Source organism: Ancylomarina subtilis (genome assembly GCF_004217115.1).
GTDB lineage: Bacteria > Bacteroidota > Bacteroidia > Bacteroidales > Marinifilaceae > Ancylomarina > Ancylomarina subtilis.
In genome coordinates, this window is sequence record NZ_SHKN01000002.1 from 288356 (window position 1) to 519041 (window position 230686).

A 230686-nucleotide genomic window follows, 5' to 3' on the forward strand; every position below is an offset into this window, starting at 1 on the left:
GAATAGGTCTATTAAACCAATAGGCTCTTTGTTTTCTTTTAGCTCAATAACCAATCTCAGTTGTTTGCTTTCATAAATGTCAAGATGCGAATTCTCGAGGTATTGTTTTAATACAAATAGTGAAAATGGCTTTTGGCAATGGCTCACTTCCCAGATATCCGAATTATTTTCCCACTTGTAAAGCAGTTTTAAATCCTGAGGCTCTAATGCCCTTAGTCGGATAGATTTATTTTCGAGAATTTGCATAAGATTGATTCGAAAGAATAATATAAGTGCTTAGTTCTTATTATACCATTTTATTGTTCGTGTAAAGGCATCGTAATAGCCTTTTTTGAACGCAATATTCAAAAAGGTTTTTTCATCCTTTTTATTATCAAAGGCTTCATAGGTATATCTTGATAAACCATCTTTACCCTTGTTCAGATTGAGCCTGTCAATTGGTAAATTCTTGAAATAATTGAGCGATTTTGGATGGTTTAATGCCATAATCTGAATGGTATATTTATTCGATTTTTTCGCATTAAAATCAGAGAAAAGAACTTCCTCACCCCAATAAGCCTTACGAACAAATGCATCCCAATAACTCTTTTTCAAAACTTCGCCCAGAGCGAGTTGTGCTTCTGTTTTATTAGGGAAAATCTTATAGGTATATCTGTAAATGTTTTCAGAATCCCTGTATACATGAACGCCGTCCAGGTTTTTAAAATAGGAGACAGGTCGAACCTCTTTTAGCGACATCAATTGAATGGTGTAAGCCGTACTAGTTGAGAAGTTCATTTTAGGGTGAATCAGTTGCCCATTGATAACGGTTCGAATGAACGAATCCCAATACCCAATGCGAATGAGTCGGTTTAATTCCTGAGTGGCAGCATTGAAAGATTTAAATTTCTTATAAGTATATCGACTTAAACCATCGTTCGTTTGAAAAATCTTAACATTATCAAGGTAGCTAAACATTTCAGGATCCATAGGAATCTGAAGAGCTAGAATCTGAATGGTGTAATAGGTTTCGTTTTTAGTCACTGTTTTAGTAGTATCCGGAATTTTTACTATCGGATTTGTAACAGGTTCTTCTTCTTTTACAGTAGTCACCGTTTCTGCTTGTTCAACAGGTTTTTCTTTAGCCGGTAACTTAATGGTAGGCGTTATCTTAAGCGGTTCTTTCAGTTTCGGAACCTCTAAGTCATTCTCTATTTCAGGAGTGAAGGCCGTTTTTTCAAGACTAATTTTGCTTATATTATAATCAATAAGCTCAATATCCTCAGGATAATCTTCTTCTTCTTCAAGACGAAGAGAAAGCGGAAGTAGCGTGATAACACTGTGATTCTCCTTATTTGCATACTCAGCGGGTACATTCATCACCGTGCTCAAAGGTCTATACCCCTTGGCTCGTACTTCTAAGTTGTATTGTTTTCCAGCGTCTATAATGAAAAGAAACTTTCCTGATGCCGTGTTCGGACGATATAATCCAACTGTTTTATTACTATAGCTTAGTTTGATTTTGGCGTGTCCTACAGGCTTTCCTTTTGTGTTGATTAATTTTCCTTTTAGAACGAATAAGCCTGTATTTTCAGTATCTGGTGTTTGAATTCTGAAAATATCAGCTCGACCATAGGAGCCTTTTCGGTACGATGCCATATAAGCTCTTTTCCCATCAGGAGTAGGCGTGAAATAAATATCTTCTTTCGTTGAATTAATAGGGAAACCAATATTTACGGGTTTGTTCCAATGTCCATTTTCAAAAGTTGATTTGAAAATATCGAATCCGCCCATTGTTTTATGTCCTTTTGAACTAAAATAAAGGGTTTTCCCATCGTGGTGAATGAAAGGAGCGTCGTCGTCGTATATTGTGTTAATATTGGGGCCAAGGTTTTGCGCAGGTCCCCATTGACCATTAGGTAATTTTTTTACACTATAAATATCCATTTTCCCATAACCGCCAGGACGATTACTTGAGAAATAGATGGTTCTGCCATCAGCTGATACTGAAATGTGACTTTCTTTACTAGGTGAGTTGATGTCAGAATGTAATTTTTGTGGTCTAGTCCAGTTGGTACCGTTTAGTTTACTTACATAGATATCACCGCCATTGGACTCATTGTTGTTGTAATAGCCTGCTTTATATACGTAAATTTCCTGACCATCAGCTGATATCGAGATTGATGCATCGTGATCTTTTGTATTCAGTATACTGATCCCTTTGGGCTCTGTCCAAACGCCATTCACTTGATGTGAAATATAAATATCTTCAAAAAATTGTCCGTCTTTATCAACTTTACTACCAGTACCATTACGTCTTGAAGTAAAAACCATGGTTGTTTCATCGGCAGTAACACCGGGGCTATGTTCAGCATATTCGGTGTTGATTAAGTTTCCCAGATTTTCAACGGTGATATTAACCGGATGTTCGGTGAGTTGAAGTGCGTTTCTGCAAATTTCAAGTTCATGTTCAATATCAGCGATATATTCCGCATCGTCACGAGGAACCAGGTTTAGCAGATTGTTATAGGTTCGTATCGCTTTGCTGAACTGATAGTTGATGTGATATGACTTCCCCAGATTGTAGTAGTAATCCAGGGGGATATTGTTTTTCGATTTGCTATATCGAATCGCTTTTTCGAGGTATTCTGTTGATTTTTCTTTTTCTGATTCGAGGTTAAAATAGCAGACGCCCAGCATATTGTTGAACTCAGGATTTTTTCGATCGCCTAGTAACAAGTCATATAGAATCGGGGCAGCATCGCCGTAATTCTTGTTGGCAAAATACATTTCTGCCATTTTAGTTTTCTTTCGCTTGCTTGTTTTATCTGAGCTTGAAAGAGAATAGCTTGCGTAACTGTTATTGACACCAATTGCTATAATTATAAAGAACAGAAACGTTCTTAAAAGTTGAGTGGATGTTTTTTTGTGAATTCCAGAATTCAACTTCATCATATTTTTAAATATTATAGACAATTAATTATCATATAAAATGAGAGAATTGTGTTTTTTTATAAATCTCAAAGCTGAGAATCTATTAAGCGAATTTGATGGATATATTGAGGATTATCCCTTTAAAATTCACTGAATAGTTACGAACTGATTTTATTAAAAGAAACACTTCTAGCACTTGTGACAAGCCTCGTGGGCACTGAACAATGCAAGATATAAAAAACTTTGATTTTTTTGCATAAAAAAAACGCAGAAATCAGAATCTGCGTTTTCTTTTGATAAATAATGTATCGTATAATTTCTGAGAATAAAATCTAGAATACCTGGCTTGTGTCAAAATTTTCAAGATTTTCTGCAACTCGTTTTAAGAATAAGCCTCCTAAACCACCATCAACAACTCGATGATCGTATGATAGCGAAAGGACCATAATATGTCTGATACCTATGGTGTCACCCTGAGGCGTTTCAATTACAGCAGGTTTTTTCTTGATTGCACCCACAGCTAGAATAGCAACTTCGGGTTGATTAATAATTGGTGTACCTGTTGTACTGCCAAAAGCACCCAAATTGGTAATTGTAAAAGTACTTCCCTGAATATCATCCGGCTTCAGCTGATTCGTTCTGCCACGATTAGCCAGATCGTTCACCGACTTTGTTAATCCAATTAAATTCTTTTCATTCGCATCCTTAATAACAGGAACAATCAGGTTACCATTGGGAAGGGCAGTGGCCATACCAATGTTGACAAAGTTTTTACGAATAATTTTATCCCCATCAACAGAAACATTAATCAATGGATAGTCTTGAATAGCCTTGCAAACAGCTTCTACAAAAATTGGCGTATAAGTCAATTTTTGGTTATGCTTCTTCACAAAATCATTTTTAATCTTATCTCGCCATTGAACAATTGGAGTCACGTCAACATCGATAAAAGAAGTAACATGTGCTGATACCTGCAGAGAGTTGGTCATGTGTTGAGAAATAAGTTTTCTCATGCGATCCATCTCAATTATTTCAACGTTTTGCCCTGTATAAGAAACGTGTTCGGTTGGAGCAGCAGCTTGAGGTGTAGTTATTTTTTGCTCTGTAACGATTGGCTTAGGTGTTGCAACTTTACGATCTTCGATATATTGCAGGATGTCTTTTTTTGTAATGCGTTTAGCCTCGCCGGAACCAGCTATCGAGCTGAGTTCTTCGTTTGAAATATTTTCAGCTTTAGCAATCGTACGTACAAGAGGTGAAATGAAATTGCCATTTTCGGTTTTGGCTTTCATAGGTTCATTACTGACTTCTGGTTCTTTAGCCAGTGAAATATTTAATACATTTTCTTCGATTGGAGCTGCCTCTTCAGTTGTGGTTGTGGGTGTATCTTCAATGCTTTCGCCCTCAGAAGTAATTATGGCAACTAAATCACCAACCTTAGGTACATCCCCTTCTTCAAATAATATTTTTGCAATAATTCCACTGGCTGGAGCAGGAATCTCTGAGTCAACCTTATCGGTTGCAATTTCCATGATTGAGTCTTCTTCTTCAACAGAATCACCTTCTTTTTTAAGAAGCTTAGTAATTGTCGCTTCAATGATACCTTCACCCATTGCAGGAAGGAAGATTTCGAATTTAGCCATATTGATTTTGTTTAGTGTTTGTTTATTTAGTCTAAATAGAATGCAAATTTAATTAAAAAAGAGTAAAAGACAAGTATGTCTGATTAGTAATCTCTATCTACTTTTCTTAATTCTCAATTGATTTTTTCTATATCATAAGAATTTGATTCTTTCTTGAAGATAAGCTTTCTATTTGAAATAAATAAGTTTGCTTACTGACCTAAAAAATACGAAATAATGAGTGATGGACCATTATAAACTCTTATCAAAAGGCATTCTGTTGAGAAGCGATCGGCCAAGTGTGATTTCATCGGTGTATTCCAACTCATCGCCTATGGATATCCCTCGGGCAATGGTTGTCACCGGAACCTCATGTGGTTTCAGTTTTTTATAGAGATAGAAATTGGTTGTATCGCCTTCCATTGTTGTGCTCAGAGCCAGAATAATTTCAGTTAAATCTTCATGCTCGGCTTTTTCAATCAGGGGTTGAATGCGTAAATCACTTGGGCCAATACCATCCATCGGCGAAATAATACCTCCTAAAACATGGTAAATGCCATTGTATTGTTGTGTGCGTTCTATTGACATCACATCACGGATACTCTCGACCACACAAATGGTTGATTTGTCTCGCTTGGGATTGGCACAAATATCACAGATATCAGTGTCGGAAATATTAAAACACGATTTGCAATGTTTCACCTCGTCACGAAGCTGGATGATTGTGTTTCCAAATTTTCTGACTTCATCTTTGTTTTGATTCAATAAATGCAAGACGAGTCTTAAAGCTGTTTTACGTCCAATCCCAGGGAGTTTTGAGAATTCAGCAACGGCGTTTTCTAAGAGTTTTGAAGGGAAATTATCGTAGTTCATGTTTGTGTTTAGAATCCGGACTTGATGATTATATCCGTCATGTATTTTTTATTATTAGTTCAAATGTAAGGAATTATCGGCAGTATTTGTTCGGGTGAATTCGAATTCCATTCTAAAGCCTTATCGTTATGATGATAATAATTTCTATTTTTGGCAGGTACTTTTAAACGCTCTTTATGTCTCCATTAAATATCATCTTTGTAGTTGTAGGCTACTTTTCACTTTTGCTATGCATTTCTTATTTTACTGGCCGAAAAGCTGATAATCAGGCTTTTTTTTTAGGGAATAAACAATCGCCCTGGTATGTGGTTGCCTTTGGTATGATTGGTGCCTCTCTGTCGGGCGTTACTTTTATTTCGGTTCCGGGATGGGTGAAATCAACAGAGTTCTCATACATGCAAATGGTTTTGGGCTATATGCTGGGTTATATTGTTGTGGCGAATATCCTTTTGCCCTTGTACTATCGTTTGAACTTGACTTCGATATATACCTATTTGGATCAACGGTTTGGTCGTGTATCCTACAAAACAGGAGCCTCTTTTTTCCTCCTTTCACGAACGATTGGTGCTTCATTTCGATTGTTTTTAATGGCTAATGTTCTTCAGATTACAGTGTTTGATGCCTGGCATGTTCCCTTTGCGCTGACGGTTCTTCTAACAATATTGCTAATTTGGCTTTATACGTTTAAGGGGGGTATCAAAACCATTATTTGGACAGATAGTTTACAGACTTTGTTTATGCTGCTTTCCGTTGGGATTAGTATTTATTTGATTATGGATAAGCTTGATTTAAATGTATCAAGCGCACTAAGTTCTATAAGAGATAGTGATTATGGCAAGGTGTTCGAGTTTAAGGATTGGGCAAGTAAACAGCATTTCCTGAAGCAATTTTTTACGGGAGCTTTCATCACTATTGTGATGACTGGGCTCGATCAGGATATGATGCAAAAGAATTTAAGTTGTAAGAATTTGGGCGAGGCTAAAAAGAATATGTATTGGTATGGCTTTGCTTTTATACCAGCTAATCTTCTGTTTCTGATGCTTGGCGCTTTACTTTTATTGTTTGCACAACATCAGGGAATCGCAATTCCTGAGCGAGGCGACGACCTTTTCCCAATGCTGGCAACCCAACATCTTGGGCCAGTGGTTGGACTTTTCTTTTTGGTTGGTTTAATGGCGGCAGCTTATTCCAGTGCAGATTCAGCTCTCACATCCCTAACCACTTCTTTTACGGTTGATATTTTGGGTGCTGACGAAAATGATGAAGTAAAAACGAAGAAGCTACGTGGTCGATCTCATCTTCTGTTCTCCTTCATTTTACTACTCGTCATCTTAATTTTTAGAGCTATTAATGATGAATCGGTCATTTCAGCCATCTTTACAGTTGCCGGCTATACCTATGGGCCTTTGTTAGGTTTGTATGCCTCTGGCTTATTTACTTCTATTCAGGTAAAGGATAAGTGGGTGCCCTTAGTGACCTTGCTTGCTCCAATTTTGTGTTACATATTCTCACAGAATTCGATGGATTGGTTTGGATTTAATCTGGGGTTTGAATTACTGATGTTGAATGGACTTTTAACTTTTATTGGTCTTCTGGTGATCAGGAGAAAGACGGTTAAAGGTTAAAGGTTAAAGGTTAAAGGTTAAAGGTTAAAGGTGTGGAATTTGAATATTGCTTTTTATCACATCATCATGTTATTGCATTAACTTATCATCACCTCAATTAATCCATTCAGGTAGTTTTTTTGATTTGGGTTTACGTCCGTAAAAGAAGTCGTCCAAAGGAGCAGCAATCCGTCTGAAAAGTGGCGAGTGTTTAATTCCAAATCGAATTGCATTATGCAATAAATTATCAGGATGTGAGTAGGGGCAAGTTGCCATGCAGCGACCACAATCGGTACCCGCTTTGCACCAATAGGTAAAACAGGATTCGGAATTGATTTGCCATCTTTTTACGCCATCAATCATTTTAGGAGCATCCGATGAAATGGATTTGCTTGGACATACGTCTGCACATTTCTTGCAGTTTAAACAGAAGTCAAGCATATAATTCAATTTTTTTCGATCTTTTGTTTTTAAGGGGAATTCTGTTGTAACCACTCCCAGTCGAACTCGGGGGCCTTGTTTGGGTGTTATCAGTAAGCCCATACGCCCAATTTCGCCCAAACCTGCATCGCGGGCAACCAGTGGACAAACAACTTGATAATTACCATCGATATGTGCTCGTGCAGAATAGCCCAGATGTCTGAGGAATTCGGCAATTTGAATAGCTATGCGTCCCGAATCGAGATATTGTTGTGCAGACTCCATCACAATGGATGCTTGTGGGGCCGCCTGAACCATTTCTTCATTCATCTCAACAGTGAAGGCAATGGCATGGCTATGCGTGTTGTGAATTTCATTTCCATATTCGTCTCCTCGTCCCTTGTGTGAATAGAGATGGTAGTCTTTTAGTTCACAGAAACCTATATCTAAGGCTCCAAGCTTCTTGCCCCATGTTTTCAGGAAAGAACTTATTTTTTCAGAATCTGTTTCGGTACGTGATGGATTGACTTTGCCATCAACCGCTTTTTTAAATTGCCCGACAGTAAAAAAGCTGGCATGTGCTGCTGCAAAAGCAAAGGTGTGATTGAACAGAGAATTTTTAGAGCACAAGCCTGCCTCTTTTCTGAAAGCATTGTCGAGCTCTTCTTTTTCAGGATATTGGGTGTAGTAATCGTTATAGTTTTCACTACCAATAACCAATTCATTGCGCGAAAACATCACGTTTCTTTCATCAATCTTACTTAAGGGAATTTCGTCACAAATGGCTTTGGACGTTTTAAAAGGATAGATAAATAAGAGCCCAGTTAGGATTATATCGACCAAAAGAATTAATGCCAAAATATTAAAATTATAATACCACGCGATGAAATAGGGGATGGGTAGTAATAAACCAATGACGAGGGATCTGAATGCGGCTTTCTTTTCGTTTTCCAGATAAAAGACCGTGGCACTATACAGGAATATAAGGGTGAAACTGATTGAACTAATCAGACAAAACAGTGTTGAAAGATCGAAAAGCTTATCCATTTATGTTGAGTATTTAAAGGAGTTTTTGCTTAAAAATTTATCTTCCAAGATAGGCTAATTTCGTCTTTTTGTATTGGCTGAATATAAGTTTAGAATGAATAAAAGAAAGCCTCATTTTTGGTGAGGCTTTCATTGTATTGAGATATTTTAAAATCTAGAATTGATAAACGAATGCATTTATGCTCATACCTGCACCTACCGATGCAAACACCGCATGATCGCCTTTTGTGAACTGATGCCCTTCGAGTTCTCCTCTGGCAATCATATCGTATAGAATAGGCACTGTAGCAACCGAATTATTCCCCATTTTTTTAATGATCATTGGCATGATATCATCGGGAATCTGGCGTTCACCATACAATCGGAACAGGCGTTTAGCTATGGCTTCGTCCATTTTTTCATTGGCTTGATGAATCAGTATTTTTTTGATATCCTTTAATTCCAGTCCTGCTTTTTCAATACATTCTTTTACCAATTGAGGCACGTTCGAAATAACGTATTCATAGATCTTGTGGCCATGCATTTTGATATAGAAATCACGATCGCGGTTTTGAAAATCGGGATTGTGTGAAGCTCCGGACCACAACAGATAGGCCTCATTTAAAGTGTCCGTTCTTACCGAATGAGATAAAATTCCGGTTTCACTTTCACTCTCTGTAGCTTCGAGTATGGTTGCTCCGGCACCATCGGCATAAATCATACTATCTCTGTCGTGTGGGTCGCAAACTCGGGATAAGGTTTCTGAACCAATTACCAAAACTCTTTTGGCATCACCCGACTTGATAAAGTAGTTGGCCTGAATCATGGCTTGTACCCAACCCGGACATCCAAAAAGAATATCGTAGGCTACAGTCTTCGGGTTTTCAATTTTGAGTAAGTGTTTCACACGTGCGGCCAAGCTTGGCATTAACTGTGGCGCGACTGTATTGGCCGAGACATCACCAAAATTATGAGCGACTAATATGTAGTCGAGACTTTCTTTATCAATTCCTGATGATTCTATAGCTCTGCTAGCAGCAATAAAAGCCAGATCTGATGCTTTCTGATCTTCGCGTGCATAGCGTCGTTCAGCAATTCCAGTAATGTTGTAGAATTTCTCTAGTGTTTCGTGTGTGGTTTTCCCATTTGACTCACCGTTTGCATCGTAAAATGTGTTTTGTAGGAAAACTTCGTTTTTGACTTCAACTTCAGGTATGCATCGACCTGATCCTATAATTTTCGAATATCTGCTCATCTTCTTTTTTTTATATTAGACTGAGTAGGGTGCACGAAAAAACTTTAAGGGAATACCTTAAAGTCAGCTGAATACGAGTATGAAATGGATCTCTAAAATAGAGCCTTTTGTTAGAGTAGTTGCGGCTAAGATAGAAATTTATTTATAAATACGATTTTTCGCACAAAAAAAACGCAATCAGGATTTGATCGCGTTTTATTCGCTTTGAACTTAATTTTATTTTTTTAACAGCTCATCTTTTAATCTTTTATCGACGGGATTAGTGCCTAACCAAATTCCCCAAAGTGCTTGTTTAAAAGCGAGACCTTTAATCTTTGCAAGTTCTTTCCCATTTTTAGAAATTGCTGTTCCCGATTCAGGTATGTAAGAAAACTGGAATAAATCCTTTTTCTCAACACCTTGCTTAAATACATTTAGGAAAGCTTCTATTTCGTTTTGAATAGTCTCAGGTTTGCCTTGTGTCGATTTTTCAAAGCCTTCACGAATGGCTTTGTCCATTTTTTCAGCCGTGATTAATCCGGAGATGATGCTCAGACGCACAACAGCTGTTTCATCGCTGGAAACAATATGTCTTGCATCTTGTTTTGTATCGGAAATAAAAAGGCCCAGAGTGTACATATCCATCCATAACTTCACGCGTGTTCCTGTTCCTTTTAAAAGAAGTTCCTGGTTATTGATGCTTATTTTCTTAGGGAAAATTTCAGCTTTGTTTTGCGAAATTGAATTGAGGCTAAATAAAGCCAAAACGATGGGTATGATTATCTTTTTCATATGGTTTTGCTTTCAAAATCCACAATTCAAGTGGATGATTGGGTTAAAAAATCAGTTTTTAACTGTAAAAGATTTTGGCGTAGCACAAATAAAATGTGGCAACAATATTGACCAGATAATTTAGCCAAAGCGGATATTGGCGTTTCCCGGATTTTAAGTCCCCTTCGAGGATATAGATGAAAGTAAAAAGAACGCCAAAAGCCCACATCAAAAGAAAAGACCAGTTGAAACTGCTCACATCTTTTGTTTCCCAGGTTTGAACAACTTGTGGAATGACACCTATACTTAGTATGATATTTCCAAACCAGCCCAGTGATTTAAAGAAGCTGATTTTTTTGAGTAATTTCTGCATAATTGTTTTCAGTTCTTAATAAGTAAAAACAATATTACGAATATTCTCATTATAAACTAAGCAAGTAATTAATTATTGATTCGTTAAAGAGCGTATGTCTTTCATGGTTGACTTTGATTGCTAAATGTTTGGTCCTTGCCATATTGCCTGTATAGGTTTTGTGTAATACGCCAAAACCAGCGGCATAACCAGTAAGATAGAACTTAGTGAGTATTTGCTGAATACCTAAAGCAAGGAAGGCTCCATTAAAAAGGAAAGTAAAAGAACCTTCGAGTACTTTGCCACAATACATTTGTCCAGACCCGGGAATAAAACGAGATAAATTCTCTGCTTTTTCAATGGATTTTAATTTGGGTAAATTCTTTTTCGAATACAAAGAATCAATTTTTTGAAGAGCAAGTGTTTTGTTATTGACTTCATTCGTATTGATGTATTCTTTGGCTAATTCTTCAGCCATGTCCCATTTTTTCAATTCATTTAAAATGAAAATCTCCACCAGAAGGGTTTCTTTGGGTAGATTCTTATTCTTGAGTTTATGTCTGAGTTGACTGATTTGTATCTGGGCCTTCTGTATTTGATTATCGAGGTAATAGCATAGACTCAGTTCTTTTTTAATTTGGGCATAACGATCCGGAGTTTCATTATAAAGACGAATTCTTTCAAGTGTTTTACATGCTTTTGTAAATTTAGAAAGCTGCTTGTAACATTGTGCTTTTTGATATAAAATGTCAAGCATTTGAGTCTGATCGGACGAAAAATACAGGAATCGCTCGTATTCTATGGCAGCTAATTGATAGTCTCCATTAGAAAATAAACTGTCTGCTTTAGATAAAGCAAGCTGATTTTGTCCGTGACTAGTTGAATATATTCCGAAGAGGAATATGAATATTAAATAAGATTTTTTGATCCATTTCATGATTGAACTCCTCGTTTGATATTTTTACTGAAAATACTGAGCCATAAATATTACCTACATAAAACACGGTGAATATTGAGCCAAATAGAATTGTTTTGAAATTCTTGATTCCCAGTTTTCTGTGATTTTCCCAGGTAACTAAACCTGTTGAAGCCACCATTAGCATGGAGGCAATTCCTTCGCCGGTTTTACCTGCATACATCTTACCCGAACCGGGAATAATAGCTGACATTAGACCCGCCAGCCACATTTTCTTTGGTTTACGGTTCATTATTGTTGAGTGAAGCTTGTTTAAATTAACGACTTCGGTTTGTAGTGCAGGAAGAATAGCCTCAGATTTAATACGCCGATTTTCATAGGTTTCAAAATCACGTTCAAGCAAGGCTATTCCGGAATATTCGAATTGTTTTAACTGTTTTAGTTTTGGAGTTAATTCAATTCTTTTAAGGACATCTTTAGCTGATTTGTAGTTCTTTGTATGTGTATAATTATAGGCTGCAAAGAACTGGCTTTTATGATAAAATGTTGATTCTTCCTTTACCTTTTGAAAGCTTTCGGCTGAACTGTTTAATTGCTTTAACGAGTACAGGGCCCAGCCTTTCATATAATATAAACTATCGCTTTGGGTTTTGCCATCCAAATAATCGAGTTCGATAAGAGCTTCATCAAAATCGTTTGATTTTATCAGATGATGGATGAATTCGAATCGTTGTTTTTGTGAGTATTGAGCCAACAGGTTTAACGACAGCAAGCAGAAGAAGGAGGCTATAATTATTTTTTTCACTTGTATTCTGTATTTGTCAAAGGTTTAATACGATAAAGATTAACACTATCATGAGCGTGATGCGTTTTCTGATCGAATTTAAAATAGTTGATGCTTGTGGCTGCAATTCGATTACATCTGCAAATTCTGTCGGAGCTCAAGAAGATGCCTTTTATTAAGCCGTATTCTCTGATGGCATCTTTACTGAAATCAGAACAGGTTGGATGATACAGGCAGTCGGCTGAAAATTGCTGGGATATCACGTTCTGATAGAGATAAAGCAAAGAGCCAAAGCCCAGGCTGACAGGATTGTATTTTTTTAACCAACTACTCTCATTTTTATAAATGTAATCTCTCTTGTGCTTATGGGTATCAAGAGTGTTGGTTTTGGTCTTCAAAATGAGTTGAAGGTTATTTTTCTCGACTGATTGAGCTTTGGACGGCAAACATAATCCCCAAACCAATATAAGCGTGATAAAAATGTTACAACTTGGATGGATTAACTTTTGCATTGTCGGGGATTTTAAAGTTAAAATAGGGTGAGTTCGGGCTGTTGCTAAGCTTGATATTGGAGAAAATTGTTCTCTGAACAATAGAATCTCTTTCAGGTGTATAACTTATTTCGGTAAGTTTAGTTGGCATTTGAAAATAGGTTGTACTAAAATAATCGTAGTAGTAAATTTTCTTGATTATAGTCTCATTATTATCGAAGTAAGCTGCATATATTGGGTTTTCATTTTCATATACAACTTCAACTTTTTTTACCGTTTTCATTGTCTCAGGAGCTTCCCACACAAAAATTAAATACTGACCGTCTAGTCTTGAATCCACCATCGTGAAGCCTTCTTTTTCAAGACCTAAATCTTGTTGGCGATTATTGGCAAAATAATAAATCAGTTCATTCTCGGTAGACAATGTGTTGTCCTGAGTATATGTTACAGTATTGCTCTTGGGAACGTATAATTTCAACTCTCCTTTTCGGTTACTTACTTTTACAAATTCGTTTGGAATGCTGTAGGCTGAAACCAAAATCCCTCGTTCATTATCGTAGAAGAATTCAGCATGAGCTTTTGTTAATAAGCCTTTTTTGTAGGTCTGATTGTCCATGCTATAGCTTATATAATTGGAACTCTTCTGAGAGAATGAAATCGAAGGCAAAAGAATAAGTAATAAAAAAGCTAATCGGAAAAGCAACATAATACGGTGTTTGGGTTTTTAAATAAAATTGCTGTTATAAATCACAAATATCGATTGGATTTATAACAGCAATTTAAAGACTCGTCTTTATGGTTTTACCACATAAAGAATTTAGGATTGTCAACAAACTGACTAATATCATCATAGTTAATTGCAAGAACAATTAAGTCGACTAGTGGCATTAGACCAAAGAATCCACCACAAGTAAGGATATAGCCAACACCTGTCATCACTTTAGTTCCAAGGTAGAAACGGTGAACACCAAGACCTCCTAAAAAGAAGTCAAGAATGATAGCTACAATTGGATCTTTAGCTTTTACAGTTGAATTTAAAGTTGTTGTTGCCATCATATTTGAGGACATGTCGTTTAAATTCATCATGATTGTTGATGATGCTTGTTCAAACAAAACATCAATCTTTGCATCATTAACGTGATAGTTTGCTGCTTTAACATTCGAGAATGTCAGCATTGTGCATACAAATGCAAATACGAATAAAATCTTTTTCATGTGTGTAATTTTAATGTTTAAATCAAATTTAAGTAAAAAAAAGTGTTTAACAATTATGCTTATTAAATTTTATTCAAATTTCTAAAATCATCACCTGTTGGATTCTGAAAAACCCTAAGGTTAAACTCAGGAACGATGGCTAATATATGATCGAATATGTCGGATTGAATGGCTTCGTAATTAGCCCATTCCTGATCATTCGAAAAGACATAAATCTCGATTGGAAGCCCTTTTTCGGATGGTTGAAGTTGTCGAACCAGGAAAGTCATATCATTATGAATCTTCGGGTGATTTTCCAGATAAGCTTCGATGTATTTTCTGAAGGTTCCAATATTGGTTAAGCGTTTTTGATTGATTGGAATTTCATTCTCGGGATTCGCTTTCTTGATTTCTTCTTTTTTCTCAGCAATATAGTCTGATATAAGTTTTACTTTTTCAGCCATCTCAATTTCTTCATCAGATAGAAAGTGAATCGATTTTACATCAATGTTCAGATGACGTTTGATTCTTCGCCCTCCGGATTCCTCCATGCCTTTCCAGTTGTTGAAAGATTCTGAAACCAGGGCGTAGGTTGGAATTGTACTAATAGTTTTATCCCAATTTTGAACTTTTACAGTATTCAGACTTATATCGATAACGGTTCCATCTGCGTTTTTTGATGGCATGCTGATCCAGTCGCCAATGCTCACCATTTTATTTGCTGACAGTTGAATGGAAGCTACGAATCCTAAAATGGTATCCTTAAAAACCAAGATGAGAACAGCTGCAAAGGCACCCATTGTACCTAAAATATAAATAGGCGTTTTTCCAATAAGAATACCAATAATTGAGATACATCCCATGACATAGAAAAAAATCTTAATGATTTGAATATAGCCTTTTATGGGACGGGTTTTACTTACCGGAAGTGTGTTGTAAATATCATTTGTTGCGCTAAAAAATGAATCGATGAGCATCACGGTTATGATAATCATATAGATCTGAGTGGCATGCTGAATAAACAGCCCTGTTGGCTCATGTGAAATCATCCCAGCACTGATGTTAATAATAATAGCGGGTGCAAAATGAGAGATTTTATTAAAAACCTTTCTTTCCAAAAGAATATCATCCCAGTGGGTTTTGGTTTTTCGAACCAACTTGGTAATAATTGTAATTAAAACTTTTCTTGAAATGACATCGGAGAGCCAAGCCAGAATTAAAACTATAACAACAGCAATGGTGGATTGAAGTATAACAGCATAATTCTCTGCAATACCGTGGTTGATTAACCAATCTTTTAGGTGGATTCCTAGTAATTCTTTCATGTTTATCGGTCTAAAAACGAGTTGTTTTGATCAGATCAATGATAAAACGGATTAATTTGTAATATAAAAACAAATATATCCAATCAGCTTATTATAATGAAACATATGGGAGATTAGTTCGAAGCTCGATGAATTTGTCTTTTAAAATAATCTACAAGGAGCTGAAAAAGATCATTTATTTAGCCCGATGATTCGCTTATCTTTATACCAACCTTAAATATACAACTATGATACGATTATTAAGACTAACATGCCTGTTGCTGATTTTTGCAACTAAACTGAGTTTTGCCTCGGTTGATTTTGATACTTACTTTGAAAACAAAACCTTGCGGGTTGATTATTTATTGGGAGGTAATGCCAATGAACAAACGGTTTTTTTACAGCAAATAAAAAAGGAATCGTTTTGGGGAGGTACAACAAAGAACCTTGTTGATAGCTTTAATTATGGCAATTTTCGTTTTAAATTGATTGACAAAGCTTCAGAAACTTTAATTTATTCCAGAGGATTTGGATCCTTGTTTCAGGAGTGGCAAGCTACGCCGGAAGCTAAAACGCTGAACCGATCCTATTATCAGGTTAATGTGATGCCATTTCCAAAGCATAAAGCCCAATTTGTCATTGATTATAGAAACAGAGATGGTGTTTATGTCAAGTTGTTTGAGTACGAAATTGATCCTGAAAATTATTTTATTCTTGAAGAAAAGGCCATGGATGTCAATTCCAGTAAGCTGATGGGGAAAGGTAAAGCAAGTGAAAGCATTGATATCGCTTTTATTGCCGAAGGTTATACTCAGGAAGAAATGGGTAAATTTCGAGCTGATGTTGAACGAATTGCAGGTTATGTTTTAAATGTAGAACCGTTTAAATCTTATGCTGATCGATTTAATATTTACGCTTTGGAATCTGTTTCTGAAGATTCGGGACCAGATATACCAGGGCAGCACATTTATAAGAATACTGTTCTTAATTCAACGTTTTACACATTTGATTCTGAGCGTTATCTAACGACTTCAGATTTAAAAACGATGCACGATATTGCTGCCAATGTACCTTATGATCATATTTTCGTATTGATAAATACAGATAAATATGGAGGAGCAGGGATCTACAATTATTACACCTCTTGTGCATCAGATCACAAACTGTCGAGAGAAGTTGCCAGTCATGAGTTTGGCCATGGTTTTGTGGGTTTAGCAGATGAATATTATAATGATAGCGTATCGGTTGAAGATTTTTATAATCTGAAAGTTGAGCCTTGGGAACCTAATATCACAACCCTTGTCGATTTTGATCGTAAATGGAAATCGATGTTTGAGAAGGGAATCGTGACACCCACTCCGAGAACGGAAGAGTATGAAGGAAAGGTTGGGCTTTTCGAAGGTGGTGGCTATATGAGTAAAGGCATGTTTTCACCAGTTATGGATTGCAAAATGAAAACAAACAATAAAGACGAATTTTGCCCTGTTTGCCAAAAGGCATGCGAAAGAATGATTCGCTTTACAATTGGGGAATAAACGTTTTCTCAAATATAAAAAAAATGCACTCATTAAGATGAGTGCATTTTTTTTTACAAAGAATAAATACTTTTGGCTATTCTTTATCTTTCTTAGCGAGGCTGTAGAATGTTAGTAAAGCCAGACCTCCAAATAAGAAGATCATAGAGAAATACGAAACTTCTTCGCTCATTCGGGTATATTCTTCAAGAATATTTCCAACTAAAATACCAATAGCTAAACCAATAGCCAGGATTCCATATTTTAAACTCTCCAGAGTTCTATCTTTGGTTGCACTTACCAAAAGTTCAGCGCTAAGCCCTTTTTCAATTAAGGCTTTTCTTTCACGATGACGGTGAACAAGAAAAATGATCAAAGGAATTGTTCCAAATACGATTGCGGGTACAATAATTTCTTCCATACTATAAGTTTTATTGAATGATTAATAATTTTAAATTGATAGCGAAAACTTTATTTTTTTTGCTTTCAACTTTATGACGCCATGTCTGAAGAAAGGGTTACAATAAAAATGAAGTATTTTATTTTGAAAGAATATCTGGTTGTAAATCATTATCTTGCATTTTGTATGTGATGTTTGTTTCATTTTATTTGTAACCAATATGAGATTGGTGCGTCTAATTATTAGTAGTTCGAAACAAATGCAACATTAAAAGTCTTTATGTAGTCTATTGTATAGTGAAGTAGAAATGTGGGAAGAAAAACGTTTCTGAACGAGTTTGTTAATCCAGTTTCTTAAGATTAGAACATGAAATCGAACAAGGATAGCTATTATATACAAAAAATAAAAAATGGTGATGTAGGTGCATATGCCTATTTGGTAGACCGTCATAAAAAGATGGCTTTTAATATTGCTATGCAAATTATAGGGAACAGGGAAGATGCAGAAGAAATAACTCAGGATTCCTTTTTAAAAGCCTATCAGGCTTTAGATTCATATAAGGGAGAGTCAAAATTTTCGACATGGCTTTATCGTATTATATACAATGCATCTATTTCGAAGATGCGAAAAAAAAAATTAGATCAGGTTTCAATTGATGATGATTATACGGCATCGGTAAATGTAAAAACGACGCAATCGGCATTACAGGATTTAACAAATGAGGAGCAGAAACTCTATATTAATAGGGCTCTTAATAAGATGAATGGTGATGAAAAGATAATCATTAGTCTCTTTTATTTGGAAGAGAATTCAATTGATGAGGTTAGTGAAGTAACCGGATTGAGCGTAGCAAACGTCAAAGTTAAATTACATCGATCCCGTAAGAAATTATACGGTATCTTAGAGCAGTTTTTACAGAAGGAGTTAAAGACTATTCTTTAATTGAAGATATCAGAGTACTAAAAATAAACTTGCTTTTTCTAATTGATCAAAACTTAGAACAGATGCAAAAAGAAGATATTTATAAAGACGAATTTATTAAGAAGTTGTTGAGTGATGTTGAGCTTGAAGAGCCGTCTACTGATTTCACAAAGAATGTGATGGATGACGTCATGCAGGATTGGCTCGAAAATTCTGTGAGCGTTAAGAAGAGAATGCCCCTAAAGCGTTTGTTCATACTAATTGCGATTGTTTTATTGGCTGTTGTGATCTTATTAGGGACTGATGTACACAGTATTGTAGCATCTTGGGATCATCCTTTTATTCAGCAGCTCAACGCAATTTTAATAGAGCCGATACACAATTTATTGATGGTGGCATTTAATCGTATTGTGAGTTTACCTCCTATTGTTTATATAATTATGATTGCAGGTTTGTCATTAATTGTATTTGACAATTTGGTGAAAAAAATGTTGCACCAATCCTGATTTTTTAATTAGAAGTGCAAAAAAAATGCTGTGGGTTCATCCAACAGCATTTTTTTATGAGTTATATCCTAGAAAGGAAGATCATCTTCTTCTGGTGCTGGAGGCATATCAGCAGCATTGAATTCAGGCATTTCAGCTGAAGCTGCAGCTTGCATCTTTTCAATTCTCCAGGCTTCAAGATTCGAAAAGTAGTTTACTTTTCCATCTTTTTCCCATTTTCTACCTCTGATGTTGAAAGAAACTTTAATGTTTTCGTTAACAGAAACTGTTTCTAATAAATCACAACGATCTTGAGTTAATTGAAACTTGATGAAATCATTCCATTCTGAATTTCTTTCATTTTCAACCTCAATTACAAATTCTCTTTTCTTAAAACGATCGCTTATTTGTTGTGTATCCTCCTTAAGGATAACCTTGCCGTTAATTTCGAAGTTCATATAAATATCTTTTGCATAGTAAGCAATGTACTTACTGTAGTTTGTTTATTATTTTGGGGTAGAATTATTCTCTGATGATTACGATTTTCTCGATTTTATCACCCATTCTAATTTGATCGATCACCTCAAGACCTTCGAAAACTTTTCCGAAACAAGTGTGCTGACGGTCTAGGTGAGATGTGTTCTCACGACTGTGGCAAATGAAGAATTGAGATCCACCTGTGTTTCTACCAGCATGCGCCATTGAAAGAACACCTCTGTCGTGATATTGGTTATCACCAGTCAATTCACATTTGATTGTATGACCAGGTCCACCAGCACCAGTTCCGTCAGGACATCCGCCTTGGATTACGAAATTCGGAATCACACGGTGAAAAGTTAATCCATCGTAAAATCCTTTTTCGGAAAGATTAACAAAATTTTGAACTGTAGTTGGTGCATCTTTTTCGAAGAATTCCACCTTCATTAAACCTTTCTCGGTATGAATTTCTGCTTGTAACATATCTCTGATTTTTATTGATTTTAACTACTAAAACTGAAGATTGAAAGTACTCATTTTCTTTCAAATAGTCTTTGCCAGATCCAAATTAATTCAAATTGAAAGTGTTCTCTACACTTTGATTATGAGTCTGTTTAAGTGTAAATGCTTAGCAAATAAGAACTTGTCATTTTGATGAGCTATTGTTATTAATCTTGCTCTGTACTTTCTATCAGCCTACAAAGCTAAGAAAAGAATTGTACTCGCAAAAGGAAAAAAAATCCCTTTCCGATATAAATCGAAAAGGGAATATTTTAATAAAGATCCGTTGATACAGATTCTTTAAGGTCTTATCGTTTCTTAAATATTATTTTTTTGCAGGAGCTTCTTCCTTAACAATATCAAGAAGTTCAACTTCAAAAATAAGAGTAGAGTTTGGTCCGATATTAGCACCTGCTCCACGAGCACCATATGCTAAGTCTGAAGGAATATAAAGTTCCCACTTAGAACCAACAGACATCAATTGTAAAGCTTCAGTCCATCCTTTAATAACACGAGTTGGTAAGAAAGTAACTGGCTTACCGCCTTTGTATGAAGAGTCAAACTCTTTACCATCAATAGTTGTTCCACGGTAGTGAACTTTTACTTTCTGATCTTTAGTTGGGATAGCACCTTTACCTTCAGTTAGAACTTTGTATTGAAGTCCGCTTTCAGTTGTTACAACACCTTCTTTTGCTTTGTTTTCCTCAAGAAATTTTTCACCAGCAACTTTGTTTTTCTCAGCTGCTTTGGTCTTAAGTTCTTTGATAAATTTGTTAATAATGGCACCACCAGCACGAGGTTCGATTCTTAAATCTTCTTGAGCTAATGCAGCATTTAAACCTGCTAAAAGAGCATCCTGATTGATCTCTTCAAGGCTGTTTTGCAATAAGTTTCCACCGAAACTGGCACCAATGCTATAGCTTACAGAATCAACCGTTGTGTTCAAAGCCATATTAGTGTCTACTTTTTTATCGCAAGAGCTAAATGCGAATACGCCTAGTCCTAATGCTAGAGTTAATGCTTTTAATTTCATTGTTTTTAATGTTTAGTTTATCTGTAATTAATTATACAATTTCTAATAACTCTACGTCAAAGATAAGAGTGGTGTGTGGGCCGATTAAGTTACCCGCTCCTTGTGCGCCATAAGCAAGGTTTGAAGGAACAAATAGTTTCCATTTCGATCCTAAAGGCATTAACTGAAGTGCTTCAACCCATCCAGCGATTACACCGTTTACTGGGAATACTGCAGGTTCACCACGATTTACAGAGCTATCAAATACAGTTCCGTTAATCAATGTTCCATGGTAGTGACATTTTACGCTATCAGTTGCTTTAGGAATCTCGCCATTACCTTCGGTGATGATTTGGTACTGAAGACCGCTTTCTAGTTCAATTACACCTTCATTTTTCTTATTCTCTTCAAGAAATTTCTTCCCTTCACCAATAGCCTGACCAGCTTGCTCTTCTTGCATTTTAGTGAAAAATTCCTGTAGAATTCCGTTTGCTTCTTCAGGAGATACTTCTGGCATTTTTCCGTTAAATGCTGCATCAAGAGCTTCAACAAATGGCTCAGTGCTTAATGTTTTAACACCTGAAGTAATTAAGTTGCTTGCAATGCTTAAACCAAGGCAATAGCTTACCTTATCTTGTTCTTCTGTATATTTCATCTATTCAAAATTATTCGTCTCAAAAAAGAGTTTAAAATATCAAATTGCAGATTCTAAAACACTTGCAATTGAAATTAATCCTCATTTGGTTTGAGAAATAGTTATTATATTGTTTTTCAGTTAATTATGTTGTTTGAAAAAAACAAAGCCCTAAGTTAATAGTTTTCGATAAGAATGCTAGGAAAGGGGGCGTTTTTTAAGATTTTTTTAAATTTATTGGCTCTCATCTTCGAAATTGAAACCCTCAATTTTTGATGCTCTGAGAATATGATGTTTGCCTGGAGGACCTGCTAGTCTTTTGACTTCAAAACCAGATGCCCGAAGGGCTCTTTTCACAATCCCTTTTGAGCAATAAGTAACTAGACTAGCATCGGTATTGGAACAATTATATATTTTTTTGAAGATATTTTCATGCCATAGCTCAGGCTGAATATCGGGAGCAAAGGCATCAAAATAAATCAGATCATATTTATCTTCCAAAGTAATCTTTTTTAAGTCTCCCTCTATTTTTTTTAGGTTGAAATAGTCAGATATCTGATACGTTTGATTCCATTTAACCTGATGTAATTTGTTAAATAAATCGGTGTTTTTAAAATCAATTTGTTGGGGATAATTCAGGACTTTGAGTTGATCTTCCTCAACGGGGTAGCGTTCTATGCTGTGATATTCAATCAACCTTTTATGAGTCTCAGCTTCAACAAGACTTAGGTAGGCATTGAGACCGGTTCCAAAGCCAATTTCTAAAATACGAATCGGGTTTTTATCAGAAAATCGCAAACCTGCATTTATGTAAACATGTATGGCTTCCTGAATAGCACCATGTGTTGAATGATAATGTTCGTTCAATTCTGGAATAAATATGGTGTGTGAACCATCTTCGGTTAATTTTATTTCTCTTTTCAGCATGGTGGCAATTAATAATGCATAGTACTATGATTCTCTTTTACTGGTCTGATTTTTTTCAGGTTTAATTGGTGAAATGATAACAGCTTGTTGTCGTAATCGACTTGGTAACAAGCTAATCCATTTCTTCTGAAAGGGTAATTCCTGATCATTATCCGGATGACGAAGCAACACGATAATAAACCCAAAAAACAAGAAACTGCCTTTGAGTATACTCGACAGGGTAAGGCCCCACCAAACTGCTGTGACAGGTACAAATTCGTGCTTAAGATACTCTTGAAAAAGTGGTAGGATTTCAACAAGACTATAGGCAAAAATAAATGCAAATGGGATACGTAATATATTTCCGCTTATCCCAATAATGGCTGGAGGCATGGCTTTACCAATGCCATTAAAAGCCCCTGTTGCTGTAATTTCAACGCACATGAAAATTTGTGAATAGCTGAGGATGATTAAATAAACAACACCCATTTTTAAAACAGCAGGTTCGTTTCCTTTTATAAAAAGGCTGAAGACTTCGGCTCCAAAAAAATAAAATAAAGCAGTACTGATTAAGCCTAAAAATGAAGCAATACCTAAAGTGATAAAAAAACCTTTTTGGATTCTGTCCCAACGTTTGGCTCCAAAGTTTTGCCCCGTAAAAGTTCCCAGTGCTGACGAAAAGCCTAAGGCTGTCATCCAGGAAAGAGCTTCAACCTGAGAGCCTATGGATTGTACGGATAAGGGCATACTGTTTCCTTGTGCAATATTATTCATGACTCGTGCAAGAACGATGGCTAATAAGGCAAAACATGCGGATTGTAAAGCAACTGGTCCTCCTATTTTAACGATTGGTGTTAAGAACTGCTTTTGTAATTTGCCTAAATAGTGTTTGGTTGAAAGTGGTTGATATTTTCCTTTTAATAAGAAAATAAATATCCCGAATACCAAAAGCTGAGAACTAACAGTTGCAATTGCTGCTCCTTCAGCACCCATAGCAGGAATAGGTCCCCATCCGAAAATCAGGATTGGATCGATAATCATATTAATAATCAGACCTACAGCATTTACGAAGAAAGGAATTTTTGTTTTGCCTGTTCCATTATAAATAGCTGACAATGTAATGTTAGAATAAGTGAAAGGCATGCCAAGCGCTACAATTCTTAAATATGTAAATGCGGTTTGGTTTACAAAATCACTCTCAATCTGAAACAGACTTATAATTGATCCCGTAAATAACCATACAAGTATCGCAAAACCAATAGAAAGAACTAATGAAAGACCCAAAGCATTTCGAGTGAAGGCTGTGGCTTCATCCATATTCTTGCGTCCTATAGATTGTGAAATGCAAACTTCGGCACCAATTTTAGGAATATACATTAGGGAAGATCCCAGCCATACGAGATAACCAGCCATTCCCACAGCTCCAACAGTTTCGCTCCCTACATTCCCCAACCAGGCCATATCGATCATATTGTAGGCCATTTGTACGAAAGAAGTTGCTATAATAGGAATAGCAAGTTTGAGTATCTGAGAGAATATATTTCCTGAAGTAAGATCTTTTATCCGTGACACAAATTTGACTTTAAGCTGATTAAAATATGAACGAAAGCTTTTTACGTTTGTCTTTGTATAAAAGCTTGTGAAAATAATGTCATGCAAAATTAAGAAATACAAGTAATAATATTGAAAATAGCTCGATTAATTCAGATCTTGTAGCCATTATGAGTGAAGAAATAATCAGGAAAATAATTCATATTGATATGGATGCTTTTTTTGCTTCGGTTGAGCAGAAAGATAATCCTGAACTTAAGGGTAAAGCGGTGGCTGTAGGCGGAGGTGGAGACAGAGGTGTTGTTGCAGCGGCTAGCTATGAAGCGAGAAAATTTGGGGTGCGATCGGCTTTGCCATCTAAAACCGCATTGAAACGCTGCCCACACCTTATTTTTGTGAAGCCTCGCCATTCGAGATACAAGGAGGTTTCGAATCAGATTATGGCTATTTTTCATGAGTTCACCGATTTGGTTGAACCCCTTTCGATTGATGAGGCTTTTCTCGATGTTAGTCAAAATAAGAAAGGTTTACCTTCTGCAACTGCAATAGCTGAAGAAATAAAGCGAAGAATAAAAGAGGAAACAGGTTTGACGGCTTCGGCAGGTATTTCGGTGAATAAGTTTTTGGCTAAAATAGCATCTGATTACCAAAAACCAGATGGCTTATTTGTGATTAAACCCAAAATGGTAGCGTCGTTTATTGAGAAATTGAGCATTGAGAAGTTTTATGGTGTCGGGAAGGTGACGACAGAAAAGATGCATCAGATTGGCATTTTTCATGGGAAAGATTTAAAGAAACGTTCATTATTGGAACTGACCCGTTTGTTTGGAAAGAATGGAGCTTACTACTATAATATTGCCCGTGGAATTGACGATAGAGAGGTAAATCCGAATCGGATCAGGAAATCGGTAAGTACTGAAAATACCTTTCACGATGATATTAGAAGTAAAGAGGAACTTAAAAAAAGGCTGGAAGAGGCCACTTTGGATCTTCATAAACGCTTAAAGAGGACTAAATTTAAAGGCCGAACAATTAGTTTGAAAATCAAGTATAGTAATTTCGAACAAATAACCCGCTCTCGTACAGTTTTGCATGAGATAACGGAATATCGTGAAATTTTAGACCTGTCGAATAAGTTGCTCAATCAGCTCGAGTTGACAGATAGTGTGCGTTTGCTTGGCATCGGGATTTCCAATCAAATGAAACCTAACGAAGTGATCCAATTAACCTTCGATTTTTAGTTTAATGAATGCTGAATTCATATCATTCATTCAGAATGATTTTTCTATTTTTGCATCTCATTAAAAGATTTAAGGATGTTAAAACACCTAAGTTATTTGTTGTGGGCAACTTGCTTAATTTTTGTAGTTGCCTGCTCACCTCAATCTCAGCAAGAAGCCGGGGTTTTTGATACCAATTTTAGTATAGATTCTTGTTTGGATCAGCAAGCTTCGCAGGATACGGCCTTCATTAATTTGATCAGTTTGTATAAAACCGGGATTGATTCTCAGATGAATCAAATCGTATCGGTAAGTTCTGAAGCATTAATGTCGGGTAAGCCAGAGTCTTTATTGAGCAACTATATTGCTGATGCAATGCTTGAAATCGGCAATCAGTATTGCCTTGAAAATCATCTTAGTCATGGTGTCGATTTATCGATTATTAATAATGGTGGTTTGCGAACCAGCCTTCCCAAAGGAACAATAACTACAGGAAAGATGTTTGAACTTTTGCCATTTGAAAACAAACTTGTGATCATTGGTATGAAGGGGGCTGATTTGAAAAATGTTTTGAGATATTTGGCTGCTAAAAAAGGTGAAGGGGTTTCAGGAATAAAGATGGGAATAAAAGACGGGAAAGCTGTCGATGTTAAAATTGGTAGCGAAAAACTGGATTTAAATAAGATTTACCATATCATTAGTATCGACTACCTGGTAAATGGAGGAGATGGAATGAATTCTTTTGATAAACGAGAGAATTTTCGTCATATGCACATGAAATTACGTGAAGCGATTATAGCACATGCCAAGACTTTGTACCAGTCAGGAACTGGAATTAAGTCTGAATTAGATGGGAGGATTTACTATGAGCAATAGAAGAGATTTTTTTAAGAAGTTGGGAATGGGAGGCCTTTTTTTAGGTTTAGGTGGCTATTCATTCAGCTCCAAAGCAGCCAAGAACAAGCTGACGAAAATAACATTGCTACACACGAATGATATGCATTCTCATATCGATCCTTTTCCGGAATCAGATCCGAAGCATCCTGGCTTGGGTGGTTTTGCTCGAATTAATGCCCTGGTTAAAAGAATAAGACGAGAAGAAGAGCACACCTTATTGCTTGATTGTGGTGATATATATCAAGGGACACCTTATTTCAATTTTTTTAAAGGTGAAGCTGAGTTGAAGCTGATGTCAAAGATGGGCTATGATGCAGGTACAATCGGGAATCATGAATTTGATAATGGTCTTGTTGGGATTTCATCTCAGATGAATCATATGAATTTCCCATTTATCAACTCAAATTACGATTTTACGGGAACAGTCTTAGAAGGAAAGATAAATCCGTACAAAATTTTCTTCAAAGACAACATCAAGATTGGTATCTTTGGTTTAGGTGTTGAGTTGGAAGGACTGGTTGCAAGTAAAAATTGTGAGGGGGTTGAATATATTGATCCAATTTATATGGCAGAGAAAATGGTTGCCCTTTTGAAGGATAATGAGAAGTGTGACCTTATTATTTGTTTGTCTCACTTAGGCTATAGCAGCGATACTGATGACATGTGTGATATAAAGTTGGCGAAAAGCACGTCGGGTATTGATGTCATTTTAGGAGGCCATTCGCACACCTTGTTGGAAACTGCAACTCGTGTTCGTAATTTAGATGACAAAGAAGTCGTTATCAATCAGGTTGGATGGGCTGGTATTGCTCTTGGCCGAATTGATTTTTATATCGATAAGGAAGAGGGCATTAAGCTTGCAAGTTCAAGTTTACATTCCATTGATAAAAGATTGGAAGCCTAATGTTTGTATGCGATTCTGATTCGGAATCAAAATTTAAAGTAAATGAAGAACGTCTTTAAGAAGCTGGATAAGTCCAATTTACCTTATGTAGAAGGTGTGCTTTCAATTGTAGCTAATATTTTATTATTTGCACTTAAATATTGGGCCGGAATCGTTACGGGATCTATTGCTATTATGGCTGATGCCTGGCATACGTTGTCTGATAGTTTGAGCTCGGTTATAGTGTTACTGGGTGCAAAATTCTCCAAAAAACCTGCCGATAAAGAGCATCCATTTGGACATGGTCGTGCCGATTTAATTGCAGCTTTTGTCATTGGAATTATGCTGATGCTTGTGGCTTTTGATTTTATTCTGCAATCCTACGATACGCTTAAAAATGGAGAAGGTTCCATGTTTGGCCCTTTGGCTATTTATGTGATGATTGCCTCTGTGATTTTAAAAGAATTGCTGGCTCAGTTTGCTTTCTGGGGGGCACGAAAATCTGAATCGAAGGTATTAAAAGCCGATGCATGGCATCATAGGAGTGATGCGATTTCTTCATTAATTATTTTGATTGGTATCTTTTTGGGTAAGTATTTTTGGTGGCTCGATGGTGCTTTAGGACTTGTTGTTGCTTTATTGATTGGTTACGCAGCCTACGAAATTATTCGCGATTCCATTTACACGCTTTTAGGTGAGAGCCCTTCGGCGGAAATTATCGAAAAGCTAAAACGAACTTGTGAGCGTTGTTATCCTGAAAATTTACATCCGCATCATTTCCATGTTCATTCTTATGGCGATCATAATGAAATTACCTTTCATATTTGTTTGCCTCCTGAAATGTCAATTCGAGAGGCTCATGAAATTGTCGATCATATCGAAAATGAAATCACTAAGGAATATGCTTATTCAGCAACACTTCATATTGATCCTCTTGATGAGGTTGAAACTGAAGGTTTTGATATTGATTAGTTTTCTTAAGTTTTGATGACTTTATTTTCCCGGGCAAAGAAAACGGCAATTATTGCACCGCCAATAACGCACACAGCCCCAATCATTGAAATTGGATCTAAATTTTCAGTCTTGATCCAATTCACTTGAAGACCGGAAAGCACTGCCATTGTGATGAGGGTGATGATGGGATTCAAAGTGACAATGATACTAACTTTGTAGGCCTCGGTATATTTAAAGGCAAAAGCTAAAGAACCATAGGCAACAAGCGTATTTACCCCAAGGAAAATGACGATCAACCAAATGGGGAGGCTTAAATCTGCGAAAGCAGGAAAATCAACAGTTGGGGTGTAAAGTAAAGCAGGTAATCCGTAAAGAAACATGTTCAGTGTTTGGGCAGGATGTTTTTGTACCAATTTTTTTTGAAGTGCAGCATACAAAACCCAGGCAACAGCCCCAATCTCAATCCATAAGAATCCTTTGTTAAAAGCTTGAGGATCGTGAAGAAACCCTTGTAATTGATTTTGATAAAACAGGATTAGACCAATGCCGGCAATAGCAAATCCCCCAATCTGCTTGTTGTTCAGTCTTTCTTTATAAACGACGAAACCAACCAGAGCTAATAGGATAGGACCCGTTTGTATAATGATTTGCGCATTACTTGGACTCGTGTAGTTAACCCCTTGGAGAAAGCCCATATAGTTTAATCCCAATCCTAAGGCAGCAATTACAAGCAGAACAGGGGGACGCTTAAATATCTGAAGCTGTTTTCTATCCATTACTAAGAAGTAGATAAAGAGAACAGAAGCAGCAAATGTAAATCGGAACCAAACAATAGAACTTGGATCAAGGTATTTAAGTGAGATCTTCAGAAAAATTGGCAAAAAGCCCCAAAGAAAAGCCGTTAGGCAAGCAAATAAAACCCCTTTAAGATTTGTTGATATTCCTGAGTTTCCCATTTTGGTCGGATTAAATTATTTAGAATGAGTTTAAGCAGGACGAAAGTAAACTATTTTTTTAGAATAATAGACGCATTCGGATATGATTTTAGTCTTGTTTTCAATAAATTATCTCTTTGTGTTATGGTTTGATTGTGAGTTTCTTAATCTTGATTTTGAATAACGGGTAAGTCAAAACAAACATAGCCCAAGGCTTTCCAGACTTCCAAAACTTGATTTAAGCCGATTTCAAATGTTGAATATTCCGGATTGTCCGAATGCAGGATAAATTGATTGTTATCCAAATCCTTTTGAACACGCTTGTAAACGATTCCATCTTCAGTACTGACAACAACATGACAGGATCCATTCCGAATCAGTTCCCAATCTTGTACATATTCACAAATGATATAGGCACCAGCAGGTATGGGTAACATACTTTCGCCTTCAATTTGGAAAGCACGGTAGCTTTTGTTTTCCGACAGTTCTGCAAAGGGCATTCTGAAGTTTGGAAGTTCACTAATAAATTCAGTATCCGAATAGCCATTTAAATAACCAGCCGCCGCCTTTACAGGAACAAGTGTGATCATCTCTTCATTTTGATCATCCACAACAATGGGGAGAATCCTTAGTTTATCGCCTTTGGTATCCTGAAGTTTTTCTTTGTCCTGAGCGCTAATATCGGTTAGTACGAGTTCATCCAAAGCTCGATTGTAGAACTTCGTGAATTTAAGAAGTGTATCAAGTTTGGGTGTCGATCTTTTTTTCTCATAAGCGGATATGGATGAGGCACCAATACCTATTTTAAAAGAAAGTTTTGTTTGAGATAATCGTTTTCTTAAGCGAAGGTATTTCAAATTCTGTGCGAGATATTGCATAATAATTCGTTCTGATGAATGTGATAAACTAAAAATTCGTGCAAAAGTAAAGAATACTTGTTGATATTGGCTTTGAATTCTTGTATTTTGGTGATTACAAAATCAAAAAATATTTATGATGACAAGTATAAAAGTAAGATCACCTTTCAATGGTCGATTGCTTCAGGAAATTCCCTTAATGGATGGTCAACAGGTTGAAGAAAAAATGGCTAATGCGTATGCATTATTTCAAGATCGAACACGATGGTTGAAACCTTACGAGCGAATTGAGATTCTGGAAAGAACCAAGAAATTGATGGAAGCCAAAATTGAAGAATTAACTAAGATTGCAGCATCTGAAGGCGGGAAACCTTATCAGGATAGTAAGGTTGAAGTGCTTCGTGCGATTAATGGGGTTCAATTGGCAATTGAGTATATGGGTCAGATAAAAGGGGAGCAAATTCCTATGGGAATGACGGCAGCTTCACTTAATCGATTAGCCTTTACGATGCCCGAACCCATTGGAGTTGTGCTAAGCATATCGGCTTTTAATCATCCCTTAAATCTTGCTGTCCATCAGATTATTCCGGCTTTTGCTGTTGGTTGCCCCGTTATTATCAAGCCAGCAAGCAGCACACCTTTGTCTGCTATCGAGTTGGTTAAAATGATGAAAGAGGCGGGTTTGCCTGCAGACTGGGTCGAGGTGGTGATCTGTAATCGTGAAAATGCTGAATTGATGGTTAAGGACAAGCGCGTGAATTATTTCTCTTTTATTGGTTCGGCAGAAGTGGGGTGGTCATTACGATCGAAGTTGGCTCCAGGCACACATTGTGCCATGGAACACGGTGGTTCCGCTCCGGTAATTGTGCAAGCCGATACAGATATTGACGAAGCTGTGACTTTATTGGGCAAGGGGGCATTTTATCATGCAGGTCAGGTTTGTGTATCTGTTCAGAGAATATATGTACACAAGTCTATTGTGGATGAATTTAGCCAGAAATTAGTGGCTTATGCAAAAGCAATTAAGGTTGGCGATCCTTTGGATCCGTTCACTGAAGTGGGACCTTTAATTGATTCCGAAGAACAGGATCGTGTTCATAAATGGGTGTGTGAGGCTGTAGAAGAAGGGGCTGAATTACTGTGCGGGGGGCACAAGTGTATGGAAACTTGTTACCTGCCAACTGTCTTGTTAAATCCTGCAGAGGAATCGAAAGTCTCAAAACTTGAAGTGTTTGGTCCTGTTGTTTGTATTTATCCTTATGGAAAATTGCAGGAAGCTATTGATCGCAGCAATTCATTGGACTTGGCCTTTCAAGCTTCGATATTTACTAAGGATATGGATAAAGCATTGGACACAGTTAATCAACTCAATGCTTCCGCGGTGATGGTGAATGATCATACAGCTTTTCGTGTGGACTGGATGCCTTTTGGTGGCAGGGATGCATCAGGAATCGGTGTGGGAGGGATCCCTTATTCAATGAAAGAAATGACGCGTGATAAATTAATGGTTATCCGATCCAAATCGATTTAGAGGATATAAAAAGAGGCTGTTTTATTGGACAGCCTCTTTAGTTTTTTTGAGTTTGAGATTACTCCATATGTTTTAAGTTGACGGCGTAAAGGATGATGAAGAGAATCGTAATGAAGCCTCCTATTCCGAGTGTCATCATACCAACTTCCATTCCTATAAAATAGATAGGAACGAGCATCCAAAAAAGATTGACAACAGAGTATAGATAAAACCCATTCTTTTTAAGTTTGAACATTAAGAAGATACCTAATAAGCTTAATAAGGCAAACAGAACGTTAGTTGCAGTCATAGGGGCTAAATTCTCAGCCGTTTTTTCAAGAACTAAAAGTCCATTTTGAGCTGACTCATAGAAAAAACCTGAATCCATTCCTGCATCCTCAAGTTTCTGAATTCCTTCTTCAATTTGAGCTACTTTATCAGGATACGTTTGGTCAAAAGTCACATACTGATAAACAGACTGTAGTAATCCAAATCCGCCACTACCAATAAATGATAGGATACACAGAACTGTAATAAATGTTGGTCTTTTTTTAGGTAATACTACCTGTGAAATATTGTCTTCCATTGGGTGAAAATTAATGTATTAGTATAGGTTATTAATTGATTATTGAATAATTAAGACATGTGTTTTAGATTGACTGCATATAAGGCAATGAATAAGGCTGAGAAAAATCCTGAGAATAAAAGGGCCATACTGACAAATAGATTCCAACCTATAAAAATAGGGGCTACAAACAGAAATCCAACCTGAGCAGCGGTATAAAGGTAAAAACCGATTCTCTTCATTTTAAACATCATAATTGCGCCAACTAAACTCAAAGCAAATAATATAAATTTGGAAAGTGAGATGGCTAAAAAGTTATCAAAAACGACTTGAGCCATGTCAAGAGCTTGTTTAGCGATTAAAGCACCCGCATCGTTACCCAAATGACTATAGGCATCATCCCACATACAGGGTTGAAACAGATCCATAAAAGGAGCAAAAAACATGGCTACCAGATTGCCTAAAGCACCTATACCACTACCTATAAATGTCAAGATGCAAAGTACAGTGAGTAGGGTTGGACGAGGATTTGGATGAACAGAAAGTGTTTCCATGTCAGAGATTTTTGGTTTGTGATAATATTTCAAAGTTCTTTTTCAATTGAAATTGGTAATAAATGTAATAAAAAGAGTGCAATTCCAAACATAAAAATTGGCATGATGTTATTATTAGTATTTGAAATCAAGAAATGGTTACACTATTTTTTATTAAAAGTGATTTATTTTATAACTCGAGGAATAGTCATTCGTTTTAAATTGTTTTAGACTTCTGTTTATTAAGGATTTAAGATAATCGTTAAAAGCTATTGTAAAAAAGGTCTCAAATGTTTTTTTAATAGGGCTAAATGTCTATTTTTGGAAAAATGAATACAGGCAGAAATCGATCTCTTTTATATTGAATGACAACTTGTAATTCAGTAGGTTGTGGTTGATTTATTGGGCTTGTAATCGAATTGATTTGGGTTATGCTTTTAGTGAGATCTTTTAGTATAACTTATAAATAGAACTGACAGATTTTATAAAATACAAACAAAAGAAAAAACAACAATGGAAAGAGATACTCTTATTTTTGACCTGATTGGACAAGAACACAATCGCCAGAAAGAAGGAATCGAATTGATCGCTTCAGAGAACTTCGTTAGTGAGCAAGTAATGCAGGCTATGGGTTCATGTTTAACCAACAAGTATGCTGAGGGATATCCTGGAAAGCGTTACTATGGTGGTTGTCAGATTGTAGATCAAACTGAGCAATTGGCAATTGATAGAGCTTGTGAATTATTTGGTGCAGAGTATGCTAACGTACAACCTCACTCAGGTGCTCAGGCGAATGCTGCAGTATTTTATGCATGTATGAAACCTGGTGATACTTTCTTGGGATTAGATTTGGCCCATGGTGGTCACCTTTCTCATGGTTCTCCTGTAAACCTTTCTGGTAACCTATATAATCCAATTCCTTACCATGTAAGCGAGGAAACTGGAATGGTTGATTATGATGAGGTAGAAAAATTAGCTTTGGAGAATAATCCAAAAATGATTGTTGCTGGTGCTTCGGCATATTCTCGTGATTGGGATTTTCCACGTTTACGTGAAATCGCTGACAAAGTAGGTGCTATTTTAATGGCTGATATTGCTCACCCAGCAGGTTTAATTGCTAAAGGTTTATTGAGCAACCCAGTTCCTCATTGTCACGTTTGTACAACAACAACTCATAAAACACTTCGTGGGCCACGTGGTGGTTTGATCATCGTAGGAAAAGATTTTCCAAATCCATTTGGTGCTAAAACGCCTAAAGGAGAAACGAAGATGATGTCTGCGGTTTTGGATTTTGCAGTATTCCCAGGACAGCAAGGTGGTCCTTTAGAGCACGTTATTGCTGCTAAAGCTGTTGCTTTTGGTGAGGCTTTAACTGATAGCTATAAAGAGTACGCTATTCAGATGCAGAAGAATGCTAAGGTAATGGCTGAAGAGTTCATGAAACTTGGTTATAAAGTTATTTCTGATGGAACAGATAATCACTCTATGTTGGTTGATTTACGTTCTAAATTCCCTGAAATTACAGGTAAAAAAGTTGAGAATACATTGGTAAAAGCTGATATCACTATCAACAAGAACATGGTTCCTTTTGATACGCGTTCTCCTTTCTCTACTTCAGGTATTCGTGTAGGTACTCCTGCAATCACAACTCGTGGTCTTAAGGAAACTGAAATGCCAATTATCGTTCAAATGATTGATGAGGTAATCTCTAATATCGATAATGAGGAAGCTATTGCAGCTGTTAAAACTCGCGTTAATGAAATGATGACTGAGCGTCCTATGTTTGCTTGGTAATTTTTTATTATTGATATATTTCAAAGGCTGCCTTATGGGTGGCCTTTATTTTTTTACCTTGTAAAAGATTTTGTTTGATTCTTGAAGGAATAGATTTATGGAATGGTACTCGTATATTTTAGTTGTATTAGCAGGCGCATTTGCTGGTTTTATCAATGTCTTAGCCGGGAGTGGCTCTATCTTAATTTTGGCTTTGCTGATTTTTCTAGGTTTGCCGGCTACAGTGGCTAATGGTACTTTGCGTATAGCTATTTTAATGCAAAACATTGTTGGTGTTGCTAGTTTTAAACAGCAAAAGGTTTTTAAATATAAGGAAGGAATTGGTTTAGCATTACCTGCTATCGTCGGTTCAATTCTTGGGGCTGTTTTTGCGGTGAATATTAACGAGAAAATAATGGAGAGGACGATTGGGGCTATTTTAATCGTTCTTTTTTTCATTGTCCTTTATAAACCAGATGCCTGGGTCAAAGGGCAGGCTGGTAAAATGGGCAAAAGACCGACTTTGAGTCAGCATATCATCTTCTTTTTCATTGGTTTTTATGGTGGTTTTATCCAGGCAGGCGTTGGTTTTTTTCTTCTGGCAGGTTTAGTTCTTGGAGCTGGATTTAATTTGGTGAAAGCCAATGCGATTAAAATATTTATAGTCCTACTCTATACTGCCTTTGCTTTAGGGGTATTTATTTATAACGATCAAGTCGATTACAAAATTGGATTAATTCTCGGATTGGGAAATATGATTGGAGCTTGGTTTGGAACCAAATTCGCTGTAAGTTGGGGAGCTAAATATGTACGTTATATTCTAATGGGAGTGATTATAGTTGCTTCAATCAAATTTTTAGGTGTATTCGATCTGTTTATGATGATTCTTAAATAGAAGACGTTATAAGATCTAGTCTAATTGAAAGTGATAGGTGATGGTACCACGCTGATAGGCAGGAGCTTTACTGTCAGAATTGAATTTGGCTTTTAGTGCGGCTTTTTTTGCTGCCTCTAGTAGTGTGATATTGGCTGTGGTTGAACCTGAAACACCTGGTCGGGCACTGGTTACTTTCCCATTTCGATCAACTGTTACTTCTACCACAACTTTTCCACTTTCCTGAAGGTCGTATTTCGGTTTGGGTATGGAAATCGAATTTCGTCCCTTTAGATCAAAAGAGTACCCCTTATTACCAAGCCCGCTACCTGTGTAATTGTTTGAATCTGCAGATCCATTTGTTTTGCCCTGATTGCCAGAAGGAAATGTTTTTCCCTGTGAACTGGCATTTGATGTGCCACTACCAAAAGCATTTTTTGTTTTATTATTGATTTTGGCAATCTTTTCCTGACGAGCCAACTCGGCCAATCTATCACGTTCTATTTTAGCCAATCTTTCTTGCTCGGCTTTTTCTTCTTGAAGTCTTTTTTGCTCAGCAAGACGTCTCTTTTCGGTTTCGATTTGCTTTGCTTTTTCTCGTTCTCTTTTTAGTTTTTTTGCCTTTTCTTCCTTCGCTTTGTTTTTTGCAATTTCTTCAGCAGATGGAAGGCTGGGCGCATCTTCGGTGTTCTGAGTCAGGATTTTTTCTTTTGGCGAACTGGCTGTTTTTTTAACTGCTTTTACAACGTTTTTCTTTTTAACAACCGGCTTAGGATTTGATTTTTTTGCTGATCGCGATTGTGTTGGAGCAGGTCTTTTGTTTCCGGCTCCTTGATCGGTATTACCAAAATTAATAAGGATACCTTCCTCTTCAGGTAAAGGCAGGGGAGTACGGAAACCCAGAAAAAACAGGAGTGCAACAATTGCTGCGTGAAACAATAAAGTTCCCACAAAACCGACACGTTTACTTCCGGAATCCTTCATATATTATTTTGCTGAAGTTGCTAAAATCAGTTTGTATTTATTGTTTTTGGCTATGTTCATCACTTTTACAACCTGTTCCATAGGGACGGATTTGTCCACGTGAAGCGAAATTGTTGGATCTTCGTGTTTGGCCAGCATTCGTTGTAGTTTCCCTTCAAGTTTTGAGAATGGTGTAGGCGTTGTTTCGATATAAAAGTTGTAGTGCTTATCTATCGATACCGATGTTATCGGATTGGCAGCCGTTTGACTGCTACTTTTTGGCAATAACAATTTTAATGCATTGGGTGCAATTAAAGTCGATGTTACCATAAAAAAGATCAACAGTAAAAAGACAATATCAGTCATAGATGACATACTGAAATTGGCGTTGACTTTATTTCTTGATTTTAATGCCATAGTGTGACTTACTTGATAGGTTCATTCAAAAGATCCATAAATTCAGTTGTAGTCGCTTCCATTGTGAAAACAACTTTTTCAACTTTGGCAACCAAAATGTTGTAGGCAAAGTAGGCAATAATACCCACGACAAGTCCTGCAACAGTTGTAACCATAGCTGTGTAAATACCATTTGCAAGAAGAGAAACATCGATATTATTTCCAGCATTAGCCATGGCATAAAAGGCCTGAATCATTCCCATTACAGTACCCAGGAAACCAATCATAGGGGCCGCACCAGCAACAGTTGCAAGGGTTGGTAAATTTTTCTCAAGCATTGAAACTTCAAGGTTTCCAATATTTTCAATAGCTGCATTCACATCGTTTAGCGGTCGACCAATGCGTTTTACCCCTTTTGAAATCATTCTTGAAACCGGGGTGTTATGCGATTCACACAGCGATAGAGCAGAATCGATTTTACCATCATGAATGTAATCCTTAATTCGATTCATGAAGTTATCATCCTTCTTTGAAGCTTTCCGAATGGCATGAAAACGCTCAAAGAAAATCCAAATCGCAATAATTGATAAGGCAAAGATAGGAATCATGATCCAGCCACCTTTGAAAGCTAAATCGATAAAATTAAGTGTTATTTCACTTGATTGGGTTCCAGTTTCGTTGATAATATCTTCAGTTTGAGCTATGTTCTGAAGACTTGCAAACATCAAAAGGTAATTCATATTGTCAATTTTCTGATTTATCTGTATATAAAAAACGAGATATAATATAGAATATTATATCTCGCTAAAGTAATATTATTGTTTTTTGTTTCCTCATAGAAATTATGAGAAAATTTTCTTTAATGCAATATCATAGCCTGGATGATGTAAACACCTGCACCAGCAAGGTATCCAATTAGAGCGAGAAGACTGATTTTCTTCAAGTACCAAATGAAATCGATTTTTTCCATTCCCATTGCAGCAACTCCGGCAGCAGAACCGATAATTAACATAGATCCTCCGGTTCCGGCACAATAGGCTAAGAATTCCCAGAATAATCCATCCTGAACAAAGTTTGAAGCATAACCAACAGCCTGAATACCTTCAATCGGATACATGCCCATAGCTGCAGCGACTAAAGGAACATTGTCAACCACTGATGAGAGAGCTCCAATTATTAGGTTGATGACATAGATGTTATGGATGTTTTTATCCAACCATGAAGCTAAAATGTCAAGGTGACCCGCTGACTGCATACTTGATACAGCAGATAGAATACCTAAAAAGAATAAGACCGTTGGAACGTCGACTTTTTTCAAAACACCGGTAACATTTAAACGGGATTTAGATTCATGACCTTTGTGGCGATGCATAATTTCTGTTACAACCCACATAACGCCCAGTCCGAATAACATGCCCAGATATGGAGGTAAGTGTGTTACTGTTTTGAATACAGGCACAAACAGAAGTGCAGAAACACCTAAACATAGAATAAAAAGACTTTCTTTTTGAGTGATATAATTATCATTACCATTATTAGACACTTGTGGTCGAGTTATTTCTCCTTTCATGTAGAAGCTAACAATTACAAGAGGAACAATCATTGTAGCCAGACTAGGTAAGAATACACGTGTGACAATATTAATAGTAGATACCTGTCCACCAATCCACAGCATAATAGTTGTAACGTCACCAATTGGAGACCAAGCTCCACCTGCATTTGCAGCTAGTACAACCATCGATGCAAAGAACCATCGGTCTTTTTGATCATCAATTAATTTTCTAATTAAGGCAACCAGAACAATTGTTGTTGTTAAATTATCCAGAGTTGCTGACATGAAGAATGTTAGGATACTTAATACCCAAAGAAGTTTAATTTTATTTGTTGTTTTAATCTTATCAGTGATAATCTTAAAACCTTGATGTTGATCTACAATTTCAACAATGGTCATAGCTCCCAAAAGGAAGAAAAGAATGGCAGAAATTTCGGATAAGTGGTGAAGAACTTCATGGTGGGTAATGAAGTTTAGCATACCATGCGTGTTATCCATACTTGGGTTTATCGAAACGTATTCGTTCCATGCCCGGCTCACTCCTGATGTTAGAATATCAACACCTCCGACAACATAAATTACCCAGGTTATAACTCCAATTAAAAGAGCTGAAGCTGCTTTGTCAATTTTTAATGGATGTTCCAGAGCGATTGCAATATAGCCAAGAACAAAAACCACGACCATTAATGTAAACATATTATTTTCGTTTTAATAGTTAATTAGTTGCTTTTTGTCAGGCACTAATATAATCATATTTAGCTATCTAGAGAATGCAAAAAGTTAGCATGTACCTAATTTTAGTCTTAATTCAGTAATTTAGACTCAGCATTAATTGTGAATTGAACTTTAAATTTAGGTCTTTCGAAAACGAAAAAATGGATATTCTTTTGGATTAAAGTTTTGCTATTCAGAGTCTTTCTTCGTGTTGTTTTTTCTTAGAAAGCTTAGGTATTTTCTGAATAATTCGGAAATGGTATTGAAATCTTCTTTATAAAAAATTCCAACACCTTGAGTATTTCGAGATGCATCGGAGGCTAAATATTCGTTTGAGCGAGTAAAAGCTTTCATTTGAAGCTTGCCTTTTTTATCCAATTTTATATTGACATCAAAGTCTCCAACGATATCATTGTCTTGATTCTGATTGGAATTCGAGTTCGTTCCGAGATTGCCATTAATGGTAACTTTATCGTCGAAAAGTTGAGTCGAAAGTGCAAATTCGATCTCATCACTTGTGATATTATCACCAGGTCGGTAGCTGAAACCAACATCAAATTTATTACTGATTTGGCTCAACCAGTTGGATAGTTGATTTGAAAGCAGTTCACTTGTGGTGACACCAACGGCATAACTTGAGTTTTTATTCTCAAAATTAGCATCAGTTGATCGCATATATTCAGGTGTGTAAAAACGATTCAAAACCAGCAAGGAAAGAATTTGTTTATTCATTTCATCCTCGGTAGAAAAGAGTGCTGCTAAGATACTTTGAGTTTGTTGGTCCAGAGTTGGGAAATCAATATCAAAACGGATATTTGGGTTACTGAGTTGTTGACTCAGATTCATATTGCACTGGACCTGTATCTTTTTAGTATTGTCAACGTAAGGGGTATTTAATAGAATGTCGTAAAGTGTTGTTTTTACATTGTAAACGGCATTAATGTCAATTGTTGCACTGTAGGGATCACCATCCCATTTGATTGTTCCTCCATTCGATAAATCAAACTTTTTATTGATCACATTCTGAAGTGTAAACAAATAGCTTCCGGTTTGAATGGTGTAGTTGCCATAAATTTTAAAATCCCCTTTGGTATCAATTCCAAGCTGGAGATTGCCACTTCCATTTGCCTTTAAAACATCTCCAATTTTTGAATCGAAAATGATTTGGATATCTGTTTCCGGCGTAACTTCCAGGTTGCAGTTTAGTTTAATACCACTAAGGTCGATATCATATTTCTCAGGTTCAATTTCACCCGTATCAAAAGTATGGATGAAAGTTATAAAATCACTTTTTTCAATATCCCCTGTTTTATTAAGAGGAATGTATATACGTGTGTCTCTATTGGTTTTGGCATCTATTTCAATCTCGATATCATCCGGAGACCCGTATAGGTGAGTGATTCCTGTGAGAAAGGCTTGTCCGTAAAGCAATTCGTTATCAGTAATCTTTGTATTTAGAAGTTTAAAATTGTTTGTGCTTAAGGCAAGATCCAGATCTAACTTGGTGTAATTATTTAATGCGATGGCTCCATAAATTTCAGCCATATTATTTTCAGAATCGTAAAATTTAAAGTTATTAAACTGTATTTCTTTTGGGGTGAAAATAATACTGTCATTACACGTATATTTGGTTTGCAACTCTTCAATTTTAAATGATGTGTTTAAGAATTTAAGTTTCCCATTAATACGAGGTAAACTTGTTGGTCCTTCCACTTGCATAAAACCGCCAAGACGACCTTCGAGTTCCGAAATATTTCCTTCCAAATATGGACGCATAATGTTCATTCGCATGGAATCTAAGTTGAGACTTAGAGCAACAGAATCCAATTCAGGATAATAACTCCCCTGAATATTTATTTCTCGTTTATCATTATGAATGGCATATGCCTCTAAAGAAAGTTTCTGCTCATTTTTAATCCAATCACTTTTAAGATGTAAATCTCCAATGGTATCATTATGAAATGTTAGATTCTCCAATACAAGGTCTGTATTGGTTAAGCGGTCGCCATAAAAATCAGAAAGTTGAAAGTACCCTCTGGTGTTACCATCAATTCCTAAATTCTTGCTGTTGTTTATTGTATTAATATTCTTTAAGCTGATATTATTAATCTGACATTTTATGATGTCTTCAGGCAAAGTTGATATTTTTCCATCGATTGAGAAAAACTGTTGGTTCTGACTGATTTTGAATTGATCAATACTGTAACTTGTACTGTCAATTTGGATGTGAGATTGATTAATCTGCCAGGTACTATCAGCTAGAATGATGGTGCTTGGAAGAAGATCGATTTCCCATTTTGGAGTGGTACCCATTGCTTTAGAATCAACAGTCGCAATAGCTGATAAGGAACCGCTGTATGTTTTGGCTCCCCAATTATTCCAGTTTAAATCGTATTTAAGATGATTGTTTTGAGCTTCAATTTGATGTGAAAGATTGAAGATGTTGTAATCTTCACTAAAAGCTAATTTATCACTTCGTCCTTTTAATATTAGTTTGTCGTCATTCGTGTTTAAGTTGACTTTTATGCCTTCAATGCTTTTTGAATCGTAGGTTAAAGATGGAATGTGTAGGTTTAAATTTAAAGAATGTTCTTTTGCATTGATTTCACCACTTAGTTGACTGTTGGGGGATAAGCCTATGTTAGGATAAATTAATTGGATTAATCCGGAATTTTCCTTTATCAAAAGATCGATTTTAAAGTTATTGGTTGAATCTATTTTAGTGTATGATGAATCAGGGGCATAAGCAGGCAAATAATAATATATCATGTTTGATAATGAAGAAACAAGTTTATCAAGTTCATAATTCCCTATTACATTTAGATCGGCCAGATCTGATTTTAAATCAAATTGTTTGAGTGTTGGTGTGGTTTTAGAATCGATTTTAATTTCATCTAAATTGAATTTCCCCCTACCATTTTTGTATTGTATACTATCAATTAAAATATGACCATTAGCATTATCAAATCGATCCCCTGTAAAGTTTGCATTTAAGTTTAAATTGAGCTCTGAAAGCTCATCCTTCGTGTTTAAATGGAGAGGGAATAATTTTGCATTTTTTAAATGGGAATCAAAATTAACGACTGGCGTTTCTTTTGAAAAGTCGATTTTTCCTGCAAAGTCAAATTCAATATTGGGGTCTAAAAGGGATAATTTTCCATCGAAATGTTTATCTGCAAAATAGCCATCTAATGATAAGTTTTTGTATTCGTAATTAAAGAAATTGAATTTCTCGATATTACCCATCATTGCGCCTTGAGTTCCTTTTTTTGAACTTGATCCCTTTAAGGACACATTCATAGAAACTTTGCCGATTTTTTCCTGGCTTAGAAGATGCCCAAGGTCGAAATCTTGTGTGTTGATATCACCTCTAAAACTTAGGCTGTTGTCAACTAAGCTGGGTTTTAATAGAATATCTGTTCTGATATTTCCCTGATCGGTTTTAAAATTTCCATAAAAGACAAAATCATTGATAAATCCATTGAATTTACCTTTGTAACGGATGAGTCCCAGATTGTCTAATTGCCTAGGGAGTTCAATGTAGTTGCCCTCGTAATTTGGGATGTAAACATTCTCAAGATCAGAGATGCTGGTCGTTAATTCATCAAAATCGGCTTCGAGATAGGAGTTTTCAATTGATGGAAGGCCATTTAGATAAAAGCGTCCCTTAAAATTGGTGTGATTTCCATATATAACATTAATATTACGCCCTTTAAGATCGTAAATTGTTCCATAAACATGCCCCGATAAAAATCCAGATTCTCTAAAACCTAAAAGGTTATCATTAAAATAAGCCAAATCTTCAAAACTAATTTTTGAGGATCTAATCTTGAAGTCAAGTTGCATTTTTTTCGTAAAATGACTCCAATAGCCTTGTCCACTCACATAATTCAGAAGTATTTGACCTGCAGAAAGTACACTTCTTGGGGAGCTAATGGTCGCATCTGACATTCCCCATTGTGTTGGTGTAATCCAGGAATGGGTTTTGAAATCTTTTATGATAAAACCTGATTTTTCAATACAACTCATGTGTTTCAGATCAAAATCGACCGAATCACCAATGATTTTAATATTTCGAGCTTGAAGTTTGATATTTCGGACATCGATATCGTCGTAGTTCATACCAAAAGCTTGTTTTTGAGCTTCCAGAGTTAAGAAAGTAAAACGAGAATCGATTAAATCGAGGTCTGAAACACTAATGACCCAGTTTTTTTTATGAACTGATGTGTCAGGAATTTCTTGTTTATTTGAGAGCGAATCTAAGAAAATTTGAAGATTCTGTACTCGATCTTTTCCCTCGTATAAATTAAAATAGGCTTGCTTTAAATTGAGTTTCCCAATGTACGCTTTCTTCGATTTGAAATTAATTGAATCCAGTTTGGAATTCAATTCGCCAACGTAAATGAGAGTATCTTTTCTATGATCCTCTATATAGACACCTTTAAAAATGATACTTTTGAAAGGGGAGAAATCGACACCTTGAATAGTTACTGGCGTATGCGTTTTCTCAGAGATTGATTTGGCGATCTTTTGACAAAAATAGGTTTGCACACGTGGACTCAAAAATACAAGATAGGCCAATATAAGTACCATAATGATACTTGCTATGGACCAAATTGATATTTTGAGGAATTTTTTAATAGTTTTGTGCTTTTGAGTGCAATTGCACAAAATTAGACAAAAAGAAATAGAAAACAGCGGTTGAAAGCTGTGTTTGTATTCTTTTTTAATCTTTTTACGTTAATTTTTAATTTGATGAGTATAACGATATTAGGAATTGAATCTTCGTGTGATGATACATCAGCTTCTGTTTTGAGAGATGGGGTGATTCATTCTAACATTATTGCCACTCAAACGGTGCATATGGCATATGGTGGGGTTGTGCCTGAACTTGCTTCACGTGCACACCAACAAAATATAATTCCGGTGGTTGATCAGGCTTTAAAAGAAGCCAATGTGACTGCTGATGAAATTGACGCTGTGGCCTTTACTCGTGGCCCTGGGCTTTTGGGGTCTTTGATGGTTGGAACATCATTTGCTAAAGGTTTCGCTTTGTCAAAAAATATTCCTCTGATTGAGGTGAATCACCTAAAGGCTCATATTCTGGCTCATTTTATTGATGATTTAAAAAACACTTACGATCATCCAGGTTTTCCATTTCTGGCACTTTTGGTTTCAGGAGGTAATTCACAAATTATTATTGTGAAAGATCATATGGAAATGGAGGTAATCGGCGAAACGATTGATGATGCTGCAGGTGAAGCATTTGATAAGTGTGCAAAGGTAATGGGAATTCCTTATCCGGGAGGCCCGGTAATTGATAAAAGAGCTAAGGAAGGTAATCCTTTGGCTTTTGAGTTTAGCCGACCAAAAATTCAAGGCTTGAATTATAGTTTTAGTGGCTTAAAGACTTCATTTTTATACTTCATCAGAGATAAAGTGAAAGTCAATCCTAATTTTATTGAGGAAAATATGAATGATTTGTGTGCTTCACTTCAATACACGATTGTTGATGTTCTAATGAATAAGGTTAAGCGTGCCGTCCGCGAAACGGGTATAAAAGAGGTTGCTATTGCAGGTGGTGTTTCTGCTAATTCTGGTTTGCAAAATGCAATGAAAGAGACTGCATCAAAACAAGGTTGGAAAGTTTATATCCCGCAGTTGGGTTATTCTCTTGACAATGCGGCGATGGTTGCCATTACCGGCTATTTTAAATATTTGAACAAGGATTTTGTGGAACAGGATACGGCTCCGTTTGCACGAATGACTATAAAATAAAACGAAACAGCCTTGAGATTAAGATTTCAAGGCTGTTTTTTTTATGAGACAAAAGCGATTGATCTATTCCGTATTAATATTTAAGTAGCCTTTTAAAACCAAAATGGCATCTTCTGAGAAATCTTTTAAACAAATCCGGAATTCCTCCTGTTCCTTTGTTAAGACAATGAGTTCATCATTTTCAATTTTGAATCCTTTGATATCTTTTCTGTAGATTTTGGTTCGTCGTTTAAACCACCCATACTTGTATTTTACTCGTCGTGAGTTAATCTTTAAGTATTCACGAGGGTACATGAATTTGCAGCCCAGGAGAATTCCAATTGTATATATGGTGGCAACAGTAACAATAAAGGGGGCAAAGTATCTGCAAAGAGGAATCATTTCTAAGTCTTTCACAAAAAAATATAAAACAACTGCAGAGATAATAAAGGCTATGCCCACAGCTAATTGTTTGCTTTTAGCATTGAGGGCTTTAATTTTATGACTTCTGATATCGTATTCGAATTGAAGCATAGCATTTTGTTTTTAATATTGTATTCAAGTTACTTAAAAATGAATCAACATAAAAACCCTGACTGAAAATCATCTTATTCTTCAATAAGTATTTGTGAAAATAAACTGTTTTGCTGAAGCAGATCGGAATAGGATTCTGAAATAAAGTCTTTTGCATTTATTTGGAGAAGCTTGATGTAGAAATTGCTTTGTTCCTGAAGCTTATCTTTTGTGAGATTATGATCCTTGTTTGAGGCTTCAATTTCGATAAACGTTCCTAAGTTTTTAACTGTGTCCAAATGAAACTTGACATTCTCAATAAAATAGATTTCTCTATCCTTTTCGACAACACATTTTTTACCCAATGCTTTTTCTAAAATATTTTTAAGACCAGATTCTGTCTCTGTTTTGTATAAGGAAAACTGACTTTCTTTGCAGCCTTGCTTATCTTCTCTTTCGTAATGAATTAAGTTGTTTTCTATATTCCCCTCCCGAAGTTTTAGTCGTCCATTTTTTGAATGAAAATATGTGTCGATTTGATGATCGACCCCTTTGAAATCGGCCTTGTGAGACTTAAGAATTTCCCTGATTTTATTTAAATCGCGACAATGGGCTTTTATTTCGATATTTATTGGCATCGTTTTTTAGAATAAAGATTGAGCCTCAAAAGTAAACATTAATTGGTTTACGGGACTGTTGTTTAGTCCTGAGAATTCACAAGTTCAATAATCTTTTCAGAAATTTGATGAAGAGGAATTATAAACTGAGGGTTTGCAATTTTAAATGCAGCAGAAGGCATAATTCGGGCAATTGCATTTTCTGGATCTTCTACAATGCAAATGCCTCCCATTTCGTTTATTTGATGAAGACCGAAAGCACCATCCTCATTCAATCCGGAAAGGACAAGTCCGATTAATTTATTTTTATAGCACCAGGCAGCTGTTTCAAACAGAACATCAATGGAGGGGCGAGAGTGATGTACTTTTGAATCAGTTGAGAGTGCAAATGTTTCATCGCTTTCAACAAGTAGGTGGTAATTTGGTGGTGCAAAATAGATTGTTCCTGCTGTTATTTTTTCCTTTTCTTCAGCTTCTTTAACCTTTAGTTCACAGATTTCATTCAAATAGCGAATAAAGGAATCGTTTGGGTTATCACCAATATGAAGCACAGCAATTATGGCCAAAGGGAAGTCCTTTGGAAAAAGGGGAAGGGTCGCTTTTAGAGCTTCCAGTCCTCCAAATGAAGTGCCTATAACTAAAGCCTTATACATGCTTTACCCAGATTTTTTTGTAAATTTTTTGTTTCGGGTCTATATCTAAAAAATGGTATTCTTTACTGGTGAACTTTAAGCTTTCTTTTGTGCCTAAGCATAAATGCCCACTCGAAGAAAGGCTTTCATGAAATAAATTGATCACTCTACTTTGTAAATCTTTATCAAAATAGATGAGAACATTTCGGCAGATAATGAGATTTACCTCAGCAAAAACAGAATCTGTAACAAGGTTGTGGTCTGCAAAAACCACTTTTTTCACCAGGTTTTGATCTAATTTTATCGATCCATATTTCATGGTGTAAAAATCGGATAACTTAGATTTTCCACCTGATTTTTTGTAGTTTCGCTCAAATTGTTCCAAGTTACGTATGGGGTAAATCCCTTGTTTGGCGATCTCTAAGACTTTACGGTTAAAATCAGTCGCATAAACCTGACAGCGATCAAGAATGCCTTCTTCACGCAGAAGTATGGCAAAAGAATAGACTTCTTCTCCCGTTGAGCATCCCGCATGCCATATCTTAATGAAGGGGTAGGTTTTAAGACTAGGAATCACATTTTCTCGAAATGAGGCGTAAAATTCAGGGTCACGAAACATCTCAGTTACATTGATAGATAGATCTTCGAGCAGTTCCATAAAAAAATCTTTGGAACGCAAGGCCATATTCTGCATTTGAGATATGCTTTCGAAATGACCAATTGCCATACGATGAAGCAATCGTCTTTTTATATGAGATCTTGAATATTTTCGAAAGTCGTAACCATATTTTTGATATATAGCTTCAAGAATCAGAGGGATCTCAATATCTATATTCTCATCTTGCTCGACTTTATTTTGAATGCTAGTCATATTTATGAGTAGTTTTGACTCCCTGACTTAATACCGCTTCCAGTTCTTCTTTTTTAAACGGTTTGCTAATAAAATTGTTCATGCCTGCGTCCAGACATACTTGTTTGTCTTCAGAGGAAGCACTCGCAGTTAGCGCAATAATATAAGTTGTGTTTCCAATGTTTTCATTGGCTTCATGGCTTCTTATCTTTTGGGATGCATTGATTCCGTCCAAAACTGGCATTTGCATGTCCATTAAGATGATGTCGTAATTATTCTGCTTGTACATTTGTAAAGCTTCGAGACCATTTTTAGCCACATCGCAGGTTAGACCAAGTTGTCTTAGAGTTAAGACTGCAACTTTCTGATTAATTGGATTGTCTTCAGCTACAAGTATTGAAAGGTCTTGAGGAAAATCCGTATTACTTTCTGGGATTGTAGTCATTTCTTTTTCTTTATATTCGAATTTGAGTTCAAACATGAATTCTGTACCGACATCTTGTTTGCTTTGAAGCTTGATTTTACCTCCCATTAAATTGGTCAGATTTTTTGAGATAGCCAGCCCCAATCCGGTTCCCCCATATTGTCTGGAGATTGAACTGTCAGATTGTGTAAACTCCCGGAATAGGGTTTTCTGAGCCTTGTCAGGAATGCCAATGCCTGTATCTTTTATTGAGAAATGCAACGAGACCCAGTCTTCGTTTTTCTCAAGCAACCTAATGGTCACTTTTACGGCTCCTTTCAATGTGAATTTAACTGCGTTATTGGTTAAATTCATAATGATTTGATTGAGTCTGAATGAATCACCTCTAAGAGTATCAGGAATATCTTCGTCAATATCAATACTGAAATCGATCCCTTTTTCAATGGCTCTGAAATTCAGAAGCTGGTATATGGTATCGCACAGTTTTCTAATATCAAAGTCGATGCATTCCAGGTCGATTTGTCCGGCTTCAATCTTTGAAAAATCCAGAATGTCGTTGATAATTTGTAACAGATGTTCACCTGAAGTGGTTACAACCTTTAACATATCCTGGTGTTCGCCATTCTCCGTTTCATTCAGCATTAATCGGGATAAGCCTAAAATACCATTCATCGGAGAACGAATTTCATGTGACATATTAGCTAGAAACATCGATTTTGCACGAGTGGCTTCTTCGGCTTTATCTTTGGCAATAATAAGTTCTTCGTTTTTATTTTCAAGATATTTTAAAACCAGATTTAGTTCCTTCCTTTGGCGATACAGATCCAGAAAAACACTAACCTTTCCCTTTAAAACTTCTGGGATAATTGGTTTCGGAATAAAGTCAACGGCTCCTGTTTCTATACCTTTCATGATATGAAAATCGCTTTGGTGAATAGCAGAAACAAAGATGACGGGTAGATATTTGGTTTTTTTCCGATGACGCATTAATTCTAATGTTTCATAACCATCCATGCCTGGCATTTGAACATCAAGAATTGCCATTGCAAATTCATCTTTCAGGCTGTATTTCAAAGCTTCTTCTCCAGAAAAAGCTTTAACGATTTCGACATTAAAATCGCTGAGAATATATTCAAGACTGATTAAATTCTCTTCCTTATCATCAACGATTAATATTTTATCTTTATTCATGACTTAATTGTATAACCAGATTTTTAGCATTGAAAACAACTTATTTTCATCTATCGGTTTTGATAGATAATCATTGGCTCCATGTGCAATCGCTTTGTCGTAATCTTCTTTCATTGCCTTAGCAGTTGTACAGATTACGGGAATATCTTTAATTTTGGGTGTTTTTCGGATATGTTCAATGGCGGTATAACCGTCCATCTCAGGCATCATGACATCCATTAGAATCAAATCGATGTTATTATTTTCCTTAAGGACTTCCAGAGCAATTTTCCCATTTTCAGCTTCAAGGACTTCCATATCTTTATCCTCAAGGATTTTTCCTAGGGCAAATATGTTTCGAATTTCGTCGTCAACAACCAGGATTTTTTTTCCTTTAAATATCGATTCGTCCAGAGTTCCGTTGTGTAGTGATTGAGATTGTGGGTTTTTTATAGAAACATGATGTAAAAACAAGCTGACTTCATCCATTAATCTTTCATCAGATTTTAACCCCTTTAAAATAATTGAATTGGTGTATTTACTCAATTCCCTGTGTTTTTCTCTTGAAAGTTCTTTACCTGTATATATAATGGTATTAGGAATCCTGATATTAAGGGCCGTTAGTTTTTTGAGCAGTTCGTGTCCTGAAAAATCAGGCAATCCCAAGTCTAAAATAATGCAGTCGTATTGTTTTGATTTAATTTTTGTCAGGGCTTCGGTACCACTTACAGCCTCATCAATTTGCACATCATTTTGCTGCAGCAAAAGGTTTATAACCTGTCTGGTGTTCGCATTATCTTCAACGATTAATATGTGTTTTGAATTTGAAAAAAGTTGTTTGTTTATTTCATTCATAGCCGAATCAAAATCGACGGCATTAACAGTTGTTAGTTGATCTTTTTCGTCTTCTTTTAAACCGTCAACAGGAGATACGACGTGTAAGGGTAGGTTGGATGTAAGCGGATTATTTTTTAATAGTTCCAATTTTTCCTCACCATCAGTTAATAGAAGAATAGATGAAATAATCACTGATGATGGCTGATACGTTTCGGCCAATGCTATAGCAGACTTTATATCAGCGGCAGCTACAGCCTTAAAATCGTTTTGATTAATTAAATGCAGCAGTTTTTTAGCTTTCTCTTTCTCAGGATGAATCAAAAGAACTAAAGCTTTATTTGAATCAGAATATCTGTCATCATCAATGAATTGAGTTGGTACAGACAATTCAATCTCTACATCTTTGGGTTTTTCATTTTCTGCAGGAGGCATTTTTCGAATGACTTCATGTTTAATCTCAGATTCATGATTGGGTTTTTCAGGAATGATGATCGTGAATGTAGAGCCTTGATCGATCTTACTTTCCAAATGGATTTCTCCTCCAAGCATATAAGCCAACTCTTTGGATATTGATAAGCCCAGGCCTGTACCGCCATACTTTCTTGATGTGCTTCCATCAGCTTGTTGAAAAGCTTCGAATATTGCTTCTTTTTTGTCATCAGGAATACCAACCCCAGTATCTGTTATCGAAATAGAAAGAGCTTGTGATGGATCTAAATCTGTTCTCATTAAAGCAGTCTTATCATCAAGCTTATCGAAGCTCACGGTGATACTTCCTTTTGTTGTGAATTTGATAGCATTCGAAAGCAGATTTTTAATAATCTGAGATAATCGTTGCTTATCACTAATAAAGGTTTTTGGAATGTTCTTATCTATTTCAACAGAGAGAGCTAATTTTTTCTTTTCAGCCTGATGTTTGAAATCGAGCATAATTTCCTGTTTAATTTCCTCTGCATTTGTAGGAGCAAATTCAACAGTCATCTTTCCTGCTTCAATTTTGGATAAGTCAAGTACTTCGTTTATTAGCTGTAAGAGATCTTTGCCACTTTTATGAATAATTTCAGCAGATTCAATATCTGATTGGGTTAGGTTCCCTTTTTTATTCTTTGCAAGCATGCCGGAAAGAATCAACAGCGAATTGAGCGGGGTGCGTAATTCGTGCGACATATTAGCTAAGAAGTCTGATTTATACTGACTAGCTTGCTCAAGTTCTTTTGCTTTTAATTCGAGTTCGTCGTGTGTTTGAGAAAGGTTTTGGTTTTGTTTTTCAATCTCATTTTTCTGTAATTCTAACTGATTGCTTCGTTCCTCAAGTTCTTCGTTGGCAACTCGTAACTCTTCTTGCTGAACCTGGAGTCTTTTTTCGTTTTCGGTTAAAATTTTAGTGTGTTCCTCAAGTTCTTCGTTGGCAACACGTAACTCTTCTTGTTGTACTTGTAGTTCATTGGCTTGATCCTGAGTTGTTCTCAATAGGTTTTCAAGACGTTCGCGAGCAATGGATGAAGCAATATTGACCGTTATGGTTTCGTTGGCTGTTTCGAGGAATTTGATTTTTTGAAGCGTAAATTCTTGAATCGAGGCCAACTCCATTACGCCCCATAAATGGTTGTTGAATACCAGAGGAATTAAGAGAATTTCTTTAGGTGAGATTTCACCAGTTCCCGAAAATATTGTGAAATAATCTTTAGGCAGATCTTTAATGTGTTTAATCTCTGTTGAATCAGTAATAGAGCCAACTAATCCATGGCCTTTTTTAATAAATTTGAATTGGTTTTTATCGGGTAAGCCATATGCTGCCTTTAGATTGAAAACTTCATCTCCCTCATCATAAATGTATAAGGCACCAAGCTCGGCATTAAGAAATTTGATTGTAAATTGAAGCGCATTGTTTGCAACTTCAGAGATTTCCTGATCGCCGCGTAATTTTTTATTCAGTTGGTTCAAGCCTGTGCGAAACCAATTGGTTTCTTCATTTTTAATGTGCGAAGCTTTTAGTTGATCAACAATACGATTGAAGGTATGTGTAAATTCATCTTGTTTAGATCTTGGCTTTAATTTGGCTGTATAGTCTCCTTCAGAAACTTTTTGGATATTGTGAATAATGCGCGTGAATCCAAATTGAATTTCATTGAAAGATTGAGTCAATATTCCAAGTTCACTATTGCTTTTATAGTTCAATTTTTTTTGAGGAATCCCCTTGTTGAGAAGCTTGAAACTTTTAGCAAGAATCGCAGCGGGTTTTGAAATTGATCTGTTAATGATATAGGAAATACTCGAAATGAATATAGCAATGAATAGAATAAAAAAGCCAATAATATAGATGAGAGCAGTGTTTACATTATTAGAAATTTGCTCCGTTTCTTTTGCAAAATCACCAAAATGAGTCTTTAGTTCATTAATATCGTTTAGAAGCTCAAAATTGATTTCGCCATCTTTATGATTTTCGATATGTTTTTGGATATGCATGCCAAGATTATACCCATATTTGGCTATTGCTTGATTTTCTTTCAGTCTTTGAGGATTAATTTTATTGAGGAGTTTTAATCGGTCGTAGAGAATATTGACAATTTTTTCTTCGGGGTGATGGCTACTTGGAAAGGCACTATAAAAGAGTGCGATAAAATCTTTTCTGGATAAATTCTGAATATGTTCATCAATACTTGAAAATGTATAGGCCATGGTGTTAGCCTCTTTAATTTTTTTAAGAGATGAAATGTAATAAGTTTTGTCGTTTAAAGCGATATACTTATAATAGTCTTGAAGTCCATTGTTAAAAGTATTGTTATGAATACGATCAGCATTCATAAACAGAGTGAGGACTCGACTGGATTGAAAAAAGAAATTTGCTAAAAAGCCTAAAAGGATGATGCTTATAATTGAAACGACTGTTAGAAGAAATAGTCTGGATTTTATTTTCCAATCTCGAAACTTCGATATAGGCAGATTCATAGCGATTTAATATTGGTTGAATTCTCTCATGTATTATTAAACAAAAATAGTCAAAAATAAAATGAATACACTTTATTTGTAGATGAATCGCTTAATGTAAGTGTTAGATAGAATGTAACTAATAAGCCTAAAAAATAATATGAAAGGTATTGTTTATTATTGATTTAACTGTAGATTTAGATAATTACTAACATATAAAATATTTAACATTAGATGAAACAAATTTTGATCGTATTGTTGTTGGTTTCCAGTTTTGCCGTTTCGGCACAGCATAAAGATTTAAACAAACTCTTTTCTAAAGGAAAATTTGAAAAAGTGATTGAACAAGCTGTTGTAAGACTTGAAAAATCGCCTGACGATGCGATCTTAAATATGATAATCGGCCGAGCGCACGCATCTATGAATCGGTATCAAACAGCAATTCCATTTCTTCAAAAGGGTGTCGAGGCAGAAGAACAAGATTCAGCGGTTAAGGCATGGTGTTTGGCTGAAATGGGTAATGCTTATTACTATACGGGACAGAGGGAAAAAGGATTGGCATATTTGAAAAAGGCCATTGAGATGCAGGCAACCAGGAGTTGTTCACGTTTTGCTCAAAATTGTTTGAAGCGCTTTCAAGAGAACAAATATTTTCAAAAATGGAAAGTTCGAGAAACAGAACACCTTCGTTTTCATTTTCAAGATGAATCTGTAGTTGATAATGTTGAAAAATATATCGCTCAGCACGAAAAAGCTTATCAAGTAATTAATCAATTTTTTAAGGCTGAACTAGGTAAGAAGATTGACTTTTTTGTATGGAAGGATAGGGAAGAGGCTTATGATGTGTTGGGACGCCCTTTAGGTTTTGCAAACTCGGAAAGAAAAATAATAAATGTCTGGTATAAGCAAACTAGGGGATATGAAATTTGCCATATTATTTGTGATGTGGCCATTCAGCCAAAAAAGAAGAGTCTACTGATAAACGAAGGTGTTTGTGTCTATTTAGATCAGACGATTCACAATAAGATGGATGCAGCCAGACAAGTTCTACCCAAGGGAGAATTTCATTTGCTTGAGCTTTGGGAATCACCAACACATTATGAGAGAGATTTATCTTATCCAATGGGTGGTGCTTTTATCGATTTCTTAATCAATAAGGCAGGCCGGGGAAAAATTATTTTGCTGTTGAAGGACCAGACAATAGAGAATGCCGAAAAAATTTACCCTGATTTTAAGAATCTTGTCAAAGTATTTGAAGCTATGTTGGAGGGCTAAGTGTACTTAACCCAGGAAAGCATTCTTAATTTAAGGATGCTTTTTTATTCAAGACGTTATTGCTCAAATGGCTTTGTTTCGGGAAACTCATAATGAAATTGGAGCCTTTATTTAGCTCACTTTCGACCCATATTTTCCCCTGGTGTTTATCAACAAACTCTTTGCAGATGAGTAGGCCTAGGCCCGTGCCTTTTTCATCCATAGTACCTGTTGTCTGTATTTTAGTATCAATTCGGAAGAGTTTAACTACATTTTCAGGGCTCATTCCTATTCCATTGTCTTTTATTGAGATTTTTATCTGTTGATTATTTTCTTCAGTCTTTATTGTTATTTCACCATGTTCAGGAGTGAATTTGATAGCGTTCGAAATCAAATTGCGAAGTAAACTGGTTAGCATGTTATCGTCCGCATAAATCTGCAGACCTGATTCGTTTGAACTTTGGATTTTAATTTTTTTCTGATTGGCCTGATACGAAGCAAACGAAATAGAATCTTCAATAATCGGTTGGAGATTTAAAAGCTCAGGATTAAATGGGATTTGATCAGACTGACTCATGGCCCACTCGAGTAGTTTCTCAAGAAGTTTGTAATTAAGCTTAGCTGAGTGCTGAATATCCTTAATCAAATCAAGCTTGGTTTCATCATCCAGGTCTTCATAACTCATGCTTAAAAGATCGGAAAAACCAATAATAGCATTAAATGGATTTTTAAGATCATGAGCTATAATGGATAAGAATTTATCTTTAGTCAAATTGGCTTCTTGTAATTTCTCAGCCGTTGTGTTAAGTTCCGTTAGGGTTTTGGTTAGTTTGGTTGTGTCGTATCCCACGCCAATGATTAGATCTGAAGAACTGGTAAAGGCAGCCCAGAATTGATTCCTGGGTTCTTTTTCTTTATTAATCACGGTATATTCATGGAATTTCCCATTTGATTTTGAAAGGTGAGTCTTAAAATCGTTAAAGTCAGTCTGGTGCTTTAAGAGGATTTTAAAAGGATTGTCCATGGCTTGAACTTCGGTCAAGGTATAGCCTGTCACTTTTTCACATTCTTTATTCCATAGGCAAATTCTTTTGTTTGCATCAACACCAAGAATCATAATGGGGGCGATCTCGAATAAGGATTTGAATTGCATTTCACTTTTCCTTAATTCTTCATCAGCCTTTTGTTTGTCTTCGATAATGCGATTTGTGGCATCAGAAATCGTGTGGAATTCCGAATAGGTTAGTTTCCTTTTATCGATATTGGTATTGGAATAAATGGCTTTCTTTAATTGTCGAATAAAGGTTGTGGTATTTTTCTTGGTTTTGTTGGTTAGGTATCTAAATATCAACAGGATAATTAAATGGTTTAGTATGATGAGAATTAGGATTGTGCTTGCTTTTCTGATTTGAGTCTTTTGCATTTTCTTGATGCTACCATTAATTTCTGCTTCAATCAGACTGAGGTCAAACCACGCACCAATCACCCAGTCCCATTCGGGGTAGGCTTTTACAAAGGATCTGTTTTTGTCTATTTGCCCATTAGCTTCATTTGGCCAATCAAAATTTGTGAAGCCACCATTAGGTCTTTTCGATGCTTCAATTTCAGCCCGAATTAGAGCAAATCCCTTGGCATCTTTAAAATCGATAATATTATCGCCGTTTTTGTATAGTGTTGTATTTGATACAATGACATTACCCTTTGTATCGTTGATGAAAATTTGCTGATTAACACCATATTTGATGTTTTTGATATATTCTATGGCTTCTTTCTTTATGTCTTCTTCAATATCAGGTATGTATTCACCCGTCCCCAGTACAATGTCCAGTGGTTTGAAATATCGCAGATATATAACCGATGGAGAGCTAAAGGATTGGTTTGCGGTAAAAGAAGTAGATTCCCCCCTAATAAAACCTTTCCCTTGTTCTAGAGCGATTCGGATTTCTTCCTGTACGACGGCTTTTTCAGGGGAGTCGGGGAGTTGTAAAAAGTTTGTTCCTTCAATTTCGGGATGAGCTGGGTAGAGAATCTCTTCTCCATTTGTTTTGATCATAAAATAATCACCTCGAATTTCTTTCGACCTAAGAGGACGTAGCGCTTCTCTAGCCATTTGAAGAATGGCTTCTTTGCTATATCTGTTTTTATTGGTTCGATATAAATTTTCAACCAATAAGTAGGCCTGATCAACTCGGTGAATTAAGATGTCATTAACCTGATTAATTCGAATATCTCGACTAATGGCAATATGCTCAATCACCTGATCGACCTCGTTTTGAATTAATTTTTCTTGTGTTTGGATATGGTTTTCTTTACTTAGCTTACTTTGTTTTTCGAACGATTTGTATTCGAAATAAAGAAACAGACCACTTGTTAGGATTGCTGAGAGTGCAAAAAATATAACAACGTATAGAAGAAAGGTTTGGGGTATGGATAGGGTTTTGTTTTTTGGCATAGTATGTCGAGGGTCTACTGAAAAATCAGGCTCTAATCTACAAAAAAAATATATGAATTTTTGTCTTTATTATTGAAAATATATGTTTTGATTGGGAATAGGGTATTCTTATTAGTCTTGCTTGTGTTTCGAGTGGTTTTATTTTGAGAAAAGCAGGTTGTTATGTTTATTAATGGCTTGTTTTTTTATAAATTTGAAAACCTTATATGGTTAAGGAAACTGAAAATATTTTTTTTTGTTAGTCATATCAGATTTTGACTGTTTGTCTTGCTATTATGGCTAGTGAGATTATTGAGAGAAAATTTAGAACGATTTTGATAAATGAAAACGCTTACCGATTTACCCAATATTGGAAAGACTCTTGCAGATAAACTCAATAGGATTGGGATAAAAAATGAGCAAGATTTAAAGCAAGTTGGCAGTGAGAATGCTATAATTAAAATCGCTGCAGTTGAGAAAAGTGGCGTTTGTATCAACATGCTTTATGCTCTTGAGGGTGCTATACAGGGAATTCGATGGCATGGGCTTGATCATGAAAAAAAGGATGAATTGAAAGCGTTTTACAGAATGTTTGAGTTGAGTGAAAAGCTGTCGCAAAGCGAATAATTTAAAAATATGAATAGTATGTCGACAAAAGAAAAGGGTATGGATTTAATTGTTATTTATAGAGGAAACCCAGTTGATTCCGAAATTATAAAGGATGTTTTGAATGATCAGGGAATTGTTGCCAGTTTAAAAAATCAACTGATGAGCAGTATTGCACCTTGGTATGTTTCTGCAGGAGGATTTAATCCTGTAGAAGTTGAGATTTTTGCCAGAGATAAGGAAAAAGCACTTGCCTTGATTGAAGAGTTTAATAAAAATAACCCGGCTGATTAGTCTTTAATCGGTTCGTAATATAAATTAGTGTGAAGCTGTGGTCGCGAGGCCATGGCTTTTTTTGTATGCGATTAAGAAAAGTGAAGTTGGAATTGTGGTTTTACTTGTCCTTTCTAAACGCGTAAAAAATACGCATGTTTACATGATGTTTAGTTGTTGTATTTATTGTTAGTATTTGATTATCTTTTTATTAGTTTATTGTTTTGCATTATTTTTTTTGTTTTGCTTTATATTGTTTTTTATATTTAGTAGTGTTTTGGGGTTAAATCCCGATCTGTCACTTTACAATTAGATAAAGTTTATTTAGTCATGTTTTTGAAGTTGTTTGTGGAAGTTTAAGGTTTGTGTTGTTGAATGGATGTTGGTTGATTAATTAGGTTCTGTTAAGTGTTGATTTGATTTTTTTATTAGCAATTTTTATTAATAACTAACATTCTAAATTATGGACGCATTTTTAGCATTTATTGGATTGTGGCCTGTTAGTTGGGCACCAAAGTATTGGTCTTTTTGTTGGGGACAATTTATTCCCGTAAGTCAAAACCCTTCTCTTTATTCATTAATTGGGGCAAATTATGGTGGTGATGGAAGAAATGATTTTGGCTTGCCTGATTTCAGGGGTAGAGTTCCTGTTGGTGCAGGAGTAGGACCAGGTCTTGCATCGTATCAACTTGGTATGAAGTACGGTTTTGAAAGAATAGTTTTAAATGAAGCACAGATGCCAAGTCATAATCATGAGGCTACTATTAGTGGTTTAGAGATCGGATTTATGGCTAGTGCTTTAGGTGGAACAGAAAGTACTCCTGGTGCAAATAATGCAACAACTTTAGCTGCAACAAAAAAGTCAATGGGAGCAGGGGATTTTCTTTATAATACAGAAAGTCCGACTGTAGAACTTAACGGTGTTTATTCTACAGGTGGAGATGTGTTAGTTTCTGATACAGGTGGTGATCAGTATGTTGAGAATCGTCAACCTTTTACTACTGTTAATTATATTATTTGTATGGATGGTGTTTATCCTCAACGTCCTTAGTTAATTACAGAGAGTGTCTTCTGAGTTGTATTTCTGTATAAGAATTCTCAAGATTAGCTTAATTGACACTCTCTTTTTACCATATGTCTATGAATCAAAATATTAAGATTGGATTTCTTGCACCATACTCTTCAATTTATCCCGACATGGTACCTAGTTTAGTTAGTGGATTTTATTCTGCTATTCCCGAGAAGTACCATCAACTTTTTCAAATATTTCCGGAATATGTTGGTCAGGGTGGAGATAAAGCTACAACAGAAGCCGTAAATAAATTGTTAAATTTCAATAGGGTCGATATTGTTTCTGGCTTTGTGAGTTATAAAGTTTTACCATCTGTAATACCGAGTATTGAAAACAGGCAAAAACTTGGACTTTTTTTTGATGTAGGAGAGTACATCCCTTACACGCATCATATATCCGATAGTGTTTTTAATAATAGTTTCCAGATGTGGCAATCGCAGTTTTCATTAGGTTATTGGGCTCATCAAAAATATGGAGAAAAAGGAGCTGTTATTATGCCAATTTACGATGGAGGATACCATTTGCAGTCTGCCTTTAGACAAGGAGCGATTATGGCTGGAGCTTCAAACATGGATATGTATATACTGAAATATCAGCCTGGAGCTTCTCAGTTGAAAGGTCAGATAGAAGGTTTGTTCGATGAAATAAAAAAAACGCAACCAACATATATTCATTCTCTATTTTGCGGTAGCGAAGCATTAGAATTTTACTATGAATATTGTAAATCAGGATTAAATAATAAAATTCCACTTGTAGTAAGTGCACACATGTCGTCAGATGATATTTTAAATCAAGTAAGTAATCTTGATCTAAATTTATACTCTGCTTCTATGTGGAATTATCATTCAAAAGATAAAGCAAATATCGAATTCAAACATAAAGTTAACCAGTTTGCTGGTCAAAAGCCCGATTTATACACGCTTTTAGGTTATGAAACGGGGTTGGTTTTCGAACGATTAATTCCTGAGTTTCAAAAAAAGGATTGGTCAGAAATTAAAAAACGACTTAAAACAGAAATTATTGATGGACCAAGAGGTAAACGCTCTTTTTTCCTGAATTCAGAATATGCCACTCCATTAATCGATATTGAAAAAATTGGATTTGCAAATAATCAAGTAACGAAAATTGTTATTGATCAGGGTAGAGCTTTGGAATACAATAGTCTAGCTTACGAAAAAATTCATAAGGAAAATGTAAGTGGATGGCAAAATCCATATTTATGCGTTTAATCAAATTAGAATTGCTGTAACTTAAAAAATAGCATTATGAAAAAGGTTTACATTTTTACTTTCCATAAGCAATTAAGAAATTTTTCAGAGTTTACAAAAGGTCTAAGCAAGTTGATTATGATGTCTTTTTTGCTTGCCAGTATGTTGTTTGTTTCAGGTAATGATGCTTCTGCTCAATGTACAGAATCATTCGTATCTAGTAATGATAGTGCTAATAGTATTGAAACTAATGTCGGTCAGAGTTTTACAGCTTGCCAGGATGGTGTTCTTACAAAAGTGCGCGTATTAAGTACAGCTGCATACAGTAATAAGACGCTTACTATTTATGAAGGGGCTGGTTTAATTTCGCCTCTAGGTTCAGTATCAGGTGTAAGTCTCATTATTGCCCCAGATGGTGATTTTACGAGTTTTTCGGAAATAGATGTTTCCTCATTAAATATTTCAGTTACTAATGGAAGTCAATATACCTTTTATTTTGGTTCATCTACTGTTTCTCTCAAGTATGCAAATAGTGATTTTTATGCTGGAGGAACTGCTTATTATGAGGGGAGTGTAATTGGTGTAGCGGACTTCCTTTTTGAGGTGGATATTGCAGCAGGGTCTTCCAACGCCGCTCCCACAGCCACTGCTCCAAGTGCTCCAATTGTAAGCGAAGATGACACAAATGTTGCTTTGGCTGATGATATTCAAGTAGCAGATACCGATGGAGATGACCAGACGGTTACATTTACAATTACAGGTGGTACACTTACTACAGGAACTACAGGCATTATATTTGGTGGCAGTGGAAATGGATCAGCTAGTTTTACAGCAGCCGGTACACTGGCTGCAATAAATACCGCCCTGGATGCTGCAACTTTTACTCCTACACCTAACCTAAACGGGACAAATGCTGGTGTAATTTCGTTTTATGCAAATGATGGTACAGAAAACTCAAATACTGCATCAGTTACTTTTAATATTACAGCTGTTAACGATGATCCAACTATTTCAGGTTTGCCAACAGATATAACAGTTTCGGAGGATATTGCAAGTAATGTCGATCTTTCGGCTGCCACTTTAAGCGATGTTGATGCAGGATTAAACAGTATTGTATTAACTATTTCTGCATCAGCAGGAACTCTTACTGCTGGTTCAGGAGGTTCAGTCACCATTGGCGGTTCAGGTACAGGAACACTTAGTTTAACAGGTTCTGTAGCTAATATTGATACTTATCTAAATACGTCATCGAATATAAAATATACAAGTGCTTCGAATGTAAATGGTAACGATGCTGCTACATTAACTCTAACAGCTAATGACGGAGGTTATACCGGAACAGGTGGAGGAACAGATGTTTCTTTAGGAACAGTTAATGTTGATATAACAGCTGTTAACGATGCTCCAATTATTTCAATTGAGGGATCTGTTTTATCTTATACCGAAAATAATACAGCTATTCAAATTGATGCATCGGCAACTGTAAGTGATCCTGACGGTGATGCCGAATGGAACGGTGGACAACTGGCTATAGAAATAGATTTATATAATGAGGCAGCAGATGAAATTAGCATTAGTGATACCGATGAAGATGGAATAGCAATTACCATTAGCGGAGCCAATATATTTGCTAATGGCACTGACGTAGGAGATTTAGTTCCCAGTGGAGGAGTAGCAACAGGGGGCACGCAACTCGCTATCGGATTTGATTCTGATGCTACAAATGCCATTGTGCAGGAAGTGTTTCAATCTATACGATACAGGAATACTTCTGATAATCCTGGAACTTCAAATCGGGTAATAACCATTGCTGCTTTGGATGCAGTTCTTGCCAGTAAAACTGTTCAACGTACAATTGGTGTTACGGCTGTTAACGATGATCCAACCATTTCAGGTTTGCCAACAGATATAACTGTTTCGGAGGATATTGCAAGCAATGTTGATCTTTCAGCTGCCACTTTTAATGATGTTGATGCAGGAGCAAACAGTATTGTATTAACTATTTATGCATCAGCAGGGACTCTCACTGCCAGTTCAGGAGGTTCAGTCACCATTGGAGGTTCAGGTACAGGAACACTAAGTTTAACAGGTTCTGTAGCTAATATTGATACTTATCTAAATACGTCATCGAATATAAAATATACAAGTGCTTCGAATGTAAATGGTAACAATGCTGCTACTTTAACACTGACTGCTAATGATGGAGGATATACCGGATCGGGAGGAGGAACCGATGTTTCTTTAGGAACAGTGAATATCGATATTACTGCTGTTAATGATACTCCCACTGCTTCCAGTTTCACAGCCTCTTTAATTTATCAGAATACCGCTTATGAATTTTCAACAGCCAATTTTAGTTACTCTGATATTGACAGCGATCCCATTGATCATTTAAGGATAACAGCAGTTCCTAGTAATGGAACATTATGGATTGATTCAGATGCTAGTGAAACAGTTAACGGAGCAGAAATTGCTTTATCAAATAATAGCACTGTTTCAAAAGCAGATTTAGACGCAGGTTATTTAAAATACTTGAATACAACTGGAACATCATCTAGTTTTACATTCGATGTGAACGATGGAACCGACTTCAGTGCTTCTACCTATACTGCTACATTGTCGGTTATACCAGAGCCAACTGTTACACTTAGCTTGGAACCATTATCTACTATGGTCGAAGATGGAGGAACTACGAATGTTAAGGCAACATTATCGCATAGCTTTAATAAAAATGTAACAGTGAATCTTTTTGTTTCAGGAGTAGCAACAGGTTCAGGCACTGATTATACTTTAGCTGCATCATCAATAGTAATATCAGCTGGGAATACCTATAACTCCGTACAACTTACTTCTGTTAGTGATGTTTTAGATGAAGATGATGAAACTGTAATAATTGATATATCAACAGTTATAAATGGTGTCGAATTGGGGACACAACAAGTTACAGCAACAATACTTGATGATGACGCAAAGCCTGCTATTACATTTACTTATGAAGAACAGAATAGTATTGGTGAGTCAGGAATTGTAAATATGACTATTCAAGTATTTCCTGCAAGTGGAAGAGATATATCAATACCATTTTCTGTTAATGGTTCTAGCACAGCTACAATTGGTGCAGATTATTCTATAACAGCAAGTCCTGTAGTTATTCCGGCTGGAGATGATGAAATTAATATTGTTGTTACTATCAATTCAGATGCTATAGATGAAAATAATGAGACTGTTATAGTTGATATTGGTTTAGTTGCTAATGCAATACCTCAGATGTATACTTCACAAACTATAAATATTATTGATGACGATGCTTTACCGACCATTGCATTTAACTCAACTGGTTCAAATGGATTGGAATCAATTAGTAGTGCTAATCTTCAAGTAGATCTTTCATCTGTAAGTGGTAGAGATGTTTTTGTAGATTATGTGGTGACAGGAACGGCTACAGGCGCTGATTATACACTTGCAAATGGAACTTTAACCATAAGTGCAGGGGCAGCATCAGATAATATAACAATATCAAGTATTGTTGATGATTTATTAGACGAAGATAACGAAACAGTAATTGTTACATTATCGAATCCTGTAAATTCAACATTAGGAACAAATACTGTTCATACCTATACTATCAACGATAATGATGCTTTACCGACCATTGCATTTAACTCAACTGGTTCAAATGGATTGGAATCAATTAGTAGTGCTAATCTTCAAGTAGATCTTTCATGTATAAGTGGTAGAGATGTTCTTGTAGATTATGCTGTAACTGGAACAGCAACTGGCGGTGGGACTGATTATACACTTGCAAATGGAACTTTAACCATAAGTGCAGGGGCAGCATCAGATAATATCACAATAGCAAGTATTATAAACGATCTTTTGGATGAGAATAACGAAACAGTTATTGTTACATTGTCGAATCCTGTAAATGCAACTTTAGGAACAAACACTGTTCATACTTATACAATACTTAATGATGATGTCGCTCCGACTATTGAATTTATTGCAACAAGTTCTAGTGGAGCAGAATCAGTAAGTAGTAAAGATTTACAAGTCGATTTATCAGCAGCAAGTGGATTGAATGTTTCAGTTGACTACGCAGTAACAGGAACAGCAACTGGTGATGGGACTGATTATACTCTTGCAAACGGAATATTAACAATAAGTGCAGGGTCAGCATCAGATAATATCACAATAGCAAGTATTATAAACGACCTTTTAGATGAGAATAACGAAACAGTTATTGTTACATTGTCGAATCCTGTAAATGCAACTTTAGCAACAAATAATGTTCATACTTATACAATTAATGATGACGATGCTGCGCCAACAATTGAGTTTAGTTCGACATCTTCAAATGGACTAGAATCGGTAAGTAGTGCCAATTTACAAATTGATTTATCAGCGGCAAGTGGTTTGACTGTGACGGTTGATTATGCGGTAACCGGAACAGCAACTGGAGCTGACTATACTTTGGCAGATGGTACCTTAACGATTGCAGCTGGTGACGCCAGTGATAATATTACCATTGGAAGTATTGTTGATGATCTCTTGGATGAAAATAACGAGACGGTGATTGTGACCCTTTCGAATCCAACGAATGCAACTTTGGGAAGTAACACGGTTCATACTTATACGATTACGGATAATGATGCGACGCCAACAATTGAGTTTAGTTCGATTTCTTCTAATGGCTTGGAATCGGTAAGCAGTGCTAATTTACAAGTAGGTTTATCAGCTGCAAGTAGTTTTGATGTTACAGTTGATTATACAGTAACAGGAACTGCAACGAGTGCTGATTATACTTTAGCTGATGGAATGTTGACTTTTGCAGCGGGCGATCTTAATAAGAATATCACCATTGCCAGTATTGTTGATGACCTGTTGGATGAAAATAATGAGACGGTCATTGTAACTCTTTCAAATCAGACGAATGCCATATTGGGTAGCAACACGGTTCATACCTATACGATTACGGATAATGATGCGACGCCAACAATTGAGTTTAGTTCGATTTCTTCTAATGGATTGGAATCGGTAAGTAGTGCCAATTTGCAAGTGGATATTTCTACGGCAAGTGGTTTAGTAGTTACAGTTGATTATACGGTAACGGGAACTGCAACGAGTGCCGACTATACTTTAGCTGATGGGACTTTGACTTTTGCAGCGGGTGATCTTAATAAGAACATCACAATTGCCAGTATTGTCGATGATCTGTTGGATGAGAATAATGAGATGGTTATTTTGACCCTTTCAAATCCGACGAATGCAACCTTGGGAAGTAACACGGTTCATACCTATATGATTACGGATAATGATGCGACGCCAACAATTGAGTTTAGTTCGACATCTTCGAATGGCTTGGAATCGGTAAGTAGTGCCAATTTGCAAGTGGATATTTCTACGGTAAGTGGTTTAGTAGTTACAGTTGATTATACGGTAACGGGAACTGCAACGAGTGCCGACTATACTTTAGCTGATGGGACTTTGACTTTTGCAGCGGGTGATCTTAATAAGAACATTACCATTGCCAGTATTGTCGATGATCTGTTGGATGAGAATAATGAGACGGTTATTGTGACCCTTTCAAATCCGACGAATGCGACCTTAGGCAGTAATACGGTTCATACTTACACGATAAATGATAATGATGGTATCCGAGTAGTGGATTTTAATTCGACATCTTCAAATGGATTAGAGTCGGTGAGCAGTGCTGATCTGCAAGTGGATCTTTCGGCAGCAAGTGGTTTAACTGTTACAGTTGATTATACGGTCACGGGAACTGCAACGAGTGCCGACTATACTTTAGCTGATGGGACATTGACTTTAGCAGCGGGTGATCTTAATAAGAACATTACCATTGCCAGTATTGTCGATGATCTGTTGGATGAGAATAATGAGACGGTTATTGTGACCCTTTCAAATCCGACGAATGCGACCTTAGGCAGTAATACGGTTCATACCTATACGATTACGGATAATGATTCGAGACCAGTTATTACATCAAGTCAGAGCTTTGCAATAGATGAGGATATTTCTAATGATGAAAGTGTTGGAATTATCTTGGCAACTGATGCTGATACAGGGACCATTTTAAGTAGTTGGTCAATTGTTGATGGAAATGTTGAGGCCATATTTGCAATCAGTTCTACTACAGGTGAATTACGTGTTGTTGATAATACAAAAATTGATTTTGAAAAGGTTGAATCTTATACATTGGGTATTATGGTTAGTGATGGTATAAATACCTCCACTGTAGAAAATGTGAATGTTAATGTCGTTGATGTTAATGATAATAAGCCTTTAGTAATAGAAAATCAAAGTTTCTCAGTTAATGAGATGGAGGCCAATAATACGAGTTTAGGAATGGTTTTAGCATCCGATAATGATTCAGGAACAGCCCTTAGTAAATGGAAAATAATGTCGGGAAATTCCGTCGGTATTTTTGGAATCAATTCTTCAACAGGAGAACTCCGTATTTTTGATAATACAAATTTGGATTTTGAAAGAACGAATCATTATACTTTGGGTATTTGCGTGAGTGATGGCAAGAATATCTCGGCGATAGAGGACGTTTTTGTGACGATTATTGATGTGAATGAAAGACCGATTGCTAATGCTGGAGAAAATCAATTTGTGCCCAATAATTCGAGGGTGGAACTTAATGCGTGGCATTCCTATGATCCGGATGGAGATTATTTAGACTTTGTTTGGTCTGCACCTGAAGGGATCGAGTTATCAGATGTTCATGATCCTAAACCGACCTTTATGTCTCCGAATGTGCTTGTTTTGACTGATTTTGTTTTTAAGCTTATTGTCAATGATGGCGAATTAGATTCAGAAGAAAGTTCAGTGGTTGTAACTGTTGATAATGTGACCGGAATTGAAGAGATCGATAGTGATCCCGTGAATGTCTCTTTGTATCCGAATCCTTCAAAAGGCGCTTTTTATATTGAATTAAATAAGCGTCCTACTGATGGTGCTGCCCTTGAATTGATTAATCTGAGTGGTAAGCTTATTTATAGTCAGAAACTTTATGAGAAGAAAACGTACCTAAATTTATCACTCAAATCAGGAATGTATTTCTTAAAAGTTGAGCTGGATAATAGAACTGTCATGAAGAAGATTATTATCGAATAAGAGTCTGTTTTTTTAGATCGCCCTGCTCAATAAGCAGGGCGATTTTATGTATTGATTAAAAGGGCAAAGGATTAATTATAAACTTCACCTCCGGCCTCTATAAATTCCTGACGTTTCTTTTCTTTTTTTGCAGCCATATCCCGTACATCGCGACTGGCTTTCATAGAGCAGAAATGTTCGCCGCACATGGAGCAAAAGTGTGATTGTTTTGAACCTTCATCAGGAAGGGTTTCATCGTGGTATTTCATTGCTGTCTCCGGATCCAGAGAGATGCAGAATTGATCTTTCCATCGGAATTCGAAACGGGCTTTACTCATGGCATTGTCCCGAACCTGAGCACCAACAATACCTTTTGCCAAATCAGAAGCATGAGCGGCAATCTTGTAGGTAATCACGCCCGTTTTAACATCGTCTTTATTAGGCAATCCCAGATGTTCTTTCGGAGTCACATAGCATAGCATGGCAGTTCCTAACCATCCAATCATGGCACCTCCAATAGCAGATGTTATATGGTCATAACCCGGAGCAATGTCGGTGGTGATAGGGCCTAAGGTATAGAAAGGGGCATTGTGGCAATACTTCTCTTGCAGTTCCATATTCTCCTTGATTTTATGCATGGGTACATGCCCGGGACCTTCAATCATTACCTGAACATCTTTATCCCAGGCGCGTTGACAAAGTTCGCCTAGTGTTTTCAATTCAGCGAACTGAGCCTGGTCGTTGGCATCGGCAATGGAACCAGGACGTAAAGCATCACCTAAAGAGATGGCTATATCGTATTTGGCCAGGATGTCACAAATTTCATCGAAGTGGGTATACAAAAAGCTTTCCTGGTGATGGTACATACACCACTTGGCCATAATGGCACCTCCACGGGACACAATACCTGTGGTACGGTTGATGGTGTGGCGAATATGACGCCAAAGCAGGCCAGCGTGAATGGTAAAGTAATCGACCCCTTGTTCGGCTTGTTCAATCAGTGTTTCACGGAAAATTTCCCAACTTAAATCTTCGGATTTACCTTTTGTTTTTTCAAGAGCCTGATACAAAGGCACCGTTCCTACCGGTACGGGTGAGTTACGAAGAATCCATTCGCGAGTTTGATGAATATTTTCTCCGGTACTCAAATCCATAATGGTATCTGCTCCCCATCGGAAAGCCCAAACGGATTTGTCTACCTCTTTTTCGATACTGGAATCAACCGGCGAGTTTCCGATATTGGCATTGATCTTGGTTAAGAAATTTTTACCAATAATCATAGGTTCACTCTCTGGGTGGTTGATGTTGGCTGGAATAATGGCACGACCACTAGCCACTTCTTCGCGTACAAATTCGGGCGTAATCAGTTTTTCGCCTTTTTGCAGTTGGTCTTCACTTAACCCCTGATTTTCACGAATTGCAACATACTCCATTTCAGGGGTTATAATGCCTCGTTTTGCGAAGTACATTTGGGTTTGGATGATTTCTTTTTTGCGGCTTTCAATCCACGGCTGTCTGATCTTGTCGATACCTTTATTCAGATCGATTTCAATACTTGGATCGGTGAATGGACCTGATGTATCATAAACCGTTAGTGGTGCATTTTCTTCAAGTGTATCATCTGAATTTCGTGTTGGACTTAGCTTAATTTGACGCATGGCAACATTGACGCCGTCCATTTTACCTTTGATATAAATTCTTTCTGAATTTGGGAATCCATCCCTTGATATCAGTTTATTAATGTCTGTTTTATTCATCGTATATTTTTGTTTAGTATTCATTTTTTACTTTTCAGTTATCGGTTTTCAGGATATCACCTTTAAATTTGAATAACTTTATCCTTTACCCTTTTAAACCTTTAGCCTTGTTTTCCAATTTTTAGTTTTTGACTGCTTAAGTCCATAGCGTTATAGAGCAGTAGTTCTCCATCGAGTATCTTGCCAATTCCTGTAATGATTTTAATGGCCTCGGTTGCTTGTATAAGGCCAATTAAACCAGGTACGACAGGAAGTACGCCGATTTTTTTTCCATCTGTAAGAGGAATTTGATCCGGTGCTTCAGGATACAAATCGCTGTATTGAGTTTTAGTTCTGTAGTTAAAAACAGAAACTTGTCCGCCGTATTCAAATACAGAAGCAAAAATCCAGGCTTTGTCAGCTTTTTGTGCCGCACGGCAAATGATGTAGCGGGTTTCAAAGTTGTCACAGGCATCAATAATCAGGTCGTACTTTTTAAATAAGGCAACAGCATTATCCTTTGTTAATCTGTAATTGAAACAGTCAATCGTGATATTTGGGTTCTGTTCTTTCAATTTTTGTGCGCTGACTTCAACTTTATATTGCCCCTCGTCGCTTTCATCATACATGATTTGTCGTTGCAGGTTGCTCACTTCAACGATATCACCATCCATGATGCCTATCCGCCCGACCCCGGTTGAGCAGAGATATTTAAGCAGAGGAGAGGCTAGTCCGCCGGCTCCAATCACAAGAACACTCGCATTCTTTAGTTTGATTTGTGCCTCTTCTCCAAAGTCAGGAAGTATGATCTGGCGTTGGTATCGATCCCGTTCTTTATCGCTTAGTTTATATGTGTCCATAGATTATTTAATTTTCTGTAAAAGTCCAATAATTCAAAAGTCAAAATGGTCATTCATTTATTGTTGTCAGTTTCGAAAATCAGTTTAATGAACTAATCTGTGATATTTTGTGTCATCTGTGGTTTCCAATTCTTTTTACTTTATCCTTGTTCTACTTTTAACCTTATTTTCCCTTGTTACATATACCTGTCCCAGTCCTTCCAAACAGCCTCGTATTTTTTCTCGTGCAACATGCTTTCAATTTCTTGAGGACTTCGTTGATCCGAAACTTCGAATTGTTCCAGGGCTTTGGTGTGTACCGCATAGCCACCAGGTTCTGTTTTTGATCCTGCACTCATGGCTGTTATGCCAAGTTTGAAGACATGATCGCGAAAAGTGGGTGATTCCCGGGTTGAGAGTGAGAGTTCGACTTCCTGATTCAGAATTCTGAAGGCACAAATGACCTGTAATAGCTCCCTGTCAGAGATCGCCATGTTAGGCTGAAAACCTCCTGCATTAGGACGCAAGCGTGGAAAGGAGATTGAATAGCGAGACTGCCAATATGTTTTTTCCAAATAGGATAGATGAAGAGCAGTATGCCAGATATCCGAACGCCAATCTTCTAAGCCGATAAGACAACCCAAACCGATTTTATGAATGCCTGCTTTACCCAGTCTGTCAGGTGTTTCAAGTCGATATTGAAAGTTTGCTTTTTTTCCGGCAGGGTGATAGTTTTTGTAATTTTCCTGGTGATAGGTTTCTTGATAAACGTAAACGGCATGTAATCCTGCTTGTCTCAGTTGCTGATATTCTTCGGTACTCATGGGTTGTACTTCCACCGAAATTTGGGCAAAATGAGGACGCAGTAATTCGATAGCTCCCATCAGGTAGGTAAAACCAGCTTCCTTTTGATGTTCGCCAGTGACTAAAAGGAGGTGTTCGAAGCCCATTTGTTTAATGGCCATAGCTTCTTTTAGAATCTGATCTTCGCTAAGGGTTACGCGTTCAATTTTGTTTTGATGACTGAATCCACAGTACACGCATGAATTTGAACAAGTATTGGAAAGGTATAAGGGGACATAAAGTTGAATGGTTTTACCAAAACGCTGTTGTGTCGCCAGCATACTTTTCTGAGCCATTTGCTCCAAAAAGGGAGCCGCTGCAGGAGAAATCAAAGCCTTGAAGTCTTCCAGTCCACATTGGGTTTGATTAAGAGCATGCAAAACATCTTGCTCCGTTTTAGCATAGATGCTGTCCTTAATTTGTTCCCAGTCGTATTGTTTTAAGGTGTCAAAAAAACTCATGCTTATAAGTTTAGAAATGAGGTTAGAGGACTGCTGGCTTCTGCTTGGTTGAGTTGTGTACCCAGTTTGGCCTCAAAAGCTATTCGACCCGCTTGAACGGCCAGTTTGAACGCTTCAGCCATTTTTATCGGATCATTTGCAACAGCAATAGCCGTATTGACAAGCACAGCATCAGCACCCATCTCCATGGCTTCGGCAGCATGACTGGGTGCCCCAATGCCTGCATCAACTACGACAGGAATGTTTGCCTGTTCAATAATAATCCTAATAAATTCACGTGTAATGAGGCCTTTATTGCTCCCGATTGGTGAACCCAGAGGCATCACGGCAGCAGCACCCGCTTCTTCAAGCTGTTTGGCCAGAATGGGATCGGCCTGCATATAGGGCAGAACGATAAACCCCTTTTTTGCCAACTCTTCACAAGCTTTTAGTGTTTCTATAGTATCAGCAAGTAAATATTTCGGATCGGGATGAATTTCAAGTTTGAGCCAATTGGTTTGCAGGGCTTCTCTTGCCAGTTCTGCCGCAAATACGGCTTCTTTTGCTGTTCGTACGCCAGATGTGTTGGGCAATAATCTAAAACGATTCGGATCGATATGCTTCAGGATATCGTCTTCCGGGTTCTGAATATCCACTCTTCGCAGAGCAGTGGTGACCATTTCGCTGCCAGAGGCAATCAGAGCTTCTTCCATAAGTTGATTGGAACTGAATTTTCCGGTTCCAAGAAAAAGCCGGGAATTAAATTCCTGGCCCGCAATTGTTAGTTGTTGCATAACGGATTTATTAGTTGTTTAAGGTAGTTTGTTGTTGTTGAGATGAGATTTTCACTTGATGTAATGGCTGAGGATAAAGCAATACCATGCAGACCACTTTCCACAAGATCGGAGACGTCTTCAATATTGATTCCGCCGATGGCAACAATAGGCAAATGGATGTTTTCAATTTGGCACTGCTCTATGATTTGCTTGTAGCCCTTGAGCCCTAAAACAGGAGCTAAGTTCTTTTTGGTCTGCGTAAAACGAAAGGGACCCAAGCCGATGTAGTCGACACCTGACTGGTGTAGTTGGCGGATATCATTTATATCATTGGCCGTTCCGCCAATAATGTATTCACGTCCCAATAGTTTTCGGGCTGTGACGGGAGATAGATCAGCCTTACCCAGGTGAACGCCGTGGGCACCGATTTCTTTTACCAGATGTGCATGATCATTTAGGATAAGTTTTGCTTGATACTGATGACATATATCGGCTGCTTGCTTGCCCATTTTTAAAATATCTTCATCTGATTTATTTTTTAGACGAAGTTGAATCCATTTGGCACCTGCCTTGCACACCTGTTGGATTTGTTCCAATTCGTTCAGTTTGGAAAAATCGTTTGTGATGAATTGAAAATCTGAAATTGATGTGTTTTTTATCATCATTTTACTATTTGCTTGAATCTCATAAAAACGTTTGGAGACCAGTTCCGGACTAAGATGATTGCCTTCCCAAATACTTCCCAAAAGCGCACAACCCATAAATCCCAAATCCAAACAATCCTGAATATTTGTTTGGTCTATTCCGCCCAGAGCGATGCAGTTTTTAATTTCAGGATGATCCTGAAATAAAGTTTGGATCTCGTTGGGGTAGAAAGCAGAAGGGTAGCCTTGTTTAGAGATTGAATTGTAAATCGGACTCAAAAAAACATAGTCGTGCGTTTTGTAGTGGTTTAAAACTTCAAGGGGCGTATGGCAGGATCTGCTCCGGCTTATATTTTGACGTTTTATTGGATATTCATCTGTTTGATGGACGCTTTTGAAATGAACTCCTCCCAGATAGAATTCTTCAGCCAGAATATGGTGCTGATGCAGAATCACACGTGAATGGTATTGCTTTGCTAAGCTATGAAGCATGTGCTTTAATTCATTGATTGAAGCATGTGGTTTCCGAACATGTAGCCTCTGAAGTCCCGATTTAAAAAGGGCTTCCCAAAGGCGAACTTCATCCGGAAGGATTTCTTCAGGTGTAATAACTATAGGTGTCATAGGATTTTGAGATTAGTTTTGTTGAATAATAGATTAACCGCCTTGTGTGGCGCGAATCAACAAAACCTTATCATCTTCCTTTATCAGATGTTTATCCCATAGAATTGAGGGGATAATTTCTTGCCCTATGGCAACGGCTATGCCTTTGGGGGATGTATTGAGCTGGCAAAGCAGCTTTGAAATACTTGAGGCATCAGCGATATCGATGCTTTCATCATTTACATAAACCTTCATACGAGTTAGTTTTGTAGTAAATGAGAAGAGGCTTAAGCCAATGCTTGATATTCCTACGTCGGTATGATCCGAATCAGGTTATGAGGGTGTGATCTCAGCCCATAGGGCACCCCTTATCAATTACTATATTCAAAAAAAAATGTGTGTTTTACAGAAGGCTGGTAAACTGAAATCAGAATGATATTAACTCCCTTCGTCGGCATTATCCGCATCAGGTTCTTAAGGGTATAATCTCAGCCTGTTTTAATACCGATTAGCAATCAGCTAGGTTTACTTTTGCTTTAAACTCAAGTTACTTGTCTGATTGTCTATCGGAATTATACCATAAAAAAAGTGAATTAAATATCACAAGTTTAAATGAAATGGTATAAGGCACCCCCGTAAAACGTTGTCAAATGTATGGAAATATTTTAATAATAAAAGCCTAAACGGACTTCGTTCCGTATTATTTTTTTGAAGAGTCAGAAGAGGGAGATGTTTTCTTTTTAATTTGAGTAAGCTCCATTTTACGGATTCGGGCACGAATAGCCCCTTTGGTTCTGTTTAATTTGATAGCGATTTCTGAAACCGGGACACCATCGAAAAAAAGGTTAATCATGTCATCATCATCTTTTCTACTCCATGGCTTGTAGGCTTCCTTATTTTCTTTTTTTATTTGCTTGATCTTATTAAAGTCGTCCTGATTCATTTTGTTTTTTTTTATGTGATTATCTGGATTCCGATTGTAAAGATAGTTAGAAGTATTTAGTTTAAAACTTTGGATTGTTCCAGGCTTAATAAAAGCTTTGATGATAAATATAAAAGGAGTTTTTTGTCTTGTATTATGTTGTTAATGAATTGTTATCTTCTTTGGAGATATGTTTACTAAATTATAAATTTGATGTTCAATAAATGAAACAATAAATATTTAAACCTAAATCCTAAAATTGATGAAGTATCTAAGTTTATTAGCCCTGGTCCTGGTGTTTATGTCATGTAATTCAACGCAGTCTGGTTCGAAAAAACAGAATGCAGAGCAACAAGTTATCAGTCAGGTGAAATCAGCAACACTCAGTATCGATCAATTAATGACGGTGGCTGCAGATAAGGTCGGACAAGAGGTTTGTTTCAAAGGTTTGGTCAATCATGTGTGTGCCCATTCCGGAAAACGATGTATTTTGAAAAATGCGGAGGGAAATTTGTCTATCCGAGTTGAAGCGACGGGAGATCTTGAAGGTTTTAATAAGGAAATCGCGGGTAATGATTTGGTGGTGACCGGTATTCTTCGTGAGAAAAGATTAGCCACGAGTGAAATTGATGAGTGGGAAATGCAAGTGAAAGAAAAGTCTAAAAGTGAAGAAGGCGGGAAGCATTGCAGTTCAGAGATGGCAAACATTAAGGAAATGCGCGATTGGATGAAAGCCAACAACAAAGATTATTATGCCATTTATTATGTAGACGGAACAGATTATGAAGTTGTGGAGTAAGAAAGCTATACGTAAGTGGTTAAGACTGACTCATCGTTATCTGGGGTATTTCTTTGTGGGAATCACTCTTATTTATGCCATATCGGGCATTATCCTGAATCATAAAAAAAAGGGTGAAGATCCGGCTTATAAAACCGAATATATCAGTTATCAATTAAGCTCCGGTCTTAGTCCGAATCAAGTGACAGCGTATTGGAATGAGAATATATCGGATTATGCTTTAAACAGAATTATACCCGAATCCGAATCATACAACCTCTACTTAAAGGGTGGTTTGGGAACCTACAACCCGATGACCGGGGAGTTAAATTTTGAGGTTTATCAGAAGAAACTATGGGTGTTTTTCATTAATAAGCTGCATTACAATAGTAAATTAGGATGGACACTAATGGCCGATATATTTGCCATTGCCATGCTCATATTTGCTCTTTCAGGCATGTTGATGGTGCCAGGTAAAAAAGGCATTCGTGGAATAGGGAAATGGCTTATTGCCATTGGTATTGTTTTGCCATTCCTGTTCTTCTTGTAATTAATGACAGACAATTTGAGAAAAGCTTATCAAAGGCAAATTGCTTTTGATGAGCTTTTTGTATTAAGATTAATAGGTGTTTGTTATTTTGATTGAATTTAAATTAGGTCTGTCCGATTTTATTGAATAGCTGATTATTTCTTTAATGTGTGAAATGTCTACACCCTGTTTTGTTCTTATTGCTTTGTGTTTGATTGTTTTATGATGTGTTTTTAATTAACTTCAATATGCGTTTAAGATTACATAATACATTGGTTTGGTATTTCTCTTATGTCATTATTTTGTTTTAAAGCCTGGCATAACAGATGTCCACTCATAAGTAAACTTGTAATTCTTGAATCTGTTAGAAGGAACAAGAAGCTCATTGGTCTTATGTGTCTGATAAGTTTAATTGGGTTTCGATTTATTCATTAATCAAATTCATTAAAATGGTTACAGAAGAACAAATTACCACATGTAAAGCGCAGGTTGCTGCAATTCCTGATGAAAAAATTGTAGTGCCCAACATGCCATGCAATGTTTACCTTGCCGAAACTGAAACCCTTGAAACCTGGGCCATGCAGGATAAAGAAAAGCTGGCTACGGCTGGCGTTAGCGAAGAACGAATTGCTGAAATAGCTGTGCGGGCCACAGTCCTTCGGCAATACCAAGCCGATTGGATTATTGTGCGCCGAACCGGTAAAGACGCCGAAAAAGAGTGGAAGGCCTTTGCTACGGGCGCTTACGATTTATGTAGCGAAATGAAACATGCCTTTAAATATGCATTCAGAAATGAGCCCGAGCTTTTGAGACGTGTGGATGAGATTGCTGAAGGCACAGGTGATGCTGATATGATTCAGGATTTAAAAACCTATTCGAAATTAGGTCTAAAACATCAGGATTTGCTTACACCTATTGGTTTTGATGTAGCCAAGTTGGATGCGGCAAGTACGATGTCGGATGAAGGGGCTAATTTGCTGGCTGAGGCCAATGGGAGCAAGTTAAAAGGCAATGTGCAGAAGGTTGCTCGCGACAAAGCTTATACTCACCTAAAAGAAGTGGTGGATGAAGTTCGCGCCTGTGGCAAATACCTTTTCTGGAAAGACAAAAAACGTTTGGTAGGCTACGAAAGTTCTCATTGGAAGAGCCAAAATGCCAGACGCAAAAAAGATGAAATAGAAGAAGTTATCGTTGATTAATATAAAGCTCAATTAAAAGAACTCTGCGTAAGCGGAGTTTTTTTTACGCCTAAAATTAAATGATCATGTTCCCATATTGATGGTCATGTTCATTTTTTAGCCTCACATGTTACTATTTTTCTGGTCATGTCAATATTTTACTTTTCATGTTACTTATTTAATGCCCATGTTCAACATAACGACCGAAAACCCAACATGGCAGCTTATTTTACGACATGAGTACATAAAATATGACATGGTAAGTCTGTTGTTAACATGACGGCCTTAAAGTTGACATGGGAGCTTTTGTTTTAACATGGGGAGGAATAACTGAACTTTTGTACTAAGTGATATACAAGGATTCTATTTCTGAAATCAATTGTTGGCTGTGTTAAGTATTAGTTGTCTGGTAGTTATCAATTTTGTAACTTGTTGGGACTTTGATTTATATTTCGATAATTAGGTTGTTTTTTCGAGAGATAAAAATGCTTGAACATTATTATATATCAGTTAAACTATCGCATGATAATAGATGTGAAACTTAATAAAACTGGAATCATGAAGAAACTCTTACTCGTGTCGATTATTGTAATCTTTTACTGTTGTAGCAAAGAAGATAGTACTTCTAAGATGGAAAATTTAGTCGTTTATTCTTACTATACTACAGCAATAGGTGAATATCCATATGATAATTTGTATCCTGCCTCAGATGGTCCGATAACATCAGCTGATTTTTATTTTTTCAATGCAAAAGATATTGTTGTTCCTATACAAAAGGATATTATAACAATTGATAATCTTACTGATTATTCCGATTATAAATCAGAGGTGGTTGGTCTTTTAGAAACTCAAGGGAAGTTGAAGCTATCCAATGGTTCAGTTGTTAATTCTATACAGATCGATATTCGCAATTTAGATAATGGTACGTATAAAAGAGGTTATGCGAGTACAGTAGTAGATGCTCATAATGATGATGAATGGAATGATGTTCTGACTAAAAATGCGATATCCTTATCTATAGGAGAATATTTGGTGGTAGTTATACATGGTGGTCATCCCTATTATTGTAGTGAAGGCTATTCCTATAAAACAATCACTATTACCAAAGATATGCCAACTTCAGATAGGTATATAACTATTGTTTTTCCATGGGACATGCATTATAAAGGGTATTTCGATTGGATCGATAATGATGGCTTTTATAATTAAGAAATTCTATACTGTATTAATAGAGGAGTAATATAATTGATGTTTAATTAAAAGAATTGTAGATATGAACTCGAGTTGTCAAGATATGTGGGAAACTTATTCAATTGAAATTGAAAAGTTAGAAATCCTACGAACTCAATGGTATAAACATATTACTCTTTTGGTTTCAAGTTTATTTGGAATACTAATCTCTTTAAGCCCTCTTGTTAATGAGGAGAGAAGTTCGGTTATAATATTTGTTATAGCATTAACCCTTTTAGGATTAACAATACTTTGTTTTTTGTTGAAATTATTTGGACAGATATTGACAATAAAAAAAGCAATATTGCGATACCACGATGAAGCTTCTGAGGCAATTAAAAAAGGAAAACTTCTTCCTAATGTTTTGGTTGAAGAGAGCAAGCTTTTTATTCGTGTTGAATATTTTGGATACCTGACATTTCTTGGTTCGATTTTTATGTTGATATTATTTTTGTGGCTTACCTATCTATAGGGGATTATTGATTCTCTTTTATAATAAATGAACGAATAATTATTTTTAGTATGATTTTTTACAAAATGTTGGATATAAATTAAGAATGGTAATTATAATCTTAAAAAGGATAATATTATGATAACAATATTATTAAATCTTCTTTTTGTGTTTTCATTATTTGTTAATGGTTATTCTCAAAAGTATAACCTACCAATAGACTCAAATGGAAATATTGTCTTCAAAGAGGTAATTAATAGTAATCTGTCAAAAAGCAAGCTCTATTCAAACGCCCAGGAATGGATTGCAAAAACATTTGGGGATTATAAAAAAGTGATTCAATTCGAAGACGAAGTGAATGGAAAATTAATATTGAAAGGGGTAAATAATGTTAAGCATTTTGTTGAAGTGCATATAGCTGGAATTCATATAATAAATAGAGAAACAATTAAGTTTACATTAACCATTGAGTGTAAAGAAAATAGATACAGATATATAATGGATAATATTGTTGTGTCCTTACATAATGATGGAGAGACTTGGGACAGTTCAATTTTTGAAAGAATAAATGATATTAAATCGTCAAAAAATAAGATTGAAAGACTTAATCAAGAATTGGAGGATTTAAAAAAGATAGACACATCGTCTTATAAAAGAAAGCAGTTGAAAAGGTACCACTGCGATGTGAGCAATATAGAGAAACAAATAAAATACGCAACTTCAGGGATAGAAAGCAATACTAAATTTATTGATTCTGAATTGGAGGCAATAAACACAATATTACCATCACTTAAAATTGCAATGTCAAAAAAAGATGATTTCTAATAAGGGAATATATTCATGCTTTGTAGGTGTCTGCAAACCAATAATCCTGGATAAATGAAATATGTCAGACAAATTTAAAGGACAATACAGAATAGAATCTGCTCGTTTGCAAAATTGGGATTATTCGAATGCCGGCATGTATTTTATAACTATCTGTACGGCGAATCGGGAGCCTTTTTTTGGAAATATCAGGAATGGGCTGATGCAATTGTCTGAAATAGGGAAATTGGCTGAAATATATTGGCATGAAATCCCATTGCATTTTCCATTTGCAGCCATCGATGAATTTGTTGTGATGCCCGACCATATTCATGGTATTATCATTATCAGTAAGCAGGATGATAATGGATTGTGTTCTGATAGAGACGCGATTAATCGCGTCTGTACGGATGTAGGAGGCGTTACAGGCATTAAAAATCCGATGTTATCGGATAATTTATCGAGAATCGTCAGATGGTATAAAGGCCGAGTATCGTTTGAATCGAGAAAAATTCATGTCGATTTCATGTGGCAATCGCGATTTTATGATCATATCATTCGAAATGATGAAGCCCTGCAAAGAATCAGAAATTATATTCGAAATAATCCGTTAAAATGGTCGGGAAATCAGCAAGGCGATTAATCGCGTTTGTAATGGATCAGCATATAAAAAAAACAGCCAGCTCGATAGGTCGAACTGGCTGTTTTTTCTTGTGTGCGCAGGGCACGATCATATGGGGATTTAGGTTATTTCTGAAACGAGGTACGAATATAGTACAATATTTTAAATAACCTAGTTTTTTGTTAAACAATTCCGGAGAATCCCATAAAGGCCATTGCAAGTAAACCTGCTACAATTAGCGCTGCGGGTGTTCCTTTCATTCCTTTAGGCAGATCAATTAGATCCAGATGTTCGCGAATACCGGCAAATAATACAAGAGCTAAACCAAAACCAATGGCAGTTGCCCCTGAGAATACAACGGCTTCTAAAAGGTTGTAATCTTTCTGAATGGTCATGATGGCTACACCCAAAATGGCACAGTTTGTTGTGATCAGCGGAAGAAATACACCCAAAGCCTGATAGAGTGGAGGACTTACTTTTTTAAGGATGATCTCAACCAATTGCACCAATGCCGCAATAATCAAAATAAAGGTGATGGTTTGCATAAAACCGATACCAAAGGCATCCAATACAAATTTTTGAATCAGGTAAGTCACGATAGTCGCCAATATCATAACAAAGGTTACGGCTCCTGTCATCCCTACGGCTGTTGATATTTTTTTCGATACCCCAAGGAATGGACAAATTCCAAGGAATTGTGCCAATACAACGTTATTAACGAATATGGCTGATATAATAATTAAAATATATTCCATGATTAGTTCTCCTTAAGCTTTTCTTAATCGGTTAATAATTGCAATCAGATAACCCAATGCCAGGAAAGCACCTGGTGCCAGGACAAATACTAGCATGCCATAATTTTCGTTGAATATGCTGATGCCGAAAACTTTTCCGCTACCCAACAATTCACGAACCGATCCTAAAATTGTTAATGCCATAGCGAACCCCAGTCCCATTCCTGCACCATCGATAATAGAAGGTATAATCTTGTTTTTTGAAGCAAAGGCTTCTGCACGTCCCAATACAATACAGTTTACTACAATCAGAGGAATAAACACACCCAATTGTTCGTGTAGAGCTGGTACGAAACCTGCCATTACCAAATCAACCATGGTAACAAAAGAGGCGATGATAACTATAAAAGAAGGAATCTTCACCTTATCTGGAATTTGATTACTTACTAAAGAGATAACTAAATTCGACATGATAAGAACGAAAGTTGTTGCCAAGCCCATTCCCATACCATTGATTGCCGATGAGGTGACACCCAATGTAGGACACATTCCAAGCAGCAGTACAAATACTGCATTCTCTTTGAAAAATCCTTTTGAAAAATTCTGCCAGTTATTCATGACTTGTGTCCTCCTTCGTTTTGGTTTTCATATACTCGTTGTAACCCTTTTGTACGGCATCCAGAAATGCACGAGAGCTGATGGTTGCTGCTGTAATCGCATCAATATCTCCACCGTCTTTGCTCACAGTAAATTTTGTTGTGCCGGGGTTTTTATTGATAATACTGCTTTTTTGTTTGGCAGGATCTGTTGGCTTAAACCAAGTTCCCATTTTTGTACCCAAACCAGGTGTTTCCTTGTGTTCTAGTACCGAATAGTTATTAATTGTACCATCGGGTAGGAAACCGACCATAACCCAAACATAGCCAGCGAAACCTTGTGTAGTATAGGTTTTAACGGCTGTTCCAACCAGCTTACCCTCTTTAGTAGCAGGATAGAATTCCAGTTTATCGCCACCAGGCATCTCTACTTCAGACATTTCGTCGCTAGGGTTGTTGTCGAAAGCAGGAACAACTTCTTTAATTGCTTTTAATTTTTTTGCCAGCTTAGCTGCGGCAATTGGTTCTTTGGTTAGTTCGTATAGTCCACCCAAAGCAGCTGATGCTACCAGTGTTATTATAAACAACACCAGAACCATATTTGTAAATGTAGATTCTTTTTTACCAGCCATGATTATTTCCTTTTTTCGCCGAAACGCTTAGGTTTAACAGATACATTAATTAGTGGTACAAATCCATTCATAATAAGAATTGCGAATGATACCCCTTCCGGGTAAGCTCCGAATACACGAATCACAACGGTTAGAATACCAATACCAATACCGTAGATGATCATCCCTTTGTTTGACATAGGCGAGGTCACATAATCGGTTGCCATAAAAATAGCTCCTAATAATAAACCACCTGTTAGGATATGAAAAGCCGGACCTGCGTAGGCCTCAGGATTTGATAAGTTTAAAATTCCTGAGAAGATTGCTACAGTTGCAATGACTGAAACAGGAATATGCCAAGTGATGATTTTTTTAACCAACATGTAGATTAGCCCAAGGACAAGTGCTGCTCCGGCAACTTCCCCTAGTGAACCACCCATGTTTCCAAGGAACATATCCATACTGGATGGTAGTTTTGCCATCAAATCAGTTAATGAATCCCCTTTGTTTAAACCTTCTTTGATGATTGCTAAAGGTGTTGCACCTGTAGCAGCATCGAAATAGGAGGTTTCAAAACCAAGAGCTTTAGGCCAGGATGTCATCTGAACAGGGAAGGAGATTAATAGGAAAACACGTCCCACAAGTGCAGGGTTGAATACGTTGTTTCCCAATCCTCCAAAGGTCATTTTACCTACGCCAATTGCAACCAATGCACCAATAATAATGATCCAGATTGGAAGGTTGGCTGGCATGTTAAAGGCCAGAAGAATACCTGTGATTAAAGCAGAACCATCTTTAATAGTAGGTTCTACATTAAGTAAATATTTTTGGATTAAGAATTCGAATAGGTAGCATGATGCAACGGCAGTAAGGGTTACAACAAGGGCACCCATTCCAAAGTAATAGAAGGATAATAATAGAGCCGGAAGCATCGCGAAAACCACACCATACATGTTTTTTTGTATGGAATCGCCACTGTGTATGTGTGGCGATGGAGCGACAAGTACTTTGGTGTTCATATATTTTAAAAATTAAAAGGTTTAAAGTATAAAGGTTAAAGTGAAAAAGTTTTAAAATAAAGGAATTGAAGGGTGATATGTTTTAACCTTTCTGTCCTTTATCCTTTAACCTTATTTTCTACTTCGCATGATTTGACCAACTTTCCCTTTCCCCAAGCGGATGTAATCCAACAGTGGTCGGGTTGCAGGACATGTGAAACTACAAGAACCACACTCAATACAGTCCATTATGGCATCTTTTTCAAGTCTCTCGTATTCTTTTTTGTCAGCCAAAACCATAAGCAGATAGGGCTCCAATCCCATAGGACATACTGAAACACATTTCCCGCAACGGATACAGGCTTTGGTAGCTTTACGCGCTGTTTCTTCCTGAGCTAATAAGAGTAAACCCGAGCTTCCTTTGGTTAAAGGGACATCAATACTAACCAATGCTTTTCCCATCATTGGACCCCCACCAACAATTTTAGCCGTATCTTCGGGTAAGCCACCAGCTGCTTCAATAATGTCGCTAACAGGTGTTCCAACTCGGAATTTCCAGTTTGATGGATTTTTTAATGATTTACCAGTGATGGTTGCCACACGTTCGAACAAGGGCTTGTTCTTTTGAACAGCTTCGTAAACGGCAAATGCAGTTCCTACGTTTTGGACTACGGCACCCACTTCAATTGGAAGGGCTCCTGAAGGCACTTCACGGTTCATGGTCGCAGAAATCAATTGTTTTTCACCACCCTGTGGGTATTGTGTTTTTAAAGGACAAACCTCAATACCTGAATATTTTGTTGCTACTTGAGTCATGTGAGCGATGGCATCGGGCTTGTTGTTTTCAATACCGATGATGGCTTTTTTAACATCAAGCGCTTTCATTAGAATCTCGGTTCCAACCATAATTTCATCCGCTTTTTCAAGCATCACTCTGTGGTCAGAAGTTAAATAAGGCTCACACTCAACCGCATTGATAATAAGAACCTCAGCTGTTTTGCCAGGAGGTACTGATAGTTTCACATGAGCAGGGAAGGTTGCACCACCAAGGCCAACAATACCTGCATCACCAACACGTTTGATAATTTCTTCTTTGGTGAGAGCAATTTCTGTTACTAAATCTTCGCTTCTGTCGATGTGCTCCAACCATTCGTCGCCTTCTACCTTAATGATGATAGATGTACGACGGAATCCTGTAGCATCCATAACATCGTCAACCTTAAATACCGTTCCCGATACTGAAGAGTGAATGTTGGCAGATACAAAACCTGACGCTTGAGCAATAACTTGACCCACTTTAACCACATCACCTTTTTTGACAATGGCTTTGGCAGGTGCACCAATATGTTGAGCAATTGGAATCGTCGCTATTTGGGGAATTGGCAATTCTTGGATTGCACTGTTGGCAGAAAGTTTATTTTCTTCCGGATGAATACCCCCTATTGAAAATGTTTTTAACACTGATTGTCCTCCTATTTATTTGTTATCAGATGTTCCGTTCTTAGTCTCTTCGCTTTTTTCTGCTTTTTCAACTGTAGGCTTTGCTACAGGTTTCACTGTTTCAGCAGTTGGCTTATCGGCTGGCTTTTCCTTACGTGGAGGAAAGTTTAGCTCATGAATAGCTTGTGTTGGGCAAACCACAACACATTTGCGACACAATTTACACTTATTGTAGTCGATATAAGCCAAGTTGTTTTCAAGCGTAATAGCATCGAATGGGCATTCCTTCACACATTTCCCACAACCAATACAAGCCACAGAACATGCTTTTTTAGCCACACCACCTTTATCTTTGTTCACACATGAAACAAAAATACGACGGCTCTTAGGGCCTTTCTTTCTTAGTTCAATGATGCTGTTTGGACAGGCTTTTACACAAGCCCCACATGACACACACTTGTCTTCGATAATAACAGGCAATCCTGTTTCTTTATCCATATACATGGCATCGAAGTTACAAGCATCCACACATTCGCCTAATCCCAAGCAACCATATTGGCAACCTGTATCTCCAGAGTAAAGAGAAGCTGCAATGGTACAAGAAGCTGCGCCATCGTATACATTTGTTTTGGGACGGTTGTCACAAGTTCCGTTACAACGAACAACCGCAACTGTTGGGTCTGCTGCTTTTATTTCGTGTCCTAAAAGGGCACCAACGTGAGACATAACCGGAGCGCCACCAACCGGGCAGTTCATATTTGAAATGTCGTCGGCCTTAACCAGAGCTTCGGCAAAACCTCTACACCCCGGATAACCACAGCCCCCGCAGTTTGCTGCAGGCAATGCTTCTTCTACCTCGTCGATGCGAGGATCTTCGTATACTTTGAATTTTTGTGCTACAAAGTAAAGGATGATTGCAGCCGCAATTCCAATAGCACACAAAGCAATAATTGTGATAACTATAATGTTCATTGTTTTTAGATATTTACAATTTTATGTATAGTGAATGAAAACGTTTTCTTTAGTTTGTCTTTAAAAAAGTAGAGCAAACCGTAATAGGGTATTAAGATACCCAAAGCCAACAAGCCACTTGTTAGTTCATTGGTAAATGCCGAAGCTATAAACAGAGTAATAAGAACTATAATAAAGGGCAACACATAGGCTAATACAAGAGCCAGCCAACCTAACGATTCGCTATAAACCACTTTAACTTGTTCACCCATTTCGAAAGATTTGCTGTAGTCGATGATATCGATCTCTTTCTCTTTCATATCGGACATGGAGCAAGCCGATTGGGCATGACATCCAGAGCAAGCCGATACATTAAGTATGCTGACTGTAATCTTTTCGTCTTTTATCTGAGTGATAATACCGACGTGATCTATTTGCTTATTGTTCTGCATGTAGTAGTCTCACTGTTTAGTTGTGTGATTTTAACTAAAATTCAAGTCTGGATATTTGTGTTGTATCTGTTTGGTTTATATTTAATTAACCAGGTATGATGAGCAGTGAAATATCCATATTTTTTAATCTCACACCAGCAAAAATAACACTTTAGGTTAGATAGCATTAGGGGGCTGGTTTATTTATTATTTGTTTAAATAGAGGGACTTCACTCGTTTTGTAAACTAGAGATTGCAATTTTTCATCTATCTGTGTTGAACACAGTCTGTTTGCTGGATTACAGAAATAAATCATTATTTTTTGATTTCAAAAAAAGCATTTTCAATTTAGAATGATTTTAAGATAAAATGTTTGTTGCAGACCTCATTTAATCATTGTTATCTATTCGTTTTGATTGTTCTGCCTGACTATTTGCAAATGAGGGGTGATGGTATCCTGTTTAAAATTAGTAAGTTGATTTGTATGGAAAACAAAAACGGAATTTACACAAGGCAAATTCCGTTTTAAAGTCGTTGATCGTGGTGTTAGAAATTGAACCTTAGAGCCACATAGGGCATCACTGAATTGTCAATTTTGTAGTTGCCATCTTCTTTTTCTATCCAAGCCCAACGGTAGTCTACCCCGGTATAAAGAAATGGATTGATTTTATAAGCAAAACGCATCACTGCTAATGAGTTCTCATCAAACTTGAATGCATCGTCTAGCTTGGTTAGATTTCCTTTACTATAACTTCCTTCAATCAGAATTTTATCGAAAAGGTCTTTGGTTCTTAGGTGAAGTTGCATGAAAGCAGGTGATGTTTCGTTTATGTCATCTGGTAGCAGAAGATTTCCACCTATGATGATTTTATCAAGAATGCTTGCATTCAATGAGCCATAAATACCTTCTTGTTTTTCGGCTCTGCCCAATTGAGCAATTTTAGCATCTTTATTCAATTCATACATGGCATCGAAGAATTGTGGCATGTAATTGTCGCTATACCATAGTCTCTCGATACGCGCATTTAATTTAAACAGGTTGCCAATGATCTTCATGTTTGCATTCAGACCGATACCCATTCCTGTACCACTATCGTAATTTGCCAGTGTTTCAGGGGCAGCAAAATAGGTTTTTAAACTATCCGATTCAACTTTTCTTAATTTGCTGTAGTGAGCATACCATCCTAAATTGAACACTGATGAGTTCACAAGGGTAATTCCCATATCGACACTCCAGGCATTCATACCATCTTTAAGAAAGTGGTTGATATCATGACTTTCGTCGTATCGTTTGCTTTTGTCTTTATCCGTTACATAAGTGAAACCCATATCCAGTGTTTTAATCACGGGAATTTCGCTGGCTCCAAATGGACGAACATAAGGCCGAATGGCGAAAAGGTTGAAAGAACTGGCATCGAAATCGCTATACATCCCTTCAATACCCACTATTTTTTTTATACAGATATCGTAGCTAAGTCCCGTTTTACGTTTTTCGAAACTCATTGAGTTATTGTAGTTGTTAACCAAACTACCGTATCCGACGTGTTCGCCTCTAAGTTGACCGACTTTAATATAAAGAGGATCTTTTTTCTTACGTCCGTAACTTAAGTATGAAATCATACGAAGCACACCAGTTCCATCTTTAAACTCGTCGGTATACATTTTACCATTGTCCAGATTGAAATAAACCGGAATATCGAAACCAACACCAAGTTTACCCAATCTCAGTTCGGGATTTAAACGCACACCAGCATAGTTTTTTTCTCCAATGTGTGCATAGCCAAATGCAGCTGAAAATAGGCTGATAGAATCTATCTGATTGATATTGTCAAAAGAACTTTCGAATTCGAAATTGACTTGAGATTTAGCTGTTTGGGGCAACAGCAAGGCAGAGAGTGTAATAGCTAAGATAGCTAAGGTGATCTTTCTCATTAATTTATAGATTTTGGTTATACAGATTTTAAATAATGAGAGCCAAAAATAATCTAATTATTAAGATTAATCACATGTTTTTGATTATTCGTCATTTATTTTAAGTCAGTCGTCAGTGTGTCTCGCTAGCTAATAACACTCCAGTTGAATTGTGCTTTGCTTAAACGCTTGACTTGTTTGGCTAGAGTAAAATTGATTTCTTTTTCGAGTAAAGGGTCTTTGTCGAGTATGCTTTGAGCAATGTCTCGGGCATATTGCAGCACTTGTCCATCTTTTGCCAAATTGGCAATTTTCAGATCATAGGCAATACCACTTTGTTGTGTTCCCTCAATATCACCAGGTCCGCGAAGTTTTAAATCGACTTCTGCAATTTCGAAACCATCATTGGTTCTGACCATGGTTTCTATTCGTTTTTTCGATTCGTTTGACAGTTTGTAACTCGACATGAGAATGCAGTAAGATTGATCGGCACCACGACCAACCCGTCCCCTAAGCTGGTGGAGTTGTGAAAGACCGAATCGTTCGGTCGATTCAATAATCATGACAGATGCATTGGGTACATTCACGCCAACTTCGATAACCGTAGTGGCAACCATAATTTGAGTTTCACCTTTGGCAAAACGTTGCATTTCGGCATCCTTTTCTGCTGGTTTCATCTTGCCGTGAACCATACTGATGCTGTATTTATCCGGTGAAAAGAAACTGGAAACAGATTCATAGCCTTGTTCCAGGTTTTTGTAATCCATTTTTTCGGATTCTTTGATCATTGGATAAACTAAATAGATTTGACGCCCCAAATCAATCTGCTTTTTCATGAATTTGTAAACCTCTTGTCTTTTGTTTTCAAAGTAGTGAACGGTTTGAATGGGTTTACGTCCGGGAGGGAGTTCATCAATAACAGAAACTTCCAGATCGCCATATAGCGTCATGGCCAATGTTCTGGGAATAGGCGTAGCTGTCATGACCAAAATATGAGGTGGAATCGGATTTTTAGCCCATAATTTGGCACGTTGAGCGACCCCAAACCGGTGTTGTTCGTCTATAATAACGAAGCCCAGATTTTTGAATTGTACCACATCTTCAAGCAAGGCATGCGTTCCAATCAGAATTTGTAATTCGCCGCTTAAGAGATGTTCGTGTATCACTTTTCTGTCCTTAGCTTTGGTAGATCCTGTCAGTAAGGCATAATTGACATTGATCCCATCAAGGAATTCAGCAATGGTTTCCAGGTGCTGAGTTGCTAAAATTTCAGTTGGTGCCATCAGGCAAGCCTGGCAGCCATTGTCAAGTGCCATCAGCATACTCATAAGGCCAACTAAGGTTTTTCCACTTCCCACATCACCTTGCAAAAGGCGGTTCATTTGTTTGCCGACACCGACCTCTTTGCGAATTTCTTTTAAAACCCGTTTTTGAGCGTTAGTCAGTTCAAAAGGAAGGTTGTTTTGGAAAAAGGTATTGAAATATTCACCAATCTTGATGAATTGATGTCCCTGATAAAGAATCTTCCGCTTCATCTTCTTTTTCAGGATATTCAACTGAATGTAGAAGAGTTCTTCGAATTTTAAACGATACTGAGCTTTTTTAAGAAGCTCGGTGTTTTCAGGGAAATGAATTTGCCACAAAGCATCGTGAAGATTGATTAAGCCCAGATGTTTGACCAAATATGCAGGCAGTGTTTCAGGGATTTTACCATTTACCGAATTCAAGATAGATTCCTGAAATTTGTGAATGGCTTTTGAATTCACAAAGCCGGCTTTCATCTTCTCCGAAGTGGGGTAAAAGGCTTGCAGGGCAGCTTGTATTTTGTTTTTGTTCGGTTTGGCTTCTTCAAGTTCGGGATGTACAACGTTGATTCTGTGGTTGAACTCATTGGGTTTACCAAAAACAACATATTCCACGCCAACTTTCAAATTGGGTTTTACAAATTTAATCCCCTTAAACCAAACCAGTTCAAGTATACCTTGTCCATCAGTAAAGTTTGCGACAAGTCTTTGCTGGCGTTTTTCACCTATGGTTTGGATATCGGTTATTCTTCCCTTTACTTGTATGTAGGGAAGTTTTGAATGAATTTCAGATATGGCATAAAATTTTGTTCTATCAATATATTTGAAAGGAAAATGGTATAGCAAATCTTCGTAGCTATGTACTGATAGTTCCTGCTTTAGGAGTAGTGCTTTTTTTGGCCCAACTCCCGTTAAAAATTTAATATCCTGTCCTGCTAATTCTGACATTTAAATAGCCGATTACATCGTTTAGTTAGAGAAATACAAACCTCTATCGGACTCCCAATAGTGATTCACGAATTCAAAAATACAATTAAATTTCGTATACTTTTTAAATGGAGATTTATTGATTTTAATACTTTTTTTTATCTTCAGCTTAGAATCTTAAATTATAGCCAGATGCCCCACTTTAAGTACCACGTGCAAAAACGTTTTACACGATTAATTTCCAAGCATTATAGAGGATTTGGCCTTGATTCGCCTTTTGTTTATCATTTTGTTAGAAATGTGATCGAGGCTAAAATGCACTATTACCCTTTTAAAAAATTGGATAGACTGTGTCAGAATATACATTCAATTTTAGAAGAGAAAATTTCAAATGAAAATTTGAATGAAGAGCAAAAGGTTTGGTTTGAGTCGGAGTTGGAACATCTGAAAGATTGTACAAAATTAAATCGATTTTTATTTCGCCTGATGAATTTTGTGAATCCTCAAACCGCTGCTTTTATTGGGGACGATTCGGCCTTAAATTTAATTTATTTGGCCAAGACTGATACAAGACGAAACTTGTATTGCATAGGGGCACGTGTTTTTGTTCATGATTTTGCTCGACAAATTTTAAGGGAACAGGCTGTGTCGAATGTTATTTTATCAGATTTAAGTTTGGGCTTGACTTTTGATTTTATCCAAATCTCAAGATCGGTTTCACCGGAAGTCTTATTGGCGTTTGAAGACAATATCGATAAATATCTGAATGAAGAATCTTATCTGATCATTGAAAATATCAATAGGGATGAAAAAATGATGTCCTTGTGGAATCGTTTAAAAAAAATGGACCGTTTTACTGTGGGTTTAGATCTGTTTGATGTGGGAATTTTAATAGCCAGAAAGGGGTTGAAAAAACAAGAGCATAACTTGAGTGCTCGATCTTATAAATAGTCGGGAATTATTAATATAAAATCTTTAATAATTTGTTATGAAATGTAAGTCTAAATTTTATCTTTGTGTAACTGATAGAAAATAGGAAAGTCATTTTAGATCCCTTTTTATCACGATAAAAACACACAATCATGACGAAGTTTAAAGTATATACTAAAACAGGAGACTCAGGAACCACAGGATTAATTGGGGGCACTCGGGTTCCTAAGCATCATTTGCGTCTTGAGGCATATGGGACAGTTGATGAATTGAATGCATATATTGGTTTGATTCGATCACATGAGATTGAGAGCAAGTCAAAAGAGACATTACTTTTAGTTCAAAATAAATTATTTTTAATAGGTTCCCGACTGGCAACAGATGATACAAAATCGGATTTGAAAGATAAACTGATTATTGCTGAGGAGGATATCCTTTTGTTGGAAAACGAAATGGACAGAATGGATGAGAGCTTACCGGAATTAAATAATTTTGTTTTGCCAGGAGGTGATCCTCTTAATGGTTATTGTCATATTGCTCGAACTGTTTGTCGTCGTGCTGAACGACGAGCCAATCAGTTGGCTGCTGAAGTGGATATTAATCCCCTATTGTTGAAATATATAAACAGACTTTCTGATTATTTATTTATTCTTTCCCGTAAGGTTTTAATTGATATGGGTAAGGCAGAAATAAAATGGGAGTCAAACTTGTAAATTCAGAAAAAAAAATTATATTCGCAAACTGTAAAAAAAGCAAAAATAAAACTATGTATTGGACTCTAGAATTAGCTACTAAGCTGGAAGATGCACCATGGCCAGCATCTAAAGATGAATTAATTGATTATGCAATTCGTTCGGGAGCGCCATTAGAAGTGATCGAGAACTTGCAAGAGATCGAGGACGAAGGAGATGTGTATGAGAGTATTGAGGATATTTGGCCCGATTACCCAAGCAAAGGAGATTTTCTATTTAACGAAGACGAATATTAAAAAAAAACGTGAGATTTTAAATCTCACGTTTTTTTGTGCCTTTTAGTTTTGGTTTGGGAAGTGATTCTATTTTGTCTTCCGACATCGTTTTTCGAAGTCTTTTCTTTAGTTTATTCTGGAGTTTTTCAATGGCAGATTCCCAAATAAAGATTTCGTCTTTGGTTTTGGGACGAAGTTGATCCCGCCACTCGAAATCTTTTAGGAAACGTTTCTGATTGACAATATCGAAAAGAGGATACATGTTGCCGTCTGGCTTTTTTGTAAATAGAATCTGATCGATTTTTTGTCCTTTAATGTCAATACTGATTGTGCTGCTTTTTGCGACGTTCATACCTACAATAAGACCATGTTCATCTCTTGGGAAGTATAGCGTTTCGCCATTTCCAATAATGTCAAGTTTATCAAGGTGATTGTTATTGACATGCCCAAGCATATTTCGGCCTTTAATTTGATTGTATAAAGTGCTGTCTTCTTTGGAACACAAAAAGGCATTTGTTCTGAAATGGAGGTATTTAATCGCATTGTTATGACTCTCAATACTGATAGAGTCTGCTGTGATCTGGTTACCTTGCGCCCATACTATTGGATCGTTAAACATTCGCATGGTTGAATCCTGAAGCGAATAACTCAATGAATCGCATCTGCCTTGTAAATCTTTACGGAAGAATTTCACCTTATTGTAAGCGAGTATTCTATTAAAATCATTCGTGTCCTTTTCAATGCGGATGGTGTCAGAATGTAAAAATAGGCTATCTTGTTCGCCTGCATGAATGAAGAGGGTAGAGTCAGTTAAAAATGCTTCCTCGGTATCCTTATGCATTTCTAAGTAATGTCCCTTTGCAATGAGTTTGTTGAGAGTATCTTGTAGCTCTACATTTCTGTAGATCATAGCAAGCTGCTTATGCTTGTCAAGATGGATACTATCACCTTTAATTTGGTAAGTATCTCTATTGACTTTGTTGTTTTTCAGAAGGTGTGAAATGCCTGTTTGGGTATTATACCATCCAGACTCACTATAAAGTGTTTCCTTTTCACTAACAATACGAGTCGGTCCAAGAATGGTTATCGTTTTATTGATAGTTTGATATTTCAGAGTGTCAGAATATAAGGTGTAATCGGCGTTGACAAGAACGACGCTATCCTTAAAAAAGAATAGATCCTCGTTGGTGTAGTACCGTCCAATGGTACTGTTGAGAACATTGGTTGAGTCTATAATTGTACCTCCTTCATCGTAGTAACCGATGTTAAGAGCCATATCGTAATCGAGTTTGTCCGTTGTTAGTTTTACACTTTGGTTTTTAAGTGTCACATTTTGTCTCAATTCAGCTCTGCGAGTATTTCCATTATATTTTAAGTAGTCGCCAAAAATGTGAACGGTGTCAGCATTAATAATATGAACATGACTAAAGGCTTCAAATTCACTTTTCTTTTCATTATAATAAGCGCTATCGCAATACAACTTCATGTTTTGGTGCATCATAAAGACATCACCAATTAATTTTTGGATATCAGGGTTGAAAGCACGATCAATTATTAAAGAATTTGAATTCTTTATATCAATTTTGGACTTTTTCTGCGCCTCTAAAGTTTGTGGTAGTAGAATTACCAACAAGCATATTAGGGGTAAGTATCTTTTTACAATCTTGGTCATTGATGATAAATATGAATGAAATGACTTCTTAAAGAAAGTTGTTTCTAGTTTTATTTAAGGAGTTCTTCGATAATGTTTTCTATGCTGACTCCTTCTGCTTCGGCCTTGTAGTTTTTCATGATTCTATGACGAAGAATTGAAACGGCTACGGCTTTTACATCTTCGATATCCGGAGAATATTTACCGGATATAATAGCGTGAGCTTTGGCTCCTATAACCAGATATTGAGAAGCTCTGGGACCAGCTCCCCAATTGATGTATTTATTTGTGATTGAACTAGCATGCTCGGTATTGGGGCGTGTTTTTGCCGCCAAAGTAACAGCATATTCCAACACATTTCGGTTGATAGGGACTTTCTGAATTAGGCTCTGGTAATAACTTATTTCCTGAGCAGACATGATGGTTTCAATTTCAAATATCTTTCCCGAGGTTGTGTTTTCAACAATGCTAATTTCATCCTCAAAGCTAGGGTAGTCAAGGTAAATGCTAAACATGAAACGATCCAGTTGCGCTTCGGGTAAAGGATACGTTCCTTCTTGTTCAATTGGATTTTGAGTTGCAAGAACAAAGAATGGCTTGTCAAGCTGATAATTTTTACCATTAACGGTTACTTCTTTTTCCTGCATGGCCTCTAATAAAGCCGATTGCGTTTTAGGAGGTGTCCGGTTGATTTCATCTGCCAAGATAATATTGGCAAAGAGCGGGCCTTGAATAAATTTGAATTGTCTGTCGCTGTTCAGAATCTCGGTACCGATAATGTCAGAAGGCATCAGGTCAGGAGTGAACTGAATGCGTTGGTATTTCAAATCGAGGGCCTGTGAAATAGTATTTACAAGCAATGTTTTTGCTAGTCCTGGTACGCCGACCAAAAGGCAGTGTCCGTTACTGAAAATTGAAATTAATACCTCTTTGATGATATCATCCTGACCGTAAATCTTTTTCTTGATTTCGGAGAGTAAAGCGTCGTATTTGCTTTTTAAGGCATTGGCAGCCTCAACTTCAGTTCTAAAATTCATCACAGAAAATTTAAATTTTCATGAATAACAAAAACAAAGAATCAGACACAACTCATGCTGTGTCTGATTGATGTATGTTTAAATATTACTTAATCCAGTTTTTGAATCTGAATTTAGCATTCTTATATGAATCATCAATACTGATATATGTTGATGATTGTTTTTCGCTGATCCATTTATTTAGCAAGTCTTGTTGCTTTTGCTGCTTAAGCATGTTTTCAAACTGGCTCCAGTCATCAGCTAAATTAGCTTTGTGAGGCTTAGTTTGTGATTTTATTTTAATGATTTTGTAACTTTCCTGACCTCTTTGATCATCAAGGAAGGCTTCAGAAATTTCTCCAACTTTAAGTTTATTGACAGCCTTTGCTATTGCAGGGGCCAAACTCTCTTTGGTAAATTTTGAACTGGCATTGTATGGGTTTACAATTAAACCGCCATTGTTTTTGGTATCCTTATCATCCGAATAATAGAATGCAGCCTCTTCGAATTTGATTTTATCATTACGAATCATATCAGCAATACTATCCAGTTGCTGAGTTGCAGCAGTTCTGTCTTCCTGTTGGATACGAGGTTTAAGAAGAATGTGGCGAACGTTAATTCTTTCTCCTTTACGATCGATAAGTTGAATGATGTGGAAACCATATTCTGATTCCACAATTTTAGAGATTTTACCAGGCTTTAAGTTAAAAGCTTCATTGGCAAATTCAGGAACTAAATTAGCTCTTGGTGTAAAACCTAATTCACCACCACGCTGGGCACTACCCGGGTCCTCAGAATAAAGAACAGCCAGTGTTGCAAAACTTTCACCTTTCATAATTCGATCACGGAAATTTCTTAGTTTCTCACGAATTCGATCTTTTTCAGTATCGGTTATTTTTGGACTTCTGGTGATTTGCTGAATTTGTAGTTCACCAGGAATGACAGGTAAACTGTCTGTTGGGATATTGTCATAAAGATCACGGACTTCAGCAGGTGTTGCTGTAATGTTTTTCGTAATCTCAGCCTGCATTTTTTGTTTAATCTTGTCGTTGCGCGTCATGTCACGCAACTCATTTTTCATATCAGCAATACTTTTCTTAAAATATTGTTCAAGCTTTTCTTTTGAACCAATACGCTGAATATACATTTCGATTTTGCGTTGCAGGTCATTCTCAACTTCTTGTTCAGTCACCTCAATACTATCGACCTGTGCTTGTGCAATCATCAATTTTTCAATCAAAAGATCTTCAAAAATCTCTGATTTCAAATCTACACTCCCAGACTGGTAGCCCTGTGCTTTTAAGCCCAAAAAACGATTTTCTACGTCAGACTTTAATACAACCTGATTGCCGACCACTGCGATAATCTTATCAATAGAATTATCCTGGGCAAAAGCTGTTGTAAAAAGAATAGCCAACAATGCTAATGACGTGCAGACTTTAAAAAAAATGTTGCGCATATGTGATAGTTTAGTAAATTTTGAATTTGTTTTTTGATTCGGCATCCTTAAAGATGCTTTCCTCCATATTTTTAATAAACTGAATTTTTCTCTTATTGATAATTATTTTTCGAATATCCTCATCAACAAATGATAGAGGAGCAATTTCCTTTTTCAGTTTGTAATCCTGGATATTTATAAAATAATGAAATGTACTATCCTCAGTTTCAAAATACTTATTGCGTCTTAGAAAACTGTCTTCGTCTTTAATCTTAATAGGGGTTTGACTTAGTAAGTTTTGAGAATAAATCCATTGCTCGCTAAAATTATCAAATTTTGTGGCATTTTGAAAGCAGTAGTCCTCTAATTTCTCCCAATCTTCATCTTTCTTCAATTTATAGATCTGTTTGATCTTCTTAGCTTGTGGGAGCGGTTTGGGGATTTTAATATAAACAGCCTTAACAATATTACGGTTTAGTAGGAAATTGCCAGGATAATCACGATAGTATTTATCGATTTCGGCATGTGTAACGACGGTGTCGAGCTTTTGTTCGATTAAATGCTGTTGGTATTTATGTATGATGAGTGAAGAACGGAAATCTTCTACCATTTCTTCAACATCCTGATCTTTTTCGGAAAGGTTGAGTTCAGCTTTTGCAACAAGTAGCTGTTTTTTGATCCATTGGTGGACGTAGTTTTGAGCAATTCTTAAGCTGTCTTCTTTTGAGATGTTATTGGGAACGAGTTCTCGTATTTTATTTAGATACAAGTAAGAATCATCAACTTTTGCTACGGTAGGATTATCAATGTTGTTATTTGAGTTACATGATATAAATCCTAAAAGAATAAATAGTAAGATGAGATTTCTTGTCATAGTCAGCTTTTAATAGGTTTCAAACTCAAATATTATCGGCAACTAGTCCTAAGACCAATTGCCGATTATCATGTTAATCTTAAAAAGATTATCTGCTATAATTAGGAGCTTCACGCGTAATTGCGACATCGTGAGGATGACTTTCTGCCATACCTGAAGCTGTAATTTTCACAAATTTGGCATTGTGAAGAGCTTCAATATTAGCCGATCCACAATAGCCCATTCCAGCACGTAAACCACCAAGTAACTGGTAGATTACTTCGTAAAGTGTTCCTTTGTAAGGTACACGTCCTACGATTCCTTCCGGAACTAATTTTTTGATATCATCTTCCGCATCCTGGAAATAACGGTCTTTAGAACCTTTTTCCATTGCTTCAATTGATCCCATTCCACGGTAAGCCTTAAATTTACGGCCATTGAAAATAATCGTTTCTCCTGGAGACTCCTCAACACCAGCAAGTAATGAGCCAGCCATAATTGAGTTAGCACCAGCAGCAAGAGCTTTAACAATATCACCTGAGTAACGTAATCCACCATCAGCAATTACAGGAACACCCGTTCCGGCAAGCGCTTTACTAACTTCGTAAATTGCAGTTAGCTGAGGTACACCTACACCAGCAATGACACGTGTTGTACAAATTGATCCTGGACCGATACCAACTTTTACCCCATCAGCACCTGCTTCAACAAGCATTTTAGCAGCTTCAGGTGTTGCGATATTTCCAACAATGAATTGCATTTCAGGATACTGCTTTTTTGCTTTTTTCAATAAGTCAACTACACCTTTGGAGTGTCCGTGAGCTGTATCAATAATGATCGCATCAGCACTTGCTTTCACTAAAGCATCAACTCGTTCAAGTGTGTCTCCAGCAATACCTACAGCTGCAGCAACTCGCAAACGACCTTTTTCATCCTTACAGGCTAAAGGTTTGTCCTTAGCTTTAGTAATATCCTTGTAAGTAATTAATCCAATGAGTTTGTTGTCAGCATCAACAACAGGTAATTTCTCAATTTTGTGAGACTGAAGAATCGCAGCAGCCTGATCAAGGTTAGTACCTGAGTGTGTTGTGATGATGTTTTCAAAAGTCATAACTTCTGAAATGGCCTTATTCATCTGCAACTCAAAACGAAGATCTCTGTTTGTTACAATTCCAAGAAGAACTTTTTTCTCGTCAACAACAGGAATCCCTCCAATTTTGTACTCTTTCATAAGAGCAAGAGCGTCTTTAACTGTTTTGTTTGGAGCAATGGTAATAGGATCATAAATCATCCCATTTTCGGCTCTCTTAACCGTTAAAACCTGTTTAGCTTGAGCAGCGATGCTCATGTTTTTGTGGATAACTCCAATTCCTCCTTCACGAGCAATAGAAATAGCTAGAGCTGATTCGGTTACGGTATCCATTGCTGCTGAAACAATTGGGGTGTTTAGCGTAATGGAGCGTGAGAATTGAGTTTTTAGACTTACGTCTTTAGGTAAAACTTCAGAAAAAGCTGGTACCAAAAGAACGTCGTCAAATGTTAATCCATCGGAAACAATTTTATCAGATACGAATGACATTATGCAATAATTTTAGATTTAAATTGCATGCGAAATTACAAAAAAATAGTGTGATTCGTCTTGTTCAATAATCTAAAAAAGTGTTAATTGATTTTAGATGCTTATTTTTGTATGAAAATAAAGCCAATATATGCAGTATTTACTGTTGTTTTTATGTGTATATTAAATTCGTTAATCGGTTATATTTCCCTTTGATATAGTGGGTTGTTTGCTAAGTAGATTGAGAAGTTTATTGAAATTTTGAGTTAAATGAGTGTGTATCACAAAGTCTTAAAAAAATATTGGGGTTACGATGAATTTCGTCCTTTACAGGAGGATATTATTTTATCAGTGGCCGAAAGTCGCGATACTTTGGGCCTAATGCCAACAGGAGGAGGGAAGTCGTTGACTTTTCAGATCCCAACTCTTGCGATGGATGGGCTTTGTATTATTGTTTCGCCTTTGGTTGCTCTTATGAAAGATCAGGTTTTAAATCTGAAAGAGAAAGGGATTAAAGCTGAACTAATCTACTCAGGCTTGACTCGGGATGAGATTGAACTGATCTTAAATAAATGCCTTTATGGTCAGAATAAGTTTCTCTACATATCTCCTGAACGTATAAGCACATCAATATTTCAGGAAAAGTTGCAAAGCATGAATGTGTGCTTGATTGCTATAGATGAATCGCATTGTATTTCGCAGTGGGGTTACGATTTCCGACCTTCTTATCTCAAGATTATTAAGCTAAGAGAGCTTTTGCCTGATGTGCCTGTGTTGGCACTTACTGCCACAGCTACGCCTGAAGTTGTCGACGACATTCAGGATCGTTTGGGTTTTGAGAAGAAAAATGTTTTTCGAAAAAGTTTTGAACGTCCCAATTTGTCTTATCTGGTAAGGCATGTGGAGGATAAAAATCGTTATTTGTTGAAAATTCTGAGAAAGCAGAAGGGGAGTTCGGTTGTTTATGTGCGCAGCAGAAAGAAATGCAAGGAAATTGCTGAATTCCTGAAACTAAATCAAGTTAAGGCTGAATATTATCATGCCGGACTTGATAATGCCGTAAAGGATATGAGGCAGGAGCGCTGGCGAGAAGGTCAGGTGCAGGTTATGGTTGCGACCAATGCTTTTGGTATGGGGATTGATAAATCTGATGTGCGTACGGTGGTGCATATGGATTTGCCGGATACTCTAGAAGCTTATTTTCAGGAAGCGGGTCGGGCAGGGCGAGATGGGAAAAGAGCTTATGCCGTAATGCTTTTTTCAAATCCTGACAAAGTTCAGTTGTTGAAGCGAATCAAAACATCCTTTCCTGAGATTGAAACCATTAAAAGAGTTTATCAGGCAGTTGGTAATTTTTTGCAAGTTGCCGAAGGGGCAGGGAAAGATGCGGTATTTGATTTTAATATGGCTGTTTTCTGTCAGAATTTCAAATTCAATGTTTTGCAGGCTTACAGCAGTCTAAAAATACTGCAGCGTGCCGGTTATCTGGAGTTGACTGATGATTTGGAACATGCCACTAAAATTCATTTTGTAATTCGTCGTGATGATTTGTATCGTTATCAGTTGGAAAATAAGCAGCAAGATGATTTTATTAAACTATTGCTGAGAACGTACACGGGGTTGTTTACTGATTTTGTTCCTGTAAATTTAGATGCACTGGCTTATCGGAAAAAAATAGATGTCAAGCTTTTGATCGATCGGTTGAAAGATTTATCTCAGCACGGTATCATCAAATACATTCCTCGAAAAAAGACCCCTTTTATTATTTTTAATCAGGAGCGTTTACCTCTTAAATACTTAGTGTTTACAAAAGAAGTTTATCAATCCAGAAAAGAGAAATTTGAAGAAAAAATTAATGCTGTCATATCTTATGCCGAAACAACTGATATTTGTCGGTCTAAGTTTTTGTTGGAATATTTTGGTCAGCAAGATGCGCCCTTGTGTGGAGAATGTGATGTGTGTAAAGAAAAGGATGAGGAGATAGAAAGTAAAATTTATCAGGCCATTCAAATGGAAGTGAAGACCTCTTTGACTGAAGAGGAAAGTTCTGTTTACGAATTGGTGGAAACAAGTCAGTATCCTGAAAAGAAATTATTGGAAGTTATTCGTCTCATGATGGATAATGGCGAGCTGAAAACGGTCAAAGGTGATAAGATAGGATTGGCTTGAATCTGTGAGATTTGTACTCAGAAGAATCATTATTGTCAAAATCTTATTAATTTTGCATGATTACACTAGAATTTGAGAAATGGAAGAGAATTTTGAACATCCGGTTTACGATAAAAATACAATAGAATTTGTGACTGTTGCTAATGAGTTTTGCATACTCCTGGAATCGAGTGGCAAAATTTCTAAAATGGATTTCATAGAACGTGCACAAAAACTATTGCCTCTCTTGTACTTAAAGGCAAGTTTGTTGCCTAAGGTGGAGAACGAGTTTGAAGGAGAGATAGAAAAATTTGTAGGAGAAGGTGATTGGGAATATATCAGAACGGCCGTACTTGAGAAGATGGGGGCTAATGATGAATATCTTGAGGTATTTGATGATGGTATGCGTGATAGCGATGAGCCTATAGTGGCCTCAATTTCTGAGAATTTTGCCGATATTTATCAGGATCTTAAAGACTTTTTGACCTCATATCGTATTGCAAGCGTCGAAATTATGAATGATGCCCTTTGGGATTTGAATACTAATTTCCACCAGTATTGGGGACAATCTATCGTTAACTCATTGCGTGCGATTCATTATTTATTAGCTCATCCGGAAAAATTGGAAGATGATCTGAATGAACAAGGACCATCTTCTTTAGATCGGTTAGATATGAGCCAGTCAATTTTCTCGCAGCGCCAGCAACAGTGGGGAGATGAAGAAGAATAGCTATTAGTTAGCCAATAATATGACCAGCCTGCAGATGATCAGCGGACGATGAAAAATATAAGGAATGATCAGTTTTCAGAAGAGTATAACAAAAGAAGAAATAAATGAACTCCCTTTAGAAGCTTTCGAAGGTGAAATCGTTATAATAGACAGTAATGAAGGCTTAGATGAGGCTGTTGAGTATTTGAAGCAATTTCCGGTTTTGGGTTTCGATACAGAGACCAAACCCTCCTTTACCAAAGGGAGTATGAACCCCGTTGCTTTATTGCAATTATCGAGTTTTGAAAAGAGTTTTTTGTTTCGATTGAATCGGATCGGTTTGCCTTTTCCGCTTATTGATTTATTGAGCGATCCTGAAATTATAAAAGTAGGAGCAGCCATAAAGGATGATATCAGAGGTCTGCAGGATATCACAGATTTTGATGGCAATTCATTTTTAGAACTTCAGCAATATGTATCCAGTTTTGGTATTGAGAACTATTCGCTTAAAAAATTGGCTGCTATTGTTCTGAAAATTAGAATTTCGAAACGTCAGCAGGTTTCAAACTGGGAGGCTGCTGAATTGAGCCTTGGACAATTGCGATATGCTGCTACTGATGCCTGGGTTTCTTTAGAAATTTATAATGCATTAAGAGCCAGTATTTCCCAATAATTTAGCTTGCGCTCCCAACTAACGTATAAAATAAACCAATTTTAGCACTTGCTAAAGTTAATTTCAAATAAGAATTTTCATGATTAGTTATCCCAAAGTTGTATTAAAGAAAGATAAAGAAAACTCAATCAAACGTTTTCACCCTTGGGTTTTTTCAGGAGCTGTAGCTCGTGTTGATGAGGGATTGGAAGAAGGGGATTTGGTATCAGTTTACAGTAATGATGACGAATTTTTAGCATTGGGACATATTGCCATTGGTTCCATTGTTGTTCGTATTTTAAGTTTCGAACCCATTGAAATTAATCATGCATTTTGGGTTGATCGATTGGCTTCGGCATGTCGTGTGCGTCGCGAGATCGGTTTATTAGGCATTGAGAATAATAATGTATGTCGTTTGGTCCATGGCGAGGGCGATAATCTTCCTGGTTTGATTGTTGATTTCTATGCCGGAACGGCAGTAGTGCAGGCTCACTCGGTAGGTATGTATTTACATCGTGCTGAAATAGCAGAAGCTTTGAAAGAAGTTTTGGGCGATGAGCTGATTGCAGTATACGACAAATCGGAAGGAACTCTGCCATTTAAGTCCGGCATAGAGCCCACCAACGCGTATTTACTGGGAGAGACAAAAGATTTTACGGCTCTTGAGAATGGATTGAAATTTAAAGTAGACTGGTTGGAAGGACAGAAAACGGGTTTCTTTATTGATCAGCGAGAGAACAGATCTTTGCTTGAGCGTTACTCAAAAGGTCGTTCTGTATTGAACATGTTCTGCTACACTGGAGGATTCTCATTCTATGCCATGCGTGGTGGAGCTAATTTGGTTCACTCGGTAGATAGTTCATCCAGAGCGATTGAGGTGACCAACGAAAATGTGGAGTTGAATTTCCCGGGAGATAAACGTCACGAAGCTTTTGCAACTGATGCTTTTAAGTATCTTGAAGAATCGGATCAGAAATATGATTTAATTGTATTGGACCCTCCAGCTTTTGCCAAGCACAAAAAGGTGTTGTCAAATGCGCTTAAAGGTTACAAACGTTTAAATTTAAAGGGCTTTCAAGCGATCAAAAAAGGCGGGATCATGTTCACGTTTTCCTGTTCTCAGGCTGTAAGTAAAGAGGATTTTAGAAAAGCCGTTTTTATTGCAGCAGCTAATGCAGGACGTCGTGTGCGTATTCTGCACCAATTGAATCAACCAGCAGATCATCCTGTAAACATATTCCATCCTGAAGGTGATTATCTGAAAGGTTTGGTACTGTATGTCGAGTAAGATCATCTTGCCTTATATGTTTGAATTTTGCGATTCAATCCGTGTTTTTTTCGATACAAAAAGAACTGCTTAAACGTTTCTTTATGATGCGTTTCAAATCTTTTTTGTATCTTCGAATGAGTCTATTTGTGAGCTGTAAGCACAAGTGTATGTAGCTTTAAATAAATAGATAAATTAATTTTTATAGTGAGATGGGTTCTATGAGTTATAGAAGCTGAAAAATTGGAGGAAACTCAATCTCATGTTTCATAATATTCATATAATAATTTCTAAGAAAACTTGAAATTTTCAGAACTTGATTTTTGCCCCGACATCATGGAAGGACTTGATGCTATGGGCTTCGAAACACCTTCTCCTGTTCAGGAGTTGGCCATACCACAAATTATAGATAATAAGGATTTAATTGTTTGTGCTCAAACAGGTACCGGAAAAACGGCTGCCTATTTGTTGCCAATCATGGATAAAATCCAAAAGCATCAGATTGATGGCTTCAGTACTTTGATATTGGTTCCAACACGTGAACTCGCTCTTCAGATTGATCAACAAATGCAAGGTTTTGCCTATTTCCTATCCATTTCATCCCTCTCGGTTTATGGGGGGGGCGATTCAAGCGTTTGGGATCAGCAAAAGACAGGTTTGATGACGGGTGCCGATGTGATTATCGCAACACCCGGGCGATTGATTTCTCATTTGAATTTGGGTTATGTGAATACCAAACAGGTGAAACACCTGATTCTTGATGAGGCAGACAGAATGTTGGATATGGGATTCTATGATGATTTGATGCAGATTGTTAATCATCTGCCAAAGCAACGTCAGAATTTAATGTTCTCAGCGACTATGCCAGAGCAAATGAGAAAATTGGCAAGCAGCATCATGGTGAATCCTGAGAGTATCAATATTGCCATATCGAAACCAGCCGAAGGTGTTTTGCAGGCGGCCTATATGGTATATGAACCTCAGAAAATACCATTGATTGAAACCTTATTGAAAGATAAAGACGTTAAATCGGTGATTATTTTCTCCTCAACGAAGTTGAATGTAAAGGCGATGACAAAAGAGTTAAAACGCCAAAAATTTAAGGTTGAGGGGATTCATTCCGATTTGGAGCAAAATGAGCGTGAAGAAGTGCTTCGTGGCTTTAGAAACAGAAAATATCAAATTTTAGTGGCAACAGATATCATTGCTCGTGGTATTGATATTGACTCAATCGACCTTGTTATCAATTTTGATGTTCCTAAAGATGCAGAGGACTATGTACACAGAGTTGGACGAACAGCTCGTGCCGCTTCTGAGGGAGTCGCATTGACCTTTATCACAGAAAAGGATCAATTGGATTTTAAGAATATCGAAGATTTGATTGAAAAGGATATATATAAAATTCCTGTTCCTGCAGAATTGGGTGAGGCACCTGTATACAATCCCAAAGTCAGGAAAAAGGGACCTAAGAAGTTTTTCAAAAAACGCCCCTTTAAAAAGAAATAAATTGAATTAACCATACTAAACCTAATAATCATGACCCATTCTGAAAACTACGATCTTATAATTGTTGGTGCTGGAATTAGTGGACTGACAATGGCATTTAAGATTGCTGAATCTGGAAAAAAAGTATTGTTGCTTGAATCAAAAGATAAGGCTGGAGGTTGTTTGAATACGCTTTATGGAGAGAATGGTTATTGGGTTGAAATGGGAGCACATACCTTTTATGCAAGTTATACCAATGTGATTGATTTGCTAATAAGTCTTGGCTTGGAGTCAGATATTGTTGGGAGAGAAAAATTGAGCATGAAGCTCTTCTCTGATAAGCATGAGAAAATATTTGCACCCTTATCGAAACTAGAGTTATTAGGGAATTTACCCAAACTGTTTGTGTCAAAACGTGATGGGAAAACAGTGAAAGAATATTTTTCAAATGTTCTGGGTAAGAAGAATTTCAATCAGGTTTTTACGCGTATGTTTTCGGCTGTAATTGTACAGAATGCAGATGATTTCTCAGCGGAATATTTTCTGAAACGAAGAAAAACTAAGAGTAAAAATCACCCCAAGAGTTTCATTTTAAGAAGAGGGATGTCTTCAATTGTCGATGCTGTTTTAGCCCATGAGAATATAGACATTGCTTACAATAAAATGGTCACATCCTTTGATAAATCGGATGTTTATACGATTCAGACTCAGGATGGAACCTCATTTCAGTCTAAAGACCTGGCTTTTGCCACTTCTCCTAAGAATGTAGCGAGTTGGGTTAAGGATATGAATCCCAAATTGGCTGGCTTATTGACTGAATTTCCAATTCAGGATATCGAATCGACTGCCGTTATTATGGACAAATCAGAGGTTAAGATTGAGCCTTTGACTTTTGTTATCCCATTGCAGGGAGCCTGCTATTCTATGGTGACACGTGATGTGTTAGCGGACGAAAAATACAGAGGTTTTGCTTGTCATTTTCAAAAGAATGATGTGACTAACGGGGAGCAAGTTGCTACCATGGCTGAACTTTTATCAGCTGACAAATCTGATCTACCACAAGCCACAAATGCTACTCATAGTTTGCCATTAATCAAAGTTGGACATACCGAACGAATGTCTCAGATTAAAGAGGAAGCTCAAAAATCAGGAATTTATATCACTGGTAACTTTTTTAATGGTCTTTCTTTGGAAGATTGTGTTGAGCGTTCTTCGGAAGAAGCTAAAAGGTATTTGGATAACCAATAGGAATGTTACTTGCATTTTTATTTAGGTTATTTTTTTTGATATTGGCTTAGCTGATTAAATAAAACGACACGAATGAATTATATCAATATTATAGCTAAGAGCTTGGGGATTTCAGTTTCTCAGGTTGAAAATACGGTCCAGTTACTCGATGAGGGAGCAAGCTTGCCTTTTATTGCGCGTTATCGTAAGGAAAGGACCGGAAGTTTGGATGAGGTTCAGATTGGGAACATTAAGGACGAGTTGGCCCGATTGAAAGAGCTGGATAAAAGAAGAGAAAGTATTATCGATGCCATTGAAAAGCAAGATAAACTGACCGATGATTTAAGAGACAAGTTAAAAGCTTGTACTCAACTGAATCAGCTTGAAGATTTGTATTTACCTTACAAACAAAAGCGTAAAACAAGGGCTGTAAAGGCACGAGAAAAAGGCTTGGAGCCACTGGCAAAAATTCTAATGTCTCAGAATGAAAACGATCCTGAAGCAAGAGCCTCACAGTTTTTAAATGATGAGGTTGCTGACGAGGAAGAAGCTTTAGAGGGAGCCAGAGATATTATTGCAGAATGGATTAATGAGAATGAAATTGCCCGAAGCACTGTTCGCAATATCTTCCAGCGAAGTGCATCGATTCGATGCAAGCTTGTAAAGGGAAAAGAAGAAGAGGGCGCTAAGTTTAAGGATTATTTTGATTCTGAAGAGTTACTCAAGAAGTCTGCATCGCACCGTTTATTGGCTATGCGTCGTGGTGAATCAGAGGGGATTCTTCGTGTCAGCATTGCTCCCGATGAAGAAGAGGTGTTGGATCGCTTGTCTCGAATTTTTGTGAAAGGACAAACAGCATCATCAAAACAAGTGGAGTTAGCAGAAAAAGATGCTTATAAGCGTTTGCTTAATCCTTCTATCGAAACAGAGTTTGCAAAAAGTTCAAAAGAAGCTGCTGATATCGAAGCCATTCGTGTTTTTGCAGAAAACCTGAGACAATTACTGTTGTCATCGCCTCTTGGACAAAAACGTGTTTTAGCTATTGATCCTGGTTTTAGAACGGGGTGTAAAGTGGTTTGTTTAGATGCTCAGGGGAATTTGTTACACAATGAAACCATCTATCCACACGCCCCGCAAAATCAAGGTAAAATGGCTGCTCGTAAGCTGACCAATATGGTTGAGACTTATGATATTCAGGCGATAGCTGTTGGGAATGGAACGGCTGGTCGCGAAACGGAACGCTTTGTAACCAATTTGCATTACGATAGAAAGGTTCAGGTTTTTGTGGTGAGCGAGGCGGGTGCTTCTATTTATTCTGCTTCGAAAGTGGCGCGTGAGGAATTTCCTGAGTACGATGTGACGGTTCGTGGAGCCGTGTCTATCGGACGTCGTTTAATGGATCCTCTGGCTGAGTTGGTGAAAATTGAACCGAAATCGATAGGTGTGGGACAATATCAGCATGATGTGGATCAGAATTTGTTACAGCAGAGTCTCGATCAGGTTGTTGAATCTTGCGTGAATAAGGTTGGAGTTAACCTGAATACAGCGAGCAAGCATTTGTTGAATTATGTGTCTGGTTTAGGTCCTCAGTTGGCTCAGAATATCGTGGATTATCGTACAGAAAACGGTGCATTTACATCACGTAAGGAGTTGATGAAAGTGAAACGAATGGGGGCGAAAGCTTTTGAACAATGTGCAGGTTTCCTACGTATTCAGAATGCTAAAAATCCTCTTGATAATTCCGCAGTTCACCCCGAAGCTTATGGCATTGTGAAAGCTATGGCTAAAGACCAGAATTGCTCCGTTGAGGACTTGATTAATGACAAAGAAATTCGATCAAAAATTGATTTGAATCAGTATGTCAGTGCTGAAATTGGTTTGCCAACACTTAAGGATATCATGGAAGAGCTTGAAAAGCCTGGGCGCGACCCACGTCAGGTGATCAAAGTGTTTCAGTTTAAGGAAGGGGTTTATAAAATTGAGCAGTTGGAATTGGGAATGGAATTGCCTGGGATTGTAACCAACATCACAAATTTTGGTGCTTTTGTTGATGTGGGTGTTAAACAAGATGGTTTGGTACATATCTCACAATTAGCCAACCGATTTGTATCAAATCCTAACGATGTGGTTCAGTTACACCAACATGTTAATGTAAAAGTTACCGAGGTAGATGTTGCACGTAAGAGAATTCAATTGTCGATGAAAGACGTAGAACAATAAATAAGTTTATTATTATCCCGACTTAAAAGGGAACAAAATTAGATATTATGGATTTTAACGATCAAGATGTTATTATTGAATGTCCCAAATGTCAGGGAGAGATTGTAGTTAAGATTTTGGAAATTACGAATCATCACACCGTTACTTGTCCGGACTGTGGTGCAAAAAATGATTTGTCGGCTAACGATCCTTCGGCCAAACTGGGGATACCCAAAACGTATATGCCTTTTGAAGGCTTGGATGATTATATAGAAGAAGTAGAGAAGAAAAGAAAGAAGAAATAATTTTCTTTAAATAATTAATAAAGAAAGAGCCTGTTCAATATGAACAGGCTCTTTTAGCGATTGAGTATTAGCGTCGATTAACATCTCCACCGCTTGAGGTATTTACGTCAACTTTTGACGGATTTCCATAATAGTTTACATCTCCACCTGAGCTTGCTGAGGCATCAATTTCTTCGGTTGCATTAACTGTAACATCGGCACCACTCGATGCTTTTGCTTTGCAAACTTTAGCGCTTAGTTCACGAGCATTTAAATCGCTACCACTACTTGCTTTTCCATAAAAATAGTTGGCAGTACCCCAAAGGTCAGCATCAGCACCTGAGCTTACAGAACAAGAAAGCTGGTCAGCGTGAATATCCAGTTTTGCATCGGCACCTGAGCTAACTTCAATATCTAAGTTTTTGGCATTAATGGTCGATTTTGTTTCAAAATCGCAACCACTTGAAATGTGAATTTCGTTGACATCAACTAAAGTAATATATACCGACATCGCTTTTGCTCTGCGAATACGGTCTTCAACTTTGACAACTAATTTATTTCCTCGAACTTCTGTAATAATATTGTCCTGTAAGTTTTCGTCAGTTTCAACAGTGATGGCTTCTTTATCGCCTTGCACGACAAAAACATCCAGACCTGTACCTGCTGAAATAGCTGTGAAATGTCCAACCTCTCTGTCTTGTTTTACGACATTCCCATTACCTTTTTCGCCAGAAAATTGAGCGTTTATGCACGATGTTGTTCCTAATATAATAGCGATTAGGAATAAACTAATTCGGTTAATTTGTTTCATATTATTAAATATTTGTTGTGTGAAAATGTTAATCTGTATGTATGACGCTAAGTGGCTGAAAAAAGTTACAGCTTTCGATACTTTTAAATGTTAATATAAAAATCTATGTTAATTTTATTATGGATTTGTGAATTAATATTCTGAAAATATAGTTTTGTTTGTGATGATTACGATTTGCAAATTACTCCTTCTAAAATGGTATTTCGAGATGGGTATATTTATGCCTTACAAAATCTTAAAAATACTACAGGGGTACCTCTGCGTTTGGTTCGATTTAAATTAAGTAACTAATTTGAAAGTAAGATATAAAAGACCAGCTTGTCTGGTCTTTTATTTGCTGTTAATTTTATAGTTGATAAACTTTGATGGGGCGATTATTATCAGAGGTTTGATTCTGTTAGTGTGTTGAGATACAGATCTTATTATGAAAGGGCTAAGATTTTAAAATCGTAAAATAATTGCATTATTATTTAAGAATGATTTTTTTTTCTTTTTCTACTGATTTTGTTGTCTTTAGAAGTTTTGTATGTATATCTTTGTGGTAAGCTTTTATAAAACGACAATTATGCTACCTAAATTTCTATTAGCGGATAATTCGCAAGAATTACCAGACACTTTGTTTATCATTCATACAAAGGACCCTCGTTGCATTATCGAATGCGATGTTGAAGACTTCAACTCTAGCCAGACTGTGTATTGGCTTGATGAAGAACCTAAAGAGCAAGAAATAATCGAGGATGTTATGGATGAGGCTGAAACTTTCTATAATGATGAATTAGAAAGTCAGGAAGATCTTTACGACGAAGAGTTTGAAGATTAATTTAAATGATTTTATGAAAGCCGATAATCTTGCCTCTATTTTTTGCAAGATTTTCGGTTTCAAATTTTAGTGCAATGAAAAAAAAGTTAAAACGATCATCCAATAAAATGGTTGCCGGCGTATGTGCGGGAATCGCTGAATATTTTGGTTTAGATATTACGATTGTACGTGTAGTTTATGTTTTGCTTTCTATTTTTAGTGTAGGTTTCCCAGGCCTGATTGTTTATTTGGTATTGATGTTCGTAATGCCCGATTATTACGAAGTGATGTAAACACATCCCTCTTTCTAAGCATCAGTACTTTCTTATTGATGTTCTTCTTTTTCCCTCGTTATTAGTGTCTTATTCTTTTAGTTGACTTGGTTTGTCAGGAGCTGTTAAAAAAAATAATATTTTTTTTAAGCTTCACTCTTCCGGGATGGATTTTTCTTTTACTTTTGCATCGATTTTGATAAGATGAAATCTCTTAGAAGCCTTGTAATTCAGGGCTTTTGGTTATTGAAATCATGTTTTTGTTTTTCGAAATCAGACAAGCTTTAAAACAACCAACAAAAAAAAAGAATGAGAATTTTTAGAAGTTTGCTATTGTTATCAATGGCAGTCTTATTGACTATGACTGCACATGCAGAAGAGACATTGAAAAAAACCGATGTGTCATTAAGTGTAGATGTTGTCAGTCGACATGTATGGCGTGCTCGTTTTTCGGGTAATGCACCTTGTATCGAACCAACCTTAAATTTCAATACAGGTAAGTTTTCTTATGGCGTTTGGGGATCCTATGCTTTGGATGAATCTTACCAGGAGGTGGATTTTTACCTACAGTATAACACACCCTTGTTCCAATTTAGTCTTTACGATTTTTATTGTCCCAATGTCGACTTTAAGGATTCAAAATTCTTTGATTTCGATAGTGATAAAAGTGTTCACTTCTTTGATGCGGTAGCCAAGTATAAAGGCTGTGAGAAATTTCCTGTTTCTGTAATGGCTTCCGTTTTCTTTTACGGTGAATACGACCGTGATGCGAATAACGATCAGCGTTATTCTACCTATTTTGAGTTTGGTTATTCTAATTTTATAGGTGGTAAAAAAGTAGCATGGGCACTGGGTATGACACCTGCAAAAGGTTTTTATGCTGACGAAATGAATGTTGTAAACATGGGGATGACCGTGTATGACAAAATTAAATTTAGCGAGCAGTATTCTTTACCTGTTCGCGCAAATGTAAGTTTGAATCCGGTAAGTGAACGTTTACTTTTTAGTTTTGCCTTTACTTTATAAAGGAATTGCTTAAGATATTTCAGAAGCCCTATTGAGAGTGATCTCATTAGGGCTTTTTGTTTAATATTTTAGATTGAAGGTTTTATTTGTAGTTTGAATGCAGAAATGGCTTGTTTGATCAGGTGTATTTTATGAAAGCAGAAAAGTCCGTACATGCTCCATACAAAGAAGACAGCCAGGTCAAAATGCATCCAAATATCCAAATTTTCTAAAAAGCAGATGCCTCCCATTAGACTTAGAGCAATTAACAAAGCATTCATTATAATGATGGTCTTAGATTTTAATGCACTTTCAAATTCAGCATTGTAAGAATCAGGAAGTATTACTTTGGAATTTGAGCTTTGATTAAGAACCCGTTTGAGATAGGTTTTGTGTTTTTCAAGTACGATATATTTTCCATAACCAAATACCTTCAGCTGAAATGAAAGTGTACACAAATAAAATAAACCCGAATTTGTCCATCTCACATCAAAACCAAATGCATGCATAGAGCTTAGAAGAGCAATTGTAATTCCCAATAATAGAAAGATAAGCGATGTGTAAAATATAAACTTAACACCAAATTTTTGTTGTTCCGTTTGAGAGAAGTAAATGGGTTTGTCCTTTTCAATAATACTAATTCTATTTCCCAGGATCTTTAGAATAGTCACGGTCTGTTAGTTTTAATTTATAAAATGTTAACTAAATTATAAATTAAATAGACTTTACACAAAGTTTAATTATGTTTTTTTTGAACGTGTGGTTTGTTATTTTTCGTAAAAATGCATCTCCTTGATATATTGGTATGCAGGGGCTGGCAAGAAGAAAGGGATTTCTTTTTTCTCTTTGATTGCCTGACGAATGAAACTTGACGAAACTTCCATTAATGGAGCTGGAACAATATGAATGATTCCTGGTAGATTAACATCCTCATCTTTAAATCCCGGGCGAGGGTAGACGTAAAGTTCATGGTTCTGTAGTAAAAGCTCGTAGTTTTTCCACTTGGTAAAGCTATTCAGGTTATCAGAGCCAACAATTAAGGAGAATTGATGATTGCTGTGCTTTTCTTTTAAATAGCTAAGTGTATCAATGGTGAATGAGGGCTGAGGTAAACCAAATTCGATATTCGAAGCTTTAAACTGTGGGTAGGCTTCAATGGATAGTTTAACTAGCTCCAATCTGTGATAATCGTTCAAAAGACTGGCTTTATTCTTTAATGGATTATGAGGACTTACGATAAACCAAATTTCTTCCAGATCGGTATACTCAGCCATGAAATTTGCAATGGCTAAATGTCCAATATGAATAGGGTTAAATGATCCAAAAAAGAGTCCAATTTTCATCGTTATTCGAGTTACTATATAAGAGAAAAAAGGCCGTGAAATACTTGTATAGCACAAATCACGGCATAATATCAATATCTATCTTAAAAACTTCTTTAGAGTTTCCTCAGCCTCTATAAAGGCATCTTCAAGCTTATCATTAATGATAATGGTGTCGAAACGATTCGCAAAGCTGAGTTCATATATGAATTTATCAACCCGATTTCGAATGACTTCTTCGCTATCAGTAGAACGACCTCTCAATCGGTTTTCCAATTCCTCTACCGATGGCGGTTGAATGAAAACTGCCAAAGCTCTGTCTTCGTAATATTTTTTAATATTAAGTCCACCCACAACATCTACATCAAAAATCACATTGTTGCCATTTGCTGTAATGCGATCAACTTCACTTTTCAGGGTGCCATAGAAACAGCCTTTGTAAACTTCTTCCCACTCCAGAAATTCATCATTCGCTATTTTAGCCTGAAAATCTTCAGTACTTAGAAAATGATAATCTTTACCATCAACCTCATTGGGTCTCATAGGGCGGTTTGTAGCCGAAATTGAAAATTCAAGATTGAAGTTTTGTGTCAGTAGGTGCTTAACGATAGTCGTTTTTCCAGCCCCACTTGGAGCAGAAAATATAAGGAGTTTGCCAGACATTTTAAAAGTATGAAAATCCCGAAATAAATCGGGATATGAGTATTCTGAATTTCTTAATTGTATTTGGAAATGCTATTTATAGCACGTTTAATAATTGCTCTTTGATCTTTTCCAATTCGTCTTTCATCTGAATGACAATTTTCTGAAGATTGGTGTCGTTAGCTTTTGAACCTAAGGTGTTGATTTCTCTACCAATTTCCTGAGCTATAAAGCCTAATTTTTTACCAATGGCTTCATGGGTTTGAGCTGTTTCGATAAAGTATTTGCAGTGATTAGCCAGACGTACTTTTTCTTCAGTAATATCAAACTTCTCAAGGTAATAAATCATTTCTTGTTCAAAACGATTTTTATCGATATGTTGCTTCTCAACAAACTCGTTTAAGTTGTCGTTTATTCTCGTTTTGATTGTATTGATTCTGTCGTCTTCAAATTGAGGGACTTGTGAAAGCAGATCTTCAATAATATGGATTCTGGAAAAAATATCTTCTTCAAGAGCTGCTCCTTCCTGAGCTCTGAACTTGATTAATTCCTGGATAGCTGATTGTGCACCTTTATGTATCAATTCCCACTCATTTTCATCTAAAGCCTGATGTTCAACTTTTAATGTGTCAGGAAGTTTGATTATTGTGTTTAAAAGGGGTTCATTATCAATAGAGATATTTAATTTCTCTGATAAATCCTGAAGTTGACGATAGTATGCCTCAACAATGGGTTGATTAATCTTTGTCTCTTTTTCAGCACCAACACTCTCAATGAAGATTGAAAGCTCAACCTTACCACGCTCCAGTTGCTTTTTTATATCATTACGAAGCACCAAATCTTTTTCCTTATATAAATTGGGGATTCGGGTGAAGATATCGAGCTGTTTGCTGTTAAGGGATTTTATTTCGATGGAAACTTTTTTATTCTCCAATTCAAGAGTGGCTTTTCCGAAGCCCGTCATTGATATTAACATAGTAGCGAAAGTTGATTTTTGCAAAGGTAAGGCTTTGAATGCGATTTGCAAATAGACAGTCAGCTAAGTTGTTTGAACTTAGCTTTCATAAATAATAAATATGGGCTTAATACTTCACAACGGCTTTTGTTTTCCACTTTCCTGTTCGGTAATAGAAATATGAAAAGCTCATCCCAATGACCCAGCCCATAGGGATTGACCACCAGATTCCATCTTCACCAATTTTGGATGATAAGAGATATGCAGCAGGAATTCTGATAATCCACAGTGAAAATAGAGTAATAAACATAGGAATCAGTGTGTCTCCGGCTCCTCGCAGAACACCATGTATGGTGAACATAGAAGAAAAGATCAGGTAGAATGAGCTCACTATAATTAAATAGTTCTGACCGATTTCTATAACCTGTTGATCTGTTGTAAACATTCGCATTAAATGACTTCCAAAGATGACTATGAGAGCTGTCATTGCCAAACAAAAAATATTGGACATGATAAAGGTGGCTTTGAATCCTCTTTTGACACGGTCGATTTTATTTGCGCCTAAATTTTGACCAACAAACGCGGCTACTGCTTGCGAAAAATTCATGGCAGGCATCATAGCTAAAGAATCAATACGCCCCGCTGCCGTATATGCGGCAATCACATCGGTACCAAAGGTGTTAACAATTCCTAGCAGAGCCATCATTCCCATAGCCACAAATGTATGTTGTAGACCCGAAGGTAAACCGATTTTTAAACTTTTGTAAAATAACTCTTTATCAAACCTGAGTTTGGATAAAGCAAATTTCATTATTTTATGACTGCGATTTAGATAAAGTAATGCAGCAATAAAAGCAATGCCTTGAGCTAAAACAGTGGCCCAGGCTGCCCCACCAATTCCCCATTTAAAAACCATTACAAAAAGCAGGTCGAATACAATGTTCAGTATAGAAGCCAATATTAGGAAATAAAGCGGTGTTTTTGAATCACCTAAACCACGCAGAACTGAACTGGTTCCGTTAAACCCAAAGAAAAGAATCATCCCTGCCATATAAATGTTTAAATAGATGGTTGCCTGAGGCAAAAGTTCTTCGGGTAATTGCAGCAGTCTAAATAGATCTTCACTAAAAATGATGCTAAGAATCGAAATGATGAAACCGGACACAAACAAAAAGATGTACATGGTGTCTATCGATCGTTTAACCCGATCAATATCCTTCGCGCCATAAAATTGTGATATGACAATGGAAAAGCCTGATCCGATACCTATCAGGAGAGCAATTAAAGTGAATATGATTGGAAATGAAGCACCAACCGAGGCCAGAGCTTCTTTGCCAAGTACTTTTCCGACAATGATACTATCAACAATATTATAAAGTTGCTGAAATACATTGCCCAAAAGCATGGGTAGCGTAAAGTTAAATATATGGCGTGCTACGTTTCCAGTAGTGAAGTCTTTCATTGGAAAATTATTGGTTTACAAAGCTCCCAATTTAATTCGGAATCTCAAAATCTGACTTAATAAATTTAGAGTTCATCCAAGTCATGATGTTTTATGAAAGTTTAGGGTATAAAAAAAGCACCAAAGTTTTAGAACTTTGATGCTTTAAAGCGGAGAGAGAGGGATTCGAACCCCCGGTACGTTGCCGCACAATAGTTTTCAAGACTACCGCATTCGACCACTCTGCCATCTCTCCTGAATTGAGCGGGAAACGAGACTCAAACTCGCGACCCTCAGCTTGGAAGGCTGATGCTCTATCAACTGAGCTATTCCCGCAGGAAAATGTAATAGTGGGGAGAGCAGGATTCGAACCTACGAAGACGAAGTCAGCGGAGTTACAGTCCGCCCCAGTTGGCCACTTTGGTATCTCCCCAATATGTTTACAATAAAATTGAGCGGGAAACGAGACTCAAACTCGCGACCCTCAGCTTGGAAGGCTGATGCTCTATCAACTGAGCTATTCCCGCAGATCTTTAGCAATTCATCGATCGTTATCGAATGAATTTGTTTGCTTCAGAATATTGTGGGAAGAGCAGGATTCGAACCTACGAAGACGAAGTCAGCGGAGTTACAGTCCGCCCCAGTTGGCCACTTTGGTATCTTCCCAGTTGCAATGTTTATTGGGTGATCGTTATCTCCCTATTGCGATGCAAATATAGATGCTTTCCCCGAATATACAAGCCTTCTAAAAATATTTTTTTGAGAAAAGAGAAGTGATTTTATGTAAGTATTTGATTTCCTAGTTACTATTTTGTGAACTTTTTTTTGAAAAAAAATCAAGCTTCACGATTTTCATTATTAAACGATGATTAATTCATATTTTCGAGGTGGAATCAAGCAGTCTTTAATCTCAAATGCCATCTTTAAAGATGCGGTTTCAATTTAATAGAATCATTTATAACCGAAATTTAAAGGTAAAGAATCGTATTAATTACTTTCTTAATAAAAGTTGGGCATTAAAAAACCGCAACTGAATGTAGCTGCGGTTCTTTTACTATTATATAGTGTATCGGTTTTAATTCACTAAGTTTAATAAAACTCAAGGAAGTTTTTCATTGAGCCCAGGTAGTAATCTTGCCAGCCTTCAACAATTTCGTCATAGGCTTCGTCAGGAATATTGGTATGCGTTAATTCCAATAAGGTATTCTTTCCTGCTTTTTTTAGGGTAAAGCTGACAATCGATGGATTTTCAGTTTCTCCAAAAAACCATTCCTGAACCAATTTGTAGTCTTTCACGACCTGAATATTGCAACCTGAAATATCACCTTCCCACAATGAGAAAACAGTTCCAACCTGATCATCCATAGTTGCAGGATATCCAGTCCATAGCTCAATTTGGAAAGGATTTGTCAGCGCATTAAATACTTCTTCTTGATTTGCTGATATCTCCAGAGTATAGTTGTAGTCTTTCATGATGCTTTGTTTTATTTGAATGCAAAAATAATTTGAATAATAGATTTCGCTAACTATTTGAGAAGATATTTTGAAAATAGGCTTTATCTTCTGATAATCACGCCTTTTTTCCTTAATAATTATTCATTAACTTGTGATATGTGACTTTGTAAATCGCTGATAATGAATGTTGAATTTGGCTTTGTTATCCAGAGATTGCAAAAAAGTTAAATCTTAAGGAGTCTAAATAAAAATAAATGATATATTTGTCTCATTATTTATAAAGATTCTAACTAATAATCAAAGAATATATGTCAAGTTTTGAAATTCTAATGCCCAAGTTGGGGGAGAGTGTTCAGGAGGCAACCATCACCAAAATGTTTGTTAATCTTAATGATACAGTAGAAGAGGATGATATGCTTTTCGAGATTGCAACCGATAAGGTGGACTCTGAGATTCCTTCTCCAGTATCTGGGAAAGTGATTGAAATTCGCTACAAAGAGGACGATGTGGTACCTGTGGGTGAGGTTGTAGCAATTATTGATTTGAGTGGTGGTGACGATGTAGAAGAGACCCAAACTCAGGAAACAGCAAGTCAGGAAGTTTTGGCTGTAGAAGAAAAAGTAGTGAGTGAGTCTGTTGAGATCAAATCAGATTCAGATCGTTTTTACTCTCCATTGGTGAAGGCAATTGCTCAAAAAGAACAAATTAGTCAGGCTGAATTGGATTCAATTGTTGGTCATGGAAAAAATGGTCGTGTGCAGAAGGAGGATGTTTTGAAGTTTGTTGCTGAGCGACAGGGGTCGGCAAAAGCTCAGGTTGTTGTTGAAACGCCTGCTAAGCCAGCTGCAGAAAAGACAATAGCAAGTCCTGAAAAGCCAAAGGTTTCAATGTCAGTTGGTGCAAATGATCAGATTATTGAAATGGATCGTATGCGCCGAATTATTGCTGATCATATGGTGATGTCGAAACAAACTTCACCTCACGTTACAGCTATGGTTGAGGCTGATGTAACTGATATGGTGAATTGGAGAAATAAAGTGAAAGATGAGTTTTTCGCAAAAGAGAAAACGAAGATCACCTTTATGCCAATTATTATTGAGGCTGTTTCAAAGGCTTTACGCGAATACCCAATGATTAATTCATCAGTTGATGATTATAAGGTTATTGTGAAAAAGGATATCAATATTGGTGTGGCTGTTGCTTTGCCTTCAGGTAATTTGATTGTTCCGGTTATTAAGAATGCAGATCAAAAGAATCTATTGGGTTTAACTGTCGGCATGAATACATTGGCTGATAAAGCCAGAAATAACAAATTAGATGCTGATGATATTCAAGGTGGAACTTTCACAATATCAAATTTCGGATCGTTTAAAAATGTAATGGGAACACCTATTATCAATCAGCCACAGGTTGCTATTCTTGCAGTTGGTACTATCGAAAAGAAACCTGCTGTACTGGAAACTCCTGCTGGTGATGTTATTGTTCCGCGTCAAAAAATGTTCTTGTCTCTTTCTTACGACCATCGTGTGGTTGATGGGGCTTTGGGTGGTGCTTTCTTGAGAAAGATTGCCGACTATCTTGAGGAGTTTGATCTTAACAGAGGCGTTTAATTGGCTTCGGTCAAACAAGCATTTGAAGATGTATTACTAATATATTAATGACTTTTACAATGACAAATAAGAAAAAATATAGCATAAAGGAGACGCCTAAAAAACAGCTTGCTGAGTGGTTTAACTTAATGACCTTAGGACGTGCTCTTGATGAAAAGGCACCTAATTATTTGAAACAAGCCATTGGCTGGTCGTACCATGCTCCTTATGCAGGACATGATGGTATTCAGTTGGCTATTGGGCAAACATTTGATAGAAAAACGGATCATTTGTTTCCTTACTACCGTGATATGTTGACTTCTCTTTCTGCGGGGTTAACTGCGGAAGAGGTTATTTTTAACGGTATTTCAAAAGATACGGATGTTGCTGGTGGTGGGCGTCATATGTCGAACCACTTTGCCAAACCAGAGTGGAATGTGCACAATGTCTCTTCATGTACAGGGAATCATACCTTACATGCGGTAGGTATTGCGCGTGCACTAAAACATTATAAAGGCAAAGGTGTTGCCATTAGTTCTCAGGGCGAATCTTCAGTTTCAGAAGGTTATGTTTACGAGGCGATTAATGGAGCTTCGAAAGAACAATTACCAGTTATTTTTGTTTTTCAGGATAATGGCTATGGAATCTCTGTTCCTAAGAAAGATCAGACTGCAAATCGTAAGGTTGCGGATAACTTTAAGGGATTAAAATACTTGAAGATTTTCCATTGTAATGGTAAAGATGTATTTGATTCAATGAATACCATGGCAGAGGCGAAAGCTTATGCAATCGAAAATCAGATGCCTGCTATCGTTCAGGCAAACTGTGTGCGTATGGGGTCACACTCTAATTCGGATAAGCATGAGCTGTATCGCGATAATGCTGAGTTGAATTACGTGCAGAAATACGATCCATTGGCAAAATTTCGCCGTTTGTTAATTCGTTACGAGCGTTTTACTGAGGAGGAATTGCAAGCCATTGAGGCCGATGTGAAATTGCAGGTTAAAAAAGCGCACCGAGCTGGTTTGACCGCTCCGGATCCGGACCCAAATTCAGTTCACGATTTTGTAATGCCAGAATCCTATCCTGCTTCTAAATATCCGGAAGGACTTCATAACGAAACAGGAGAATCCAAAAAGCTGATCGAAGGTTTAAATGAAACCTTAAAAGCTGAATTCCGTCACAATCCTGATACCTTTATTTGGGGACAAGATATCGCCAATAAAGACAAGGGTGGTATTTTCAATGTTTCGAAAGGCATGCAGCAGGAATTCGGTATCGAGCGTGTATTTAATGCACCAATTGCCGAAGACTTTATTATGGGTACTGCCAATGGTATGAGCCGTTTTAATGATAAGATTCGTATTGTTGTTGAAGGTGCTGAGTTTGCTGATTATTTTTGGCCGGCTATGGAGCAATTTGTTGAAACGACTCACGAATACTGGCGTACTAAGGGGCAATATTCACCTAACATCACTGTTCGTTTAGCTTCTGGTGGTTATATTGGTGGTGGACTTTACCATTCTCAGAATATCGAAGGTGCGCTATCAACTTTCCCTGGTGTTCGAATTGTTTACCCATCGTATGCTGATGATGCGGCAGGTTTGCTTCGTACCAGTATTCGTTCGAAAGGGATGACGGTGTTTATGGAGCCAAAGGCTTTGTATAATGATCCTAAAGCAGCTGCTGTTGTTCCTGATGATTTTGAGGTGCCATTTGGTAAGGCTCGTGTTCGTCGTGAGGGGACTGATTTAACCATTATAACTTACGGTAATACCACACACATGTGTGTTGAGGTCGCTGATCAGATTGCTAAGGATTTAGGTCGTGATGTTGAAGTGATGGACTTGCGTTCTCTAATTCCATTGGATAAGGAAAGTATTCTTAAGTCGGTTGCTAAAACCAATAAAGTCTTAGTGGTACATGAAGATAAGGTGTTCTCTGGATTTGGTGCTGAAATTGCAGCGATTATAACAGAGGAAGCTTTTGAACATTTGGATGCACCAGTAAAACGAGTTGGATCAACTTTTACTCCGGTTGGATTTAATCGAATTTTGGAAAAAGCAATTCTTCCAAACAATGAGAAAATTTATGCTGCAGCTAAAGATTTGTTAGACTACTAAAAGAGTGATGAGTTAATCTGTAAATGTGCGAATATGTTACGAATAAATTGTAATTTTAAGAGTAAGGATTAACTTTTATCAGATTCTAAAAATATTAAGAGATGAAAATAGGATTAATATATAGCTTCAATACCATTAAGACTTCGAAGAATGCTGAGAAAATCAAGAAAGCTTTCGGTAAGGATTTTGACATTGAAATGGTGAATGTTGAGGAAATTGATGAGAAGTCTTTCTTATCATTCGATAATATGCTGCTTGGTGTTCCAACCTGGTTTGATGGTGAATTACCAAACTATTGGGATGAGTTTATGCCAGCTATCGAACAGCTTAAACTCAAAGGGAAAAAAGTGGCCCTTTTCGGCTTGGGCGATCAGGTAGGCTATCCTGAGAACTTTGTGGATGCTATTGGCTTATTGGCTATTGCATTGGAAGAACGAGGTGCCAAGGTGATTGGTTTAACCAGCCCTGAAGGGTATACCTTCGAGCGTTCAGTTGCTTTGCGTGATGGTAAATTCTTAGGTTTGCCCCTGGATATTGAAAATCAGGCTGCATTAACTGATGAGCGTATTAAAGCTTGGGTGGAGCAATTAAAGAAGGAATTCTAAACTTCTCGAATTGCCCTAAACGGAAAAAGATGATCCTATACAGATCATCTTTTTCTGTTATATACTTTTCGCTCAAGCAGCAGGGCTCTTACTTTTTTCTTCGATAAAAAAGTAAGCAAAAAATCAAGTCAGCCTGATCCTGGTATACTCGATGTAGTAGCATCAGTATCACGCCTAACGGCAGGCTGACAAATTTTAAGGAGGAATCCCCGAGTTTGCGAGGGGGTGGTGGTTAAAAGCGAAAAAAATGAAACAAAAAAAAGATGACTCAATTTAGAGTCATCTTTCTATCACTAAATATTTTATTCAGAGCCTATAACATCTGCATATCATTAAGCTTTTTATAGGTCCCATCAAGTTTAATCAGCTCATCATGCTTGCCTCGTTCAACAATTTCACCTTCGTGGAAAACACAGATTAAATCCGCATTCTTTACAGTTGATAAGCGGTGAGCAATCACAACCGAAGTTCTGTTCTGCATTAATTTATCTAAAGCATCCTGAACCAAACGTTCTGATTCTGTATCAAGAGCAGAAGTTGCCTCGTCCAAAATCATAATTGGAGGGTTTTTTAATACTGCTCGTGCAATACTCAATCGCTGACGCTGACCACCAGACAGTTTACCACCACGGTCACCAATATTGGTTTGGTAACCATTTTCTGTCGCTGTAATAAAGTCGTGAGCATTAGCAATTTTTGCTGCGGCTTCAACCTCTTCCATTGTGGCATTTTCTACACCAAAAGCAATATTGTTGAAAATGGTGTCGTTAAATAGAATGGATTCCTGATTCACATTCCCCATTAGGTTACGCATATCAGCAATTTTGAGATCACGAATATCCTCACCATCAACAAAAATACCACCTTCAATTACATCGTAAAAACGAGGAAGAAGATCAACAAACGTTGTTTTTCCAGAACCTGATTGACCAACTAAGGCAATGGTTTTTCCCTTTGGAATTTCAAGGTTGATGTTTTTCAGAACTTGTTTTTCGCCATTGTACGAGAAGCCTACGTTTCTATATTCAATAGCTTTTTCAAATTTGTCAACCGATTTTGCATTGGCTTTATCGACAATAGTCGACTCAGCATCTAAGATTTGATCGATTCGCTCCATAGCTGCCAACCCCTTTTGGATACTATATAAGGCTTTCGAGAATGCTTTGGCTGGGTTAATGATTGAATAGAAAACAACCAAGTAAGCAATAAAACCTGCACCATTTAAGTTTGTGTTCCCATTAAGAATCAATTTTCCACCATACCAAAGGACAATCACAATCACAACAGTTCCTAGGAATTCACTCACAGGATGAGCCAGGATTCTTCTACGCATCAGGCTGTTCATAATACGACGGTAGTCGTTATTTTCAATAGCAAACTTTTCTGAAACTTTCTCCTCAGCTGTAAAAGCTTTGATAATGCGAAGACCAGACAGGGTTTCTTCAATGGTTGATAAAAGATCCCCCATTTTGTTTTGACCTAAACGGGATTTCTTTTTTAATGTTTTACCAATTCGACCAATGATATAACCCGCAATAGGTAAAATGATGAATGAAAAAAGTGTCATTTGTGGACTCATGATAATCATAGTAACCAAGGCTACAATAATGAGAATTGGGTTTTTAATGAACATGTCCAATGAGTTCATTACAGAATTCTCAACCTCTTGAACATCAGAAGTAGAACGCGATATGATATCTCCCTTTTTCTCTTCGGTAAAGAAAGGAATTGGCAGGCTTACAATTTTGTCATAAATTTTTGTTCTAATATCTCGAACAACTGAGTTTCTAACTTGAACTGTGTGATAAGAACCTAAATATGTAAAAGTAACTTTGAAAAATACAGCAACAAGTAATACAACACCTACAAATAGGAGTGTAGAATCTGCACCATACTCTATCTTTATTTGAGTTGTGTAATAATAAAAGTTGTGTTTTATTGCATCTAAACTGATTTCCCATGGTACTTTGTTGGCTACAACTTCGGAATCTTCGAAAAGAATTTCGAGAACAGGTTGCATCATCACAAAGGAGAATACACCAAAGACTGCTGCAAACAGGTTGTACACAAAACTCATGATTAAATCACTCTTGTATGGAGGAAGGAATCGTCGTAATATTTTAATGAAATCTTTCATTTATTAGTTTAAATTATTTCTAGTATGTATTTGTTATAATTTGTTTTTCAGATATGAAGTAAAACAAAATAGCTGGTAAAAATACGATTCTTACCAGCTATTCGCAAAGATTTAACAATATTTAGTGGCAGTCGTTACATCTCAGTTTATAAAATAAAAAGGCCGTAGAAGTCAAACTCCTGCGGCCTTTCAATAAGATATGTTTGAGACTAAACTCCTGTATAATTGCTCGGAGTGATCGTTTTCAATTCAGCTTTTAGGCTGTCTGAAATCTCAAGTGTATCGATAAATTCAGCAATACTTTCTTGAGATACCGTTGTGTTTGTACGAGTTAAAGCTTTCAAAGCTTCGTAAGGGTTTGGATATGCTTCTCTACGCAAGATGGTTTGAATAGCTTCAGCTACAACTGCCCAGTTCTCTTCTAAATCAGCTTCAAAAGCATCAGGTGAAAGAATCAGTTTATCCAAGCCTTTTAATACCGACTTGAAGGCAATGATTGAGTGAGCAAAAGGAACACCAATATTTCTTAATACAGTTGAATCTGTAAGATCACGTTGCAATCGAGAGATAGGCAATTTAGCTGACAAATGTTCGTATGTTGCGTTCGCTAATCCCAGGTTACCTTCCGAATTTTCGAAATCGATAGGGTTTACCTTATGTGGCATAGCTGAAGAGCCTACTTCACCTTCTTTAATTCTTTGCTTGAAGTAATTCATGGAAATATATGTCCAGAAATCACGGTTCATATCAATTAGGATGGTATTGATACGTTTGAAGTTATCGAAGATTGCACCCATATTGTCGTAGTTCGAAATTTGAGTGGTGTATTCTTCACGCTCTAATTTCAACGACTCATTTACAAACTTGTTACCAAAAGCTTTCCAGTCGATTTGTGGATATGCCACATGATGGGCATTAAAATTACCTGTAGCACCACCAAACTTAGCCGAACAAGGAACTGATTTTAATAGATCCAATTGTTTTTTAAGACGGTATACATAAACTTGAATCTCTTTACCTAAACGAGTTGGAGAAGCAGGTTGTCCGTGAGTACGAGCCAAAAGAGCCACATCTTTCCAGTCATTAGATAAGTTTTCAAGCTTTTCGATCAGTTGGTCTAAAAGAGGGTAATAAACATCATGTACCGCATCTCTTAAAGAGTATGGTGTAGCAGTGTTATTGATATCTTGTGAAGTCAATCCAAAGTGAATGAATTCCTTATATTTTTGTAAGTTTAATGCGTCGAACTTTTCTTTTATGAAGTATTCAACGGCTTTTACATCGTGATTGGTTACAGCCTCAATGTCTTTAACTTTCTGTGCATCTTCAACAGTAAAGTCTAAGTATAAACTGCGTAGTTCATCAAAATTGTTGGTGTCGAAATCGGCTAGCTGAGGAAGTGGATGTTCGCAAAGTGAGATGAAATATTCGACCTCTACCAATACCCGGTATCTGATAAGCGCATACTCCGAAAAATACTCTCCTAATACGTCAACCTTATCACGGTAGCGTCCATCGATTGGTGAAATAGCTGTTAAACTGTGCATTCTATAAAAATTAAGTTGTAAAATGATTATTTAGTTTTGCAAAGATACAAATAAAGTGACTGAGCGTAAATCTTAATTTTGATTTTATTATGCCAAAATCAGACAAAAAAAAGACACCCCTGAGGATGTCTTTAATTTTTTTAAAATTGATATTTAATGCCAACGGCTAAATTTTCTTTAAACTGCACTTTAGATCCGGTATCATTATCCGAAATCAGATAGGTTGATACGGTTGTTGTCAAGTATTGATTAATTGGAAGATTTAAGATGAACTGCCAATCGACATCAATATTTTTCGGTTTGTTGGTATAACTGGAATAGAATTCAAGTTTGTTTTCCATACTAATGTCTTTTGTAATCTCCCATTTGTGTAGGATTTTCACGTAGGAACCGACCTCTTTTTTAATTTTTTTATCGGCATCAATACCAAAAGCAGTCTGATCGATACGCGCCGTATCCCTTACAATGGTGTACTTAGCCGTAAAGGGTGAAATCAGAATTGAGAAGTCCTTTTTTGGTTTAAAGTCTAAACCGACTGATCCCAGAATATAGGCAGGAGCAAAGAAGTTTGAAATAAGTTTCCTGCTGCCGTCGGCCGAGTAGTTGTAACCTCTGACAAATTGTGTCTTTAGATTAAACATCGATGTGTAATACCACTTCCCGAAAGCTAACTGACCAAATTTTGTGTTGAATTCTAACTTATCCTGGTTTTTTCTAAAATCGTTATTACCGGATTTTAGAAGACCATATTCGAGATCGAGGGTGCTTTCCCAAGAGGTTTTGTTTTTTTGATATTTGGCAAAAGACTTAATCCCAGTTAAAGTTGATATAGAACTTTCGCCCCCTTCAGCCCAGTCTTTACTGACATGGCCCTGATTGAAATCTAACTTAATCAGAGTTCCAAATTTCCAGATATCGACATAACGTTTGTATTTTTTCAGGCGTGCCAGTTTGAATCCATCAGGAGACAGTTGCTCTTCCAAACGAACTTTTGCTCCTTTTCTTTTGGTATTTCTCACCGATTCCTGATATACATCGTCATCGTATAAAATGCGTATTCCCTTATTAGGCGTATTTTGAAGCCAGACACCTATTGAATCTCGCTTGTTTTTTTTCAACCAAAAGCGTTTAAAATCCGAATTGCCATTATTTATCCAAAAGGCAAGGGAGTCATTCATGGCATTCTTTACCGCAAACTCAACAGAATCGCGGCTGATTTCTCTGATCCATTGGTGTACTGAATCATCTTCGATATAATGATACAACTGGCTGTATTTTTGCACATCATCTACCACATCGAACTTTTCCTCCTTGGAAAGGTCTTCGGCTTGTTTAATTTTTTGATTTTCACGATCCACTTTTTTTGCCAGTTCCCTAAGAGCCTCTTCGGTTTGGCGCTGTTCGATATACGATTTTAGATAGTTGACCATATGTCTGAGACTATCATTTTCCACATAGTCGAGTAAGGTGTTTAGGGCCTTGTCTAAAGATTTATTTTCTTTTGAATGTGCTTCAACCTTAAGCTCTCCAAGTAAATATTTGAAGGCGATATTATCGATGTGTTTTAATGGATCGGTGAATTTTTTTGTTTTTATTGAATCATCGAAATAAGTGGTTTGTATTGATTCTGAATGAGCAATTTTATAAAGGTTGATTGGAAGTGAATGTGTTTTAATTTCAATTGAATCCCTTTCTATTGAAGTTACTGGCTCCTGTGGTGTATCTTTTAGACCATCTAAGTTTTGAATGTTTATAAATTTTGTGTCATAAACCTGATTGTAAATTGAACTAGCCTTACTTTTCTGTGAAAAAAGAAAGGAGAATTGAAAGAATAAAAGTAAGAGAAAAAGGTTTCGATTCATCTCAATGAGTGTGTCTTAGGGTTTAGTATAAGTTGTATGTGATAATTTGTAAGACAGGTCAGATAAACTGATCTGTATTTCAACTCCACGAAGAACAAAAATGAGAATAAATTTCTGTATTAAAAGGGAAAAATGCGTATAAATAACTACAATCGTTTGCGAAAAATGCATGTAGGTCTTTTTTATGAAATTGAAAAAACTTATTTTTGGGGTGATGGTAAAAATTGAGACTATGAAAAAGCATAATCGACTTTCAAAACCAAAACAGAACAACTTCCTTAATATTAAGAACCGCGACGGATACCACTATTAGTCGTTGAGGGTTTTTATTGCCTGAGCTTCAGTAAAGCTTTCCCACTATATACTGTAATTATTAGATTTTAATTGATAGCGATAGCTATAACTGTATGTATACACCCTAATTTTATTTGGGTGCTATGTTTCAGGTACATCTAATTGTAAACCTTAAATTAAAGTTTCTCGTTTTATAATGAGAAGATTAATTCGATACATTTAAAAATTTAAAAGAATATAATCATGGAATTACCTTTCGCAGAATCGTACAAAATCAAGATGGTTGAAACCATCAGAAAAAGCACCAGAGAAGAGAGAGAACAATGGCTTAAGGAAGCCAATTATAACTTGTTTAATCTAAAAAGCGATCACGTATTCATTGACCTGTTGACTGACTCAGGAACAGGTGCAATGAGTGATAAACAGTGGTCGGAGTTAATGTTGGGTGATGAATCATACGCTGGAGCTCGTTCGTATTATAAAATGAAAGCGGCCTTGAAAAACATTTTGGGTTTCGATCATTTCTTACCAACTCACCAAGGACGTGCTGCTGAGAATGTTTTGTTTTCGGTATTAGTTAAAGAAGGCAATATTGTTCCTGGTAACTCACACTTTGATACAACCAAAGGGCATATCGAATTCAGAAAAGCTAAGGCGGTTGATTGTACCATTGATGAGGCTTTCGATACCTTAATCGATCATCCTTTCAAAGGGAATTTGGATCTTGTAAAATTAGAGTCTGTGCTTTCAACTTACCCTAAAGAGCAGATTCCTATGATTATTGTTACCGTAACTTGTAACACATCAGGAGGACAGCCAGTTTCAATGGCAAATATGAAAGCTGTTAAGGAATTGGCAGATAAGTATGGTATTCCAGTGTGTTTCGATTCGGCTCGTTTTGCTGAGAATGCTTATTTCATCAAACTTCGTGAAGAAGGCTATCAGGATAAGACAATCAAAGAGATTGTGAAGGAAATGTATTCATATGCTGATATGGCAACCATGAGCTCTAAAAAAGATGCTATTGTAAACATGGGTGGTTTTATTGCAATGAAGGATGAGAACCTATGGAAAGAGGCATCTACTTACAATATCATGTTCGAAGGTTATGTGACTTATGGTGGTATGTCTGGTCGTGATATGAATGCTTTGGCTCAAGGTCTTGACGAAGGAACTGAGTTTGAAACATTGGAAACACGTATCAAGCAGGTTGAATATTTGGGTGAGAAACTAAGAAGTTTTGGTGTACCTATTCAGATGCCAATTGGTGGACATGCTATTTTTGTTGATGCTAAGAAATTCTTAAGTCATATTCCAAAGGAAGAGTATCAGGCACAGACTTTGGGATGTGAATTGTATCTGGAAGCGGGTATTCGTGGTGTTGAGATTGGTGCTATTTTAGCTGATAGAGACCCTGAAACTCGTGAGAACCGTTATCCAAAATTGGAATTGTTACGTTTGGCTATTCCACGTCGTACTTACACCAACAATCATATGGATGTGGTTGCTGTAGCACTTAAAAATGTTTGGGACAGACGTATGGATATTAAGCACGGTCTTAAGATTGTGGATGAGGCTCCTATTATGCGTCACTTTACTGTGCAACTTGAGAAAGTTGAGTAATTACTGAATCATCATATTTCTATAGAGCCCCTTTTTTAGGGGCTTTTTTTAGACCCCGATTTTCCGAATTGTTTCTTGCTGAAGATTTGAATAAACAACAGATCAATAGAGTGATTCTTTAAGAGAAAGTGGGGGAATTGTTATAACCTAAAATGGCTGCTGGGATTGGGTTTTAACAGATACAAAAGCTGGCGAAGGACATTTCCTTCGGATAATTTTGGATGAGCAAATTGTAGCTATGTCATATGAGTCTATTCTTATTAGGAAAAAAGCGGTATGGCCTTTTATAAAAAACCAGATGATTAAAGATATTTAGATTTCTCAGTAGAAATAGCACACAAAAAAAAGCGAAGATCATTGATCTTCGCTTTTTTTATATCTGAGTGAGTTGATTATTTCAACTTCAATTTTGCACGAGTAATGTACTTTTCAATATCACGAGCTTCAGACGATTTTGCGAAATCTTTCTCAATTGTTTCGTAAGCTGCTAGAGCATCGTTGTAATTTCCTGTCATCTCGTAAGCGATACCCGCTTTTTGAAGATAGATAGGTGTTGTGAAATTGTTGGTATTGATTGAGCTTGCAGCCATATAGTTTGAAGCCGCTTTCTCGTTGTTTCCAAGTTCCATATAAGCGTCACCAATAGCAGCTTTAGCTAGTGATGAAAGAATGAAATCATCTGAAGAAAAATCTTCAAGATAAGTGATTGCATTTTGGAATTCACCAAGGTGTAGGTAAGAAATACCTGTATAGTATGCAGCTAAATTACCAGCCTCAGTTGAGCCATAGTTGTCAATGATATCAAGGAAACCATCATAGTTACCATCACCATTAATCGCAAGATTAAAAGAGTCTAACTCGAAATAACGCTGCGCTTGAAACATTTCAGCCTGTGCACTTTGCTCAAGTGGAGCTCTGTAATACTTCTGATATGAAAAGATACCTACAGCAATCACAATAATTGCTAATGCGATATAAGTTAATTTCTTTTGGTTATTCTCAATATATTGTTCGGTTCTACTTAAAGCTTCTTCTAAATTTTCAAAATTATCTTCGTGAACCTGATCTTTTTTGTTTGTAGACATATTAGAAATATTTAATGTTTTATTTTTTGCTAACGCAAATGTAATTTTTTTTGCGAATAATACGACAACTTTTATTTAAAAAGTGAATGTGAATTCGGCATTGATTAATGGATGAAATTGAGCCTGAAACTGATTTTATTCGTATTTTTGATGCGGAATAAAAAATCTGAACATAAATTCAGATTCCCATGTCCTTGAAAAGCAAAATATAAAATATGCATTTAGAGCGTTTATCCCTTATTAATTACAAGAATATAAAAGAGTTGGAAATAGAGCTGTCGCCTAAGATCAACTGTTTTATAGGCAACAATGGTATGGGGAAGACCAATTTACTCGATGCTGTTTATTACCTGAGTTTTTGCAAAAGCTACTTTTCCTCTACTGATCAACTTAATATCAAACACGATGAACTTTTTATGGTTCTCGAAGGAAATTACAAGCGTAAGGAGATGGATGAGTTGATTTATTGTGGTGTGAAGCGCGGCCAGAAAAAAAACTTCAAGCGAAATAAAAAGGAATACAAAAAGTTATCCGAGCATATTGGACTCTTACCAATTGTAATGGTTTCGCCGGCTGATGTGCGCTTGATTACTGATGGGAGTGAGGAGAGACGTAAGTATATGGATAGTGTGATATCGCAATACGATAGAAAGTATTTGGATGATCTGATTCGTTACAATCGTGTGATTTTGCAACGCAATAAATTGCTTAAGGATTTTGCTCGTCGGGGAAAATTCGAGGAGGATAGCCTGAGTATATGGGATGAGCAAATGATTATTCTATCTGCCTCAATCCATGAAAAGCGCAAGGATTTTTTGAATAAATTGATGCCAGTCTTTCAGGAGTATTACAATATTATATCGCAAGGGAATGAGCTCGTGAATCTGGAATACAAATCTCAGCTGAACGACCATTCTATGCGGGATTTGTTGCGCCATGCCCGTTTGAAAGATCAGATCATGCAATACACAACGGTTGGTATTCATAAGGATGATTTAACCCTCTCATTGGGTGATTATCCCATCAAGAAAATGGGTTCGCAAGGGCAGCAGAAAACCTATTTGATTGCACTAAAGTTGGCACAATTCGAATTCATCAAAAAATTGTCTGAATACAATCCGATTCTTTTATTGGATGATATTTTCGATAAGTTGGATGCGGAACGTGTGGAACAGATTGTTCATTTGGTTTCAGAGGAGCGATTTGGACAAATTTTCATCTCGGATACCAATCGCGATCATTTGGATCAGATTTTAGCTTCGTCTAATTTGACTTACAAACTCTTTGCGCTTGATAGGGGAGTTGTGACAGATCTTTAGGAATTTTACACTTTACCCTTTTAATTTTTTAGCCTTAAACTATGCGCCGATCAAAAACACAAAAAATAGAAGAACTTGTCAAGATTGTTTTAAAAGAGCAAGGCCTGGATGTGAAGCTAAAAGAACTGGAATTGATTAAGGCCTGGGAAGTTGTGATTGGGAAGAATGTTGCCAATGCCACAACCAACCTTTATATCAAAAACAGAAAATTGTATGTACAGCTCCGTTCATCTATCATCCGTAATGAATTGATGCTCATCAAAACGGGTTTGATTCGAGCTTTAAATAATGAAGTGGATGCTCAAATTATCGACGATATTGTGGTACGATAAAAGGCCTAAAAAGCTTGATTACTCCTTAGACCGTTCTATTTTTAAAATCCGTTACTGTTAGAAAATCTCGCAACCTGAAAAGTGGAATGCACCTTCGATACAAGCGTTTTCGTCGCTATCAGAACCATGTACAGCATTCTTTGACATCGATTCGGCGAATTGTTTACGGATGGTTCCTTCTTCTGCTTCAGCAGGATTGGTTGCTCCAATTAGTTTTCTGAAATCAGCCACAGCATTTTCTTTCTCGAGAATAGCAGCCACAATTGGCCCCGAACTCATAAATTCAGTCAACTCACCATAAAAGGGTCTATCCTTGTGGACCTCGTAGAAAACTTCAGCCTGTTTTTTGCTGATTTGGGTGTATTTCAGAGCAGCAATTCTAAAACCACCTTTTGTAATGGCGGCTAAAATTTCACCAATATAGCCATTGGCAACAGCATCTGGTTTTATCATTGTAAAAGTTCTATCACTTCTCATAATTCTTAAATTTTGGTTATTGAAACAAATTTAATCATTCTAAATAATAATGCAAGTAAAATAAGTTTGATCTGATAATTGGCTGAAATACTGGTGTTCCATGAGGATGCGAGATGTGCTTTAAAAAATAAATAAGCGCTTCAATAGCCCATGTTTAAAATAATTAAAGGCGAGCTTATGTCAACTTAATTCAACTGGGGTTTATTTCAGATTCTTTTAAAATATTCCGTAATTTAGCCAACTTGAATCATTAGAGAGAAAAAACAGACCATGCAAAACAGAATAAACCAAGAGCTGAGCTTATCGGCCAAAGAATATATCCTAAAAGCGAATCAGATTTCAATTATCCCTCATGCGGGACCAGATGGTGATGCTGTAGGGTCTTCATTGGCTTTGATGCGTTACCTTAAAAAGCTGGGTAAGCAAGTCAAAGCCATTTGTCCCAATGCCTATCCTGAGTTTTTAACCTGGTTGCATGGCGAAACTGAATTGGACGTTTTTGAGAATGCTAAAGAAGCTTGTACAACCTATATCAATGCGTCGGATTTGATCTTTATTGTCGATCACAACTCCTTTAAGCGTTCGGGTGATTTGGGTAAGCTGTTGGAGGAACATTCAGCTACAAAAATCATGATTGATCATCATCCTATGCCTGAAGATATTGCTGATATTGCCCTGTCGGATACGGCTATGTGTTCCACTTGTGAGATGATTTATGAATTTATAGATGCTCTGGGGGATAATGATTTGATTGATGAAGGCATTGCTGAGTGTATCTATACAGGAATCATTACCGATACAGGAGGATTGAGTTATAATTCTTCGAATCAGCGAATTTACGAGATTGTAGGTGATTTAATGGCTAAGGGGATTGATAAGGCCAAGGTACACGGGAAAATTTACGATAATTTCTCAGCTCATCGAATGAAATTATTGGGCTATTGTTTGAATGAAGGGATGGAACTATTGCCGGAATACGAAGCAGCAATTATACATTTGACCAAAGAAACACTGGAGGCTTTCGAACACCAGGATGGCGATACCGAGGGCTTTGTAAACTATCCTCTATCTATAAAAGGAATCAATATTTCGGTTATTTTTATGGAGAGAGACGATGCGGTTAAGATCTCTTTCCGATCGAAAGGCGATATTCCAATCAATCAAATGGCTCGCGATTTCTTTAATGGAGGTGGGCATATTAATGCTGCTGGTGGGCGTACTTACGAAAGCATGCCAAAAGCGATTGAGAAGTTTAAAAAGGAATTACCTGCTTTTTATAAGAGCTTGTAGTTTTTATACATATTTTCACAAAGATGCGCCCACTCTTGTAATAGGAGTGGGCGTATTTTGTTTAGAAATTAGTCTATCGTGATATTGCCTTAAGTATTCGATCTTCTTTAATTAAGACATCTTTCATTAAAAGTTGGTAGGGAAACTTCTTGTGTTTCGAACTTCTAAATCCATCCAGAATGTTTACTAAGGAACCTGCAGTAATAAGAGATAGATTAATCTCGAATTCAAGACCACAATCATTCACAAAATCATCACTAAAATCAGGTGCAATTAATAATGATTTCACCACATTGAATCCATTGTTTTTAGCTTGATCAACATACGATTTAATTTGTCTGGAAACAGAACTGAATTTGTTATAGCCGCTTTCTTTTATCGTTTTACATTCAACGATAATGACGTCATTATTCCCTAAGTTAAGAATTAAGTCCATCTTGTTTTTCTTTGAATTGAGTTGTTTCTTTAGTTTTTCATCAACGTCAAATTCAAGTTGTTCAAATATCGTACGAGTTACGTCTTCAAATTTTAAACCTAACTCACTCTCTTTAATGATAATCCCATTTTCTCTAAGTTCTGAAAGATTTCGGAATCCAAGATGCTCGTAGTTTTCTATATAGAGATTCTCGGCGTCTTTATATGCATCCAGAATATTAAGAATGAGATTGCCTCTTGATTTTATTTCTTTGGCTGCAATAAATGTTTTAAGATCGTCATTGGAAATTAAATCGAGTATGTCTCTGGGTTTTATGTTGAAATCCAGATAATATTGACTGTTTTCAATTTTATCGTCCTGCATTTCAAATTCGATTTGAATTTGTTTTTGCAGATTTGGCAGAACGTCTGTAAGATCAATTAAAAGTCTTTCGTAGCCTTCAATTGAAATACCAACTTTTTCATCCCGCTCAACATCGTTGAAGTAACTGATGAGATTTGAGATTTTATCCTCTAAATTAAGGCCATGAAGGGGTGTTGATATTTTTAAACCATTCTCCCATAAATCATTCAAGAATTTCTTTTTTTCAGTTAGTTTCGTTCCGTCTTTGTGCAGACTCTTTTGCAAAAGAGTAGTGATAGGAATGCCTTCAGAAATAATCAGTTTAATTTTATTCTCATAGGTTTGTTCCTTTATATCAATATTGTGCTTGCGACAAATGAGATTTAATTGCGGTTCTCGAAGAGCTTTAAGAATTCTGCGATAATATTTATCAGCTAAATCTTTTTCTCGTATTTTTCTCAGAACACGTACCATTTCATCGGCTACATAGAGTTGACTATTCTTTTTGGAATAGAAGATTACTCCGATATTTTTTAAGAAAGTAATTATTTCATCGATATCATGTTTTACAGGAGGAATAATAAGATAGTTGATCAATTTTATTTCTTCCTGCGATAATTCAAGTTTTTGAGCTAGACACAAAAGAATAGATAGTTCATCATCGGTAATCTTAGCTTCTCTGTTATGTTCCAAATCATTATTATAAGCGGTTTTCACACAGGCTTTATAAATGTTATAATCCCGTATTCTTTGTTCGTCCAACTCTGATTTTTCGTCTAACAAATTATTCTTTAGGTTTCGAGTTTTCTTCTTGATACTTGAAAGTTCCTTTTCATAGAGATAGCCTAACCATTCTCTTTTCAAGATGGCATTTCCATCACGACTGATAATATCGATTAGAATATCCAACTGGGAGGTCGTGTTTACGAATTCAGATTTTACTGAATGGGTAAATTCGTGTGTTATCAGATTGAAAACTTTTGAAATATTGACATTATCAACGCTTTTGAGATCAACATTATTATCGGATAGAATTTTTTCTATTTCTTTTATTTTTTTTGGATTGGAGTTAATAATATTATCAACAATTTTTAAAAAAGAATTTTTTTCTAAGGAGTTAATATTGTCTAATATTTTTTCAAGTTTCATCGCGCTTGTATTTAGTGAGTATTTTGAATAGAATTAGATTATTTAAGGATTTAATTTATCAGTAAGACCTTTAAATTTAATAATTTATTTCAGATAATACCTCTAAAGTATAATGAGTTAAGGGGGAGTTTAAGTTCTGATATAAAAAAAGCGCTGTCGAGATTTACGACAGCGCTTTATAAATATTATTGAGAGATATTTTTTACTTATTCTTGTGCAAAAGAAAAATAGCAGGACGTTTGTGAAGTTCGGGCATTTGGCTTTTCCATTGCTTAGCCGGGAGCGTTTTTATGAACTCCGTTTCAAGCGTGATATCAACGGCGACACATATTTGAGTTCCGGCACTACATTGTTGAGTCAAATCTTCCAGGAGTTTCATATTGCGGTAAGGCGCTTCGATAAAAATTTGAGTTTGGTTTTCGTTAACTGAACGGTTCTCCAATTGCTTGATTTTTTTAGCGCGCTCACCATCTTTAATAGGAATGTAGCCATTAAAAGCAAAACTCTGGCCGTTGAACCCCGAAGCCATCAGCGATAGTAAAATGGATGAAGGGCCAACCAATGGAATAATTCGAATGTTTCTTTCGTGAGCTAATTTCACCACATCAGCCCCAGGATCAGCCACACCCGGACACCCTGCTTCTGAGATAATCCCCATGTCATGTTCTTTTATCACCTTCAGATAATCCGAAATGGCAGCAGGTGAACTGTGTTTGTTCAGTTCGTAAAAGCTCAGTTCGTCTATGTCGATGTTGCGATCCACTTTTTTTAAGTAACGGCGTGCGGTACGGATATTCTCAACAATAAAATGCTTGATGGTTGGAATCAGTTCTTGAATGTCTTTGGGAATCACGGCATCGAGCCCCGAATCGCCCAATGTGGTTGGAATTAAATAAAGTTTACCTTTCATATAATTTGTGATGGAATTAGCTTTGTGATAATATGGGGCAAATGTACAAATATTTAAGTATTACTTGTTCTGTATTGGATCATCCTGCTTGAAGAGCTGTTTTTGTTTGCTTCCGTTCGCGGGTTGAGCCTTTCCGTTCGCGAACGGAAGGGGTACCACACTGAACGGAGATGCAAAAGTCCCGAACGGAGAAAGTGTTCTTGCCAACGGACGACTACTTTTCCTAACGGAACAGCTTACCAGGCGAACGGAAAGGCTTTCTGATGCAACGGGACAGCTCCTCTGAGCGCAACGGATCACCTCCCAAGTGCAACGGGAGGATTTTCTGATACAACGGAACCCCTCCCAGGTCCAACGGAAGGGGGTTCTGGTGCAACGGAACACCTCCTAAGTCCAACGGAAGGGGGGCTGATGCCAGGAAAGAGGTTTTTGCCCAATATAATCGGTATTATCAGGCAAATATTTAAATTTGTGAGATGGAAAAAATAAAAGCGGAACAGGAAAAGGAATTTATATCGAGAATCTTTATCGATGAGATAGGGCGATTGCAAAAAGAAGGCTTTTATTTCTTCTCGTTTATACTGATGGGGCAGGCCATTGAAGCCTTGGGTTGTTTTCTCGACAACAAGCCGTTGAAGGCCCGCGCTCAATCTTCCAAACGATTCTCTAAAGCCCTGAATGTTTTGATGGGGAATAAATACCGTGCGGTTAATAATGACCATTGGCTGTATGATAGATTAAGAAACCAATTAACCCATTCTTTCGTACCCAGTAAGTCGCTTTATTTGCTTTCTCGCGATAAGCAAACCGACGAATTACAGCATCTGCAATGGACTGACGATCGTTTGGTTTTGGTGGCCGAAGATATGTATGACGATTTGAAAGGCGCATGCAAACATCTCTTTTCGATGATAGACAAGGGAAAGGTGCCTCTAAAAAATATAGCGGCTTCGCCTGCTGATTTGCTTTTGCAGGATTAAGGTGTTTTTCGGATTAGAATTAACGAATCAGACAATGAATAAAGATATCGTATTTATAGGGGCCGGAAATCTGGCTACACATTTGGCTTTGGCTCTTAATAAGGCTACTTATAATATCCTACAGGTTTATAGCAGAACACAAGTGTCAGCTGAAACTTTAGCTAAGCAAGTTGATGCAGATTCGTGTTGTTCCTTTGAGCAAGTTTGCCGCGATGCAGATTTGTATATTTTCGCTTTAAGCGATAAAGCTCTGCTTCCTGCTTTGCAAGCCTTGCAACTGAAAGGGAAAAAGCTGGTGCATACGGCGGGCAGTTTGCCTTTGTCCGTATTCGAGGATTTTACCACTGATTACGGTGTGTTTTATCCTTTGCAAACTTTTTCAAAGGCGCGTCAGATTGACTTTTCAAACATTCCAATTTGCATAGAAGCCAATGGGGCTGATTTGGAATCGGAACTGATCCAGATGGGGAATCAAATATCCAATTTGGTTCAATTGCTTTCATCGCATCAGCGTAAGCAATTGCATTTGGCGGCAGTTTTTACTTGCAATTTTACCAATCACATGTATCATATTGGCCAGGAATTACTTCAGGAAGAGGGAATGGATTTCGATTTGCTAAAGCCTTTGATTTTGGAAACAGCCCTGAAGGTACAAGAAATGCCGGCTAAAGCTGCACAAACAGGTCCTGCTGTTCGTTTCGACGAAGATGTTATAAAAGCACACGAGGAAAGCCTGAAAATGCAGCCCGATTTTCAAAAATTGTATAGATTTGTCAGTGAAAGTATTTATCACTTGCATAAGAAAGATGAGAATTGATTAAAGCCGGGATTGTCAGCTCGCAAGAGTTGAAATAATGATAAAGTAACAAAAGTAAATTATAAGAATATATGGCCTTTTTTAAAGAAGATTTGATGAAAGTAAAGGCTTTCATTTTTGATGTGGATGGGGTATTGTCCACAGAGTGTATCACCATCGATTCTGATGGGGAATTGTTGAGAACAGCTAATACGAAAGATGGTTATGCCATTCAGTATGCTGTAAAAAAAGGCTATCCTGTGGCAATTATCACTGGCGGAACGTCAGATGCTGTTGAACAACGCTACCGTGGTTTGGGGGTTCAGGATATTTATATGTCGTCGAAGGATAAGATAGCTGATTTCGAAAATTTTCTATCGAAACATAATCTTGCCGAAGATAATGTCATGTATATGGGGGACGATTTACCTGATTATGAGGTGATGCAGCGTGTTGGTGTACCAACTTGTCCTAAGAATGCGGTGACTCAAATTAAAGAAATTTCAGCTTATATCTCTGATATGGATGGTGGCTGTGCTTGCGTTCGCGATGTGATGGAACAGGTGCTTCGCGCTCATGGCAATTGGTATGTTGCCGATACTAAGATTCAAAGTATATAAGGTTGTCGGTTATCAGTTGACTAATAAAATGACTTCTTTACTTTAACCTTTTTCACTTTAACCTTGTTTGTAATGCTCAACTTATTAAGATTAATTCGCGTACCAAATCTGATTATTATTGCTCTGACACAATATGTGATGCGGTATTTTATTATTCGGCCCATTTTGGCGATTAATAGAATTCATCTGCAGCTTAGCGATATTGATTTTTCTATTTTGGTTTTAGCGACTCTTTTTATTGCAGCAGGGGGCTATATTATCAATGATTATTTTGATTGCAAAGCGGATCGTTTAAACAAACGTCAAGTCATTGTGGGAAGACAGATTAGCCGTCGGGCTTCGCTCGCTTTACATCAAATCTTTAGTTTTATTGGTTTGGTTTTGGGCGGATACGTATCCTATAAAGTAGGGCACTGGCAATTTATACTGATATTTTTCATGGCGGGGGGCTTGTTATGGTTCTATTCCACATCCTATAAAAACCATTTTATATTGGGGAATTTGGTTATGGCTTTTATTTGTGCGGCCATTCCGTTTTTGGTAGTGATTTTCGAGATTCCGCCTTTAAATAAAACCTATGCAGAAGTATTGGTGGCTTCAAAAACCAATTTCGATTACCTTTTATATTGGGTAGGTGCTTTTTCATTCTTTGCTTTTTTTGGAGTTCTGATTCAACAATTGATTCGTGATTTAATATCGGTAAAAGGAGATAAGGAAATTGGAAGACGAAGTTTGCCTTTCATCATTGGATTCAGATGGACTAAGGCGATTATTGTGAGTCTGATCTTATTTTTAAGTGTCTCTGTTTTTGGTGTGTGGTATCAGTTTTTGAATGCCCCTGTAGATAAGATCACCCCTTGGTATTTCAGTATCTTAATTATTTTCCCTTTACTCTTGCTTTCATACCTCGTTTTAAGACTCAAGAAAGATGAAAGCCTTAAGTTTGGGATGATTCTGTTGCGGATTGCTATTCTGGCAGGTATTTCATATGCTTTTGTAGTCAATCATATTTTATCAAATACAAATTTTTAGTTCTATGTTGAATAATCTGGATGATTATCAATTGATATTGGCTTCTCAATCGCCAAGACGTCATCAGATGTTGAAAGAATTGGGATTGGATTTCAAAATTAAGACCAAAGAAGTTGAAGAAGTTTATCCTGATAACTTGAGAGGCGAAGAAATTCCAATTTACCTTGCAAAATTAAAGGCTGATGCTTTTGAACTCGATACAGTTGAAAACGAACTGGTAATTACTGCTGATACGATTGTTTGTGTGGATGACATCGTTTTGGGAAAACCCAAAGACAGGGATGATGCAGTTAAGATGTTGAACATGCTATCGGGACGTTCACACCAGGTTATTTCGGGTGTTTGTCTTAAGTCTAGTGAGAAGGAAGTGTGTTTTTCCACCACAACGCATGTGCATTTTAAGGCACTCAGTCTTGACGAAATTAATTACTACATCGAACATTATAAGCCATTTGATAAGGCTGGAGCCTATGGTATTCAGGAGTGGATTGGTTTTGTGGGTATCGATGGGATTGAGGGCTCCTACTTTAATGTGGTCGGTCTGCCTATTCAGCATTTGTATCAGGAATTAAGCAGATTTTAAATTACGAATTGAGAGTCATGAATGAAAATGTGATTAACGAAAAATTAGAGGCTTAAAGGTTAAGTTAATTCATAACTAATAATTAATATAAAAATCAACCAACTAAATAACAACCAAGTAAACAACAAACCATGTTAAGAAAAATGACATTTTTACTGATTGCTGTACTATTATTAGTCGGGAATCAGGTTAAAGCAGATGAGGGAATGTGGATTCCTATGCTTCTGAAAAAGTACAATATTGAAGACATGCAGAAAGCCGGATTTAAGCTGACTGCTGAAGACATTTACGACATCAACCAAGCTTGCTTGAAGGATGCAGTAATTGGATTAGGACGAGAAGGAAGACCCTTTCACCACTTTTGTACAGGGGAACTGATCTCTGATCAAGGTCTTGTGGTAACCAATCACCACTGTGGATACGGAGCTATTCAAGCTCACTCAACGCTTGAACACGACTATTTGAAAGATGGTTTCTGGGCGATGAGTAAGGATGAGGAGTTGGTAAATGAAGGCATTACAGCTTCATTCCTTATCCGAATGGCAGATGTTACTGCTGAAGTTTTAAAGGGCGTAACTGACGATACCAAGGAGACCGATCGTATCAAGATTATTAAAGACAATATCAAGAAAATTGAAGCCGATACAGAGAAAGATTCAAAGTATCGCGCTAGTGTGAAAGCTTATTTTGCTGGAAACCAATATTTCCTTTCAGTTTACGAGATATATAAGGATGTTCGATTGGTTGGTGCACCTCCATCAGCTATTGGTAAATTTGGTGGCGATACAGATAACTGGATGTGGCCTCGTCATACAGGTGATTTCTCGATGTTCAGAATTTATGCCAACAAAGACAACGAGCCAGCTTCTTTCTCAAAAGATAATGTACCATTGAAGCCTAAGACCTCTTTTAAAATCTCATTAAAAGGTGTGAATGAAGGCGATTTTACAATGGTATTCGGTTACCCGGGAACAACAACTGAGTATCTGACTTCTTATGCTTTAGAGATGATGACACAAGTTGATAATCCTCATAAAATTAAGTTGAGAACCAAGAAACTTGACCTGATGCGTGCCGATATGGATGCATCGCCTATGGTGAGAATTCAGTATTCTGCTAAATATGCGGGTGTTGCTAACTCATGGAAAAGATGGCAGGGTGAGATTAAAGGTTTGAATCGTTTGAATGCAATTGCGAAGAAAAAGGATCTTGAGAGTAAATTTGAAATCTGGGCTAATTCTGATGAGAAGCTTAAGGCAAAATATGCGGGTATTCTTACTCAAATGAAAGGTCTTTACGCCGAGTTGACACCATATAGCCTGGCTCGTGATTATGCGATTGAAGCTGGAATGTCAGGTGCTGAATTGGTTGACTTTGCAATGGATTTTAAGAAATTGGTTTCTCTTGACAAAAAAGATACTGAAGCAATTGCAAAAGAAGTTGAAGGTTTGAAAAAGAAAGCTGCTGCTTTTTATAAGAACTACAATTTGGATACAGACAAGAAGTTATTGGCTGCTATGATGAGCATGTATCATGAGAATGTGGAAGCTAAATTCTTGCCGGAAGAATTGAAGGTGATTGCAAAAAAATACAAGGGTGATTTTAAGGCCTATGCCGAAAAGGCAATGGCTAAATCGGTATTGGCTAAACAAACTCAACTTGAGAAAATGTTGACTAATTATAAACCTTCAATGGCTAAGAAAATTGCTAAAGATCCTGTTTATAAAATGGCAATGAGTATTCTTAATCGGTATAAAGTTACGATTAGCCCTAAGTACTATGAATTGTCGGATAAGGTAAACAAATTGCAACGTACTTATATGGCAGGTTTGATGGCTATGCAGCCTGAAAAAGTATTTTATGCGGATGCCAATTCTACTTTCCGTGTACACTTTGGTAAGGTTGCGGGTTACAAGGCTCGAAATGCTGTAAACTACGACTATTACACCACTCTTGAAGGTATAATTGAAAAGGATAACCCAAACATTTTTGATTACGATGTACCTCAAAAGTTGAGAGATCTGTATGCAACCAAAGATTACGGACGTTACGGACAAAATGGACAAATGAATGTTTGTTTTGCTGCAACCAATCATACAACTGGTGGTAATTCCGGAAGTCCGGTGTTAAATGCCAATGGTGAGCTTATCGGATTGAATTTCGACCGTGCCTGGGAAGGTGTGATGTCTGATTTGATGTACGATGCAACTATTTGTCGAAATGTATCATTGGATATTCGTTACGTGCTGTTTATCGTTGATAAATTTGCGGGTGCAGGATATTTAATTGACGAAATGAATATTGTGGAGTAATTCCATATTGAATTGATAGGAAAGGCTGTTGGAGAAATCTAACAGCCTTTTTTTTGTTTATAGAGTAGTTATTTATATCACCGTAAGAATGCCTCTATGTTCGTAATGGCCGAAGTCTTGAAAGTTACAGTATAAACCATGTAAAGGTTTAGTTCATTAGGTTTATCGAAGCAGGGTAAATTTCCCTGATTTACTTATACTAACACCATTGGTGTAAGTGATGTCTAAACTGTAATAGTAGCTATCCATGGCTTGTAGTTGACCATCATAAGTCCCATCCCATCCCTGATTGACATCACTTGTTTCAAACATCTTTTTACCCGTTCGGTTGTATATTAAGAGCTTGATTTTATCAATATCAATACCACGTACATAAAGGATGTCGTTGTGACTGTCTCCATTGGGCGAAAATGCTTTGGGTAAGCCAACAAATGGATAATCGTTTAGAAATTTGATATAAATGCTATCCCGGGCAGAACACTGAGATTCATTGATTACTTCGACCCAATAAGTACCCGTTTTTTCAATGGTAATCGATTTGCTGATTTCACTTGTCGACCAGTTATAACTTACTTTGTCTACGTCTGCCACCAATTCATATTGAATATTGGGATAATCAATAATATCCTCACCCAAATCGACTACTGGTAAGGGGCGAGTTGTGATGTGAATTTGAGCACTCTCTTTATTTCCAATATTATCTGTGACTTCCAGGGTGTAGTCCCCTTCTTCTTTCAAGTAAATCTCAGCCTCAGAATGTGTTTGGTTAATCCAATTATAGGTGAGCGGGTAAACAGGGTGTCCGATTATCTGAGGAACGATTAAAACGGAATCGCCCTGACAAATACTTTTGTCATCGCCCAGTTCAATTTGAAACTTATGACCATCTTTATAATCTACAAAAATGGTGTCAGCATTGGCACATCCGTATTCATCTATTACATTTACCCAGAAATCACCACCCGTATTAACTGTGATAATTTGGCTTGTTTCGAGGGTGTTCCACAAGTAACTTGCTCCCGTATTTTGTGCATCGAGTTGTTTCGATTCGCCATCCCAAAGAATGAAATCTTCACCCAAATTAACAATAGGTTTGGAGTGATAGAATATTTGAGAGCTAGCCGTTTGTGAGTAGCCATTGGGATCGGTGGCGGTGAGGGTGTAAATACCTTCGGAATCGACTTCTATTTCTCTTTCAGTTGATCCTGTACTCCATATATAAGTGTATTCTTGTTCGATATCCATATAGGGGCTCAGAGTTACAATTTCCTGAGCACACATATGCACTATATTGGGCAAGTTTAAAGTGAAAAATGCTGATTGGTCCTTAACTGTAAACGATTTTGAATTCGTGCAGCCATATTCCGAAGTAATCATGACTGAATAATCTCCTGGGGTTGTTATTTCTATTTCAGGAGTTGTCTCTCCTGTTGACCACAGATAAGTACAACCTTCTTTCTGAGCACTTACATTGATTGGGTTACCATCCATTAGAACGACGTCGGAAATATCGATACTTGGGGCATCGTGAACGGTCACCTGTACCTGATCGGTTACTTGTTGATTATCTCTAAGATCGGTAACTGTTAGTGTGTATAGCCCTGATTTTGTAACCTCTATGGATTGGGTGGATTCACCTGTACTCCACGAGTATGCATATTCTGATTTAAGGTCGATAGTTGGGGTGAGGGTAACTGTTTCTCCCGAACAAATATGTTTGTCTTCACCCAAATCCAGACTGAATTCATTTTTAAGTTCAATCGGACTATAAATGGTGTCGCTATTGCATCCAAATCCCGTCTTTTCAATAGATTTAAATGTTGTAATCCCAGCTTCAGCTTGCCATTTTATTCTGATATTGACGTATTTGTAGGCATCAATTATTTCTGTTTGGTAACTTATTTGTTCTGCACCAAGAGGAAGTTCTCCACTGTATAAGGAGTACATTCCAACGATGATTGTATAATCTCCTTCCGAACTGGTTTTGACTTTATTTTCATAAGTCTGTACATTGGGATTCATTAATGGATAGACTGTTATATCCCGGCTTCTTTCTTCCTCTGTGATAGGCAGAGGCGTACCATCTTCCAGCCAGGCTTTTTCAATTCGAACGGTGAAGGTTTTAAGCTTATTACTAACATTAGGGAAACTGATCTCAAATGTGAATATCCCTGTGCTAATTCCCAGACCTTCATTCATTGTCTCTGCTGGTCCTCCATTAATAGAATACGAGGCAAACCATATTTTATCGGCAGGGCCTGATATATCCAGAGAAGAGGTTTGTGAAGCAGTTAGGGGGCCATTATTTAGTGGGCATAACCTTTTATCAGAGTTGCTAATGAATTCAACAGTGTCACTTTGGGAGTAAACATGCGAATAGATACTGAGTAATAGTGTGATACTCAGTAGTCTAATCGCTATTTTCTCAAATGACCTCAAAAGTAGATGAATTTATTTTGATTAATGACATCTGAAAGGTGTGTATATAATTGGTTTAAAGGTACGAAAAATACGGGGTTTTATCTACGATAAAACATCGTTTATCACACTTATTTGGCTATTTGTCATTAATTTAAGTAAGGGGCAAATGATTAGAGAATAAGGCGGTGATCTATTTATCTGAAAAAAAGAGCTTAGTGTAACATTGGTTACATTTTAAAACTTAGGTGAGCCTTATTTTTGTAATAGAAAATTAAATAAAAGCTCAACTGAAATGGAGAATCAATATTTTAAAATAACCGATAGTTTACTTGATATTTGTACGCGATACCCTGAAACGATAAAAATTTTTGTTTCGAATGGATTTAAGCAGTTGGAAGATGCAAAGAAAAGAGAGGTTTTTGGTAAGTCTCTAACTTTAGAGGTGGCTTTAAAGATGAAAAAGCTCAATGTTGAGGCTTTTGTTTCATTATTGGTTGAGGGTATTGATTTGACAAGAAATCAGATTGATGCGGATCTAAATCAGAAAGAGAAAAGCACCGATGAAGACGCGATTCATGTACAGGGGTTGTTACCATGTCCTGTTCGTGTTCCTTTGGTTGAAGGGATAGATTCGTTTATTGAAACGTATAAGGAAAAGAACGACAGAGAAATTGTTTACGATCTAAAGGCGGCATCAATGGGCTTAGATTGGTTGATGAGCGATGTGATTAATGAGGATAATCCTGATAAATTAGCTGATATCTTTATTTCTGCAGGTTTCGATTTATTCTTTGACGAAAAGCTGATGGGTAAATTCAAAAAAAGAGGTGTATTTGCTGACAGCACAGGTTTTGATCGTTTGAATAAGGATTTTGATAATGAAGAAATATGCCTGAAAGATCCTGAGGGGCACTATTCGATGATTGGTGTTGTGCCAGCTGTATTTTTGGTAAACACCGCTGAGCTTGGCGATCGTGAAATTCCTCGTACCTGGGCAGACCTATTTAAGCCGGAATTCAAGAATAGTGTAAGTCTCCCCATAAGTGATTTTGATTTATTTAACTCGATGTTGCTTCACATTTATAAGGCATATGGAGAGGAAGGTGTGAAGGGACTGGGGGAATGTTTGTTGGAAAGCATGCACCCATCACAAATGGTAAAGTCGCACACAAAAAAGAAAGATCGACCAGCGATTACTATTATGCCCTATTTTTTCACCAAAATGGTGAAAGAAGGTGGAAGTATGGTCGCTGTTTGGCCTGAAGATGGTGCAATTATTAGCCCTATCTTCATGTTAACTAAAAAAGATAAACTGGATAAAACACAAGATGTAATTGATTTCTTCGCCTCCAAGGGAGTAGGTGAAATCCTTTCGCATCAGGGTTTGTTTCCAAGTATAAATCCGGAAGTTGATAACAGGCTTCCAAAGGAGAATAAATTTATGTGGTTGGGTTGGGATTATATCAATTCAAATAATATTGGGGAACTCATTGTGAAGTGTGAAGGGATTTTCAATAAAGCCATAAAAGACAATAGTTTTAGAAATATGGGACCTTTAAGTTTTTCACCTCAATCTTAAATCAGAGCTTAATTTTCAGGTGATCAAGCTTGCATTAAAACACAATTTCAACAGAAATAATCTTAAGATATGAATCTAGTTACAGTATCAGGACCTCCGTCATCAGGAAAGACAGCAGTTATTCTTAAAACCATTGACTCTGTAAAAAAGCGAGGCTTAAAAGTAGGGGTTGTCAAATTCGATTGTTTGTACACCGGTGACGATGTGTTGTACGAAAAAGCGGGAGTGAAAGTTAAAAAAGGGCTTTCAGGTTCACTTTGTCCGGATCATTATTTTGTAAGCAATATCGAAGAGGTGACACAATGGGGATTGAAAGAAGGTTTGGATCTTTTAATTACCGAGAGTGCCGGTTTGTGTAACCGATGTTCTCCATATATTAAAACGGTTACTGCCGTGTGTGTGATCGATAATTTGAGTGGCATTAATACCCCAAAGAAGATTGGTCCTATGCTTAAAACAGCAGATATTGTTATTATCACGAAGGGGGATATCGTTTCTCAAGCTGAGCGTGAAGTTTTTGCTTCACGTGTCAATACGGTTAATCCGGGTGCGACAATTATGCACGTGAATGGTTTAACAGGTCAGGGAGCATATGAATTGAGCACTTTATTGTACGATGAGAAGACTGAAGTGAAGACTCTTGTTGGAGAAAAATTGAGATTCTCAATGCCATCAGCTCTTTGTTCGTATTGTTTGGGTGAAACTCGAATTGGAGAGTCTTACCAGATGGGTAATGTACGAAAAATAGACATGAGTGATAAGAAAGAAAAATAATGAACTTGAAGTGTTTAAAGTTAAAATACAGATTCGAACAAGATAACCACTAAAGGCATTTAAAATATCAAGTATTGATAGCATGATGACAATTAACGATATACAGAGTAAAACACTTACCGATTTATTTGAAAAATACCCATTTTTGCCCGGTTTTTTCGAAGAACATACCTTAGATTTAAATGAAAGTCTTGATATTAAATTGATTGACTATTTAAATTTCTTGGATGAAGAAGAGGAGCAGGAGAACAGAGCAATGGATAAAACTCAGGTTTTGGAATCGATGTGTATTTACATTGATCAAATGCTTGAATTTTTAGGGGAAGACGAGGATGATGGCGTTCATAGTATTACTTTGCTGCCCGGAACAAATAAGTCGGGTGAGGCTGAAATGTTCGAAGAATTATCGATTAAAAAAAGCGAGATTGTTTGTATTGTCGGTCCTACAGGTTCTGGCAAAAGTCGTTTGTTGGCCGATATCGAATGGGTCGCTCAAAAAGATACGCCGACTTCTCGTTCGGTATTGATCAATGGAGAAGCAGGAGATAAGAAATGGCGATTAAATTCGGGAAATAAATTGGTTGCACAATTGTCACAAAATATGAATTTTGTGATGGATTTAACGGTTTATGAGTTTATTGAATTGCATGCACAATCTCGTTTGGTAGAAGATGTTGAACGTGTCATCAACAAAATTTTTGAACAGGCCAACGATTTGGCAGGAGAGAAGTTTGAGTTAACAACACCAATAACAAGTTTAAGCGGTGGTCAATCGAGAGCCTTGATGATTGCCGATACAGCAATCCTGAGTAAGTCGCCTATTATCCTGATTGATGAGATTGAAAATGCCGGTATTGATCGGAAGCGTGCTTTGGATCTTTTAGTCGGTGAAGAAAAGATTGTTTTGATGGCAACCCACGATCCTATTTTGGCTCTTATGGGAGACAAGCGTATTGTCATTAAGAATGGTGGAATCCATAAGGTGATTGAAACCAGTGATGAGGAACGCAAGCTTTTGGGTGATTTGGAAAGAATGGATGCCGTGGTTCAGAACATGAGAACCCGATTGCGCCAAGGCGAAATTATTCAGAAAGAAGATATTGGATTTTAGCTTGAGATACCAATTAGAATATTGAATTACGAACTAACACAAAAAATAGATATTATGCACGACGGATGCGCAGGAAGTTTCGAGAATGGTCAGCAAGTGGTTGACAAAATTAGAATGATGGGATTTGCAGAGCAATTGATGCCTATGCCATTGGATATTGAATGTCATGGATGTAAGGAAACATTTACCATGGAGGAGTTCGAAGGACATTGTCCAAAATGTGATATGGTTCATGGTGTCACCCCGTGTCATGCTTTTGATCCCAATAACATTATGGCTGCTGGTATTGGCTACTAATATTGTATTTAAAATCTAAAAGTAAAAAGACCTAAGAGCATTGAGCTTTTAGGTCTTTTCATATTTTAAGGGAGCGGATAGTTATTTCACAATAAGTTTTCCTTTGTAAATTTTTTCACCCTCAAGATTGATGATATGAATACCGGGTTTTAGTTGTTCTCGGTTAATCAATACATTATTATTGGTGATATTCTCAATAATACGAACAACACGACCTGAAGCATCAACCACAATCAGGCGATATGATTCATTATTTTCATTTGGAAATTCAACACGACTGCTATTTTCCATTGGATTAGGATAAATATTAAGTTTTGTGTTGGTTTCGACAGGATCTTCAATACCTACAAGAGGTCCTGCTGGATCTACAGTTGGTTCTCCTGGTGTAATGTTGGCATGGAAAATACCATTACCATGTGTTCCTACCACAATAAAACCATCTTTTCGGGTTTTAACCACATCGACTACAGTATTCCCAATTTTATCTGTTGATACCTGAGTCCATTTTGTGTTTGAATTAAGATCGGTTGCCATGTATAAACCAATACTTGTTCCTGCAAAATAAACTGGACCATTTTCAGCATTAAGAACATTTAGATATCTTACTGATGGGCCAATATTTTTACTGTCTTTAGTAATTTCTAGGTTTCCGGATACATCAGTCCATGTTTCGCCGGCATCTTTCGAAAAGAAAATACTTTCTACTTCATAATTCGAAAAGGTTACGTATACGTAGTTGGCATTAGCAGGATTTACTTCAATACTACTTACATAGGCGCTTTCGGGCATTGAAGGACCTGTAATTTCTGTAGTCACAGCTTGAGAGGAATGTGAATTGATTGTTTTATAAATTTTCCCTTCAGAAGTACCAAAATACAATAGATTGGCAGGAAGAATTGATGATTTAATGGCAGAAATTTGGCCTGAGACTGTTGTGCCTGTTAGTTTTTCCCAACCAATACTTGCTGCATCGTTAGAGAATTTTGGGATTTTGTAAATATCGGTATTTCTCCAAATATCGGTTCCTCCTGCATAAAACATGATGGCTTCGTTGTTATTATCAATCTCATATGGATTTATAAATAACACATCCTCAGAATTAACGCCTTCAGGGTCTACGCGAGCCCATTCCCACTCTTTATCAGTTGTGTTGTAAACATTTAAATAGATACGTCCTCTTTGAGATGAAGTAATGTAAGCATTTTTGTTATTGTGCATACTACAGTATGCCCCATCACCACTTCCAAGATGAATCCAATTTTGTTTGTGAATACCATTGTCCTCTCTATAAGTGTACCAAGTTCCATTATCTTGAAAACCAGTAAGAATTTCATAGGATTCCAAATCATTTGCGTCAATTCCAACGGTATAGGCCTGAGTTGTTAGATAACCGTTGTTTAATGATTCCCAGTCAACTGGCTTAGCAGAAGGGTGCTCAATATCATCTTCTTGACCTGAGTCTTCGGTTTGTTTGTAATTATAGGTTTTACTGATCCCTCCATCATGTCCACTTAAAAGAGTTTTGCCATCATTTAGGAAAGCTAAGGAATGTTGATCAGGATGATGATTGTCGTATTGACTCACATTGTTTTCGGTGGCGTATCCACCTATCCAATATGCTTTGGATGTGTTATTGGGATCGTCCTTGCCTGTTTTAACGGGATTAGCATTCGTTGCAAAACCATCGTCACTACGGAAAAGATTGGTTCCTCCAATGAAAACCATATTCTCGTCATCAGGAGCTACTTTTATAACCATATTATAAGAGCCTTGTGAACTGTAACCCGCGACATCGTCCTCCCCTTGTGCAGGAAGATTGAGAGAACGATCTTCCCATGAGAGCTCATTGCCATTTGTTGTTAGTTTCCAAAAACTGTGACCATTAAGACCTTTACCAGGAGTTTCCGAAAGAAAGTATAGAATGTTTTCATTACTAGGAGCATAAGCTAATACGGTACGATCATAATTTGTAGGGAAGCCCTCAGGTGTAATCTTTTCCCAGTCTCCCGCGTTTCCACTTACTGATTTATAGATGCCATTTATAGTACCTTCACTACTTAATGTTGCATATTTGATTCCTGAGGGTGTACAAATTATATCAGTTGTTCTTGCGTAGTTATCGTTTTTAGTGGGAGCTGAATTAATAACTAGATTACGAGTTTCCTCACCAAAGTTATATTTATATATACCACCATATGTTGCAACATAAAGATCCCCATTGGTTGGGTCTACCGATATGCTCCAACAAATATCAAAAAGTTCATTGAAAAATGGTGTGTCATATCTGTCTGTGTCAGCAAACTTCGTCCATGTTTTACCTCCATCAATTGATTTAAATACACCAGCACCAGAATAGAATGCGCCACTAGCCCCGGCAGAGCCGGAATATTCACCAGTTGCATAATACCAAGTATCTGTATGACCTTCTCGAGGATCTTGTGCAACCGCTGTAACAGATTGATGATCGGTTGGGCTTGTGGTTTTAGTCCAGGAAGCCCCACCATCTTCTGAGCGCCACATGCCACCAGTCACACCACCAGCTAAAATGATGTTGTCATTGGTAAGGTCAATAGCCAGTGCTCTTGTTCTACCGCCTACATTGTATGGTCCGGTTTGCTTCCAATCAATACTCTGTGATTTTGTTCTGGATATGAATTGATTCTTGTTATCAGAAAGAAATTTCAATTCTCTTTCACGAAAGTTAGTAGGAAGTTCTCCGGTCTTCGGATCTTGAGTTATTAATTTTTCAAACATTAAGCGTTCATGAGGAGCATCTTTAACACGAATGATGCCTTTACGCTTATCTGCTTTTTTAGCCATTCGCACATGGTTAACACCTGGTGCTGTAAGCTTTTTGTATGTGCTTTCATTAATAACAATATTCTTTGTTTGTGCCAAGCCACTGAGGGTTAAGGCTACAAGGAATACTGAACTCAGTAGTAAATTTTTTTTCATCCTTTTCTTGTTAGTTTGCGGTTAGTAGGTTTACTGAATTCCTATTTCAGATAGAGTTGCATTGGGGTAATTTATCGTCTGTACGTAGATTTTCAATTTGTGTATTTATTTAACTTCTTTAATTAAATTTAAAATGGTTTCATTGTTTCCCATAGATTGAGATTCTTTGAACAAAAAGCTATAGTTGGAGTTAATTTCTACCTTTGAATCACTTTCTGTCTCGAAACGGATCTCTTTGCCTTTTGAATATATGCCTATGATTCCAGCACCTGATCCTAATGTTTTATTTACAGTTGCATGGATTTCATTGTATTTATTATGATAAATAATTTTTAAGATTTTTATGTTTAAAGCTAATGTGTTTGGGGCAAAATCAGAAATGTTGATTGGAATTTCCTTAGTGACTTGAGCAGAATCGGCTATGCCGTTTTTATGTGTATTCTTTTGGTTAGCACATGAAAATGTGATAGATAGAATGGATATGAGTAGTGCGTAATGCTTCATAATATTGACGTGTTTGGTTAGATTGAAGCACAAGGTAGGAAAAAAAATGAAAAAAGATTCTTTCTATAATAAAATGGGAAAGCCCCCTTTCTGATTGGAAAGAGGGCTTCTAAATATGTGTATATCTAATTATTTATGTTTTGCAATCCAGTTTTTTGCATTGATAAAAGCTTCAATCCAAGGACTCACTTCATTCTCTAATCTGTTTTCATCATAGTATGCCCAATTCCATGGATAGGTTGCACGTTCCAAGTGTGGCATCATAGCTAAGTGACGACCATCATTTGAACAGATTGCTGCTGTTTCGAATGGAGAACCATTCGGATTGGCAGGATAATCTTTGAAACTGTATTTCATAGGAATCTGATACTTGTCTTCGCTGTATGGCAAATCGAATTTACCTTCACCGTGAGCAACCCAAATACCTAAACGGCTACCAGCAAGAGTCGAAAGCATAACGGATTCGTTAGCTTGAATATCTACGTTCACAAAGCCTGATTCAAATTTATGAGATTCGTTGTGAAGCAATTTAGGATGTTTCTCGTGTTCCGGGTAGATTAATCCCAATTCGGAGATTAATTGACATCCATTACAAACACCTAAACTTAGAGTATCTTCACGTTTGTAGAAATCTTCAAGAGCTTTTTTAGCTTTCTCGTTATATAAGAATGCTCCAGCCCATCCTTTTGCCGAACCTAAAACATCAGAGTTAGAGAAACCACCAACGAAAACGATCATGTTAACATCTGAGAAATCAGAGCGACCAGAGATTAAATCGGTCATATGAATATCCTTAACATCCATACCTGCCAGATGCATCATCCAAGCCATTTCTCTATCGCCATTTACGCCTTTTTCACGAATGATAGCTGCTTTGATTCCTGATTTAGTCTGACGTTTAGGATCAATGCCGTATTGATCTAATTTACCAGTGAAGTTCTCTGGGAATTTGTAGTTAAGACTATTCTCTTTATATGATTTAAATCGTTCTAATGCTAAATCACTACCAGACTGATTGCGATCCAACAGGTATGAAGTTTTATACCAAAGGTCACGCAATGATGCAACATCAAGCGATAAATTTTTATCAGCTTTAGTGATTGTCATCTTACCAGCTTCTGCAGGAGAACCAATTTTATGGAAAATAATGCCAGCTTCAGAAAGCACTTTACTTACGGTGTCGATATCTTCTACTTGAACAATGACACCAGGATTTTCACTGAAAAGAACTTTGATTAAGTCTGCTTCTTCAATGTCATTAAGATTGATTGATGCACCAAGCTTGTTATCGGCAAAACACATCTCTAAAAGAGCTGTAATCATACCGCCTGAAGAAATATCGTGACCAGCAAGTATTTTTCTTTCTAAGATAAGCTGCTGAAGGGTTTCAAAAGTCTTCGCGAAATACTTCGCATCGTTTACATTTGGTGTTGTTTTACCAAGTTTGTTAACGATTTGAGCAAAACTACTACCGCCCAATTGGAAATCATCTTTTGAAAAGTCGATATGTAATAGGTGAGAGTTTGCTACATTTTTCATCACGGGGCTAACCATGCGATTGATATCAATGATCTCACCAACTGTAGAAATGATAACTGTTCCCGGAGCATAAACCACATCATCCTGACCATATTTTTGAGTCATAGATAATGAGTCTTTACCAGTTGGAACGTTTAAGCCAAGTTCAATAGCAAATTCACTAATTGACTCAACAGCTTTGTAAAGACGAGCATCTTCGCCCTTGTTTTTACAAGGCCACATCCAGTTCGCTGAAAGAGAAACGCCTTTGATACCTTGTTCAATAGGAGCCCAAACTAAGTTGGTTAGTGATTCGGCGATTGAAAGGCGTGAGCCGTTTGCAGAATCAACAAGAGCAGAAACAGGAGCGTGTCCAATCGAAGTGGCAATCCCTTTTTCTCCCTGAAAGTCAAGAGCAACAGCTCCTAAGTTGTTTAAAGGTAACTGTAGAGGTCCGGCACATTGTTGCATGGCGATTTTACCCGTTACAGAACGGTCGACTTTATTGGTTAACCAATCTTTACATGCCACTGATTCCAGTTGAAGAACTTCCTCAAGGTAGTCTTCCAGCTTTTCAGCTTTGTAAGCAACTTCTTCGAAAGATTCAGCTACCGTTTCGTCAGTCATGATTGTTTTTGGTGGTTTACCAAACATTTCAGAAAGACCAAGATCGATAGGATTCTCACCCGTTTTTTTGTCTTCGAATGTGAAACGCATGTCGCCAGTAGTTTCACCAATAGTGTATATAGGAGCTCGTTCGCGATCAGCAATACGAGTTAGTAAATCAACATCATCTTTTCCGATAACCAATCCCATTCTTTCCTGAGACTCATTACCAACAATTTCTTTAGCTGAAAGAGTTGGGTCACCCACTGGAAGAGCGTTTAGATCAATTTTACCACCTGTTTCTTCTACTAATTCAGACAGACAATTTAGGTGGCCACCTGCACCGTGATCGTGGATAGAAATAATAGGGTTGTGATCAGATTCTGCCATTGCTCTAATGGCGTTACAAACTCTTTTTTGCATCTCAGGATTCGATCTCTGAACAGCATTCAATTCAATAGAGTTGTCGTATTCACCTGTAGCCACTGAAGAAACAGCACTACCACCCATTCCAATTCTGTAGTTATCACCACCCAAAAGCACAACTTTGTCACCTTTTTTTGGGACATCTTTTTGAGCTTGCTCTAATCGGCCATAGCCAACACCTCCAGCTTGCATGATCACCTTATCGTAACCGTATTTCTTGTTGTTTTCGAAATGTTCGAAAGTCAATACAGAACCACAAATTAAAGGTTGTCCAAATTTGTTTCCAAAATCGCTTGCTCCGTTAGAGGCTTTAATAAGGATCTCTTCAGGGGTTTGGTATAACCATTTACGAGGATCCGTCGCACCTTCCCATTTTCTTGATGCTTCAAGTCTGGGGTAAGCAGTCATATAAACTGCGGTTCCTGCCATTGGAAGGGAAGCTTTACCACCTGCAATACGATCTCGGATTTCTCCTCCGGTTCCAGTGGCTGCACCATTAAATGGTTCTACTGTTGTTGGGAAATTGTGAGTTTCTGCCTTTAATGAGATGACAGTATCAATATCTTTGGTATAGAAAAAATCTGCTTTATCGTGAGAGGCCGGAGCAAATTGCTCAACTCTTGGGCCTTGAAGAAATGCACAATTGTCTTTGTAAGCTGAGACAATACGATTGTGATTCTTTTTGGATGTTTCTTTAATCAATTGGAAAAGAGATGATTCTTTTTCTTCTCCATCAATAATAAAGGTACCGTTGAATATTTTGTGACGGCAGTGTTCAGAATTTACTTGTGAGAATCCAAATACTTCTGAATCGGTTAGTTTACGTTTGATCTTCTTCTCAACTCCTTCAAGATAGCTTATTTCTTCATCACTTAAAGCTAAGCCTTCTTGCTTGTTGTAGGCTCTAATATCTTCGATGTAAATAATAGGATCAGCCTGTTTCTCGATAGTGAAAATTTCCTGATCTAAATTTTCATAGAAACTTTGAAGCATAGGATCGTACTGAGGGTGTTCAGTATCAACTTGGGTGAATTCTTCGATACGAAGGATTCCACTTAATCCCATGTTTTGCGTAATTTCAACAGCATTCGTGCTCCAGGGTGTAATCATCTCTTTGCGAGGTCCTACAAATTTGCCTGTTACTTTTTCGCCAGTTAGGATTTCAGCATCGCTAAATAGCCAGGATAATTTAGCTGTGTCAATTGCATTTAATTCGAGAGAACAATGTACTCCGTAATGAACTTTACCTTTTTTAAAGAATAGTATCATCTTAAATTTTTTATAAAATTGGTTGAAAGCAGATTTCGCTGCAAATATAGTTAAAGAGTTTGATTTTGTTGGGCTGAGAATGTGGAAAATCCATGTTTTTGTGAGACTTCGTTTTAGTAAAAGATTTGGGTTCTAATTTGACGAACAACTTCCTTTTAAATGGCTTGATTCATGGGTGAAAATGAGATATGCAAGGCTTATTTGTTTTGCAGGTGTAATAAAGAGGTATTAAATTGCGTGCATGAAAACAGAGATTCGATTTGTTTTATTTTTGTTTTTCTGTTTTGGCTTCATCGAAAATGTTGAAACGAACTTCTTGTTTTAAAACAGTAAAATCTATGTTGAAAAAACTTCTTTTGAATTTCAAAAAAAGAAGGAAATCATCTTCATTTGTTTTCTAAATATCAAGATTTTTGCAAAGGTTTTCGAAAATGCTGAATTTCATGCTTGTTTGAACCCATTTTAGATAAAAGACTTATGGGTCTTAGTTGTTTTAATGATCTTGTTATCAGGCTGGAAGTAGTGTTGTTGTTGCGGATCGGGAGACATGTTGAAGAACAAGTTTAATAATCTTCGAAAACGTTGATTATCGTTTTCCCTTTCAATATTTTTGTCACCAAATTATTCAATCAAAATATATTTAAATTATGAAACCGACACATATTGAGCACATCGGAATTGCTGTTAAAAGCTTAGAAGAAGCTATTCCTTTTTACGAGAAAGTATTAGGATTAGAGTGTTATGCTATTGAAGAAGTAGTTGATCAGAAAGTAAAAACTGCATTTTTCAAAGTAGGAGATGTAAAAATCGAATTGCTTGAGTCTACTGATCCGGAAGGACCTATTGGGAAATTTGTAGAGAAGACTGGTGGCGGAATGCATCACTTGGCATTTGCTGTAGAAGATGTTCAGGAAGCTTTAAATGATGCAGCAGAAGCAGGATGTCAACTGATTGATAAGACACCACGAGGTGGAGCTGAAGGTTTAAAGATTGGTTTCTTACATCCTAAGTCAACTCAGAGAGTTTTGACTGAACTTTGTGGAAATAAATAAGAATACTCAATTATAATATATTATAACTAATAGAAGTTATGGCTAGTCAGGATAAAATTAAAAAGTTAATTGACTTAAGAGCTGAAGCTAAACTTGGCGGAGGTGTGAAGCGTATCGAGTCTCAGCACAAGAAAGGCAAGTATACTGCTCGTGAAAGAATCGACATGCTTTTGGATGAAGGCAGTTTCGAGGAATTCGATATGTTTGTAACGCATCGTTGTACCAACTTTGGTATGGAGAAAACTAAATTCTTAGGCGATGGTGTTGTTACAGGTCAAGGAACTGTAGATGGACGTTTAGTTTTTGTATTTTCTCAGGATTTCACAGTATTTGGTGGTTCTTTATCTGAAACTTTTGCACAAAAGATTTGCAAGGTGATGGATATGGCAATGAAAGTTGGTGCACCTTGTGTTGGTTTGAATGATTCAGGAGGAGCTCGTATTCAGGAGGGGGTAACTGCTCTTGCTGGTTATGCTGAGATTTTCCAGAGAAACATTATGGCGTCTGGTGTTATTCCTCAGATTTCTGCAATTTTTGGTCCTTGTGCTGGTGGAGCCGTTTATTCTCCTGCATTAACTGACTTTATCATGATGACTGAAGAAAAGTCATACATGTTTGTGACTGGTCCTAAGGTTGTTAAAACCGTGACTGGTGAGGATATTACAACTGAGGCTTTGGGTGGTGCTCATATGCATGCTTCTAAATCAGGAGTTTCTCACTTTAAGTTGGAAGACGAAGAAGAAGGTATCATGATTATTCGTAAGCTGTTATCTTTCATGCCATCTAATAATCTTGAAGAGCCACCATTGGCTGACTGTACAGATCCTATCGATAGATTAGAGGATGTGTTGAATGAGATTATTCCTGAGAATCCTAACATGCCTTATGATATGAAGGATGTTATTTATTCTATTGTTGATGATTCTGAATTCCTTGAAGTTCACCGTCACTATGCAAAGAATATTCTTGTTGGTTTCTCAAGAATGGGTGGTATGCCTGTAGGTATTGTTGCCAATCAGCCTAATTTCCTTGCTGGTGTTCTTGATATTGAGTCTTCAAGAAAAGCAGCTCGTTTTATCCGCTTCTGTGACTGTTTCAATATTCCTATTTTGACTTTGGTTGATGTTCCAGGATTCCTTCCAGGATCAGGTCAGGAGTTTGGTGGTATCATTACTCACGGTGCGAAACTAATGTTTGCTTATGGTGAGGCTACTGTTCCTAAGGTGACTATCACTCTACGTAAATCATACGGTGGTGCTCACGATGTAATGTCTTGTAAGCAATTACGTGGTGACCTTAATTACGCTTGGCCATCAGCTGAGATTGCAGTAATGGGAGCTAAGGGTGCTATTGAGGTACTACATGGTAGAAAAATGATGGAACTTAGCGATGACGAAAAAGTTAAATTCATCAACGAACAAGAGATTGAGTATAACGAGAAATTTGCAAACCCATACAATGCCGCTTCATACGGTTATATTGATGATGTAATTGAACCTCGTAATACGCGTTTTAGAGTGATTCGTGCATTCCAGTCGTTACAGACTAAGAAGCAGAGCAATCCTCCTAAGAAGCATTCAAACATTCCATTGTAAAAATTAATAAACTATGAGTTATATCAATTTATTATCGATTGGAAGTCAGGGGGGATGGACAGTTGCTTTGGTTGGGTACGGCATCGTATTTGTCGCATTGGTAGCCTTAGTTATTGTTTTTGTAAACCTGCCTAAGCTTTTGCAAATCAATCTTAGATCAAAGCTTAAAAAGCAAGGTAAGACAACTTCGGAATCAGAGGATTTAAGTATCGAAGGAAGTGTAAATGCAGCTATTGCTATGGCTCTTTATATGCATTTCGATCAAATCCACGATGAGGAAAGCAACATTATTACCATTAAAAAAGTTACTAAGAATTATTCTCCATGGAGTTCTAAGATTTATGGAGTAATGAATCAACCAAGATAAGACGATGAAAAAGTTCAAATTTACAATACGCGGACAAGAATTCGATGTTGATATCAAAGAGATCGAAGGTAAAAACGCTCAAATTGAAGTAAACGGTACTGTTTACGATGTTGAGATTGAAGCTAAAGAGAAAGCAAGTAAAACACCTCAGTTGATTCGTAAACCTGTTGTTAATAAGCCAGGTGAAGGTCAAATTAAGAAATCATCAGGTGGTGTAAGTGTAAAAGCACCTCTTCCAGGTACTATTATTAAAGTTGGTGTTGCTGTTGGTGACTCAATTAATGCAGGTGATACTTTACTTGTAATGGAAGCCATGAAAATGGAAAATAACGTATTGGCTGAGAAAGCTGGTACAGTTAAATCTATTAAGGTAAATGTAGGTGATAGTGTCCTTCAGGATGATGTCCTTATTGAGTTAGCGTAATCAGTTTAAGTCAAATTCAACGTAATGAGAAATCTTTATAAAATGATATTCTCACTTGTTTTGATGTTAGGGGTGTGTTTTTCATCCCTGGCTCAAAATAATGGAGCTATCGAAAAACAATTGACCGAAGGCAAATGGATTAATCATCAAGATGGTTATGTCCCAAATGCTCTTGGCGTGTCAGATAAGACTGTTAAAAGATATAAGATCTTTGAATTCAAAGCAGAGAATCATTCTTTTTCAATGGATTCAATTAAACAACGTTTTACGGGACACTGGACTATAGAAGGGAATAAGATTATATTAAAGTTCAATCCAAAGAATGTTGAGCATTTCAGTAAGAATACAAATCCAAATTCAGCATCAGGACCTTATTGGGTAACTGCTGATGTGTTGGATTTGGGGACACGTGTTGGTCATATTTCCAATGATGTTCTTAAGTTCGGAAGTAATTCCAAATACGATTGTGCTCATGAATCGAGTGCTGTTGCTGGTTTGAGAAATTTTTGGGAGTTTACGGGGTTTGCTAATGTAACTCCGGGGCACTTGTTGATGATGCTTATTGGTATCTTCTTTATTTTTCTGGCTATTAAATATGATTACGAACCTTTACTGCTTATTCCTATCGGAACCGGTATTTTGATTGGTAATATTCCAATGTTTCAGGCGGTTGATTTCAACTTGAAATTAGGTATCTACGAGCCGGGTTCGGTGATGAGTTATCTGTACTCGGGTGTATTGCAGGGATGGTATCCTCCTTTGATTTTCTTAGGAATTGGGGCTATGACTGACTTCTCATCTTTGATATCGAATCCTCGATTGATGATTTTAGGAGCTGCCGCTCAGATTGGTATTTTCGTAACCTTTTTAGGTGCACTATATTTAGGTTTTGCTCCACCGGAAGCTGGTGCGATTGGAATTATTGGTGGTGCTGATGGTCCTACGGCTATCTTCCTTTCATCCAAATTAGCTAATGGTGTAAACGTTATGGCTAATGGGGTGACCGTGAAGAATTTGATTGGTCCGATTGCGATTGCAGCTTATTCATACATGGCCTTAGTTCCTGTGATTCAGCCTCCAATTATCAACTTGTTGACAACTAAGAAAGAGAGACTGATTAAGATGAAGCCTCCTCGTGCGGTATCTCGTCTTGAGAAAATCATGTTCCCAATTATTGCATTGTTGTTGACAGCATATATCTCACCTACATCCGTTCCTTTGTTGGGTATGTTATTCTTTGGTAATTTACTAAAAGAATCTACTGTAACAGCTCGTTTGGCAGATACAGCTAGTAATGCACTGATTAATATTATTACAATTCTATTGGGGATATCAGTAGGTGCTTCAACTCAGGCAGATGTATTCTTGACTAAAGATTCAATGTTGATCTTCGGTCTTGGAGCTGCATCTTTTGTGGTTGCGACTGCTGGAGGGGTCATGTTTGGTAAGATTATGAATTGGTTGTCGCCTAAAGACAGACCTATCAACCCTATGATTGGAGCGTCTGGTGTGTCAGCAGTTCCAGATAGTGCTCGTGTAGTACAAGTTATGGGATTGGAAAATGATCCTACCAATCACTTGTTGATGCATGCGATGGCACCAAACGTTTCTGGTGTGATTGGTTCAGCAGTGGCTGCCGGTATCTTATTGAGTTTCTTAATGTAAGACTTAGTCTATATTTTGATAATATATTCAAAAATCACCTCTGTTCATCAGGGGTGATTTTTTTATCATTTTTTTAGATGAAAACCTTGCTGAAATGCCGAGATTCACTATATTTGCATCGCAATTGACAAGGATAATGAAGCTTGTTTAAGATTGTGAAAACATGCCGATGTTGATTGGTGTAAGAGTGTTAATTGCGAGAATAGCTCAGTTGGTAGAGCACAACCTTGCCAAGGTTGGGGTCGCGAGTTCGAGTCTCGTTTCTCGCTCAAATCAGTTATCTTTTCTGATTCATAAAAAAAAAGAAATTGCGAGAATAGCTCAGTTGGTAGAGCACAACCTTGCCAAGGTTGGGGTCGCGAGTTCGAGTCTCGTTTCTCGCTCAAATCAGTTTTTCTTTTCTGATTCACAAAAAAAAAGAAATTGCGAGAATAGCTCAGTTGGTAGAGCACAACCTTGCCAAGGTTGGGGTCGCGAGTTCGAGTCTCGTTTCTCGCTCGTATAAGAGTTAAGCGTAAAAAGGATTGTTTCTTCTGAGACAATCCTTTTTTTTATTACATAGGTTTATTGATTTGGAAACAAAAAAAAAGCGATACCTGTTGGTATCGCTTTTCTTGTCTTTTAATGTGCTTACTGATTGAAGATATCAGCAAACTTTTCGTTGCTGTATTTGCCTTCTTTCAACTTAGTAGCTACATCTTTAAATGCTTTTACGGTGTAGTCAACATCTTCAAGTGTATGAGTTGCTGTTGGGATCAAACGAAGTAGTAGTTGTCCTTTAGGGATTACAGGATACACAACGATTGAGCAGAAAATATTGTAATTTTCTCTTAGATCCATTGTTACCTGAGTTCCTTCAGCCACACTTCCTGATAGGTAAACCGGAGTTACAGGAGATTCTGTGCAACCAATTTCCAAGCCAGCTTCAGTTAATCCTTTTTGAAGCGCATTGGTGATTGTGAATAGTTGTTCACGAAGCTCAGGTTTGCTTCTAAGCAATTCTAAACGCTTGATTGAGCCTTCTACAATTGGCATTGGAAGTGATTTTGCAAATGTCTGAGAGCGCATGTTGTAGCGTAAATAGTCGCAAACATCTTCGTTACAAGCTACGAATGCTCCAATACCAGCCATTGCTTTAGCAAATGTTCCAAAAAGAACATCAATTTCGTTTTGTACACCAAAATGCTCTGGAGTTCCGGCACCAGTTGGTCCCATTACACCAAAACCGTGTGCATCGTCAACCAATAAACGGAAGTTGAATTCTTTTTTCATAGCAACAATTTGGTCTAATTTCCCAAGATCGCCAGCCATACCGAATACACCTTCGGTGATTACTAAAATACCACCACCTGTGTTTTCAGCCCACTTAGTGGCACGTTCTAGTTGCTTGTGAAGGTTTTCCATGTCGTTATGAGGATAAACGAAACGTTTACCTTGGTGAAGTCTCAAACCATCCATGATACATGCATGTGATTCCGAATCGTAAACGATCACATCATGACGATTTACCAATGCGTCGATAATTGATAACATGCCCTGGTAACCGAAGTTTAAAAGGAATGCATCCGGTTTGCCAACAAAATCAGCTAGTTGTGCTTCTAAATCTTCGTGGCGACTTGTTTGTCCTGACATCATACGAGCACCCATTGGATATGCAAGTCCCCATTTCTCAGCAGATTCAGCATCAGCTTTTCTTACTTCCGGGTGGTTAGCTAGTCCAATGTAGTTATTCAAACTCCATGTTAGAACATCTTTACCTCTAAATTTCATTCTAGAGTTAATTTCGCCTTCTAGTTTTGGGAATGCGAAGTAGCCGTGAGCTTGCTTTGCGTATTGTCCAATATTCCCTTTTTGGGTGTTAACTTTGTCAAAAATATCCACGTTATATGTTTTTTTGAGTTTTCAAATATTCTGAATGGGATTATGAAATTCGAGACAGAAAAATTTCTTGAAAAGAATTCATAACTGTGCAAAAGTAACATTTTATAAAAATATATCAAGAGATAGAAGCAGTAGATTTTCTTCTCTAATTAATAATAAATGATATGAAGCTGAGCGATCTATGTTCTTGATTCTGCAATTGCATGTATAGATGAGTGAGTTGTGATTGTAGATGTATGTAAAATATTGATTGTGTCTATCTCTCTGATTGCCTTGTTAAAAAAATATAAATGCAACAATATGATAGGGTGATTTGTTCAAAATTGACGGAAAATTCTATCTTTGCATGATACAAAATAGTAGAGTCCTTATACCTATGAAAAAAATCCTTTTTTTGACCGTGCTTGTTTCCACGCTTTTAGCCGGATGTAGCGAATATCAAAAACTACTTAAGAGTAATGATACCAATCTTAAATACAAGAAAGCCATTGTATATTATAATGATGAGCAGTATGTGAAAGCAGCTACGCTCTTCGAAGAATTAATCCCCGTTTTTAGAGGAACAAGTAAGGCTGAAACGGTGAGTTATTACATGGCTTATAGTAATTATGGGATGGGTGATTATATTACAGGAGGATACTATTTCCGTAATTTTATTAAGAGTTTTCCAGACAGCCCTTATGCAGAGGAGTGTTTGTATATGAGTGCTTATTGTTATTATAAACAATCACCCAAGCCTCGTTTGGATCAGACATCTACGCAAGATGCCATTGATGCACTTCAGTTGTATATCAATCGATACCCAAATTCATCACGTATTGAGGAGGGTAATAAGTTGATTGATGAGCTGCAAGATAAATTGGTTTACAAATCCTACTTAAGCGCTCGTAACTATTTCGATAGAGAGCATTATCCATCAGCAATTATTGCATTGCAAAATGCGATTAAGGATTATCCAGGCTCTTCTTACCGCGAAGAATTAATGTTCATGCTTTTAGAATCTCGCTTTGAATATGCCGTAAAATCGATAGAAGAGAAACAAAATGAACGTTTTAATTTGGCTAAGGAAGAATATTTCGCTTTTGTAGATGAATTTCCAAAAAGTAAATTTAAGAAGGCTACTGATCGTATGATTAAGGAGATTGATGCTTATTTTGAGAAAGATAAATCTGCAAAAGAAGATAATTAGTTATAAATTAGAGGAAAACTATTAAAAATTTGTATTTTTGCAAGCTGAACTAAAAATAAACCAATAGATAATAATTCTTTGACAGTATGGATTACAAAAAAACGAATGCAGCAAGTTCAACTATTACACGTAACGTTACAGAGTTGAGCAGGGAAGTAGGGAATGCTTACGAATCAGTGATGATCATGGCAAAGCGTTCTAATCAGATTGCTGTAGAGCTTAAAACAGAACTGAATAAGAAACTTCAAGAATTCGCATCTTTTACTGATAATTTGGAGGAAGTTTTCGAGAATCGCGAGCAGATCGAGATTTCGAAATATTATGAGCGTTTACCAAAACCAACTTTAATCGCGGTTGAAGAATTTATTAATGGTGACGTTTATTACAGAAATCCTGCTAACGAAAACAAAACAAATAAGTAAAATTTTGCTTTAATATTTTAAGTTCCCTCGAAATAGGGAACTTTTTTAGTTTTGACCTTATGTTAAAAGATAAGAAGATAATATTAGGCGTCACAGCAAGTATTGCTGCTTATAAAGCTGCCACATTAGTCCGTTTACTTGTGAAAGAAGGAGCGCAAGTGAAAGTTATTATGACACCTTATGCCAAGGAGTTTATTTCTCCGGTAACCATGGCAACTCTTTCTAAAAACACCGTATTAAGCGATTTTTTTAAGCACGACGATGGCGAGTGGAACAGTCATGTAGATTTAGGTTTATGGGCTGATGTGCTATTAGTTGCACCTACGACTGCCAATACGATGGCTAAAATGGCTCATGGTATTTGCGATAATTTATTGCTGACAACTTATTTGTCTGCCAAGTGTCCGGTTATTCATGCCCCAGCTATGGACCTGGATATGTTTAAACATCCGGCCACACTTCGTAATATGGATATTCTGAAGTCATATGGCGATCATTTTATTGAGCCTTCAAGTGGCGAGTTGGCCAGCGGTCTTTACGGAAAAGGACGTATGGAAGATCCTGAAAAAATTGTTGAGAAGTTAAAGGAATTCTTTGCTTCAAAAAAAAAAGACTAATTGATAAAAAGGTCATGATAACAACAGGGCCGACTTATGAAAAAATCGACCCTGTTCGTTTCATTGGTAATTTTTCTTCTGGTAAAATGGGTTTTTCAATTGCTGAAAAACTAGCAGATGAAGGCGCTTTGGTAACTCTTATTTCAGGCCCCTCTGCATGTCAAACAACCCATCCCAATATACATCGAATAGATGTTGTTTCTGCAAAAGAAATGTATGAGGCTTCTATAGAACACTTCCCTAATTGTGATGGAGCTATAATGACGGCAGCTGTTGCCGATTTCACACCTTTGAATCCTGTTGATGCCAAGGTTAAACGTGAAAAATCGAATTATACAATCGAATTAACACCAACAAAAGACATCGCAGCTTCGCTCGGAAAAATTAAATCAGAAAAGCAATTTTTAGTTGGTTTTGCGCTTGAGACAAATGACGAGGAGCAAAATGCGCAGTTAAAATTGGAAAAGAAGAATTTGGATTTAATTGTTCTTAATTCGTTAAATGATTCAGGAGCCGGATTTCAGCACGATACGAATAAAATCACTATTTTTTCTCGCAGTGGACAAGCGAAGGTATTCGACTTGAAAACCAAGAAAGAAGTTGCGGCGGATATCGTTGATGCCTTAATTCTAAATCAAAATTTTTAGCGTTTTATCTGGTTTTGATTCATCCTTAAAACAATAATTGAATCTTTCATTAGTTTGGTTTATAAGACTTGACTGCTCATTTTTTTGATTAACTTTAGTCTTAATTTTTGAAAAATTCTATATGCGCAAATTACTTTTTATACTTCTCGTTTTATTTTCAGCCATAAATGCAAATTCGCAAGAATTACGATGTAATATTCAGGTTGTGAGCCAGCAAATTCAAGGAACCAATAAGCAGGTTTTTCAAACCATGCAGACAGCTATCTATGAATTTGTAAACACTAGAAATTGGACCGATCATATTTACGATCAGGATGAGAAAATAGAGTGTAATATTCTGATAAATCTTACAGACCAGATATCTTCTGATGAATTTAAAGGAACCATGCAGATTCAGGCACGTCGACCTGTTTTTAATTCGTCATACAACACGGTACTATTAAATTTTAAAGACAATGATATTCATTTTAAATATGCCGAATATCAAGCTTTGGAATATAACGAGACGACAACACCCAGTAGTTTGACAGCGCTTTTGGCTTTTTATGCCAATATCATTATCGGACTCGATTACGATTCCTTTTCATTAGAAGGTGGAACGCCTTATTTTACAAGAGCTGAGTCTATCGTGAACAAGATGCAGAATGCAAAATATCCTGGATGGAAATCTTTCGAAAGTAAGAGTAATAGGTATTGGTTGATTGAAAATATTCTGAACAATTCTTATCGTCCTGTGCGTGAATGTATTTATCGCTATCATCGTTTGGGTTTGGATAGGATGGCGGATAAATTAACTGAGGGACGTTCTGAGATCGCTGAATCCTTGCGTCTTTTACAAAAAGCTCACCGAGCAAAACCCGGTTCGTTTATTCTTCAGATATTTTTTGATGCAAAGGCTGATGAACTGGTTAAGATTTTTGCAGAATCGTTTAATGATGAGAAAAAAAGAGCTTACAATATCTTATCCGATATTGATCCGGCCAATTTGACCAAGTATAAAAAGATACTCAAGTAAGTCAATAGAATTGTTATCTGTCAATATTTTAAATTTATATTTTTTGTTACAATATGCTTCAATCCTTAGCTATACAGAATTATACGTTGATCAATCAGATCGAGATTGATTTTAAAAATGGATTTTCTATCATAACAGGAGAGACAGGATCGGGGAAATCTATTTTGTTGGGAGCCTTGGGTTTGGTTTTAGGTCAGCGACCAGAAACCAATATCCTTAAAGATAAAGATAGAAAGTGCATTATTGAAGCGAGCTTTAATATCTCAAAATATCAACTTCAAAAGTTTTTTGCGGATACCGAAATGGAGTATGAGGAGGAAACAATTTTACGACGTGAAATTCTTCCCAATGGAAAAACGCGTGGTTTTGTCAACGATTCACCAGTTAGTCTGAAGGTGTTAAAGGAATTGGGACTTAAGTTGATTGATATTCATTCTCAGAATCAAAATTTGTCTTTGGGCGACCCAGAATATCAAATGGGGATTGTTGACACTTACGCACAACATTTCTCTTTGTTGAATGATTACCAAATTCAGTTTGAAGCTTACCAAAAAATTAAGAAAGAACTTCGTAATCAGGAGGAACTTGCCCGAAAAGAAAAATCGGATTTAGATTATTATCAGTTTCAATTGCAGCAATTGCTTGATGCGAATTTGGTTGAAGGCGAACAGATCGAGATGGAGTCTGAACTTGAAACGCTTAATCACGCTGAAGAGATTAAAACGAATCTGTTTAAAGCTTCAAATTTGCTTAGCGAAGGGGATGTTGCGATTATTTCACTTTTGAAAGAAGCTCGTACTGCAATAGGGCAAGTGCAATCGGTATTTCCTGAGGGCGATGAGTTTTATGAACGTTTTGAAAGCTCGTGTATCGAGTTACAAGATCTGGCTTCCGAACTCGAAAGAAGTTATGAGGCAATGGAATTTGATCCTTCCCGAATTTCTTTTCTGACTGAAAAATTGGATGCTATTTACAGCCTACAACAAAAACATCGGGTAGAATCTGTTGAAGAATTGATTAAGATACGAGAGGATCTGGATGAAAAGGTATTGAAGATATCTTCGAGTGATGATTTAATTGAAGAGTTAAAAGCCAAGTTAAAAGCTCAAAATCTAAAACTTGATAAGGCAGCAGATAAACTGAGTAAAAGTAGAAAGGCTGTTATTCCTGTTATTGAAAAAGCGTTGGAGTCTCAGTTGATTCAATTGGGTATGCCTCACGCTAAAATTAAGTTCGAACAAAGTATTACTGAAGAATATCAGTATTTAGGAAGGGATTTCATTAGAATTCTTTTTTCTGCTAACAAGAATGGACAGCTTGAGGAAATATCAAAGGTTGCTTCTGGTGGGGAGATGTCTCGATTGATGTTGAGTATTAAGTCTTTGATATCAGCATCTACAGCTTTACCATCTATTGTTTTTGATGAAATTGACACGGGAGTTTCCGGAGAAATAGCTGATAAAATGGGTGTTGTTATGCGTGAAATGGCTGAAAATATTCAGGTGATAAGTATTACGCATTTACCTCAGATTGCCAGTAAAGGAAATTATCATTATAAAGTTTATAAGGCCGATGATGAGCTTGAAACTTATTCAAATATAGTTCTTTTAGACCAGGAGAGTCGTATAGAAGAATTGGCAAAGATGTTGAGTGGTGCGGACATGACTCAGGCAGCCATGGAAAACGCTAAGGTATTGCTGGAGAGATAGATGTTGTGTGGAGGTGATGATTAAAGAATTTATTCAGTCTTAATTAATAGTCCTTTTTTGATTTAATCTAAATAATATTGGTTAAATTTGTAGCTGATAAAATTGAAAACTTCAAATTATGTCTTACAATTTATTAAAAGGAAAAAAAGGAATCATTTTTGGTGCCTTGAACGAAATGTCAATTGCATGGAAAGTTGCAGAATTGGCTGTTGAAGAAGGTGCTGAGATTGTTTTAACCAATACACCCGTTTCCATTCGTATGGGAACTATTGATGAGTTAGCAAAAAAATGTAATGCACATGTTATTGCTGCTGATGCTACAAATCCTGATGATTTAGAGGAATTGTATAAGAAATCGATGGAACTTTTAGGAGGACCAGTTGATTTTATTCTGCATTCTATTGGGATGTCACCTAATGTTCGTAAGGGAAATTCTTATGATGAACTCAATTACGAATATCTTAAGAAAACACTTGATGTTTCTGCGATTTCTTTCCACAAAGTGATTCAGAAAGCCAAAGAAATGGATGTTGTTGCAGAATGGGGTTCTATTGTTGCCTTAACTTATGCTGCAGCACAAAGAACGATGTATGAGTACAATGATATGGCTGATGCAAAAGCCATGTTGGAATCTATTGCACGTAGTTTTGGTTATATCTACGGTCGTGAAAAGCGAGTTAGAGTGAATACTATTTCTCAATCACCAACGATGACAACTGCCGGTAGTGGAGTTAAAGGCTTTGATAAGTTAATTGACTTTTCAGAACGTATGTCTCCTCTGGGAAATGCAGATGCTCAGGAATGTGCAAATTATTGTATTACTTTATTCTCAGACTTAACACGAAAAGTGACCATGCAGAATTTATTCCACGACGGAGGATTCTCAAACATGGGTATGAGTTATAGAGCAATGCAACAGTACAATAAAAGTTTCGACGAGAAGTGTGACTGTAAGTAGACCATTGGTTTATAAGAAATTTGAAAAGCTTCCTTTTTAGGAAGCTTTTTTTTATACCTGAAATTCGACTTTTGTGTGGCAAAGCTTGATTTTTATCCGTGAGTATTGATATCTTTTTCTACTGTAAAATCAAGCCTGTGTATTCCTAGTCTAAAATTTTTATAATCATCTTAGAAATTGTACATTTGTGTCTGATTTTTTTGAAGGATCAGGCTTTATAATGGGTTAGGAATCTTTCATTATTGACGAATAGCGTTTTCTGAATCAGATACAACTGATTGTATTTATATAAAATGGATTAATGAGTACAAAAGCAACTAATATTCACCCCGTTTTCGACCGAATTATTGGTCGGGATGAGAAGGAGCAATTCTTAAATCAAAAGGCACGTGTGATTTGGATGACCGGGCTTTCCGGATCAGGAAAAACGACTATTGCTATTGGATTGGAAAAAGAGCTTCAGAAAAGAGGTTTTCTTACTCAGATTCTTGATGGAGACAATATTCGTACAGGCATAAATAAAAATCTGGGATTTTCTGAGGAAGATAGAACGGAAAATATTCGTCGTATTGCAGAGGTTTCTAAATTGTTTGTGAATTGTGGCATCATCACAATTAATTGCTTTGTAAGCCCAACTCTTGAAATCAGAAAACAAGCAAAGGAAATTATTGGAGAAGATGACTTTAGAGAAATCTACATCAATGCCTCGTATCAAGAGTGTGAGAAAAGGGATGTAAAAGGTTTGTATAAAAAAGCTCGTAATGGTGAAATTAAAAACTTCACAGGTTTGGATGCACCTTTTGAAGCCCCTGAAAATGCATTTTTGGAAATTAAAACAACAGATTTGTCTATTGAAGAGTCTGTTCGTTATTTGGTTGATGCCATTATATCAGATATAAGCCAGACTGGTAGTTAATTAGAAATATAAAAATATACAATACTGGAGATCGATTTCGATCACAGAATAGAAGAGTAAATAAAATTTTTTCGAATGAATGAATACAATATAAATCACTTAAGAGAACTGGAGGCTGAATCGATTTATGTGATTCGTGAAGTTGCAGCTCAATTCGAGAATCCCGTGATGTTATTTTCGGGAGGAAAGGATTCTATCATCATGTTTCATTTAGCGCGTAAAGCTTTTGCTCCGGCAAAAGTGCCTTTTGCTTTAATGCATGTTGATACAGGCCACAATTTCCCTGAAACGATTGAATTTCGTGATGAGTTAATGGAGGAAACAGGTACACGAATTATTGTTCGATATGTGCAAGATTCTATTGATCAGGGACGTGCAATGGAAGAGTCTGGCTATAATGCAAGTCGAAATAAATTACAAACAGTCACCTTGCTTGATGGTCTTGAAGAATTAAATGTGGATTGTGCAATGGGGGGCGGTCGTCGTGACGAAGAGAAAGCTCGTGCAAAAGAGCGTTTCTTCTCTCATCGTGATGAGTTTGGTCAGTGGGATCCTAAAAATCAGAGACCAGAGCTTTGGAACCTATTCAATGGCAAAAAGAATATGGGTGAGCACTTCAGAGTTTTCCCTATTTCGAATTGGACTGAGATGGATGTATGGCAATACATTTATTTAGAAAATATCAAGATTCCTAATTTGTATTTCTCTCACGAACGTGAAGTTTTCCAGCGTAATGGAACTCTGTTGGCAAAGTCTGATTGTATTCCTATGCGCGACACTGAGATCGTTGAAAAGCGTATCGTACGTTTCAGAACCATTGGTGATGCAACCTGTACTGGTGCTGTGGAGTCACAAGCGAATTGCCTTGAAGATATTATCGAGGAGGTTGCTGCAACAAGAACAACAGAGCGTGGAACACGTGCTGATGACAAACGTTCTGAAGCCGCTATGGAAGATCGTAAAAAAGAAGGGTACTTTTAAACCACTTCAAGCTTTAAATATAAATTCAGATATAATTTTATCTGAATCAGAAGATAGATTAGAGATTCAGTTCTCGTTTATAAATCTAGAATAAAAAGAAATAAATATGTCAGATAAAACATCAGGATATTTAGATATGGAGCTTTTACGTTTCACTACTGCTGGTAGTGTTGATGATGGTAAAAGTACCCTAATTGGTCGTTTGTTGTATGATAGTAAAGCCATTTTCGAAGATCAAATGGAGGCTATTGAAATTTCAAGCCAAAAACGTGGTGACACTGAGGTTGATCTTGCTTTATTGACCGATGGTTTAAGAGCCGAGCGTGAGCAGGGAATTACCATTGATGTGGCCTATCGCTATTTTGCGACACCTAAACGTAAATTTATTATTGCTGACACACCAGGTCATATTCAGTACACTCGAAATATGGTAACAGGGGCTTCTACAGCCAACTGCGCACTTATTTTGGTTGATGCTCGTAACGGTGTGATCGAACAAACGCTTCGCCATTCATATATTGCAAATCTGCTTCAAATCCCTCACCTTATTGTTTGTATCAATAAGATGGACTTGATGAATTATTCAGAAGAGACTTACGAAAATATTAAGAACGAATATCAGAAAGTAGCTGATAAATTGAATATAAAAGATGTTCGATTTATTCCTATTTCAGCCAAATTTGGTGACAATGTGGTTGATGCTTCTGAGAATATGGATTGGTACAAGGGGGAGACTTTGTTGAATTTATTGGAAACTATTGAAATTGTTGACGATAGAAATCATGAAGATGCACGTTTCCCTGTACAATATGTGATTCGTCCTCAAAGCGATGAATATCATGATTATCGTGGTTTTGCTGGTCGTGTAGCGAGTGGTGTGTTTAAACCAGGCGATAAGGTGAAAGTTTTACCATCGGGCAAAGAAAGTACAATTAAAGCCATTGATACTATGACAGGTGAATTGGATATGGCTTTTACGCCTCAATCTGTCACCTTAAGATTGAATGACGAAATCGATACCTCAAGAGGAGATATGATTGTATCTGCAGATAATGTTCCTGTTATGGAGCAAGAATTCGATGCAATGGTATGTTGGATGAATGAGCGTCCGATGATGGCAGGTGGTAAATATACCATTAAGCATACCTCAAATGAAACGCGTTGTATGGTTCGTAGTGTAAATTTCAAAGTTGATATTAATACTTTGGAAGAAATGACGGATGATAAAGCAATTGGTTTAAATGATATTGCGTGTTTAAAACTTAAGACAGCTAAGCCGTTGTTTTTTGATTCGTATAAGAAAAACCGCAACACGGGAAGTTTCATTTTAATTGATGAAGGAACTAACGAGACAGTTGCAGCTGGAATGATTAGATAGTTTATTAGAAATTTATTTTAGACTATACACTATATAGAATAAAAAAAGCTCCCATTGGGAGCTTTTTTTGTTGGGGTCAAATCCTGTTTGATTACCGATTAAAATTTGAATCCAAAAGTTAATCTAACCTGATGATTTTCATCTTCGAGGTTTACTCTTTCTGAAGAGATTAGATTCCCATCTAAATCTTGAGAGCTGTAGTATAAATATGCTTCATCTTTATTTGAGTAACTATAAGCAGCATCGAAAAAGAAATTTCCCTGACGAATACCAAAACCAGCAGAATAAACATTGTAGGATTCGTCGACAGCACTAGACTTGTAAGGATTTCCATAGTTTGCAAATCCACCTCTTAAGCTAAATGCTGATGAAACTCGGTATTCTAAACCAGCTCTTAAGTTTCCTACACTCTCGTAAGATGATTTAATGATATCGTTTGCTTCTGGAAATTCGGTAGTTCCATTGAAATCAAAATCATCCTCACCATCCGAGAATTTAGCGTTTGAATAATCGATAAACTCGTAGTCCAGACTGATAAGGGCTTTCTTGGATAATACAACTGCACCACTTAAAGTAAATTTCATGGGCGTGCGGTATTTGTAGGTGTAGCTTGATAGTCGAGTTCTGTCACGATAGTTCGAATAACCATCAAGATCTTCAGTTTTAAAATGAGATGCTATTTCATTTTGGAACTCATCTTCCATTGAGAAGAAGGTTGGTGTATGAAGCGAAGCACCTAATCGGATGTTTTGATTGGGTTTGTAAATAAGACCTAATTTAAGATTAGCACCAACACCAGTTGTTTTTACATATTCTTCAAGATAGTAATCGTTTAAATCTGATGCACTACTGCTTAAAGTACTTTCAGTAAAACGAGCAGTTGATTTGTAATTGATACTTTGAATACCAAGAGTAGCTCCCAGATAAAGCTTGTGAGCATAGTTGGCTCCTAAAGCAATGTTGAATTCACCCATATGTCCTCTTTCTTCTATAGTTTTTCTTTGGTTCATTTTTTCACCAGGAAAGATAGGAAGATCATAGTCTAGAGGGTTTTCATCTTGTGGATTCAATAAGTAAGTTTCGTAAGCTAGTCTTTCCGTTGAGTTTAATTGGTTTTCAGTTAATCCATCTGCATTTGCTTCAAAAACATCAAGCATGCTGCTTTCAGATGCTGAAATTTGAGAGATGGAAGACTTTCTAAAATTATTGATGCGATTGTAACCAATTCCAAAGTTGAAATTTTGCCAGCCATCTTTAGATGTTATTCTCGGTTTAAAAGTGGCTACATAACCAATATTGCTAATTCCAAAAGTGAATTTGTCATCGTTTAAATTACCACTGGTGCTTTTTCTCATTTCCATTGTAGGCGAGAAAGTGAATTCAGAGCTTTGGTAGACAGCCAATCCGGCGGGATTGATTCCAATGCTCGAAAAATCACCACCTAGGGCTCCAAAGGCACCTCCCATTGCTGTTGATCGTGCGGTTCCGGTATAATGCTGTTGAGAATATCGCAGAGCATCATCTGCCGTTTGGGCGTATAATATTCCAGAAAAGACTGTAAGGAATAATAATGTGATATATCTTTTCATAATCATGCGTATTTTATAGTAGGTTAAGAAAAATTGTAAATCAATATCCAGAATTGACTCATTATTTATCGTCTTCTTCCTCTTGAGCCACCGCTTGAACGGCTTCCGCTATTGGATGATCTAGAAGAAGAGCCAGAAGAGCGAACAGCGCCAGAAGAACGCGATGACGATGATCTGGAAGGTCTGTATGAGCTAGAAGAGCTCTTTGTTGAACTTCTGTTGTAGCTTGGAGAACTTTTCACTTTACTGTATCGAGATGTTCTTGTGCTTGTCGCTCTTGAATTCGTCGATCGTCTGGTTCCTGAGTTATTATACGATGGACGTGAATTGCTTTGAGGCTTTGTGTAGTTACTTGTCCTTCTTCGGGTTGTCGTAGCACTTTTGGTTCCTCTATAGTTTGAGCGGTTTTGTGTACCATATCTTGTTGTCGTTCCCTGATAGTTCGAGCGTCTAGTAGTTCCCGTTACATTTGTTCTTCGGGTATTTGTTCCAACACGATTGCTGTATGAACTTCTACTATTGCGTGAACCGTATCTTTGAGCAGCAGTACTTCTTCTGACAGCTTCTTGAGCAGTAGTAGCAGATCGACGAGTCGTAGTTCCTGATTTTGTATAGCCTGCAGAACGATTTACTCGACTGACAGTTCCGTTGGTTCTTGTTGCAGCACTTCTGTTGGTATAGGTGCTTTTTGTACCAAGTTTACTTCCCACACTGGTTCTGTGTCCATAATAGTTATTGGAGTATCTTGAGGAACCATAATAGCCTCCATGGTGATAATGGTTGTACCCGTAGTATGGGTAGCAACTGCCATAATATGGATAATTGTTATAGTAAGGATATCCCCATCCAAAATTTAATCCCCAATAAAAATCATCGTAGAAACCACAGCCTAAACCAAATCCGAAACTGAAGCTTGACCCGTAATGAGGATAGCTATATGCAAAAGTTCGACCATAACGAACAGGTGAAAATCGGAATGCATTATAATAATTGAAATTTGTCCAGGTAGGTGTCCACCAAACATTGTCTCCGTCAACATAAACATTCCAGTCTGGATCACCAGCTAACCACATGGCTGTGTTATAGCCACTGTTGTCGTAAAATCCAAAACCTTGAGGATACCATCGTCTTAGACTTTCCGCATCTTCACGATCCCACTCACTTCCCTTAAACTCGCCTAAGTAGTAGCCTTGATCTTCGTTATAGAAAGTTGTGTCGATCGTCTCAATAGAATCATTTTGAATCATTTGATTGTATTGTTCCTGAATGCGTTGGAAATCTCTATCATCTTTGAAAGTAGCCTTTGTGGTCGGCTCAACGTTGGTTTGATTGACGATAGTTGGAGCTTTTTGATCGGAACGGGAGGTGTATACTTCCATTTCCTGATCAATTAGTGATGCCTCACCAGGAACGTAATAAATGTCATCCTGATAGGCTGATGTTCCCACATAGGATGGAGAACAAGCCGTTGCAATTAGCAAGGGAACGATTAATAATTTGAAGTAAGCTTTCATCTGGATATGATTTAAGGTTTAGCTTTAATGTAATTTAGTTGATTGGATTGGATTATTAATCCACTTAAGTATATGCAAAAATCGCGCCTAAAATGTGTTTAATAATTATTTGATCTCCTAAGTTTCATGTCTAGCCTTCAATATGATTATCTAATAATATTTTATACTTTTGTAGCCAAATTTTAAAAGTCTTAAGTCCTTGTTTTTGATATTTATCATTAAAAAAGGAATTTTTAACAGCTTTTAAGTATTATTTAGTAAGCAAATACTATACCAAAACAATATAAAATGGCAAAAGTTTTAACCAGTAGAAGCGAAAATTATTCGCAATGGTATAACGATCTAGTAATTAAGGCAGATCTTGCAGAAAATTCTGCAGTTCGAGGTTGTATGGTGATTAAACCCTATGGCTATGCTATTTGGGAAAAAATACAGGCAGTACTTGATGGAAAGTTTAAGGACACAGGACATCAGAATGCTTATTTCCCTCTTTTAATTCCTAAGTCATTTCTAAGTAAGGAGGCTGATCACGTTGAAGGTTTCGCAAAAGAATGTGCAGTTGTAACCCATTATCGTTTGAAGAACGATCCCAATGGGAAAGGTGTTATTGTTGATCCCGAGGCTCGTTTGGAAGAGGAATTGATTATTCGTCCAACTTCAGAGACAATTATTTGGAATACCTATAAAAATTGGATTCAATCATATCGCGACTTGCCTATTTTAGTTAATCAATGGGCAAATGTGATGCGATGGGAAATGCGTACACGTTTGTTTTTACGTACTGCAGAATTTTTATGGCAAGAAGGCCATACTGCTCATGCTACTGAGAAGGAAGCTTTGGCTGAAACCGAGCAGATGATCAATGTTTATGGTGATTTTGCAGAAGGTTGGATGGCCGTTCCTGTTTTGAAAGGGAGAAAGACTGAATCTGAGCGGTTTGCGGGTGCTCTTGATACCTATTGTATTGAGGCTCTAATGCAGGATGGTAAGGCACTTCAGGCTGGAACGTCACACTTTTTAGGACAAAATTTTGCAAAGGCTTTTGATGTTAAGTTTACAAACAAAGAGGGTAAGGAAGATTATGTTTGGGCAACTTCATGGGGAGTATCAACTCGATTGATGGGAGCTTTGGTAATGGCTCACTCTGATGATCATGGTTTGGTATTGCCTCCAAAATTGGCTCCAATTCAGGTTGTGATTGTACCAATTTACCGTAAAGAAGAAGAATTGGCTAAGCTGGCAGAGGTGATTGATCCTATTGTGGCTAAACTTAAAGCGAAAGGAATTTCTGTTAAATTTGATGATAGTGATAACCGTAAGCCAGGCTGGAAATTTGCAGAGTATGAATTGAAAGGTGTACCTGTGCGTTTGGCTATGGGTGCTCGCGATCTTGAGAATGGAACGGTTGAGTTAGCTCGTCGTGATATCTTAACTAAAGAAACTGTTGCTGTTGATGGCGTTGAGGATTTAATTGAAAATCTTCTTGAAGAAATTCAGAATAACATTTTCCAAAAAGCACTTGATTTCAGAACAGAGAAGACAACTAAGGTTGATACTTATGATGAGTTTAAGGAGTTATTGGAAACTAAAACTGGATTTTTCTTAGCACACTGGGATGGTACAGCAGAAACTGAAGAAAAAATTAAGAATGAAACTAAAGCAACAATTCGTTGTATCCCTTTTGATAATGAGCAGGAAGAAGGTGTTTGTATGGTAACAGGTAAGCCATCGACTCAACGTGTTGTATTTGCCAAATCATATTAATCTCGTAAATACGATTGATTTTAGAAATTTTGTTGTTTAACGAAATTTAAACTTATAAATAACCGTCACCGATTTCTCGGAGGCGGTTTTTTTTTACCTTTATCTAATCATTTTAAATTAGGTTAATTATTTATACGATATATGATGAATATACTTAATACTAAATCGGCCATTTTACAGACGATTCGCGAAAAATCTATTTTAAAACAACTGGTTTATAAAAATACATCTGAAGTTTTTGATGAGTTGAAACGGGTTCTTGAGAATTTGGTAGAGGAATACAATAATGAACTTGAGGACGAACAGGATGCTGTAAAATTGGAATATGTTGATAGAGGTAAATCTGAGGCCCAAATTCGAGTTGCCTCGGATATTCTTGTTTTTAGCATGTACTCCAATGTTTTTCAGTTCGATAGAGATCATGCTGTTTGGCAGAAGGACTATGTGAAGCAAAAGCCCGATAATGCTTATTCAGGGATTATCAATATTTATAATTTCTTATCCGATTCATTCAAGTATAACCGATCTGAAGACTTAGGTTATTTGGTTGCCCGTATTTTTATCAATCAGGAAAAGCATTATATCGTTGAAGGAAAGAGACAGATGGGCTTATTGGAGCACGATTTATCACAATCGATTAGTGATGAGAATAGCTTAAGAAAGATTGTGGAAACGGCCATTAACTATTCCTTGAATTTTGATTTATTGGTACCACCATATGATGATGTTAAAATTTTGGCCGTTGCCGATATCGAGGAGAAAATCCAGAATGCAAATATTAAGACTGGTAAGCGCTTGGGCTTTCAGTTTAAGTCTGACGATGTTTAAATAAATTATTAAAAATAAAAGACAATACTATAAAATGACTGCAGTAGTAGATAAATTTATAAAATACGTTCAGTTTGATACTGAATCTGATACACAAACAGGTTTAACACCAAGTACTCCCGGACAAATGGTTTTGGCTAAAGAATTGGCTAAGGAGCTTGAAGAGATGGGTATGAGCCAGGTCTCAGTAGATGAGAATGGGTATGTAATGGCTGTTTTGCCATCGAATATGGACAAGGAAATTCCTACTGTAGGCTTTGTGTCGCACATGGATACCAGCCCTGATTTTACGGGAAAACATGTAAAACCTCAGTTTGTTGAAAACTACGATGGAGGCGATATCGTTTTGAACAAGGAGCAAAATATTGTGATGAAGGTGGCGGATTTCCCGGATCTAAAAATGTATAAAGGACAAACTCTAATCACAACTGATGGAACAACACTTTTGGGTGCTGATGATAAAGCCGGAGTTGCTGAGATTATGACGGCAGTTGAATATCTGATTAATCATCCGGAAATTAAACACGGTGCCGTTCATGTTGGTTTCACACCCGATGAGGAGATTGGTCAGGGAGCTGATTTTTTCAATGTGGAAAAATTTGGTGCAGATTTCGCATATACGCTTGATGGAGGTGAAATAGGGGAGTTGCAATTCGAAAATTTCAATGCAGCCTATGCCGAAGTTTCATTTAAAGGGCGTAATGTCCATCCAGGAATGGCTAAGGATAAGATGATTAATTCGATGAATATTGTTCAGGAATTCAGATCACACCTACCAAAGGATGAGGTGCCTGAAAAAACCGAAAATTACGAAGGATTTTATCACCTGTTGGGGATTGAAGGAAGCGTCGAGAATTCAAAACTTCAATACATCATCCGTGATTTTGATATGGATGCTTACAATGCGCGTAAAAACAAATTTGAAATCATTTGTAAAGATTTACGAGCGAAGTACGGTAAAGAAAATGTGACACTTCAAATGAAGGACCAGTATTTTAATATGCGCGAGAAAATTGAGCCAGTTAAGTATATTGTTGACATTGCAGAGCAGGCTATGAAAGATGTGGGTGTCACGCCTAAAGTGGTTCCAATTCGTGGCGGTACTGATGGTAGCCGTTTATCGTATATGGGCTTGCCTTGTCCTAATATTTTTGCAGGGGGGCACAATTTCCATGGTCGATTCGAATATGTTCCGGTTGACTCTATGCAGAAAGCCGTTGATGTTATCTTAAAAGTGGTTGACCTAATCGCTAAGCGATAATCTTAACTCTTGTTATATAGAGAACGGTACACATGAATATGTGTGCCGTTTTTTTTTGCACATGAATCTGTTGAGAAATTAATTATATTCGGAATTTTAAAACACGAAAGTCTGCTATTAAGATTCTAAATCCAAATGAAGATGTTAAAGCTTAAAAAATATAGTGCAACGGAATTGTATGATGAAGTGAATAAGCTCTATGGTCAAAAGGCTTATGCTGATATGATCCAATTTGAGGCAGCGTATTTAAAGCTTGAAACTCAAGATTCAGAAAAATGGCGATCTTTGGCTGAAATGTTTTCCCGGGCTTATATGATATTGGGTCAGCAAGATAAAAATCTGAATTTATCAGGTCAGTATAAAATTGCGTTGAAGTCACTTGCTTGTGGGATTGATGATTCAGAAATTCAAAACTGGAAACTGAATTTGGAAGAAGCTTTCTTTGTGAGATATGTGAAAGTGAATAAATATATTCTTTATGTTATTTTGCTTGCAGTTTTGTTGGTGAATTTAGATTTGATCCCATATCATGGTGCCTATATGCCAACACTTACAGCCATTGCCGTTATTTGGTATGTCATGAACTACGTCATGAATTGTCGGGTGAAGCGTTTATATCTAAGACTAATTCGTTTGATCTACACCTAAGGCTGGTTTATTCTTCCATTCTTTTCTCAAACAAACGGCCCCCTTTTAGCATGGCTTTTAAAATAGGTGAGATCTGCCCCCCCAGTTCGGTCAAGCTGTATTCAACTTTAGGTGGAATGGTAGGATAGGCTTTTCTGTTGATAATGCCGGCTTCTTCCAGTTCCTTTAGGTTTTTGCTGAGCATTCTATCGCTGATATCAGGCAGGAGCTGACTCAATTCCTTATAACGCTTAGTGCCTTGTTTGAGGTGTAAGACGATGGTTGCCTTTCGTTTTCCTTTGACGAAATTGATGAATGTATCGACGGGGCAGTAACCTTTTTCCAAAATTTATTGAGATTAGTGACTTATAAATCAGTGTTTCTGACCGAAATGTTAGTGGCAGACCTAAATGTAAGCTCTTGATTAATAGATAAACTCCTTGTAACTTTGCACAAGATAAGGATAATCCGGAACAAATAGAATTGAGATCAATTATGGAATCGACAAAAACTTTTAAAGCCTTACGTGTAAACGAAGAGGATGGAAAATATAGTAGAAGAATTGAAGAACGTCAGTTGTCTGATTTGCCTGAAGGCGATGTGCTTGTGCGTGTCAGCTATTCATCATTAAATTTTAAGGATGCTCTTTCTTGTATTGGTAATAAAGGGGTGACTCGTAATTATCCTCACACACCAGGGATTGATGCTTCGGGTATTGTCGAGGCTTCTTCTGATTCCCGATTTCAAGTTGGTGATGAGGTGATTGTAACTTCTTATGATTTAGGGATGAATACCGATGGCGGATTTAGTGAATACATTCGTGTTCCTGCTGATTGGGTTGTACGCAAACCTAAGAATTTAAGCTTGAAACAAGCTATGGTACACGGAACTGCTGGTTTTACAGCTGGTTTATCGGTTTATCGCTTGTTGGCTGCAGGACAAACACCTGAAATGGGGCCTGTTGTTGTTACCGGGGCTTTAGGAGGTGTTGGCGCTGTTGCCGTTTGTATCTTAAATCACTTGGGTTTTGAGGTGATTGCTGCAACATCTGATTTGAGTGATGGTGAAGAGACGCTTAAGAAATTGGGTGCAAGCAGTAGAATTGATAAGACCGAAACCGATGATCAATCGGGACGACCTATGTTGCGACCAAAGTGGGCTGGTGCTATCGATGTGGTAGGCGGGAATGTGCTTTCGACACTTTTAAAAGCTTGTCAGCCTATGGGAAATGTAACCTGTTGTGGTAATATTGGATCAGGTGATTTGAATGGAACAGTTTATCCTTTTATTTTAAAAGGCATTAGTCTGATTGGTATCGATTCTCAAAATTGTCCCATGGCATTACGTCAGAAAGTTTGGGATAAGTTGGCTGATGAATGGCAGTGTGAAAACCTGGCAGACGTAATTACTGAGTGCAGTCTTGAAGAGTTGGACAGCTATATCGATAAAATGATCGACAAGAAAAGTCGAGGCCGTGTGATTGTGAAATTGTAATCGGTTCTGAACTTAATTATTATAAAAAAATGCTTGCCATTTATATGGCAGGCATTTTTTTATGCTCGATTAATTAATCCTCTGAAATTGCTTTATCTTTGCGGCATGCGTAAAATTTTAAGTTTTCAGATATCGGATACCAATCGGTTTAAGCAGCAGTTGTTGATTTGGAGCAAGCCATTTAAAAGGTTTGCTGTTCTCGATAGTCATGATGTGAATCAAAAAGCCAATTCGAAAAAGGAATACAATTCATACGAGTTATTGGCTGGAATAGCTGCTTTGCAGGAGATCCAGGTTGAGGCGAATTGTTTTGAGACTTTGAGGCAGACTTACGATAAGAATCAGGATTGGTGGTTTGGTTTTATGACCTATGATCTGAAAAATGAATTGGAAGATTTAAAGTCTGAGAATTTTGACGGAGTGAAAATGCCGGCTCTTCATTTTTTTCAGCCGCGTTGGGTTTTGGCTTTGAAAGAATCCCATCTTGAAGTTCATTATTTTGAAAAAGAGAATTCTGCTGAAGAGGTGGAGGAGCTTATTCATCAAATTATTGAAACGGAAATTGAGGATCCGAAAGCCTCATTGGTGCCCAATATAAAACATCGCATAAGCAAACAGGAATATTTAGATGCCGTGAATGCATTAAAAGAGCATATCCGTTTAGGTGATATTTATGAGGTTAATTTTTGTCAGGAATTTTATGCTGAACACTGCAAAATAGATCCTTTGGAAACTTATCGAAGTTTAAGACAGGTTTCTCCTACACCTTATTCATGTTATTATGCCTTGGGAGATAAGTTCCTGCTGTCGGCATCACCGGAACGATACATCAAAAAGCAAGGATCAAAGATTATATCTCAACCCATTAAGGGCACAGCTAAAAGAGGTGCAAATCCAGAGGAGGATAAGCAGATTAAGGAGTTTTTATATACCGATCCAAAGGAGCGAGCAGAGAATATCATGATTGTGGATTTGGTTCGTAATGATTTATCCAGAACAGCTGCAAAAGGGACTGTGAAAGTCGAGGAATTGTGTGGTATTTATACTTTTCCTCAGGTGCATCAAATGATCTCAACTGTGGTGTCGGAATTGCGTGACGATGCTCATTTTGTCGATTGTATCAAACACAGTTTTCCTATGGGATCGATGACGGGGGCGCCAAAGGTTCGTGCCATGAAATTGATTGAGAAGTATGAAGTGACCAAACGCGGCCTTTTTTCTGCGGCTGTGGGATATATTACCCCCGAAGCTGACTTTGATTTTAATGTTGTGATTCGTAGCATACAATATAACGCCAAAGATGATTATCTTTCCTTCATGGTTGGAGGTGCCATCACCATGCAATCTGAACCTGAAAAGGAATACCAGGAATGTCTGCTGAAAGCGAAGGCAATTAAGCAGGTGCTGGGAAATGACTAGTACTTAACCACTGTTGTCTGTTGTCAGTTGTTGGTCTTCCGATGATTGTGATGGATAGCCGATAATCATAACTGAAATGCATAGAAAATTAGTCCGCCATATCGAAAAAGAAGAATTGTTTAATCGAAATGAAAAGCTTTTGATTGCAGTTAGTGGAGGACTCGATTCTGTAGTTTTACTCCATCTTTTGCATAAAATGGAGATGGACTGTGTGGTGGCACATTGCAATTTTCAGTTAAGAGGTCAAGATTCGGATGGCGATGAAGATTTTGTGATAAACCTAGGGAAAGAGTACAATTTTCCGGTTCATTCCATCACCTTTGAAACGACTGATTATGCCAAGGAAAATGGAATTTCCATTGAGATGGCAGCTCGCGATTTACGTTACAATTGGTTTGAAACGATCCGAAAGGAAAATGATTGTCAGTACATACTAACGGCTCATCACGCCGATGATGTGATTGAAACGGTTTTGATCAATCTGGCTCGGGGTACGGGTATTCATGGCTTGACAGGAATAAAAGCAAAGAAAGGGAAATTGGTTCGTCCCTTATTGCCATTTACCCGAGAGGAAATCAAAACTTATGCTGAGCAAAATGAGTTGGAATATCGTGAGGATTATACCAATATTCAGACCGATTTTGTAAGGAATAAAATCCGTCATCAGGTGATTCCTGTTTTGGAAGAAATCAATCCGGCCATTCAAAAAACAATGAATGAAAATGTGCGACGATTTCGTGATGTTGAACAGATTTACAATCAGGATATTCTAAAAAAACGGTTGAGTTTTGTCGATCAGGAAGAGGGCCGTTTGTTGATCTTGATTGCCGGACTTAAAAAGTTAACGTCTCCAGTTTCTCATTTGTACGAGCTTTTACAGCCTTATGGTTTTCACTCGCGTGGGATTGTAAATATTATTGAGTCGTTGGATTCAATTTCAGGGAAAATGTTTTATACTGAAAATTATCAACTTCTTCGTGATAGAGATTATTTGGTGTTGACTGAGAAAGGAGAAAAAGATTTTCGTGAATATCAGTTAGATAAAAATGATCGCATTGAATTAGGTGAGTGCGTTTTTGAAAGTAAGTTGTTTGATCGCCCTTTGGAGTTTAAATTTTCGACGGATCCACATGTTGCATGTTTCGACGCTGATAAATTGACTTTCCCTCTGAAACTGCGTAAATGGAAGGAAGGAGATATGTTTCATCCCATTGGCATGAAAGGACGAAAAAAAGTATCCGATTATTTTATCGATAATAAATTCTCTTTAACCGATAAGGAAAATGCCTGGCTTTTGGTTTCTGGTGAGGAAATTGTTTGGCTAGTCGGTCACCGTATGGATGATCGTTATAAAATCACAAAAGACACTCTTTCTATTTATCAGGTGAGTGTTGGCTGAATGAGTAATGATTGTGTTTAACAAAGAGGGTCTTTATTACTTTGAACCCTCTTTGTTATTGTAATAAAATTTATTCTGGGAACTCCGTACCACATATAAACGTGGACATAATACATGTGTACCCTTCAGGACAAAGACCATCTTTTTGACAGGGTATTGAACGGCCAATTCCGCCTTTAACAGCTTTCTGTTCTTTTTTACTAAGCGTTTTAACTCCAGTTAGTTTTTGTAATTTTTTCATGATAATAGATTGTTTAAGTTATTTATTTAGCGACAGATCCAGCACACACCATTAAATACAACATCACACCAAACATCGGGATTATTACTAATAACTCCACCAGCTTCACCACATGGATGCAATTGTTTTATTCCACCTTTAACAGCTTGTTGTTCTTTTTTACTAAGCGTTTTAACACCAGTTAATTCTTGTAATTTTTTCATGATAATTTATTTTTAGTAATATAATTTCTCGAACATTTTAAAACTGTCGAGACTTCAGTTAGAATATTTAGTGTATTTGTGTTTAATGATATTCTTCTCCTTTTGGCATGCAAGTGTCACCAGCACATTCCCATCCTTCTCCACAGCTCTCATCATGTATGCAAGCTATTTGGTCTAATGGCGAGTATCCTCCTTTAACTGCTTTTTGTTCTTTTTTACTAAGTATTTTAACTCCAATTAATTCTTGTAATTTTTTCATAATAATTTATTTTTAATAGTATAATATCTCGAACATTTTAAAACTGTTGAGACTTCAGTTTAAGTGTTGATAGAATAAGTTTATTAGACTGTGGCGAATTCTTCTTCTATTGTTTCTTCAATTTCTATTAAATCGTCAATGAAATATTGTGCATCTTCAAAATCATATTCTTTAGGGTATGATTTACCATTAAATAGCACCTCTGGTGTAAAAAGGATGTTGTTTTGAGTACACCAGTCAACTTCTTTGTTGAGTATTTTCGAATAGTCTTTGTTTTTTGCATTGCCCCATTTTTCTAACCATTTTAGATATGATGCGTCAGAATAAACTTCATTCATGGCTGTGAGGCACTCTTGTTCACCTTTGGTATGGTAGATTTCTAATAGTTTTGATGCAATTTTATGAGCAGGATTATTGGTGTCTTTAGATAGATTAAAGCGAACTGTAACTTTAATATTCAAATCTCTTTTTAAAACTGGATGAATTAGTTTATGTGCATTTTTACAGAAACTACATAGAGGATTTGTGATAAGTGTTATTTCTAAGCCAGGATCTTTAGATCCAAAAACGATTTCGTCACAGTTGGGTATATGGGTGTCAATAGATTTCTTTTGAGATAAAAGGCTGTTGAAGATTTCAAAATTTCTTTTGAATTTGTGGTGTTGTATTTTCAAATTCAATAGTTCAGATTGGCTTTTAAGCTTTGTGGAAATAAACATCCAAAATGTGATGGATACGTATAGGCTTATTAATGCTAGTGATAGCGAAGAGATATTTAATAAAATATGTGAGTTGTTTGATATTTCAAGTAAAGCTACGCCTGATTGAATCCATAAAACAAGTACTACACTTAGACACAATAAACACCATTTTTTTACGACTACTGACTGATAATATATGGAGTATAATGTAAATGGTAACGCAGCTACGCTTATAAGATAGGTGTTTGTAAACTGTTGATGGCTTAAGATTGTTAAGATTGAGAATATTGTTAATCCTAGAAAATATATTATCCCAATGTCTCCAAGTTTAATTTTACCAAAAAATTGTGCTCCTTTTGAGTTTAATACATCATTACAGTTTATTTTTTCACTGCCTCCTGTGCAAAATTTATCTAATAGTTTTGACTGTGTTCCATTCTCATGTATGGTTATCAAAGCGCATATTAATATGCCAATTACCGAGAGTATAAAGTGCAATGATTGAGGAGGTTCAGGTCTGAGGTAAATAAATATGCTTATTATTACAAAGGGACTTAGGTATAATAAAGCTTGGGATATATTTAAGTTTGCTGTTCTATTTTCAAGTTCCAATTCATCATCTTCTATTCCCATTACAATTCCTGTCCAAATATTTTGGAATTGCTCTAATTTGATTCTCTCTGTTTTATTTTTATTTCGAGTGATTTTGAAATCCTGATCGAATTTATCCACTAAAACAAAATTCTCACCATGCTCATCATTAATATGAGCTATAAAATGATCAGGTAGATAGTTGATGTTTTCTTTAGTTTTGGGAATTTCAACTGCTAGATTTGGGATGTTGAAATGATTTAATACACCCGTGATTGAATGTAAGCTTGGATAGGATGGATGCCCCAATAGTTGTAGTTTCAGTTCATCATTATTAATTTTTATTCTATTTCTGTTTAATAATTCCTTTAATAAGTAGAGTAAGCTTTCGTCCATTTGTAATAAATATTTCAAATAAATAAATTGTTAATTTTATTGTAGTACTGATAGATACTATAGTTTATGGATATATCTTTATTATGTATGTATTTGTGTGTGGTTCTAATTTACTAAAATATTTATTTTAAAAACAATTATTTCTATATAAATTATTGTGTTTGAGGGTATGATATGTTGTTGTTGAATATTTGTAAGATTGTATTGTTTGTTTTATTGTTGTAATTGTTATTTCTATAATTGTGTTTTGTTAATTGAGAAGGTTCGGGGAAATATGTTTAATAATGTTGTCGATTTGTAGATAAGTAATGTTGAATTATTTCTATTGATTTGTGTAAATTAGGCTTGCAATTTTATTGCTAACCTAAAACACAAACAATGAACAAAAGAATTTACTTCAGTTTTTTACTCCTAATGCTTTTAGGGCTTGGGGTGAAAGCACAAACTTTGGATCCCGTCCGGGAAGAGTTGAAAGATCTTAAAAATTACAATGCAAATTTGGAACATCGAATGGATCGTCTGCAAAAAATGGTGGACGATTTGATTTGGTTCGAGAGAGTTGGCGATGTGGCTCATATTGATAAGCTTTACATTTACGGGCCTCCAAAATGGAAAGAAAAGAATCCAACAGCCAAAGGAGCGGGGAATCCTGTGAAATTCTGGACGTATACCTTTATTCCTAAAAATATCAATCCTGATAAGAAATACCCTTTAATTGTGTTGCCACACGGTGGTGTACATGGCGATTTCACTACATATTATACGCATATTATTCGTGAGTTAATTGCTCAGGAATATATTGTTGTTGCGGCAGAATATCGCGGTAGCACAGGTTATGGAAAAGGGCACTACGAGAAGATTGATTATGGTGGATTAGAAGTTGAGGATGTATACGCGAGCCGAAATTACATGATTGAAAATTACGATTTTGTTGATAAGGATAGAGTGGGGATAATGGGATGGAGTCATGGTGGTATGATTACGCTTTTTAATTTATTCGATCATCCCAATGATTATAAGGTGGGTTTTGCTGGTGTTCCTGTAAGCGATTTAGTTGCTCGTATGGGATATATGACTCAGGACTATCGCGATTTGTACTCGGCCGACTATCATATTGGTAAAACGGCTAACGATAATTTGGCTGAGTATCGCCGACGTTCACCAGCCTGGAATACGCACAAGTTTCAGAATACACCACTGCTGATTCATACCAATACCATTGACGATGATGTGAATGTTTTAGAGGTTGAGCATCTGATAAAATCTTTAAAAGCGGATGGGAAAACGTTTGAATACGAGATTTTTCAAGGGGTGCCTGGCGGGCATTCATTTGATCGGATGGATACTAAAAAGGCAAAAGAGATACGAGTGAAAATCTATAAGTTTATTGGAAAAGAATTGAAGCCTAATAAACCCATTACAAATTTAAAGCAATTGCAAAAGGCTGGTTATCGATTTTAATGGTCGGTTTCTGGAAATAAAAAAGAGGCTATTCCAAAGGGAATAGCCTCTTTTTGTATTTTGAGATTGCTTATAAGTTCGCTTTTAGGAATTTATTGAATCTATTATAAAGATGTAAACGTGTTTTGCCTCCGTAAATACTGTGATTACGGTTGGTGTAAATTTGCATTTCGAATTGTTTGTTGGCTTGAACCAAGCGTTCTGAAAATTCGTATGTGTTTTGGATATGAACGTTATCATCGGCAGTACCGTGGCACAACAATAAGTTACCTTTCAATTTATCAGCATGATTGATAGGTGAATTGTCATCATATCCTGATGGGTTTTCAGCAGGTGTTCTCATGAAACGTTCTGTGTAAACACTATCGTAATAGCGCCAGTTGGTCACCGGAGCAATTGCAATGGCCGCAGCAAACACATCGCTTGCTTTTTCGATACATAGTGATGACATGAAACCTCCAAAGCTCCATCCCCAAATCGCAATTCGATTTTCGTCGATATAATCTTTTTTAGCCAAGGCTTTTGCAGCTGAAATCTGATCGTCAGACTCCAGACGCCCCAATTGCATGTATGTGCACTTACGGAACAATTCGCCTCTGGCTCCTGTTCCTCTTGGGTCAACACATACCACGATATAACCTTCTTGTGCTAAGTAGTTGTACCAATCAATTCCCCATTTGTTTAAAACTTGCTGAGAATTTGGCCCACTATACTGAGTCATAACAAGAGGGTATTTTTTTGAAGGATCAAAATCGTGAGGTTTGATGATCCAGGCATTTAATTGAGTGAGCTCATCAGCTGCAGGGAGTTGAATGAATTCCTTTGTGCCCGGTTGATATGCTTTAAGGGTCTCAACCAATTCTTTATTGTCCTCAAGTGTACGGATTAGTTTTGCCTTCGCATTGTAAAGACTAACGGTTTTAGGCTGAGTGGTGCTTGAGAAGTCGTTAATAAAATACTTAAAACCTTTTGAGAAAGAGGCATTGTTAGTCCCTTTAGCAGGTGTTAAGTTTTTCTTAGACGTTCCATTCAATTTAATTGAATAGACATTTCTGTCCATTGGTGAAACCTCTGCTGATTGGTAATAACATACTTTTTTCTTTTGATCATACCCTAAGAATTCAGTGATATCCCAATCGCCTTTTGTGATTTGCTGTACTTGTTCACCCTTCATATCGAATAGATACAAATGAAGGTACGCATCTTTTTCGCTGGATAAAATGAAATGCTGATTATCATCCAGAAAAGTCAGATCGTCTAACGTATTGCTGTCGATATAATACTTGTTGCTTTCAGTATATAAAACAGATGTTTTACCTGTTTTTGAGTTTGCCAATAAAATATCCAGTTTGTTTTGATGGCGATTCAGACGACAAATGCTAAGCATTTTAGCATCGGCAGTCCATTTGATGCGTGGAATGTATTGGTCGGTTTCAGTTCCCACGTCCATTTTTTTTGTCAATCTATCGTTCACATCGTAAACGTATACCTGAACAATTGAATTTTTTTCACCTGCTTTAGGATATTTGTACGTGTAGTTTTCCGGATAAAGTGCATTCTCCTTAACCTGAGGATACATCCCTTCAAACTTGTTCATATTGAACATTGGAACTTCACTCTCATCGAATTTCATATAAGCTAAGGCCTTGCTGTCTGGAGACCATTCAAAGGCTTTGTTGAATTCAAATTCCTCTTCATAAACCCAGTCTGGTGTTCCGTTTTGGATTTTGTTGAACTCACCATCTTTAGTCACCTTACTTTCTGAACCGAAAGCAATATTGTGAATAAAAAGGTTGTTGTCTCGAACAAAAGCAATACGTTTTCCGTCAGGAGAGAAAGTTGCTAAACGTTGTTTCCCATTTTTAGAAAGGGGTTTTAATTCTTTGTTCTTAAAGCTGAAAATAAAATAGTTTGCGGTGAATGAACGTCTGTAAATACGCTCACGATCAGTCATTAATAAAATACGACTTTCATCTGCATTAAAATCGTAATCGAAAATACTGGTCAATTCTTCCGATTTTAATTCATTTAGATCTAAAAGTGTAGCTACAGCTTCACCCGTTGCGTAAGCGTATTTTACAATTTTGGTTCCATTCCCTTCGAGAGTGGTATAGTGTATACCATCGTTCATGGAACGTAAACCGTAAACGGATTTCTGCCCGAACGTGTGATTGAGCATGAGATCCTCCATCGTGATTTTTTTCACATCCTGCTGAGCAAAAAGTGAAATCGAAAGGCAAAGGAATAAGCCTAAGGCAAGCAGTTGCTTGAAATTTTTCATACTTTATGAATTGATTTTTGTTTTAGATTGTCTTAAAGTTGTTTGTTATTGTGGAAATGCATGGTCTTCATTTCCATTATTGCCCCAAAGGTTTCATTTTTTTGAAAAATAGAAAAGGATTTATGTCATTAAAGTACAGTTTTTATCTGCTAAAGAATTGAAGAGCATAAATGAGACTTTTTTATCCAGAATGTTATATCTTTGTGGATTGAATTTTAGGATGGCTTGTTTTCGTCGAAAATGAGCCTGTTTATTCTTAATGAATAAGTGTGAAATTCAAGTTTCTATTCGAGTATATCATGCCGGTTTGTAGCGGTGTGAATAAAAATTAAAAACAATAGGATGATTAAAATTACATTTCCAGATGGAACAGTAAAAGAATTTGAAGCTGGTATCTCAGGGATTGAGATCGCAAAAAGCATTTCAAGTCGATTGGCAAAAGAAGTTTTGTCTATTACAGTGAACGAACAGTTGTATGATCTGACACGCTCGATTAATGAAGATGCAAGTATCAAGCTTCATACGTGGAATGATGAAGAAGGTAAGCATGCTTTTTGGCATTCATCTGCTCACCTTTTGGCTGAGGCACTTCAAGAGTTATACCCAGGTGTTAAGTTTGGTATTGGCCCTGCTGTTGATATGGGTTTCTACTACGATGTTGATTTGGGTGACGATCGTATGTTGACTGATAAAGATATGCCTCAAATCGAGCAGAAAATGTTGGAGCTGGCACGAAATAAAAATCAGTACAAACGTAAGGACGTAAGTAAAGCTGAAGCTCTTGAGTTTTTCAACTCAAAAGATGAAGGCTACAAAGTTGAGTTGATTAACGACCTGGATGATGGAACAATCAGCTTTTACGAGCAAGGTAATTTTACCGATCTTTGTCGTGGACCACACTTGCCAGATACCTCATATATAAAAGCAATTAAAATTAATTCTATTGCCGGAGCATACTGGAGAGGCGATGAAACCAGAAAGCAGTTGACTCGTGTGTATGGAATTACTTTTCCAAAGAAGAAATATTTGGATGAGTATGTTGTTATGATGGAAGAGGCTAAGAAACGCGATCACCGTAAGTTGGGTAAAGAGATGGAGCTTTTTACCTTTTCTCAGAACGTTGGTCAGGGAATGCCACTTTGGTTGCCTAAAGGTGCTCAGTTGAGAGAAAGTCTGGAGACATTTTTGAAGCGTGTTCAGAAGCAATTCGGCTATGAGCAGATCATTACACCTCATATTGGTAATATCAATCTCTATAAAACTTCAGGTCACTACGATAAATATGGTGAAGATTCATTTCAATCGATTCAAACTCCACAAGAGGGTGAAGAATATCTATTGAAACCAATGAACTGTCCTCACCATTGTGAAGTTTACAAGTTTAAGCCACGTTCATACAAGGATCTTCCAGTTCGTTTTGCTGAGTTTGGTACTGTTTATCGTTACGAGCAAAGTGGCGAACTACACGGATTGACTCGTGTAAGAAGCTTTACTCAGGATGATGCTCACCTATTCTGTACACCGGATCAGTTGAAAGATGAGTTTAAAAAAGTGATCGATATTATCTTTATTATCTTTAAAGCACTTAACTTTACAGAATATACGGCTCAGGTTTCTTTACGCGATAAGGAGAAGAGTTCAAAATATATTGGTAGTGACGAGAACTGGGATAAAGCTGAAAGAGCAATTATCGAAGCGGCAGAAGAAAAAGGATTGAATACCGTAGTGGAATATGGAGAGGCAGCTTTCTATGGTCCAAAACTGGATTTCATGATTAAGGATGCTATTGGACGTAAGTGGCAATTGGGAACCATTCAGGTTGACTATAACTTGCCTGAACGTTTTGATTTGGAATATGTAGGTAGCGATAATCAAAAACATCGTCCTATCATGATTCACCGTGCACCATTCGGATCGATGGAGCGATTTGTTGCTGTTTTGATTGAGCATACCGGAGGTAAGTTCCCTCTGTGGTTAACTCCTGAACAAACGGTGATTATGCCTATCAGCGAAAAATATAATGATTATGCGAAAAAAGTTTTAAATTCGTTAAATAATTCCGATATTCGCGCCGTGTTAGACGATCGAAATGAGAAGATTGGTCGTAAAATACGTGATAATGAATTGAAAAAGATCCCTTATCTTCTTATTGTTGGTGAAAAAGAAGCTCAAGAAAATACAGTTTCTGTTCGTCGACAAGGTGAAGGTGATATGGGAACAATGCAAATCAGCGAATTTGCTGAATTAATTAAGAAAGAGGTAGAAGGCCAAATGTCTTCTATCGAGAATTATTAACTAACTAAAGGAGGGACTAGCCATAGCTGGATTTCAACACAGAAACAGAAGAGGTTCTTTTAAGCCTCGTGAGGCTCAACATAAAATTAATCAGTTGATTAGAGCCCGTAGTGTTCGTATCGTTGGTGACGACGTAGAACCAGGTGTATATTCTATTACCGAAGCACTGAAAATTGCTCAGGATAAAGAATTGGATTTGGTGGAAATTTCACCTAACGCCGATCCACCGGTTTGTAAAATCATCGATTATAATAAGTTTCTTTATCAACAGAAAAAGAAACAAAAAGAGATCAAAGCAAAAGCGGTTAAAGTTGTTGTCAAGGAGATTCGTTTCGGTCCAAATACTGACGAACATGATTATAATTTTAAGCTGAAGCATGCTGAGAAATTTCTTGGTGAAGGCGCTAAGGTGAAAGCTTTTGTATTCTTCAAGGGACGATCTATTCTTTTTAAAGATAAAGGAGAGATTTTATTGTTGAAATTTGCCCAGGATCTAGAAGAGTTGGGTAAAGTTGAACAATTGCCAAGACTTGAAGGTAAGCGTATGACGATGTTCATCGCACCCAAAAAGAAAAAGTAATTTAGTATATAATCAATAAGTTTGTACAATGCCTAAGATGAAAACAAACTGCAGCGCAAAGAAAAGATTTACTTTGACTGCATCTGGAAAGATCAAAAGAAAGCACGCTTTTAAAAGTCATATCTTGACTAAGAAAAGCACTAAGAGAAAGAGAAATCTTACTTATTTTGGTGATGTTCACAAGTCTGACCAGAAGAATGTTAAGTTAATGCTTAACATGTTGTAAAAAATCATTTTTGATTTTTTCAGTTTATTAACCGAGTGATTTAGCACAAAAGGGTCCCTGTTGGGAACGCTAACATTCTAAAATTTAAAATTATGCCAAGATCAGTTAATTCTGTAGCATCTAGAGCTAGAAGAAAAAGAATTCTTAAGGAAACCAAAGGTAACTTTGGTGCAAGAGCTAATGTTTGGACAGTAGCTAAGAATACCTGGGAAAAAGGTTTGCAGTATGCTTACCGTGATAGAAAAAAGAAAAAAGGAAATTTCCGTTCATTGTGGATTCAGCGTATTAACGCTGCTGCTAGACTTGAAGGTCTTTCATATTCACAATTAATCGGATTAATGCATAAAGCTAATATCGAAATCAACCGTAAGGTTTTGGCCGATTTAGCAATGAATCACCCAGAGGCTTTTAAAGCTGTAGTGGGAAAGGCTCAAGCAGCTAAATAGCATTATAGATTATTTTACTTTGAAAGGACTTGCTCATGAGCAGGTCCTTTTTTTTATGCCTTTATCTGAGATTTATGGCTTGAATTTTCTCTTGAGAAAGCTAAAGATCTGATTTTTGATTTCTTGTTTTTTCATCTTAAGAAAAGCATACACGGCTTTGGAAAGAAGTTTATCCTTGATGAGGAATTTTCTTAATAAATATGCTGATCCGGCATAGGGCAGGACAGATATTAAAATGTCGTAGGTTTTAACCTTGCCTTTTAGGCTGATTGAGATGTAAAAGAATTTTGCAGTCATATTGCCCAGAAGGAATAGGATAGGAGGTGTAAGGACCTTATAATCGATAATTCCATAAAAAATTGCATAGATAATAATGCCTGGGAAAAGAATAGAGTCAATTAAACCAGCAATAAAAGCCCAGCCTGCCAAAACACTACTAACATAAAGAATACCTGATAGATTATCATTCACAATGATCTTTGTGAGATAGGTCTTTTCATTAGATGAGAAATTGGTATTCTGACTGACGTATGTGCAAAAATTACTGCGTGCACAGTCACATTTTTCCTGATACGATAGATTTGATTTCATTTGTCTTTATTCCAATTGAGTTAGAACTAAGATAGTTAAACTTTATAGAGCTTTTTACCTGTGACAACTCAAATCCGTGAGCATGTAATGCATTATACCATTGGTCTCTTTTTTATCATCCCGCCTTTGGCATCTTTAATACTATGCATTACTGTAAAGGCTTCGCTATCTATTTTATCAATTTCTGTTTGAAGTTTTGTCAATTCCAATCTCGTAATTAAGGTGTAAACAATTTCAGTATCTTTTAATTTTTGTCCAGGTTTAGCAAATCCGCTTTTGCCATAATATAGAGTGCAGCCTCGTCCTAGTTTTTCGACTATAGCCAACCTGATTTCTTCACTTTTGTCTGAAATAATTGTAACACCAACATATTCTTCAATTCCGGATACAACAAAATCTATGGTTTTTGAAGCTGCCAAGTAGGTTAGCATTGCGTACATGGCAATTTCAATATTAAAGACATAAGCAGCCACTAAGAAAATGAAAACATTAAATATCAAAATCACATCTCCAATGGTTAATGAGGTTTTCTTGCTAACAAATATGGCAAGGACTTCCGTTCCGTCAATTACGGAGCCTCCACGAATTGCTAAACCAATTCCGAGACCTAAGAAAAAACCACCAAAAACAGCAATCAGTAATTTGTCATCGGTTATTGTTGGGACAGGAATAAAGTGAACTGATATGGCAAGTAATAAAATTGCAATAATGCTTCTGATAGCAAATTGTTTGTTGATGGTTGAGAATGCCATCAGTAAAAACGGAATATTAATAGCAACCAGTAAGATTGATAAAGGAAGTTCTGTCAATTCGCTAATAATAAGAGAAATGCCCGTTACGCCCCCATCAATAAATGAATTAGGTAATAGAAAGCCTTTGAGCCCAAAACAGGCTGATAATATCCCAATTACAATGAAGCAACTCTCTCTAAGGAGGTGTGAGAATTCAACTTTTGTTTTAATAAGAATGCTGTCAAAATCCTCTGATGCAGTGGTTTGATGTTTCTTTTTAAGTTGAAGTTTTACTGTTTCCGAAATGATGTATTGAAAAAGTGGATTCATATGTATGAGCTGCTATAATTAGTAAAACATTAATAATTATTTCCTATTGGTCAGATTTCTTTTGTTTGATGCCAAACTTAGGATCAATATCTATTTGTTTCACCATAATGAAACTTGGGATTGTACATAGAATAACCCAGATAAAGAAATGTTGGTAACCAATTAATTCTTGTATCCATCCTGAAATCATTCCTGGTAGCATCATTCCTAAGGCCATAAAACCCGTGCAAAAAGCAAAGTGTGCGGTTTTGTGTTTGCCATCGGAAACATAGATTTGGTAGAGCATAAAGGCTGTGAAACCAAAACCGTAGCCAAATTGTTCGACGGCAACAGAAGCGCTTATCAGCCAGAATGAGTCGGGTAAAACCTGAGAGAGATAGACGTAAACTAAGTTGGGAAGATTTATGGCGATAACCATCCACCATATCCAATATTTCAAACCATTCCGTGAGGCTAAATACCCTCCCAATATGCCACCAATTGTTAGAGCTAAGACACCTATGGTTCCATAAATGATACCAACTTCTGAGGTCGATAGTGCCAGCCCACCAACTTCTTTACTATCCAGAAGAAAGGGGGAAGCCATTTTAACCAATTGTGATTCGCCCAGGCGATAGAAAAGAAGCATTCCGATGATTGTCCCAATATTTTGCTTCCCAAAGAATGAGATGAAGGTTTCTCCAAAGTCTTTAAATACATCGGAAAAACGTATTATATCTCTGTCTTGGTCATCTTGAGGTTTCGGTAAGGCAAATTTGTGATACAAAGCAATAATCAGGAAGCTGATGGCAATAATTGAAAAGGTGAGCGACCAGGCTAGGGGAATGCTTTTGACATTTTGCCCCAATAGCTTGATTTCTTCAAAATAACCAGCAAGTATGATCAAAAGGCCTTGTCCTGTAATCATAGCAATGCGATAAAATGTACTTCTTATTCCTATAAAATAGGCTTGTTTATGCTTGTTTAAGCCATACATATAAAAGCCATCAGCAGCAATATCGTGCGTGGCTGAGCTGAATGCTAAAAGCCAAAAGAATGCCAGCGTAATTCTAAAGAAGTTGGAGCTTGGAATGGTGAAGGCAACACCTGCCAAAGCCGCACCAATTAGTAATTGCATCATTACAATCCACCAGCGTTTACTTTTAATGATATCAATAAATGGACTCCACAAGGGTTTGATGACCCATGGTAAGTATAACCAGGACGTGTATAAAGCAATATCGGTGTTGGATATATCCAAACGCTTGTACATGATAACAGCTACGGTCATTACAACCACGTAAGGTAGCCCTTCTGCAAAATAAAGTGAAGGAATCCATGCCCAGGGCGATCTTGTTTGTTTATTCATATTCGATACAATTGCTTAAATATTTGTTCAATACCTTTTTTCTAATTCGGCGCCTTTGAAATAATGTTGTAGAATTTCCTGGTGAGAATAGCCATTGGCTCCCATTACAGCAGCACCAATCTGACATAGGCCAACACCATGTCCCCAACCCGCACCTTTCAATACAAAACTGTTAGAGTTGTTTTCTTTCTCGACGATGAAATTCGAGCTGTATAAATGTGATTCAGAAAGGATTTTGCGAATTTCAAGTTCTTTCCCGATGATGAAACTTGCTTTCTCTCCAATTATCTTAAGTCTAATGATTCGTCCGGATAAACCTCTTTCAATTGGGATTAAGTCTGTTATTTTACCGAAATCTCTTCCAGTTTCTCTATTGATTAGCTCAGATAATTCGTCTTGTGTATACTTAACTTCCCATCGAAAAAAATCAGGTGTTTCCATATCGTAGTCATTCAAAACCTGAGAGAGGATGGCTTTATCACTCGTGTTGCAGAAAACATCAGGTGGGTTCAGTATCCAACTTTTAGCATTCGACTCAATTTTGAGGTCAAGCTTTAAGCTTGATTCTTTTCCATCGGTAATGGCCTGCAGGTATTTGTGAGATTGGGGTTCCCAAACATTTTCAAAGGTTTCTGAAACACCACCACAACACTTCGAAAATCGGGCATCGCAGATTATACCATCGCTGGTAAGCACCATTCCCTTTGTTGCCTCAATGGCTCTTAAAACAGCATCGTTTGATTGGCGTGTGATACCTTGGTAGCGTTGGCAATGATCATCAGCACAAACATCGAAATTATTATGATCTTCTCTGTCGTACCATTTGATTAGCTCTTCTGAGCTTTCGGTCACGGATTGGTAGATTTGCTTTGAAGATTGAAGGGCTTCGCTTTTTAGAACTTGTGCCATCAACCATGAGCGAGAAATGATAGCATGTGCTTTTAAAAGTTCCATGCTGCTGCTTGCCTTCATCTCAGAAGAGATCACACTTGCCAGATAATCCTCCAATTTGAGGACATTAATGGCAGTTAGTTTTTCATTTTCAATTAAGACATGCAGACTCCCTTTGAAGACTTGGTTCTCTTTTCGTTCCCAGTGGAATTTGATGCCTATGGTCACATCAAACAATTCGAAAGAACAGTTTTCGTAATTTTCAGGTTTAAAGATAAACTCTTCTGTCTTAAGCCTTAATCCATCAAATTCAATAGTGCCATTTATGTATTTAATAGTTTGTTTGTCCGTATAGGTTTTTCCATTTTGTTGAAGGGTGTAAATTCCATTCAGTTGAAATGAAATTTCTTCTTCGTATATTATACCGACACGTATCGTAGGTTCTTGCATATTGATTCTTTTGAATTAAATCATAACCAGTTTTGTGAAATCGTGACAAAGCTTGTCGAAAACCAAGTCATCTAAACTAACCTGTTTGTAAATACTGATGATATCCTCTTTGGTGATTTTATCGAAATCTTCTTTTCGAGGCGTAATAATAACACCACCCATGTCTACCGCACCCGGGCTAATTACTAATTGGTTTTTCCCTTCTGCAAAAAACTGAGATGGGCGGTGCTGTTTACGAGGGAAAATGTGCAGGCGATATTTTTTGTTTTTGAATACACAAATGGCATTCAGCATAGGCTCTGTTTCGTTCGGTTGTAGTTTTTCGAGAAAACGATAAAATATTTTACTGGCGTTCACAATATCCTGAGCTCTGTCTGCTTCAATGCTAATCATTTTTCTGAGGTAATGATTGAAGCGATAAACCTCAAATCTGCCATTCCAGGTCACCAATTTCCCATAATTTTTCTTTCTCTCAAAATATTCTGTATCAATAGGCATAAAATCACTTTCACCTGCTTGAAAGTGCATGTGATCAGGTGCTGAGGCACCGGACTTGGGCCCATTGTAAAATACGGAATAGCCTTCTAGTGTTTCAGAGAGGCAAACCATTTCACTAATATGATTTACGAAATTTTGATCGATATGATCATTTTTTGATATTGTGAAATGCTCTTTGAGGATAGGAAAGGGGTTGACTAAAAGACTGTAGTTATTTTCTAAATCAATTTTACCTTGCTCTAAAGGCCTGTTTGCTTCACACAAAAAACAGGCTCTTTTCTGAATGTTTTCTTTGTCTACTTTAGCAGCAGTTGATTTTATGCGTTCGGGGTTGAATTGAACTTTTATTTTGAATCCTTCGAATTGGAATTCTTTTTCTTCTACTTTATCTAAGCCTTTATAGTTGGTTTTAGCCAAGGGCCAGTTTTCCTTTTGTTCGTTTAAAAACGCTTGTAGGTTTTCTTTACTGATATTTTGCATTAGTTCTCTTTTAAGTAAAAGTGGTTCTCATTAAGAGAAAATAATTAATTAAATATTTACTGTTTTTGAATGACTCTTGACACCATAATGCCTGATTGTAAACGGTTTCTCTGAATCAATTCAGCCAATGGGATGTCTGAGATGACGACCTTTTTTGCTTTGCTGGATGCGTGCATCAAATGCAGACGATTGTTTATATGGATGGCAATTCCAGTATGCGATACATCCAGCCCTTTAATTTTTGTGGTTATGGCAATCAAATCGCCATCTTTTATTTGATTTTCAATTTCTTGAACTTTGTCTTCAGGAATATAAAAATGTTTTCGACTATTAATTTCTTTTTCAGATTGTAGGATGTGGTCGACTAAGGATGAGTCTCTAACAAGTGCCGGGTATGAATTTATATGTGAACTCATAAAGTTGATCGTTTTTTGATATGCCTCCCCACCAATCGTTTGGGTTATATCAACAAGTAATCCTTTTCTTTCGTTATCGAACATCCAATCGGTAAAATAGTGTAGACGCGAACCGTAGTCTTTTAATTTACCATCGCGATAGCGAATAAATTCCAGCTCTTTAGCGAAGTCGTTTATACTGGTTTTAGATTGATTCGCGATTTTTGATAGGGCCAGAGTATTTTCGATAAAGGTTGTGCAATCAAGCTGATGCAAATTGATGACTAGTCTTTCAACGTCATTATTATCAAGAGTTCCCCCCACATAGGGCGTTTGTAAAAACAGTTTTCCAGTTGTAACAATCAGTCTTCCATTTGAAAGAGAATCAAATGATGAATCTGTTATGAATTGCTTCAAGGATTTGAAAATATTCATATCCAGAGAGTCCACTTTTAAAGATTCTTGATGAGAATTTGTTAGTGCTTTACTCCTGGTTTTTGCCTGGCAGGAAGCCAGACCAATAGTCAATACAAATAAAAGGTGGATGGCTTTGAATTTCATATCACGATCTGTTTAGATTTCGTCTCGCTTTTAACTCAATCGTTCTGATTCGATCTTTATAAGTATTATGAGCATTCATTTTTTCAATACTTAGCGATGCATCGGAATTTTCATCCCAGCGGCGGCATAGATAGAGCGACTTGTAAATACGACCAATTTGATACTTGCGTGAAATGGCCAAGCCCAGAGCATAATCCTCACCATAGTTGACGTTTGGAAGTGGCGTTTCCCGAAGAATAGGGGTGTAGAAAGCACGAGGCGCACCCAGTCCATTTATTCGGAGCGCATTGTTGCGCCCGTTCTCAGGTGTCCATTCTTTATGGTCGATTAATCCCGGAGGAATTTCTTCCAACTTAAAATTGACCATCTGATAGCTACCTACGACCATGGCACACTTTTCCTTATGAAAACTTTCGATAATTTGTTGAATAGTTGTTTCATCAGCATATAAATCATCACTATCCAACTGAATGGCAAAACGACCACAGCTTTCATGATGAACAGCTTCGTTCCAACAGCCGCCTATACCTAAATCAGTTCGTTCCGGGATAAGGTGAATAATTCTCTTGTCTTGATTGGCATACTTTTGAATTAATTCTGTGGTTCCGTCTGTCGAGTGATTATCAACGATGATCAGGTTAAATTCAAACTCACTTTTTTGTGAAAGAACCGATTTAATGGCATCTTCAAGTGTTTTGACACGATTGAGAACGGGGATGATAACAGAAGCTTCTTGTTTGAAATATTCAGATTTGAAATCAACATCAGTAAACTTAGGCTCAAGATAGCCACCAGATTGTTTTAAATATTCAGTGCAGACAGTTTCCATTTCAATTTGGACGTCACGATTTTTAGGATCGACATAATCGAATATTTTTTCGCCGGATTTCCTCGTGTCTAATTCCTCTTCGGTATATAGATATTCAGGAATACGAATCAATTCAGATTGCTCAGAAAGAGCCAGGCGAAGCGAGTATAAAGCCGCGTACTGATTGGTGATGTCGATAGAAATCATCGCTTTTTTTAAAGCTTTGCTGTCGATAAAAAGAAGTGAACCAAAGTCAAAGTCATCTCTTAAACTTCCTTCCTGATAGTCAATTACAGGATGGTTTTCAACTTGACCATTTTTAATGACTTTAGAATCTGAATAAGTCAAACTTGCTTGTGTATCTGTAGCAACCTGAACGAAACGATTTAGTGCGAATTGGCCCAGTTTTAAAGCACTTGTTTTTGTATAAATTAATGAAAAGTTACCTGTCGATTTTGCTGCAATCTTATGGATTGTCTCACCTGAAAATAGCGACTTTGTTGACAAACATGTTACCCCTTCCATTTCGAAACTGGCATCTCCAACGACGAAGATTTCTGAAACGAGTTTCGAGCTTTTTAATTCTTTTATCGTGTTTCGTGTTTCATTCTGTTCACCAACAGGTAGAAAGCATGTAATGGTTTGATTCATTCTAATAGTTGTATTTAATCTTTTCGATCGGTTCTTTTTGCCATTGGATCAATGGCCATAATGTGTTTAGATGTCATTTTCTAACGTTTCAGCCTGAAATATATTGCCATTTCCCGACCTATGAATATAAGACTTATGAATTAAAATAGGGACTCTATGAGTGTAATTATTTTAAAGGCTAAATGTTTCATTTGTGGTGTAATATAATAGGATTATCGAAAAAAAATGAGGCTTAAGTTTTATTAAGCTTTCAAAATGCATCATTCTTACTTGGATTTGCTATTTTTGGGATTCAAATTATGGATAAGTAGCCGGTTCATATTTATCCAACCCTGTGTTTGTAGATGAAATTAAGTTCAAATTTATGAGCCTGAATAGGCCTGAAAAATATATAAAGATGAAGATTGCGCTGATTGGTTATGGTAGAATGGGAAAGGAAATTGAAGGCATTGCCCGCGATCGTGGACATGATATTGCTTTAATTATCGATCAGAATAACCAAGCTGACCTGACCGTTGATAATTTGAAAAACGTTGATGTTGTGATTGAGTTTACTAATCCTGATTCAGCTTTTCGAAATTATATGATCTGTTTTGAAGCGGGGGTTCCGGTCGTATCGGGAACTACAGGTTGGTTGGATCAGTTGGGAGAAGTGAAATCTTATTGTGAAAACGGGAAAGCATTCTTTTATGCTTCAAACTTTAGTTTAGGGGTTAATTTGTTTTTCGAATTGAATAAGAAATTGGCACTACTGATGTCTGGTTTTGATCAGTATAATGTGGACATGGAAGAGATTCATCATATCCATAAATTAGACTCACCCAGTGGAACGGCTTTGACTTTAGCTGAAGGGGTTCTTGAGAATCATCCTGTTAAAAATTCATGGGTTGAAGGTTTAAGTACGAAGGATTCTGAAATGAGTATTGTTGCTAAGCGTCATGGAGCGGTTCCGGGAACTCATAGCATTACCTGGCATTCAGAAGTTGACGAAATTCAAATTCAACATCAGGCTTATAGCCGAAAAGGCTTTGCTTTGGGTGCTGTTTTAGCGGCAGAGTTTATGCCTGGAAAATCCGGATTTCTTGGAATGAAAGATCTTTTGAAACTGTAAGTGATAATTTGTGTAGATTCGCACAAAACAATCTGAAATTAGATTTCTAAATAAAATAATTACCCTATGAAGGAATTTTTAAAGAATAAATGGTTTAAGTATGCACTCGCTACCTTTACTTATCTGTTGATGATGATATGGATTGGTAATTTCTGGCTGGTGTTGGGTTTACCTATTATTTTTGACGTTTATATTAGTAAAAAAGTGCATTGGGCATTTTGGAAAAAACGTGGCGTTAAAAAGCAAGGTTTTATTGTTGAATGGGTTGATGCTTTAATATTTGCAGTTGTAGCAGCAACGCTTATTCGTATGTTTTTTATCGAAGCCTATACAATTCCGACTTCTTCAATGGAGAAATCGATGTTGGTTGGCGATTATCTTTTTGTTAGCAAATTGGCTTACGGTCCTAAAGTGCCTAATACGCCGCTATCATTCCCTTTTGCTCATCATACAATGCCTGGAACTAAGTCTACGAAGTCGTATTCTGAATTGATTCAGTGCCCTTATCACCGTTTAGCTGGATTTGGAAATGTGGAGCGAAACGATGTTGTCGTTTTTAACTTTCCTGCAGGAGATACGATTTGGGTTGGACATGAAAATCCGGATTATCATTCATATATTCGCCGATATGGTCAGGAATTTAAGGCTGATGATATGAGTAAAGGTCGTTTGTTGCAATCCGATCAGGCTTATAAAAACATGGCTCGTAAGTTTATGAAGCAGCGTTACGATATTCGTTCACGTCCTGTAGATAAACGAGAAAATTATATCAAGCGTTGCGTGGGATTGCCGGGTGATACTCTGATTTCGAAAGATGGCCAACTGTTTGTGAATGGAAAAGCACAAGCTACTATCGAGGATATGCAGTACAATTACATTATTAAAACCAATGGCACTTCCATTAATCCAAGAAAATTGGATGAGTTGGGTATTGCTTTGGTTGATAGAGGTAAACGAAATTCTTCTGAATATGAAATGCCCTTAACTTCAGAAAAGGTTGAGGCGCTTAAAAAGTTTAATAATGTAGTCTCTATAACCAGAGTTTTATATCCGGTTGGGATGTACGAAGAGGTTTTTCCATTCAGTAGAGACTATGTTTGGAATCGTGATAATTTTGGGCCTTTGGTAATCCCTAAAAAAGGTGTTACTGTTACTTTAAATAAGAAAACTCTACCCTTGTACGAGAGAGCGATTACAGCTTATGAAGGCAATAAGTTAAATGTAAAAGCTGATGGGATTTATATTAATGGCAAGTTATCGAATTCGTATACCTTCAAGATGGATTATTATTGGATGATGGGTGACAATCGCCATATGTCAGCTGATTCTCGTTATTGGGGATATGTACCCGAAGATCATATTGTAGGGAAAGCGTCTTTCGTTTGGCTTTCGTTAGATAAGGATAAATCTTTCTTGAGTAAGATTAGATGGAACCGTATTCTTAAAGGAATCGAATAAGATTAAAGAATCGAATATAATTAAGGCTGTCTCCAAGGAGATGGCCTTTCTCTTTATAAATTGATTATTTTTGTGCTTTCGAACAAATCAAGAAGAGATGATGAAAAACACAATGCTATTGTCTACGGCATATTTTGCCCCAATCCAATATTACTCGAAACTGGTTCAGTCGCATGAAGTGATGATTGAACAATTTGAAAACTATTCCAAGCAAAGTTATCGAAACAGATGTAATATTTTGGGCGCAAATGGAGAGTTGGCCCTGACCGTTCCGGTTGTTAAGGCAAGCTCAAAAAAAATATTGACTAAGGATGTTCGAATTTCTTACGATACGGATTGGCAGAAATTGCATTGGAAAGGCATTGAATCTGCTTATAATTCATCTCCATTTTATGAATTTTACATCGATGATTTAAGACGTTTTTTCGATAGGAAATGGGATTTTCTTTTGGATCTTAATCTTGAAATCCAGGAAGAGATTAATGGATTGATTGACTTGGATTGTGTGATTAAGAAAACCGACGATTATGTGGAGGATTTAAATGGAATAATCGATTTTCGTGAGGGTATACATCCCAAAGCATCAAAATCCGTTGTTGATCCGAATTTTGTTTCCAATAAGTATTATCAGGTTTTTAGCGACAAATGGGGCTTTGTTGAAAATCTGAGTATTCTCGATCTCCTATTCAATATGGGACCGGATAGTTTAATTCATCTTGAGAAGAGTATAAAAGGATAAAGTTTAAAGTGAAAAATAAATTGAACTCAAAAATAGCTTGAGAGATTATCTTTTTATTTTTCACATCTTCACATCTTCACATCTTCACATCTTCACATCCTCGAGTAATTCTGACATAATCAAATCATGATCAAATGCCAGGCTGGGAAGCTGATCAATTGGCCACCATTTTGCCTGTTTGGCATCATCCATACCAACCACTTGTGGTAATTGATTTAAGTGTAATTCTCCTGTATAAACCACCGATACAGTTCGTCCTCGCGGATCACGATTGACCGATCCATAGGTTTTAAATTGTTTCAATTCACAGTTTTCAAAGCCAGTCTCTTCTTTTAATTCGCGATAGGCTGCCTGATCCAAATCTTCATCCATGTCAACAAAACCACCAGGGAATGCCCATGTGTTAGCAAAGGGATCTTGTGCGCGTTCAATCAAAAGAATGTGTTTCACAGCCTTGTAGTTGCAAAAGATGGCACAATCAACTGTTAGTGCAGGGCGAGGGTATTGATAGCTGTACATTATTTAATTTTCTTTTGTTCTTTTTGATAGTGTTTGCAGTAATCCTTAAGGCCGCATGATTTACATTTGGGTGTACGTGCTATACAGACATATCGCCCATGTAATATTAACCAATGGTGAGCAGTTGCAACATGTTCTTCGGGGATGAATTTCATCAACTGTTTTTCGGTTTCAAGCGGGGTTTTGGCGTTGGTGGTTAAACCCATGCGAGCTGATACTCTAAAAACGTGCGTGTCTACTGCCATGGCGGGTTTGTCGTAAATGACCGAAGCAATCACATTGGCTGTTTTTCTTCCAACACCAGGCAGTTTCTGCAATTCCTTAATATCATCCGGCACTTCTTCTTTAAAATCTTCAACCAACATCTTTGCCATGCCTAACAGATGTTTGGCCTTGTTATTGGGATAGGAGCAAGATCGTATCAGATCGAAAATATCATCCTGAGTGGCATGAGATAGATCAAATGCGGTCGGGTATTTGTCGAAGAGAGCTGGTGTCATCATATTCACTCTCTTGTCGGTGCATTGAGCGGATAAGATTACGGCAACTAATAATTCGTAGGGGTTGCTATAATGAAGTTCAGTTTCAGCTATTGGCATATTTTCCTGAAACCAACTTATGATTTTTTCAAAACGTTCTTTTTTTCGCATTGCTGAATTTTCTTATTGTTTTCACGAAAGTAATGATTTTTAATAAAAGACTTTCTTGTCCCTATAAGAGATGTTGAAATATTATTTTCATTTGAATGAAGGGTGAGTTTCAAATTAATCTGAGAGAATCGTTTTATATGAATTTTGAATTAGTTTGTAAACATATTCCTGTTTAGTTTTTACTTGTTTTTATCTGGAATTAGGCGTGTCAGCTTATTTATTTTTAATCCAAATAATATTAGTGATATATTGACTAATGCTCTTTTATTGCTGATTAATGATATTTTTGTTGATTTAAATACGTTTGTTTATGATTAATATTTTTTTAGTGTTAGATTTTCGATTTTATTTTTTACTTTATTTTGATATATATTTGATATCGAATTACAAAGCATAATCCCCCTTATTTAGAAATGAATATGATGTTTTGTAAACCTCAACTAGCTATACTATTTAGTATTACTAACCAAATTAATTGAAAACATGAAAAAGTTATTTCTAAGATCAACTTTATTGGTCTTTTCTGCAGCAACCCTAATCCTTTCGTTTCCTTCTTGTGATAATACGGAAACTGATATTCAGGATCAAGCTATTCAGGAAGAAAATGTGATGATTAATTCAGGGTATTTAGCTTTACCTGAGGCTGAGTACAATAAAATTCCATTGGCATCAGCCATCAGTAAAACCAAAGCATATCCAACTTCGGTAGCACTTAACTGTCCACCTGTTAGAAATCAGGGGGGTGAAGGTTCTTGTGTGTCCTGGGGTGTTGGTTATGCAGCACGAAGTATTTCCTGGCAAGCTGCCAATGGTGGTGCTTATAGTTTAGATTACAATATTTTTAGCCCAGAGTTTATTTATAATCAAATTAAAGTTGGAAGTTGTGGTAGTGGTTCTTATGTGACTGACGGCTTAAATTTAATTCAAAACGATGGTGTTTGTTTATGGGCAGACATGCCTTATACAGACGTTTCTTGTGATTTATTACCCAATAATACTCAAGTTGCCTTGGCAGCCAATTATAAGATTGCAAATTACACCCGTTTGTCAATAACATTAGATGCTTTTAAAGATCAGTTAGCAGCAGGTAAACCAATTGTTGTTGGTGGCGCGGTTTATAAAACATTCGCATATCTTGGTTATGATGAGATTCAAACTAAGGCGGTAGGCAGAAGCTTAGGCGGACATTGCTATTGTGTTGTTGGTTATGACGATGCTAAGAATGCTTTTAAAGTGATCAACTCATGGGGGACTTCATGGGGAACCGATGGTTTCGGATGGATTTCATATGATATCATGTCAAAAGTTTGGCAAGAAGCTTATGTTGTAACCGAAAAATAAAAATTTAGTTAGTTGAGGTTAAGTTTTAAAAATCCTGTTGCGAATTCGTGACAGGATTTTTATCGTTTGAATAATTCAGATTAGATAATGAGATAGGGTGTCGTTTCTAATTTGTAAGTTTGCAACTTAATCGAAAGCAAAGTCATTCATGATATCATACTTACAAATAGAAAACCTTAGCAAAAGCTATGGTGATCAGATTTTATTTACCGACATCAGTTTTGGTGTGGGACAGGGGCAAAAGATTGCTTTAATTGCAAAAAATGGAACGGGAAAAACCTCTCTTTTGAATATTATTGCTGGAAAGGATGCTCAGGATAGTGGTGATGTGACCTTCCGGAAGGATATTAAATTGGGCTATTTGGAGCAGATTCCAGAGATGGAGGAAAGCAATACGGTCATCAACGAGTTGTTTAATTCAACAGATCCGGTTTTATCAGTTATTCGCGATTATGAGAGAATGATTGAATCAGGCAATGAGGAGGGTATGACTGAGATTCTTGAGAAGATGGATTTGTTTAAGGCCTGGGATTATGAAGTTAAGGTGAAACAGATTTTGTCTAAGCTTAAGATTACCAATTTTGATCAGCCAATATCTCAATTGTCGGGTGGACAAAAGAAACGTGTGGGAATGGCGAAGGTTTTGATTACTGATCCTGATTTTTTGATGCTGGATGAGCCGACCAACCACTTGGATTTGGAGATGATTGAATGGTTGGAAGACTATCTGAAAAAATCGAAGTGCACCCTTTTGATGGTGACTCACGACAGGTATTTTTTAGACCGGGTTTGTAACGAGATTGTTGAGATGGATGCTAACAACATTCATACCTATAAGGGAAATTATTCCTATTATCTTGAGAAAAGGGAAGAGCGAATCCTGAATCAGAATGCTGAAGCCAGCAAAGCTAAAAGTCTTTTGAAAACGGAACAGGAGTGGATGCGACGCATGCCACAGGCTCGAGCGACTAAGGCAAAATCGAGAATTGATGCTTTTTACGAATTGAAAGAGAAGGCAAGCAAGAGTTATCGTGAGGATAAAATGGATATCGATATCAAGTCAGCTCGTTTGGGAACCAAGATTCTTGAATTTGATCACTTGAATAAGAGCTTTGGTGATTTGAAGATTCTTGAAGATTTTTCATATAAATTTCAGAGAGGTGAGAAAATAGGGATCATTGGTAAGAATGGGACTGGTAAATCGACTTTCCTAAATATTATTACGCAAAATCTCGAAGCAGATTCAGGTAATATTGAGATTGGTGAAACGGTTGTTTACGGTTATTACAAACAAGATGGTATCACTATTAATGAGGATCAGAAGATTATTGAAGTCATCAAAGAAATTGCAGAGAGTATCGACTTGGGGAATGGCAAGGTGATGTCTGCTTCGCAATTTTTGGAATATTTTCTGTTCCCAGTCAAAACGCAATACAATTTAGTATCGAAATTGAGTGGTGGAGAAAAACGTCGATTGTACCTGATGACGGTGTTGATGAAAAATCCGAACTTCCTGATTCTGGATGAGCCAACCAATGATTTGGATATCATGACTCTGAATGTATTGGAGGATTATCTGATGAATTTTAAAGGCTGTTTGATTATTGTCTCTCACGACCGTTATTTTATGGATAAGGTGGTTGAGCATTTGTTTGTATTCGAAGGGCAGGGGCAAATTCGAAATTTCCCGGGTAATTATACCATTTACAGAGAGACTCAACTCGAGGAAGAGAAAGAACAGAAACAGGTTGAGAAGCCTGTGAAAGTAAAAAAGGAAAAGCCTAAGCAAACTGTTAAAACCAAATTGTCGTTTAACGAAAAACGTGAATTTGAGCAGTTGGAAAAGGATATGGAAAGCCTGAATGAAGAAAAGGCAGAGCTTGAAACAGCTATGAGCTCAGGTACTTTATCGAATGAAGATTTGATGACGAAATCGGCCCGTATACAGGAAGTCATCGACCTGCTTGATGAAAAAGAAATGCGTTGGTTGGAGCTTAGCGAAATAGGAAATTAAAGCGCAATGATATAATGAAAATACCGACTTCTGATGAGGTCGGTATTTTTTTTGATTGGTATCTAAAAGAGTTCATCTTTTGAGATAAGTCCTTCTTTTAATAATTCACGAATAACAATTTCAGTCATGTCGCTTTTAAATTGGAACTCGTAGCGGATATCCATGACGTAGGCTTTTATCCTCATTTTAAGATAAGAACGCCTTTCTTTGACTTCATTGAAAAATAAAACCGTAATGGGTTTGTTGAGGTAAACGAATCGGGAAACTTGCGCACTTTCAGTCGCAATTTGTCTGACTTTAAAGGTGTTAACATCAATAGGTAAGTATATTTCAGCTACCACCTGACAATTGAGTTCTCCCGAGTTTGCATTCGAAACAGATGAATTAACCAGCTCGGCATTGGGCACAGATACAACTGAATCGTCTGCCGTAACCAATCGAGTGGCCCTTAATCCGATCTCGATAACCTCACCATAATATTTTCCACTATCAATTTTATCTCCAACCTTAAAAGGCTTGTCAAGTAACAAGGCCATACCACCAAACACATTTTTAAGTAAATCCTGTGCAGCCAGACCAACAGCAATACCCACAGAGGCCGTAAAGGCAATGACGGTTTCGAAGGGCGGGTTGTATATGCCCTTGATGATAGCAAAGATGATAATGGCCCAAAAGACGATTCTGAAAACAGGAATAATTCCTTTTATAGTGATCCGAAATCTGGCACTTCGCTCAGAAACGATATCGAGAATCTTAATAACAAGTTTAATAAAATAGTAACCAAATAATAAGAGAATAATCGTCCAGAAAATCTTTGATACTGAAATTACTTCGAATACATCTTTGGGTTTATTTGTAACTTTTTGTTCAAAGTTTTCGAATAGTTTTTTGGCACTGAACTGTGTGGTATCCTCTTTAAGAGAATCAATCGGTGTTTTTATGATTTTAGTTTGGTCGGTCTCTTTTTTATCTGGGGTTGAAACAGGGGCGCCCTTATTTATTACAGACTTGTTCATCCTGAACAGAGAGTCCTGCTTTTTATGTTCTAATCTAAAATTGTTTACCAATGAATCATTCTGTCTTACAAAAGACTTCGCTTGGATGGTATCTTGAGCCATTGATGTTGAAGGACAGAGATAGCCAATCAGCAAATATATGAGGAGGGTAGTAAGGTGTTTCATCATGATACAATTAGTTGATAAAATTATGCGATTTTAATAAGCTGACGACCTGTCTGAAAATGATAGGGTTGATGTTATATTTTTCTTTTGGGCGAATCAGCAATCCTTTTTCCAACATTGGGATTAATATATTTCGGCAATTATTTTCGGGTAAGTTTAAGGATCGTGCATAATCCTCAATTTTTAACCCATCGTGTATGAGCAGAGAATGCATGGCAAACAAATGTTCTCTTGGCAGATCTTTAACAAATGAAACATCAATCTCCCTGAGAGAGGCAATATTGATGGTGTCATCGCTTACTGAATGTGTTGAGCGGAGCCAGTAGAGTTGAGCTAAACTGACATTGCCGTTAGACATTTGATTCAGTTCGATGAAAAATTGTTTTCTTAAAAAGGATTGTCTTTCCTCCTCATTCATTTTTTGAAACGACTTGGACTGTCGGTTTTCTCTTGAGGGTTCAAATTTAATTTTGTAACCACTCAGATTGTTGCGTTTAAAAATAACATCATCCAGACTTTCTCCGTCAAATTTTTGCAGTTCAATTTCTCGTATAAAATGTTCTGAAACGCCTACTGTTTTCTTTAAATATTCCCAGGAGTGAATGGTGTAAGAGCCAATCCAAAAAACTTTTTTTGACGTCCTTGACATAAGCTCAAATAACATTTTTTGACATTCGAAACCATTTACCTTTTTTATGAAAAAGTGATGGAGGCTTTCCAGAATAAGAATCAGGGGTTCGGTTCGGTTATTTAGGAAATCAATTATTTCTTCGTTTGAGTCAAATTTTTTCTGTTGAAAAATCTCAGCAAAAAAGGCAAAGTAAGCTTCCGGTGTGTAGATTTTATTAGCCGATGATTGATGAATGATAGGAATATCGGTTTCAATTTTACTCAGGAAAATTTTTAATAGAGAGGTTGCACCATTTCCCTTTTCTGAAATAAGAGCCGTTGTAATAAAACGCTCTTTATTCCAATCCGAAAAGGCTTTATCCAGGTTTTCCAATTCGGTTTGTCGATTCACAAAAAAGCGTTCTTCATCGGTGGGTGTTAGTTGATAAAGACGTTGGTACACAAAGGGGAGTTTTTTTAATGCCAGTTCGGTTTGCCTTATAAATTCAGGTAATTCGTGAGAGATCTGAACTTTTTCAACATGGAGTCCCAGTTGTTTTTTTATTTCAGAAATATAGCCCGTGGTACCGGAAATATGCTTTTTTATAAAATCAACGACTCTTGGAATAATATTGAGAATCCAGTTCAGGATATCCTTTCGTATTTTCTTTGAACGTTCAATTGCTTTTATTTTCACAATCTGTAGGTTCAATTCAAGAATGGTATCGATGTTTTTGAGTTTCTGAATTTCAGTATTGAAAGTCGTAATGGTTTGACGAAGCTCTTCCTGAGGGACTTTTTTGATCTCAGAGATTAATTCAATTGCCTCGTCCAGATGGCTTAAGGCACGATTCAAACCTTCTTCAGCAACTTGCGCGGTTGATTTTAGTGCACTTTTTTTCTTTTGTAACATGATTTGTGCCGATTCGAGACTAAAATCACTAACAGTTCCTAAAGCAAGAAGTTTAAATCTTGCCTTTTTCATATTTTCCTCAATAAATTGTTTTATTGCCTGTATAGATGTTTCAAAATGTGGAAGGGCTTCAAAGTTTAAAAGTTCTTTGGGCGATATCCAGTTGATTTCAGTGCTGCGAATGCCTCGTTCATAATTCTTGCTTTTTATAAAGCTGCGCTTGTCTGACACCTTATTGATGAGGCTGATTGTTCTGGCGTTAAATTTCTCGAGATCCTGATTGATGCTTCCGGATAACTTTTTAATTGTTTTCGCCAGAATTTTATCAATAAATTCGTTGGTGATATTTGTTCTTTCTGTATTGAGTGTATCCGTTAGAGTTTTGGCTGATGTTGTGCTTTCTTGAATCCGCCTGTTTGTAGAGGTGATGAATTCGCGCAATTGCTCAATATTCAGACTTAAATGCTCATCAATAAACTGATGTATTTTTGAATACAAGCGAGTGTAATCATCCAGTACTGTAAAATACAGTTGAGCAATTTCGAGATCTAAAGACCAATCATCAATTAAGGTGGTGTGCGTATTATTCCATTTCTGATTTTCCAGATCAATAGCTGTGAAAATCTGGTTTTGTTCCTCTTTGATATTATTTTGCTGGAATTCTTTTCCTGACATTTCAAGTGTATCTACACAGAGGAATGCCTGGTCAAGTTTTTCAAACTGAGCTGAGTTTGCTAAAGCAATATCATCTTTAATTTTGTTACTTAAATCAATAAGACGTTGCTTTTGTTTATCAATGGTTTCATCTATTGATTTATGAAATGAATTCAATTGAACCTGATCGGTTTGATTCTCCAATAATTGACTCTGAATTTCAGCTTCCAAATCCTGATTAAACTGCCATAAGTCCAGTAAAACTGAGCTTTTAACTTGCATGGTCTCCTGAAAATTGTCTGCTATTGCTTTGGGAAGCTGAATACCAAAATAATAGTTTACCATATTTCTAAAAGGAATCTTGCGGCGATGGAATGTATCAAGTCCCAAAAGATCCATATGAAATATTCTGCGGAAGATGTTGAGAAATTTTCTTCTTCTGACTTTTAATCTGAATTTGGTATTAATACTTAATTTTTTGAAGAAAAGAGATAATTTATCTTTTTTACTATAGATGTAAGGGGTGAATTTTTCTTTTCGATTTATGATCTTGTTTAAGTTTAAAGCGTCGATTTCAGATAAATAAACTTGTGACATCTTTTTAAAGTCATGTTCAAGTCCTTCTTTCTGACTTTTAAATAATAGCTCAAGTATGGATTGGTTAAAATCGCATAGTTTGGCAAAATCGGTCTTAGTCTTAGTGCCTGGCTTATTAAGCGTTTCGAAGTAAGCTTTATAGGAATTGGAAATATCTTGGAGTTCGTTTATGTGAATATTGAAACACTCAAACAATTTTGCCTGAGAAATTGGACCAAAATTATCCCATAACTGTTTTATTTCATCATTGCTGAAATTTTTCTCAACTTTCATATTTGTAGGTTTTATGCTAAAATACATCTTTTTTATGATGAGTGAGAAATAATTTAGATTTCAGTCTTTTTTCAGAGGAAAAAATGTCTTTTGATAAGTATTAATATATAGAACGATAGTTCGAAGAGAATTAATGGTTCCAATAATTTAAGTGTTTTTTGTTTAAACGAATGGGGTGGATGTGTATAGCTTTTGAGCTTCCACTTAAATTTGGGATTAAGTTATGATGATTATTTTAGGGAGTCATTTTTTAATTATAATGCACCAACTGGTTTTTGTTGCGGGCTTTGGAGTTTGTTCAAGGCAAGAATAAGCCTTGGTTGAAGGCTTGGGTGTTTGTTCAAAGCCTGAAAAAGCCTTAGTTGGAGGCTTGGGTGTTTGTTCAAAGCCTGAAAAAGCCTTAGTTGGAGGCTTGGGTGTTTGTTCAAAGCCTGAAAAAGCCTTAGTTGGAGGCTTGGGCATTTGCCCAAAGCCAAAAAAAACCTTAAGAAAGGCTTGGGCGTTTATCCAAGCCCAATTTAAGCCTTCGGTATCTTTATTACCTTTGAGCTATTGCTTTAAGGAATCAATAGTTGCTTGCTGTTTTTCAATCTGAGCCTTTTGATCTTCGATAATCTTGTTGTCATTATTTTTTGTTACCAAAAGCATGGCAATAAATAGGGCCAAAAGAAGATTCAGAACCAGACTAATCGTTTTCAAGCTAAGGGCAGGCTTAATTTTTGGAGCTGGCTGCATATAGGTTTCCATAAAAGCCGTGTACGATCCAAATACATTAATAATATCACGTCCTTCAGGTGTTAAAACCAGAAAACCCAAACCCTGATCAACAGCCCATTCGTTCATTAGAAACTCTTCGATAATGGTTTCGTAAATGGGATCTTCATCATTGATATTAAGGTGTTCCATGCCCCAACATGCAATATCTAATGATTCATTTTCAGGCTGAGCGTAAAGCGCATCAAAAATATAATTAATGATTTCTGTTCTTTCCATAAGTTTGTATCGTATCAAAATTTGATTCAAAGATAAGCTTTAAATAAAAATTAAGAAAGCCACATTCCCAAAGGTTGTGGCTTTCTATCTTGAACTGAATTCGAATTATATTCGAACAGACTATTTAATTAGGTTAATGCTACGCTTCACAAACTTAGCCAACTCTTCACCTTTAAGCATGTTGTTAGCCAGTAGGGCAAGGTCGATCAATTGTTTAACGATTTGATTATCCTTACCAAAACCTGTTAGCAGGGCTGCGCGTTCTGCATTGATATCCGTAATTTGTTTCTGTACCTCAGTCATTTTATCTTTTTCCTCCTGAGGAACTTCATCTTCTTTTTTGTCCTTTTTAAGGGCTTCAAGAGCTTCTCTTTCGGCAATTACCGGAGTCAATTTAGCTGAGATCTCCGCAATTTTCTCACTTAGTTCGGCGTCTTTGCTTTCAAGAATTTTTTCGATTAGCGCATGATCAGTATTCACAACCAGGTTGTATGAATCCGGCATCTCGCCATACATAGCCATTCCTGGATTCATAGCAGCCATATCTTTCATACGACGCATGAACTCAGCCTGAGTAATCATTAATGGTTGTGCCTCGGCTCCAAGAGCTTCAAAAGTCACAATATAGTTAACTTTTTCGTTTGGCAATTGTGAGTTGAATACAGGAATCAAATCGTTCTTTTGCTCTTCGCTAAGGCTTGACGTTTTCACTTCATCTTTCTGAATCAACTTCTCAACAACGTCAGAGTCAACACGTACGTATTTAGTTGTTGTGTTTTTCTGCTCAAGAGTATTGATTAGGTGATTGTCTAACTGACTATCCATCAATAGAACATCGTAACCTTTCGCTTTTGCAAGATCAATATAGGTGTATTGCTCTTCAGCATTGGTTGCATACAGGCAAATCATATTACCGTCCTTGTCCGTCTGATTTTCCTTAACGATTGTTTCGTATTCTTCAGTTGTGAAGTACTTACCATCGGTGTTCTTAAGCAACATGAATTTTTTGGCACGATCGTAGAATTTCTCTTCAGTCAACATACCATACTGAACGAAAATTCTCAAGTCATCCCATTTGTTTTCGAAGTCTTCACGATCTTTCTTGAAGATGTCGAACAAGCTGTCAGCAACTTTCTTAGTGATATGGTTCGAGATTTTCTTCACGTTACCATCACTTTGCAGGTACGAACGAGAAACATTCAATGGAATATCCGGAGAGTCGATTACACCATGAAGAAGTGTTAGGAATTCAGGAACAATACCTTCTACTGAATCGGTCACATATACCTGGTTACAGTACAATTGAATCTTGTTCTTTTGAATTTCAACTGAGTTTTTAATTTTTGGGAAATAAAGAATACCCGTCAGGTTGAATGGGTAGTCAACATTCAAATGAATGTGGAACAATGGTTCTTCTCCCATTGGGTAAAGCTGGCGGTAGAAGTCTTTGTAGTTTTCCTCGGTCAAATCAGCTGGTTTCTTTGTCCAGGCTGGTTTTGTGTCGTTTACAACATTTGCTTCTTCAGTTTCAACTTGCTTGCCATCTTTCCACTCTTTTTTCTTTCCAAAAGTGATTTCGATAGGTAAGAATTTACAGTACTTATTTAAAAGTTCCTGAATACGACCTTCTTCCAAAAATCCTTTTTCTTCATCCGAAATGTGCATGATGATATCCGTACCGCGATCAGCTTTTTCAGCCTCTACAAGGGTGTATTCCGGATTTCCTTCACAGCTCCATCTCACAGCCTGAGCACCTTCTTTGTGAGAAAGAGAAAGAATTTCAACCTTATCAGATACCATGAATGATGAGTAAAAACCTAAACCAAAGTGCCCGATAATGGCATTGGCTTGATCTTTATATTTATCCATGAACTCTTCAGCACCTGAAAAGGCAATTTGGTTGATGTATTTCTCAACTTCTTCCTTAGTCAAACCAATACCACGATCTGAAATGGTAAGGGTTTTGGCTTCTTTATCAATTTTTACATCAACGGTAAGCTCTCCAAGTTCACCTTTAAATTCACCTGTTGAAGCTAAAGTTTTTAGTTTTTGAGTTGCATCAACTGCATTCGAAACGATTTCACGTAAAAAGATATCGTGATCTGAGTATAAGAACTTTTTAATGATCGGGAACAGATCCTGACTGGTAACACCAATTTTTCCTGTTGACATATGCTTAAATTTTTTGATTGTTATATTAAAATTAACGATCAGCTTTGATCAAAGCCTGTGCCATGATGATGTTGCTGACAAAACGACATAAAACAGGAAAACTTGCCTTTCTTTATTTGAGAAAAAATGACAGAACGGGAATTCATTCCGGAATGATGCGTCTGACTTGTCATTGGGGTGATAAATTCTCATTTAACATTATAAGGGTTTGAGTTTTTATTGTAGATTTAAACCTCATTTATCAAAAAAAACAAGGAAATGGAAAATAATACAGTCATATCAATACGAAATCTACATAAATCCTACAAGAATGGAGCTTCTGTAAATAAGGTCTTAAAAGGTGTCAATATTGACATTCAATCGGGGCAAATTATCGGTTATATTGGTCCCAATGGAGCTGGTAAATCAACTACCGTGAAGATTCTTTGTGGTATACTCACCGACTTTGAAGGGGAGATTAAAGTTTTGGGAATGGACTTGCGCACTCAGGATATTGACATTAAAAAACGTATTGGTTATATCCCTGAAAATGCGGCTCTTTATGATACTCTAACCCCGAGTGAATATTTGCAATTTGTTGGCGAGCTTCATGGGATGAAAGTTGGGGATATTCAAGTTAAGATTGCACGTCTTCTGGATTTGTTTGAAATGAAGTCACATGCCAACGAACGTATGAACAGTTTCTCCAAAGGGATGAAACAGAAGATTCTCATCATTTCCGGTTTGATTCATAACCCCGACATCATCTTTATGGATGAACCCTTGTCAGGATTGGATGCCAATGCAGTGATTATTGTGAAACGCGTTTTACAGCAATTGGCAAAAGAGGGGAAAACCATTTTCTACAGTTCACATATTATGGATGTGGTTGAGAAAATATCAGATCGAATCATTCTGATTGATAATGGTGTTGTGCTGGCTGACGGAAGTTATGCAGATTTGAATTCGGAGTCTGACAATGAGTCATTAGAAAATTTATTTACCAAACTAACCGGTAATTCAGGACACAGCGAAACAGCAAACGAGATTATTAACGTATTCGAGAATTAAACTATGGTTAATTTTATTATCAGGATAGTCCGTTTATTTAGAGGTTTATTCCGTTTAATGGGCGTGGATTACAAACAACTGGAGTCTATACTTTGGGTGAAACTCACCATGGGCAATCGTCGGGGATTTTCGACTTCAGCCAAAAAGAAAGATTCGAGTAATCAGCTATTATTACAGACTTTTGTTTATGCTGTGTTGGGTATTTTTGTCGGGACATTAATCAATTCGGTAAATCATACCTTCACGGCTTATGTATATGTTTTCTTAGTCATCATGTCTATGATTGCCTTGATGATGATTTCTGAATTTTCAGTCGTCTTGATTGATACACGGGATAATGCGATTCTTCTGCCTCGTCCCATAAATAACAGGACTTTAACAGTGGCTAAAATCTTGCATATTGCAATTTATCTTTTACAGTTAAGTTTGTCCTTGTCCATAGCTTCTGCCGTGTTCACTGTATTTAATTATGGCTTTGCGGTGGCATTGCTCTTTTTGTTTCTGATATTTCTTTCGACTTTGTTTACTCTTTTTCTCACCTGTTTGTTTTATTTGGGATTGATGCGACTGGTTAGTGGTGAGAAGTTAAAAGATATTTTGGTGTATTTTCAAATTGGGATGGCAATCATTTTTATGGGAGCCTATCAGCTTTTGCCGCGCTTGATTGAAATGAATGATCTTTATAATGCTCAGATGGCAGTGGAGTGGTGGACTTATTTGATCCCTCCGGCCTGGTTTGCAGGTTCGATAGCCAGTTTTACCACATCGGTTTTTGGTCCAGGGAATATTTTGTTTTTAGCCTTGGCTTTATTCGCCCCAATTCTGGGACTTTGGCTCATCGTTAAATATCTGTCTCCAAAATTTAATTATCGCTTGAGTCAGATGGAGGCAACGTCTTCTAAGCCTGAAAAAAGAACGATTCAAAAAGGGGAATCGGTCAAGTTTGTTGATAAACTAGGCGAATTGTTGACGCGTAATATTGCGGAGAAAACGGCATTTAAGATGATATGGAAAATGAGTGGGAGAGACCGAAAATACAAGCAAACGGTATTTCCGGCTTTTGGTTATGTTTTTGTCATGATTGCGGTGACAGTTTTGGGTAAACATGGTGAGGCAAAATGGGATAATCTGATTGAGACAAAACTTTATTTGGCCTTTTTGTATTTGAATGTTATTGCAGCTTTTTCAGCCTGTATCAATATTATCTATAGCGATGAACCCAAATCAAGTTGGTTTTACAAAGCTTTGCCGGTAGCACGTCCTGGAGACATTATTGCGGGTTCGATTAAAGCTATACTGAGCAAATATTTTATGCCTCTGCATCTTCTTATTGGTAGTTTGATAGTCTATTTCTGGTCTTATAAGATTTTGCCGGATATTTTTTACTCTTTAATTTCCATTATTGTTATTTCGGTGTTTATAACTGCCAGTCAGAGTAAAGCGCTGCCATTTTCAAAAGAGAAGTTATCACAGGATTCGGGTTCAACTTTTATTAAGGGCATTTTAATTATGCTTTCGGCTGGTCTTTTGGGAGCAATTCACTGGGGATTGACTTTTATCGATTACGGGGTATTATTCGCCCTGCCTTTTATGTTGGGACTTCAGTATTTAAGTTTTCGATACATTAAGAAAATACAGTGGAATCAGATTGAAGATTAATATTTTTTGTCAGCTTTTGTTACCTTTGGATCTATTAAAATTGAAAATACTAACACGTATTGGATTAACAATTGACTCAATTGTTGATTCAACTAAAAAAAATAATAATGAGCATACTAAACGGATTAGAACCTAAAGTTATTTGGGAACATTTCGAGGCCATTTGTCAGGTTCCTCGTCCATCGAAAAGAGAAGATAAAATTATTGAATTCCTTATGGATTTTGGTAAGAAACACAATCTTGAAACCAAGCGCGATGAGATTGGTAATGTCCTAATCAAAAAGCCGGCTACACCGGGTAAGGAAAATCTTAAGACCGTAGTTTTGCAGTCGCATATGGATATGGTTTGTGAGAAAAATTCTGCAACCGAGCATAATTTCGATACCGATCCTATTATTCCCTGGATAGATGGCGAGTGGGTGAAAGCTAAGGGGACGACGCTTGGCGCTGATGATGGTATTGGTATGGCAGCTGAAATGGCTTTATTAACTTCTACTGATATTGAGCATGGTCCTATAGAATGTTTGTTTACTGTTGATGAGGAAACAGGATTGTCAGGAGCTTTTGCTTTGCAACCCGGTTTTGTCAGCGGCGATATTCTATTGAATCTTGACTCAGAAGATGAGGGGGAAATTTTCTTAGGTTGTGCGGGTGGTATCGATACATTGGCAACGATGTCGTACACTAAAGAAGATGTGCCTGCAGGTTATTTTGCTGTTCGTTTGGATGTAAGTGGTTTGCAAGGTGGTCACTCAGGTGACGAGATTAATAAGAATCGTGGAAACTCCAATAAGATTTTGAACCGTTTCCTTTGGGAGATTAACAAGAAATACGATGTTCGCCTGGCTGATTTCGCCGGAGGAAACTTGCGTAATGCGATTCCTCGTGAAGCTTCAGCAGTAGTAGCTATCCCTTCTCAGTTTAAAGAGCAAATTCGTGTTGATTTGAATCTTTATGCAGCTGAAATGGAAAATGTTTGGTCTATTGCAGAACCTAAACTGAAAATCAGTTTGGAGTCTACTGATATGCCAGCTTTTGTTTGTGATAAGAAAACATCGAATAACTTGTTTGATGCGCTTTATGCTTGTCCTCATGGTGTCTTTTCAATGAGTTCTCGTATGCCGGGTATGGTTGAGACTTCAAACAACTTAGCTTCTGTTAAATTTATTGAAGGTGATAAAATTTTCATCACAACTTCGCAGCGTAGCGACGTGGATAGTGAGAAATACAATATTGCACAAAATGTGGGTGTTGCCTTTACAATGGCTGGTGCTGAAATTGAGCATACTGACGGTTACCCGGGTTGGGCACCAAATCCAAATTCAGAGATATTAAAAGTGGCAGTGGCTTCTTATGAGCGTTTGTTCAATGTTGAGCCAATTGCTCGTTCTATTCATGCTGGTTTGGAATGTGGTTTGTTCCTTGAGAAATACCCAAATATGGATATGATTTCTTTTGGACCAACTTTACGTGATGTGCATTCACCAGACGAGAGAATCAATATTGAAACTGTCGATAAGTTTTGGAAACACTTGTTGGATATTCTAGTGAATGTTCCTTCAAACTAATTCTTATTTATAGTGATAATATCAATAGCGATTCCCTCGGGAGTCGCTATTTTTTTGTCGTATTTCTAATTCTAAATTGGTTGTAAGGGATTGGTTTGGGTTTGATTATTAAAGAAAAAAAGCGTGATTATATTATTATTTTATGACATAAAGGCCTAACTTGTAGGTGCTAATCAATACTGTAGTGCAATATGCAGAGTCCAAAACCTAATCAAATTTGACAAGATGAATCAACAATCCGAAAAATTAGAATTAATTGAATGGCTTGTAAAACAAAGTGATTCGAATGTAATTGAAAGTGTTAAAAAGATTAAAAGTGAGCATGTGAATTCCTATAATACGGATAGGAAATTGACTCACGAAGAAAGATGCCTTCTTTATAGAATTCAATTTTTAGAAGGAAGAAGTCCGAAAGAGCAAGACGAGTGCCGAGAGTTCTATGAGCAGTACTTGTAGAATACAAAAACGAGAATAAATTCTTTAAATCTTTACACCATTGTTATGAAGAATTGTTTTGACTTCGCTACCCAATTCCGAATAGATTAAACTCACCTGAGCATTTACCTTATCGTTATCCATGTCCAATAGACCGAGTAAAATATAGGCAGAGTGGGCATCGTTTAGGTCATTTTTTATCAATTCCAAGAGAATTTTAGTTCCCGAAACGGCTTCCTTATTCGATATGATAGATAGGTTAACAAAGAATTGGCTAGCCGTACGAATGATATTGGCATCCTCTTCAACTTGAATGAAAGGGAAAAGGGCCATAATCGACTTGGGCTGTTTCTTTCTGATATTGGCACTTAAAGCGGTTAGCATTTTTGTGCGCTCAGTGGTGGTGGTTTGTGTGGACAGAAACTCATACATTTCGAAAATGGTGAGTATCATGTTTTTGTTTTGCGATTGCCCGTAAAGCAGAAAGGTTCTGAAGCACATCACCTGTAATTCAGATTTATTCAGTTCATTCCATTTCTCTTTTTGAAGGGCTATTTGATCGAGGTAGCTATAGTCTTGTGTTCTTTCTGACATATTGAATAAATTATAATGTGGCACAAAGATATAAAAAGCCTTGAAAGCATATTTGAGCTTAGGCTTTGAAAATCAGTTTCTGATCGATTTTTTGAGAAACTTTAATTCGATTTGCAGACTTTATCCCTTTTTTAATGGAACATATTTATTACTTTTGCTATCGCAACAAGCCCAGGTGGCGGAATTGGTAGACGCGCCAGCTTGAGGGGCTGGTGGCCTTATGGTCGTTCGGGTTCGAGTCCCGATCTGGGCACAGAAAGCTTTGTAAATCGTTGATTTGCAAAGCTTTTTTTATTACAGACGGCATCGTGTGAGAGGTCTGTGATACTATTGATATTTTGAGAAAAAACAAATTCTCAAATTAAGGACCCCATTATTTATTGTTTGTATTCTTTTCATATTTAAAGCTTAAAAAATATATGGGTTACTTGCATTCTATAACTGTTTCTTTAAAAGCCAACACCCGTAGAATTATCTTACCGTTACATGAATGCATTTGGTTTGCCCCTCAAGCAGAACGTAACATTTACCTTCAGTCTGCAACTTAATTAATACGCGAAGCAATATATTTCTAAGGCGGTATGTATAAACAGGTTTACTGTTACCTCTCTCAAAAAAACGAGTTTGCGAAATATCAAAGGTCCTACCATAATAATGTGATGAATTATTTGGCGTAGCGTTTACGTTTTTTTTGCGCAGCGATTTTTGATCTTCGATGGTCCTCAATATTGATGTTACAGAAAACCGATATTTTCTAATGCCCAATTCTTCGAGTTGGTCACAAAACGCTTCGCCAAGAAGGTCTAAAAACTCGACTGCTGGTTCTTGCAGGTAAGGAAGTGAATTTGTTAAATGGGGTATTTCATAGTATTTGTTATCGGTTATTTTGTCGAGATCATAACGGCGCCCAAACTCTTTGGGGCTTGTCTTATATTCGTCTTTTGAAACCAAAGGCTTTTCCAAACCTTTTGCTTGTGCAAGCTTTAGATGATAATTATTATTATAACGGCGCAGTGCTCTATTTTCATTTTTTGAAAGTACCGGAACAGAGACCTGGGCTTCGGTTTTACCTTTGTTTGTTGGGCTTAATGCTGAAAATAGTATAGGTATACTACTTGCGAATATTGCGGTGGTTATTAAAATTTTGCGAGTATGATATCTTTTTTTTCTTTTGTTCATGTCAATATTTTAAGCTCATAAAAGTAAAAAAAAACAATCTTTAATTATTTCCAGACTCTTGTTTATTTTGTTGGATGAACAATATATTGACTAGTATTTTCAATACTTTACTTGCCCAGATTCAAAATTGAACATCAGGCTTAGAATTGACTCTATGACCAGTAGCAACATTAAAGTTTAATTTTCCAAAGCAAATCGAAGCCCGATTTATTCCCCTCGTTGGATGCTTGCAAAAGTAGAGAACGAATGATATGATATTCAATAATCAATCGGTAAGGCACCAACTGCTTGTTTTCACTATCGATAGAAAATAGTTGAGAGTAGCTCATATATAAATCATTGGTAATGTATTTACCAAAGGTTACGGCTCCGGTTTCCCAGTTATCTTCGCCACTTATTTCTATTGTATCCAGACCTATACTTTTGGCGATTAATTTCTGAAAAAGGTTTGATACTTGTGAGTATATCAGCGATTTTGCCTGATTGTTTTGACTCGATATCTGCCCCTGCTCACTACTGGCCAATTCATCCATTTTTTTCCCAAATAGGAGGTAGGCAATTGCATCTTTTTCTTCAATATATTCATTGTTTAAGCTAAAGGCGAATGTTGGATTTTTTAATGTTCCGCTTATTTTAAGTTCCAGTGATTTTGTGTTTCTATTGACATCTCTGAATTTATAATTCATCACAATATCGATATTAGGGTCAATCTCAGATCCTCCTCTAAGATTAATATCTCCTTTGCTTACTTTGAATTTCCGTCCGGATATTTCTACGGATCCTCTGACTAATGATATGTTGCCGAAAAATTGGGGTTCATCTTTTGTTTTGATCATCTTTATAAGACCCGATAATTCGAGTTGCATGTTAGCCCCATTAATCCACGTGTTTTTAGGAATATCGATATTAAATTCGCCACGGAGGTTCTTAAAAAAATGATTATGAATAAGAATTAACGAATCGACCGTTTTTTTGCTGCTGGCAGCCTTAAGTTTCATGTTTGCGTCTTCTTCTAATGCAGCGATTAATAGAGGTGTGTCGAGTGCTTTAACAGAAGTGTTTTCGATAAAAGGGTCGATATTAATTTTGCTTCGCACAAGGGTTAAACCTCCCGAAATAACAGGTTTTTTAATACTTCCGGTCAGTTGGGCATCGGCATTAAAAATTAGCTGAGCATAGTACGATTTGAGGGCTGTAAAGTTATTAGCCTTCAGTTGAAAGTTGATGTCGTGTATCACATCACTCATATTTTCAGGTAATTTAGCTTTCCCTTTTATTAACAGATCCCCCTTATCTCCTGAGGCTATATAGAGTGAGTCCAAATTCAGTTCATCCTTATTTAGCGAAAAGGACAGATTTATATTTTCGTAATTAATACCATGCTTTTGCATTTCGAAAAGGCCCTCGCTTAAATTGAAATCGCCCTTAAAATCGATTTTATGATGCTCCATTTTGGCTTCAATTTCGGTATTTAGTTTTCCTCCCATTTTTTGCCCCTCGTCTGTTATCAGTTCGGTAAACTGCGATAAATCAAGATCCGTTGTTTTAAGACGTAAATAGTTTTCTTTTTCGGCAGTAATAAGATATATCGAGTCTGTTAGTGAAAGGTGAACAGGTAAGTAAGCTTCAGTTTTTAAAAGAGTCGTGTTGTTTCTAATTAAAATCCCTTCGTGTTTGAGTTGTTCCTTTTTGTAGTCGAATTTAAAATAAAGCGAATCGAGGCTAAATGTACCTATGAGTCCTTTTACAAGAGATAATTGGCTCGTTATTTCTGGCTCTGACGCATGCCCTTTTAGTATCATATTTCCATTTATTTCTCCGGATAAAGGGTAGGGAATAAGTCGATTTAGTTCAGGAATACGGGCGAGTTGTATGTTCGAAAGTTCGAGTTTCAAATCTTCTTTTCCCCTAAAAGAATAAATCCCATTGAGTCGGATATATTGATCTTTTGAAACGAAATTGACATTGGTAAATTTTAGTTCATGGGGCTTAAAAATAAATTGAGCAGTATCTTTTTCGTTTTTCCAGTGTTGAGAGAATGCGTTGAGTGAAAATTGCGATACTTGAACAAGTATACTGTCCTTTTTGCAGACACGCAGATGTGTATTGAGTTCAATAGAATCGCCTGATTGTATTTTATAAATGCCGTTGAGTACGTTGTTTTTAATGGTTTGTTTGCTTTTAAAATGACTTATAGCTAGGTTTTTACCCACTTCTATTTCATCGATCTCCAAATCAGAGCTGCCGTTTAATATTTCTTTTATAAGTGATAAATGGGCTTCTCCACTAAGGCTTTCTAGTTTTAAAGTATCATAATGAAATTTTGATAAATGAAGTTTCGAATACAGTAGTAAGCTATCCTGTTTGCCCGATATATTACCCTCAATTTGTCCTGTTCCATTTATATCAGGAAGCCTAACAAAGGACGATAGAGAATTTAAGGATTTAAGCTGAACTTTATACAGCCATCTGTGTTTCTTATTTATATTTCCTTTGCCACCGGCTTCAATATCAATGTCATTACTTTTAAGAAGAAGTGTATCTATATTGTATTCCCCCTGTGAAATATGCCCCAGTAGCTCAGCTTCGTTTATTTTAAAACCATTAATGTGTGAGGGGGCTATTTTCAGGGCTAGCTGACTTTCCATTTTCTGAGGCTCACGTCCAACACCTTTAAGGTTTATGTGAGCATTTATATTTGTGTGTAATTTTTTTTGTTGGATGATACGTCCGATATCCACTCGCTTCAAGTCGGAGCTTAGCTGATAGGCCATACGATCGAAAAGATTTGTGACTTTTGCTTTCATGTTAAACTGACCCAACAAACTTGAAACGTTTGTTTTTACAGAAAGGGAATCACCTTGCTTGTTAACAGATAGGTTCATTGAGTCTAAAGGGTAGTGATCCATTTGGCTTCCTTTAAATTGAGAATGAATCGTAAACTGACTGTCTTTAGGACTGAGATTTTGGCCTTTAATAAACAGTTGTCCGTTTATGTTTGTTTGTAAATTGTTATTGGCAAGCCAATATCCCAGATTAAATTGTTTGCTATCCAACTGAGCTTGATAGCTGGCATCGTGATTTAAGCTCGTAATATTGCCTTTTATTCTTATATTTTGAGATTGTTCTTTAATTCTAATATCGAAATTTGATTCTTGATTCTCATTATGGATGTTTAGTTTTATTTCTGGAGACCCCTGTATTTTTTGATCGATAAAGGGTTGAAACTCTTCTAGAGCAATGGGGCTGAACTGAGCATCTATTTTTCCTTCTAAAATCGTGTTGAGAGGAATTTCTGCATTAGCTGATAAGGATGATCTTGAGGTTTTAAGCTCTAGCTTATCAAGTTTAAATAGAGTAGGGCTAAATAGGATATCTGTTGTAAAACTAAGCACTTCAAAATTGGGGTTTTTACATTTCAAATTGAAGCTTTGCAGTTTTATATTGCTGCTGTCAGAGCTTATTCTTGCCGATATCCGGCCATTGAAAGCTATGGTTTTAGGGATTTTAGTTGAATCGGGAAAGTTTAAAAAAACTGTACTGCGTTCCAGTTCAAATTTTCTTAGATCAATCTTTAGGGGGAAAGATTTATCTGGCTTATCCTTATCCTTATCCTTGTTATCTTGTTTTATGAGGTTTTGAATAGAAAGAGAGTGATCTTTTTCTTCAGCAATATATAGATTTAACGAATCGATTTCGATCGCTTTTAGTAGGAGTGTTTTATGGATTAGTGCTTTCAGGTTCCACTCTGCTTTAAGATGATGAAGATAGATAACACGATTGTTCATGCTATCTTTCACCTCAAGTTTGTGCAGTTCTATGCCCGTAAAAATATTCCCCTCCAGGGAGGCTATATTTAAACTGCCGTGTATTGCCTGACTAGCATACTGCTCTATGGTTCTTTTCAGATTATTTCTAAAACTGTTGCTTTGGGTATAAAGCAATAGGATGCCAATTAGGAATAAAATCAGACAACAAGAGATGAATGCGATTTTTCTTTTCTTCATAAATTTGCTGTTGTATTTTTTCAATATCCCATGCTTAGAAAGCATGACCAAAAGTGATATATAACTGCATTTTAAAAGTATCCCATACAGGTGCCGCAACATCCATGCGAAGAGGACCAATGGGTGTATTGTAACGTAAACCTATGCCAAAACCATATTTAAGATCGTTTAAACGATATTGCCCCGATTTAGCCCAAACATTTCCTGCATCTCCCAGTAAAACGCCCTCCAAAGCATTGTAAATAGGGAATCGAGCTTCGACACTCATCTCTAACATGCTGTTACCACCAACGGTTTCAGAATTTTTATCGGTATTGGCACTTATCGAATTTCTTTGGTAGCCCCTTATCGAATTTCCTCCTCCCAAAAGGAAACGGTCTTCAATGGGCGTTAAAGTCGTGTTATTGGTCGATGCGATATAGCCCATGCGTAATCGGCCAGCAAAAACCCACCTCCTCCAAAGAGGTTGATAAGTTCTTCCATCCAATAGAAGTTTAAAATATGGGTGTTCCGTCTTAACGCCCAATCCATTATAACTGGTTAAACTTTGAGCATACCATCCGCTTGTCGGGCTAAAATAATTGTCAACATTCCGATATTGGTAACCCCATATAAGACCTGACTTTTTATTAACACCTTCGGTAATTTCAGAATTTGAATCACTACTTTCAATAGTTTTAGTCACATCTGACGATTCAATATTATAAGTTAAGAAAGTTGATGCTTTTTTATTCAGCTTTTTTTCAAGAGTAAAGTTGGCGCCCAGTCGTTCAACATTATAGCTTCGTTCTCGTTCTTTACTGTAGTAAGGATTCCAAATAAAATCGACTTTGTCGGCAAATATATTGGGTTGTCGAAATTTAAGATACGTATTTATAGGCTCGAAATAGGAGGTTTTAATTCCCAGATTTAATTGCCTGATTCCTCCTAAAAAAGCTCTTTTTGTTAGCAATATTTGAGCTCTGACCCTATCCTCAGTACCATATCCAAGCCCCAGGTTTAGGTCCCATTTGTTCAATTCTTCCAGTTTAACTTTATAGTCGATAATATGAGTTTGTGTGGAATCTTTCTCGGGGCTGATTGTAATGTATTTAAATAGCTGCATATTAAAAGCACGACTTTGAGCCTCGTTAAGCTTTTCTGCTGAAAACACATCTCCTTGTTTTAAATTTATTCTTTTCGAAAGAAGTTTTTCCGAAACCTGTTTCAGTCCTTCAAAACTAATTTTTCCGTTCACATACTTATCTCCTTGCGAAACCTTAAGTTTGACATCCACTGTTTTATTTATGGTATCTATTTTAAATATAGCTTTGGTTTGGGCATACACATATCCTTGATTCTTTAATGAGTTTTGGGTACGTTCCATTAAATTGTATATAGCCTTATCAGTAAATATGTCATTCGTTTTTGCAAGTTTCTGTTTGGGTAATATCTTCAGGATATTTTTTTCTTCAAAACTGTCCGATTTCTCTATTTCCCAGACGAAGGATTTAATTCGTGTAGGTGAATTCTCTCTTATTATAAAATAGACGCGCACACTCATCTTTTTCTCGTCAACAACAAGGCTATCTTTTATCTTAACGTTTATATAACCTTGTGATTGATATATTTTATGAAGGTTTTCTAAATCTTTAACGGCTAATTCTTCCTGGTAGGTAGGGGACTTTTTCCAGAACTGTAATTTGTCAAACACATTCTTTGCTTCCAAAGAAGTAACGTTTTCCAGTTCGCTTGATTTTATTTGATTATTTCCCTTAAAATCAACCTTCTTTAATTTATATCCTTCCTGAGCGGAAGAAGAAAAAGAAAGGAATAGTGATATTATAAGGATAAATTTTTTAATCATTTCCCAGTTTATTTTCAATAGCTTAGATTGTTTTGTTAGATACAAAACGATCTAATTTAACTTTGGGGTGAGTACAAGTCGTGCTGTTTTTTTATATCCCTTTATTTTAGCAATTGGATGTACGACCCGTAAAAATAATTACAACTTGATTCTAATAGATTAAATGTACAGGTATTCATGATTATAACCATGAATTGAGTGGTGTTTTTTGACGGTGATATTTTATGGAATAATTAGGTTGGTTTTATTCTCTCATAAATGATTCAGATTACTCTTAGGTTGATTATATCCCAACTGTGGATGAATCCCGCCACATAAAATGCCCTGTTTTAGAACTTCTCTTCTTTTTTACCTCTATTCTTATTTACAGATATCATCACAACAAATGGTATGGGGGTGAGTAATACCTTTGGTAAGTTTCTGAAATCCCAAATAAAAACTTATTTTTAGGTTCTTCTATTTATGGTACGGCGTACTCAGGAAGGGAAATGGCCTTTATTGAACTTTAAAAATGAATACAATGAGTCAAACTAAAGAACTGGTTGATTATTATTTTGAGAAGAAAAAATCGGGAATGGATTTCTCAGAAATTAAGAAAGAGTTGAGAGCTAAAGATCTTGACGATGCTCAAATCAAAAATATTATAGCAGAGATTGATGCCAGAGTATTGGAAGGTGTTCAAAATTCAGGTAAAATGAAACCTAAAGATATACGACTGATTGGTTATGCCTTGATGCTGATAGGTGGGGGATTGACCTTTGCTGTCTATTTTAAGCTATTGGTTTTAGGGAAGTTCCTGTTTGCTGCTTATGGCCCCGTTATAATCGGCTATATTTTAGTGGTGATGGCTCGTCGTCAGCAGAATAAATTGAAGTAATAGCAATCAAGTTTAGAATATTATAGATATGGATATTAGAAAAAATGAAAGCCAATTGGTTTGTATAGCGAAGTTTATTGCAGTACCAGGAGAAGTGAATGCGTTGATTAAAAATCTTCATGCTTTGATTCCTGTTACGCTCCAAGAGGGGGGATGTATTCGTTACGAATTGAATCAGTGTATTGAGGATGAAAATCGAATTACTTTCATCGAGAAATGGTTTGATCAGAAGACCTTTGATGCCCATTGCGCGATGCCTTATATCACTCAATTTTTTAATGGGGGCAAACCGCTTCATGTTAAAGAGTTTGAGGTAACGCTTCATAAAGAAATTTTGCCATAGAGTAAATTGTAATGAAATAATAAAGGCTACTGAATATTGAATTCAGTAGCCTTTATCTATGCAATCAATATTCTATAAAGGAATATTTCCATGTTTTTTTGGAGGATTTTGTTCGCTCTTATTGCGACACATTTCTAGAGCTTGTATCAACTTGTAACGTGATTGCTTAGGTTGAATCACTTCATCGATATAACCCATTTCCGCTGCCTTATACGGATTGGCAAACTTATCCCGATAATCCTCGATTGCCGCAGCTCTTTCTTCATCACTTAGGTTTTTAGTCATGATATTCACTGCACCTTCGGCACCCATTACAGCAATTTCACCTGTTGGGAAAGCGTAATTGATATCGGCACCGATGTGCTTGGAAGCCATCACATCGTAAGCCCCGCCATAAGCTTTACGGGTAATGAGTGTGATTTTAGGTACAGTGGCTTCGGCAAAAGCGTACAATAGTTTTGCGCCATGTTTGATAATTCCGCCATATTCCTGTTCGGTTCCGGGTAGGAACCCAGGTACATCAACAAAAGTAACCAGTGGAATATTAAAGGCATCGCAAAAGCGAACAAAACGAGCGGCTTTCGTTGACGAATTGATATCCAGAACACCCGCTAAAAACGCAGGGTTATTAGCCACAATACCTACAGGCTGTCCACCCAAACGAGCAAAACCAGTGGTGATGTTTTGTGCATAAAGAGGCATTAATTCAAAGAAGTTCTTATCATCGACCACCGTTTCGATAATGTCTTTGATATTATATGGTTTGTTGGGATCGGCCGGAACGATCTGTTGCAACTTTTCATCTTCACGATGAATGTTGTCCGTACAGGGTTTCACTGGTGGATCTTCCATATTATTCGATGGCAGAAAGGTCATTAATTCCCGTAGCATCATCATGGCTTGCTCATCGTCATCAGCAACCAAATGGGCCACACCTGATTTTGAGTTGTGTGTAATGGCACCACCTAATTCGTCTTTGGTCACTTCTTCGTGAGTTACTGTTTTAATCACATCGGGACCCGTTACAAACATATAGGACGTATCTTTCACCATCATAATAAAATCGGTAAGGGCAGGGGAGTAAACGGCACCACCGGCGCAAGGTCCCATAATGGCAGAAATCTGTGGGATTACTCCGGAACCACGAACATTTTGGTAGAAAATATCAGCATAGCCAGCAAGAGATTGAACCCCTTCCTGAATACGTGCTCCACCTGAATCGTTTAGACCGATAATGGGTGCACCCATCTTCATGGCAAGTTTGGTGACTTTT

197 protein-coding genes, 9 tRNA genes and 1 riboswitch (2 of these 207 cut by a window edge) are annotated in these 230686 nt (G+C 36.9%); of the genes, 98 read left to right on the forward strand and 108 right to left on the reverse strand.

Translation table 11 applies throughout. The features are described from left to right. The 4 genes from EV201_RS12130 to recR all read right to left on the reverse strand — a co-directional run. A protein-coding gene (locus EV201_RS12130) for a GNAT family N-acetyltransferase (RefSeq protein WP_130307912.1) crosses the window boundary here: on the reverse strand, positions 1 to 246 show its start. Its footprint begins 288 nt before the window's first position; the window shows 246 of its 534 coding nt (coding positions 1-246); the start codon lies at positions 244 to 246; the stop codon falls past the left edge of the window. 30 nt (positions 247 to 276) lie between these two features. Next, entirely contained in the window at positions 277 to 2934 is a 2658-nt protein-coding gene (locus EV201_RS12135) for a PD40 domain-containing protein (RefSeq protein ID WP_130307913.1), read from the reverse strand. Positions 2935 to 3245: 311 nt separating this feature from the next. Continuing rightward, positions 3246 to 4556, reverse strand: coding sequence for a dihydrolipoamide acetyltransferase family protein (locus EV201_RS12140; protein WP_130307914.1), 1311 nt, complete (start codon positions 4554 to 4556; stop codon positions 3246 to 3248). A gap of 231 nt (positions 4557 to 4787) precedes the next feature. Beyond that, entirely contained in the window at positions 4788 to 5408 is a 621-nt protein-coding gene (gene recR / locus EV201_RS12145) for a recombination mediator RecR (protein WP_130307915.1), read from the reverse strand. A gap of 176 nt (positions 5409 to 5584) precedes the next feature. Between recR and EV201_RS12150 the strand changes: the two genes are divergently transcribed. Further along, positions 5585 to 7033, forward strand: coding sequence for a sodium:solute symporter (locus tag EV201_RS12150; RefSeq protein WP_130307916.1), 1449 nt, complete (start codon positions 5585 to 5587; stop codon positions 7031 to 7033). Between the two features lie 93 nt (positions 7034 to 7126). On the opposite strand, the gene EV201_RS12155 is transcribed toward EV201_RS12150, so the two are convergent. The 10 genes from EV201_RS12155 to EV201_RS12200 all read right to left on the reverse strand — a co-directional run bounded on the left by EV201_RS12155 (position 7127) and on the right by EV201_RS12200 (position 15525). Then, a complete protein-coding gene (locus tag EV201_RS12155; RefSeq protein WP_130307917.1) occupies positions 7127 to 8479 on the reverse strand; it encodes a 4Fe-4S dicluster domain-containing protein in 1353 nt (450 codons plus the stop codon). A gap of 154 nt (positions 8480 to 8633) precedes the next feature. Further along, positions 8634 to 9713 (reverse strand): 3-oxoacyl-ACP synthase III family protein, encoded by a 1080-nt coding sequence (locus tag EV201_RS12160; protein WP_130307918.1) that lies wholly within the window; start codon positions 9711 to 9713, stop codon positions 8634 to 8636. Between the two features lie 216 nt (positions 9714 to 9929). Beyond that, complete coding sequence (locus EV201_RS12165) at positions 9930 to 10484, reverse strand: chalcone isomerase family protein (RefSeq protein ID WP_130307919.1); 555 nt, start codon at positions 10482 to 10484, stop codon at positions 9930 to 9932. 58 nt (positions 10485 to 10542) lie between these two features. Continuing rightward, positions 10543 to 10836, reverse strand: coding sequence for a PQ-loop domain-containing transporter (locus EV201_RS12170; RefSeq protein WP_129252133.1), 294 nt, complete (start codon positions 10834 to 10836; stop codon positions 10543 to 10545). A 49-nt stretch (positions 10837 to 10885) separates the two neighbouring features. Next, entirely contained in the window at positions 10886 to 11752 is an 867-nt protein-coding gene (locus EV201_RS12175; RefSeq protein WP_130307920.1) for a tetratricopeptide repeat protein, read from the reverse strand. After that, positions 11691 to 12536 carry a tetratricopeptide repeat protein gene (locus EV201_RS12180; RefSeq protein ID WP_130307921.1) on the reverse strand — a complete coding sequence of 282 codons (846 nt, stop codon included), beginning with the start codon at positions 12534 to 12536 and terminating at the stop codon, positions 11691 to 11693. The genes EV201_RS12175 and EV201_RS12180 overlap by 62 nt, the downstream gene beginning before the upstream one ends. Continuing rightward, entirely contained in the window at positions 12533 to 13027 is a 495-nt protein-coding gene (gene yidD, locus EV201_RS12185) for a membrane protein insertion efficiency factor YidD (protein ID WP_130307922.1), read from the reverse strand. Before yidD ends, EV201_RS12180 begins: the two co-directional genes overlap by 4 nt. Continuing rightward, on the reverse strand, positions 12999 to 13712 hold the full coding sequence (locus tag EV201_RS12190) for a hypothetical protein (protein WP_130307923.1): 714 nt from the start codon (positions 13710 to 13712) through the stop codon (positions 12999 to 13001). Before EV201_RS12190 ends, yidD begins: the two co-directional genes overlap by 29 nt. A gap of 95 nt (positions 13713 to 13807) precedes the next feature. Next, positions 13808 to 14221, reverse strand: a complete 414-nt coding sequence (locus tag EV201_RS12195) for a TM2 domain-containing protein (protein ID WP_130307924.1) — start codon at positions 14219 to 14221, stop codon at positions 13808 to 13810. Positions 14222 to 14283: 62 nt separating this feature from the next. Beyond that, positions 14284 to 15525: a mechanosensitive ion channel family protein gene (locus EV201_RS12200; RefSeq protein ID WP_130307925.1), complete on the reverse strand. Its 1242-nt coding sequence runs from the start codon at positions 15523 to 15525 to the stop codon at positions 14284 to 14286. 227 nt (positions 15526 to 15752) lie between these two features. Between EV201_RS12200 and EV201_RS12205 the strand changes: the two genes are divergently transcribed. After that, positions 15753 to 17039, forward strand: coding sequence for a M64 family metallopeptidase (locus tag EV201_RS12205; protein WP_130307926.1), 1287 nt, complete (start codon positions 15753 to 15755; stop codon positions 17037 to 17039). A 76-nt stretch (positions 17040 to 17115) separates the two neighbouring features. On the opposite strand, the gene EV201_RS12210 is transcribed toward EV201_RS12205, so the two are convergent. Then, positions 17116 to 17439, reverse strand: coding sequence for a DUF6249 domain-containing protein (locus EV201_RS12210; RefSeq protein ID WP_130307927.1), 324 nt, complete (start codon positions 17437 to 17439; stop codon positions 17116 to 17118). Between the two features lie 345 nt (positions 17440 to 17784). Here EV201_RS12210 and EV201_RS12215 point away from each other — a divergent pair, with 345 nt between their 5' ends. Both EV201_RS12215 and EV201_RS12220 read left to right on the forward strand, forming a co-directional pair. Continuing rightward, entirely contained in the window at positions 17785 to 18360 is a 576-nt protein-coding gene (locus tag EV201_RS12215) for an RNA polymerase sigma factor (protein ID WP_130307928.1), read from the forward strand. A gap of 62 nt (positions 18361 to 18422) precedes the next feature. After that, positions 18423 to 18845 carry a hypothetical protein gene (locus EV201_RS12220; RefSeq protein WP_130307929.1) on the forward strand — a complete coding sequence of 141 codons (423 nt, stop codon included), beginning with the start codon at positions 18423 to 18425 and terminating at the stop codon, positions 18843 to 18845. A gap of 68 nt (positions 18846 to 18913) precedes the next feature. Here EV201_RS12220 and EV201_RS12225 read toward each other — a convergent pair whose 3' ends face one another. The 6 genes from EV201_RS12225 to EV201_RS12250 all read right to left on the reverse strand — a co-directional run bounded on the left by EV201_RS12225 (position 18914) and on the right by EV201_RS12250 (position 23926). Continuing rightward, on the reverse strand, positions 18914 to 19282 hold the full coding sequence (locus tag EV201_RS12225) for a DUF3127 domain-containing protein (RefSeq protein ID WP_130307930.1): 369 nt from the start codon (positions 19280 to 19282) through the stop codon (positions 18914 to 18916). A 64-nt stretch (positions 19283 to 19346) separates the two neighbouring features. Beyond that, positions 19347 to 19784, reverse strand: a complete 438-nt coding sequence (locus EV201_RS12230; protein WP_130307931.1) for a peptidylprolyl isomerase — start codon at positions 19782 to 19784, stop codon at positions 19347 to 19349. A 343-nt stretch (positions 19785 to 20127) separates the two neighbouring features. Continuing rightward, the gene (bamJ, locus tag EV201_RS12235; RefSeq protein ID WP_130307932.1) at positions 20128 to 20835 is read right to left on the reverse strand and encodes a BamJ family beta-barrel-assembly machinery protein; all 708 of its coding nucleotides are present in this window, start codon (positions 20833 to 20835) and stop codon (positions 20128 to 20130) included. Between the two features lie 31 nt (positions 20836 to 20866). After that, positions 20867 to 21469, reverse strand: a complete 603-nt coding sequence (bamJ, locus tag EV201_RS12240; RefSeq protein WP_130307933.1) for a BamJ family beta-barrel-assembly machinery protein — start codon at positions 21467 to 21469, stop codon at positions 20867 to 20869. Between the two features lie 213 nt (positions 21470 to 21682). Next, positions 21683 to 22375: a tRNA (5-methylaminomethyl-2-thiouridine)(34)-methyltransferase MnmC2 gene (gene mnmC2 / locus EV201_RS12245; RefSeq protein WP_130307934.1), complete on the reverse strand. Its 693-nt coding sequence runs from the start codon at positions 22373 to 22375 to the stop codon at positions 21683 to 21685. A gap of 24 nt (positions 22376 to 22399) precedes the next feature. Further along, positions 22400 to 23926 carry an MATE family efflux transporter gene (locus EV201_RS12250; RefSeq protein WP_130307935.1) on the reverse strand — a complete coding sequence of 509 codons (1527 nt, stop codon included), beginning with the start codon at positions 23924 to 23926 and terminating at the stop codon, positions 22400 to 22402. A gap of 149 nt (positions 23927 to 24075) precedes the next feature. Between EV201_RS12250 and dinB the strand changes: the two genes are divergently transcribed. The 4 genes from dinB to EV201_RS12270 all read left to right on the forward strand — a co-directional run bounded on the left by dinB (position 24076) and on the right by EV201_RS12270 (position 27877). Then, positions 24076 to 25146 (forward strand): DNA polymerase IV, encoded by a 1071-nt coding sequence (gene dinB, locus EV201_RS12255; RefSeq protein ID WP_130307936.1) that lies wholly within the window; start codon positions 24076 to 24078, stop codon positions 25144 to 25146. A gap of 75 nt (positions 25147 to 25221) precedes the next feature. Then, on the forward strand, positions 25222 to 26001 hold the full coding sequence (locus tag EV201_RS12260; protein WP_130307937.1) for a 5'-nucleotidase C-terminal domain-containing protein: 780 nt from the start codon (positions 25222 to 25224) through the stop codon (positions 25999 to 26001). Next, the gene (locus EV201_RS12265; protein WP_130307938.1) at positions 25991 to 26926 is read left to right on the forward strand and encodes a bifunctional metallophosphatase/5'-nucleotidase; all 936 of its coding nucleotides are present in this window, start codon (positions 25991 to 25993) and stop codon (positions 26924 to 26926) included. Before EV201_RS12260 ends, EV201_RS12265 begins: the two co-directional genes overlap by 11 nt. Positions 26927 to 26968: 42 nt before the next feature. Beyond that, positions 26969 to 27877 carry a cation diffusion facilitator family transporter gene (locus tag EV201_RS12270; RefSeq protein WP_130307939.1) on the forward strand — a complete coding sequence of 303 codons (909 nt, stop codon included), beginning with the start codon at positions 26969 to 26971 and terminating at the stop codon, positions 27875 to 27877. 5 nt (positions 27878 to 27882) lie between these two features. On the opposite strand, the gene EV201_RS12275 is transcribed toward EV201_RS12270, so the two are convergent. Both EV201_RS12275 and EV201_RS12280 read right to left on the reverse strand, forming a co-directional pair. Beyond that, the gene (locus tag EV201_RS12275) at positions 27883 to 28815 is read right to left on the reverse strand and encodes a DMT family transporter (protein ID WP_130307940.1); all 933 of its coding nucleotides are present in this window, start codon (positions 28813 to 28815) and stop codon (positions 27883 to 27885) included. Between the two features lie 143 nt (positions 28816 to 28958). Then, entirely contained in the window at positions 28959 to 29672 is a 714-nt protein-coding gene (locus EV201_RS12280; protein WP_130307941.1) for an XRE family transcriptional regulator, read from the reverse strand. 115 nt (positions 29673 to 29787) lie between these two features. Between EV201_RS12280 and EV201_RS12285 the strand changes: the two genes are divergently transcribed. Further along, positions 29788 to 31182: an aldehyde dehydrogenase family protein gene (locus EV201_RS12285; protein ID WP_207224477.1), complete on the forward strand. Its 1395-nt coding sequence runs from the start codon at positions 29788 to 29790 to the stop codon at positions 31180 to 31182. Between the two features lie 58 nt (positions 31183 to 31240). Here EV201_RS12285 and EV201_RS12290 read toward each other — a convergent pair whose 3' ends face one another. Both EV201_RS12290 and EV201_RS12295 read right to left on the reverse strand, forming a co-directional pair. Continuing rightward, positions 31241 to 31747, reverse strand: a complete 507-nt coding sequence (locus EV201_RS12290) for a hypothetical protein (protein ID WP_130307942.1) — start codon at positions 31745 to 31747, stop codon at positions 31241 to 31243. Between the two features lie 50 nt (positions 31748 to 31797). After that, positions 31798 to 32280 (reverse strand): hypothetical protein, encoded by a 483-nt coding sequence (locus EV201_RS12295; RefSeq protein WP_130307943.1) that lies wholly within the window; start codon positions 32278 to 32280, stop codon positions 31798 to 31800. A 492-nt stretch (positions 32281 to 32772) separates the two neighbouring features. On the opposite strand from EV201_RS12295, the gene glyA reads away from it, so the two are divergent. Both glyA and EV201_RS12305 read left to right on the forward strand, forming a co-directional pair. Next, the gene (glyA, locus tag EV201_RS12300) at positions 32773 to 34053 is read left to right on the forward strand and encodes a serine hydroxymethyltransferase (RefSeq protein ID WP_130307944.1); all 1281 of its coding nucleotides are present in this window, start codon (positions 32773 to 32775) and stop codon (positions 34051 to 34053) included. A 97-nt stretch (positions 34054 to 34150) separates the two neighbouring features. Beyond that, positions 34151 to 34927, forward strand: a complete 777-nt coding sequence (locus EV201_RS12305; protein WP_130307945.1) for a sulfite exporter TauE/SafE family protein — start codon at positions 34151 to 34153, stop codon at positions 34925 to 34927. Between the two features lie 15 nt (positions 34928 to 34942). Here the strand turns inward: EV201_RS12305 and EV201_RS12310 are convergent, their stop codons facing one another. The 5 genes from EV201_RS12310 to EV201_RS12330 all read right to left on the reverse strand — a co-directional run bounded on the left by EV201_RS12310 (position 34943) and on the right by EV201_RS12330 (position 43124). Then, a complete protein-coding gene (locus EV201_RS12310; protein WP_130307946.1) occupies positions 34943 to 35890 on the reverse strand; it encodes a TonB family protein in 948 nt (315 codons plus the stop codon). A gap of 3 nt (positions 35891 to 35893) precedes the next feature. Then, complete coding sequence (locus EV201_RS12315; protein WP_130307947.1) at positions 35894 to 36286, reverse strand: ExbD/TolR family protein; 393 nt, start codon at positions 36284 to 36286, stop codon at positions 35894 to 35896. 8 nt (positions 36287 to 36294) lie between these two features. Further along, complete coding sequence (locus EV201_RS12320; protein WP_130307948.1) at positions 36295 to 37005, reverse strand: MotA/TolQ/ExbB proton channel family protein; 711 nt, start codon at positions 37003 to 37005, stop codon at positions 36295 to 36297. 119 nt (positions 37006 to 37124) lie between these two features. Beyond that, the gene (gene nhaD, locus EV201_RS12325) at positions 37125 to 38513 is read right to left on the reverse strand and encodes a sodium:proton antiporter NhaD (RefSeq protein WP_130307949.1); all 1389 of its coding nucleotides are present in this window, start codon (positions 38511 to 38513) and stop codon (positions 37125 to 37127) included. A 207-nt stretch (positions 38514 to 38720) separates the two neighbouring features. Continuing rightward, positions 38721 to 43124, reverse strand: coding sequence for a translocation/assembly module TamB domain-containing protein (locus EV201_RS12330; protein ID WP_130307950.1), 4404 nt, complete (start codon positions 43122 to 43124; stop codon positions 38721 to 38723). 162 nt (positions 43125 to 43286) lie between these two features. On the opposite strand from EV201_RS12330, the gene tsaD reads away from it, so the two are divergent. Continuing rightward, positions 43287 to 44309 carry a tRNA (adenosine(37)-N6)-threonylcarbamoyltransferase complex transferase subunit TsaD gene (gene tsaD / locus EV201_RS12335; protein ID WP_130307951.1) on the forward strand — a complete coding sequence of 341 codons (1023 nt, stop codon included), beginning with the start codon at positions 43287 to 43289 and terminating at the stop codon, positions 44307 to 44309. Between the two features lie 63 nt (positions 44310 to 44372). On the opposite strand, the gene EV201_RS12340 is transcribed toward tsaD, so the two are convergent. The 6 genes from EV201_RS12340 to EV201_RS12365 form a co-directional block, all read right to left on the reverse strand. Further along, positions 44373 to 44822, reverse strand: coding sequence for a hypothetical protein (locus EV201_RS12340; RefSeq protein ID WP_130307952.1), 450 nt, complete (start codon positions 44820 to 44822; stop codon positions 44373 to 44375). 74 nt (positions 44823 to 44896) lie between these two features. After that, positions 44897 to 45439, reverse strand: a complete 543-nt coding sequence (locus tag EV201_RS12345) for a class IV adenylate cyclase (protein ID WP_130307953.1) — start codon at positions 45437 to 45439, stop codon at positions 44897 to 44899. 62 nt (positions 45440 to 45501) lie between these two features. Further along, on the reverse strand, positions 45502 to 46071 hold the full coding sequence (locus tag EV201_RS12350) for a chemotaxis protein CheB (RefSeq protein ID WP_130307954.1): 570 nt from the start codon (positions 46069 to 46071) through the stop codon (positions 45502 to 45504). Further along, a complete protein-coding gene (locus tag EV201_RS12355) occupies positions 46064 to 46921 on the reverse strand; it encodes a CheR family methyltransferase (protein ID WP_130307955.1) in 858 nt (285 codons plus the stop codon). Before EV201_RS12355 ends, EV201_RS12350 begins: the two co-directional genes overlap by 8 nt. Further along, entirely contained in the window at positions 46914 to 48515 is a 1602-nt protein-coding gene (locus EV201_RS12360) for a response regulator (RefSeq protein WP_130307956.1), read from the reverse strand. Before EV201_RS12360 ends, EV201_RS12355 begins: the two co-directional genes overlap by 8 nt. A gap of 3 nt (positions 48516 to 48518) precedes the next feature. Next, positions 48519 to 52280, reverse strand: coding sequence for a response regulator (locus EV201_RS12365; RefSeq protein WP_130307957.1), 3762 nt, complete (start codon positions 52278 to 52280; stop codon positions 48519 to 48521). Positions 52281 to 52493: 213 nt separating this feature from the next. Between EV201_RS12365 and EV201_RS12370 the strand changes: the two genes are divergently transcribed. Further along, positions 52494 to 53534, forward strand: coding sequence for a tetratricopeptide repeat protein (locus EV201_RS12370; protein ID WP_130307958.1), 1041 nt, complete (start codon positions 52494 to 52496; stop codon positions 53532 to 53534). Positions 53535 to 53559: 25 nt separating this feature from the next. On the opposite strand, the gene EV201_RS12375 is transcribed toward EV201_RS12370, so the two are convergent. Further along, positions 53560 to 55965: a cache domain-containing protein gene (locus EV201_RS12375; RefSeq protein ID WP_130307959.1), complete on the reverse strand. Its 2406-nt coding sequence runs from the start codon at positions 55963 to 55965 to the stop codon at positions 53560 to 53562. A 321-nt stretch (positions 55966 to 56286) separates the two neighbouring features. Here EV201_RS12375 and EV201_RS12380 point away from each other — a divergent pair, with 321 nt between their 5' ends. The 5 genes from EV201_RS12380 to EV201_RS12400 all read left to right on the forward strand — a co-directional run bounded on the left by EV201_RS12380 (position 56287) and on the right by EV201_RS12400 (position 66240). Next, entirely contained in the window at positions 56287 to 56571 is a 285-nt protein-coding gene (locus EV201_RS12380; protein ID WP_130307960.1) for a TfoX/Sxy family protein, read from the forward strand. 18 nt (positions 56572 to 56589) lie between these two features. Further along, positions 56590 to 56844 (forward strand): putative signal transducing protein, encoded by a 255-nt coding sequence (locus EV201_RS12385; protein ID WP_165389649.1) that lies wholly within the window; start codon positions 56590 to 56592, stop codon positions 56842 to 56844. A gap of 442 nt (positions 56845 to 57286) precedes the next feature. After that, a complete protein-coding gene (locus tag EV201_RS12390; RefSeq protein ID WP_130307962.1) occupies positions 57287 to 57874 on the forward strand; it encodes a phage tail protein in 588 nt (195 codons plus the stop codon). A gap of 89 nt (positions 57875 to 57963) precedes the next feature. After that, positions 57964 to 59124, forward strand: coding sequence for an ABC transporter substrate-binding protein (locus tag EV201_RS12395; protein WP_165389650.1), 1161 nt, complete (start codon positions 57964 to 57966; stop codon positions 59122 to 59124). Positions 59125 to 59160: 36 nt separating this feature from the next. Continuing rightward, entirely contained in the window at positions 59161 to 66240 is a 7080-nt protein-coding gene (locus tag EV201_RS12400) for a Calx-beta domain-containing protein (protein ID WP_130307964.1), read from the forward strand. 71 nt (positions 66241 to 66311) lie between these two features. On the opposite strand, the gene thiC is transcribed toward EV201_RS12400, so the two are convergent. The 7 genes from thiC to EV201_RS12435 form a co-directional block, all read right to left on the reverse strand. Next, positions 66312 to 67976, reverse strand: a complete 1665-nt coding sequence (gene thiC / locus EV201_RS12405) for a phosphomethylpyrimidine synthase ThiC (protein WP_130308135.1) — start codon at positions 67974 to 67976, stop codon at positions 66312 to 66314. 101 nt (positions 67977 to 68077) lie between these two features. After that, positions 68078 to 68815: a HesA/MoeB/ThiF family protein gene (locus EV201_RS12410; RefSeq protein ID WP_130307965.1), complete on the reverse strand. Its 738-nt coding sequence runs from the start codon at positions 68813 to 68815 to the stop codon at positions 68078 to 68080. A gap of 176 nt (positions 68816 to 68991) precedes the next feature. Continuing rightward, positions 68992 to 70098, reverse strand: a complete 1107-nt coding sequence (gene thiH, locus EV201_RS12415) for a 2-iminoacetate synthase ThiH (protein WP_130307966.1) — start codon at positions 70096 to 70098, stop codon at positions 68992 to 68994. 2 nt (positions 70099 to 70100) lie between these two features. Then, positions 70101 to 70871 carry a thiazole synthase gene (locus EV201_RS12420; protein WP_130307967.1) on the reverse strand — a complete coding sequence of 257 codons (771 nt, stop codon included), beginning with the start codon at positions 70869 to 70871 and terminating at the stop codon, positions 70101 to 70103. Beyond that, the gene (locus EV201_RS12425; RefSeq protein WP_130307968.1) at positions 70859 to 72121 is read right to left on the reverse strand and encodes a thiamine phosphate synthase; all 1263 of its coding nucleotides are present in this window, start codon (positions 72119 to 72121) and stop codon (positions 70859 to 70861) included. The genes EV201_RS12420 and EV201_RS12425 overlap by 13 nt, the downstream gene beginning before the upstream one ends. A 33-nt stretch (positions 72122 to 72154) precedes the next feature. Next, on the reverse strand, positions 72155 to 72355 hold the full coding sequence (gene thiS / locus EV201_RS12430; protein ID WP_130307969.1) for a sulfur carrier protein ThiS: 201 nt from the start codon (positions 72353 to 72355) through the stop codon (positions 72155 to 72157). Between the two features lie 33 nt (positions 72356 to 72388). Beyond that, a riboswitch (TPP riboswitch) is annotated at positions 72389 to 72479 on the reverse strand. A gap of 321 nt (positions 72480 to 72800) precedes the next feature. Beyond that, positions 72801 to 73043: a hypothetical protein gene (locus EV201_RS12435; RefSeq protein ID WP_130307970.1), complete on the reverse strand. Its 243-nt coding sequence runs from the start codon at positions 73041 to 73043 to the stop codon at positions 72801 to 72803. Positions 73044 to 73284: 241 nt separating this feature from the next. Between EV201_RS12435 and EV201_RS12440 the strand changes: the two genes are divergently transcribed. The 7 genes from EV201_RS12440 (at position 73285) to EV201_RS12470 (ending at position 78635) form a co-directional block, all read left to right on the forward strand. Further along, the gene (locus EV201_RS12440) at positions 73285 to 73821 is read left to right on the forward strand and encodes a hypothetical protein (protein ID WP_130307971.1); all 537 of its coding nucleotides are present in this window, start codon (positions 73285 to 73287) and stop codon (positions 73819 to 73821) included. After that, a complete protein-coding gene (locus tag EV201_RS12445; protein WP_130307972.1) occupies positions 73805 to 74350 on the forward strand; it encodes a PepSY-associated TM helix domain-containing protein in 546 nt (181 codons plus the stop codon). The genes EV201_RS12440 and EV201_RS12445 overlap by 17 nt, the downstream gene beginning before the upstream one ends. 428 nt (positions 74351 to 74778) lie before the next feature. Then, a complete protein-coding gene (locus EV201_RS12450; RefSeq protein WP_130307973.1) occupies positions 74779 to 75528 on the forward strand; it encodes a hypothetical protein in 750 nt (249 codons plus the stop codon). Between the two features lie 537 nt (positions 75529 to 76065). Continuing rightward, a complete protein-coding gene (locus tag EV201_RS12455) occupies positions 76066 to 76716 on the forward strand; it encodes a hypothetical protein (RefSeq protein WP_130307974.1) in 651 nt (216 codons plus the stop codon). A gap of 85 nt (positions 76717 to 76801) precedes the next feature. After that, entirely contained in the window at positions 76802 to 77209 is a 408-nt protein-coding gene (locus tag EV201_RS12460) for a hypothetical protein (RefSeq protein WP_130307975.1), read from the forward strand. A gap of 117 nt (positions 77210 to 77326) precedes the next feature. Continuing rightward, the gene (locus EV201_RS12465; RefSeq protein WP_130307976.1) at positions 77327 to 78013 is read left to right on the forward strand and encodes a DUF4468 domain-containing protein; all 687 of its coding nucleotides are present in this window, start codon (positions 77327 to 77329) and stop codon (positions 78011 to 78013) included. Positions 78014 to 78074: 61 nt separating this feature from the next. Continuing rightward, positions 78075 to 78635 carry a transposase gene (locus EV201_RS12470; RefSeq protein ID WP_130307977.1) on the forward strand — a complete coding sequence of 187 codons (561 nt, stop codon included), beginning with the start codon at positions 78075 to 78077 and terminating at the stop codon, positions 78633 to 78635. 161 nt (positions 78636 to 78796) lie between these two features. Here the strand turns inward: EV201_RS12470 and EV201_RS12475 are convergent, their stop codons facing one another. The 9 genes from EV201_RS12475 to recG all read right to left on the reverse strand — a co-directional run bounded on the left by EV201_RS12475 (position 78797) and on the right by recG (position 88538). Next, positions 78797 to 79369, reverse strand: a complete 573-nt coding sequence (locus tag EV201_RS12475) for an electron transport complex protein RnfA (protein ID WP_129253374.1) — start codon at positions 79367 to 79369, stop codon at positions 78797 to 78799. A 12-nt stretch (positions 79370 to 79381) separates the two neighbouring features. Further along, positions 79382 to 79966 (reverse strand): RnfABCDGE type electron transport complex subunit E, encoded by a 585-nt coding sequence (locus EV201_RS12480; protein WP_130307978.1) that lies wholly within the window; start codon positions 79964 to 79966, stop codon positions 79382 to 79384. After that, positions 79959 to 80576, reverse strand: coding sequence for an RnfABCDGE type electron transport complex subunit G (locus EV201_RS12485; RefSeq protein WP_130307979.1), 618 nt, complete (start codon positions 80574 to 80576; stop codon positions 79959 to 79961). Before EV201_RS12485 ends, EV201_RS12480 begins: the two co-directional genes overlap by 8 nt. A 2-nt stretch (positions 80577 to 80578) precedes the next feature. Beyond that, on the reverse strand, positions 80579 to 81574 hold the full coding sequence (locus tag EV201_RS12490) for an RnfABCDGE type electron transport complex subunit D (RefSeq protein ID WP_130307980.1): 996 nt from the start codon (positions 81572 to 81574) through the stop codon (positions 80579 to 80581). Positions 81575 to 81685: 111 nt separating this feature from the next. Beyond that, entirely contained in the window at positions 81686 to 83014 is a 1329-nt protein-coding gene (gene rsxC, locus EV201_RS12495) for an electron transport complex subunit RsxC (protein ID WP_130307981.1), read from the reverse strand. A gap of 15 nt (positions 83015 to 83029) precedes the next feature. Beyond that, on the reverse strand, positions 83030 to 83965 hold the full coding sequence (locus tag EV201_RS12500) for a Fe-S cluster domain-containing protein (protein ID WP_130307982.1): 936 nt from the start codon (positions 83963 to 83965) through the stop codon (positions 83030 to 83032). A 5-nt stretch (positions 83966 to 83970) separates the two neighbouring features. Continuing rightward, complete coding sequence (locus tag EV201_RS12505; protein WP_130307983.1) at positions 83971 to 84396, reverse strand: SoxR reducing system RseC family protein; 426 nt, start codon at positions 84394 to 84396, stop codon at positions 83971 to 83973. A gap of 525 nt (positions 84397 to 84921) precedes the next feature. Further along, positions 84922 to 86307 (reverse strand): hypothetical protein, encoded by a 1386-nt coding sequence (locus tag EV201_RS12510; protein WP_130307984.1) that lies wholly within the window; start codon positions 86305 to 86307, stop codon positions 84922 to 84924. A 125-nt stretch (positions 86308 to 86432) separates the two neighbouring features. Next, positions 86433 to 88538, reverse strand: coding sequence for an ATP-dependent DNA helicase RecG (gene recG / locus EV201_RS12515; RefSeq protein WP_130307985.1), 2106 nt, complete (start codon positions 88536 to 88538; stop codon positions 86433 to 86435). A gap of 171 nt (positions 88539 to 88709) precedes the next feature. Here recG and EV201_RS12520 point away from each other — a divergent pair, with 171 nt between their 5' ends. The 3 genes from EV201_RS12520 to EV201_RS12530 all read left to right on the forward strand — a co-directional run bounded on the left by EV201_RS12520 (position 88710) and on the right by EV201_RS12530 (position 90435). Next, the gene (locus EV201_RS12520) at positions 88710 to 89468 is read left to right on the forward strand and encodes a hypothetical protein (protein WP_130307986.1); all 759 of its coding nucleotides are present in this window, start codon (positions 88710 to 88712) and stop codon (positions 89466 to 89468) included. Positions 89469 to 89599: 131 nt separating this feature from the next. Further along, positions 89600 to 90160: a cob(I)yrinic acid a,c-diamide adenosyltransferase gene (locus tag EV201_RS12525; RefSeq protein ID WP_130307987.1), complete on the forward strand. Its 561-nt coding sequence runs from the start codon at positions 89600 to 89602 to the stop codon at positions 90158 to 90160. A gap of 53 nt (positions 90161 to 90213) precedes the next feature. Next, on the forward strand, positions 90214 to 90435 hold the full coding sequence (locus EV201_RS12530; RefSeq protein WP_125031983.1) for a DUF2795 domain-containing protein: 222 nt from the start codon (positions 90214 to 90216) through the stop codon (positions 90433 to 90435). A 16-nt stretch (positions 90436 to 90451) separates the two neighbouring features. Here EV201_RS12530 and EV201_RS12535 read toward each other — a convergent pair whose 3' ends face one another. From EV201_RS12535 to guaB, 5 genes are all read right to left on the reverse strand, one after another. After that, a complete protein-coding gene (locus tag EV201_RS12535) occupies positions 90452 to 92086 on the reverse strand; it encodes an OstA-like protein (RefSeq protein ID WP_130307988.1) in 1635 nt (544 codons plus the stop codon). A gap of 50 nt (positions 92087 to 92136) precedes the next feature. Then, positions 92137 to 93102 (reverse strand): AAA family ATPase, encoded by a 966-nt coding sequence (locus tag EV201_RS12540; protein ID WP_130307989.1) that lies wholly within the window; start codon positions 93100 to 93102, stop codon positions 92137 to 92139. A gap of 85 nt (positions 93103 to 93187) precedes the next feature. After that, positions 93188 to 94540 (reverse strand): peptidylprolyl isomerase, encoded by a 1353-nt coding sequence (locus EV201_RS12545; RefSeq protein WP_130307990.1) that lies wholly within the window; start codon positions 94538 to 94540, stop codon positions 93188 to 93190. A 10-nt stretch (positions 94541 to 94550) separates the two neighbouring features. Further along, positions 94551 to 95393, reverse strand: coding sequence for a hypothetical protein (locus EV201_RS12550; RefSeq protein WP_130307991.1), 843 nt, complete (start codon positions 95391 to 95393; stop codon positions 94551 to 94553). Positions 95394 to 95481: 88 nt separating this feature from the next. Beyond that, positions 95482 to 96951: an IMP dehydrogenase gene (gene guaB, locus EV201_RS12555; protein WP_130307992.1), complete on the reverse strand. Its 1470-nt coding sequence runs from the start codon at positions 96949 to 96951 to the stop codon at positions 95482 to 95484. Between the two features lie 249 nt (positions 96952 to 97200). Between guaB and EV201_RS12560 the strand changes: the two genes are divergently transcribed. From EV201_RS12560 to EV201_RS12595, 8 genes are all read left to right on the forward strand, one after another. Next, positions 97201 to 99099 (forward strand): RecQ family ATP-dependent DNA helicase, encoded by a 1899-nt coding sequence (locus tag EV201_RS12560; RefSeq protein ID WP_130307993.1) that lies wholly within the window; start codon positions 97201 to 97203, stop codon positions 99097 to 99099. A gap of 79 nt (positions 99100 to 99178) precedes the next feature. After that, positions 99179 to 99808 (forward strand): DUF5063 domain-containing protein, encoded by a 630-nt coding sequence (locus tag EV201_RS12565; protein ID WP_130307994.1) that lies wholly within the window; start codon positions 99179 to 99181, stop codon positions 99806 to 99808. A 64-nt stretch (positions 99809 to 99872) separates the two neighbouring features. Next, positions 99873 to 100460 carry a 3'-5' exonuclease gene (locus EV201_RS12570; protein WP_130307995.1) on the forward strand — a complete coding sequence of 196 codons (588 nt, stop codon included), beginning with the start codon at positions 99873 to 99875 and terminating at the stop codon, positions 100458 to 100460. A 79-nt stretch (positions 100461 to 100539) separates the two neighbouring features. Further along, positions 100540 to 101727: a class I SAM-dependent rRNA methyltransferase gene (locus EV201_RS12575; protein WP_130307996.1), complete on the forward strand. Its 1188-nt coding sequence runs from the start codon at positions 100540 to 100542 to the stop codon at positions 101725 to 101727. 279 nt (positions 101728 to 102006) lie between these two features. Then, the gene (locus EV201_RS12580; protein WP_130307997.1) at positions 102007 to 103212 is read left to right on the forward strand and encodes a DEAD/DEAH box helicase; all 1206 of its coding nucleotides are present in this window, start codon (positions 102007 to 102009) and stop codon (positions 103210 to 103212) included. 30 nt (positions 103213 to 103242) lie between these two features. Beyond that, complete coding sequence (locus tag EV201_RS12585) at positions 103243 to 104439, forward strand: protoporphyrinogen/coproporphyrinogen oxidase (RefSeq protein ID WP_130307998.1); 1197 nt, start codon at positions 103243 to 103245, stop codon at positions 104437 to 104439. Between the two features lie 72 nt (positions 104440 to 104511). After that, a complete protein-coding gene (locus EV201_RS12590; protein WP_130307999.1) occupies positions 104512 to 106638 on the forward strand; it encodes a Tex family protein in 2127 nt (708 codons plus the stop codon). A 47-nt stretch (positions 106639 to 106685) separates the two neighbouring features. Continuing rightward, positions 106686 to 106922, forward strand: coding sequence for a CpXC domain-containing protein (locus EV201_RS12595; protein ID WP_130308000.1), 237 nt, complete (start codon positions 106686 to 106688; stop codon positions 106920 to 106922). A 67-nt stretch (positions 106923 to 106989) separates the two neighbouring features. Here EV201_RS12595 and EV201_RS12600 read toward each other — a convergent pair whose 3' ends face one another. Continuing rightward, positions 106990 to 107712, reverse strand: a complete 723-nt coding sequence (locus EV201_RS12600; RefSeq protein WP_130308001.1) for a head GIN domain-containing protein — start codon at positions 107710 to 107712, stop codon at positions 106990 to 106992. A 565-nt stretch (positions 107713 to 108277) separates the two neighbouring features. Here EV201_RS12600 and EV201_RS12605 point away from each other — a divergent pair. The 3 genes from EV201_RS12605 to EV201_RS12615 all read left to right on the forward strand — a co-directional run bounded on the left by EV201_RS12605 (position 108278) and on the right by EV201_RS12615 (position 109809). After that, on the forward strand, positions 108278 to 108532 hold the full coding sequence (locus EV201_RS12605) for a hypothetical protein (RefSeq protein ID WP_130308002.1): 255 nt from the start codon (positions 108278 to 108280) through the stop codon (positions 108530 to 108532). Positions 108533 to 108606: 74 nt separating this feature from the next. Continuing rightward, positions 108607 to 108804: a PspC domain-containing protein gene (locus tag EV201_RS12610; RefSeq protein ID WP_130308003.1), complete on the forward strand. Its 198-nt coding sequence runs from the start codon at positions 108607 to 108609 to the stop codon at positions 108802 to 108804. A 288-nt stretch (positions 108805 to 109092) separates the two neighbouring features. Next, positions 109093 to 109809 carry a hypothetical protein gene (locus EV201_RS12615; RefSeq protein ID WP_130308004.1) on the forward strand — a complete coding sequence of 239 codons (717 nt, stop codon included), beginning with the start codon at positions 109093 to 109095 and terminating at the stop codon, positions 109807 to 109809. A 68-nt stretch (positions 109810 to 109877) separates the two neighbouring features. Here EV201_RS12615 and EV201_RS12620 read toward each other — a convergent pair whose 3' ends face one another. The 11 genes from EV201_RS12620 to EV201_RS12670 all read right to left on the reverse strand — a co-directional run bounded on the left by EV201_RS12620 (position 109878) and on the right by EV201_RS12670 (position 115621). Further along, positions 109878 to 110459 carry a hypothetical protein gene (locus EV201_RS12620; RefSeq protein ID WP_130308005.1) on the reverse strand — a complete coding sequence of 194 codons (582 nt, stop codon included), beginning with the start codon at positions 110457 to 110459 and terminating at the stop codon, positions 109878 to 109880. Positions 110460 to 110555: 96 nt separating this feature from the next. Next, entirely contained in the window at positions 110556 to 111131 is a 576-nt protein-coding gene (gene nadD, locus EV201_RS12625; protein ID WP_130308006.1) for a nicotinate (nicotinamide) nucleotide adenylyltransferase, read from the reverse strand. A 78-nt stretch (positions 111132 to 111209) separates the two neighbouring features. Further along, a complete protein-coding gene (gmk, locus tag EV201_RS12630; RefSeq protein WP_130308007.1) occupies positions 111210 to 111773 on the reverse strand; it encodes a guanylate kinase in 564 nt (187 codons plus the stop codon). A gap of 76 nt (positions 111774 to 111849) precedes the next feature. After that, entirely contained in the window at positions 111850 to 112728 is an 879-nt protein-coding gene (locus tag EV201_RS12635) for a YicC/YloC family endoribonuclease (protein ID WP_130308008.1), read from the reverse strand. 106 nt (positions 112729 to 112834) lie between these two features. After that, entirely contained in the window at positions 112835 to 114169 is a 1335-nt protein-coding gene (locus EV201_RS12640) for an MATE family efflux transporter (RefSeq protein ID WP_130308009.1), read from the reverse strand. A 150-nt stretch (positions 114170 to 114319) separates the two neighbouring features. Continuing rightward, positions 114320 to 114404, reverse strand: a tRNA-Ser gene (locus tag EV201_RS12645). A 7-nt stretch (positions 114405 to 114411) separates the two neighbouring features. Next, positions 114412 to 114484: transfer RNA gene (locus EV201_RS12650), tRNA-Gly, on the reverse strand. 15 nt (positions 114485 to 114499) lie between these two features. Further along, positions 114500 to 114581: transfer RNA gene (locus tag EV201_RS12655), tRNA-Tyr, on the reverse strand. A 21-nt stretch (positions 114582 to 114602) separates the two neighbouring features. Next, positions 114603 to 114675 (reverse strand) — tRNA-Gly (locus tag EV201_RS12660). A 57-nt stretch (positions 114676 to 114732) separates the two neighbouring features. Further along, a tRNA-Tyr gene (locus tag EV201_RS12665) sits at positions 114733 to 114814 on the reverse strand. Positions 114815 to 115237: 423 nt separating this feature from the next. Then, the gene (locus tag EV201_RS12670) at positions 115238 to 115621 is read right to left on the reverse strand and encodes an SRPBCC domain-containing protein (protein ID WP_129253443.1); all 384 of its coding nucleotides are present in this window, start codon (positions 115619 to 115621) and stop codon (positions 115238 to 115240) included. 290 nt (positions 115622 to 115911) lie between these two features. Between EV201_RS12670 and EV201_RS12675 the strand changes: the two genes are divergently transcribed. From EV201_RS12675 to EV201_RS12685, 3 genes are all read left to right on the forward strand, one after another. Further along, a complete protein-coding gene (locus tag EV201_RS12675; RefSeq protein ID WP_130308010.1) occupies positions 115912 to 117213 on the forward strand; it encodes a dihydrolipoamide acetyltransferase family protein in 1302 nt (433 codons plus the stop codon). Positions 117214 to 117272: 59 nt separating this feature from the next. After that, the gene (locus EV201_RS12680) at positions 117273 to 119315 is read left to right on the forward strand and encodes an alpha-ketoacid dehydrogenase subunit alpha/beta (RefSeq protein ID WP_130308011.1); all 2043 of its coding nucleotides are present in this window, start codon (positions 117273 to 117275) and stop codon (positions 119313 to 119315) included. A 101-nt stretch (positions 119316 to 119416) separates the two neighbouring features. Next, positions 119417 to 119920: a flavodoxin gene (locus EV201_RS12685; protein WP_130308012.1), complete on the forward strand. Its 504-nt coding sequence runs from the start codon at positions 119417 to 119419 to the stop codon at positions 119918 to 119920. Positions 119921 to 120233: 313 nt separating this feature from the next. Here the strand turns inward: EV201_RS12685 and EV201_RS12690 are convergent, their stop codons facing one another. The 3 genes from EV201_RS12690 to EV201_RS12700 all read right to left on the reverse strand — a co-directional run bounded on the left by EV201_RS12690 (position 120234) and on the right by EV201_RS12700 (position 125466). Further along, on the reverse strand, positions 120234 to 122057 hold the full coding sequence (locus EV201_RS12690) for an ABC transporter ATP-binding protein (protein ID WP_130308013.1): 1824 nt from the start codon (positions 122055 to 122057) through the stop codon (positions 120234 to 120236). Positions 122058 to 122266: 209 nt separating this feature from the next. Further along, complete coding sequence (gene purB / locus EV201_RS12695) at positions 122267 to 123604, reverse strand: adenylosuccinate lyase (protein WP_130308014.1); 1338 nt, start codon at positions 123602 to 123604, stop codon at positions 122267 to 122269. A 140-nt stretch (positions 123605 to 123744) separates the two neighbouring features. Beyond that, positions 123745 to 125466: a DUF3078 domain-containing protein gene (locus EV201_RS12700; RefSeq protein WP_130308015.1), complete on the reverse strand. Its 1722-nt coding sequence runs from the start codon at positions 125464 to 125466 to the stop codon at positions 123745 to 123747. Positions 125467 to 126003: 537 nt separating this feature from the next. On the opposite strand from EV201_RS12700, the gene tnaA reads away from it, so the two are divergent. Next, complete coding sequence (gene tnaA / locus EV201_RS12705) at positions 126004 to 127383, forward strand: tryptophanase TnaA (protein WP_130308016.1); 1380 nt, start codon at positions 126004 to 126006, stop codon at positions 127381 to 127383. 392 nt (positions 127384 to 127775) lie between these two features. Here tnaA and EV201_RS12710 read toward each other — a convergent pair whose 3' ends face one another. Further along, on the reverse strand, positions 127776 to 128468 hold the full coding sequence (locus EV201_RS12710; RefSeq protein WP_130308017.1) for a tetratricopeptide repeat protein: 693 nt from the start codon (positions 128466 to 128468) through the stop codon (positions 127776 to 127778). A 215-nt stretch (positions 128469 to 128683) separates the two neighbouring features. Between EV201_RS12710 and recF the strand changes: the two genes are divergently transcribed. Both recF and EV201_RS12720 read left to right on the forward strand, forming a co-directional pair. After that, positions 128684 to 129787, forward strand: a complete 1104-nt coding sequence (gene recF, locus EV201_RS12715; RefSeq protein ID WP_130308018.1) for a DNA replication/repair protein RecF — start codon at positions 128684 to 128686, stop codon at positions 129785 to 129787. 41 nt (positions 129788 to 129828) lie between these two features. Then, positions 129829 to 130119 (forward strand): DciA family protein, encoded by a 291-nt coding sequence (locus tag EV201_RS12720; RefSeq protein ID WP_130308019.1) that lies wholly within the window; start codon positions 129829 to 129831, stop codon positions 130117 to 130119. Positions 130120 to 130176: 57 nt separating this feature from the next. On the opposite strand, the gene EV201_RS12725 is transcribed toward EV201_RS12720, so the two are convergent. Further along, complete coding sequence (locus EV201_RS12725; protein ID WP_130308020.1) at positions 130177 to 130596, reverse strand: nucleoside-diphosphate kinase; 420 nt, start codon at positions 130594 to 130596, stop codon at positions 130177 to 130179. Positions 130597 to 130866: 270 nt separating this feature from the next. On the opposite strand from EV201_RS12725, the gene EV201_RS12730 reads away from it, so the two are divergent. After that, positions 130867 to 131886: a DHH family phosphoesterase gene (locus tag EV201_RS12730; protein WP_130308021.1), complete on the forward strand. Its 1020-nt coding sequence runs from the start codon at positions 130867 to 130869 to the stop codon at positions 131884 to 131886. Positions 131887 to 131959: 73 nt separating this feature from the next. Here EV201_RS12730 and EV201_RS12735 read toward each other — a convergent pair whose 3' ends face one another. After that, positions 131960 to 133813: a hypothetical protein gene (locus tag EV201_RS12735; protein ID WP_130308022.1), complete on the reverse strand. Its 1854-nt coding sequence runs from the start codon at positions 133811 to 133813 to the stop codon at positions 131960 to 131962. A 202-nt stretch (positions 133814 to 134015) separates the two neighbouring features. Then, positions 134016 to 134723, reverse strand: a complete 708-nt coding sequence (locus EV201_RS12740) for an SAM-dependent methyltransferase (RefSeq protein ID WP_130308023.1) — start codon at positions 134721 to 134723, stop codon at positions 134016 to 134018. Between the two features lie 476 nt (positions 134724 to 135199). On the opposite strand from EV201_RS12740, the gene EV201_RS12745 reads away from it, so the two are divergent. From EV201_RS12745 to EV201_RS12770, 6 genes are all read left to right on the forward strand, one after another. Beyond that, positions 135200 to 135703 carry a hypothetical protein gene (locus EV201_RS12745; RefSeq protein WP_130308024.1) on the forward strand — a complete coding sequence of 168 codons (504 nt, stop codon included), beginning with the start codon at positions 135200 to 135202 and terminating at the stop codon, positions 135701 to 135703. A gap of 34 nt (positions 135704 to 135737) precedes the next feature. Beyond that, complete coding sequence (locus EV201_RS12750) at positions 135738 to 136520, forward strand: Rossmann-like and DUF2520 domain-containing protein (RefSeq protein ID WP_130308025.1); 783 nt, start codon at positions 135738 to 135740, stop codon at positions 136518 to 136520. Positions 136521 to 136591: 71 nt separating this feature from the next. Further along, the gene (locus EV201_RS12755; RefSeq protein ID WP_130308026.1) at positions 136592 to 137119 is read left to right on the forward strand and encodes a KdsC family phosphatase; all 528 of its coding nucleotides are present in this window, start codon (positions 136592 to 136594) and stop codon (positions 137117 to 137119) included. Positions 137120 to 137191: 72 nt separating this feature from the next. Beyond that, complete coding sequence (locus EV201_RS12760; RefSeq protein WP_130308027.1) at positions 137192 to 138151, forward strand: UbiA family prenyltransferase; 960 nt, start codon at positions 137192 to 137194, stop codon at positions 138149 to 138151. A 4-nt stretch (positions 138152 to 138155) separates the two neighbouring features. Beyond that, positions 138156 to 138734 carry a Maf-like protein gene (locus tag EV201_RS12765; RefSeq protein ID WP_130308028.1) on the forward strand — a complete coding sequence of 193 codons (579 nt, stop codon included), beginning with the start codon at positions 138156 to 138158 and terminating at the stop codon, positions 138732 to 138734. 143 nt (positions 138735 to 138877) lie between these two features. Then, the gene (locus tag EV201_RS12770; RefSeq protein WP_242610489.1) at positions 138878 to 141046 is read left to right on the forward strand and encodes a S46 family peptidase; all 2169 of its coding nucleotides are present in this window, start codon (positions 138878 to 138880) and stop codon (positions 141044 to 141046) included. Between the two features lie 162 nt (positions 141047 to 141208). Here the strand turns inward: EV201_RS12770 and EV201_RS12775 are convergent, their stop codons facing one another. After that, a complete protein-coding gene (locus EV201_RS12775; protein ID WP_130308030.1) occupies positions 141209 to 143485 on the reverse strand; it encodes a T9SS type B sorting domain-containing protein in 2277 nt (758 codons plus the stop codon). A 274-nt stretch (positions 143486 to 143759) separates the two neighbouring features. On the opposite strand from EV201_RS12775, the gene EV201_RS12780 reads away from it, so the two are divergent. From EV201_RS12780 to EV201_RS12795, 4 genes are all read left to right on the forward strand, one after another. Next, a complete protein-coding gene (locus tag EV201_RS12780; protein WP_130308031.1) occupies positions 143760 to 145046 on the forward strand; it encodes an ABC transporter substrate-binding protein in 1287 nt (428 codons plus the stop codon). Between the two features lie 69 nt (positions 145047 to 145115). After that, a complete protein-coding gene (locus tag EV201_RS12785) occupies positions 145116 to 145820 on the forward strand; it encodes a GTP-binding protein (RefSeq protein WP_130308032.1) in 705 nt (234 codons plus the stop codon). 82 nt (positions 145821 to 145902) lie between these two features. Continuing rightward, entirely contained in the window at positions 145903 to 146931 is a 1029-nt protein-coding gene (locus EV201_RS12790; RefSeq protein ID WP_130308033.1) for an ATP-binding cassette domain-containing protein, read from the forward strand. A gap of 54 nt (positions 146932 to 146985) precedes the next feature. After that, complete coding sequence (locus EV201_RS12795; RefSeq protein WP_130308034.1) at positions 146986 to 147228, forward strand: hypothetical protein; 243 nt, start codon at positions 146986 to 146988, stop codon at positions 147226 to 147228. Positions 147229 to 147309: 81 nt separating this feature from the next. On the opposite strand, the gene EV201_RS12800 is transcribed toward EV201_RS12795, so the two are convergent. From EV201_RS12800 to purL, 3 genes are all read right to left on the reverse strand, one after another. Then, complete coding sequence (locus tag EV201_RS12800) at positions 147310 to 150183, reverse strand: T9SS type A sorting domain-containing protein (protein WP_130308035.1); 2874 nt, start codon at positions 150181 to 150183, stop codon at positions 147310 to 147312. Between the two features lie 105 nt (positions 150184 to 150288). Next, positions 150289 to 150687 (reverse strand): hypothetical protein, encoded by a 399-nt coding sequence (locus tag EV201_RS12805; protein ID WP_130308036.1) that lies wholly within the window; start codon positions 150685 to 150687, stop codon positions 150289 to 150291. A 129-nt stretch (positions 150688 to 150816) separates the two neighbouring features. Beyond that, positions 150817 to 154506 carry a phosphoribosylformylglycinamidine synthase gene (gene purL / locus EV201_RS12810; protein ID WP_130308037.1) on the reverse strand — a complete coding sequence of 1230 codons (3690 nt, stop codon included), beginning with the start codon at positions 154504 to 154506 and terminating at the stop codon, positions 150817 to 150819. A gap of 647 nt (positions 154507 to 155153) precedes the next feature. Between purL and mce the strand changes: the two genes are divergently transcribed. From mce to EV201_RS12850, 8 genes are all read left to right on the forward strand, one after another. Beyond that, positions 155154 to 155558: a methylmalonyl-CoA epimerase gene (gene mce, locus EV201_RS12815; RefSeq protein ID WP_129253505.1), complete on the forward strand. Its 405-nt coding sequence runs from the start codon at positions 155154 to 155156 to the stop codon at positions 155556 to 155558. Between the two features lie 38 nt (positions 155559 to 155596). Beyond that, on the forward strand, positions 155597 to 157153 hold the full coding sequence (locus EV201_RS12820) for an acyl-CoA carboxylase subunit beta (RefSeq protein WP_130308038.1): 1557 nt from the start codon (positions 155597 to 155599) through the stop codon (positions 157151 to 157153). Positions 157154 to 157166: 13 nt separating this feature from the next. Further along, on the forward strand, positions 157167 to 157520 hold the full coding sequence (locus EV201_RS12825) for an OadG family protein (RefSeq protein ID WP_130308039.1): 354 nt from the start codon (positions 157167 to 157169) through the stop codon (positions 157518 to 157520). A gap of 4 nt (positions 157521 to 157524) precedes the next feature. Then, positions 157525 to 157944, forward strand: coding sequence for a biotin/lipoyl-containing protein (locus EV201_RS12830; RefSeq protein ID WP_130308040.1), 420 nt, complete (start codon positions 157525 to 157527; stop codon positions 157942 to 157944). 24 nt (positions 157945 to 157968) lie between these two features. Beyond that, complete coding sequence (locus EV201_RS12835; RefSeq protein ID WP_242610490.1) at positions 157969 to 159609, forward strand: sodium ion-translocating decarboxylase subunit beta; 1641 nt, start codon at positions 157969 to 157971, stop codon at positions 159607 to 159609. A gap of 196 nt (positions 159610 to 159805) precedes the next feature. Next, positions 159806 to 159878 (forward strand) — tRNA-Gly (locus tag EV201_RS12840). A gap of 41 nt (positions 159879 to 159919) precedes the next feature. Next, a tRNA-Gly gene (locus EV201_RS12845) sits at positions 159920 to 159992 on the forward strand. Between the two features lie 42 nt (positions 159993 to 160034). Next, positions 160035 to 160107: transfer RNA gene (locus tag EV201_RS12850), tRNA-Gly, on the forward strand. Between the two features lie 132 nt (positions 160108 to 160239). On the opposite strand, the gene EV201_RS12855 is transcribed toward EV201_RS12850, so the two are convergent. Further along, a complete protein-coding gene (locus tag EV201_RS12855) occupies positions 160240 to 161490 on the reverse strand; it encodes an aminotransferase class I/II-fold pyridoxal phosphate-dependent enzyme (RefSeq protein WP_130308041.1) in 1251 nt (416 codons plus the stop codon). 376 nt (positions 161491 to 161866) lie between these two features. Between EV201_RS12855 and EV201_RS12860 the strand changes: the two genes are divergently transcribed. The 10 genes from EV201_RS12860 to cysN all read left to right on the forward strand — a co-directional run bounded on the left by EV201_RS12860 (position 161867) and on the right by cysN (position 171322). Next, positions 161867 to 162679, forward strand: coding sequence for an outer membrane protein assembly factor BamD (locus EV201_RS12860; RefSeq protein WP_130308042.1), 813 nt, complete (start codon positions 161867 to 161869; stop codon positions 162677 to 162679). An 86-nt stretch (positions 162680 to 162765) separates the two neighbouring features. Then, positions 162766 to 163101 carry a DNA-directed RNA polymerase subunit omega gene (locus EV201_RS12865; RefSeq protein ID WP_130308043.1) on the forward strand — a complete coding sequence of 112 codons (336 nt, stop codon included), beginning with the start codon at positions 162766 to 162768 and terminating at the stop codon, positions 163099 to 163101. A 59-nt stretch (positions 163102 to 163160) separates the two neighbouring features. Then, a complete protein-coding gene (locus EV201_RS16565) occupies positions 163161 to 163718 on the forward strand; it encodes a flavoprotein (protein ID WP_242610491.1) in 558 nt (185 codons plus the stop codon). 14 nt (positions 163719 to 163732) lie between these two features. Further along, a complete protein-coding gene (locus tag EV201_RS16570; protein ID WP_242610492.1) occupies positions 163733 to 164365 on the forward strand; it encodes a phosphopantothenoylcysteine decarboxylase domain-containing protein in 633 nt (210 codons plus the stop codon). A 121-nt stretch (positions 164366 to 164486) separates the two neighbouring features. Continuing rightward, positions 164487 to 165380: a type IX secretion system protein PorD gene (gene porD, locus EV201_RS12875; protein ID WP_130308044.1), complete on the forward strand. Its 894-nt coding sequence runs from the start codon at positions 164487 to 164489 to the stop codon at positions 165378 to 165380. A gap of 53 nt (positions 165381 to 165433) precedes the next feature. Further along, positions 165434 to 167089 (forward strand): DNA repair protein RecN, encoded by a 1656-nt coding sequence (locus EV201_RS12880; RefSeq protein ID WP_130308045.1) that lies wholly within the window; start codon positions 165434 to 165436, stop codon positions 167087 to 167089. 118 nt (positions 167090 to 167207) lie between these two features. Further along, positions 167208 to 168047 carry an enoyl-ACP reductase FabI gene (locus EV201_RS12885; protein WP_130308046.1) on the forward strand — a complete coding sequence of 280 codons (840 nt, stop codon included), beginning with the start codon at positions 167208 to 167210 and terminating at the stop codon, positions 168045 to 168047. Positions 168048 to 168348: 301 nt separating this feature from the next. Further along, a complete protein-coding gene (gene cysC / locus EV201_RS12890; RefSeq protein ID WP_130308047.1) occupies positions 168349 to 168963 on the forward strand; it encodes an adenylyl-sulfate kinase in 615 nt (204 codons plus the stop codon). Positions 168964 to 169038: 75 nt separating this feature from the next. Further along, positions 169039 to 169944: a sulfate adenylyltransferase subunit CysD gene (gene cysD / locus EV201_RS12895; protein WP_130308048.1), complete on the forward strand. Its 906-nt coding sequence runs from the start codon at positions 169039 to 169041 to the stop codon at positions 169942 to 169944. A 106-nt stretch (positions 169945 to 170050) separates the two neighbouring features. After that, on the forward strand, positions 170051 to 171322 hold the full coding sequence (gene cysN, locus EV201_RS12900; RefSeq protein ID WP_130308049.1) for a sulfate adenylyltransferase subunit CysN: 1272 nt from the start codon (positions 170051 to 170053) through the stop codon (positions 171320 to 171322). Between the two features lie 98 nt (positions 171323 to 171420). On the opposite strand, the gene EV201_RS12905 is transcribed toward cysN, so the two are convergent. Next, entirely contained in the window at positions 171421 to 172911 is a 1491-nt protein-coding gene (locus EV201_RS12905; protein ID WP_165389651.1) for an OmpP1/FadL family transporter, read from the reverse strand. Positions 172912 to 172976: 65 nt separating this feature from the next. Beyond that, positions 172977 to 174425, reverse strand: coding sequence for a hypothetical protein (locus tag EV201_RS12910; RefSeq protein ID WP_130308051.1), 1449 nt, complete (start codon positions 174423 to 174425; stop codon positions 172977 to 172979). A gap of 288 nt (positions 174426 to 174713) precedes the next feature. Here EV201_RS12910 and proS point away from each other — a divergent pair, with 288 nt between their 5' ends. The 4 genes from proS (at position 174714) to EV201_RS12930 (ending at position 178926) form a co-directional block, all read left to right on the forward strand. Further along, the gene (proS, locus tag EV201_RS12915) at positions 174714 to 176189 is read left to right on the forward strand and encodes a proline--tRNA ligase (protein ID WP_130308052.1); all 1476 of its coding nucleotides are present in this window, start codon (positions 174714 to 174716) and stop codon (positions 176187 to 176189) included. Positions 176190 to 176330: 141 nt separating this feature from the next. Next, positions 176331 to 177017, forward strand: coding sequence for a hypothetical protein (locus EV201_RS12920; protein ID WP_207224479.1), 687 nt, complete (start codon positions 176331 to 176333; stop codon positions 177015 to 177017). A 34-nt stretch (positions 177018 to 177051) separates the two neighbouring features. Continuing rightward, complete coding sequence (gene pepT / locus EV201_RS12925; protein WP_130308053.1) at positions 177052 to 178278, forward strand: peptidase T; 1227 nt, start codon at positions 177052 to 177054, stop codon at positions 178276 to 178278. 141 nt (positions 178279 to 178419) lie between these two features. After that, positions 178420 to 178926, forward strand: coding sequence for a hypothetical protein (locus EV201_RS12930; RefSeq protein ID WP_130308054.1), 507 nt, complete (start codon positions 178420 to 178422; stop codon positions 178924 to 178926). Between the two features lie 7 nt (positions 178927 to 178933). Here EV201_RS12930 and EV201_RS12935 read toward each other — a convergent pair whose 3' ends face one another. Continuing rightward, the gene (locus EV201_RS12935) at positions 178934 to 179251 is read right to left on the reverse strand and encodes a winged helix-turn-helix transcriptional regulator (RefSeq protein WP_130308055.1); all 318 of its coding nucleotides are present in this window, start codon (positions 179249 to 179251) and stop codon (positions 178934 to 178936) included. 149 nt (positions 179252 to 179400) lie between these two features. Here EV201_RS12935 and EV201_RS12940 point away from each other — a divergent pair, with 149 nt between their 5' ends. The 3 genes from EV201_RS12940 (at position 179401) to tilS (ending at position 183217) form a co-directional block, all read left to right on the forward strand. Continuing rightward, positions 179401 to 180399 carry a YhdH/YhfP family quinone oxidoreductase gene (locus EV201_RS12940; protein WP_130308056.1) on the forward strand — a complete coding sequence of 333 codons (999 nt, stop codon included), beginning with the start codon at positions 179401 to 179403 and terminating at the stop codon, positions 180397 to 180399. Between the two features lie 105 nt (positions 180400 to 180504). Continuing rightward, positions 180505 to 181818, forward strand: a complete 1314-nt coding sequence (gene pabB, locus EV201_RS12945) for an aminodeoxychorismate synthase component I (RefSeq protein ID WP_130308057.1) — start codon at positions 180505 to 180507, stop codon at positions 181816 to 181818. 76 nt (positions 181819 to 181894) lie between these two features. Further along, entirely contained in the window at positions 181895 to 183217 is a 1323-nt protein-coding gene (gene tilS, locus EV201_RS12950; RefSeq protein ID WP_130308058.1) for a tRNA lysidine(34) synthetase TilS, read from the forward strand. A gap of 70 nt (positions 183218 to 183287) precedes the next feature. Here the strand turns inward: tilS and EV201_RS16395 are convergent, their stop codons facing one another. The 4 genes from EV201_RS16395 to EV201_RS12955 form a co-directional block, all read right to left on the reverse strand. Then, complete coding sequence (locus EV201_RS16395; protein WP_165389652.1) at positions 183288 to 183458, reverse strand: hypothetical protein; 171 nt, start codon at positions 183456 to 183458, stop codon at positions 183288 to 183290. 26 nt (positions 183459 to 183484) lie between these two features. After that, a complete protein-coding gene (locus EV201_RS16400; RefSeq protein ID WP_165389653.1) occupies positions 183485 to 183661 on the reverse strand; it encodes a hypothetical protein in 177 nt (58 codons plus the stop codon). A gap of 82 nt (positions 183662 to 183743) precedes the next feature. After that, positions 183744 to 183920, reverse strand: a complete 177-nt coding sequence (locus tag EV201_RS16405) for a hypothetical protein (RefSeq protein ID WP_165389654.1) — start codon at positions 183918 to 183920, stop codon at positions 183744 to 183746. A gap of 83 nt (positions 183921 to 184003) precedes the next feature. Next, entirely contained in the window at positions 184004 to 185608 is a 1605-nt protein-coding gene (locus EV201_RS12955; RefSeq protein ID WP_130308059.1) for a vitamin K epoxide reductase family protein, read from the reverse strand. Between the two features lie 378 nt (positions 185609 to 185986). On the opposite strand from EV201_RS12955, the gene EV201_RS12960 reads away from it, so the two are divergent. Beyond that, entirely contained in the window at positions 185987 to 187069 is a 1083-nt protein-coding gene (locus EV201_RS12960) for an alpha/beta hydrolase family protein (protein ID WP_207224480.1), read from the forward strand. Positions 187070 to 187139: 70 nt separating this feature from the next. Here EV201_RS12960 and EV201_RS12965 read toward each other — a convergent pair whose 3' ends face one another. After that, positions 187140 to 189350 carry a S9 family peptidase gene (locus EV201_RS12965; RefSeq protein WP_130308060.1) on the reverse strand — a complete coding sequence of 737 codons (2211 nt, stop codon included), beginning with the start codon at positions 189348 to 189350 and terminating at the stop codon, positions 187140 to 187142. 342 nt (positions 189351 to 189692) lie between these two features. On the opposite strand from EV201_RS12965, the gene thrS reads away from it, so the two are divergent. The 4 genes from thrS to rplT all read left to right on the forward strand — a co-directional run bounded on the left by thrS (position 189693) and on the right by rplT (position 192897). Further along, positions 189693 to 191645, forward strand: coding sequence for a threonine--tRNA ligase (gene thrS, locus EV201_RS12970; protein ID WP_130308061.1), 1953 nt, complete (start codon positions 189693 to 189695; stop codon positions 191643 to 191645). A gap of 22 nt (positions 191646 to 191667) precedes the next feature. Next, the gene (gene infC / locus EV201_RS12975) at positions 191668 to 192225 is read left to right on the forward strand and encodes a translation initiation factor IF-3 (RefSeq protein ID WP_130308062.1); all 558 of its coding nucleotides are present in this window, start codon (positions 191668 to 191670) and stop codon (positions 192223 to 192225) included. Positions 192226 to 192262: 37 nt separating this feature from the next. Continuing rightward, complete coding sequence (gene rpmI, locus EV201_RS12980; protein WP_449371682.1) at positions 192263 to 192451, forward strand: 50S ribosomal protein L35; 189 nt, start codon at positions 192263 to 192265, stop codon at positions 192449 to 192451. A gap of 92 nt (positions 192452 to 192543) precedes the next feature. Further along, complete coding sequence (gene rplT / locus EV201_RS12985; protein WP_129253553.1) at positions 192544 to 192897, forward strand: 50S ribosomal protein L20; 354 nt, start codon at positions 192544 to 192546, stop codon at positions 192895 to 192897. Between the two features lie 72 nt (positions 192898 to 192969). Here the strand turns inward: rplT and EV201_RS12990 are convergent, their stop codons facing one another. From EV201_RS12990 to EV201_RS13020, 7 genes are all read right to left on the reverse strand, one after another. Beyond that, on the reverse strand, positions 192970 to 193488 hold the full coding sequence (locus EV201_RS12990; RefSeq protein WP_130308063.1) for a hypothetical protein: 519 nt from the start codon (positions 193486 to 193488) through the stop codon (positions 192970 to 192972). Positions 193489 to 193580: 92 nt separating this feature from the next. Then, positions 193581 to 194549 carry a YitT family protein gene (locus tag EV201_RS12995; RefSeq protein WP_130308064.1) on the reverse strand — a complete coding sequence of 323 codons (969 nt, stop codon included), beginning with the start codon at positions 194547 to 194549 and terminating at the stop codon, positions 193581 to 193583. 43 nt (positions 194550 to 194592) lie between these two features. After that, a complete protein-coding gene (locus EV201_RS13000; RefSeq protein WP_130308065.1) occupies positions 194593 to 195897 on the reverse strand; it encodes an AmpG family muropeptide MFS transporter in 1305 nt (434 codons plus the stop codon). A gap of 27 nt (positions 195898 to 195924) precedes the next feature. After that, the gene (locus EV201_RS13005; RefSeq protein WP_130308066.1) at positions 195925 to 197238 is read right to left on the reverse strand and encodes a SpoIID/LytB domain-containing protein; all 1314 of its coding nucleotides are present in this window, start codon (positions 197236 to 197238) and stop codon (positions 195925 to 195927) included. 15 nt (positions 197239 to 197253) lie between these two features. After that, on the reverse strand, positions 197254 to 198216 hold the full coding sequence (locus EV201_RS13010) for a DUF4922 domain-containing protein (RefSeq protein ID WP_130308067.1): 963 nt from the start codon (positions 198214 to 198216) through the stop codon (positions 197254 to 197256). A gap of 56 nt (positions 198217 to 198272) precedes the next feature. Beyond that, entirely contained in the window at positions 198273 to 199172 is a 900-nt protein-coding gene (locus EV201_RS13015) for an N-acetylmuramoyl-L-alanine amidase-like domain-containing protein (protein ID WP_130308068.1), read from the reverse strand. Between the two features lies 1 nt (position 199173). Continuing rightward, entirely contained in the window at positions 199174 to 200631 is a 1458-nt protein-coding gene (locus tag EV201_RS13020; protein ID WP_130308069.1) for a glycosyltransferase family 2 protein, read from the reverse strand. A gap of 397 nt (positions 200632 to 201028) precedes the next feature. On the opposite strand from EV201_RS13020, the gene dapB reads away from it, so the two are divergent. From dapB to EV201_RS13035, 3 genes are all read left to right on the forward strand, one after another. Beyond that, on the forward strand, positions 201029 to 201742 hold the full coding sequence (dapB, locus tag EV201_RS13025) for a 4-hydroxy-tetrahydrodipicolinate reductase (protein ID WP_130308070.1): 714 nt from the start codon (positions 201029 to 201031) through the stop codon (positions 201740 to 201742). A 66-nt stretch (positions 201743 to 201808) separates the two neighbouring features. Then, entirely contained in the window at positions 201809 to 203200 is a 1392-nt protein-coding gene (locus EV201_RS13030) for a S26 family signal peptidase (RefSeq protein WP_130308071.1), read from the forward strand. A 97-nt stretch (positions 203201 to 203297) separates the two neighbouring features. Then, positions 203298 to 203939, forward strand: a complete 642-nt coding sequence (locus EV201_RS13035) for a WbqC family protein (protein WP_207224481.1) — start codon at positions 203298 to 203300, stop codon at positions 203937 to 203939. 84 nt (positions 203940 to 204023) lie between these two features. Here the strand turns inward: EV201_RS13035 and EV201_RS13040 are convergent, their stop codons facing one another. Both EV201_RS13040 and nth read right to left on the reverse strand, forming a co-directional pair. After that, positions 204024 to 204458 carry an NUDIX domain-containing protein gene (locus EV201_RS13040; protein ID WP_207224482.1) on the reverse strand — a complete coding sequence of 145 codons (435 nt, stop codon included), beginning with the start codon at positions 204456 to 204458 and terminating at the stop codon, positions 204024 to 204026. Further along, a complete protein-coding gene (gene nth / locus EV201_RS13045) occupies positions 204458 to 205108 on the reverse strand; it encodes an endonuclease III (protein ID WP_130308073.1) in 651 nt (216 codons plus the stop codon). The genes EV201_RS13040 and nth overlap by 1 nt, the downstream gene beginning before the upstream one ends. Positions 205109 to 205591: 483 nt before the next feature. Between nth and EV201_RS13050 the strand changes: the two genes are divergently transcribed. Next, positions 205592 to 206449: a C1 family peptidase gene (locus EV201_RS13050; protein ID WP_130308074.1), complete on the forward strand. Its 858-nt coding sequence runs from the start codon at positions 205592 to 205594 to the stop codon at positions 206447 to 206449. Between the two features lie 148 nt (positions 206450 to 206597). Then, positions 206598 to 208463 carry an ABC-F family ATP-binding cassette domain-containing protein gene (locus tag EV201_RS13055; protein WP_130308075.1) on the forward strand — a complete coding sequence of 622 codons (1866 nt, stop codon included), beginning with the start codon at positions 206598 to 206600 and terminating at the stop codon, positions 208461 to 208463. A 62-nt stretch (positions 208464 to 208525) separates the two neighbouring features. On the opposite strand, the gene EV201_RS13060 is transcribed toward EV201_RS13055, so the two are convergent. The 4 genes from EV201_RS13060 to htpG form a co-directional block, all read right to left on the reverse strand. Continuing rightward, positions 208526 to 209647, reverse strand: coding sequence for a mechanosensitive ion channel family protein (locus EV201_RS13060; protein ID WP_207224483.1), 1122 nt, complete (start codon positions 209645 to 209647; stop codon positions 208526 to 208528). Between the two features lie 7 nt (positions 209648 to 209654). Beyond that, complete coding sequence (locus EV201_RS13065; RefSeq protein WP_130308076.1) at positions 209655 to 212690, reverse strand: hypothetical protein; 3036 nt, start codon at positions 212688 to 212690, stop codon at positions 209655 to 209657. 549 nt (positions 212691 to 213239) lie between these two features. Next, positions 213240 to 213683, reverse strand: a complete 444-nt coding sequence (locus EV201_RS13070) for a hypothetical protein (protein ID WP_130308077.1) — start codon at positions 213681 to 213683, stop codon at positions 213240 to 213242. A 120-nt stretch (positions 213684 to 213803) separates the two neighbouring features. Further along, positions 213804 to 215855 (reverse strand): molecular chaperone HtpG, encoded by a 2052-nt coding sequence (gene htpG, locus EV201_RS13075; RefSeq protein WP_130308078.1) that lies wholly within the window; start codon positions 215853 to 215855, stop codon positions 213804 to 213806. Positions 215856 to 216113: 258 nt separating this feature from the next. On the opposite strand from htpG, the gene EV201_RS13080 reads away from it, so the two are divergent. The 4 genes from EV201_RS13080 (at position 216114) to EV201_RS13095 (ending at position 220588) form a co-directional block, all read left to right on the forward strand. Continuing rightward, the gene (locus EV201_RS13080; protein ID WP_130308079.1) at positions 216114 to 216905 is read left to right on the forward strand and encodes an ABC transporter ATP-binding protein; all 792 of its coding nucleotides are present in this window, start codon (positions 216114 to 216116) and stop codon (positions 216903 to 216905) included. Between the two features lie 3 nt (positions 216906 to 216908). Beyond that, positions 216909 to 218564: a hypothetical protein gene (locus EV201_RS13085; protein WP_130308080.1), complete on the forward strand. Its 1656-nt coding sequence runs from the start codon at positions 216909 to 216911 to the stop codon at positions 218562 to 218564. A gap of 107 nt (positions 218565 to 218671) precedes the next feature. After that, a complete protein-coding gene (locus tag EV201_RS13090; RefSeq protein WP_130308081.1) occupies positions 218672 to 220132 on the forward strand; it encodes an aminoacyl-histidine dipeptidase in 1461 nt (486 codons plus the stop codon). 225 nt (positions 220133 to 220357) lie between these two features. Next, the gene (locus EV201_RS13095; RefSeq protein ID WP_130308082.1) at positions 220358 to 220588 is read left to right on the forward strand and encodes a hypothetical protein; all 231 of its coding nucleotides are present in this window, start codon (positions 220358 to 220360) and stop codon (positions 220586 to 220588) included. A gap of 24 nt (positions 220589 to 220612) precedes the next feature. On the opposite strand, the gene EV201_RS13100 is transcribed toward EV201_RS13095, so the two are convergent. Next, on the reverse strand, positions 220613 to 221161 hold the full coding sequence (locus EV201_RS13100) for a hypothetical protein (RefSeq protein WP_130308083.1): 549 nt from the start codon (positions 221159 to 221161) through the stop codon (positions 220613 to 220615). Positions 221162 to 221330: 169 nt separating this feature from the next. Here EV201_RS13100 and EV201_RS13105 point away from each other — a divergent pair. Continuing rightward, a tRNA-Leu gene (locus EV201_RS13105) sits at positions 221331 to 221414 on the forward strand. 218 nt (positions 221415 to 221632) lie between these two features. On the opposite strand, the gene EV201_RS13110 is transcribed toward EV201_RS13105, so the two are convergent. From EV201_RS13110 to EV201_RS13120, 3 genes are all read right to left on the reverse strand, one after another. Further along, positions 221633 to 222340, reverse strand: coding sequence for a DUF5715 family protein (locus EV201_RS13110; RefSeq protein ID WP_130308084.1), 708 nt, complete (start codon positions 222338 to 222340; stop codon positions 221633 to 221635). 170 nt (positions 222341 to 222510) lie between these two features. Beyond that, positions 222511 to 226347: a translocation/assembly module TamB domain-containing protein gene (locus EV201_RS13115; RefSeq protein WP_165389655.1), complete on the reverse strand. Its 3837-nt coding sequence runs from the start codon at positions 226345 to 226347 to the stop codon at positions 222511 to 222513. A 34-nt stretch (positions 226348 to 226381) separates the two neighbouring features. Beyond that, positions 226382 to 228193 (reverse strand): BamA/OMP85 family outer membrane protein, encoded by a 1812-nt coding sequence (locus EV201_RS13120; RefSeq protein ID WP_130308086.1) that lies wholly within the window; start codon positions 228191 to 228193, stop codon positions 226382 to 226384. A 520-nt stretch (positions 228194 to 228713) separates the two neighbouring features. On the opposite strand from EV201_RS13120, the gene EV201_RS13125 reads away from it, so the two are divergent. Together EV201_RS13125 and EV201_RS13130 are read left to right on the forward strand one after the other, a co-directional pair. After that, positions 228714 to 229070: a hypothetical protein gene (locus EV201_RS13125; protein WP_130308087.1), complete on the forward strand. Its 357-nt coding sequence runs from the start codon at positions 228714 to 228716 to the stop codon at positions 229068 to 229070. A gap of 28 nt (positions 229071 to 229098) precedes the next feature. Next, positions 229099 to 229413 carry a putative quinol monooxygenase gene (locus EV201_RS13130; RefSeq protein WP_130308088.1) on the forward strand — a complete coding sequence of 105 codons (315 nt, stop codon included), beginning with the start codon at positions 229099 to 229101 and terminating at the stop codon, positions 229411 to 229413. A 72-nt stretch (positions 229414 to 229485) separates the two neighbouring features. Here the strand turns inward: EV201_RS13130 and EV201_RS13135 are convergent, their stop codons facing one another. Next, on the reverse strand, positions 229486 to 230686 hold the 3' portion of the coding sequence (locus EV201_RS13135) for an acyl-CoA carboxylase subunit beta (RefSeq protein ID WP_130308089.1). It continues 335 nt past the right edge of the window; only the last 1201 of its 1536 coding nucleotides appear in the window; its start codon lies off the right edge, out of view; its stop codon occupies positions 229486 to 229488.

Bases quoted from the DNA above. Each gene is read 5' to 3' on its own strand.
- glyA (WP_130307944.1), top strand. From the start codon at position 32,773: ATGGAAAGAGATACTCTTATTTTTGACCTGATTGGACAAGAACACAAT.
- EV201_RS12485 (WP_130307979.1), bottom strand. From the start codon at position 80,576: ATGGCTGGTAAAAAAGAATCTACATTTACAAATATGGTTCTGGTGTTG.
- EV201_RS12340 (WP_130307952.1), bottom strand. From the start codon at position 44,822: ATGCTTCAATTCGAATACGATATCAGAAGTCATAAAATTAAAGCCCTC.
- EV201_RS12730 (WP_130308021.1), top strand. From the start codon at position 130,867: ATGCAAAACAGAATAAACCAAGAGCTGAGCTTATCGGCCAAAGAATAT.
- EV201_RS12330 (WP_130307950.1), bottom strand. From the start codon at position 43,124: ATGGTACTTATATTGGCCTATCTTGTATTTTTGAGTCCACGTGTGCAA.
- EV201_RS16400 (WP_165389653.1), bottom strand. From the start codon at position 183,661: ATGAAAAAATTACAAGAATTAACTGGTGTTAAAACGCTTAGTAAAAAA.
- EV201_RS12750 (WP_130308025.1), top strand. From the start codon at position 135,738: ATGAATAAAGATATCGTATTTATAGGGGCCGGAAATCTGGCTACACAT.
- EV201_RS12365 (WP_130307957.1), bottom strand. From the start codon at position 52,280: ATGAATCTGCCTATATCGAAGTTTCGAGATTGGAAAATAAAATCCAGA.
- rplT (WP_129253553.1), top strand. From the start codon at position 192,544: ATGCCAAGATCAGTTAATTCTGTAGCATCTAGAGCTAGAAGAAAAAGA.
- EV201_RS12865 (WP_130308043.1), top strand. From the start codon at position 162,766: ATGGATTACAAAAAAACGAATGCAGCAAGTTCAACTATTACACGTAAC.
- EV201_RS12295 (WP_130307943.1), bottom strand. From the start codon at position 32,280: ATGGAAACACTTTCTGTTCATCCAAATCCTCGTCCAACCCTACTCACT.
- EV201_RS12140 (WP_130307914.1), bottom strand. From the start codon at position 4,556: ATGGCTAAATTCGAAATCTTCCTTCCTGCAATGGGTGAAGGTATCATT.
- EV201_RS12940 (WP_130308056.1), top strand. From the start codon at position 179,401: ATGGAATCGACAAAAACTTTTAAAGCCTTACGTGTAAACGAAGAGGAT.
- EV201_RS16405 (WP_165389654.1), bottom strand. From the start codon at position 183,920: ATGAAAAAATTACAAGAATTAATTGGAGTTAAAATACTTAGTAAAAAA.
- EV201_RS12200 (WP_130307925.1), bottom strand. From the start codon at position 15,525: ATGAAAGAATTACTAGGAATCCACCTAAAAGATTGGTTAATCAACCAC.
- EV201_RS12460 (WP_130307975.1), top strand. From the start codon at position 76,802: ATGTGGGAAACTTATTCAATTGAAATTGAAAAGTTAGAAATCCTACGA.
- pepT (WP_130308053.1), top strand. From the start codon at position 177,052: ATGACTGCAGTAGTAGATAAATTTATAAAATACGTTCAGTTTGATACT.
- EV201_RS12480 (WP_130307978.1), bottom strand. From the start codon at position 79,966: ATGAATAACTGGCAGAATTTTTCAAAAGGATTTTTCAAAGAGAATGCA.
- EV201_RS12450 (WP_130307973.1), top strand. From the start codon at position 74,779: ATGGTTACAGAAGAACAAATTACCACATGTAAAGCGCAGGTTGCTGCA.
- purL (WP_130308037.1), bottom strand. From the start codon at position 154,506: ATGATACTATTCTTTAAAAAAGGTAAAGTTCATTACGGAGTACATTGT.
- EV201_RS12440 (WP_130307971.1), top strand. From the start codon at position 73,285: ATGAAGTATCTAAGTTTATTAGCCCTGGTCCTGGTGTTTATGTCATGT.
- EV201_RS12965 (WP_130308060.1), bottom strand. From the start codon at position 189,350: ATGAAAAATTTCAAGCAACTGCTTGCCTTAGGCTTATTCCTTTGCCTT.
- EV201_RS12550 (WP_130307991.1), bottom strand. From the start codon at position 95,393: ATGACAAGAAATCTCATCTTACTATTTATTCTTTTAGGATTTATATCA.
- EV201_RS13130 (WP_130308088.1), top strand. From the start codon at position 229,099: ATGGATATTAGAAAAAATGAAAGCCAATTGGTTTGTATAGCGAAGTTT.
- EV201_RS12790 (WP_130308033.1), top strand. From the start codon at position 145,903: ATGATGACAATTAACGATATACAGAGTAAAACACTTACCGATTTATTT.
- EV201_RS12585 (WP_130307998.1), top strand. From the start codon at position 103,243: ATGACCCATTCTGAAAACTACGATCTTATAATTGTTGGTGCTGGAATT.
- EV201_RS12535 (WP_130307988.1), bottom strand. From the start codon at position 92,086: ATGACCAAGATTGTAAAAAGATACTTACCCCTAATATGCTTGTTGGTA.
- EV201_RS12590 (WP_130307999.1), top strand. From the start codon at position 104,512: ATGAATTATATCAATATTATAGCTAAGAGCTTGGGGATTTCAGTTTCT.
- EV201_RS12445 (WP_130307972.1), top strand. From the start codon at position 73,805: ATGAAGTTGTGGAGTAAGAAAGCTATACGTAAGTGGTTAAGACTGACT.
- EV201_RS12830 (WP_130308040.1), top strand. From the start codon at position 157,525: ATGAAAAAGTTCAAATTTACAATACGCGGACAAGAATTCGATGTTGAT.
- EV201_RS16565 (WP_242610491.1), top strand. From the start codon at position 163,161: ATGTTAAAAGATAAGAAGATAATATTAGGCGTCACAGCAAGTATTGCT.
- pabB (WP_130308057.1), top strand. From the start codon at position 180,505: ATGCGTAAAATTTTAAGTTTTCAGATATCGGATACCAATCGGTTTAAG.
- tsaD (WP_130307951.1), top strand. From the start codon at position 43,287: ATGAGTATAACGATATTAGGAATTGAATCTTCGTGTGATGATACATCA.
- EV201_RS12500 (WP_130307982.1), bottom strand. From the start codon at position 83,965: ATGAACATTATAGTTATCACAATTATTGCTTTGTGTGCTATTGGAATT.
- EV201_RS12800 (WP_130308035.1), bottom strand. From the start codon at position 150,183: ATGAAAAAAAATTTACTACTGAGTTCAGTATTCCTTGTAGCCTTAACC.
- EV201_RS12490 (WP_130307980.1), bottom strand. From the start codon at position 81,574: ATGAACACCAAAGTACTTGTCGCTCCATCGCCACACATACACAGTGGC.
- EV201_RS12995 (WP_130308064.1), bottom strand. From the start codon at position 194,549: ATGAATCCACTTTTTCAATACATCATTTCGGAAACAGTAAAACTTCAA.
- EV201_RS12565 (WP_130307994.1), top strand. From the start codon at position 99,179: ATGGAAGAGAATTTTGAACATCCGGTTTACGATAAAAATACAATAGAA.
- EV201_RS12260 (WP_130307937.1), top strand. From the start codon at position 25,222: ATGTTAAAACACCTAAGTTATTTGTTGTGGGCAACTTGCTTAATTTTT.
- EV201_RS12610 (WP_130308003.1), top strand. From the start codon at position 108,607: ATGAAAAAAAAGTTAAAACGATCATCCAATAAAATGGTTGCCGGCGTA.
- EV201_RS12525 (WP_130307987.1), top strand. From the start codon at position 89,600: ATGACGAAGTTTAAAGTATATACTAAAACAGGAGACTCAGGAACCACA.
- EV201_RS12530 (WP_125031983.1), top strand. From the start codon at position 90,214: ATGTATTGGACTCTAGAATTAGCTACTAAGCTGGAAGATGCACCATGG.
- porD (WP_130308044.1), top strand. From the start codon at position 164,487: ATGCGCAAATTACTTTTTATACTTCTCGTTTTATTTTCAGCCATAAAT.
- EV201_RS12435 (WP_130307970.1), bottom strand. From the start codon at position 73,043: ATGAATCAGGACGACTTTAATAAGATCAAGCAAATAAAAAAAGAAAAT.
- cysC (WP_130308047.1), top strand. From the start codon at position 168,349: ATGAGTACAAAAGCAACTAATATTCACCCCGTTTTCGACCGAATTATT.
- recG (WP_130307985.1), bottom strand. From the start codon at position 88,538: ATGTCAGAATTAGCAGGACAGGATATTAAATTTTTAACGGGAGTTGGG.
- EV201_RS12760 (WP_130308027.1), top strand. From the start codon at position 137,192: ATGCTCAACTTATTAAGATTAATTCGCGTACCAAATCTGATTATTATT.
- EV201_RS12690 (WP_130308013.1), bottom strand. From the start codon at position 122,057: ATGAAAGATTTCATTAAAATATTACGACGATTCCTTCCTCCATACAAG.
- nhaD (WP_130307949.1), bottom strand. From the start codon at position 38,513: ATGTTTACATTAATGGTCGTGGTTTTTGTTCTTGGCTATATTGCAATC.
- EV201_RS12960 (WP_207224480.1), top strand. From the start codon at position 185,987: ATGAACAAAAGAATTTACTTCAGTTTTTTACTCCTAATGCTTTTAGGG.
- EV201_RS13005 (WP_130308066.1), bottom strand. From the start codon at position 197,238: ATGCAAGAACCTACGATACGTGTCGGTATAATATACGAAGAAGAAATT.
- EV201_RS13125 (WP_130308087.1), top strand. From the start codon at position 228,714: ATGAGTCAAACTAAAGAACTGGTTGATTATTATTTTGAGAAGAAAAAA.
- EV201_RS12510 (WP_130307984.1), bottom strand. From the start codon at position 86,307: ATGAGAAAGATCACCTTAGCTATCTTAGCTATTACACTCTCTGCCTTG.
- EV201_RS12360 (WP_130307956.1), bottom strand. From the start codon at position 48,515: ATGAATAAAGATAAAATATTAATCGTTGATGATAAGGAAGAGAATTTA.
- EV201_RS12195 (WP_130307924.1), bottom strand. From the start codon at position 14,221: ATGAAAAAGATTTTATTCGTATTTGCATTTGTATGCACAATGCTGACA.
- EV201_RS12205 (WP_130307926.1), top strand. From the start codon at position 15,753: ATGATACGATTATTAAGACTAACATGCCTGTTGCTGATTTTTGCAACT.
- EV201_RS13080 (WP_130308079.1), top strand. From the start codon at position 216,114: ATGGAAAATAATACAGTCATATCAATACGAAATCTACATAAATCCTAC.
- EV201_RS12680 (WP_130308011.1), top strand. From the start codon at position 117,273: ATGACAAATAAGAAAAAATATAGCATAAAGGAGACGCCTAAAAAACAG.
- EV201_RS12615 (WP_130308004.1), top strand. From the start codon at position 109,093: ATGAGAATTTTTAGAAGTTTGCTATTGTTATCAATGGCAGTCTTATTG.
- EV201_RS12395 (WP_165389650.1), top strand. From the start codon at position 57,964: ATGAATCAAAATATTAAGATTGGATTTCTTGCACCATACTCTTCAATT.
- EV201_RS12560 (WP_130307993.1), top strand. From the start codon at position 97,201: ATGAGTGTGTATCACAAAGTCTTAAAAAAATATTGGGGTTACGATGAA.
- purB (WP_130308014.1), bottom strand. From the start codon at position 123,604: ATGCACAGTTTAACAGCTATTTCACCAATCGATGGACGCTACCGTGAT.
- EV201_RS12765 (WP_130308028.1), top strand. From the start codon at position 138,156: ATGTTGAATAATCTGGATGATTATCAATTGATATTGGCTTCTCAATCG.
- EV201_RS12860 (WP_130308042.1), top strand. From the start codon at position 161,867: ATGAAAAAAATCCTTTTTTTGACCGTGCTTGTTTCCACGCTTTTAGCC.
- EV201_RS12805 (WP_130308036.1), bottom strand. From the start codon at position 150,687: ATGAAGCATTACGCACTACTCATATCCATTCTATCTATCACATTTTCA.
- EV201_RS12380 (WP_130307960.1), top strand. From the start codon at position 56,287: ATGAAAACGCTTACCGATTTACCCAATATTGGAAAGACTCTTGCAGAT.
- EV201_RS12320 (WP_130307948.1), bottom strand. From the start codon at position 37,005: ATGAATTACCTTTTGATGTTTGCAAGTCTTCAGAACATAGCTCAAACT.
- EV201_RS12370 (WP_130307958.1), top strand. From the start codon at position 52,494: ATGAAACAAATTTTGATCGTATTGTTGTTGGTTTCCAGTTTTGCCGTT.
- mce (WP_129253505.1), top strand. From the start codon at position 155,154: ATGAAACCGACACATATTGAGCACATCGGAATTGCTGTTAAAAGCTTA.
- EV201_RS12220 (WP_130307929.1), top strand. From the start codon at position 18,423: ATGCAAAAAGAAGATATTTATAAAGACGAATTTATTAAGAAGTTGTTG.
- dapB (WP_130308070.1), top strand. From the start codon at position 201,029: ATGAAGATTGCGCTGATTGGTTATGGTAGAATGGGAAAGGAAATTGAA.
- EV201_RS16570 (WP_242610492.1), top strand. From the start codon at position 163,733: ATGATAACAACAGGGCCGACTTATGAAAAAATCGACCCTGTTCGTTTC.
- EV201_RS12780 (WP_130308031.1), top strand. From the start codon at position 143,760: ATGGAGAATCAATATTTTAAAATAACCGATAGTTTACTTGATATTTGT.
- EV201_RS13035 (WP_207224481.1), top strand. From the start codon at position 203,298: ATGATGAAAAACACAATGCTATTGTCTACGGCATATTTTGCCCCAATC.
- EV201_RS12910 (WP_130308051.1), bottom strand. From the start codon at position 174,425: ATGAAAGCTTACTTCAAATTATTAATCGTTCCCTTGCTAATTGCAACG.
- EV201_RS12820 (WP_130308038.1), top strand. From the start codon at position 155,597: ATGGCTAGTCAGGATAAAATTAAAAAGTTAATTGACTTAAGAGCTGAA.
- EV201_RS12575 (WP_130307996.1), top strand. From the start codon at position 100,540: ATGATTAGTTATCCCAAAGTTGTATTAAAGAAAGATAAAGAAAACTCA.
- proS (WP_130308052.1), top strand. From the start codon at position 174,714: ATGGCAAAAGTTTTAACCAGTAGAAGCGAAAATTATTCGCAATGGTAT.
- bamJ (WP_130307932.1), bottom strand. From the start codon at position 20,835: ATGAAATTAAAAGCATTAACTCTAGCATTAGGACTAGGCGTATTCGCA.
- thiH (WP_130307966.1), bottom strand. From the start codon at position 70,098: ATGAGTTTTTTTGACACCTTAAAACAATACGACTGGGAACAAATTAAG.
- EV201_RS12785 (WP_130308032.1), top strand. From the start codon at position 145,116: ATGAATCTAGTTACAGTATCAGGACCTCCGTCATCAGGAAAGACAGCA.
- nth (WP_130308073.1), bottom strand. From the start codon at position 205,108: ATGCGAAAAAAAGAACGTTTTGAAAAAATCATAAGTTGGTTTCAGGAA.
- EV201_RS13110 (WP_130308084.1), bottom strand. From the start codon at position 222,340: ATGAACAAAAGAAAAAAAAGATATCATACTCGCAAAATTTTAATAACC.
- EV201_RS13100 (WP_130308083.1), bottom strand. From the start codon at position 221,161: ATGTCAGAAAGAACACAAGACTATAGCTACCTCGATCAAATAGCCCTT.
- EV201_RS12835 (WP_242610490.1), top strand. From the start codon at position 157,969: ATGAGAAATCTTTATAAAATGATATTCTCACTTGTTTTGATGTTAGGG.
- EV201_RS12290 (WP_130307942.1), bottom strand. From the start codon at position 31,747: ATGGAAGACAATATTTCACAGGTAGTATTACCTAAAAAAAGACCAACA.
- EV201_RS12350 (WP_130307954.1), bottom strand. From the start codon at position 46,071: ATGTATAAGGCTTTAGTTATAGGCACTTCATTTGGAGGACTGGAAGCT.
- EV201_RS12920 (WP_207224479.1), top strand. From the start codon at position 176,331: ATGATGAATATACTTAATACTAAATCGGCCATTTTACAGACGATTCGC.
- EV201_RS12600 (WP_130308001.1), bottom strand. From the start codon at position 107,712: ATGAAACAAATTAACCGAATTAGTTTATTCCTAATCGCTATTATATTA.
- recF (WP_130308018.1), top strand. From the start codon at position 128,684: ATGCATTTAGAGCGTTTATCCCTTATTAATTACAAGAATATAAAAGAG.
- gmk (WP_130308007.1), bottom strand. From the start codon at position 111,773: ATGTCTGGCAAACTCCTTATATTTTCTGCTCCAAGTGGGGCTGGAAAA.
- EV201_RS12740 (WP_130308023.1), bottom strand. From the start codon at position 134,723: ATGAAAGGTAAACTTTATTTAATTCCAACCACATTGGGCGATTCGGGG.
- EV201_RS13095 (WP_130308082.1), top strand. From the start codon at position 220,358: ATGAATCAACAATCCGAAAAATTAGAATTAATTGAATGGCTTGTAAAA.
- EV201_RS12725 (WP_130308020.1), bottom strand. From the start codon at position 130,596: ATGAGAAGTGATAGAACTTTTACAATGATAAAACCAGATGCTGTTGCC.
- tnaA (WP_130308016.1), top strand. From the start codon at position 126,004: ATGGAATTACCTTTCGCAGAATCGTACAAAATCAAGATGGTTGAAACC.
- mnmC2 (WP_130307934.1), bottom strand. From the start codon at position 22,375: ATGCTGAAAAGAGAAATAAAATTAACCGAAGATGGTTCACACACCATA.
- EV201_RS12275 (WP_130307940.1), bottom strand. From the start codon at position 28,815: ATGGGAAACTCAGGAATATCAACAAATCTTAAAGGGGTTTTATTTGCT.
- EV201_RS12375 (WP_130307959.1), bottom strand. From the start codon at position 55,965: ATGCCAAAAAACAAAACCCTATCCATACCCCAAACCTTTCTTCTATAC.
- EV201_RS12385 (WP_165389649.1), top strand. From the start codon at position 56,590: ATGTCGACAAAAGAAAAGGGTATGGATTTAATTGTTATTTATAGAGGA.
- EV201_RS12520 (WP_130307986.1), top strand. From the start codon at position 88,710: ATGCCCCACTTTAAGTACCACGTGCAAAAACGTTTTACACGATTAATT.
- EV201_RS12885 (WP_130308046.1), top strand. From the start codon at position 167,208: ATGTCTTACAATTTATTAAAAGGAAAAAAAGGAATCATTTTTGGTGCC.
- nadD (WP_130308006.1), bottom strand. From the start codon at position 111,131: ATGAAAATTGGACTCTTTTTTGGATCATTTAACCCTATTCATATTGGA.
- EV201_RS12165 (WP_130307919.1), bottom strand. From the start codon at position 10,484: ATGAAAAAGATAATCATACCCATCGTTTTGGCTTTATTTAGCCTCAAT.
- EV201_RS12745 (WP_130308024.1), top strand. From the start codon at position 135,200: ATGGAAAAAATAAAAGCGGAACAGGAAAAGGAATTTATATCGAGAATC.
- EV201_RS12280 (WP_130307941.1), bottom strand. From the start codon at position 29,672: ATGCAATATCTCGCACAGAATTTGAAATACCTTCGCTTAAGAAAACGA.
- EV201_RS12465 (WP_130307976.1), top strand. From the start codon at position 77,327: ATGATAACAATATTATTAAATCTTCTTTTTGTGTTTTCATTATTTGTT.
- EV201_RS12540 (WP_130307989.1), bottom strand. From the start codon at position 93,102: ATGAATTTTAGAACTGAAGTTGAGGCTGCCAATGCCTTAAAAAGCAAA.
- EV201_RS13055 (WP_130308075.1), top strand. From the start codon at position 206,598: ATGATATCATACTTACAAATAGAAAACCTTAGCAAAAGCTATGGTGAT.
- EV201_RS12155 (WP_130307917.1), bottom strand. From the start codon at position 8,479: ATGGATAAGCTTTTCGATCTTTCAACACTGTTTTGTCTGATTAGTTCA.
- recR (WP_130307915.1), bottom strand. From the start codon at position 5,408: ATGAACTACGATAATTTCCCTTCAAAACTCTTAGAAAACGCCGTTGCT.
- htpG (WP_130308078.1), bottom strand. From the start codon at position 215,855: ATGTCAACAGGAAAAATTGGTGTTACCAGTCAGGATCTGTTCCCGATC.
- EV201_RS12425 (WP_130307968.1), bottom strand. From the start codon at position 72,121: ATGACACCTATAGTTATTACACCTGAAGAAATCCTTCCGGATGAAGTT.
- EV201_RS12215 (WP_130307928.1), top strand. From the start codon at position 17,785: ATGAAATCGAACAAGGATAGCTATTATATACAAAAAATAAAAAATGGT.
- tilS (WP_130308058.1), top strand. From the start codon at position 181,895: ATGCATAGAAAATTAGTCCGCCATATCGAAAAAGAAGAATTGTTTAAT.
- rpmI (WP_449371682.1), top strand. From the start codon at position 192,263: ATGAAAACAAACTGCAGCGCAAAGAAAAGATTTACTTTGACTGCATCT.
- EV201_RS12470 (WP_130307977.1), top strand. From the start codon at position 78,075: ATGTCAGACAAATTTAAAGGACAATACAGAATAGAATCTGCTCGTTTG.
- EV201_RS13050 (WP_130308074.1), top strand. From the start codon at position 205,592: ATGAAAAAGTTATTTCTAAGATCAACTTTATTGGTCTTTTCTGCAGCA.
- EV201_RS12770 (WP_242610489.1), top strand. From the start codon at position 138,878: ATGACATTTTTACTGATTGCTGTACTATTATTAGTCGGGAATCAGGTT.
- cysD (WP_130308048.1), top strand. From the start codon at position 169,039: ATGAATGAATACAATATAAATCACTTAAGAGAACTGGAGGCTGAATCG.
- EV201_RS12400 (WP_130307964.1), top strand. From the start codon at position 59,161: ATGAAAAAGGTTTACATTTTTACTTTCCATAAGCAATTAAGAAATTTT.
- EV201_RS12710 (WP_130308017.1), bottom strand. From the start codon at position 128,468: ATGTCTACAAACAAAAAAGATCAGGTTCACGAAGATAATTTTGAAAAT.
- EV201_RS12670 (WP_129253443.1), bottom strand. From the start codon at position 115,621: ATGAAAGACTACAACTATACTCTGGAGATATCAGCAAATCAAGAAGAA.
- EV201_RS12880 (WP_130308045.1), top strand. From the start codon at position 165,434: ATGCTTCAATCCTTAGCTATACAGAATTATACGTTGATCAATCAGATC.
- EV201_RS12930 (WP_130308054.1), top strand. From the start codon at position 178,420: ATGTTAAAGCTTAAAAAATATAGTGCAACGGAATTGTATGATGAAGTG.
- EV201_RS12990 (WP_130308063.1), bottom strand. From the start codon at position 193,488: ATGAAATCAAATCTATCGTATCAGGAAAAATGTGACTGTGCACGCAGT.
- EV201_RS13120 (WP_130308086.1), bottom strand. From the start codon at position 228,193: ATGATTAAAAAATTTATCCTTATAATATCACTATTCCTTTCTTTTTCT.
- dinB (WP_130307936.1), top strand. From the start codon at position 24,076: ATGAGTGAAGAAATAATCAGGAAAATAATTCATATTGATATGGATGCT.
- guaB (WP_130307992.1), bottom strand. From the start codon at position 96,951: ATGTCATTCGTATCTGATAAAATTGTTTCCGATGGATTAACATTTGAC.
- EV201_RS13070 (WP_130308077.1), bottom strand. From the start codon at position 213,683: ATGGAAAGAACAGAAATCATTAATTATATTTTTGATGCGCTTTACGCT.
- EV201_RS12390 (WP_130307962.1), top strand. From the start codon at position 57,287: ATGGACGCATTTTTAGCATTTATTGGATTGTGGCCTGTTAGTTGGGCA.
- EV201_RS12410 (WP_130307965.1), bottom strand. From the start codon at position 68,815: ATGGACACATATAAACTAAGCGATAAAGAACGGGATCGATACCAACGC.
- EV201_RS13020 (WP_130308069.1), bottom strand. From the start codon at position 200,631: ATGAATCAAACCATTACATGCTTTCTACCTGTTGGTGAACAGAATGAA.
- EV201_RS13090 (WP_130308081.1), top strand. From the start codon at position 218,672: ATGAGCATACTAAACGGATTAGAACCTAAAGTTATTTGGGAACATTTC.
- EV201_RS13010 (WP_130308067.1), bottom strand. From the start codon at position 198,216: ATGCAAAATATCAGTAAAGAAAACCTACAAGCGTTTTTAAACGAACAA.
- EV201_RS12210 (WP_130307927.1), bottom strand. From the start codon at position 17,439: ATGGAAGAAATTATTGTACCCGCAATCGTATTTGGAACAATTCCTTTG.
- EV201_RS12475 (WP_129253374.1), bottom strand. From the start codon at position 79,369: ATGGAATATATTTTAATTATTATATCAGCCATATTCGTTAATAACGTT.
- EV201_RS13040 (WP_207224482.1), bottom strand. From the start codon at position 204,458: ATGTACAGCTATCAATACCCTCGCCCTGCACTAACAGTTGATTGTGCC.
- EV201_RS12700 (WP_130308015.1), bottom strand. From the start codon at position 125,466: ATGAATCGAAACCTTTTTCTCTTACTTTTATTCTTTCAATTCTCCTTT.
- EV201_RS12720 (WP_130308019.1), top strand. From the start codon at position 129,829: ATGCGCCGATCAAAAACACAAAAAATAGAAGAACTTGTCAAGATTGTT.
- thiS (WP_130307969.1), bottom strand. From the start codon at position 72,355: ATGAAGGTTTATGTAAATGATGAAAGCATCGATATCGCTGATGCCTCA.
- EV201_RS13065 (WP_130308076.1), bottom strand. From the start codon at position 212,690: ATGAAAGTTGAGAAAAATTTCAGCAATGATGAAATAAAACAGTTATGG.
- EV201_RS12285 (WP_207224477.1), top strand. From the start codon at position 29,788: ATGATGACAAGTATAAAAGTAAGATCACCTTTCAATGGTCGATTGCTT.
- EV201_RS12150 (WP_130307916.1), top strand. From the start codon at position 5,585: ATGTCTCCATTAAATATCATCTTTGTAGTTGTAGGCTACTTTTCACTT.
- EV201_RS12170 (WP_129252133.1), bottom strand. From the start codon at position 10,836: ATGCAGAAATTACTCAAAAAAATCAGCTTCTTTAAATCACTGGGCTGG.
- cysN (WP_130308049.1), top strand. From the start codon at position 170,051: ATGTCAGATAAAACATCAGGATATTTAGATATGGAGCTTTTACGTTTC.
- EV201_RS12605 (WP_130308002.1), top strand. From the start codon at position 108,278: ATGCTACCTAAATTTCTATTAGCGGATAATTCGCAAGAATTACCAGAC.
- EV201_RS12310 (WP_130307946.1), bottom strand. From the start codon at position 35,890: ATGAAGGATTCCGGAAGTAAACGTGTCGGTTTTGTGGGAACTTTATTG.
- EV201_RS13060 (WP_207224483.1), bottom strand. From the start codon at position 209,647: ATGATGAAACACCTTACTACCCTCCTCATATATTTGCTGATTGGCTAT.
- EV201_RS12635 (WP_130308008.1), bottom strand. From the start codon at position 112,728: ATGTTAATATCAATGACGGGCTTCGGAAAAGCCACTCTTGAATTGGAG.
- EV201_RS12640 (WP_130308009.1), bottom strand. From the start codon at position 114,169: ATGAAAGACTTCACTACTGGAAACGTAGCACGCCATATATTTAACTTT.
- EV201_RS12355 (WP_130307955.1), bottom strand. From the start codon at position 46,921: ATGACTAGCATTCAAAATAAAGTCGAGCAAGATGAGAATATAGATATT.
- EV201_RS13000 (WP_130308065.1), bottom strand. From the start codon at position 195,897: ATGAATAAACAAACAAGATCGCCCTGGGCATGGATTCCTTCACTTTAT.
- EV201_RS12755 (WP_130308026.1), top strand. From the start codon at position 136,592: ATGGCCTTTTTTAAAGAAGATTTGATGAAAGTAAAGGCTTTCATTTTT.
- EV201_RS12675 (WP_130308010.1), top strand. From the start codon at position 115,912: ATGTCAAGTTTTGAAATTCTAATGCCCAAGTTGGGGGAGAGTGTTCAG.
- EV201_RS12545 (WP_130307990.1), bottom strand. From the start codon at position 94,540: ATGCGCAACATTTTTTTTAAAGTCTGCACGTCATTAGCATTGTTGGCT.
- EV201_RS12225 (WP_130307930.1), bottom strand. From the start codon at position 19,282: ATGAACTTCGAAATTAACGGCAAGGTTATCCTTAAGGAGGATACACAA.
- EV201_RS12595 (WP_130308000.1), top strand. From the start codon at position 106,686: ATGGATTTTAACGATCAAGATGTTATTATTGAATGTCCCAAATGTCAG.
- EV201_RS13085 (WP_130308080.1), top strand. From the start codon at position 216,909: ATGGTTAATTTTATTATCAGGATAGTCCGTTTATTTAGAGGTTTATTC.
- EV201_RS12795 (WP_130308034.1), top strand. From the start codon at position 146,986: ATGCACGACGGATGCGCAGGAAGTTTCGAGAATGGTCAGCAAGTGGTT.
- thrS (WP_130308061.1), top strand. From the start codon at position 189,693: ATGATTAAAATTACATTTCCAGATGGAACAGTAAAAGAATTTGAAGCT.
- EV201_RS13015 (WP_130308068.1), bottom strand. From the start codon at position 199,172: ATGAAATTCAAAGCCATCCACCTTTTATTTGTATTGACTATTGGTCTG.
- EV201_RS12455 (WP_130307974.1), top strand. From the start codon at position 76,066: ATGAAGAAACTCTTACTCGTGTCGATTATTGTAATCTTTTACTGTTGT.
- EV201_RS12685 (WP_130308012.1), top strand. From the start codon at position 119,417: ATGAAAATAGGATTAATATATAGCTTCAATACCATTAAGACTTCGAAG.
- EV201_RS12315 (WP_130307947.1), bottom strand. From the start codon at position 36,286: ATGGCATTAAAATCAAGAAATAAAGTCAACGCCAATTTCAGTATGTCA.
- EV201_RS12825 (WP_130308039.1), top strand. From the start codon at position 157,167: ATGAGTTATATCAATTTATTATCGATTGGAAGTCAGGGGGGATGGACA.
- EV201_RS12135 (WP_130307913.1), bottom strand. From the start codon at position 2,934: ATGATGAAGTTGAATTCTGGAATTCACAAAAAAACATCCACTCAACTT.
- EV201_RS13115 (WP_165389655.1), bottom strand. From the start codon at position 226,347: ATGAAGAAAAGAAAAATCGCATTCATCTCTTGTTGTCTGATTTTATTC.
- EV201_RS12270 (WP_130307939.1), top strand. From the start codon at position 26,969: ATGAAGAACGTCTTTAAGAAGCTGGATAAGTCCAATTTACCTTATGTA.
- EV201_RS12190 (WP_130307923.1), bottom strand. From the start codon at position 13,712: ATGTTGCTTTTCCGATTAGCTTTTTTATTACTTATTCTTTTGCCTTCG.
- EV201_RS12420 (WP_130307967.1), bottom strand. From the start codon at position 70,871: ATGCAACAACTAACAATTGCGGGCCAGGAATTTAATTCCCGGCTTTTT.
- EV201_RS12905 (WP_165389651.1), bottom strand. From the start codon at position 172,911: ATGAAAAGATATATCACATTATTATTCCTTACAGTCTTTTCTGGAATA.
- thiC (WP_130308135.1), bottom strand. From the start codon at position 67,976: ATGAATAAAACAGACATTAATAAACTGATATCAAGGGATGGATTCCCA.
- EV201_RS13030 (WP_130308071.1), top strand. From the start codon at position 201,809: ATGAAGGAATTTTTAAAGAATAAATGGTTTAAGTATGCACTCGCTACC.
- EV201_RS12345 (WP_130307953.1), bottom strand. From the start codon at position 45,439: ATGCCAATAAATATCGAAATAAAAGCCCATTGTCGCGATTTAAATAAA.
- EV201_RS12305 (WP_130307945.1), top strand. From the start codon at position 34,151: ATGGAATGGTACTCGTATATTTTAGTTGTATTAGCAGGCGCATTTGCT.
- EV201_RS12955 (WP_130308059.1), bottom strand. From the start codon at position 185,608: ATGGACGAAAGCTTACTCTACTTATTAAAGGAATTATTAAACAGAAAT.
- EV201_RS12175 (WP_130307920.1), bottom strand. From the start codon at position 11,752: ATGAAATGGATCAAAAAATCTTATTTAATATTCATATTCCTCTTCGGA.
- EV201_RS16395 (WP_165389652.1), bottom strand. From the start codon at position 183,458: ATGAAAAAATTACAAAAACTAACTGGAGTTAAAACGCTTAGTAAAAAA.
- EV201_RS12230 (WP_130307931.1), bottom strand. From the start codon at position 19,784: ATGTTACAAGCAGAAATTCATACCGAGAAAGGTTTAATGAAGGTGGAA.
- bamJ (WP_130307933.1), bottom strand. From the start codon at position 21,469: ATGAAATATACAGAAGAACAAGATAAGGTAAGCTATTGCCTTGGTTTA.
- EV201_RS12505 (WP_130307983.1), bottom strand. From the start codon at position 84,396: ATGCAGAACAATAAGCAAATAGATCACGTCGGTATTATCACTCAGATA.
- yidD (WP_130307922.1), bottom strand. From the start codon at position 13,027: ATGCAAAAGTTAATCCATCCAAGTTGTAACATTTTTATCACGCTTATA.
- EV201_RS12265 (WP_130307938.1), top strand. From the start codon at position 25,991: ATGAGCAATAGAAGAGATTTTTTTAAGAAGTTGGGAATGGGAGGCCTT.
- EV201_RS12160 (WP_130307918.1), bottom strand. From the start codon at position 9,713: ATGAGCAGATATTCGAAAATTATAGGATCAGGTCGATGCATACCTGAA.
- EV201_RS12735 (WP_130308022.1), bottom strand. From the start codon at position 133,813: ATGAAACTTGAAAAAATATTAGACAATATTAACTCCTTAGAAAAAAAT.
- EV201_RS12570 (WP_130307995.1), top strand. From the start codon at position 99,873: ATGATCAGTTTTCAGAAGAGTATAACAAAAGAAGAAATAAATGAACTC.